Origin of the sequence: Rhizobium sp. BK008, assembly GCF_014197345.1 — a bacterium.
Classification (GTDB): Bacteria; Pseudomonadota; Alphaproteobacteria; order Rhizobiales; family Rhizobiaceae; genus Rhizobium; species Rhizobium anhuiense.
The window spans coordinates 15,001-243,203 of the sequence record NZ_JACIFK010000010.1 but is presented as its reverse complement, the minus strand read 5'-3'; the positions used below and the strand labels follow the sequence as shown (position 1 = coordinate 243,203).

211 protein-coding genes, 1 tRNA gene and 3 pseudogenes (1 of these 215 running past the window's edge) are annotated in these 228,203 nt (G+C 60.1%); 79 read left to right on the top strand and 136 right to left on the bottom strand.

The window, feature by feature from the left end; translation table 11 throughout:
- Window positions 1–2,601, top strand: the 3' portion of a protein-coding gene (locus FHT69_RS30410; RefSeq protein ID WP_183906368.1) for a DEAD/DEAH box helicase family protein. It extends 87 nt beyond the left edge of the window; 2,601 of the gene's 2,688 nt are visible here — the last part of the coding sequence; its start codon lies beyond the left edge, outside the window; the stop codon is at window positions 2,599–2,601.
- A gap of 82 nt (window positions 2,602–2,683) precedes the next feature.
- Window positions 2,684–2,905 carry a hypothetical protein gene (locus tag FHT69_RS30405; RefSeq protein ID WP_246780775.1) on the top strand — a complete coding sequence of 74 codons (222 nt, stop codon included), beginning with the start codon at window positions 2,684–2,686 and terminating at the stop codon, window positions 2,903–2,905.
- A gap of 27 nt (window positions 2,906–2,932) precedes the next feature.
- Here FHT69_RS30405 and FHT69_RS30400 read toward each other — a convergent pair whose 3' ends face one another.
- Window positions 2,933–3,112: a hypothetical protein gene (locus FHT69_RS30400; RefSeq protein ID WP_183906378.1), complete on the bottom strand. Its 180-nt coding sequence runs from the start codon at window positions 3,110–3,112 to the stop codon at window positions 2,933–2,935.
- Window positions 3,113–3,337: 225 nt separating this feature from the next.
- Here FHT69_RS30400 and FHT69_RS30395 point away from each other — a divergent pair, with 225 nt between their 5' ends.
- Window positions 3,338–3,568: a hypothetical protein gene (locus FHT69_RS30395; protein ID WP_183906367.1), complete on the top strand. Its 231-nt coding sequence runs from the start codon at window positions 3,338–3,340 to the stop codon at window positions 3,566–3,568.
- Here the strand turns inward: FHT69_RS30395 and FHT69_RS30390 are convergent.
- Complete coding sequence (locus FHT69_RS30390) at window positions 3,555–3,731, bottom strand: hypothetical protein (protein WP_183906366.1); 177 nt, start codon at window positions 3,729–3,731, stop codon at window positions 3,555–3,557. The two genes, FHT69_RS30395 and FHT69_RS30390, sit on opposite strands and share 14 nt — an antisense overlap.
- Before the next feature lie 253 nt (window positions 3,732–3,984).
- On the opposite strand from FHT69_RS30390, the gene FHT69_RS30385 reads away from it, so the two are divergent.
- The 5 genes and pseudogenes from FHT69_RS30385 to FHT69_RS30365 all read left to right on the top strand — a co-directional run bounded on the left by FHT69_RS30385 (window position 3,985) and on the right by FHT69_RS30365 (window position 8,081).
- Window positions 3,985–4,308, top strand: a complete 324-nt coding sequence (locus FHT69_RS30385) for a hypothetical protein (RefSeq protein WP_183906365.1) — start codon at window positions 3,985–3,987, stop codon at window positions 4,306–4,308.
- On the top strand, window positions 4,305–4,706 hold the full coding sequence (locus FHT69_RS30380) for a type II toxin-antitoxin system death-on-curing family toxin (RefSeq protein WP_312865641.1): 402 nt from the start codon (window positions 4,305–4,307) through the stop codon (window positions 4,704–4,706). The genes FHT69_RS30385 and FHT69_RS30380 overlap by 4 nt, the downstream gene beginning before the upstream one ends.
- Before the next feature lie 190 nt (window positions 4,707–4,896).
- Window positions 4,897–5,191: pseudogene (locus tag FHT69_RS30375) on the top strand (integrase core domain-containing protein); the annotation flags it as partial.
- Between the two features lie 863 nt (window positions 5,192–6,054).
- Window positions 6,055–7,269, top strand: coding sequence for a hypothetical protein (locus FHT69_RS30370; protein ID WP_183906363.1), 1,215 nt, complete (start codon window positions 6,055–6,057; stop codon window positions 7,267–7,269).
- Between the two features lie 248 nt (window positions 7,270–7,517).
- The gene (locus FHT69_RS30365; protein WP_131718733.1) at window positions 7,518–8,081 is read left to right on the top strand and encodes a hypothetical protein; all 564 of its coding nucleotides are present in this window, start codon (window positions 7,518–7,520) and stop codon (window positions 8,079–8,081) included.
- Between the two features lie 419 nt (window positions 8,082–8,500).
- Here FHT69_RS30365 and FHT69_RS30360 read toward each other — a convergent pair whose 3' ends face one another.
- Complete coding sequence (locus FHT69_RS30360; protein ID WP_131718732.1) at window positions 8,501–8,899, bottom strand: hypothetical protein; 399 nt, start codon at window positions 8,897–8,899, stop codon at window positions 8,501–8,503.
- A 192-nt stretch (window positions 8,900–9,091) separates the two neighbouring features.
- Between FHT69_RS30360 and FHT69_RS30355 the strand changes: the two genes are divergently transcribed.
- Both FHT69_RS30355 and FHT69_RS30350 read left to right on the top strand, forming a co-directional pair.
- Complete coding sequence (locus FHT69_RS30355) at window positions 9,092–9,463, top strand: helix-turn-helix transcriptional regulator (protein WP_183906362.1); 372 nt, start codon at window positions 9,092–9,094, stop codon at window positions 9,461–9,463.
- 41 nt (window positions 9,464–9,504) lie between these two features.
- The gene (locus FHT69_RS30350; RefSeq protein ID WP_131718730.1) at window positions 9,505–9,888 is read left to right on the top strand and encodes a hypothetical protein; all 384 of its coding nucleotides are present in this window, start codon (window positions 9,505–9,507) and stop codon (window positions 9,886–9,888) included.
- A gap of 1 nt (window position 9,889) precedes the next feature.
- Here the strand turns inward: FHT69_RS30350 and FHT69_RS30345 are convergent, their stop codons facing one another.
- On the bottom strand, window positions 9,890–11,704 hold the full coding sequence (locus tag FHT69_RS30345; protein WP_183906361.1) for a site-specific integrase: 1,815 nt from the start codon (window positions 11,702–11,704) through the stop codon (window positions 9,890–9,892).
- 333 nt (window positions 11,705–12,037) lie between these two features.
- Between FHT69_RS30345 and pseB the strand changes: the two genes are divergently transcribed.
- Both pseB and pseC read left to right on the top strand, forming a co-directional pair.
- Window positions 12,038–13,036, top strand: coding sequence for a UDP-N-acetylglucosamine 4,6-dehydratase (inverting) (gene pseB, locus FHT69_RS30340; RefSeq protein ID WP_183904208.1), 999 nt, complete (start codon window positions 12,038–12,040; stop codon window positions 13,034–13,036).
- Window positions 13,033–14,202 (top strand): UDP-4-amino-4,6-dideoxy-N-acetyl-beta-L-altrosamine transaminase, encoded by a 1,170-nt coding sequence (pseC, locus tag FHT69_RS30335; protein ID WP_183904207.1) that lies wholly within the window; start codon window positions 13,033–13,035, stop codon window positions 14,200–14,202. Before pseB ends, pseC begins: the two co-directional genes overlap by 4 nt.
- A gap of 32 nt (window positions 14,203–14,234) precedes the next feature.
- Here the strand turns inward: pseC and pseG are convergent, their stop codons facing one another.
- From pseG to FHT69_RS30295, 8 genes are read right to left on the bottom strand one after another with little or no spacing between them, the layout of a single operon-like run.
- A complete protein-coding gene (gene pseG, locus FHT69_RS30330; protein ID WP_183904206.1) occupies window positions 14,235–15,392 on the bottom strand; it encodes a UDP-2,4-diacetamido-2,4,6-trideoxy-beta-L-altropyranose hydrolase in 1,158 nt (385 codons plus the stop codon).
- Between the two features lie 8 nt (window positions 15,393–15,400).
- Complete coding sequence (locus FHT69_RS30325) at window positions 15,401–17,749, bottom strand: hypothetical protein (protein WP_183906360.1); 2,349 nt, start codon at window positions 17,747–17,749, stop codon at window positions 15,401–15,403.
- Window positions 17,749–18,138 (bottom strand): GtrA family protein, encoded by a 390-nt coding sequence (locus tag FHT69_RS30320; protein ID WP_047613713.1) that lies wholly within the window; start codon window positions 18,136–18,138, stop codon window positions 17,749–17,751. The genes FHT69_RS30325 and FHT69_RS30320 overlap by 1 nt, the downstream gene beginning before the upstream one ends.
- Window positions 18,139–18,167: 29 nt before the next feature.
- Window positions 18,168–19,448, bottom strand: coding sequence for an NAD(P)/FAD-dependent oxidoreductase (locus FHT69_RS30315; RefSeq protein WP_183904204.1), 1,281 nt, complete (start codon window positions 19,446–19,448; stop codon window positions 18,168–18,170).
- Window positions 19,449–19,458: 10 nt separating this feature from the next.
- Window positions 19,459–20,391, bottom strand: coding sequence for an NAD-dependent epimerase/dehydratase family protein (locus tag FHT69_RS30310; protein WP_183904203.1), 933 nt, complete (start codon window positions 20,389–20,391; stop codon window positions 19,459–19,461).
- Window positions 20,391–21,128 carry an SDR family NAD(P)-dependent oxidoreductase gene (locus FHT69_RS30305; protein ID WP_210304387.1) on the bottom strand — a complete coding sequence of 246 codons (738 nt, stop codon included), beginning with the start codon at window positions 21,126–21,128 and terminating at the stop codon, window positions 20,391–20,393. The genes FHT69_RS30310 and FHT69_RS30305 overlap by 1 nt, the downstream gene beginning before the upstream one ends.
- 10 nt (window positions 21,129–21,138) lie before the next feature.
- On the bottom strand, window positions 21,139–22,431 hold the full coding sequence (locus FHT69_RS30300) for an FAD-binding oxidoreductase (RefSeq protein ID WP_312865640.1): 1,293 nt from the start codon (window positions 22,429–22,431) through the stop codon (window positions 21,139–21,141).
- Window positions 22,432–22,469: 38 nt separating this feature from the next.
- Window positions 22,470–23,930, bottom strand: a complete 1,461-nt coding sequence (locus tag FHT69_RS30295; protein WP_183904200.1) for a UbiA family prenyltransferase — start codon at window positions 23,928–23,930, stop codon at window positions 22,470–22,472.
- A gap of 65 nt (window positions 23,931–23,995) precedes the next feature.
- On the opposite strand from FHT69_RS30295, the pseudogene FHT69_RS30290 reads away from it, so the two are divergent.
- Window positions 23,996–24,354 (top strand): annotated as a pseudogene (locus FHT69_RS30290) (IS5/IS1182 family transposase); the annotation flags it as partial.
- Between the two features lie 26 nt (window positions 24,355–24,380).
- Here FHT69_RS30290 and FHT69_RS30285 read toward each other — a convergent pair.
- The 3 genes from FHT69_RS30285 to FHT69_RS30275 all read right to left on the bottom strand — a co-directional run bounded on the left by FHT69_RS30285 (window position 24,381) and on the right by FHT69_RS30275 (window position 28,801).
- Window positions 24,381–25,133 (bottom strand): ABC transporter ATP-binding protein, encoded by a 753-nt coding sequence (locus tag FHT69_RS30285; protein ID WP_047613705.1) that lies wholly within the window; start codon window positions 25,131–25,133, stop codon window positions 24,381–24,383.
- A 3-nt stretch (window positions 25,134–25,136) separates the two neighbouring features.
- Window positions 25,137–25,958, bottom strand: a complete 822-nt coding sequence (locus tag FHT69_RS30280) for an ABC transporter permease (RefSeq protein WP_183904199.1) — start codon at window positions 25,956–25,958, stop codon at window positions 25,137–25,139.
- An 83-nt stretch (window positions 25,959–26,041) separates the two neighbouring features.
- A complete protein-coding gene (locus FHT69_RS30275) occupies window positions 26,042–28,801 on the bottom strand; it encodes a glycosyltransferase (RefSeq protein ID WP_183904198.1) in 2,760 nt (919 codons plus the stop codon).
- Window positions 28,802–29,016: 215 nt separating this feature from the next.
- Between FHT69_RS30275 and FHT69_RS34400 the strand changes: the two are divergent.
- Window positions 29,017–29,188: pseudogene (locus FHT69_RS34400) on the top strand (IS3 family transposase); the annotation flags it as partial.
- A 6-nt stretch (window positions 29,189–29,194) separates the two neighbouring features.
- On the opposite strand, the gene FHT69_RS30270 reads toward FHT69_RS34400, so the two are convergent.
- The 9 genes from FHT69_RS30270 to FHT69_RS30230 form a co-directional block, all read right to left on the bottom strand.
- Window positions 29,195–30,565 (bottom strand): DUF4910 domain-containing protein, encoded by a 1,371-nt coding sequence (locus tag FHT69_RS30270; protein WP_210304385.1) that lies wholly within the window; start codon window positions 30,563–30,565, stop codon window positions 29,195–29,197.
- A gap of 62 nt (window positions 30,566–30,627) precedes the next feature.
- A complete protein-coding gene (locus tag FHT69_RS30265) occupies window positions 30,628–32,193 on the bottom strand; it encodes a hypothetical protein (protein WP_183904197.1) in 1,566 nt (521 codons plus the stop codon).
- 270 nt (window positions 32,194–32,463) lie between these two features.
- Window positions 32,464–33,156 carry a bifunctional 2-polyprenyl-6-hydroxyphenol methylase/3-demethylubiquinol 3-O-methyltransferase UbiG gene (locus FHT69_RS30260; protein WP_183904196.1) on the bottom strand — a complete coding sequence of 231 codons (693 nt, stop codon included), beginning with the start codon at window positions 33,154–33,156 and terminating at the stop codon, window positions 32,464–32,466.
- 79 nt (window positions 33,157–33,235) lie between these two features.
- Entirely contained in the window at window positions 33,236–34,021 is a 786-nt protein-coding gene (locus FHT69_RS30255) for an AAC(3) family N-acetyltransferase (RefSeq protein WP_183904195.1), read from the bottom strand.
- Complete coding sequence (locus FHT69_RS30250; RefSeq protein ID WP_047613696.1) at window positions 34,018–34,275, bottom strand: acyl carrier protein; 258 nt, start codon at window positions 34,273–34,275, stop codon at window positions 34,018–34,020. The genes FHT69_RS30255 and FHT69_RS30250 overlap by 4 nt, the downstream gene beginning before the upstream one ends.
- A gap of 14 nt (window positions 34,276–34,289) precedes the next feature.
- On the bottom strand, window positions 34,290–34,928 hold the full coding sequence (locus FHT69_RS30245) for a cyclase family protein (protein WP_280952049.1): 639 nt from the start codon (window positions 34,926–34,928) through the stop codon (window positions 34,290–34,292).
- A 14-nt stretch (window positions 34,929–34,942) separates the two neighbouring features.
- On the bottom strand, window positions 34,943–35,725 hold the full coding sequence (locus tag FHT69_RS30240; RefSeq protein ID WP_183904194.1) for a hypothetical protein: 783 nt from the start codon (window positions 35,723–35,725) through the stop codon (window positions 34,943–34,945).
- A 1-nt stretch (window position 35,726) separates the two neighbouring features.
- Complete coding sequence (locus FHT69_RS30235; RefSeq protein ID WP_183904193.1) at window positions 35,727–37,154, bottom strand: class I adenylate-forming enzyme family protein; 1,428 nt, start codon at window positions 37,152–37,154, stop codon at window positions 35,727–35,729.
- A 7-nt stretch (window positions 37,155–37,161) separates the two neighbouring features.
- Window positions 37,162–38,199: a 4-hydroxy-2-oxovalerate aldolase gene (locus tag FHT69_RS30230; RefSeq protein ID WP_183904192.1), complete on the bottom strand. Its 1,038-nt coding sequence runs from the start codon at window positions 38,197–38,199 to the stop codon at window positions 37,162–37,164.
- A 544-nt stretch (window positions 38,200–38,743) separates the two neighbouring features.
- On the opposite strand from FHT69_RS30230, the gene FHT69_RS30225 reads away from it, so the two are divergent.
- On the top strand, window positions 38,744–39,178 hold the full coding sequence (locus tag FHT69_RS30225) for a GNAT family N-acetyltransferase (protein WP_245294605.1): 435 nt from the start codon (window positions 38,744–38,746) through the stop codon (window positions 39,176–39,178).
- Window positions 39,179–39,287: 109 nt separating this feature from the next.
- Here FHT69_RS30225 and FHT69_RS30220 read toward each other — a convergent pair whose 3' ends face one another.
- Window positions 39,288–40,199: a glycosyltransferase family 2 protein gene (locus FHT69_RS30220; protein ID WP_052213356.1), complete on the bottom strand. Its 912-nt coding sequence runs from the start codon at window positions 40,197–40,199 to the stop codon at window positions 39,288–39,290.
- Window positions 40,200–40,505: 306 nt separating this feature from the next.
- On the opposite strand from FHT69_RS30220, the gene FHT69_RS30215 reads away from it, so the two are divergent.
- The 4 genes from FHT69_RS30215 to FHT69_RS30200 all read left to right on the top strand — a co-directional run bounded on the left by FHT69_RS30215 (window position 40,506) and on the right by FHT69_RS30200 (window position 44,722).
- A complete protein-coding gene (locus tag FHT69_RS30215) occupies window positions 40,506–40,688 on the top strand; it encodes an SAF domain-containing protein (RefSeq protein ID WP_281414286.1) in 183 nt (60 codons plus the stop codon).
- Window positions 40,685–41,386 (top strand): pseudaminic acid cytidylyltransferase, encoded by a 702-nt coding sequence (pseF, locus tag FHT69_RS30210; RefSeq protein WP_183904498.1) that lies wholly within the window; start codon window positions 40,685–40,687, stop codon window positions 41,384–41,386. The genes FHT69_RS30215 and pseF overlap by 4 nt, the downstream gene beginning before the upstream one ends.
- 285 nt (window positions 41,387–41,671) lie before the next feature.
- Window positions 41,672–42,724, top strand: a complete 1,053-nt coding sequence (pseI, locus tag FHT69_RS30205) for a pseudaminic acid synthase (RefSeq protein ID WP_183906358.1) — start codon at window positions 41,672–41,674, stop codon at window positions 42,722–42,724.
- Between the two features lie 723 nt (window positions 42,725–43,447).
- A complete protein-coding gene (locus FHT69_RS30200; RefSeq protein WP_183904500.1) occupies window positions 43,448–44,722 on the top strand; it encodes an O-antigen ligase family protein in 1,275 nt (424 codons plus the stop codon).
- 145 nt (window positions 44,723–44,867) lie between these two features.
- Here FHT69_RS30200 and FHT69_RS30195 read toward each other — a convergent pair whose 3' ends face one another.
- Window positions 44,868–45,779: a glycosyltransferase family 2 protein gene (locus FHT69_RS30195; protein WP_183904501.1), complete on the bottom strand. Its 912-nt coding sequence runs from the start codon at window positions 45,777–45,779 to the stop codon at window positions 44,868–44,870.
- Window positions 45,780–46,156: 377 nt separating this feature from the next.
- Between FHT69_RS30195 and rfbC the strand changes: the two genes are divergently transcribed.
- Genes rfbC through rfbA form a run of 4 tightly spaced genes read left to right on the top strand, consistent with a single transcriptional unit; the run spans window position 46,157 to window position 49,547 of the window.
- Window positions 46,157–46,723 (top strand): dTDP-4-dehydrorhamnose 3,5-epimerase, encoded by a 567-nt coding sequence (gene rfbC, locus FHT69_RS30190; RefSeq protein WP_049812605.1) that lies wholly within the window; start codon window positions 46,157–46,159, stop codon window positions 46,721–46,723.
- A 13-nt stretch (window positions 46,724–46,736) separates the two neighbouring features.
- Entirely contained in the window at window positions 46,737–47,792 is a 1,056-nt protein-coding gene (gene rfbB, locus FHT69_RS30185) for a dTDP-glucose 4,6-dehydratase (protein WP_183906357.1), read from the top strand.
- A gap of 1 nt (window position 47,793) precedes the next feature.
- On the top strand, window positions 47,794–48,687 hold the full coding sequence (gene rfbD, locus FHT69_RS30180; RefSeq protein WP_183904503.1) for a dTDP-4-dehydrorhamnose reductase: 894 nt from the start codon (window positions 47,794–47,796) through the stop codon (window positions 48,685–48,687).
- Window positions 48,684–49,547, top strand: coding sequence for a glucose-1-phosphate thymidylyltransferase RfbA (gene rfbA / locus FHT69_RS30175; RefSeq protein ID WP_028758267.1), 864 nt, complete (start codon window positions 48,684–48,686; stop codon window positions 49,545–49,547). Before rfbD ends, rfbA begins: the two co-directional genes overlap by 4 nt.
- A gap of 121 nt (window positions 49,548–49,668) precedes the next feature.
- Here the strand turns inward: rfbA and FHT69_RS30170 are convergent, their stop codons facing one another.
- The 3 genes from FHT69_RS30170 to FHT69_RS30160 are packed head-to-tail and all read right to left on the bottom strand — an operon-like array spanning window position 49,669 to window position 51,658.
- Window positions 49,669–50,472 carry an anti-sigma factor gene (locus FHT69_RS30170; protein WP_183904504.1) on the bottom strand — a complete coding sequence of 268 codons (804 nt, stop codon included), beginning with the start codon at window positions 50,470–50,472 and terminating at the stop codon, window positions 49,669–49,671.
- On the bottom strand, window positions 50,469–51,074 hold the full coding sequence (locus FHT69_RS30165; protein ID WP_183904505.1) for an RNA polymerase sigma factor: 606 nt from the start codon (window positions 51,072–51,074) through the stop codon (window positions 50,469–50,471). The genes FHT69_RS30170 and FHT69_RS30165 overlap by 4 nt, the downstream gene beginning before the upstream one ends.
- 47 nt (window positions 51,075–51,121) lie before the next feature.
- Window positions 51,122–51,658 carry a tetratricopeptide repeat protein gene (locus FHT69_RS30160; protein ID WP_028758270.1) on the bottom strand — a complete coding sequence of 179 codons (537 nt, stop codon included), beginning with the start codon at window positions 51,656–51,658 and terminating at the stop codon, window positions 51,122–51,124.
- A gap of 170 nt (window positions 51,659–51,828) precedes the next feature.
- Here FHT69_RS30160 and FHT69_RS30155 point away from each other — a divergent pair, with 170 nt between their 5' ends.
- The 3 genes from FHT69_RS30155 to FHT69_RS30145 all read left to right on the top strand — a co-directional run bounded on the left by FHT69_RS30155 (window position 51,829) and on the right by FHT69_RS30145 (window position 54,704).
- On the top strand, window positions 51,829–52,881 hold the full coding sequence (locus FHT69_RS30155) for a type III polyketide synthase (RefSeq protein WP_183906356.1): 1,053 nt from the start codon (window positions 51,829–51,831) through the stop codon (window positions 52,879–52,881).
- On the top strand, window positions 52,878–53,381 hold the full coding sequence (locus FHT69_RS30150) for an isoprenylcysteine carboxyl methyltransferase family protein (RefSeq protein WP_183904506.1): 504 nt from the start codon (window positions 52,878–52,880) through the stop codon (window positions 53,379–53,381). Before FHT69_RS30155 ends, FHT69_RS30150 begins: the two co-directional genes overlap by 4 nt.
- A 75-nt stretch (window positions 53,382–53,456) precedes the next feature.
- Window positions 53,457–54,704, top strand: a complete 1,248-nt coding sequence (locus tag FHT69_RS30145) for an NAD(P)/FAD-dependent oxidoreductase (protein WP_183904507.1) — start codon at window positions 53,457–53,459, stop codon at window positions 54,702–54,704.
- Here FHT69_RS30145 and FHT69_RS30140 read toward each other — a convergent pair.
- The 8 genes from FHT69_RS30140 to FHT69_RS30105 all read right to left on the bottom strand — a co-directional run bounded on the left by FHT69_RS30140 (window position 54,694) and on the right by FHT69_RS30105 (window position 63,419).
- Complete coding sequence (locus tag FHT69_RS30140) at window positions 54,694–55,230, bottom strand: gluconokinase (protein ID WP_210304383.1); 537 nt, start codon at window positions 55,228–55,230, stop codon at window positions 54,694–54,696. The genes FHT69_RS30145 and FHT69_RS30140 overlap by 11 nt on opposite strands.
- 26 nt (window positions 55,231–55,256) lie before the next feature.
- Entirely contained in the window at window positions 55,257–56,210 is a 954-nt protein-coding gene (locus tag FHT69_RS30135; protein WP_183906355.1) for a peptide ABC transporter ATP-binding protein, read from the bottom strand.
- The gene (locus FHT69_RS30130) at window positions 56,207–57,223 is read right to left on the bottom strand and encodes an ABC transporter ATP-binding protein (protein WP_183904508.1); all 1,017 of its coding nucleotides are present in this window, start codon (window positions 57,221–57,223) and stop codon (window positions 56,207–56,209) included. Before FHT69_RS30130 ends, FHT69_RS30135 begins: the two co-directional genes overlap by 4 nt.
- On the bottom strand, window positions 57,223–58,113 hold the full coding sequence (locus FHT69_RS30125) for an ABC transporter permease subunit (RefSeq protein ID WP_183904509.1): 891 nt from the start codon (window positions 58,111–58,113) through the stop codon (window positions 57,223–57,225). The genes FHT69_RS30130 and FHT69_RS30125 overlap by 1 nt, the downstream gene beginning before the upstream one ends.
- A gap of 9 nt (window positions 58,114–58,122) precedes the next feature.
- The gene (locus tag FHT69_RS30120) at window positions 58,123–59,127 is read right to left on the bottom strand and encodes an ABC transporter permease subunit (protein WP_018244875.1); all 1,005 of its coding nucleotides are present in this window, start codon (window positions 59,125–59,127) and stop codon (window positions 58,123–58,125) included.
- An 87-nt stretch (window positions 59,128–59,214) separates the two neighbouring features.
- Window positions 59,215–60,810: an ABC transporter substrate-binding protein gene (locus FHT69_RS30115; RefSeq protein ID WP_183906354.1), complete on the bottom strand. Its 1,596-nt coding sequence runs from the start codon at window positions 60,808–60,810 to the stop codon at window positions 59,215–59,217.
- A gap of 377 nt (window positions 60,811–61,187) precedes the next feature.
- The gene (rirA, locus tag FHT69_RS30110; RefSeq protein WP_028758280.1) at window positions 61,188–61,670 is read right to left on the bottom strand and encodes an iron-responsive transcriptional regulator RirA; all 483 of its coding nucleotides are present in this window, start codon (window positions 61,668–61,670) and stop codon (window positions 61,188–61,190) included.
- A gap of 252 nt (window positions 61,671–61,922) precedes the next feature.
- Window positions 61,923–63,419 carry a CoA-acylating methylmalonate-semialdehyde dehydrogenase gene (locus tag FHT69_RS30105; RefSeq protein ID WP_028758281.1) on the bottom strand — a complete coding sequence of 499 codons (1,497 nt, stop codon included), beginning with the start codon at window positions 63,417–63,419 and terminating at the stop codon, window positions 61,923–61,925.
- A gap of 175 nt (window positions 63,420–63,594) precedes the next feature.
- Here FHT69_RS30105 and FHT69_RS30100 point away from each other — a divergent pair, with 175 nt between their 5' ends.
- Window positions 63,595–63,909: a putative quinol monooxygenase gene (locus FHT69_RS30100; RefSeq protein WP_183904510.1), complete on the top strand. Its 315-nt coding sequence runs from the start codon at window positions 63,595–63,597 to the stop codon at window positions 63,907–63,909.
- Entirely contained in the window at window positions 63,906–64,787 is an 882-nt protein-coding gene (locus FHT69_RS30095; protein ID WP_127431253.1) for a LysR family transcriptional regulator, read from the top strand. The genes FHT69_RS30100 and FHT69_RS30095 overlap by 4 nt, the downstream gene beginning before the upstream one ends.
- On the opposite strand, the gene FHT69_RS30090 is transcribed toward FHT69_RS30095, so the two are convergent.
- The 3 genes from FHT69_RS30090 to traA all read right to left on the bottom strand — a co-directional run bounded on the left by FHT69_RS30090 (window position 64,784) and on the right by traA (window position 70,498).
- Window positions 64,784–64,951, bottom strand: coding sequence for a hypothetical protein (locus FHT69_RS30090; protein ID WP_088930367.1), 168 nt, complete (start codon window positions 64,949–64,951; stop codon window positions 64,784–64,786). The two genes, FHT69_RS30095 and FHT69_RS30090, sit on opposite strands and share 4 nt — an antisense overlap.
- A gap of 44 nt (window positions 64,952–64,995) precedes the next feature.
- Window positions 64,996–65,433, bottom strand: a complete 438-nt coding sequence (locus FHT69_RS30085; RefSeq protein ID WP_183906353.1) for a DUF4174 domain-containing protein — start codon at window positions 65,431–65,433, stop codon at window positions 64,996–64,998.
- Window positions 65,434–65,875: 442 nt separating this feature from the next.
- Window positions 65,876–70,498 carry a Ti-type conjugative transfer relaxase TraA gene (gene traA, locus FHT69_RS30080; RefSeq protein ID WP_183906352.1) on the bottom strand — a complete coding sequence of 1,541 codons (4,623 nt, stop codon included), beginning with the start codon at window positions 70,496–70,498 and terminating at the stop codon, window positions 65,876–65,878.
- A 325-nt stretch (window positions 70,499–70,823) separates the two neighbouring features.
- Between traA and FHT69_RS30075 the strand changes: the two genes are divergently transcribed.
- On the top strand, window positions 70,824–71,837 hold the full coding sequence (locus FHT69_RS30075; protein WP_183906351.1) for a nucleotidyltransferase and HEPN domain-containing protein: 1,014 nt from the start codon (window positions 70,824–70,826) through the stop codon (window positions 71,835–71,837).
- A 272-nt stretch (window positions 71,838–72,109) separates the two neighbouring features.
- On the opposite strand, the gene FHT69_RS30070 is transcribed toward FHT69_RS30075, so the two are convergent.
- Window positions 72,110–72,186, bottom strand: a tRNA-His gene (locus FHT69_RS30070).
- Between the two features lie 131 nt (window positions 72,187–72,317).
- The gene (locus FHT69_RS30065) at window positions 72,318–72,767 is read right to left on the bottom strand and encodes a phasin (RefSeq protein ID WP_183904514.1); all 450 of its coding nucleotides are present in this window, start codon (window positions 72,765–72,767) and stop codon (window positions 72,318–72,320) included.
- A gap of 214 nt (window positions 72,768–72,981) precedes the next feature.
- On the opposite strand from FHT69_RS30065, the gene FHT69_RS30060 reads away from it, so the two are divergent.
- The gene (locus FHT69_RS30060) at window positions 72,982–76,866 is read left to right on the top strand and encodes an ATP-binding protein (protein ID WP_183904515.1); all 3,885 of its coding nucleotides are present in this window, start codon (window positions 72,982–72,984) and stop codon (window positions 76,864–76,866) included.
- A 242-nt stretch (window positions 76,867–77,108) separates the two neighbouring features.
- On the opposite strand, the gene FHT69_RS30055 is transcribed toward FHT69_RS30060, so the two are convergent.
- Complete coding sequence (locus FHT69_RS30055) at window positions 77,109–79,061, bottom strand: acetoacetate--CoA ligase (RefSeq protein WP_183904516.1); 1,953 nt, start codon at window positions 79,059–79,061, stop codon at window positions 77,109–77,111.
- Between the two features lie 208 nt (window positions 79,062–79,269).
- On the opposite strand from FHT69_RS30055, the gene FHT69_RS30050 reads away from it, so the two are divergent.
- Window positions 79,270–81,162 (top strand): AsmA-like C-terminal region-containing protein, encoded by a 1,893-nt coding sequence (locus FHT69_RS30050; RefSeq protein ID WP_183906350.1) that lies wholly within the window; start codon window positions 79,270–79,272, stop codon window positions 81,160–81,162.
- Between the two features lie 61 nt (window positions 81,163–81,223).
- Here the strand turns inward: FHT69_RS30050 and FHT69_RS30045 are convergent, their stop codons facing one another.
- From FHT69_RS30045 to FHT69_RS30025, 5 genes are all read right to left on the bottom strand, one after another.
- Window positions 81,224–82,042 carry an ABC transporter permease gene (locus tag FHT69_RS30045; protein WP_018244860.1) on the bottom strand — a complete coding sequence of 273 codons (819 nt, stop codon included), beginning with the start codon at window positions 82,040–82,042 and terminating at the stop codon, window positions 81,224–81,226.
- A gap of 3 nt (window positions 82,043–82,045) precedes the next feature.
- Window positions 82,046–82,957: an ABC transporter permease subunit gene (locus FHT69_RS30040; RefSeq protein ID WP_183906349.1), complete on the bottom strand. Its 912-nt coding sequence runs from the start codon at window positions 82,955–82,957 to the stop codon at window positions 82,046–82,048.
- Window positions 82,958–82,961: 4 nt separating this feature from the next.
- Window positions 82,962–84,104, bottom strand: a complete 1,143-nt coding sequence (locus FHT69_RS30035; RefSeq protein ID WP_029868002.1) for an ABC transporter ATP-binding protein — start codon at window positions 84,102–84,104, stop codon at window positions 82,962–82,964.
- Between the two features lie 113 nt (window positions 84,105–84,217).
- On the bottom strand, window positions 84,218–85,315 hold the full coding sequence (locus FHT69_RS30030) for a polyamine ABC transporter substrate-binding protein (RefSeq protein ID WP_029868003.1): 1,098 nt from the start codon (window positions 85,313–85,315) through the stop codon (window positions 84,218–84,220).
- A gap of 125 nt (window positions 85,316–85,440) precedes the next feature.
- Window positions 85,441–86,850 (bottom strand): short-chain fatty acyl-CoA regulator family protein, encoded by a 1,410-nt coding sequence (locus tag FHT69_RS30025; protein ID WP_097544572.1) that lies wholly within the window; start codon window positions 86,848–86,850, stop codon window positions 85,441–85,443.
- Between the two features lie 188 nt (window positions 86,851–87,038).
- Here FHT69_RS30025 and aceA point away from each other — a divergent pair, with 188 nt between their 5' ends.
- The 3 genes from aceA (at window position 87,039) to FHT69_RS30010 (ending at window position 89,915) form a co-directional block, all read left to right on the top strand.
- Window positions 87,039–88,328: an isocitrate lyase gene (aceA, locus tag FHT69_RS30020; protein WP_168332618.1), complete on the top strand. Its 1,290-nt coding sequence runs from the start codon at window positions 87,039–87,041 to the stop codon at window positions 88,326–88,328.
- A gap of 21 nt (window positions 88,329–88,349) precedes the next feature.
- The gene (locus FHT69_RS30015) at window positions 88,350–88,586 is read left to right on the top strand and encodes a hypothetical protein (protein ID WP_029868006.1); all 237 of its coding nucleotides are present in this window, start codon (window positions 88,350–88,352) and stop codon (window positions 88,584–88,586) included.
- Between the two features lie 222 nt (window positions 88,587–88,808).
- Window positions 88,809–89,915 (top strand): helix-turn-helix transcriptional regulator, encoded by a 1,107-nt coding sequence (locus FHT69_RS30010; RefSeq protein ID WP_183904517.1) that lies wholly within the window; start codon window positions 88,809–88,811, stop codon window positions 89,913–89,915.
- Window positions 89,916–90,025: 110 nt separating this feature from the next.
- Here the strand turns inward: FHT69_RS30010 and FHT69_RS30005 are convergent, their stop codons facing one another.
- On the bottom strand, window positions 90,026–90,895 hold the full coding sequence (locus FHT69_RS30005; RefSeq protein WP_029868008.1) for a LysR family transcriptional regulator: 870 nt from the start codon (window positions 90,893–90,895) through the stop codon (window positions 90,026–90,028).
- Between the two features lie 90 nt (window positions 90,896–90,985).
- Between FHT69_RS30005 and FHT69_RS30000 the strand changes: the two genes are divergently transcribed.
- On the top strand, window positions 90,986–91,222 hold the full coding sequence (locus FHT69_RS30000; protein WP_127431276.1) for a hypothetical protein: 237 nt from the start codon (window positions 90,986–90,988) through the stop codon (window positions 91,220–91,222).
- On the opposite strand, the gene FHT69_RS29995 is transcribed toward FHT69_RS30000, so the two are convergent.
- The 4 genes from FHT69_RS29995 to FHT69_RS29980 all read right to left on the bottom strand — a co-directional run bounded on the left by FHT69_RS29995 (window position 91,195) and on the right by FHT69_RS29980 (window position 97,686).
- Entirely contained in the window at window positions 91,195–93,042 is a 1,848-nt protein-coding gene (locus FHT69_RS29995; RefSeq protein WP_183906348.1) for a methyl-accepting chemotaxis protein, read from the bottom strand. The genes FHT69_RS30000 and FHT69_RS29995 overlap by 28 nt on opposite strands.
- Window positions 93,043–93,301: 259 nt before the next feature.
- Entirely contained in the window at window positions 93,302–95,833 is a 2,532-nt protein-coding gene (locus tag FHT69_RS29990; protein WP_168332620.1) for a methyl-accepting chemotaxis protein, read from the bottom strand.
- Between the two features lie 313 nt (window positions 95,834–96,146).
- Complete coding sequence (locus tag FHT69_RS29985; RefSeq protein ID WP_165932281.1) at window positions 96,147–96,290, bottom strand: hypothetical protein; 144 nt, start codon at window positions 96,288–96,290, stop codon at window positions 96,147–96,149.
- A 196-nt stretch (window positions 96,291–96,486) separates the two neighbouring features.
- A complete protein-coding gene (locus tag FHT69_RS29980; protein ID WP_183904519.1) occupies window positions 96,487–97,686 on the bottom strand; it encodes an NAD(P)/FAD-dependent oxidoreductase in 1,200 nt (399 codons plus the stop codon).
- Window positions 97,687–97,794: 108 nt separating this feature from the next.
- Between FHT69_RS29980 and FHT69_RS29975 the strand changes: the two genes are divergently transcribed.
- From FHT69_RS29975 to edd, 5 genes are all read left to right on the top strand, one after another.
- On the top strand, window positions 97,795–99,231 hold the full coding sequence (locus FHT69_RS29975; protein ID WP_047613636.1) for a glutamine synthetase family protein: 1,437 nt from the start codon (window positions 97,795–97,797) through the stop codon (window positions 99,229–99,231).
- Window positions 99,232–99,243: 12 nt separating this feature from the next.
- Entirely contained in the window at window positions 99,244–100,542 is a 1,299-nt protein-coding gene (locus FHT69_RS29970; protein ID WP_183906347.1) for an NAD(P)/FAD-dependent oxidoreductase, read from the top strand.
- 134 nt (window positions 100,543–100,676) lie between these two features.
- The gene (zwf, locus tag FHT69_RS29965) at window positions 100,677–102,152 is read left to right on the top strand and encodes a glucose-6-phosphate dehydrogenase (RefSeq protein ID WP_132575717.1); all 1,476 of its coding nucleotides are present in this window, start codon (window positions 100,677–100,679) and stop codon (window positions 102,150–102,152) included.
- Window positions 102,153–102,162: 10 nt separating this feature from the next.
- A complete protein-coding gene (gene pgl / locus FHT69_RS29960) occupies window positions 102,163–102,861 on the top strand; it encodes a 6-phosphogluconolactonase (RefSeq protein WP_132575718.1) in 699 nt (232 codons plus the stop codon).
- A 78-nt stretch (window positions 102,862–102,939) separates the two neighbouring features.
- Window positions 102,940–104,763: a phosphogluconate dehydratase gene (gene edd, locus FHT69_RS29955; RefSeq protein ID WP_047615236.1), complete on the top strand. Its 1,824-nt coding sequence runs from the start codon at window positions 102,940–102,942 to the stop codon at window positions 104,761–104,763.
- A gap of 82 nt (window positions 104,764–104,845) precedes the next feature.
- Here edd and FHT69_RS29950 read toward each other — a convergent pair whose 3' ends face one another.
- The 6 genes from FHT69_RS29950 to FHT69_RS29925 form a co-directional block, all read right to left on the bottom strand.
- A complete protein-coding gene (locus tag FHT69_RS29950) occupies window positions 104,846–105,199 on the bottom strand; it encodes a hypothetical protein (protein ID WP_047613630.1) in 354 nt (117 codons plus the stop codon).
- A gap of 176 nt (window positions 105,200–105,375) precedes the next feature.
- Window positions 105,376–106,464 carry an ABC transporter ATP-binding protein gene (locus FHT69_RS29945; RefSeq protein ID WP_029868020.1) on the bottom strand — a complete coding sequence of 363 codons (1,089 nt, stop codon included), beginning with the start codon at window positions 106,462–106,464 and terminating at the stop codon, window positions 105,376–105,378.
- 25 nt (window positions 106,465–106,489) lie between these two features.
- Window positions 106,490–108,142, bottom strand: coding sequence for an alpha-glucosidase (locus FHT69_RS29940; RefSeq protein WP_097631186.1), 1,653 nt, complete (start codon window positions 108,140–108,142; stop codon window positions 106,490–106,492).
- Between the two features lie 34 nt (window positions 108,143–108,176).
- A complete protein-coding gene (locus FHT69_RS29935) occupies window positions 108,177–109,340 on the bottom strand; it encodes a carbohydrate ABC transporter permease (protein ID WP_047613627.1) in 1,164 nt (387 codons plus the stop codon).
- Window position 109,341: 1 nt separating this feature from the next.
- Window positions 109,342–110,355, bottom strand: coding sequence for a carbohydrate ABC transporter permease (locus tag FHT69_RS29930; protein ID WP_029868023.1), 1,014 nt, complete (start codon window positions 110,353–110,355; stop codon window positions 109,342–109,344).
- 185 nt (window positions 110,356–110,540) lie between these two features.
- Window positions 110,541–111,902, bottom strand: a complete 1,362-nt coding sequence (locus FHT69_RS29925; RefSeq protein ID WP_029868024.1) for an ABC transporter substrate-binding protein — start codon at window positions 111,900–111,902, stop codon at window positions 110,541–110,543.
- A 297-nt stretch (window positions 111,903–112,199) separates the two neighbouring features.
- On the opposite strand from FHT69_RS29925, the gene FHT69_RS29920 reads away from it, so the two are divergent.
- A complete protein-coding gene (locus FHT69_RS29920) occupies window positions 112,200–113,225 on the top strand; it encodes a LacI family DNA-binding transcriptional regulator (RefSeq protein WP_029868025.1) in 1,026 nt (341 codons plus the stop codon).
- Window positions 113,226–113,238: 13 nt separating this feature from the next.
- Here FHT69_RS29920 and folD read toward each other — a convergent pair whose 3' ends face one another.
- From folD to FHT69_RS29790, 26 genes are all read right to left on the bottom strand, one after another.
- Window positions 113,239–114,138 carry a bifunctional methylenetetrahydrofolate dehydrogenase/methenyltetrahydrofolate cyclohydrolase FolD gene (gene folD / locus FHT69_RS29915; protein WP_029868027.1) on the bottom strand — a complete coding sequence of 300 codons (900 nt, stop codon included), beginning with the start codon at window positions 114,136–114,138 and terminating at the stop codon, window positions 113,239–113,241.
- Window positions 114,139–114,257: 119 nt separating this feature from the next.
- On the bottom strand, window positions 114,258–116,021 hold the full coding sequence (locus FHT69_RS29910) for a succinoglycan biosynthesis protein exop (RefSeq protein ID WP_183906346.1): 1,764 nt from the start codon (window positions 116,019–116,021) through the stop codon (window positions 114,258–114,260).
- 213 nt (window positions 116,022–116,234) lie between these two features.
- Complete coding sequence (locus FHT69_RS29905) at window positions 116,235–117,074, bottom strand: WecB/TagA/CpsF family glycosyltransferase (RefSeq protein ID WP_183906345.1); 840 nt, start codon at window positions 117,072–117,074, stop codon at window positions 116,235–116,237.
- 290 nt (window positions 117,075–117,364) lie between these two features.
- Entirely contained in the window at window positions 117,365–117,904 is a 540-nt protein-coding gene (locus FHT69_RS29900; RefSeq protein ID WP_047613623.1) for a membrane protein, read from the bottom strand.
- Window positions 117,904–118,269 (bottom strand): hypothetical protein, encoded by a 366-nt coding sequence (locus tag FHT69_RS29895; protein WP_047613621.1) that lies wholly within the window; start codon window positions 118,267–118,269, stop codon window positions 117,904–117,906. Before FHT69_RS29895 ends, FHT69_RS29900 begins: the two co-directional genes overlap by 1 nt.
- A 122-nt stretch (window positions 118,270–118,391) precedes the next feature.
- A complete protein-coding gene (locus FHT69_RS29890) occupies window positions 118,392–118,955 on the bottom strand; it encodes a rod-binding protein (RefSeq protein WP_047613620.1) in 564 nt (187 codons plus the stop codon).
- A 31-nt stretch (window positions 118,956–118,986) separates the two neighbouring features.
- On the bottom strand, window positions 118,987–119,400 hold the full coding sequence (locus FHT69_RS29885) for a hypothetical protein (RefSeq protein WP_047613619.1): 414 nt from the start codon (window positions 119,398–119,400) through the stop codon (window positions 118,987–118,989).
- Between the two features lie 4 nt (window positions 119,401–119,404).
- Window positions 119,405–120,157, bottom strand: coding sequence for a flagellar biosynthetic protein FliR (gene fliR / locus FHT69_RS29880; protein ID WP_047613616.1), 753 nt, complete (start codon window positions 120,155–120,157; stop codon window positions 119,405–119,407).
- Entirely contained in the window at window positions 120,154–122,241 is a 2,088-nt protein-coding gene (flhA, locus tag FHT69_RS29875) for a flagellar biosynthesis protein FlhA (RefSeq protein ID WP_047613614.1), read from the bottom strand. Before flhA ends, fliR begins: the two co-directional genes overlap by 4 nt.
- Window positions 122,242–122,330: 89 nt before the next feature.
- Window positions 122,331–122,597: a flagellar biosynthesis protein FliQ gene (gene fliQ, locus FHT69_RS29870; RefSeq protein ID WP_009992823.1), complete on the bottom strand. Its 267-nt coding sequence runs from the start codon at window positions 122,595–122,597 to the stop codon at window positions 122,331–122,333.
- A gap of 91 nt (window positions 122,598–122,688) precedes the next feature.
- Window positions 122,689–123,120, bottom strand: a complete 432-nt coding sequence (gene flgD / locus FHT69_RS29865) for a flagellar hook assembly protein FlgD (protein ID WP_047613610.1) — start codon at window positions 123,118–123,120, stop codon at window positions 122,689–122,691.
- On the bottom strand, window positions 123,111–123,560 hold the full coding sequence (gene flbT / locus FHT69_RS29860) for a flagellar biosynthesis repressor FlbT (RefSeq protein WP_029868218.1): 450 nt from the start codon (window positions 123,558–123,560) through the stop codon (window positions 123,111–123,113). The genes flgD and flbT overlap by 10 nt, the downstream gene beginning before the upstream one ends.
- On the bottom strand, window positions 123,557–123,904 hold the full coding sequence (gene flaF, locus FHT69_RS29855) for a flagellar biosynthesis regulator FlaF (RefSeq protein WP_029868219.1): 348 nt from the start codon (window positions 123,902–123,904) through the stop codon (window positions 123,557–123,559). The genes flbT and flaF overlap by 4 nt, the downstream gene beginning before the upstream one ends.
- A 31-nt stretch (window positions 123,905–123,935) precedes the next feature.
- Window positions 123,936–124,982, bottom strand: a complete 1,047-nt coding sequence (locus FHT69_RS29850; protein ID WP_029868220.1) for a flagellar hook-associated family protein — start codon at window positions 124,980–124,982, stop codon at window positions 123,936–123,938.
- A gap of 3 nt (window positions 124,983–124,985) precedes the next feature.
- Window positions 124,986–126,473 (bottom strand): flagellar hook-associated protein FlgK, encoded by a 1,488-nt coding sequence (flgK, locus tag FHT69_RS29845; RefSeq protein ID WP_183906344.1) that lies wholly within the window; start codon window positions 126,471–126,473, stop codon window positions 124,986–124,988.
- 19 nt (window positions 126,474–126,492) lie between these two features.
- Window positions 126,493–127,794: a flagellar hook protein FlgE gene (locus FHT69_RS29840; protein WP_132575723.1), complete on the bottom strand. Its 1,302-nt coding sequence runs from the start codon at window positions 127,792–127,794 to the stop codon at window positions 126,493–126,495.
- 126 nt (window positions 127,795–127,920) lie between these two features.
- Window positions 127,921–128,592 (bottom strand): transcriptional activator Rem, encoded by a 672-nt coding sequence (gene rem, locus FHT69_RS29835; RefSeq protein WP_029868223.1) that lies wholly within the window; start codon window positions 128,590–128,592, stop codon window positions 127,921–127,923.
- A gap of 280 nt (window positions 128,593–128,872) precedes the next feature.
- Window positions 128,873–129,430 (bottom strand): lytic transglycosylase domain-containing protein, encoded by a 558-nt coding sequence (locus FHT69_RS29830; RefSeq protein WP_029868224.1) that lies wholly within the window; start codon window positions 129,428–129,430, stop codon window positions 128,873–128,875.
- Complete coding sequence (locus tag FHT69_RS29825; RefSeq protein ID WP_183906343.1) at window positions 129,378–130,817, bottom strand: flagellar hook-length control protein FliK; 1,440 nt, start codon at window positions 130,815–130,817, stop codon at window positions 129,378–129,380. Before FHT69_RS29825 ends, FHT69_RS29830 begins: the two co-directional genes overlap by 53 nt.
- 2 nt (window positions 130,818–130,819) lie before the next feature.
- Window positions 130,820–132,109 (bottom strand): chemotaxis protein MotC, encoded by a 1,290-nt coding sequence (motC, locus tag FHT69_RS29820; RefSeq protein WP_029868226.1) that lies wholly within the window; start codon window positions 132,107–132,109, stop codon window positions 130,820–130,822.
- A gap of 4 nt (window positions 132,110–132,113) precedes the next feature.
- Window positions 132,114–133,451, bottom strand: a complete 1,338-nt coding sequence (locus tag FHT69_RS29815) for a MotB family protein (protein WP_183904522.1) — start codon at window positions 133,449–133,451, stop codon at window positions 132,114–132,116.
- Window positions 133,448–134,077 carry a hypothetical protein gene (locus FHT69_RS29810; RefSeq protein ID WP_183904523.1) on the bottom strand — a complete coding sequence of 210 codons (630 nt, stop codon included), beginning with the start codon at window positions 134,075–134,077 and terminating at the stop codon, window positions 133,448–133,450. The genes FHT69_RS29815 and FHT69_RS29810 overlap by 4 nt, the downstream gene beginning before the upstream one ends.
- A gap of 204 nt (window positions 134,078–134,281) precedes the next feature.
- Window positions 134,282–135,244 (bottom strand): flagellin, encoded by a 963-nt coding sequence (locus tag FHT69_RS29805; protein WP_063476331.1) that lies wholly within the window; start codon window positions 135,242–135,244, stop codon window positions 134,282–134,284.
- A gap of 298 nt (window positions 135,245–135,542) precedes the next feature.
- Window positions 135,543–136,454: a flagellin gene (locus tag FHT69_RS29800; protein ID WP_097544582.1), complete on the bottom strand. Its 912-nt coding sequence runs from the start codon at window positions 136,452–136,454 to the stop codon at window positions 135,543–135,545.
- A 245-nt stretch (window positions 136,455–136,699) separates the two neighbouring features.
- The gene (locus FHT69_RS29795; RefSeq protein ID WP_029868419.1) at window positions 136,700–137,608 is read right to left on the bottom strand and encodes a flagellin; all 909 of its coding nucleotides are present in this window, start codon (window positions 137,606–137,608) and stop codon (window positions 136,700–136,702) included.
- 282 nt (window positions 137,609–137,890) lie between these two features.
- Window positions 137,891–138,796, bottom strand: coding sequence for a flagellin (locus FHT69_RS29790; RefSeq protein WP_183906342.1), 906 nt, complete (start codon window positions 138,794–138,796; stop codon window positions 137,891–137,893).
- 445 nt (window positions 138,797–139,241) lie between these two features.
- Here FHT69_RS29790 and FHT69_RS29785 point away from each other — a divergent pair, with 445 nt between their 5' ends.
- Window positions 139,242–141,158 carry a glycosyl transferase gene (locus FHT69_RS29785; protein WP_028756334.1) on the top strand — a complete coding sequence of 639 codons (1,917 nt, stop codon included), beginning with the start codon at window positions 139,242–139,244 and terminating at the stop codon, window positions 141,156–141,158.
- A 182-nt stretch (window positions 141,159–141,340) separates the two neighbouring features.
- Here the strand turns inward: FHT69_RS29785 and fliP are convergent, their stop codons facing one another.
- The 13 genes from fliP to flgF form a co-directional block, all read right to left on the bottom strand.
- Entirely contained in the window at window positions 141,341–142,078 is a 738-nt protein-coding gene (fliP, locus tag FHT69_RS29780; RefSeq protein ID WP_003556541.1) for a flagellar type III secretion system pore protein FliP, read from the bottom strand.
- Window positions 142,075–142,581, bottom strand: coding sequence for a flagellar basal body-associated FliL family protein (locus FHT69_RS29775; RefSeq protein WP_097544552.1), 507 nt, complete (start codon window positions 142,579–142,581; stop codon window positions 142,075–142,077). The genes fliP and FHT69_RS29775 overlap by 4 nt, the downstream gene beginning before the upstream one ends.
- A 12-nt stretch (window positions 142,582–142,593) precedes the next feature.
- Window positions 142,594–143,310 (bottom strand): flagellar basal body L-ring protein FlgH, encoded by a 717-nt coding sequence (gene flgH, locus FHT69_RS29770; protein WP_028755544.1) that lies wholly within the window; start codon window positions 143,308–143,310, stop codon window positions 142,594–142,596.
- The gene (locus FHT69_RS29765; RefSeq protein ID WP_097544551.1) at window positions 143,307–143,849 is read right to left on the bottom strand and encodes a MotE family protein; all 543 of its coding nucleotides are present in this window, start codon (window positions 143,847–143,849) and stop codon (window positions 143,307–143,309) included. Before FHT69_RS29765 ends, flgH begins: the two co-directional genes overlap by 4 nt.
- The gene (locus FHT69_RS29760; protein WP_183904524.1) at window positions 143,846–144,967 is read right to left on the bottom strand and encodes a flagellar basal body P-ring protein FlgI; all 1,122 of its coding nucleotides are present in this window, start codon (window positions 144,965–144,967) and stop codon (window positions 143,846–143,848) included. Before FHT69_RS29760 ends, FHT69_RS29765 begins: the two co-directional genes overlap by 4 nt.
- Window positions 144,964–145,446 carry a flagellar basal body P-ring formation chaperone FlgA gene (flgA, locus tag FHT69_RS29755; RefSeq protein WP_183904525.1) on the bottom strand — a complete coding sequence of 161 codons (483 nt, stop codon included), beginning with the start codon at window positions 145,444–145,446 and terminating at the stop codon, window positions 144,964–144,966. The genes FHT69_RS29760 and flgA overlap by 4 nt, the downstream gene beginning before the upstream one ends.
- A 16-nt stretch (window positions 145,447–145,462) precedes the next feature.
- Window positions 145,463–146,251, bottom strand: coding sequence for a flagellar basal-body rod protein FlgG (gene flgG, locus FHT69_RS29750; protein ID WP_028755548.1), 789 nt, complete (start codon window positions 146,249–146,251; stop codon window positions 145,463–145,465).
- 19 nt (window positions 146,252–146,270) lie between these two features.
- Window positions 146,271–146,615 (bottom strand): flagellar hook-basal body complex protein FliE, encoded by a 345-nt coding sequence (locus tag FHT69_RS29745; protein WP_168332635.1) that lies wholly within the window; start codon window positions 146,613–146,615, stop codon window positions 146,271–146,273.
- A gap of 2 nt (window positions 146,616–146,617) precedes the next feature.
- Window positions 146,618–147,034 (bottom strand): flagellar basal body rod protein FlgC, encoded by a 417-nt coding sequence (flgC, locus tag FHT69_RS29740; protein ID WP_028755550.1) that lies wholly within the window; start codon window positions 147,032–147,034, stop codon window positions 146,618–146,620.
- A 4-nt stretch (window positions 147,035–147,038) separates the two neighbouring features.
- Window positions 147,039–147,431, bottom strand: a complete 393-nt coding sequence (gene flgB, locus FHT69_RS29735; protein ID WP_097544547.1) for a flagellar basal body rod protein FlgB — start codon at window positions 147,429–147,431, stop codon at window positions 147,039–147,041.
- Window positions 147,432–147,616: 185 nt separating this feature from the next.
- The gene (locus FHT69_RS29730) at window positions 147,617–148,159 is read right to left on the bottom strand and encodes a flagellar protein (protein WP_097544546.1); all 543 of its coding nucleotides are present in this window, start codon (window positions 148,157–148,159) and stop codon (window positions 147,617–147,619) included.
- A 2-nt stretch (window positions 148,160–148,161) separates the two neighbouring features.
- Complete coding sequence (gene fliI / locus FHT69_RS29725; RefSeq protein WP_183906341.1) at window positions 148,162–149,559, bottom strand: flagellar protein export ATPase FliI; 1,398 nt, start codon at window positions 149,557–149,559, stop codon at window positions 148,162–148,164.
- A 118-nt stretch (window positions 149,560–149,677) separates the two neighbouring features.
- Window positions 149,678–150,412 (bottom strand): flagellar basal-body rod protein FlgF, encoded by a 735-nt coding sequence (gene flgF, locus FHT69_RS29720; RefSeq protein ID WP_028755554.1) that lies wholly within the window; start codon window positions 150,410–150,412, stop codon window positions 149,678–149,680.
- Between the two features lie 255 nt (window positions 150,413–150,667).
- On the opposite strand from flgF, the gene motA reads away from it, so the two are divergent.
- The 6 genes from motA (at window position 150,668) to FHT69_RS29690 (ending at window position 156,056) form a co-directional block, all read left to right on the top strand.
- Window positions 150,668–151,540, top strand: a complete 873-nt coding sequence (gene motA, locus FHT69_RS29715) for a flagellar motor stator protein MotA (RefSeq protein WP_097544545.1) — start codon at window positions 150,668–150,670, stop codon at window positions 151,538–151,540.
- Window positions 151,541–152,491: a FliM/FliN family flagellar motor switch protein gene (locus FHT69_RS29710; RefSeq protein ID WP_183906340.1), complete on the top strand. Its 951-nt coding sequence runs from the start codon at window positions 151,541–151,543 to the stop codon at window positions 152,489–152,491.
- 65 nt (window positions 152,492–152,556) lie between these two features.
- Window positions 152,557–153,144: a flagellar motor switch protein FliN gene (gene fliN, locus FHT69_RS29705; protein WP_028755557.1), complete on the top strand. Its 588-nt coding sequence runs from the start codon at window positions 152,557–152,559 to the stop codon at window positions 153,142–153,144.
- Between the two features lie 28 nt (window positions 153,145–153,172).
- Complete coding sequence (gene fliG, locus FHT69_RS29700; protein WP_028755558.1) at window positions 153,173–154,213, top strand: flagellar motor switch protein FliG; 1,041 nt, start codon at window positions 153,173–153,175, stop codon at window positions 154,211–154,213.
- A 314-nt stretch (window positions 154,214–154,527) separates the two neighbouring features.
- A complete protein-coding gene (gene flhB, locus FHT69_RS29695; RefSeq protein ID WP_097544543.1) occupies window positions 154,528–155,607 on the top strand; it encodes a flagellar biosynthesis protein FlhB in 1,080 nt (359 codons plus the stop codon).
- 5 nt (window positions 155,608–155,612) lie between these two features.
- Window positions 155,613–156,056 carry a hypothetical protein gene (locus tag FHT69_RS29690; protein ID WP_028755560.1) on the top strand — a complete coding sequence of 148 codons (444 nt, stop codon included), beginning with the start codon at window positions 155,613–155,615 and terminating at the stop codon, window positions 156,054–156,056.
- Between the two features lie 56 nt (window positions 156,057–156,112).
- Here the strand turns inward: FHT69_RS29690 and visR are convergent, their stop codons facing one another.
- From visR to FHT69_RS29625, 13 genes are all read right to left on the bottom strand, one after another.
- Entirely contained in the window at window positions 156,113–156,859 is a 747-nt protein-coding gene (visR, locus tag FHT69_RS29685) for a transcriptional regulator VisR (RefSeq protein ID WP_097622997.1), read from the bottom strand.
- A gap of 8 nt (window positions 156,860–156,867) precedes the next feature.
- Window positions 156,868–157,614, bottom strand: a complete 747-nt coding sequence (visN, locus tag FHT69_RS29680; protein ID WP_028755562.1) for a transcriptional regulator VisN — start codon at window positions 157,612–157,614, stop codon at window positions 156,868–156,870.
- Window positions 157,615–158,042: 428 nt separating this feature from the next.
- Window positions 158,043–159,734 carry a flagellar basal-body MS-ring/collar protein FliF gene (gene fliF / locus FHT69_RS29675; RefSeq protein ID WP_097544540.1) on the bottom strand — a complete coding sequence of 564 codons (1,692 nt, stop codon included), beginning with the start codon at window positions 159,732–159,734 and terminating at the stop codon, window positions 158,043–158,045.
- Between the two features lie 198 nt (window positions 159,735–159,932).
- The gene (locus tag FHT69_RS29670; protein ID WP_028755564.1) at window positions 159,933–160,322 is read right to left on the bottom strand and encodes a hypothetical protein; all 390 of its coding nucleotides are present in this window, start codon (window positions 160,320–160,322) and stop codon (window positions 159,933–159,935) included.
- A 16-nt stretch (window positions 160,323–160,338) separates the two neighbouring features.
- Window positions 160,339–160,893, bottom strand: a complete 555-nt coding sequence (cheD, locus tag FHT69_RS29665) for a chemoreceptor glutamine deamidase CheD (RefSeq protein WP_028755565.1) — start codon at window positions 160,891–160,893, stop codon at window positions 160,339–160,341.
- A complete protein-coding gene (locus FHT69_RS29660; RefSeq protein ID WP_003556488.1) occupies window positions 160,890–161,279 on the bottom strand; it encodes a response regulator in 390 nt (129 codons plus the stop codon). The genes cheD and FHT69_RS29660 overlap by 4 nt, the downstream gene beginning before the upstream one ends.
- Window positions 161,280–162,323: a protein-glutamate O-methylesterase CheB gene (cheB, locus tag FHT69_RS29655; protein WP_047613585.1), complete on the bottom strand. Its 1,044-nt coding sequence runs from the start codon at window positions 162,321–162,323 to the stop codon at window positions 161,280–161,282.
- A complete protein-coding gene (cheR, locus tag FHT69_RS29650) occupies window positions 162,320–163,228 on the bottom strand; it encodes a protein-glutamate O-methyltransferase CheR (protein WP_028755567.1) in 909 nt (302 codons plus the stop codon). Before cheR ends, cheB begins: the two co-directional genes overlap by 4 nt.
- Window positions 163,225–163,692: a chemotaxis protein CheW gene (locus FHT69_RS29645; RefSeq protein WP_028755568.1), complete on the bottom strand. Its 468-nt coding sequence runs from the start codon at window positions 163,690–163,692 to the stop codon at window positions 163,225–163,227. Before FHT69_RS29645 ends, cheR begins: the two co-directional genes overlap by 4 nt.
- Before the next feature lie 4 nt (window positions 163,693–163,696).
- A complete protein-coding gene (locus FHT69_RS29640; protein ID WP_047615218.1) occupies window positions 163,697–165,991 on the bottom strand; it encodes a chemotaxis protein CheA in 2,295 nt (764 codons plus the stop codon).
- 17 nt (window positions 165,992–166,008) lie between these two features.
- Window positions 166,009–166,374 (bottom strand): chemotaxis response regulator CheY1, encoded by a 366-nt coding sequence (gene cheY1, locus FHT69_RS29635; protein WP_003570362.1) that lies wholly within the window; start codon window positions 166,372–166,374, stop codon window positions 166,009–166,011.
- On the bottom strand, window positions 166,371–166,667 hold the full coding sequence (locus FHT69_RS29630; RefSeq protein WP_183904528.1) for an STAS domain-containing protein: 297 nt from the start codon (window positions 166,665–166,667) through the stop codon (window positions 166,371–166,373). Before FHT69_RS29630 ends, cheY1 begins: the two co-directional genes overlap by 4 nt.
- A 63-nt stretch (window positions 166,668–166,730) precedes the next feature.
- Complete coding sequence (locus FHT69_RS29625) at window positions 166,731–168,359, bottom strand: globin-coupled sensor protein (RefSeq protein WP_183904529.1); 1,629 nt, start codon at window positions 168,357–168,359, stop codon at window positions 166,731–166,733.
- Window positions 168,360–169,085: 726 nt separating this feature from the next.
- Between FHT69_RS29625 and FHT69_RS29620 the strand changes: the two genes are divergently transcribed.
- The gene (locus tag FHT69_RS29620) at window positions 169,086–170,507 is read left to right on the top strand and encodes a glycosyltransferase family 39 protein (protein ID WP_183904530.1); all 1,422 of its coding nucleotides are present in this window, start codon (window positions 169,086–169,088) and stop codon (window positions 170,505–170,507) included.
- A 6-nt stretch (window positions 170,508–170,513) separates the two neighbouring features.
- Here FHT69_RS29620 and FHT69_RS29615 read toward each other — a convergent pair whose 3' ends face one another.
- Window positions 170,514–170,819, bottom strand: coding sequence for a helix-turn-helix transcriptional regulator (locus FHT69_RS29615; protein WP_028755572.1), 306 nt, complete (start codon window positions 170,817–170,819; stop codon window positions 170,514–170,516).
- Between the two features lie 34 nt (window positions 170,820–170,853).
- Between FHT69_RS29615 and ybaL the strand changes: the two genes are divergently transcribed.
- The 4 genes from ybaL to FHT69_RS29595 all read left to right on the top strand — a co-directional run bounded on the left by ybaL (window position 170,854) and on the right by FHT69_RS29595 (window position 176,624).
- Window positions 170,854–172,674 (top strand): YbaL family putative K(+) efflux transporter, encoded by a 1,821-nt coding sequence (gene ybaL, locus FHT69_RS29610; protein WP_097631198.1) that lies wholly within the window; start codon window positions 170,854–170,856, stop codon window positions 172,672–172,674.
- Between the two features lie 54 nt (window positions 172,675–172,728).
- Complete coding sequence (locus FHT69_RS29605; protein WP_183904531.1) at window positions 172,729–173,109, top strand: hypothetical protein; 381 nt, start codon at window positions 172,729–172,731, stop codon at window positions 173,107–173,109.
- Window positions 173,110–173,195: 86 nt separating this feature from the next.
- Entirely contained in the window at window positions 173,196–175,745 is a 2,550-nt protein-coding gene (gene secD, locus FHT69_RS29600; RefSeq protein WP_047613572.1) for a protein translocase subunit SecD, read from the top strand.
- A 162-nt stretch (window positions 175,746–175,907) separates the two neighbouring features.
- Window positions 175,908–176,624 carry an ATP-binding protein gene (locus tag FHT69_RS29595; protein WP_183906339.1) on the top strand — a complete coding sequence of 239 codons (717 nt, stop codon included), beginning with the start codon at window positions 175,908–175,910 and terminating at the stop codon, window positions 176,622–176,624.
- A gap of 148 nt (window positions 176,625–176,772) precedes the next feature.
- On the opposite strand, the gene FHT69_RS29590 is transcribed toward FHT69_RS29595, so the two are convergent.
- The 3 genes from FHT69_RS29590 to FHT69_RS29580 all read right to left on the bottom strand — a co-directional run bounded on the left by FHT69_RS29590 (window position 176,773) and on the right by FHT69_RS29580 (window position 178,805).
- Window positions 176,773–177,210, bottom strand: coding sequence for a response regulator (locus tag FHT69_RS29590; RefSeq protein WP_028755577.1), 438 nt, complete (start codon window positions 177,208–177,210; stop codon window positions 176,773–176,775).
- A 30-nt stretch (window positions 177,211–177,240) separates the two neighbouring features.
- Window positions 177,241–177,945 carry a helix-turn-helix transcriptional regulator gene (locus tag FHT69_RS29585; RefSeq protein WP_028755578.1) on the bottom strand — a complete coding sequence of 235 codons (705 nt, stop codon included), beginning with the start codon at window positions 177,943–177,945 and terminating at the stop codon, window positions 177,241–177,243.
- A gap of 482 nt (window positions 177,946–178,427) precedes the next feature.
- Complete coding sequence (locus tag FHT69_RS29580; protein ID WP_183906338.1) at window positions 178,428–178,805, bottom strand: response regulator; 378 nt, start codon at window positions 178,803–178,805, stop codon at window positions 178,428–178,430.
- Between the two features lie 192 nt (window positions 178,806–178,997).
- On the opposite strand from FHT69_RS29580, the gene FHT69_RS29575 reads away from it, so the two are divergent.
- The 4 genes from FHT69_RS29575 to FHT69_RS29560 are packed head-to-tail and all read left to right on the top strand — an operon-like array spanning window position 178,998 to window position 184,789.
- Window positions 178,998–181,136: a sensor histidine kinase gene (locus FHT69_RS29575; protein WP_183906337.1), complete on the top strand. Its 2,139-nt coding sequence runs from the start codon at window positions 178,998–179,000 to the stop codon at window positions 181,134–181,136.
- Window positions 181,123–181,548, top strand: a complete 426-nt coding sequence (locus FHT69_RS29570; protein WP_028755581.1) for a response regulator — start codon at window positions 181,123–181,125, stop codon at window positions 181,546–181,548. Before FHT69_RS29575 ends, FHT69_RS29570 begins: the two co-directional genes overlap by 14 nt.
- 4 nt (window positions 181,549–181,552) lie before the next feature.
- Entirely contained in the window at window positions 181,553–183,148 is a 1,596-nt protein-coding gene (locus FHT69_RS29565) for a response regulator (protein WP_028755582.1), read from the top strand.
- 21 nt (window positions 183,149–183,169) lie between these two features.
- Entirely contained in the window at window positions 183,170–184,789 is a 1,620-nt protein-coding gene (locus tag FHT69_RS29560; protein ID WP_183906336.1) for a VOC family protein, read from the top strand.
- A 3-nt stretch (window positions 184,790–184,792) separates the two neighbouring features.
- On the opposite strand, the gene FHT69_RS29555 is transcribed toward FHT69_RS29560, so the two are convergent.
- From FHT69_RS29555 to FHT69_RS29545, 3 genes are all read right to left on the bottom strand, one after another.
- Entirely contained in the window at window positions 184,793–185,686 is an 894-nt protein-coding gene (locus tag FHT69_RS29555; RefSeq protein ID WP_183906377.1) for a DMT family transporter, read from the bottom strand.
- A gap of 89 nt (window positions 185,687–185,775) precedes the next feature.
- Window positions 185,776–187,212 carry an FAD/NAD(P)-binding protein gene (locus FHT69_RS29550; protein ID WP_183904534.1) on the bottom strand — a complete coding sequence of 479 codons (1,437 nt, stop codon included), beginning with the start codon at window positions 187,210–187,212 and terminating at the stop codon, window positions 185,776–185,778.
- Between the two features lie 93 nt (window positions 187,213–187,305).
- Entirely contained in the window at window positions 187,306–187,734 is a 429-nt protein-coding gene (locus tag FHT69_RS29545) for an OsmC family protein (RefSeq protein WP_183906335.1), read from the bottom strand.
- Between the two features lie 143 nt (window positions 187,735–187,877).
- Between FHT69_RS29545 and FHT69_RS29540 the strand changes: the two genes are divergently transcribed.
- From FHT69_RS29540 to ligD, 4 genes are read left to right on the top strand one after another with little or no spacing between them, the layout of a single operon-like run.
- The gene (locus FHT69_RS29540; protein ID WP_028757520.1) at window positions 187,878–188,138 is read left to right on the top strand and encodes a hypothetical protein; all 261 of its coding nucleotides are present in this window, start codon (window positions 187,878–187,880) and stop codon (window positions 188,136–188,138) included.
- Between the two features lie 55 nt (window positions 188,139–188,193).
- Window positions 188,194–188,427, top strand: coding sequence for a DUF2188 domain-containing protein (locus FHT69_RS29535; RefSeq protein ID WP_028755588.1), 234 nt, complete (start codon window positions 188,194–188,196; stop codon window positions 188,425–188,427).
- Between the two features lie 18 nt (window positions 188,428–188,445).
- Window positions 188,446–189,300 carry a Ku protein gene (locus FHT69_RS29530; protein ID WP_183904536.1) on the top strand — a complete coding sequence of 285 codons (855 nt, stop codon included), beginning with the start codon at window positions 188,446–188,448 and terminating at the stop codon, window positions 189,298–189,300.
- A gap of 1 nt (window position 189,301) precedes the next feature.
- Window positions 189,302–191,812 (top strand): DNA ligase D, encoded by a 2,511-nt coding sequence (ligD, locus tag FHT69_RS29525; protein WP_183906334.1) that lies wholly within the window; start codon window positions 189,302–189,304, stop codon window positions 191,810–191,812.
- 22 nt (window positions 191,813–191,834) lie between these two features.
- Here ligD and FHT69_RS29520 read toward each other — a convergent pair whose 3' ends face one another.
- Window positions 191,835–192,638, bottom strand: coding sequence for a Ku protein (locus FHT69_RS29520; RefSeq protein WP_028757623.1), 804 nt, complete (start codon window positions 192,636–192,638; stop codon window positions 191,835–191,837).
- 481 nt (window positions 192,639–193,119) lie between these two features.
- On the opposite strand from FHT69_RS29520, the gene FHT69_RS29515 reads away from it, so the two are divergent.
- A complete protein-coding gene (locus FHT69_RS29515; RefSeq protein WP_047613565.1) occupies window positions 193,120–194,454 on the top strand; it encodes an O-antigen ligase family protein in 1,335 nt (444 codons plus the stop codon).
- 50 nt (window positions 194,455–194,504) lie between these two features.
- Here FHT69_RS29515 and FHT69_RS29510 read toward each other — a convergent pair whose 3' ends face one another.
- Window positions 194,505–195,650, bottom strand: coding sequence for a right-handed parallel beta-helix repeat-containing protein (locus tag FHT69_RS29510; protein ID WP_183904537.1), 1,146 nt, complete (start codon window positions 195,648–195,650; stop codon window positions 194,505–194,507).
- A 596-nt stretch (window positions 195,651–196,246) separates the two neighbouring features.
- Here FHT69_RS29510 and FHT69_RS29505 point away from each other — a divergent pair.
- On the top strand, window positions 196,247–198,091 hold the full coding sequence (locus tag FHT69_RS29505) for an acyltransferase family protein (protein ID WP_028755595.1): 1,845 nt from the start codon (window positions 196,247–196,249) through the stop codon (window positions 198,089–198,091).
- Between the two features lie 101 nt (window positions 198,092–198,192).
- Here the strand turns inward: FHT69_RS29505 and FHT69_RS29500 are convergent, their stop codons facing one another.
- On the bottom strand, window positions 198,193–198,843 hold the full coding sequence (locus tag FHT69_RS29500) for an esterase/lipase family protein (RefSeq protein WP_183904552.1): 651 nt from the start codon (window positions 198,841–198,843) through the stop codon (window positions 198,193–198,195).
- A 196-nt stretch (window positions 198,844–199,039) separates the two neighbouring features.
- The gene (locus FHT69_RS29495) at window positions 199,040–199,735 is read right to left on the bottom strand and encodes an alpha/beta hydrolase (protein WP_183904538.1); all 696 of its coding nucleotides are present in this window, start codon (window positions 199,733–199,735) and stop codon (window positions 199,040–199,042) included.
- A gap of 584 nt (window positions 199,736–200,319) precedes the next feature.
- Here FHT69_RS29495 and FHT69_RS29490 point away from each other — a divergent pair.
- The 10 genes from FHT69_RS29490 (at window position 200,320) to FHT69_RS29445 (ending at window position 209,267) form a co-directional block, all read left to right on the top strand.
- Window positions 200,320–200,802: an MSMEG_0572/Sll0783 family nitrogen starvation response protein gene (locus tag FHT69_RS29490; protein ID WP_003521909.1), complete on the top strand. Its 483-nt coding sequence runs from the start codon at window positions 200,320–200,322 to the stop codon at window positions 200,800–200,802.
- 74 nt (window positions 200,803–200,876) lie between these two features.
- Window positions 200,877–201,923 carry a Nit6803 family nitrilase gene (locus tag FHT69_RS29485; RefSeq protein ID WP_097544526.1) on the top strand — a complete coding sequence of 349 codons (1,047 nt, stop codon included), beginning with the start codon at window positions 200,877–200,879 and terminating at the stop codon, window positions 201,921–201,923.
- Window positions 201,850–202,968 carry an MSMEG_0568 family radical SAM protein gene (locus FHT69_RS29480; protein ID WP_097544525.1) on the top strand — a complete coding sequence of 373 codons (1,119 nt, stop codon included), beginning with the start codon at window positions 201,850–201,852 and terminating at the stop codon, window positions 202,966–202,968. The genes FHT69_RS29485 and FHT69_RS29480 overlap by 74 nt, the downstream gene beginning before the upstream one ends.
- Window positions 202,965–203,507, top strand: coding sequence for an MSMEG_0567/Sll0786 family nitrogen starvation N-acetyltransferase (locus FHT69_RS29475; RefSeq protein WP_097544524.1), 543 nt, complete (start codon window positions 202,965–202,967; stop codon window positions 203,505–203,507). Before FHT69_RS29480 ends, FHT69_RS29475 begins: the two co-directional genes overlap by 4 nt.
- Before the next feature lie 2 nt (window positions 203,508–203,509).
- Window positions 203,510–204,484: a sll0787 family AIR synthase-like protein gene (locus tag FHT69_RS29470; RefSeq protein WP_183906376.1), complete on the top strand. Its 975-nt coding sequence runs from the start codon at window positions 203,510–203,512 to the stop codon at window positions 204,482–204,484.
- Window positions 204,481–205,650 (top strand): MSMEG_0565 family glycosyltransferase, encoded by a 1,170-nt coding sequence (locus FHT69_RS29465; protein WP_028757315.1) that lies wholly within the window; start codon window positions 204,481–204,483, stop codon window positions 205,648–205,650. The genes FHT69_RS29470 and FHT69_RS29465 overlap by 4 nt, the downstream gene beginning before the upstream one ends.
- The gene (locus FHT69_RS29460; RefSeq protein WP_028757314.1) at window positions 205,643–205,930 is read left to right on the top strand and encodes an MSMEG_0570 family nitrogen starvation response protein; all 288 of its coding nucleotides are present in this window, start codon (window positions 205,643–205,645) and stop codon (window positions 205,928–205,930) included. Before FHT69_RS29465 ends, FHT69_RS29460 begins: the two co-directional genes overlap by 8 nt.
- A gap of 11 nt (window positions 205,931–205,941) precedes the next feature.
- A complete protein-coding gene (locus FHT69_RS29455) occupies window positions 205,942–207,216 on the top strand; it encodes an MSMEG_0569 family flavin-dependent oxidoreductase (protein ID WP_097596004.1) in 1,275 nt (424 codons plus the stop codon).
- Window positions 207,217–207,218: 2 nt separating this feature from the next.
- Complete coding sequence (locus FHT69_RS29450; protein ID WP_183906375.1) at window positions 207,219–208,079, top strand: Pnap_2097 family protein; 861 nt, start codon at window positions 207,219–207,221, stop codon at window positions 208,077–208,079.
- Between the two features lie 168 nt (window positions 208,080–208,247).
- A complete protein-coding gene (locus FHT69_RS29445; RefSeq protein WP_183904555.1) occupies window positions 208,248–209,267 on the top strand; it encodes a LacI family DNA-binding transcriptional regulator in 1,020 nt (339 codons plus the stop codon).
- 17 nt (window positions 209,268–209,284) lie between these two features.
- Here the strand turns inward: FHT69_RS29445 and FHT69_RS29440 are convergent, their stop codons facing one another.
- The 12 genes from FHT69_RS29440 to FHT69_RS29385 form a co-directional block, all read right to left on the bottom strand.
- On the bottom strand, window positions 209,285–210,295 hold the full coding sequence (locus tag FHT69_RS29440) for a zinc-dependent alcohol dehydrogenase family protein (RefSeq protein ID WP_063476326.1): 1,011 nt from the start codon (window positions 210,293–210,295) through the stop codon (window positions 209,285–209,287).
- 56 nt (window positions 210,296–210,351) lie between these two features.
- Complete coding sequence (locus tag FHT69_RS29435; protein ID WP_132575751.1) at window positions 210,352–211,140, bottom strand: L-iditol 2-dehydrogenase; 789 nt, start codon at window positions 211,138–211,140, stop codon at window positions 210,352–210,354.
- A gap of 136 nt (window positions 211,141–211,276) precedes the next feature.
- On the bottom strand, window positions 211,277–212,335 hold the full coding sequence (locus tag FHT69_RS29430) for a carbohydrate kinase family protein (RefSeq protein ID WP_183904540.1): 1,059 nt from the start codon (window positions 212,333–212,335) through the stop codon (window positions 211,277–211,279).
- Window positions 212,335–213,006: a D-lyxose/D-mannose family sugar isomerase gene (locus FHT69_RS29425; protein WP_132575755.1), complete on the bottom strand. Its 672-nt coding sequence runs from the start codon at window positions 213,004–213,006 to the stop codon at window positions 212,335–212,337. Before FHT69_RS29425 ends, FHT69_RS29430 begins: the two co-directional genes overlap by 1 nt.
- Window positions 213,006–214,160 (bottom strand): Gfo/Idh/MocA family protein, encoded by a 1,155-nt coding sequence (locus tag FHT69_RS29420; protein WP_183904541.1) that lies wholly within the window; start codon window positions 214,158–214,160, stop codon window positions 213,006–213,008. Before FHT69_RS29420 ends, FHT69_RS29425 begins: the two co-directional genes overlap by 1 nt.
- A gap of 22 nt (window positions 214,161–214,182) precedes the next feature.
- Window positions 214,183–215,007: a class I fructose-bisphosphate aldolase gene (locus tag FHT69_RS29415; RefSeq protein ID WP_063476321.1), complete on the bottom strand. Its 825-nt coding sequence runs from the start codon at window positions 215,005–215,007 to the stop codon at window positions 214,183–214,185.
- Window positions 215,008–215,161: 154 nt separating this feature from the next.
- The gene (locus FHT69_RS29410) at window positions 215,162–215,935 is read right to left on the bottom strand and encodes an SDR family NAD(P)-dependent oxidoreductase (protein WP_127431224.1); all 774 of its coding nucleotides are present in this window, start codon (window positions 215,933–215,935) and stop codon (window positions 215,162–215,164) included.
- A gap of 11 nt (window positions 215,936–215,946) precedes the next feature.
- Entirely contained in the window at window positions 215,947–216,672 is a 726-nt protein-coding gene (locus tag FHT69_RS29405; RefSeq protein WP_097631221.1) for an SDR family oxidoreductase, read from the bottom strand.
- A 12-nt stretch (window positions 216,673–216,684) separates the two neighbouring features.
- A complete protein-coding gene (locus FHT69_RS29400; protein WP_183904556.1) occupies window positions 216,685–217,980 on the bottom strand; it encodes a D-tagatose-bisphosphate aldolase, class II, non-catalytic subunit in 1,296 nt (431 codons plus the stop codon).
- Complete coding sequence (locus FHT69_RS29395) at window positions 217,980–218,957, bottom strand: sugar kinase (protein ID WP_047613539.1); 978 nt, start codon at window positions 218,955–218,957, stop codon at window positions 217,980–217,982. The genes FHT69_RS29400 and FHT69_RS29395 overlap by 1 nt, the downstream gene beginning before the upstream one ends.
- Window positions 218,958–218,987: 30 nt before the next feature.
- Entirely contained in the window at window positions 218,988–220,214 is a 1,227-nt protein-coding gene (locus tag FHT69_RS29390) for an ROK family transcriptional regulator (RefSeq protein WP_183904542.1), read from the bottom strand.
- A gap of 62 nt (window positions 220,215–220,276) precedes the next feature.
- Window positions 220,277–221,161 (bottom strand): sugar phosphate isomerase/epimerase family protein, encoded by an 885-nt coding sequence (locus FHT69_RS29385; protein WP_028756851.1) that lies wholly within the window; start codon window positions 221,159–221,161, stop codon window positions 220,277–220,279.
- A gap of 297 nt (window positions 221,162–221,458) precedes the next feature.
- Here FHT69_RS29385 and FHT69_RS29380 point away from each other — a divergent pair, with 297 nt between their 5' ends.
- From FHT69_RS29380 to FHT69_RS29355, 6 genes are all read left to right on the top strand, one after another.
- The gene (locus FHT69_RS29380) at window positions 221,459–222,892 is read left to right on the top strand and encodes an extracellular solute-binding protein (protein ID WP_047613534.1); all 1,434 of its coding nucleotides are present in this window, start codon (window positions 221,459–221,461) and stop codon (window positions 222,890–222,892) included.
- 97 nt (window positions 222,893–222,989) lie between these two features.
- Window positions 222,990–223,865: a carbohydrate ABC transporter permease gene (locus FHT69_RS29375; protein WP_047613532.1), complete on the top strand. Its 876-nt coding sequence runs from the start codon at window positions 222,990–222,992 to the stop codon at window positions 223,863–223,865.
- A 4-nt stretch (window positions 223,866–223,869) separates the two neighbouring features.
- Window positions 223,870–224,706, top strand: coding sequence for a carbohydrate ABC transporter permease (locus FHT69_RS29370; protein ID WP_028756848.1), 837 nt, complete (start codon window positions 223,870–223,872; stop codon window positions 224,704–224,706).
- A gap of 4 nt (window positions 224,707–224,710) precedes the next feature.
- Complete coding sequence (locus tag FHT69_RS29365; RefSeq protein WP_183904543.1) at window positions 224,711–224,917, top strand: DUF2160 family membrane protein; 207 nt, start codon at window positions 224,711–224,713, stop codon at window positions 224,915–224,917.
- 109 nt (window positions 224,918–225,026) lie between these two features.
- Window positions 225,027–226,088 (top strand): ABC transporter ATP-binding protein, encoded by a 1,062-nt coding sequence (locus FHT69_RS29360; RefSeq protein WP_028756846.1) that lies wholly within the window; start codon window positions 225,027–225,029, stop codon window positions 226,086–226,088.
- A 12-nt stretch (window positions 226,089–226,100) separates the two neighbouring features.
- On the top strand, window positions 226,101–226,826 hold the full coding sequence (locus FHT69_RS29355; RefSeq protein ID WP_183904544.1) for an SDR family oxidoreductase: 726 nt from the start codon (window positions 226,101–226,103) through the stop codon (window positions 226,824–226,826).
- 3 nt (window positions 226,827–226,829) lie between these two features.
- Here FHT69_RS29355 and FHT69_RS29350 read toward each other — a convergent pair whose 3' ends face one another.
- Window positions 226,830–227,087, bottom strand: a complete 258-nt coding sequence (locus tag FHT69_RS29350; protein ID WP_183904545.1) for a hypothetical protein — start codon at window positions 227,085–227,087, stop codon at window positions 226,830–226,832.
- 330 nt (window positions 227,088–227,417) lie between these two features.
- Window positions 227,418–228,203 (bottom strand): calcium-binding protein (locus FHT69_RS34395; RefSeq protein ID WP_281414285.1); only part of this gene is annotated, 786 nt, incomplete at its 5' end.

The following is a 228,203-nucleotide window of genomic DNA, read 5'->3' as shown; positions in this document are numbered from 1 at the left end:
AAATTGCTCGACACCGCTCCACTGGGTAAAAATGAGGATATCGTTGCAACATTATCGGCCATCAGTTCGGTCTGGCCCAGCGTAGGGGATTTTGAGCGCGACTTTCCATCGGTCTGTTTCGCGCTTGCCACCGGCGTCGGCAAAACCCGGCTAATGGGCGCGTTCATCAGCTATCTCTATCTCACCGGCCGCTCGAAGAATTTCTTCGTGCTGGCGCCCAACACCACGATTTACGACAAACTAGTAGCGGACTTCTCACGGCAGTCCTCGCCGAAATATGTCTTTCGCGGCATCGCCGAGTTCGCGCAGTTGCCGCCCGTCATCGTTACCGGCGACACCTGGCAAGAGGGACGCGGTGTGCGCGGCTCGGATCTGTTCGGTGGCGAGGCGATTATCAACATCTTCAACGTCGACAAGATCAACAAGGACAAAGGCCGCATCCGCACCATGCGGGAGTATATTGGTCAGTCCTATTTCGACTATCTTGCCGAGCTTCCCGACCTGGTCATGCTGATGGACGAGGCTCACCGTTACCGCGCCAGCGCCGGCCTGCGGGCCATCAGCGAGCTGAAACCAATCCTCGGATTGGAACTGACGGCGACACCGCGTTCCGTCGGTGCGAAGTCTAAGTCGTTCAGCAACGTCATATTCAGCTACGGCTTGGGCAATGCGATGGCCGATGGCTATGTGAAAGAGCCTGCCGTCGCGACGCGTGTCGATTTCCGTCCGCAGGACTATGACCAAAACACGCTCGAACGGATCATGCTCGAAGACGGCATTCACTACCACGAAGAGGTGAAGACCCAGCTCGACCTCTATGCCCGCCAGACAGGCCGCAAGCGGGTAAATCCCTTCATCCTTGTTGTCGCTCAGGACACCGCGCACGCCAAGGCGATCAAAGACAGGATCGAGGACGACCAGTTTATGAAAGGAGCATACAAGGGCCGCGTCATCGAGGTGCATTCCAATCTCAAGGGAGAAGAGAGCGATGAAGCCGTTGCGCGCCTGGTGAAACTGGAAAGCGACGACAACACCGAGATTGTCGTCCACGTCAACAAGCTCAAAGAGGGCTGGGACGTCACCAATCTCTACACGATCGTGCCGCTGCGGGCTTCGGCCTCCGACATCCTCACCGAACAGACGCTCGGCCGCGGCCTGCGCCTGCCCTATGGCGAGCGGACGGGCAATGCCTTCGTGGATACGCTGACCGTTATCGCGCATGACCGCTTCGATGAAGTGATCAAGAAGGCAAAGGAAGCCGACAGCCTCGTTCAGATCAAGACCATCACCATTGGTGAACATGGCGACGTTTCCGATCTAGGATCGCGCGTCGTTGAGGTGGCGACTGGCTTCGAGTCAATGCTCACTGGCAAGCGGAACGACGGCATGGAGGACGATGGCACGGCTTTCGTCTTTGATCATCCGGAAGACCAAAAGATCGCGGTAGCCGCGATCGACCTCGTGACGCAGAAGTATGAGCGAGCGCTGCAAGGCGGCGTCAAGGATCTCACCCGTCCAGAGGTGCAGGCTGAGATCGTCGCGGATATCAGGCGCATCCAGCAACAAGCCCAAACCCAGGGAACGCTGGAAGGGATTGTTGAAAAGCGCGACATCGAGAAAATTGTCGGCGTCGTTGCAGCGAGCATCGCCGAACATACGATCGAGATACCCGAAATTGTCGTGCTGCCCAGCCGCGAGGTGAACTTCTGGTTCGAGGACTTCGACCTCACGGGCTACGAACACATCCGCTATCAGCCGATTTCCGACAAGATCCGAATCCGCCACCTGCGTGACGATACGCAGCGGGATCTGGCGCGTTCGGTAGCAGGCCCGAAGGAAGGGCAAATCGGGAACTACCTCGTCAGGCACCTGATCGACATAGACCAGGTGGACTACGATTCCCAGGCTGACCTGCTTTTCAAGCTCGCCGGCCAAATGATCACCCATCTGCGTAACTACCTTGAAACGGAAGAGGACGTGGAGAACGTGGCGCTTGCACACGGCCCCACGTTGGCGCAGATCATCTTCGAACAAATGAAGGCACATTATAGGGAGACGCCGGCGGACTATCGCGCCAAGATGGTGCGCTCGTTCCGTATGCTGCGACCACAGGCGTTTGGCATATCCTCGATCGCGAAAAGGTTGCCGATTACCCAGCCGGCGAAACCACTCTCCGACACACCCGGCTACATTTTCTATGGCACGAAAAAGAGCCCTTACCAGCAGCACAAATTCGATTCTGATGCTGAGCGCCGCTTCGCGGCAATGGTAGACAATGCGGCCGAAGTCGACGTTCTTCGCTGGCTCAAGCCGGCCAGTGGTCAATTTCAAATCGAATACCGCGCAGGCAAGGCATATGAGCCTGACTTCGTCGTCGAGACGATCAGCGAGAAGCTTATCGTCGAAGTCAAATCCGATAGGGAAATGGGCGACGAGGTCGTGCTGGAAAAAGCTCGGGCTGCAGTGAAGTGGGTGCAATATGCCAGCGATCTTGCCAAGGAGACGGGCGGCAAGCCCTGGGGTTACGCGCTGGTCGCGGATAGCGACATCACCGAAAGCGCCAGCTTTGCGGGGCTGATGGCGCGTTCACGGATGGCGTGACTTTTTTTGTGAGTGCGTCTTTTCGCCTGACAGCACTGCGGTAAGAGCCAGCGCCTACGAGCCCTCGAGCACGTTTGGCCTGTTGAAGCGCCTTCTGCTCGCGCAGGAGATCAAAAGCAGCCTCGTCTACACCGGATCGATCGGCACCGGCTTCAAGGAGCGAGATCTCCGCGAGCTCAAACCAGCGCTGGACAGGCTGAAGGTCGCCAAACCTGTCATCCCAATCGTCACCACCCGGAAGAACCTGGTCTTCACCAAACCCACGCTCTACGCGGAGATCCAATACCGCGGACTGGACCACTGACAACAAGCTACGCCAACTTCAAGGGGGCTACGCTCGCCAGAGGAGCTCTGATGTCTGCGTATAATGCAGCCCTAGGCTGATGGTTACAATCCACGGCGCCAGGCGTGCAGCCATGAACATGATAAACAGAAGCCACGTCTCAAGCCGCCCCGACGCCTCGCCGCGCATGGCCCATTTGGTGAACTCGAATTTCAGAAATTTCTTCAATTTGGTGCTCCGACAGACAGATTCGTCGGCACCACGATGGCAACCTACTCACCTTTCAGGCGGGCGGTCAATCTCGTTTCCCGCAATGAATGCTCACCACAACATGTTGTGGATGCGCCTGTGGAGTTTGTGGAAAGTGAAAATCCGTGTGAAATCACGCCACTCTCGACAAGATTTCACACTTACGGTAGGTCTAACGCTCCCGGAACGGAAGAGGAACGGGTAATGATCCGAAAGCCCAGGCAGATCACACCCTACGTCGACCGCGATCTCGATTGTCAGGCCGCCCTGGAAGACACCTTCCAGCACATGGTCCATCTCGCCGTCATATCTGGCTGGAACAAGGTCGAAGCTATCACGGCCTTCCAGGAGCTCGCCTACGCGCATCTCTCCACAGAGGACGAGAACATGCACGCGACGCTCGCCATAATCCACATCGGCCTCACCAAGCACTGAATCCCGCACCGCTGCCGTGGTAATAGGACGCCGCACCGATCGGCACCACGATGAACGGTATTAGCCGATACATGATGATGATCACGGTCAGCAGGCATGCCTGGAAGCGTCCTTCCGCCTCGCCCTGCATCCTTCCCTTCTGAAATTTCAGGTAGTTCTTCAATGTGATGCTCCGACTGAAAACAAAAATTCGTCGGCACCACGATGACAATTGATACACCCAGAGGGCGATCGGTCAAACTCTAAATATAGTATTATCAGCTTATTATCGCCAGCCCCGCTTTCAGCGTAAAACCCTATCTAGCTAAGCAGCTAACGAGCCATATAGCTAAAGCATGACAGTGATTAGGGCGACACCCGATCGCTAGCAATGCGATGCGAACTGACCTATATTCCGGCTACCGCGGAGCAGACAAATGACTAAGAAGAGCATTAATCAAAGAGGCCCAGGCAAGATTTCCGGCTTTCGGAATGACGATGGGCGTTATGGGAAAGCCATCTCCAAGGAAGGCCGCAGCGCGGTCAAACGCGAGTCCGACCCTGCCAAGGGCGGTGGATCATACAAATTGGCTGGTAGCGCTTCTATAACCACGACGACCAGAGCCACGTCTAAACCCTCCTCTGCGCGAACGACCGAGCCTAAGCTCGCTCGGCCCGTTGCGCAAAGAGTCGATCCGCGTGAATTTGCGGCCGAGCTACTGATCACCGACAAGATCATAATTGATCACCTTGCCAAGTGAGCGTTGAGCCTCTGTGGGTTACCGTTGACGAGGCGATCATGCTCAACCAGGTCATCGTGCAAGCGACCGGGGAGACCCATCTTGTCCGAGACCATGGCGCTCTCGAAGGTGCGCTCAACCGCCCTGTCAATTACTTCCACTACCATGACGTTGATGAAGTTCCTGCCCTTGCCGCCCAACTCGTCCTCGCCGTTGGCAAGGCACACGCCTTCGAGCAAGGGAACAAAAGAACCGCCTGGGCAGCCGGCCGACTGTTCATCCGGAACAACGGCTATCACCTGAAGATTGAAAAGGTGCCTCAGACTACCGTCGCCGAAATCGTGGAGCTGATGATGGTTGATGTGGCACAGACCAGGCGGCTCATATTCTGGCTCCGCGAGAACATTGAGCCAATCTAGCTTTAGGTCTGCATTCACACATTTACATGCAACCATTCAAACGGCAACGTCAGGTCTGATCCCGGGCAGGCCATCGAAACAGGTATTCTGCCAGCCTAAAACGTAAACGTCAGGCAAGGCCAAAACCCACCGCCCCCTAGCCCAGCGGACTGCTGTCGCGCATCTGATGAGCCAACCCATGGCCTTCGCGAAGCCGACCCAGAACGCCTTCATCGAAAGCTTTAATGGGCAGCTACGAGATGAGCTATTGAATAAAACGCTCTTCTCGTCACTGGCCCACGCTCGTTCAGCGCTTTCAAATTGGCGCAGCGATTAAACGATCACCTGCATCCCGGGCTCGGCTGGCCGACGCCGGCCGAGTTTGCTCAGACTATCAACCGGTGACGTAATGTGGTGCTGCGCAGCCGAAATGGCTCCGCACCGCGACCCGCCGCTGCCGCCCCAATGAAACCAAAAATCGCCGGAGCGAACTCAAAACTGGATAAAATTGGGGCTAGGTCACCTTCGAGCTAGCGCCACCACTGAGTGCTCATGTGATCCTCGCTGCCGCAACTTTCCATGCGTGTTTTCACTGACAACCGCCTCTGAAAAGAACAGCGGCGCCGGCGCACCTTTACATTTTTGGCGTCCCTACCTTGCCTGTGTAAAGGTAAGCGGCCCACAACGTTTACAAATACCAATCTAGGGTTGCCGTCCACCTTGACGCCAATTGCGAAATCGTTGCGGAAATGACCGCCGACCTTGACGCTAAGTTTCCCATAACTTGACAGATTTGCCGAAATTCCGCTTTTTGTGTCTGGATGTAAAGGTCTGTCGACGCGCTTCGGTTGCATTGAGCTACTTGGCAGTCGCGCCTCGCAGCGTTGCCCGCACAGATCTTTCGGTTGCCGCGATTGCTGTCTTCGAACTTGCAGCTTGCTCCTAGGGAAATCCTTGTGGCCAGCGCTGAAAACATTTCCGCACGTTTCAGCTCGTCGCAGTGCTGTTCGCTCCCGGAGCAAGGATGCAAGGCTTGCATGCATCGTTGATTTAAGCTCGAACCGAGCGCGCTGCCTGCTGATCTATATTGTGCGTGCTTCCATCGGATGATGAACCGGAGCGCGCGGTCTTTGTGTTGGCATAACTCTGGTGCCGCCTAGCCTCCTGTCGTCGGGCATTGCGTAGCCCCTACGCCGATCCTATCGAAGTCCTAGGTGGCGGCAAGCTTGTGAATCGGGATGCCTTCCACACTGGCGACGCTCCGGTAATCGTAACCTCCCATGCCCTCAACTTCTGGCCTTCCCCGCCCCTCACAAACAGGGCATCCATTTGCTAAAATTCGGGTGGTGATTCTACAGAAAGTCGACCGATGAAAAGTGAGGCGTTCCAAAGTCTCGTCGTAGCGCGCGCGCTCTTCGACCAAGTCGATGTCCTGATGTATGCAGACAACAAATATTCTTCGTCCGCTGCGCTAGTGATTTTGCAAGACGCGCTCGAGCTTGTCCTGCGGGCAGCTCTCGTTGAGTTGGGGCTCGATGAAATTAAGAATCTTGAAAACGCATCATTCGATCAACTGATTGCCGACCTGAGGGCGACTGGCGTAGCTGTGCCCAAGACTGGCACGATCAAGGCGATGAACAAAGGACGGGTGACCGTGAAACACCACGGCCAGCTTGCTGAACACGAGACGGTTAAGAACTTCGTCGCTGCCGCGCAGTTCGCAACGGCGGTCATCATGGATTCAGTGTTCAATGTTGCCTTATCCGAAGTATTCGCGGGCGGACAACTCAAAGATGATGAGATTCGATCCTTCATCAGTGCTGCTGCCGATCACATTGCCAAACGAGAGGGATTCAGTGCGCTGCTTTGCATTCGAAAAGCGATTTTCGTGGCAATTGAAGCCGAGTATGACATCGGGCCCTACGCCGATCCAAATGTCGACCGAAACAATTGGTCCCTCCTCTTGAGCAGCCGAGGTAGGAGCGCACCCTGGCACACTAGGACACCTCAATTCATTGAAGAACACGTGCAAGAGCCTTTCGACTTCATACAATTCAATCACGAGAAGCTGCGCGTCGACCTTATGGAGTGGGGCATAAATACGCAGGACTTCTGGAATATTCGCCGCCTCACGCCTGCCGTTTACAGGAAGGAGAATGAGCAAGATTTCGTCTTCGAAACCATTAATTCCTTTGACCCAGATCTCGAGCTGGAGAATGCGAAATACTGCTTGGACCGGGCGGTAAACGTTCTCCAGAAGATTCAAGCCCATAAGGACAATAGCCGAAGCAACCCCTACGGCGAACCCCGCGCTCTCAAGCTTCGGCGAGAGACGACGAAATATAAAAAAGCTGCACGATCTTCGGAAACCGCGGGCACGCTGCCAGCTGAGACGATCATCCTTTGTGATAACTTTCTGATCGGATTGGACGGCGAAGCTTATGTGAAGCTTTTTCCGGACTTCTCGGCTAAAGAATGGTTTTGGTGCTACGTCGTGCTCGATGACTGTTACGGTTACGAGGAATTGGATCGAGATAGATTACGCCTCGAGGACGCCTCGCCGGCACATCTTCCGCGAACATAACATCACACACCTAGCCACGTAGCTATCTAACCATATCACGCCTGCAATGTTGGGACTCAGCTCCTTCTCCTGGCATGTCGCCACGACTCTCCACTTTTATACCAGGCAGGAATTCCTCGGTGATCCTATCCTCCTCAGCCAACTGCCCAGCTATCTAGTCAGGTGTGCATAACGCTGCTGCGCCAACAATCTCCCTTAACACTTGAAGATCTTCGTGCTTCTACTCCGGGAGTATTCTGGGGCGGGCAATGAGCGACAATTCGAAATCCTTAGCAGAACTCGCCGCTATGAAGGCGCGAGGCGAACTCACCGTTGAGCAGTTTGAGGACGCGCGAAAGTTACTGTCGCCGGCCGTTCCGCTCGAACGACCAAATGTGCGGACACCCCAAGCGCCAAAGAAGAGTGAGGCTCGTAGGATCATCGTCGTGTTGCTTGCTCTCACGGGCGGATTTTGGGGCCTGGGAAAATTCATCGAGAGCAAGAACCCGGCGGCGCAAGAGCGAGCCAAACAGGAAGCTCTCGCGGAGAGCAACAAGAAGGCCGACGATAAGCGGAAAGGCTTCCACTGTCTTTCTGCCTGGGATGGTTCAAATCGCCATCTCGTCGATGCCGTGAAGGAGTCGCTACGAGATCCAAGCAGTTTCGAACATGCCGAAACCAAGATTGGGCCGGTCAATGAGCAAGGGCTGCATTTTATCACGATGAATTTCCGCGCCAAGAATGGCTTCGGAGGCACCAACATTGAGTCTGCAACGGGTATTATCAGGCAGTCGGACTGCTTACTTATCAGCTGGAAGCTGGTCTCCTCCTGACCCGACCCGCGGCATCTCCTGCGCTATATCCTCCTCAGCCAGCTGCTCAGCTTTCTAGCTACACACTGCCCTTCCGCAGTTGGATGCTTTGAGCTACATCTCCCGACAATCAAATGGGGAATCATCGACCGATGCTCAGGACTATTACTCTTTGGATTTCCGGCGTGCTTTCGAGCTTCCTGATCGGAGGAGGAATACCAGGAGTGATAATCCAAGAGATTACTAACGCGCCTAGTGGAGGAATCTTCATCTTGTTCGGCCTCGGTTTCGCCCTCATGTTCGTCTGCGTGAGGCTTTGGGCATTAGAGGCGCGGTCCCTTCGCCAACCGGCTGCCTAACCCCCACCCCGGCCGACTTTTATTGTCCATACCCACCGGACCCAAGGTGAACCAGCGCCTGAAAGAATACTCGCCATGCTGTTAGCTGGGCACCCTTGCAAACAGTCGAAGGCGACGGCGCGATGCCGGCGTTAGCTCCGGAATGTTCTCACCGTAGAGTTCGCGCAGGAATCCAATCCATTCCTGCTCAGTAGATGAAGAAGAGCCGCCGGCGAACACTTCCTTGATCGTGTCAAGGAACTCAGTATCAAACCAACTCCTGAGAACTGACTCGAACAACTGCCGCTTATTGCACCGAAGTGCGTCGGCCAATGGCAGCACCTTATCCAGCGGAACCTTTCGATCCCCACTAAGAAATCCTTCGACCATGTCAGGACTGCGAAAACCAAGGAGGAGAGTGATTTCCTCCACGGAATAGGGGGAATTTTCCAGGTGCGCCTGAATGAACTTCGCGACTTCCGAATTGCGCTCTGATTTCATTTTATGTGTCTCGCATATTGCTTCTCTCGAACTGAAATATAGCAAATATAAAACGGAGATTCACATTTATATTCTAGGATTTCGATGTAACTTTTAAGTAAATAATTACTTACTATTAATTCTTACTGGACAGGAATTGCCGAATCATCGCACACATCGTAATAACACGTAATATATCATTGAGATGCCGTGATGCCCTCCTATAGAAATCCTCATGCAGCACTACAAATCGGCCAAATGATACAGACGCATCTGACAAAATCACAGTTGTCGCATCGCGAACTCGCCATGCGATTAGGAGTTTCGGACACAAAGATCGTGAGCTTCGTGACTGGTAGACATTACTTCCCGATAGAATTTGCGAATCCAACAGCGGAAGCTCTTGGCATCGACCACGGTGAGCTCGTCTACTTCAGTCTGCAGCAGTATTTTCCAAGGGGGACGGTGGATTACATCTGGGAAGCTATCGTCACCCACGTCTTTGCACAGCAAGAACCAAGTGAGGAGGAATTGGGCGATAAAAGACGCGATAAGCAGAAGAAGAAAAAGAAGAAGGCTCGCTAGCACAGCCAGCGAGTTGAGCAGAGTAATGAGCTCGGCATTTCATGACACACAAGACCCGTGAAGATCAAAACGCAGCTCCATCCCAGGCTGATATCGATACATGGCGTATCCTCAAAAAAGCTCTTAAAACTGCCCTATCTGATCGAGGCTTCAATATCGAAGCTGAAGAAGCATCCCTGGTGACGCGCTTCATGCTGGAGCAGATCGAGACAAGCGGCCTTCGTGTCGTCCCGGCGAAACCAACAACAGAGATGCAGCAGGCTATCAAGCAAGCTCTTGACCAGGGCAAACGGAAGTCCGTCGCCTGGGTTGAACCTCGCACGAAACAGCGGTGGCGCTATCAAGCAGCGATCGACGCGGCTCCCAACTGGCGCCGCGGCTATCTCCTGGACCAGGGGGCCGATGGCGGCCAGCCGAAAGCTTAGGCTATGCCGCCGCCTCCGACGCATCTGCCACCCTCAAGTGATCGATCATCAATCCCGGATAGGCAATCGAGTTCACGAGCGTCACGCGGTCTTCAAGCATACCCTGTGGCAAAGTGCCATAGCGTTGCGTCATCGTGCCGGACGTATGGCCCAGAATGAAGCCAAACTGCTCATCGAGGAAGCCGGCACGACGCAGCGCGTCGGCCGCACCATGCCGGAAGCTGTAGAGCGACAGACCGCGACCGTCCTTCAAGCCGATCTTTGTTAAATACCGCGGGAAGTCTCGGCTGAAATCTGCGATCATCTGACCGCGATCATTACGCTCGGCCAACGGGAAGAGGCGCTGGCCACCCTTCTCCTTTGTCCTGGCGTGGTAGCCGAGGAAACCCAGCTTCACCAATTCCGGATGCACCGGCACCACGCGCATCGAGCCGGCAGTCTTCACAGACTTGTCGCCGTCCCCTTCGGTCGTGATGTGCATGATCCAGTGGCCGCGATCTTCACGCACGTCGTCAACACCGAGCTGCGCAATCTCAGCAGGACGCGCACCGGAATACAGCATCACGAGCGGCACCCAATAGCGGTGATCGCGAATGAGGACGTTTCCTGGCTTGCTCCAGAACCGTGGCGACTCATCGTTCTGGCATCCGGTGAAGAGCGGCGACTTGAACAGGGCATTCATTTCCGCAACCGTGAACGGCTTCGTGGTCTTCTCCTTAGATTTCTTCAGAAACATGTCGGCCGCAGGGTTCGCCGTGATATAGCCATGGTTCGCCAACCAGGTGCAAAATGCGCTGAAGCCGGAGAGATAGCGATTGACGGTCGCCGTGCTGATTGTCGGCTTTCTCACAGTCTCGTTGTGCTTGACGATTTGGGTGATCGTCATCCCTTCGAACGCTTTCGTCTCGACTGCCTTGACAGGAAATTGAAGCAATAACGCCTTCCACTCGCGGACGGCCTTCTTGTCTATCCGATGCACTGGGAAGGTGCTGCCAACAGACTCGACAAACAGACCCACGTCTCGGCGAGCCTGCGCAAGTGTGTCGGGCTTGATCTGGTTCGGGTTCTCGCGGGAGTAGCTTTCGAACAGCTCCATGATGGTCTCGCCTGGCGCTGCAGCTTCGCGAGCTCTACCGTTCGCAGGCTTGACGATCGGATCTTTCGGAGCACCTGAGAAATCTCCTGTGTCACGCTCCAGGGTGCGCTGCAGCCCCTCTATCTCCGCTCGTGTCATTAAGGTGCAGAGTTCGCGGTATTCATCAGCCCCCGTATCGACAAGCAGCCGATGCTGGGCAACGAACTTCATTACTGCAGGCTCGATCAACTTCGCATCGCCGGCCGAAAGCGCGCTCTTCAGTGCGTTGAGACGGCGCGCACGGAGGTTTGCGTCATCGGTGCGTGCGCGAAGCATGAGTTCATAGTCGGTGTAGGCGTTGATCATGCCGAAAAAATTCTCGGACGTGATCTCCCCCATGTCGATCTGGCGATAGATGTGCTGCAATTCGGCGTCCATCTGCTCCGGTGTCGGCATGGACCGCTGCTTGCGATCATAGCCGTCAATCGTAGCCTCGTAATGCTGCCAGACGGCGATCGCCTTGTCGTCCGAGGTAATTTCTCGGCGCGCACGAACCTCCTCGAATTCAGCGCGCCAACCTTCTATCACAGGCCAGAGGCGCTTCTTCGCTTCGTTCTCATCCTTGGTGCGCAGAGACTTCTTGCGCGTCGTGGTTCTGTAATGCCCGACGAGATCGAGCGGAACATCCAGCCTCGCGTAGTAGGTAGCGTTTCGCCGTTCGAGATATGTAACCCTTGCCAAATCCGCCCATCCGTAGCACTATTCCGGAACACCTAACCGGAACAGTCCTAGAAAATAAGCTGTTTGTTTGCAATAGGTTGTTTTGCATCATGGGCTTACTGAAAGTTGGATTACTTTCCAGGTTCCCCAGCCAAAATTTTCCGAGGACGAATTCATAGGCCGACGATAGCTCCGCAGGTGATTTGCGGTGAGCAAACGATCAACGCCTGTTTGCCTGGACTGGCAGCTTCATCGGCACTCAAGTCGGACTGTATCGACGTCGCAAACCCTTGCTTGGCCGAGAACGCGTCGTTAGAAGATTTACGATTAATGATGTTGAAGAGAACGTGAATTATGCTGACAGGTCAATCGATCCTCATCACCGGCGGCACCGGGTCATTCGGCCATGCATTTCTTCCAATGACACTTGAACGTTATAACCCGCGCCGCATCATCGTGTATTCACGCGATGAAATGAAGCAGTGGGAAATGGCCAAGAAATACAGTGCCGACAAGCGAGTACGCTTCTTCATTGGTGATGTGAGAGACCGAGAGCGTCTGTACAGGGCGCTCGACGGGGTCGATTACGTCGTTCATGCCGCGGCAACGAAGATAGTGCCGACAGCGGAATACAATCCCTTTGAGTGCATCAAGACCAACATCAACGGCGCCATGAACGTCATCGACGCCTGCATAGACCGCGGAGTAAAACGCGTCGTTGCACTCTCGACCGATAAAGCCAGCAGCCCGATCAACCTGTACGGAGCAACCAAACTCGCTTCCGACAAGCTTTTTGTCGCGGGCAACTCATATTCGGGCGGCAATCGCACACGCTTTGCGGTGGTTCGCTATGGAAACGTCATGGGATCGCGCGGCTCGGTCATTCCGTTTTTCCTCTCCATCAAAGACAAGGGTGTGCTGCCCATCACCGACTGGCGCATGACCCGGTTCATGATCACGCTTGAACAAGGTGTGGAACTGGTCTGGCACGCTTTCGACGACATGGAAGGCGGCGAGATCTACGTCAAAAAAATCCCTTCCATGAAGATGGTGGATCTCGCCGCCGCCGTTGCACCGGAAGCTCAGATCGAAATTGTCGGTATCCGCCCAGGCGAGAAACTTCATGAGCAGATGATTGGCGAAGAAGACTCCTTCTACACCTACGAATATAACGATCATTTCAAGATACTGCCGGCCATCAATAATTGGGGCACCAGTGCCGAGCGCATAAAGGACGGGGTGAAAGTCGCGGAAGGCTTCAGCTATACCAGCGACAACAATAAGGAATGGCTGAGCGTTGCATCTCTCCAGACCTGGATCGAAGAAAATCGTCTCAAGATCGGAATGATATGAGTTCCTCCATTCCCTATGGCAGACAGGATATCAACGATGCGGATATCGACGCAGTCGTCGCCGTTCTGAGATCTGACTTTCTGACGCAAGGCCCTGTCGTGCCTCGTTTCGAGCAGGCCGTCGCATCCTATTGCGGTGCACTCCATGCTGTTGCGGTGAACAGCGCGACCTCGGCGCTCCACATTGCCTGCCTCGCTCTCGGACTTGGTCCCGGTGACTTGCTTTGGACAAGCCCGATCACCTTCGTGGCATCCGCCAATTGCGCTCTCTACTGTGGCGCTGATGTCGACTTCGTCGATATCGACAAGGACAGCTACAATCTTTCGCCGGCAGCGCTCGAGCAAAAATTGTTGGAAGCAGAGCGGGCGGGACGGCTGCCGAAGGTGGTCGTCGCAGTCCATCTGACCGGGCAGCCCTGTGACCTTGCGGCGATCCATGCTTTGGCGCTTCGTTTTGGCTTTGCTGTTATCGAGGACGCATCGCATGCGATTGGAGGTCGCTATCTCAACGAGCCTATCGGCAACTGCCGCTATAGCGACATTACGATATTCAGCTTTCATCCCGTGAAAATCATCACCTCGGCAGAGGGCGGAATGGCCGTTACCAACGACCCCGAACTCGCCCACAAGATGCGCCTGCTGCGTAGCCACGGCATCACCCGCGAACCCGACAGGATGACGCAACAGCCGGACGGGCCATGGTACTATCAGCAGATAGATCTCGGCTATAATTACCGCATGACCGAGTTGCAGGGCGCGCTGGGATTAAGCCAGATGGATCGTCTGGACAGCTACGTCTCCAAGCGCCATCAATTGGCGAGACGTTATGACGACGCGTTCAGCGACTTGCCTGTGATCACGCCCTGGCAGCATCCTGACGGATACTCCGCGCTGCATCTTTACGTCATTCGTGTCAAATCGGGAGAGATCGGGAAGAGTCACAAGGACATTTTCGATGCGATGCTGAAGCAAGGCATCAATGTCAACCTCCATTATATCCCGGTGCATCTGCAGCCGTATTATCAACGTTTGGGCTTTCAACGTAACACCTACCCGGAGGCTGAATCCTATTATTCAGAGGCCATAACCCTTCCGATGTACCCAACGATGACTGATGCGCAGCAGGAGCAGGTCATCGTGGCGTTGCGGGAAGCCGTTACCGCATAAGGCTGTCGATCATCCCGATCAGGGACGGCGGATTACCTGGCAGGCGGCACGCCTGCCATCTCGGACGCCACCTTCACTGCCCCCAAACCATCAATTCCTACCGCAAAGACGCGCTCCACCATTGCCTCGAGGCCATCGCCGATGAGAGCCGATAGGGCTTTCGGCAAGCTTTCGGCAAGGGATTCGGGACCGTTCGGATCCAGCGCGATAACAGCCTTTCGCGATGAAAGCGCGTGAGCGCTTTGCCTTTGATTATCCGCCAGTATGACAGTGAGGCTGGGCAAGCCGAGACAGCAGCGCTCCCACGCGCTGCCGCCGGCGGCGCCTATCGCGAGATCGCTATCTGCCATCAGCAGCGCCATATCGGTCACGTCAACACGGACCTTTGCCGGCCAGGGCATCGACCGCGCCAAATTGCGCACACCTCTCAGCCATTGCGATTGAGAACTCATAACGACCGTAATCTGGCACGATGGAGATAGCGGAGATCTCTTCAACGCCTCCAGAATGTCCGATGTCACGTTGTTCCTGTCCACTCCGCCCATGGTGATAAGAAGCTGCTGCAGTTGCGGCGTTCTCCGGCGGGCCAGGCTGTAGTGTCGTAACTCAGCAAATTCCGGACGCAGCAGCGCATAGCCCGGACCCAACAGAAGTCTGCAATTGGCAGGTACTTTGCCGGCATACTTCTGCTCACCGGTTCCGAGGTTTTGATCCAACAACAAGTCGCAGTCGTGGACGCGATCGCCGAGATCATCGATCACCATCAGGCGATCGCAGAACGGGCGAAGCCTTTTTTCCCACCGGAAATCGATTGCGTAATGGTCGACGACGATCCAGGACCATTGCCCGCTTCTGCTCAGCAGCAGGCATTGATCTGCATCGGTTTCCTGAGCGACGCCCAGCCAGCCGGCGTGAGACAAGACAGGTTCGCCATCGGTAACATTTTCAGAGCCGCCATCCAACCTGACCAGGATATGCCCGGCATCCTCAATCAGCCTTCCAAGGCTTTCGAGCATGAACCTCGCGGCAAAAACGCAGCGGTAGCCGTGGGCCTTCAGAGTGTTCGCCAAGGTCAGGCACCGCATCACGTGGCCTGCTCCGATGTCAGCGGACGCGTCAGCACGAAAGAGAATTTTCTGCGTCATTTCACAGATGAAATCCCGATCTTGCGCGCCCGGATCTTGCATCATCGACTACCCTATTCTTCAGCGACTGAGCTCCAGTAACTCCAATCCCAGGCACATCCGGCCTTGCACTCGGTTTCAAGCGTGATCTCGTGAACATCAGCCGGTACGGCGAAACTCTCTGTCTGCTCGCCGCGATCCGCCTCTACAGCGGCTGGATCGAGACATCTTTGTGCTAGGGCCTGTTTTCCATTTCTGGCGAAGAAACATACGCCATCCGTGTGACCGCCATCTTGCCAGCCGCCAGGCCGTATGCCGAACGAGAGCGATAGCTTTGATGAGGGCGTCACCGGTAGACGCAGTACAGCCGGCGCATGGGCCAGCAGTCCCTCGGGCACCCGAGAAACAGTCGCCCCATTCAGCGCATTCGCGCGTAAAAGCGGGAGAATTTTTTCATCGCGCAGCAGGGCGTTTTCGATGATCGGTCCGCCGGAAGCCTTTCTGAGGACATCCTTGTCGAGCTCGGTAAAAGTCACCGTAATCGCCGATTGATAGAAAAGACCATGCCGGACCCCCGACTTGATTTTGACCGACTGCGCGTGCCTGAGATCCGGGTAATCCGAGTGCCCGGAAGAAACCTTCAAGTATGCGACAGGGTCGACAACCAGCGGTGAAACAAGAAAACCATCGCCTGCCATCCCGGGTATCAGCCGGTAGACGCCGGTCGATCCATCGGAATAATTGACGGATATCTCAGACATCGGCGGTCGGTAGATCAGCTCCGCCAGGCGCCCGAGAAGGGTCGGCCGCATGTCGACTGCGATCATGATCGGGTTGTCTGTTTTCGGCAGCTGAACGTCCTGGCCGAGTTCCGTCTGAACTTCGATATCCTGCTTTTTCACGCCCGATACCGCGGTCGGACGCTTCCGCAATATGATCTGCCGATCGGTTTCGATAAAAGGCTCATATCTGGCAAAAAATAGCGGCCACAGCGCTCCCTCGGCGGAAGCCGGATGCCGCCCGTCGATCGAGCCTGGGGCCATGATCAGGTATTCCGGTGCTTCAGGGCCGTCATAAAAGGCTCGAACGCGCTCAATCAGTTCTGGCGTGTAGGAGGTATATTCCTGCACAGTCGGACGAGGACGGTAGTCGAGGCCATTCCCGATGACATCCGATTGCTCTGACTGGATGATATCAACGGAACCGTTCAACGCCGGCAGCGGCGTTTTTTGGCGAATGGCAGCCAGAGAGGCGGCATTCTCGCCTTTAAGCTTATCAAGCCAAACGGTTGGCTGAAACAGAAACTCGCGTCCTCGAACCAAGCCTTCGGATATCTGTTGCGGCAGTGTCCGAATATTTTCTGAAGGCAACATCTTATAGGCGACATAAAGGGCGGCATAGCTCGGCATAATGCAGACGCAGGCCATCGGGATCAGGAGCTTTTTCCATCGCGTCCCTACGTAGGATGCTGAAAATCCGACCGCCGTAATCACCATCGCCAACGCGCTCCAGGAGATAAGCGTATGGAGATCATGGCGAACAAGCCCAGCCTTGAAGGCAATGAAAAGAAAGCCGGCAATGACGAGAGGTCGGGCGATGAGGATGTCGTAAGGTATGCTGCCAGCCCGCGATGCGGCATCACGAAGAAGGACCACGATGAACACCGCCGCGATTGCGAGCCAGATCGCAAGATCCGCCACGAAGACGGACAGGCTCATTGCGCTGGAATAGCCCCCGGAAACCTGCAGGCTCGCGACCAGGAACGCAGGCAACTGCGCCAGAGGCTGGCCGGAGATAAACAGGCCCGTGTAGAGCCCGGCCACCATCACCAGAAAATGCAGCGGAACTCGTCGGCGACGCACCGCCACGACGTCAAGCAGCAGCATGGCCAGTATGGACACCGGGAATGTGGAAAACTTGGCGAGCGCGAGTATGCCCGATAGATACGCGCCTGCAATCGTTACCGGCAGCCCCCGTTTCGAGTCATTCTCGAACCCGTATAGCGCGCCCAGAAGCGGCACGAGCAGCAGCAGGGTGTCCTTGGAAATCATGCAGATAGACACCAGGACCCAACCTGAAATCATGCTGAGGACGTTGCCGGATGCGGAAAAAAGCAGGCCTAGCGCAAGAGCCACGAAGGCGACGATGCCAAGGGATATAATCGCCACGGCGAAGGCGGTTATGGGCTCGAACTGCTGGGTATAGAGGCTGGATAGAGGGCCACCGGTAAAGACGAGATCTGTGCCGAACAACAGGTGATGTTCGACACCGTAAGCCAGAGCCGCCTGCCACGAAGGGTCAAGGCCTGACCGCACCGGATGAAGGGCGAGCGGCTGAAACTTGAGATAAAGACTGACGAACAGAAGCAGAAAACCGACTGCAGCGATCCACCATGTTTTTCCCGGTGCAGACGTCTTCAACATCACCGATGGCTCCCGAACGTAAAGTATTTATGGAGAAAGTAACTTGTTGCTATCGGGCTCAGGACGCCGATGACGTGAGCGACTGTTTCCGCATGGAAATTAAACCCGACAAGCGGAACGACGAAGTGGACAAGTCCGACGCTCACAAGCCAGACCTGCGCGAATGCCACGAAATTGACAAGGCCGAACCGAATATATTCATGGCCGACATGCCGCCCCGACTTCTCGAAGACGAATATCTTCATCAGCACATAGGCTGTCGACATGCCGATCAGGTATGCCAGCACGATGGCCGGCGTGTAGTCCATAATCGTCGACAGCGCGATCCGTGAAAGAATGTTGGCCGCCGCCGCGATCCCGCCTGATACTGCAAATCGGACGAACGGCATCGAGAAAAGGCTGACGACCCCGTCCCTTATCAAGTCAATGCCTCCGCCATATTCCGGCCGTAGCGGACACTTTCAGCAATCCCGCGATCCTCGGGATAGTAATAACAGGTGTCGGCAATCTGCAGGCCGGCGATCGGCGTCTGGATCGGCGGCAGCTTGTCGAGGAAGTTTGGTTCGCAGACAGGCTGCGCGTGTTTCAGCCGCCCGACCTTGGCCTCTATGAGATCGTCCCGGGTGATCGCTGGATTGACCTTGCGCAGATAGCCAAAGGCCTCCTCAACGAACTGGCTATCGCTCCATTGCCACTTCGCCTGGCTGGTCGGCATATAATAGGGAACATAGACGATCGTGCTCTCGACCGGCCGTAAGTTGGAAAACTCGATCAGTCCCGGAATCTCGATGCTTTCATCGACGATATTGATCCAGAAGTTTCGGCTGACGGATTTCTTCAGTTTGAACAGCAGGCAGACGACGCCGATGTTTCGGATGGCGTCGTATTTCGCTTTCGACGCTTCCGGCAGAGACGGGACAAGCGTGGAGATATAAGGTGTCGGCACAGTCGAAATGACGGCGTCCGCGGGGAAGAATTTTCCCGCCGCCGTCACTCCCGTCGTCCTGCCTGCCTCGGTCTCGATACGCTCCACGGGCATCCCGAGATGCAGACGGCCGCCTTGCGTCGTGTAGGCGGAAACAAGGGCGTCCACGAGCGTCTGGCTGCCGCCTTCGATGTAACCCAGTTCCTCCTGAAAGAGGGAACGCCGCGAATTGCCAATGCGCCGGACCCGCGTGGCAATCCAGGATGCGGATACGTCGTTTGCGAGCTCATAGAACTTCAGTTCCATGAGGCGCTTCCAGAGCGTGTTGTACACTTCCCGCCCCGAACCGCCTTCCAGCCACTCTCGGGCGGTCTTGCTTTCGATAGAAGCGAAGCTCTTCGCCTTCGTGGTCAGGAACATCTGCAGACCGGTGCGAATCTTGGCAATGAGGCTGAGATGCGGGAATTTCAACAGACTGATCGGATCCCCCCAGGAATGGATCTGTCCCTTCATGTAGTAGCCCATCGATGTCGGCCGCCAGCGCATGCGATCGCCGATACCGAGTTCCTTCATTAAGGCAAACGTCGGTTCATCCGATTTGCATACGAAGTGGTAGAACCGCTCGATCGACACGCCGCCGAAATCGAAATGCGCCGCCATCCCACCCGCGACGCTATCCGCCTCGATGAGATCAACGTCGTGACCTAAACTCACAGCTCTGTGCGCTGCCGCCAGTCCCATGGCGCCAGCGCCTATAACCACAACCCGGCTCATGTCACGTCTCCTAAAACTCCAATACGATGCTGCTGTAAACCGGATCCAGGTAGCTTTGGCGGATCGCTTCGCGCAGCGGCGTCGGTGAAACATCGAACAATCCCGGCCAATCGATGACCGGAAACGTCTCAGGGATGACGAGAGCCTCAAGCTGACTGGTCGTAAAGGGAGGCTTGCTGCTGAACTTGCCGTAGACGAACAGCAACAGCCAGAACAGCCGGTAGGGCACCCTGATGATGCGTGCTCTCGGCTTCACGGTGTCATGAATCATTCGAATCACGTCGCCGTAGTAGATCTGCTCCAGCCCCGATATGTCGAAGCTCCCGACCGGCTTGTTGCGCAGCGACGAAATGATAATGGCTGCGAAATCGCCGACATACAGCGGTTGGCGGATGAATTTTCCGTCGCCGGGGATAGGAAAGACAGGCACGCGGTCCATGAAGCGGCGAAGCCAGCCCAGATGCTTCCGATCGAACCACCCGAACATCAATGTCGGCCGCAACACAACATGCGGGATATCGGTTACAGTGTCGATCAAACGTTCCTGCGCAGTCTTGGAGCTTGTATAGAAGTCCTCGGCCTTGGAATGCACCACGGATGACGAGATGTGCACGAAATACGGGACGCCGTGCTTGCGCATAGCTGCGACGATCTGCTCGGTGGCCACGACGTTGTTGTCGATAAATTCCTGCTCGTCGAGGCCGCCGATCTGCGCCTGGTTCAACAGAACGGCAGATGCGTCGGCAAGAGCGTCCTTCCATGGACCGTCCACCGCAAGATCGGCTTCGATCACCTCGATTTCGGGATGAAGCCGGCGAAGCAACGCGGTATTGCTCGGATGTTTGTCGATACCCACGATCTGCAGGCCGGGCTCGCTCTTCAATCGAGCAATGACGTTCTGACCGACCAGACCGGCTGCTCCGGTAATGACTATCTTCGACATCAAATTTCCATCCGGTTGAAAATGGCGCTCGGAAGGTTCCGAATGATCAACATGATGTAGCGCCAGAAGCCCGGAGCATACGCCACCGGGCCGCCTCGATACGCACGCGCATGAACGATTGCCGCGACTTGTTCCGGCTTGGCCCAGAGCGCACCCTTGCGGTTCATGCCCTCGGTCATCGGTGTCATCGTCGGACCGGGTTTGATGAGCACAGCCCGCGGCCCCTTATCGGCAAAACGATGCGCTATGCCGACAACCAGCGCCTCCAGACCAGCTTTCGACGCCCCGTAGATGAAGTTGGCTCGGCGGCCCCTGTCGCCTGCAACCGAACCGATGACGGCGAGCGTGCCGCGGCCCTGCTTCTCGATAATGTTGGCCGTCGCAAGGCACCACGCGGCAGCCGAGTTGAAATTGACCCGCAGGATCGTTTCCGCCTCAGTCAAATCGCGCTCGGCCTCGCCCTGATTGCCGAGGATGCCATAGGCCAGGAGAACGTGATCGACGCCGCCAAGCTGCCTTACGAATGCGCCCAGCCGCTTCTCGACGTCAGCCGGGTCACCGAGATCGCTGATGGCAACTTCGGCGGTCTCCGCGCCACGCATCTTCAGATCCGCTGCAGCTTGCGCCAGACGATTTTCGTCCCGCCCGACCAGCAGCAGGCTTGCGCCTTCTGCTGCATAAAGCCTCGCGGCCGCAGAGGCGATCGCCGAGGTGGCCCCTAAAATGATAACCCGCAATGGAGCCCCCTTACTCTTGCGATACACGCTTCCAGAAATGCGAACTGAACCCGCTATCTACGTATTTGGCGAAGTCCTGCCAAGCCGGATAACCGGCCTTGAACATTCGTGCCGGCATACGGCCATCCTTGGCAGGGTAGAGCCGACCGCCCGCTTCCAGCACGATATCATCGAGCCGAGCCATCAGCCTCGAGGTGGTCTCGCCATGATTTGGAAAATCCAGCGCCAATGTCGTTCCCGGTCGCGGGAAAGACAGCATTCCGGGCGAGGAAATCGCGCCGAATGTCTTGAGAACGGCTAGAAACGACCCCTGCCCGCTGGCGGAGATGGTCTTTAGCATTTCTTTCGTAGCGTCTTTCTCGACGGCCGGCGGTACCACCGACTGAAACTGATACATTCCCTTGCTGCCATACATCCGGTTCCAACGCCCGATGGAATCGAGCGGATAGAAGAACTGATATATCGGTATGTTCTGCTTCCCGGCCTTTCGCTTGCCGTTCCAGAAATACAGCGAATTGAAAGCGCTGATCGAATAACGGTTCATGCAGAGGCTGGGAAGGCTGAGCGGCATCGTGAACTTGGTGTTCCCGCGGCCCGGCAGGCGAGAGCCGGTCTTTGCGTGGTTGCCACGCGTGAAAATTCCGCGACCCAGGGATGCGCCTTTTGCGAGGCAATCGATCCAGGAGACCGTGTAGTCGAACGCGTTGTCGCTCTCGGCTGCCAGAGAGAAGAACATGTCGAGATTGTCAAAGGGAATGTTTTCGGCATCCATGACCGCGCTCTCGATCGGCAGGACTTCCAGTTCAACCCAGGTTATTGCACCGGTCAGCCCCAGGCCGCCGATCGTCGCAGAAAACAGCTGGGGATCGCTTTCGAGCGTTAGCTCAAGTTCCTCGCCGTTGGAGCGCATCAACCCGATCCTGCGGACCCAGCGTCCGATGGTGCCGTTGATATGATGGTTCTTGCCGTGAACATCGTTTGCGACGGCGCCGCCCATCGTCACGAAACGCGTGCCGGGTGTCACAGGTAGAAAGAATCCCTGGCGGACGATGACCCCGAGCAAGGCGTCGAACGACAAGCCTGCTTCCACCCGAACAAGGCGGCGCTCTCGATCAAAGTCAATGATCCGGTCGAGACCGGTCATATCAATCAATCCGCCTTCGGGATTGAGGCCACTGTCACCATAGGAGCGGCGCAGGCCCGTCGCCAAAAGCGTTCGCCCTTCCTGGCGGCCGGACAGCACGATGCGGGCAAGCTGGTCTCGCCAGGCAGGAAAAGCTGCATGGTGTTTCGCCTGCAGCACATTACCCCACGAACGGACATCGGCCGGCTCGAATCTGGTCATAGTGCGGCCAGGAACAAGATCGCCACCACGACGCCGAGACCAGCGCTGATACGGTCTCGAATGGCAAAGCTGACCGGGTCGTCGTTCATCTTCCCCCGGTGTGCCAGAAGCCAGATTCTGCCAAGCCAAATCGACAGCATGATAGGAATTCCACCCAGGAAATGCGGAGAGGAATAGGCTTTGCCAGGCAACATTTCCTGCAAGACGAAGATCATCAGGACGACGAGCGACGCCAGAGCGGTGCCGATACCGAGCGAAAGCGTCAAAGGCGCGTCCTCGATTTCGTACCCGCGACTCTTGAGACTTAGGGACCCGCTGGTCGCTGCCCGCACAATTTCCGTATGACGTTTTGCCACGGCCAGCGAAAAGAACAGGAACACGGCAAAGGTTAGCAGCCATGCCGGCTTCGAACTCTCGAGCAAGACCGTCCCCATGATGAGGCGTGTCGTGAAAAGTATGCCGATAATAAGGGTGTCGAGCAGAGGAACCCGCTTCAATCCCAGCGAATACGCTCCCGTTATCACCAGATACGCAAGGAGGGCGAGCGTGAATTGCGGGGACAGCAAGGCCGCGAAAAAGAAACCGCCTACCAGCAGCCCACCCGCAAGCATGAAACCGGCCCGGATGGACAGTTTGCCGCTGGCCAAGGCCCTGTAGCGTTTCGACCAATGCTGGCGATCCGTATTGAGGTCGGCAATGTCGTTGAGCAAATAGGTGGCAGAGGTGACCGCCAGGAGACAGGCGAATGCTGAGACGGTTTGCAGAATGAGTAAGAGGTTGGTCCATTCATGGGCCAGAATCAGTGGAACAAAGAGCAGAACGTTCTTGGTCCAATGATGAACGCGGATGGCCTTCAAGAACTCCCTGAACTTCAGTGACGGCGAATGAAATTCGGCGATCACCGGCAGGTTGCGCCGCTTGAGCTCCCGCGCCACACTTTGACTGACGCCGGCGGGCACGACGCCCTTTGACGCCTGCCAGACAGGCAGGTCCGCCGCATGGTCACCGACATAGATGAAGCCGTCAGGAAAGCGACCTTCGAGATACAGCGCCTTGGCCTTGCCTTTCAGATTTGAGCTTGAAGAACCGACGGCCGAGGCGAATATGCCGACTCTTTTTGCGACCGCGTCTACCACGGATTGATTCGCGGCCGAGCAAAGATGGAGTTCATGCCCCTCTTCTGCCTTGCTGCGCAACCATTCGACGAGATCCTCCCGAAGCGGTAACACCTCGTGGGTCAAGTCGACTTCTTTCGCGAGCGCAGCCTTCAGTGCATGGCGGCCGTTCACAAGCTGTCTCAGCGCGTGAAACAGAACCAGCGGTTTACGGAAAAGCGCAACCGCAGCGGACTCATGCAAGGTGTCCGACAGGATCAGCGTACCATCCAGATCCACAATGATAGGCAATTTCGGTTCTGGGTTCAGACAACCGTCAAACAACTGATTTGAAGTCTCCATGACCACCTAAGTCTATTTTTCTGCCGACCATTCGCTATACGGAATCCCAAGACCCAATATCAACAATGATTCTGGCCTGGGATCTGTCACGGGGGTCCAATAACACACCAATCGGGTTGTGGCGATCTGCAGCGCCCAACCGAAGCGAATTGTTCGGCGACATGGAACAGCATGTTTCGTCGCTAAAGCCAGTGGAGCCAAAAGGGTGTCTGGTGGCATTTCCATGAGGCGATATCGGACGACAGTGATTTCGAATAGCTGATCGTCGATAGCACCATCATTCGCGCCCACCAGCACGCTTCCGACGAGAAAAAGGGCTAAAGATCAGGCCCTTGGCCGTTCTCACGACGGCTTGACCACCAAAATCCAGATGGCCGCACGTGGCCTTGGATGTCCTGTTGGTCTCGTAGTGACCGCCGGCCAGATCATCGAGTAACTCGCTGGTTGCACCTATCCGAGCGACTTGGTGTAAGCTGCAAGGACATCGTCGATAGGGCCACGCATCCGCATGCGACCGTGCTCCATCCAGAGGCCCTCCTTACACCATGCCCGTAACAGATCGTTCGAGTGAGACGCCATCACCAGAATTCCGGCGTTGGAAATGAAGGTGCGCATCCGTTCCTGCGCCTGGGCAAGGAATGCCGCGTCGCCTGCGCCGATACCCTCATCGATAAGCAGTATCTCCGGCTTGATCGATGTCGAGATCGCGAAGGCAAGCCTTGTCGACATGCCGGCGCTGTAAGTGCGAAGCGGCATATCGAGAAATTCGCCCAGCCCCGTCAAAGCACCGATCTCTTCTGCGCGGGCCTCGATCTCCTTGCGGCTGTATCCGAGATACATTCCCCGCAGAATGATGTTTTCCCAGCCACTTGACTCGGCATCCATACCGAAGCCGATGTCGAACATTGATGCGACTTCGCCGTCGATCTCCGCCGTTCCGATCGACGGTTCGTAAATGCCGGCCATCACCCGCAGGATTGTCGATTTGCCTGCGCCGTTGTGGCCGAGCAGGCCAAGGCGCGTGCCATGTTCGATATCCAAAGTCAGACCTTCGATCGCCCGAATGACGACCGAGCCAGTGCCTTCACGGGGCTTTATCTGTCCGCCTGTGGCTGAAGCGAGAATACTGTTCTTCAAAGAACGATGGCTGGCGCCGTAGATCGGAATGTCGACCACGACATCCTTCAGAGAAATTTTAGCCAAGGATCAGCTCCAATAGACGACGCGTGCGCGGTAACGGGCGAAAAAGACCGTAGCGATCACGCCAAGGGCAATCGTAATGCCAACACTCGCCGTCCAGTTGAGTAGAGTGCCCGTTTTTCCGAGCAACGGATCCCGGATGATTTCGATAAAATGATAGAAGGGATTTGCGGTCAGGACCCATGCGCGGCTTGGCATCTGGTCGGCACTCCAGATGATTGGGGTCATGAAGAAAACGATTTGCATAACGCTTCCAATGATCATCGGCACGTCGCGAAACCGCGCGCATAGCGGACCGAGTATCATCGATATAAAAAATCCACTTAAGACAACAAGAAAGAGCGCCGGAAAGAACAGAAGGACATTCCAGCCCGGATTCATCAGAAATACAATAGCGATAATTATATATATTAGAAAGTTATGCACAAAAACAAGAAGCTGACTCCAGATGAACTGAAAGATAAACATGCTGACCGGCATCTTGATCTGCCGCATGGCTCCACCGGCAACGGCGAATATCCTGCATGCCCCGATGATAATTCCGTTTATCAGGCCCCAGACGATGAGACCTATCGCAAGCCTGGGCAGGTAATTCGCGACATCGATCTTCAATATCTGGGAATAAAGCACACCGAGACCAAGAACCATCATTCCCATGGAAAGTGTGAGCCACAACGGACCTATGATGGAGCGGCTGTATTGCGACTTTATCTCTCGCCAGCCCAGGTAAAGCCATAGTTCACGCTGGTCGAACCCACCACGGATATCATCCAGCGCACGCATGGTATTGCTTTTAGCTCGCGTCGCCATCGTGCTCTTCTCGATCATGCTGTTCCATCGTTGTCTCCTGGCGCAGGCGCCGTGAACGCTCGATGGCAATCGTAAACTTCAATTTTTTGTCCATCTGGATGTCAGGACGCCGAGGTGGGATCAATATCGTTTCGCGGAGGCCATGCAAGTGAAAAATCTTCGTATTCCAACGTCAGATTAGGGTTGTAAGCCGGATCCGCCATCAACACCTTCTCCCAGCGCCGGAGCATGAAAAGCACCTCGGATTGGAAGCGCTCTTTCTTTTCGGCAGTATCTTCTACCCCGCGCGTTGCCGACTCGTGATGGCGCAGTTCAGCGTAGGGCGTCCAGACATTCCGGAAGCCCGCCTCTCGGAGCTTCAGGCAGAAATCGACATCATTGAACGCGACCTTGAGATTTTCCGCGTCCAGGCCGCCGACCAGTTCGTATGTGGATTTTTTAACGACAAGACATGCCGCCGTTACCGCGCTCAGTGTTTGCGTGAGCTCGCCCCGCGAGAAATAGCCATGTTCGCCGCGTCTCAACATCTTGTGGGCATGACCGGCCACCCCGCCGATACCGAGAATGATGCCGCCATGTTGCAGCCGGTCATCCGGATACCACAGCCGCGCGCCGACCGCTCCGACCTTCGGCTGCATGGCGATCGCCACCATTTCGCTCAGCCAATCCGGAGAGACGACCTCGATATCGTTATTGATGAGGCCCACATATTCGCCGTCGACAAGACTGACGGCCTTGTTGTTGATTGCGGAATAATTGAAAGCCTGTCCATCGCGAACGACTTTCACCCGCTCGTGCAACCGAATTTCGTCGAAATAGCGAAGCGTCGCATGGTCGTCCGAATTGTTATCGACGATCAGGATCTCAAAATTGGGATAGGTGGTCTTCTCGAGAATGGAGCTGACACACTGACGCAGAAGCCGCAATCCGTTTCGCGTTGGAATGATCAGGCTTACCTTCGGAGGATTGGGCGGCAAATCGTACCGCGCCCTGTACATTCCAGTCGGCAATATTTCGATGTGACCAGCCAGCCCCGTCCGATGCAGATGTTCGTTCAGGGCGGTTTGACCGGCGATGGCGGCATAATTTTTGTTGCCGCCGCTTTGCGCCGTGCTGCCGGAATGGCTTCGCCAGTGGTACAGCACCCGCGGGATATGGCAGATCTGCCCCGGCAGCAGGCGCTCAGAGAAGCGCAGCACCAGATCGTAATCCTGCGCGCCTTCAAAGCCCTTCCGAAAGCCGCCGATAGCCCGCACATGATCCATCCGGTACGCGCCAAGATGGCAAACCATGTTGTGCGACCGCAACAGATCTGGGTTCCAGTCCGGCTTGAAGTAGGGATCATAACGCCGGCCGTTTTCGATCTTGTCCTCGTCGGAATAGATCAACGCAACGTCTGGCTCACGGCTGATGGCACGACCGACATAATACAGCGCATCTTCCGTAAGAAGATCGTCCTGATCGAGAAGAACCATCCAGCTGCCGGACGCGAGTTTCAATGCGGAATTGGAGGCCTCGGATATATGCCCGTTCGTAGCGCGATAAACAACCTTTATGCGCGGATCAGCAGCGGCGAATTTTTCAAGAAGGGGGCGTACATGCTCGGACGTCGACCGATCGTCCGCGATGCACAACTCCCAGGACGGATAGAGCTGCGCCTGCACAGACGCGATCGCTTCCTTCAGCCAATCGACCTCAGGGTTGTAGACCGGCATGACCACCGAAATCAGCGGCGGTTTTTCCCACGACGCAATTTCGGACCGAATTTTTTCGCGTCCCACCTCATCGAGGCCGGAATATCGCTTAAGCCAGCTCTCATAGTCGTTGCCGGAAAGCGGGTTGCCTCCATGACGCAATGCCTTGGCGCGCGCCCATGCTGTTTTGCCGCCTGCCAACCCATCCCGCCTCAGGATGTTCAGCGATCTCTGTGCAAGGCGCGCATAACCGCCATGTCTCTTGGCCAACATCTGCATCATGCTGGCAAGCTGCGGAATACGCGCACCCGCGCGGTTCGCCAACCGGAGCGGAGCCGTCAATTTCCAGCTCGTCGAAGACAGCATCATGTCCATCGCCTGGCGATGTTGTTCGAAGGCATTGGCGATACGGTCGCGATCGGCCGTCAGCAGCTTTGCCTGCTCCCCAATGACTCCCAACTGCTCACGAGCCACATCTATCTGGTGATCAAGAGAATTGACGAGGCCCAGCCTCGAGTAGAGCATGCGGTTGACGGCTTGTTCTTCCGGCGTAAGAGCGCAGAGAGCCTTCAACGCCTCCGGCGCGTTCTTGCCCACGACGAGAACGCCCAGACCATTGCCGTGATGAAACTCGAAGTTCGGATGCGCGGCCGAAATCTCCGCCCAAAACTTCCAGACACCGAAGTCGCCGGTCTCTACTCGCGTATCATGAAACAGGACCACCGCTCTGTCGGATAGCGCGCTTTCCCAACTTTGAAAGTCTTCCAGCACATCCTCATAGCGATGGCGCCCATCGATATGCAGAAGATCGACGGATCCATCGGCGAACTGAGGCCTCGCATCGGCAAAAGTCGATCGCACCATGGTGCCGAAGCCTGGATATTCCTTGAGCAATTCGGCTCGGAGTGAATCGTGCACTTCAGACTCGTAGAGACCGGCATGCTCGTCGCCTTGCCACGTATCTATGGCGTAGATTCTTGTGTCGATCCCACCCGCCTTGGCTGCCTGGCAGAATGAAAGAAAGGAAAAGCCGTTATGTGTCCCGAGTTCGACCACGGTGCGAGGCCGCAGCTCCTGCATCACCCAGAAGGCGAAAGGCGCATGTTCGAGCCAGGCCGATTTTCTGACGTGCTGAGAAGGTTCGAGCGAATTTTTGGATACAAGCATTTAGCTCTCTCTCGGCATTTGGAACACTGCGTTATTGAGTTTAGCTTCTATCGATAATTGCTGTGTTGGAAATAGGGTATTTGACAAAAGGGCTTCCCACAGGATTTTGCCACCGGAATTATCCAGTTCCGGCCTCGTGGCGGACCAACTTCTGGTGGATCGGGTTGACAATGATCCGCTTGCCGAATTTGTCGTGAATATGCCGCGCCAGAGCGGTCGATACGGTCTCTCGCTTCTCTCCGGCGGCAGACGCACACTTCAGCTATCGGGGCGAGGATATGGTTCAGACACTGGAGCGGGTGTGCCGGCAGATCGCTTATCCGGCAGCGATCCGCGTCGAAGATGGTAGCGAATTCATCTCTCGTGACCTTGATCTGTGCGCCTACCTAACCCTTAAGCATTTGACGGCTGGGCAGGAAGCGAGAGGTCCTCGACAAGCCCAACTTCAACCAGTTTCAGGACGATGGGATAGATATCCCAAATCGCCACGCCGATCCTATTCGACACCTCCAAAAGCGATGTTCTGCCGTCGAGCTGAGAGATAACGTTCATCATCAGTCTGACGGTTGCGCCCGAAGTCTTTGTGGAAATGGTGGGATAGAGGCCCCGCTTTCCAAGCTGTGGCTCGCCGAGAACATTGATCTTATAATGACGGTCCTGTTCCACCGCTAAAATTGCGCCCTGAACGGCTCGAATAGCCCCACCAAGGCCAGCCGGTGAAATAAGATCCAGATTGTCGAGCGACGTATGATACTCCGGATAAACGCCGTATTTGGATCGCATAATTGAGGCAACTGGCAAATCGATACCGGGGGCGCAATATTGCCGTTCGTCGCTGCCGCGGTCCCACCAAGAATAGCGCTCAAACTCGCCAGCGACATGCTCTAAGGCATGGAGCACCGCGCGATCTGCCAGCGTATTGCCGTCCCTCGACGGCAGGAAGGAATAGGCGCGGTCATCGCCCACGCAGGTGATGTTGAACCCCGCACGCATTCTTTCTTTCATAACCCCCAAATTGCGACTGAGATAGCAAATAGAGCCAATCGTTTCAGGGATGAATATGACGCGAAATGAATAGGGAAGCCTATCTCGCGAGATTAGCCATTTGACAATCTCGGTTGTAACAACTGGACCAGAAAGTTCATTGTTTGCCATGGAGGGATGACAAATATAGGTGGATAGGAAAATTTCTTCCGCACTATCACCGGCGATGAGAATTTCGCCGTAATTCAGGTTGCCGGGCGCGAGCGTAGAGTCAATCCGAACCCGATATTGTCCAGGTTTCAACGACAAGCGCTGATGATGACTGAGGCAAAATCCCCACCGGCGGGAGTAATAGGACGTAACATAGGGTATTGCATCCGGCTGGTCTGGAAGCGAATAAAGATGCGCTTGCAGATCGTCCAAGGACAATTCGCAGTTTACCGGCTCCGAATATCCCATCAGATGGAGATTGTTGGCCTTGAAATCGACGATACGATTGCCTTCCGGATCTTCGATGTAGGCTTCTCGAACGTCCCATTCATCCGGTACGACCCAGTCAAAGGCCTGGGTGCCCGAAAGAACGGAATGAGTCGTCAACCCAGGCATTTCCCGCGTCAATATCGCAAGCGTTTGCCTCACGCCGGGTCCAGTAATCGACCGGTTGATCGGAAACAGCTCGCAAGCCAGATCGTAGGCAGCTTGGCCCGATTCGTGCGCTGTACCGGAATTCATTGGTTCAGCTATCCTTTCAGGCCAACCACCACGCACGCCATCACGCATTTCTCATTCCCCCAACAAGAACCTGACGTAGTCCTCTGCAGACGTCGCCACGCCAAGAATCCTCAAATGCTTCCACGAGGAAAACTCGTCTCAGTCTCGTACCAACGAAGATGCTGCTCCGCCAACATGTGATAATAGGCCGGATCGGCGCAGGACCTGATTTGCCCGATGACAAAATCGGTATCACCGACTTGCAAATACTCAGCATCGAGGGCGGTATAGTCGACAATAGGAAACTCCCGAACAATCAAGCCGGGGATGCCGCGCCCGATCCCCTCCAAGAGCGCGGTCGAGCCCAGCGAGACGGTTGAGAATATCATGTTTGGGAGATCCAGCTCCTTTGTCGTCTGCTCGGTGAAGCGAAAACGATGGCCGATCGGGAAAAACTGTTCAAGCCAGTCGGCCTCTTCCCAGTAGGCTTTCGGCTTAACAAGAACCTGAAATTTGTCCGGCAACTCGCCGAGCGCTCCGAAAAATTTCCGCAACGCCGCCTTATGCGCACGACAATCCAGCGTCGGCATTCGGTTGAGCCGGTGCGCGCCAGCAAAAACCACTATGTGAACGGGCTCTTCCAGCGCGTAGGAGCGGGCGCTGGAGGCCTCAGAGAGCATGAAACTCGAGTCGATATTTACGATTTCAGAGGTGAGCGCTCTAGACCACATCCGCTTGGCGCTCGCCGTAATAGCAGTCACACTGGCTAATGCATCGTGTTTTTGAAAGGGAACATGGCCAGCATTGGAAGAGTGCGGCCACAAACGGATATCTCCGCCAGCGGCGGCCACGGCGTGGCTTATAAACGCACCTTCTAAAAATAAATGATCGCAGACATGGGCCTCGCGGGCCTTGGAGGCAGCTACGGCTTTATTGGCATTCTCCCACGCCGCCTTCGACAGCCCTCCCACAAATGTCAGAAAGGCATCGGTGAGTTTGGGAGGTGGATTGGAGGGAGCGAAGATTGAAAATGCCTTGCAGGCTGAGACAATATCGAACGACACATTGATGGAAGGCGGGTTATCAACTTCGCTCCATAGGTGGATATCGGCTGCCGCTGCCGATGCCGGGTCACGCACGGTCCCGACGAGAGCAGCCCGCCCAATCGTAGAACGCACCTTGTGGGGATCACGCATTCCATCCGGCTCGAAAACCTTTTCGAACGTTGTCGTGGGGATTTTGGCGTCCACGCGCGAGTGCCACCAGGCAGAGTTTGCGACAAAATTCAGTTCACCTTTTCCGCCGGAAAACCGGTTCGACAGCTCTTGAGACCTTGCAAGCAGAAAACTTCTAGCACCGCGCCGCCTTAGTTCCGCGACCAAAATGAAGGGCTCAAGTTCATTGTATGCCCAGTGGTTGAGACACGTTACCTGCCCGCTGTCGATGGGGACAATAATAAGGCTCTCGCCAAACTTCTTATGAAGAAACCGTGCCAGATGACGCATCGGCACGATAACACTGATCTCGGTCCAAACGGCAAAAAACCACGCAGCCTCCAGAGCCGCAGCCTCGGTCGGTGAATTTGGCGCCATTACTCGAGCGAGACGCCGACATATCCTGCCCGATAACGCCAGTGACAGCCGTATACATTCGGAAAGATCAAAGGCGCCAAGAGCGTAGTCGCCGTCGTCGTTCAATGCATCGATAGCTTTCCTATCCAGAACCACAGACCAGTTTAGCGATCGCTCATATAGTTGCGCATCATTTACAATTATAATATCCGAAAAAGACGTATTCTTTAGAAGACGATCAAAGTTTCTACGTCGGAAAAAGTCAGCTATCCTAGCTAAACCGGTTCTCATCTTCCTCAACGGAACAGTGGCCCGGCGTCGCAATTTTTGCAAAAGCCCACGTTGCCAATGGCACCGACTAATCGTCTCCTGGTCGACTTTTCTCATTAGGCTAGATCAAACCTTTCGCTGCGCACAAAAGACGTGCCAATGATAGGGCAATCCAAACCACTCCATGTCGAGATCAGCATGGCAGAAGTTTTCGAATTTCGGCTCAAAAGACTCGACCAGATCGGCACGGTCTTTGATACAGCGCATGATTTCGCCATCGCGCAGGCCGAAATAGTCGTTCGCAATGATTCGATAGCCGGTTGCGTCACTTGCCTTCGAATCTTGAAAAATGAAGTTGGTTTTCTTTGGAAGAGAAGCAACGATCCAGCCTCCGGGTTTTAAGACCCTGGCCATTTCCGCGACGTGAGCACCAAACCGCGGGCCGCTCAATGACATGTAGTAGCAGCTGTTCCATGTCAGGAGACGGTCGAAAAACGAATCCTCGTATGGCAGGGAACCCGCATGACCGGCGCGGATGTCTACTTTCACGTCGTAGGCTTCCATCCGTCTGCGTAGCGTACTGCAAATTGTCTCGCTGACCTCGACTGCGCAGACATTGAAGCCTAGTCCGCTTAGGAATGGCAGATGTCTGCCGTCGCCGCAGCCCATATCCAAAATGGAAAGGTTTGCGTGATCGCGCGGCATCGTCAGCGCAGGAAACTTCCCCTTGAATATCCTTATCACGCCTTCCGCGGGGTAAGCGATCGGACTATCGCCCGAATAAAGCTCACCCCAGGCCTTTTTTGAATCATAGCCCATTCCAACCCCCATTCATATGAATCTCGTGCGACCGACCCGTCGCTGCGGCCTCACGTGCCCAGCATCGACGCCATAATTTTCAAACGACCAGCTTCTCGTGCCGAGCGGTCAATACATAAGGATTCCTCTCGAGCAACTCGCCGAGAAAATCGCGTGCCTTCCGGCATGATTGCGCAACAATCTGTCCGCGTCCAAGCGGCACTATCTTTGACAGGCCGGCGGCGACCGATGCATTGTGATAATGTTCAAATTTTGGAACGGCATTTGGATCGGCAAGTGAGCGGCCAGTGTAGACGATTTTCGCAGCGCGCGGCCTACCATGGTCGATAATCGTTCCCACCATCGGGATATCCGAGCGGTAGGCGACGCCTAATTCGCGTTCCACCCAATGCAGATAGGTAGAGCCGCTATCGAGATTCAGATTGCATATAGTCGCATCGGCCTCGTACAGCCGTGCCCAGATACTGCGGGGACCAAAGCAGATCGGGTCAATATCGCGCGTTAGACTGTCAGCTGAACCACCGAGAGCCACAACAGAAAGCATCGGGTCGGCGGAACGGCGCCCCATTCCATTTGCGATTAGCCAGTTGCCCAGCCCGGAGGTCGTTGAAACGCTCTTCTGAAGATCGAAAATGCCATCCTGTTTGTCGGAGCTGAACGAATAGGTAAAAACAGGCAGAACAAGGGTCCCGTCCGGTCCAAGAACGGACTTAAACGCGGCGAGCATGATATCGATAAGCTCGGACATATTCGCGGCGCCGGCTACCGGGCCGAAAAACGCTATATTGGCATGGCTGAAAACAGTCATTCCTGCGGTCAGCCCCGCAGACCGCAGGGCCTCAATAATATCGCCCTTGGTAATCATGCTGCGCTTTTCAAGCTCTCGACGACCTCGGCCAAACCTCGAATGGTTTGAAGGCGTCGATCCTGAAACGCCTCGGGTGTAAATGTGAAGCCGAATTGCGCCTCCGCTTCGAGTAGTAAATTCATGAGCGCCATGGAATCGAGACGCCCCGAGGTAAAGAGATTTTCACCGAGCTTTGCTTCTTTACCGAGCCCCGAAAAGCTCGGATCGATTTGCTCAACGAAGGCACATGCCCATTCGGTCAGATCCGTCACTGTTGGAACCCCTGCTATTCGACAATGGCAATAGCGCGCACGGGGGCGCCATCGCCTTCTTCAATCTTGAGCGGCAATGCCGATAAGATGAAGTCCTTGGTCGGAATTTGAGACAAATTGACGAGATATTCAAGAATGGCGACTCCTGCTCCCAACAGGATCGTATGATTGGGAGAGTCGCGGTCGCTTCCGCGGCCGTTGCGCGGGTCATCGGGCATAGGTGCGTCGAAGCCCACCAGACGAATGCCGTTTTCGACTATCCACTCGCAGGCCTCCTCGCTCAGATAGGGATGGTCGCTGTAATATTTCAGGCTATCGAGACGCCGTTCCCAATCATAGCGAAACAGAATACGCGATGGGAAATCCCGTCCGATACGTTCAACAAGCATTTCCCGGGTGATTTCGGTCTTGTCAGGAAGATGAGTGAAATCCAGCACCCGAGCCGGGCCATAGTAGATATCGAGGTCGGTATTTTCGATCGTCTCACCCTTGGGCACAAAGTGACGGGGCGCATCGACATGCGTGCCGGTGTGCGTGCCCAAAACGATCTTGCGGGTTTCCCGCCCTTCGACTTCGAAACGTCCCAATTGGGTAATTTCCACAACAGGATGCCAGTGTACGGGAAAAGTCATGATACCCTCCCGCAGAGTCATAGTCAGGTCAATAATCATGTGATCGGCTCCACCAACTCAATAACCGGTCCATGCTCAGACCGGACAAGCATTATTTTCAATGATCTATTGTTCACCGTAAGCGCAAAGGATTCACTATCCCCCCGTAGCGTGGAGGAGCCCCGCGCGACAAGCGCGATGCACGGGCTGCCCGCCGCGTCCAGAGGTGAGCGTAGTATCCAGTTCGGATGATCGCTGTACTCTATGGGCAAGAGCCTGGCCTGCAGGGTTGGAATTGGACTCAACAACGACCACAGGCCGGATGCCGCGTCGGGACGAAATCGCAGCGACGAAAGAAGCTCCTTTGACGCATCAACATTGAGGCTCGGCATAAGACATGCGAAAAGGCCGGATGCTCCGCTCGCACTGAACCAGACGAATATCAGCATCAGCTCTGGATCATAAAAGACTTTAAGCGGAGCATTCAGCATCACCTCTAGTCGCTCCCAGGCCTCCTCGGTCAGCGGTAAGCAGTCAGGGCTAAGGGTTTGCCATCCGGCAAGAGGCTCAGGGGACTGAAAAACCGGAATGAGGTCTGCTGATTGCATTTCCCCTGTGTGCCCATGGTCCAGAAGTTCAATGCTCATCCCGCCCGGAGCGCCAAGTGAGCGGATATGATGCCTTCGCTGGTAACGATCGAGGAGCGCGGACTTGGTCGGGTGGTTTTCGAGATCGGGTTCGTCAAATCGCGTCGTATATCCGAGCATGGCAAGACGCGAGGTGGAACGCTCAATATCCGGGGTATTCAGTGCGATGTGGCTAAGGCCCAGGATAAGCATCTCAAATCGTTTCCCCGGCAAGCATCTCCCGGAGGTCCTTTCGTCGAATCTTTCCCGTTGGCCCTATCGGAAAGGTCGCGACATAGGCGACGCCGTCTATTTGTACCCTACCGCCTTTTTCACGCATCAGCCTCTGGGCTTTGATAAGAATATCTGCCCCTTGCGGCCGCTGTCCCTCCTCCAAGACGAGAATGACTTTCTGACCGAGTATCGCGTCGGCCAGTCCGATCAAGCAGAAAGATCGCTGACCAAAGAGAGGCGCTAGATAAGCTTCTGCCTCAAAAGGATTCACATTGACGCCGCCCCGCAATATCACATCGTCGCTGCGTCCAAGGATCGAAAGGCGGTTGTCGTCATAGCTGGCGATGTCGCTTGTCACGAACGGTTGTTGCGGAGTTCTGACGCTGCCATCTTCGAGGTAGCCCAAGAATGCGTAGGGCGTTGTGATGACAAGGGTTCCAGAATCGCCGGTCGCAATTTCAACGCCCTCCAGAGGGCAACCGACAGTCCCGAAGCACGGCGATTCTGCGTCGTCGACCGAAACATACAGAAGCTCCGAGAGCCCATAGGATTGAAGCGGAGCCAGTCCGTAAGTTGCTTCAAATGTCTCGGCGTCGGACTTGAGCATCGCGCCCGTCCCGACGAAAAGCCTCCGGAATGCTTTGGGAAGCTGCTTGTCTCCACGATCCAACTTTGTCGCCAGCGACAACATGGTCGGAGAGAGCCATAAAGCCGATACTTCGTTTTCCGCCACGACTCGCCAAAATTTAAGGGCAGTCCCTGTCGAAAATGCGGAATCGATTACAACAGCCGCGCCAGCTTGAAGCGGTGCAAGAATGCCATTGAATATTCCTGCCATGTAATACATGGGCATGACATTCAAGAAGCGATCGATATTCGTAATGCTGGTCTGCCTGTTGAAGGCGTCCGCGCAAGCGAGGAAACTCTCGGCGGCATGAACGATTCCCTTGGGTGCGCCGGTCGATCCACTGGTGAATGTGACTGTGAGAGGGGTCCCGGGTCTAACATCCGCTGGCACTTTCTCGACCGCCGGCAAATCATCCAGGCACCAGGACTCGGTGTTGCATACGGTCTTTCCCGTGGCATTCACTGTGAATTTCGCCCCAACCAGGCGGGCCGCCTTCTCGACCTCGGCAGGGCTTGCATCGGCCGGCTGCATGCACAGCGTAATGCCGTGACGCATCGCAGCCAGCAGCAGCAAGGCTGCTTGAAGAGTGTTATCCACTACGGCGACGACACGATCTCCGGGGTGGATACCCATTTGCCCCAACAGCGATGCCAACCGATCCAATATCGGAACGAGTTCTGTCCCCGCGACTTCACGTCGCCGATCGCCAGCAATATCGATGAGGATTGGATATTCCAGCTCGCGAAAGCGCTCGAAATAGCGGTCTATCAGTTTCGACATTGCCGGCTCAGAGATTTTCCTGTTCGCGCCCGTAATACTGGCTGAGAGTAAAGTGATGTTTCGTCGCGCTATGACCCTTCAATTCCAGGGCCTTTTGCTCCACCAGAGCATCGGGCGCATCCGACTGACTCTCCTGGCAGACCGCGATGATCAGGAGACGCGGATCCACGTCATATTTGAGAGCATAGCGTCTAATCACGTGCATATAACTCGAATGAAATCCGGAATAACCGCACACCAGATCGACGCTGTCATGACCCACTTGATTTAAAAGCGGCCGCACATGCTCTTCCGCCGCATCAAGCAGGCGCATGAGATTGAGATTTACCAATTTACCTTCACGATGCATCAGGGCCACGAAATGCTCTGTCATCGTGTTTCCAGTGCAGCGGCCCATTCCCTGTAGCGACGTGTCGACCAATGCGGCGCCGCAGGCTTCGGCTTCCAGCGCATTTGCCACCGCCAAGCCTAAATTGTTGTGGCCGTGGAAGCCGAATGGCAAATCCTTAATCCGCTCACAGTACTGCCGGACGGTTTTTGGAACCATACTGCCTGCGGAATCAACGATATAGACATAGTCTGCTCCCGCAGCAACGACATAGCGCGCAGCCTCTTCGAAGACAATTGGCGGCCTTGAATAGGACTTCATAAAGTTGACGCAGGCGATAATACCGGCTGCCTTGGCTTTTTCGATAAAAGGGACCGCCTTTTTATAGGCATCTATTGAGACGCCAAAACGCAAGAATCCCATTTTAAAATCAATACAGGCATCAAGGTGTTCAAGATCGCATATGCCAGGGATCGCAAACATCCCCCATTTAGCGTCTCTTACCGCTCCAGATGCAGCCGCCATATAGGCCTCATCGGTCTCCCTGGCTTCACCTTGCCCCCTATTAGAGGCATTGAGACCAACACCATGTCCAACTTCGATAAAGTCAACACCTGCTTCATCAAGTTCCAGACATATGTCCGCCGTCTGCTTGCGATCAAAACCGAAATTGATCACATACGAGCCATCACGCAGGGTTGTATCCAGTAATTTCATTGAGGCCTTCTCAGACAGCCGATGCCAGCGGCTTGGACAGCTTTGGAGCCATTACATACGTCCTTAGTATTGACGGGATCAAGCATTTAACAGTGAGGCGTCCCCTTTCTTTGGGTCGTCCGAGCCGAATTCTTGCGGTTATGAGCGCGCTCGGCCAAGCCCGCCGAAGAGCCTTTCATCAGCACAATCGGCATTTGAATAGTCCTCTAACACTCAACAAGGGATGTGTGCTTACGGCACGCCAAGCTACGTAGCTGGTGCGCAGCTCGGCTACGCTTAAGCACCCGGCGGCCCAACAATTTAGGTCGAGGTCTTACCAGCAAAGAGCGAGATGAGCGCTGCCCTGGAAGCCTCCGAGGCAAAATCACTTGCGGCGTTCCGTTCGACCCTCGACGGCCTCAAGCCTGGCGATGATGATGCTATCTTTGAAAGACTGAGGGAATCACACCCTTCTACAATGTGGCGGTCTGGCCTAGGGTCTAATGTGGAATGTTGATGACGAGTCCCGCTTGCATTGGCGGCTAAATCGAAGGGACGAGCCACTGTGTTGATACTTCGTAAGGCAACAATCTCCGACGCGAAGGCGCTTTTCGATTGGCGAAACGACCCTGCCACACGAGCGGCTAGCATCTCCACCGAAGAGATCGAGTATGATTCTCATGTTGCGTGGCTTACGGCTACGCTCAACAATACCGCTAGGAGCCTCCTTGTTGCCGAGGAAGATGGAATCCCGGTCGGAACCGTCAGGATAGACCGCGAGCCGAATGGAACCGCAGAGCTATCTTGGACGGTTGCCCCTGATGCTCGCGGGCGCGGATTGGCGAAGCGCATGGTTCAGATGGCCGCCGAAGAAACAGCCCCTACACACACAGTCCGCGCTAAAGTAAAGGCCGACAACATAGCCTCTGCGAAAGTTGCCGTTGCTGCCGGGATGGTCCTTTTCAAGAGAGACGGCGACGTCCTGTATTTCTCCCGATAATCGTCAAAGTTTCGACGCAGCGAGGAAAAAAGCGTCGATCTGCTCGGGCGTGAAGTCCATGGCAGCGAAGCCGCTTTCCATCATCGGGGACCACCTACGAAGGAGCCGATTACAATCGACCCGTTCGGCCGATCAGGCCATGGTAGATTCCGAGAAGCATCATTTTCGAATGGTGCCACCTCTTAACCCCAAACACACTAAAAAAGACGAACTGACGGAAAATGCGCAGAGCCAATATAAAGCGCCATGCCCAGCCGATCCATCGCCGCCGGATGAGCCAGACAGCATTGCGAACCGCATAATAGTGCCTCAAAGGGCTATGAACCGGGACGCTGCGGCCGTTGAAATCAATCCATTCGTCCCCCATCGAATGTTCCATGAAGGCATCGTTCACGCCAAATAAGCCGAAACCCTTTTCCTTGGCACGCAGGCCCCACTCGATATCGACATAATCAATGAATAGCCCCTCCTCCATATGACCAACACTCTTGAAGACGGCGACGGGAATAAGAGAACCTGAGGCAATCAGAAAATCGGCACTGCTTGTTTCCTCTTGCTCCGACCTGGGACGCCTCTTAAGCTTCAGCCCTTGTCGATATACAAAAGGCGCCGTTTCGCCTTGGCGATGGTCGAGATAGCTCGGCCCCACAGCCGCTACCGCAATCCCCCTTTCCTTCAAGCCTTCGAGAGCGGTTATGAGTTGCCGGACCATTCCAGCGGCAGGCACGCTATCTTGATCCAACAGCAGGATGTATTCACAACCCCGCGCCTCGGCTCGGCGGATCGCAACATTTTGCGCGTAGGCGATGCCGTAATTCTCGCCCAGACAGATGACCTCGATATTGAAGTCGTAAACGAACGAAGGAAGCTTCGTCCCGTCGCCATTATCGACCAGACAGATACCATCAACTTGGGTGCGGATGCTCTCTATAAGCGGATACAGCGCTTCGGGATCAGGCTGATATGTGACGATAACTGCGACCGTCCGAGGCTTATCCGTCAAAGCCGATTCAGCTATCATAAAGGGCATATCCTCGACTGGTTCTTCAATCTTGCAGTCACTGCGCGGGCCATTGCATTGCGGAACGCGCAAGCATGCCGCTCGCCGTGCTTCATATTATCGGCAGGACCAAAAGAGTATCGGAATTTTGCGGTGCGCAGAATCTTTCACGGCTCACGAAACTGAACGGCAATCCGCCGCATCGGCATAGGAATAGCGATTGCATAGGCGAATATGTTGACGCTAATAGGAGACGGTATGGCTATTACATCCGTTTGTCACAGTGCACGTGCCGCCAGTGCTGAGATTGATGGAGCGGCCCAGTAGTTGCAGCGTAAGCCTGTCAGAAAGGTCGAAATGTTTACCGACGTCAATCTGCGATCGATCCGCCCCGGCTTCGGCATGAAAGCGAAGCATTTCGATGCCTTGCTCGGCCGGCGTGCCGCGCGCGACATCGCTTTCGGGAAGCCCCTTGACGCCTCAATGATCGAGGGTGGGTTCGAGGCTTGAACAAGGGCTCGAACGCCGTTTGCATCATTCCGGCCCGCGGTGGCAGCAAGCGCATTCCTCGGAAGAATATTCGTCCTTTCCGCGGTCGCCCGATGCTTCTCTGGTCGGTTGAGGCTGCTTTGATGTCCGGCGCTTTCGACTCGGTCCTGGTTTCGACCGACGACGACGAGATCGCGGACGTCGCCCGCGCGGCGGGAGCTGAGGTGCCCTTCCTGCGGTCGGCTCGTACGTCCAACGACCACGCAACGACCGCCGATGTCCTGGAAGAGGTCCTCGGGCAACTCAGCAATATTGGGCACAACTACACGCTGGGCTGCTGTCTTTATCCGACCGCGCCGTTTGTACAGGGCGGAGACCTGGCCAACGGACGGGCACGCCTCGAGGACAGCGATTTCGACGTCGTGATGCCGATCGCAGCCTTTTCCTACCCGATCTGGCGATCGCTGGCGCGGGACGCGGCAGGCAGGGTGCTTTTGAATTTCCCAGAAAACCTCAATGTCCGTAGCCAGGATTTGCCGACGGCTTACCATGACGTGGGTCAGTGGTACTGGTTCCGAACTGCGGCCTTCCTGCGCACTCACATGCTTATGGGCAGCAACACCGGGTCGATCGTGGTACCGGCGGAGCGCATGCAGGATATCGACACCGAGGAAGATTGGGCGATTGCCGAATATAAACACGAGAGGCTCTTCGGATAACGGCCCCCGCCTCCATCCTTTTCTCCAATCGTCGCGGCATCCACGAGCCTTACAATTATAACCGTAAAATTATCGGCTTTGCCTCCTGCTCTATGCGATCGGGCAAAGCCGCTGACTTCGTACCTGGTAACAGAATAATTCGCGTCACCAGCCATCGTGTGCTTCCGCGATCGCGGCACAGAGCCCGCTTTGCCGAAGCTGGGGTCGCTGTCATCGTCTCGAACACCGAGTTGCGTTGACGAATATGCATGGGTAATTATGAGAGCAAAACTCCAAGGATCGCAGATGACGCAACATGAGATCTCTATTGCTGGTCGCCGCATTGCGGACGATCAACCGCCATTTATCATTGCCGAGCTTTCCGCCAACCATCTGGGAGATATCGGCCGCGCCTTGAAGTCGATCGATGTTGCGGCCGAATGTGGCGCAGATGCCGTGAAGTTCCAGACTTATACTCCCGACACACTGACCATTGACGTCGACAATGAATATTTCCGAATAAGCGGCGGCCTCTGGGATGGGCGCACTTTGTACGATCTCTATGGCGAGGCGTTCACCCCATATGAATGGCACGCCGAATTGTTTTCACATGCTAGAAGCAGAGGTATCATCCCGCTCTCGACGCCCTTCGATGAAACCGCAATCGAGCTTCTCGAAGGCCTTGACGCTCCGGCCTACAAGATTGCCTCATTCGAAGTCATCGACCTGCCACTGGTGGCTGCGGTCGCGAGACGCGGAAAACCCATGATCATTTCGACGGGCATGGCCGATCTCGCAGAAATCCAGGCAGCCGTGCAAACGGCACGCGACAACGGCGCTTCCGAAATTATTCTATTGCACTGCACAAGCGCTTATCCCGCCCCGTTCACCGATGCGAGACTGCGAACGATCCCGCACATGAAGGAAGCATTCCAGGTCATCGGCGGGTTGTCGGATCATACTCCCGGTACCGCCGCAGCTGTCGCCAGCGTTGCCCTTGGTGCCCGCGTCATTGAGAAACACTTCACCTTGTCACGAGATGACGGTGGACCGGATTCTTCTTTCTCGCTAGAGCCCGATGAACTCGCCAGACTTGTTTCTGACTGCCGCAGTGCGTGGGAGGCCCTTGGGTCAGTTAGCTATAACCTCTCCAAAAGTGAACGCGGAAGCGAGAAATTCCGCCGGTCATTATTCGTAGTGCAAGACGTCAAGGCTGGTGAAACAATCACCCACGCTCACGTTCGTTCGATCCGCCCGGGATATGGCATGCCGCCGAAGCATCTTCCGGACGTCATCGGCAGAAAGGCTGCACACGACCTTAGCCGAGGCCAGCCTCTGACGTGGAAGGATTTGGATTAGCGATTTGCTCGAGGTCGGCGTACCGTTCTCGAAACAGCGCGATCGGTACGCGCCAGCCTTCCGGTCCCATCAGGCCAGACCGCAAAACGGCGAATTCGCGCCGTTCGACGTTCCAGGGGATTGCGCCAGGCGACGACGAAGCGATCTATCAGCGTCTCCGGACTGCTCATCCATTCTACAACGGAAGCGTCTACGAGCAGATTTGATCCACTTGCTCACAAGGGTTTTTCCTGAGATGGAATGCCATGCTAGCTATCGCTTTGTGTCCCGATACGCGATCACGCCTGGAGAGGGCTACGACCTCTCCAGGCGGCGTTGCAAGGCAGACCCATTCCTTGGCGCAAAGCTCAAGGCACATCTGTGAAAAGCTGGGGCCAGAACCTTCGATGCTCTCTGTCAGCGGCCTGCCTCGACTATCCCATCGCCACTGCCGATCTGCGGCTTTTCAGAGGACAGTGGCCTATCGCTCTGGTAGGGCATCGATCATGCCGTTTGACGATCAAATTTTCAAATCAAGCGCACCTCAGGCGTGTTTTCTGGCAAAGCTGGCCCAATTGTCGCATACGCTTTCCGCCCATCATCGAATAGAAACACGTTCATCCAGACTTCCTGTTGCCGGAATACAACGTTGAATAAAGCCATAGATTGCACCGACATCCACAGCTTGACAGTGGTGACCACGATCCTTAGCGAGGCAGCGTGGGCACGGTCAGGACCGGCAAATTGAATTACTTCAGACAACTCAAAATAGCGGTTCTTGGTCCGGAGAATGGGACGGGAGATTCGCTCGACCGAAATAACCGCATTGCGGTCTTTGCCTTTGCAATCCTTCCAGGACTTTCGTCGAACTTCAACTCCTTCATCCTCCTCGCGTCCATGGTGTGGGGCATCTATTGTCTGGCGACAGGCCGACTTGCATTGAACCTGTCGAGATCCGACCGACTGGTTGCCATCGGCATGTCGATCTACCCGTTGGTGATGATCGCGAGCATATTCATCAATCCACCTTACTCCGAGGAACTGGACTGGATATTCCGGCTCCTGCCTTTCTTTTCGGTCTGGCTGATCTTGCCACGGATGCGCCACTCTCCCGATGGCCGTCTCGTGCCACTCTTTATCCTCGGCGCCGGCATCGGCATGATCCTGACCTTTCTTTTCAGTCTGCTGCAGATCATCTTTCTGATGCCGAGGGCAGAGGCGGGAACTTCGAACGCTGCACTCCTCGGAGTCATAGGCGTTCTTTTCGGCGGCATTGCGCTTCTCAACGTTCAATCTCCCAGAAGCGTAGAGCAAAGAATTGCGATATTGGGATATGCCGCGGGTCTCGGCTGCGTGCTGCTTTCGGGAACGCGCTCAGCCTGGCTGGTCATTCCCGTCCATATCGTCATCTTTCTCTGGTATTTTCGCAAACACAGCTTCCATCTGAGTTTGCGCAGCCTGGCCATTACCGGCTCCCTGCTGTTGGCGGGAATTGTCGCCTTGGGCAGCGGCCAAATCCTCGATCGCATCCAGGCGCTCCAGGGAGATCTGACAACACTCGAACGCAGCGACGGCGAGATCACATCGCTCAGCGCGCGGATCGCTTTGTACAAAGGCGCGCTATCGGCAATCCGTAAGGACCCGTTGACGGGTTATGGCCCGCAAAACCGGATGGCTTCGGTCCTGGCGGAACTCCCCGATAACATAAGGCCGCAGTTGCCCTTCTCGCATGTCCACAACGGCTTTCTGACCGCGGGAATCGACGCCGGCGTTATCGGCATTGCAGCGCTTTGCCTGATGCTCATGACGCCCGTGATAGGCGCGTGGAGAAAGGAAGCGGGGCCGGGCCGGGACATCTCCATCGCGCTCGCTCTTCTGCTCGTCAGCAGCTACGTGATCACGGGCAGCTTTGGCATCATGTTCAATCAGAAGGCTCTGGATCCGATCTTCGCCTACCTCGTCGCCCTCATTTGTGCGGATCGCGGCAGCACAGGCTTTGCGCCCGTCGTTCGCGGCTAGATCTCGATCCAGTGACTGCTATCGACGTCTCTCGCTCAGAGACAACAAGGTCGATATCGCTGTGCCTTCTAACTTGAACGCGACGTTGCGTTTACCTGCCTCAAGAGGCCTGCTTCCTTCGAAGCCGAAGATAAGGAGGCTACGCCTACAATCTGTTCAGGAGAGCGAGGATGGGAAGAAATTTGGTCTGGAGCGTGCTTTGGCGCTTTATCCCGGTTCGCTTGAGCACCGACAATCGCTCAAAGGGCCAATCACCGTTGCGAGCCCGCTGAAAAGCCTGGAAAGCGGCGCGATTTTCGGGGGTAAGACGATCCTCGAAGGTCTTGATCGCCTCTTCGTGAGCCGTGTTCCACGCACGCCATTGCCCCCGAAAAGCCATCCACAATCTGGCGACTTGCATTGAGATACCGTTGTTGGCGCCAACCAGGTTGGTGGCGTGCTGGCGGTATTTCAACACCGGTTCCGCATCGTATCGGACCACGCCGCCGCAGCCTGCCACAACAATATAGAACCACCAGTCGTGGGAAATGAGACGTGTTTTCGGCAATGTGTTGACCACAAGATCCCTTGCCGCCTGATTGAACATCATGGTGTTGCCTCCACCGATGCTCTGGACCAGGGCGTTGCGAAAACTTGGTTCGAGTTTGAACTCGGGCGACATTCCTGCATGATTGAGTTGTTCATCGACAATTTCGGTCCGAGCGAAATAAACTGCCGGTGTGCCAGGGTCGATCCGCGACAGCCAGTCGAACGCACGTTTTAGTTTTTCCGGATACCAAATGTCATCCTGGTCGCAGAACGCATAAGCGTCAGCATTTTTGAGATTCGAAAGGTTGTTGAGGAAGTTACCGCAAAAGCCGAGATTGACGGGATTTCGTGTCAAGCGGAAGCGCGCATCCTTTGCAACCAGAGCTTCGAGCATTTCGACGGTACCATCCGTTGAGCCGTCGTCGAAGAACGTCACATGCCAGTCGGTGAGCGTCTGCGCCTCAATGGATGCAATCTGCTCCCGAAGATAGCGCATTCCATTATAGGTCGCGCAAAGAATTTCTATCAACTGAATAACTCCGATCCAGCTCGTATAACGGGGCGCCCGGCGATTTGTCGATCCGCTGTTTCACCACACATATCGCAACCCCATGCGGTCGATGTGCCAGCGTGCGCCATAAAGCATGATCGTCACCTCTGCCAAGCGCCAACTGAAATTCAAAGCATGTCGGGCGTGAATTCTCGCTGGCAGCAGCGGTTATGCCACTCCAAAGGCGCCTTGCAGTCTCGGATAGAGGCGAGCCGGCACCTTTCACGCATCCGCTGGCAGAACTGGATTCTCATCTTGCTGTCCCGGCCCCGGCGCGGTATGTGCTCAGCAGCACGATTGGCTATATTGCCGGCGTTGGTTGCTGTCACAATTCAGCGATCGAGCCTAATGCAAGGATGTATGCATTGAATGTAGAACAACTGGGGATCGGGGACGTCAAAAGGATCACTCCCGCCAGATTCGGTGACTCGAGGGGCTATTTCAGCGAAGTCTTCAAAGATTCCTGGTTCCGCACCAACGTGGCCGACGTTTCTTTCGTGCAGGACAATGAGTCTCTTTCAGCGCAACCGGGGACCGTTCGGGGATTGCATTTTCAGCTGTCTCCCTTCGCCCAAGGCAAGTTGGTGCGCTGCCTGCGCGGCGCGCTGCTGGATGTGGCCGTCGATATCAGGCATGGCTCTCCGACCTACGGAAAGTGGGTTTCTGCAGAACTGTCGCCGGAGAATGGCTCACAGCTTTGGGTGCCGGCCGGATTTGCGCATGGGTTCGTAACTTTGCAGCCCGAGACGATCATCAGTTACAAGGTCACGGCTCCCTACAGCGCCGAGCATGACCGCGGCCTGCGGTGGAACGATGCCGAGATCGGGATCGAGTGGCCGCAGATGGATGCCTACGTTCTTTCTGATAAGGACAACAAACAGCCATTGCTTTCCGAACTCCCCGCATATTTTCAATTTTCGTAAAACGGAGGGCCTCATGCGTGTTCTTGTAACAGGTGGCGCTGGCTTCATCGGTTCGGCATTGGTGCGCTATCTCGTCAGTGAGGTCGGCGCCGACGTCCTCAATATCGACAAGCTGACCTATGCCGGCAATCTCGCCTCGCTGAAAGCGATCGAGAATGCTCCGAACTACAGGTTTCTCAAAGCCGACATTTGCGACCGAAGCGCGGTCAGCAGCGCTTTCGAGGAGTTTCGTCCCGATTACGTCATGCATCTGGCGGCGGAAAGCCACGTCGACCGGTCGATCACCGGGGCGGCGGATTTTATCGAAACGAATATAAATGGCACCTTCAGCGTGCTGGAGGCTGCGCGGCAATATTGGCAAGGCCTTCCGGCGGACGAAAAGGCGGCATTCAGGATGCTGCACGTGTCCACCGACGAAGTCTACGGTTCGCTGGGTGAAGACGGGCTGTTTGCCGAGACGACGCCTTACGATCCGTCCTCTCCCTACTCCGCATCCAAGGCGGCCAGCGATCACCTGGCAACGGCGTGGGAGCGGACTTACGGCCTGCCGGTGATCATTTCCAACTGTTCGAACAATTACGGTCCTTTTCATTTCCCGGAAAAGCTCATCCCCCTCATCATATTGAATGCGCTGGAACGGAAGCCATTGCCCGTCTACGGAAGCGGCTCCAACATTCGCGACTGGCTCTATGTCGACGATCACGCACGAGCGCTGTGGCTGATCGTGCAACGGGGCCGTCTCGGCGAAAAATACAATGTCGGCGGGCGCAACGAGCGGCGGAACATCGATGTCGTCGAGCGTGTCTGCGCGATCATGGATGAAGTCCGGCCAGGACATGCACCGCATAGCGATCTTATAAGCTACGTTACCGATCGGCCGGGCCACGATGCCCGCTACGCTATCGACGCGACCAAACTCGAGACTGAACTCGGCTGGAAAGCACTGGAGAATTTCGACAGCGGCATCCGCAAGACCGTCGACTGGTATCTGGAAAATGCATGGTGGTGGCAGCCGCTGCGCGAGGATGTGTATTCCGGTGAACGCCTTGGCGTGTTGAAAAAGGTGTGAGATGCGCATCGCGGTAACAGGCAAGAGCGGCCAGGTCACGTCTGCGTTGCAAGCGCTCAAGGCGCCTGACATCGAGGTCATCGCCATCGGCAGGCCCGAGTTGGATTTGCTCGCGCCTTCTATGGTGAGTGAAACCATTGCGAAGCTCAAACCCGACGTCGTCGTGTCGTCGGCCGCCTACACTGCCGTCGACAAAGCCGAAAGCGACGAGGCGGCGGCGTTCGCCATCAATCGAGACGGCGCAGGAGCCATCGCTGCCGCAGCTGCCGAGCTGTCCATTCCCGTCATCCATCTCTCGACCGATTATGTGTTCGATGGAGACAAGCCCGAACTCTATGTCGAGAGCGACCCGGTCGGACCGGTATCCGTCTACGGCAGATCGAAGCTCGAAGGCGAATATGCGGTTGCCGCAGCCAATGAGAACCATGTGATCCTGCGGACGGCTTGGGTCTATTCGACATTTGGCCATAACTTCGTGAAAACCATGCTCAGGCTTGCGGAGACGCGAGACGAGCTAAGCGTCGTGAGCGACCAACTGGGTTGCCCGACCTCCGCCAACGACATCGCCGTGGCTATCGTCAAAATAGCGGCCAGACTGTCAAAGGATTCCAGCCCGGACTTGCGCGGCGTTTTTCATTTGGCCGGGAGCGGCGAAACCAACTGGGCCGAGTTTGCTCGAAATATATTGTCCATTCTCGAGGAAAAGACCGGCAGGCGTGTCACCGTCAGGGACATTGCGACTGCCGATTACCCCACAGCCGCGAAGCGGCCCGCCAATTCCCGATTGTGCTGCGATAAGTTGAAGCGCCTTTATGGCGTCAGCATGCCGGAGTGGCAGGTATCGACGCGAGCTATTGTGACAAAGCTCTTGGAAGAGCCGAAGGAGGCCGTATGAAAGGTATTGTGCTTGCGGGGGGCAGCGGTACTCGCCTGCACCCGATGACTCATTCGGTCTCGAAGCAGTTGCTTCCGATCTATGACAAGCCGATGATCTACTACCCGCTGACCACCTTGATGCTGGCCGGCATCAGAGAGGTTCTGATCATCTCCACCCCGCACGATATGCCGCTTTTCCAGCGGTTGCTGGGTGACGGCAGCGATTGGGGCATGTCTCTGAGCTATGCCGTGCAGCCGAGCCCCGATGGACTGGCCCAAGCCTATATTATCGGCGCAGATTTCGTGGCGGGCGGGCCATCCTGTCTTATCCTCGGAGACAATATCTATTTTGGCCACGGGCTGCCCGAACTGCTTGAAGAGGGTGTATCGAAGGGTGATGGCGCGACCGTATTTGCCTATCATGTGCACGATCCCGAACGTTACGGTGTCGTCGAATTCGGCAGCGACATGACTGCAATTTCGATTGAAGAAAAGCCGGTGAAGCCGAAATCGCACTGGGCCGTCACCGGCCTTTATTTTTACGATGCCGACGTCGTTGATATCGCCGCCAATCTAAAGCCTTCGGCGCGCGGCGAATACGAGATTACCGACGTCAACAGGACATATCTGGAGCGGGGTAAGCTGCGCGTCTCGATGATGGGCCGTGGTTATGCCTGGCTTGACACCGGCACGCCCGAAAGCCTGCTCGAGGCCGGCGAGTTCGTCCGCACCCTTGAAAAACGCCAGGGCTTCAAGATCGCTTGCCCGGAGGAAATCGCGCTGGCCAAAGGCTTCATCACCAAGGAGCATTTCGCCCAGATTGCCGCCAAAGCGGGCAAAGGCGATTATGGCCAATATTTGCGTGGCCTGATGGATTAAATAGCTGCGATCCGGCGAAATAGGCATACCGTGCGAGAGTGCACGGCGGCCTTGCGATAACGGCATGCGGAAAACAAAAAGCTAAAGAGCGAATCTGAAAAATTGCGACGCTCTATAGCAGTCAGGCTGAAAGTCTCCTCCTGACGTCCTCTCCCAACTCCTTCATGCGGTCGGCCGGAACGCGACCGATCAGCATGAAGGCATGCGTCTCGTTCGACCAGTAGACGACATTCATCCCCTTGCGGCTTTCGAGATCCGGCGTCTTGGGTCCGGCATCCGACATGACGATGCACAGCGCCATCGGGCCGGTTTCGGGGTCGAGATAGGCGATCTGGGCAAGCGGTTTGCCGTCATATTGCAAGAGCAGCGCGCGCTTGAAATCGATGCCCGGAAGCGCGACGGCTTCCGGGGAGAGCGACAGGCCGAGTTTCTCGTCAAGCGGGCCGAGCTGGGCGGCCTGGGCCTCCCGGGCAGGCACCGGGCCGGCCAGGGTTTCCGGGGTATAGAGCGAGATATAGTCGGCGACCACGCTGCGCCATTCGCTGTTTTCGTCGTTTGCCGAAAGGCGTGCGCCGATGCCGATGACGGCGCGGTCGATCGCGATGCCGGCAACGAGCGAGGCGGCGAGCGCGCCGAGGAACCGGCGACGGCTGGCGAATGTCAGCGCAGAAGCGGATTTTGCGCGCTGCTGCGCCGGGATGGCGGCGAGCATCGTCTCCAGCTTCTGACGCGGGGCTTCGGCGAGCAGCGGGGCGAAGACCTGCTCGAACGGCAGGCTGGCGCGCGCCAGGAATTCCAGCCGTTCGGCGACGTGTTCATCTTCGCTGACGAGGGCTTCGATGCGCGTAGCCTCTTCGGCCGTCAGTTCGCCGTCGATGAAGGCGGTCAGGTCCTCGTCGGAGGGAATGGTGTGTTTGCTGTTCATTGCCGTCCCCCTTCCGATCCGGCGCCGGAGAGCGTGGCGCGGGCAGCCGCCAGCCGGCTCATCACGGTTCCGATCGGGATATCCAATATGCCTGCAACCTCACGATAGGAAAGTCCTTCCACATAGGCGAGGAAAACCACCGTCCGCTGCGCCTCGGGCAACGCATTCACCTGCTTGAGCACCTGATGGGCCATCACATGCGCTTCAGTGTCGTGTGCGCCGTCGAAGGTCAGTGTTTCCCCGGCATCGACGAAACCCTGGCCCTGGCGCACCCGGCGGGAGCGGATCTCGTTCAGCCAGATCGAATGCAGGATCGAAAACAGCCAGCGGTCGAGCCGGGTGCCGGGGATGAACTGATCGGCGCGCTCCAGCGCGCGAAGGCAGGTCGCCTGCACCAGGTCGTCGGCAACATCGCGCTGATGCGAGAGCACGAGACCATAACGCCAGAGCCTTGCCAGATTTTCCGTCAAGCCGCTCCTGATATCCGCTTCGCTCGCGATGGTCGCCTCCGCCGATCCAACAACTTTCGGAACCGCCGGATGAACCGGCGATTCCATTCTCGCGGGACTATAGGCAGGAAATTGGGTGCGCGCGACCGACATTGAGATATCCCTTCCGTGCTTCCATCTTCCTGTCCGTGGATTCCCGATCAGATCTTAGAGGGGTTAAGGATCGCGGCGTTCAGATCCTGATATTCCTCGCAGGTGGTGCCGCAGATCGCCTTGATCGTCTTCAACTGCTCCTTGGCGAGATCGAACTGGCCCTTGATGACATAGGCCTCGCCGAGATATTCGCGGACCTTGGCATATTGCGGGTCCATCTTCACCGATTGCAGGTAATAAGAGATGCCTTCGTCGGTGCGGCCGAGCTTACGGGTGGCGTAACCGCGATAATTCAGCACTTCGGCCGTGTTCTGATCCTTGATCGTGTCGAGCATGGCAAGCGCCTCCTCATAACGGCCGGCCTTGGCCAGTGAATAGGCGTAGTCGGCGCGGTTCTTGTCGGAGATGTTGGCGCTCTGCTGCTTGACGCATTTCTTGGTCTTCTGGTCGTAGATCTCGCCCTTCTTACAGACTGGCGTTGCACTGCTGTTATCGCCGATGGCAAAGACCGGACCGGAGAACACAGATGCGGCAAGGCAGCCGCCGAGAATGATCGAAGCAATGCGGGCAGACATGATCGTCATGGGGAAACTCCTCGAAAGTGACGTTGCGAGGAGAGAACACCGCTGCGCCTGGCTTTATTCGGCTGCGCCTGGCATTTCTTACATCACGGTTTCGTGAAGCCCGCAGATCCGAATAATTTCGGCGTTCGCGTGTTTCCATCCGTTCCGCCGGGAACGACAAGGAGAATTCCGTGACCGATACCGTGAAACTCATCAGCCTCGCCGTCGCCGCCCCCGAACATGTCATCCTCCAAAAACAAGCGCTCGAAGCCTCGGCCCGGCTGTTTGCCGACCGTTTCGAGGATTTCCGCCATCTTGCCCGCGTCTTCGACAGCGCCGGCATCGAAAAGCGTCATGCGGCGCGGCCGCTTTCCTGGTTCGACGAACCGCATGGTTGGCAGGACCGGATGGAGGCCTATGCAGAGGTGGCGGGCGGGCTTTTCGTGGAGGCGGCCAGCTGCGCACTTCGTCAGGCAGGGCTTGAGGCCGGGGATGTCGACTGTGTCGTGACCGTCTCTTCCACCGGCTTTACGACGCCGAGCCTCGATGCGCAGCTTGCCCGCAGGATGGGTTTCCGTCCCGACATCGAGCGCGTGCCGGTCTTCGGGCTCGGCTGTGCAGCCGGGGTGTCCGGCTTTGCGATCGCCTCGCGGCTGGCGCAAAGCCGACCGGGCGCCGTCGTGCTATTCATCTCGATCGAGCTTTGCACGCTGGCCTTCCGGCTGGACGAGCTGACGCGGCCGAACATCATCGCGACAGCGCTTTTCGGCGACGGCGCGGCCGCCTGCGTGCTGCGTGCGGGAGGAGGCGGGCTGGCGGAAGTGGAATCAACAGGCGAACATCTCTTTCCCGACACGCTCGATATTATGGGCTGGAAGATCGACGATGGCGGCTTCGGCATCGTGCTGGCGCAATCGCTGCCGCCCTTTGCGGAGAGAGAGCTCGGCCCGGCGGTGACGACCATTCTGGCGCGCAATGGGCTGAGGCCGGAGGATATCGGCCGCTTCATCTGCCATCCCGGGGGCATGAAGGTGCTGGCCGCGATGGAGAGCGCACTGTCGCTGGTTCCGGGCACACTCGATCACGAGCGCGCCGTGCTTGCCGAATATGGCAACATGTCGTCGCCGACCATTCTGTTCGTGCTGGAGCGGGCGATCCGCGCCGGATTGCCGGAGCGTGCCGCGATGATCGCCATGGGGCCGGGATTTTCGGCGAGCTGCGTGACGCTGCGGAGAGTGGCATGATGTGGCCGTCGATCGCGCTTCTGGCCTTCGTGACGCTGCAGCGGCTGGGCGAGCTCGTGCTCGCCCAGCGCAACACCGCAGCCCTTCTCGCCCGAGGCGCCAGGGAGGTGGCAGCAGAGCACTATCCCGTCATGGTGGCGCTGCATACGGCCTGGATCATCGGCCTCTGGCTGCTGGCACCGGGAAGACCGGTCGAGCTCTTCTGGTTTGTCGTGTTCATGGTGCTGCAGGGGTTGCGGCTCTGGGTGCTGGCGACGCTCAAGGGCCGCTGGACGACGCGCATCATCATCCTGCCCGGCGCACCGCTCGTCCGATCCGGGCCCTATCGTTTCCTCAGCCATCCGAACTATGCGATCGTCGTCGGCGAGATCGCCGTCCTTCCCCTCGCCTTCGACCTGCCGTTTTACGCGGCTGTCTTTTCCCTGCTCAACGCGCTTATCCTCCATGTCCGCGTGAAGGCTGAAAATGCCGCACTGAAAAGCGCAATGATTTTGAAATGAATGCGATTTTTCGTTTGCGCCGCATCATCGGCAAGGGCATTTTCACCCCGACAAACAAAGCGGAATGCAGGGGAAATGACGAAGAACGCAATCGTGCTCGGCGCCGGCATCGTCGGGGTTTCCACGGCCATCCATCTTCAGCGGCGCGGCCGGCAGGTGACGCTGATCGACCGCAAGGATCCGGGCAACGAAACCTCCTTCGGCAATGCCGGCCTGATCCAGCGCGAAGGTGTCGCGCCTTACGGCTTTCCCCAGCAGCTCGGGCTTTTGCTGCGTTATGCGCTGAATAACCGCATCGATGCGCATTATCACCTGCGCACGCTGCCGAGCCAGATCGCCTTTCTCGCCCGCTACTGGTGGAACTCCAATGCGCGCCGCCACGCGCTCATCACCCGGGCTTATGCGCCGCTGATCGAAAATTCGATTGCCGAACACAAGGACCTGATCGAAGCGTCACAGGCTGAAGCGCTGATCCGCAAGGATGGCTGGATCAAGCTTTTCCGCACGCAGGCCAAGCGCGACGCGGCTCTTGCGGAGGCAGCACTTTGGCAGAATGAATTCGGGGTGGAGTACGACAGCCTGGCTCCGGCCGATATCGCCCGCATGGAACCTGATCTTTCCGGCGATTTCGCCGGTGCTATCCGCTGGCGCGACCCCTGGTCGGTGCTCGACCCGCATGCGCTGACATCGGCCTATCGCCGCTATTTCGAAAGCCTCGGCGGCCGTTTCGTCACCGGGGATGCCGCCTCGCTCGGTCCGTTCGGCTCCGGCTGGAAGATCATGACGACAGAGGGTCCGCTCGAAGCCGAGGATACCGTCATAGCGCTCGGCCCCTGGGCGGCCGTTGCGACGCGCCGGCTCGGCTATTCCTTCCCACTCGGGGTCAAACGCGGCTATCACATGCATTATGCCGCTGAGGGCGATGCCGTGCTCAACAACTGGATGCTCGATGCCGAACGCGGCTATTTGCTGGCGCCGATGAACCGCGGCATCCGCCTGACGACCGGGGCGGAGTTTGCAACGCTCGACGCGCCGAAGACGCCGGTCCAGCTCGACCGCGCCGAAGCCGTCGCGCGCACCATCTTCCCGCTCGGCAGGCGGCTCGATCCCGAGCCTTGGATGGGTGCTCGCCCCTGCACGCCCGATATGATGCCGGTTATCGGCAAGGCGCCGCGCCATCAGGGCCTGTGGTTTGCCTTCGGCCATGCCCATCACGGGCTGACGCTCGGGCCGGTGACGGGCCGCGTGCTTGCCGAACTCATCACCGGCGAGACGCCGTTCATCGATATTGCGGCCTATTCGCCGCAGCGTTTCAAGCCGTGATGCCGAGAGCAGCGAGACCTTTGAGAGCGGTCGCCGCGATGCCGTCCACCGTGTCGTCGATATCGACGGTGGCGACGCCCGGCTCGCCCGTGGGCACCTCAAGCGTCGCCAGCTGGCTTTCGAGCAGCGAGACCGGCATGAAATGGCCCTTGCGCTCGCCCATCCGCTTCGTCAGCAGCGCCTTGGAGCCTTCGAGATAGACGAAGGACAGATTGCCGCCGACAGCCGCCCGCAGCCGGTCGCGATAGACGCGCTTCAGCGCCGAGCAGGAGACGATGATGCCCTCGCTCTTGTCAAGCGAGGCCTGCATGTCCTCGCCGATTAGGTCGAGCCAGGGCATCCGGTCCTCATCCGTCAGCGGAATGCCCTTCGACATCTTTTCGACATTGGCGGCCGGATGAAGCGCATCGCCTTCGACGAAGGCCAGGTGCAGGGCCTCGGCGAGCTTTTCGCCGACGGAGGATTTGCCGCAGCCGCTGACCCCCATGACGATGATCGCATGGGGTTTGTTCATCTGCTCCGACATGATTCCTCCCAATCGATGTTTCCCGCTCAATCGAGCGGGAAGTGACAGGCATATTGTTGTGCGCCCTCTGCCCTTAATTCGGGAGAAACCTGGCGGCAATGGTCCTGCGCCTTCCAGCAGCGCGGATTGAAGTGGCAGCCCGACGGCGGCTTCAACGGCGACGGCAGCTCACCCTGCAGGCGGATGCGGCTCTTCTCGCGGTCGGGATCGGCAATCGGCGTGGCCGACAGCAAGGCGGCCGTATAGGGATGGCGCGGCCTGGCGAAGACCTCGGCGGCGGGACCGGTTTCGACCGGGCGGCCGAGATACATCACCATCACCTCGTCGGCGATATGATGGACGACGGACAGGCCATGCGAGATGAAGAGATAGGCAAGACCCATCTCCTTCTGCAGGTCCATCAAGAGGTTCAGCACCTGCGCCTGGATCGACAGATCGAGCGCCGAGACCGGTTCGTCGAGCACCAGCACCTTCGGCCGCAGCATCAGGGCGCGGGCAATGGCGATGCGCTGACGCTGGCCGCCTGAGAACATGTGGGGATAACGGCCATAATGCTCCGAACGCAGGCCGACGCGCGCCATCATCTCCTCCACCTTGCGGCGGCGGGCGGCGGCGTTGAGATCGGTGTTGATCTTCAGCGGCTCTTCGAGGATCGAGCCGACCTTCTGGCGCGGGTTGAGCGAGCCGTACGGATTCTGGAAGACGATCTGCACCTGGCTGCGCAGGCTGCGGTCGCCGACATTGGCGGGCTTGCCGTCGATCAGCAACTGCCCTGACGTCGGATCCTCGATCATGGTGACCAGGCGGGCGAGCGTGGACTTGCCGCAGCCGGATTCGCCGACGACGGCGAGCGTCTTGCCGGAATGGAGGCTGAAGCTGACGCCGTTCAGCGCCTTGACGGTGGCGTCGGCTTTGAAGAAACCACGGTTTACGGTGTAGAAGCGGGCGAGGTCCCTGCCCTCGAGAACAGCATCCGTCATACGAGGTCTCCTGCAGTTTCAACGGCTATCACGCCCGGATGGCCGAGCGGCTTGCCGTCCTTCAAAGGATAGTTGCAGAGCGCCAGGCCCAACTCCGGCCCCTGACGAACGACGCCGCGATCGCATTCGACCGTGGCGAAGCCGCAGCGCGGCGCGAAAAGACAGCCTGTCGGGCGACCGTGCTGACCGGGCACGACACCGGCGATCGAGGGAAGGCGCTGGCCGACTTTGGCGCGTTCCGGGAGGGCCGCGAGCAGGGCTGCGGTATAGGGATGATGCGGATCGCGGAACAGCGCCCTCACCGGCTGCTCCTCGACCTTCTGGCCGGCATATTGCACCTGCACGCGCTCGGCGGTTTCGGCGACGACACCCATGTCGTGGGTGATCAGCACCAGCGCCATGCCCTGCTCCTTCTGCAGGCGAACGAGCAGATCGAGGATCTGGGCCTGGATCGTCACGTCGAGCGCGGTCGTCGGCTCATCGGCGATGAGCAGCTTCGGATTGCAGGCGAGCGCCATGGCGATCATGACGCGCTGGCTCATGCCGCCGGACATCTGATGCGGGAAGTTCGACAGGCGGTCTTCCGGCGCCGGAATGCCGACGAGATTCAAGAGCTCGATCGAGCGTTGGCGGCGCTCCTTGCGGTTGAGGCCCATGTGAAAGCGCAGGGTCTCACCGAGCTGGAAGCCAACCGTGAAGCACGGATTGAGGCTCGACATCGGCTCCTGGAAGATCATCGCCATATCCTTGCCGACGATCCTGCGGCGCTGCCGGGCGGAGATGCCGCGCAGATCCTTGCCGTCGAACTGCAGACGGTCGGCGGTGATCTTCGCTGTCCAGGGCAGAAGCCCCATCAGCGCCAGCATGGCAACGGATTTGCCCGAGCCGGATTCACCGACGACCGACAGGATTTCGCCCTTGTCGCAGGCAAGCGACACGCCGTCGACGGCGCGGAACAGACCGGAAGAGGTCTGGAATTCGACAGTCAGATTTTCAATCTCGAGGAGCGACATCACGACCTCTTCAGTTTGGGATCGAGCGCATCGCGCAGGCCGTCGCCCATCAGGTTGATGGCGAGAACGGTGATGAGAATGGCAAGACCCGGAAATGTCACCACCCACCAGGCGCGCGAGATGAACTCACGGGATTCGGCCAGCATCGTACCCCATTCCGGTGTCGGTGGCTGGGCGCCCATGCCGAGAAAGCCGAGGGCGGCGGCATCGAGAATCGCCGCCGAGAAGGCGAGCGTCGCCTGAACGATCAGCGGCCCCAGACAGTTCGGCAGGATCGTCTTGAACATCAGCCGGAAGGTGCCGGCACCGGCGACACGCGAGGCGATCACATATTCCTTCTCGCGCTCTGAAATGACCGAGGCGCGCGTCAGGCGCACGAAATGCGGCTGATTGACCAGCGAAATCGCGATCATCGCGTTGGTGAGGCCAGGCCCCAGGACGGCCACCAGCACGAGCGCGAGCAGCAGCGACGGGAAGGCCAGGATGATGTCCATCAGGCGCATGATCGCGGTGTCGACCTTGCCGCGGAAATATCCGGCGATGAGGCCGATCAGCACCCCGCAGATGACCGAAAGTGTGACGACGACGACGCCGATGAAGAGCGAAAAGCGCGCGCCATAGATCAGGCGCGAGAGGATATCGCGGCCGACGGCATCCGTTCCGAGCGGGAAGGAGGCGCTACCGCCCTCCATCCAGGCCGGCACGGCGAGCAGCACCTGGCGGTTCTGCTCGTTCGGCGCATGCGGCGCAAAGAGCGGCGCGAAGACTGCGACGACCAGGATGATGGTGAACACCACGAGGCCGATGACGGCGCCCTTGTTGCGAGAGAAATAATGCCAGAACTCCGCAACAGCGGATGGCTGACCGGTTTTGACGGTGACGGTGCTCATGAACCGCTCCTAATGACGAATGCGCGGATTGATGAAGCCGTAGAGAACATCAACAATCAGATTGACCAGCATGATGACGCCGGCGATCAGGAGAAGGCCACCCTGGACCACGGCATAATCGCGCTTGAACACCGAATCGACCATCCATTTGCCGATGCCCGGCCAGGAGAAGATCGTCTCGGTGAGGATGGCGCCGGCAAGAAGGACGCCGATCTGCAGGCCGATCGTGGTAATGACGGGGATCATCGCATTGCGCAGCGCATGCACGCCGACGACGCGCAGCGGCTTCAGGCCCTTCGAGCGCGCCGTGCGGACATAATCCTCGCCCAGAACCTCGAGCATCGCCGAACGCGTCTGGCGGGCGATAACGGCGAGCGGGATGGTCGCCAGCACGATGGTCGGCAGAATGAGATAGCTGACGGCCGAGGCGAAAGCGCCCTTCTGGCCTGACAGCAGGCTGTCGATCAGCATGAAGCCGGTGACCGGCTTGAAGAAATACATCAGTGAGATGCGACCGGAAACCGGCGTCCAGCCGAGATAGCCGGAGAAGAAGATGATCAGCAGCAAGCCCCACCAGAAGATCGGCATGGAATAACCGATGAGGGCAACACCCATCACGCTCTGATCGAACCAGGTGCCACGCTTGACGGCCGCAAAGACGCCGGCGGGCACGCCAAGACAGACCGCGATGATGATGGCACAGAGCGAAAGTTCCAGCGTTGCCGGGAACAACGTGAAGAACTCGCCGAGAACGGGCCGCTTGGTGACGATCGAGGTGCCGAGATCGCCGTGCAGCACTTTTACGATATAATCGAAATACTGCACATATATGGGCCGGTCGAAGCCGAGATCGTGCATGATCTGGGCGTGACGTTCCGGCGCCATGACACGTTCACCCGACAGAAGCATGACCGGATCACCGGGAATCAGGCGGATGAACGAGAAGGCAATGAGCGAAACACCGAGAAACGTCGGGATCAGCACCGCGAGGCGGCCGATGAAAAAACGCAACATAGCAGGTTTTCCAATAGTTTCCGGCGGTCAGGGCAACCTGACCGCCGGCCGCACCCGGCGTTGACCGGGTAGTTTACAGATTTTTTATTATTCGGAAATGTCCACGCCGTCGAAACGGTGGATGCCGAGCGGATCCATGAAGAAGCCCGAGACCTTCTTGCTCATCGGAACGAAGACCAACGAGTGGTCGAGCGTATTCCAGGGAGCTTCCTTCTTGAAGATCAGCTGAGCCTGCTCATAAGCCTTGGTGCGCTCGGCGACGTCGGCCGTCTGCTTGGCCTTGGTCATCAGATCGTCGAATTCCTTGTTGCACCACTGAGCGCGGTTGTTGCCGCCGACAGCGTCGCAGCCAAGCAACGTATCCATGAAGTTGTCGGGATCACCGTTGTCGCCGGTCCAGCCGAGGATGACGGCACCGTCGCGATTCTTGTCGGACGAGAGCTTCAGATATTCGGCCCATTCATGGGTGACGATTTCCGCATCGACGCCGACCTTGGCCAAGTCGGCCTGCATCAATTCGGCGGCGCGACGCGCGTTCAACATGTACGGACGCGAAACCGGCATTGCCCAGATCTTCATCTTCAGATCCTTGACGCCGGCATCTGCCAGCATCTTCTTCGACGCATCGGGATCGTACTTGTCGTCTACGACGGCATCGTTATAGGACCACATCGTCGGCGGGATCGGGTTCTTGGCAACGGCCGCGGCACCCTGGAAGACGGCATCGACGATCGCCTGCTTGTTGATCGCCATGTTCAGCGCCTTGCGGACTTCGGCTTTGTCGAATGGAGCAATCAAGGTGTTGTAGGCGAGATACGAAACGTTCAGGCCGGCCTGCTCGAGCACGGTCAGGTTCTCGTCCTTCTTGAGTTCGGCGACGTCAGCCGCATTCGGATAAGGAATGAGGTGGCATTCACCGGCTTTCAGCTTCTGCGCGCGGACGGCGGCGTCAGAAGTGATGGCGAAAACCAGATCGTCGATCTTTTCCTTGCCCTTGAAATAGGTCTCGTTGGCCTTGTAGCGGATGACGGCATCCGGCTGGTAGGCGACGAAGGTGAACGGGCCGGTGCCGAGCGGCTGCTGGTTCATCTGCGCCATTTTGCCGTCGGCGGCGAGTTTGTCGGCATATTCCTTGGAGACGATCGAGGCGAAGTCCATGGCGAGGTCGGCGAGGAACGGCGCTTCGGGATGGTTGAGGGTGAACTTGACGGTGAGGTCATCGACCTTCTCGACCGACTTGATCAGCTCCGGGAAGCCCATGCCGGCAGCATATTCGTAAGAGCCGCCCTCGACATACTTGTTCCAGGGATTGTCAGCCTTGAGCTGGCGCTCGAACGAGAAGATGACATCGTCAGCATTGAAGTCACGCGTCGGCGTGAAGAAGTCGGTGGCCTGATACTTGACGCCCGGATGCAGCTTGAAGGTGTATTCCTTGCCGTCGGCCGAAACGCTCCAGCTGTCGGCCAGGCCCGGCTCGATCTCGGTGCCGCCATGCTTGAATTCGACGAGACGGCTATAGACCGTGCGCGACGACGCGTCGAAGGTCGTGCCTGCCGTGTAGAGGCTCGGGTCGAAGCCTTCCGGCGAGCCCTCGGAGCAATAGACAAGGGTCTTGGACCAGGCCGACGTCGCCATGACGGAAATCAGGGCCGTCGCTGCCAGGAGGACAGAGATCTTTTTCATAGTATTGTTTCCCGGTTGTTCTTTTTTGATGTTTGGAGATCGTAGAATGGCATCACGATCGACGGTTGATGGAACGATATTTATCTACTGAAAGCAACGGGCTACGGAGAAAAATTTTCCAGCTGGACAATTTTAGAAATTTTCAGTCAAAAATCAGCCGCATTTGGAAATTTTCGGACAAAAAAGACCGGAATTTTGTCGCATTTGGTATAAAAGCGCCGCCATCGCGACACGCGGACGCCATTCCCCCCCCCCCGCATTTCCGAGACCGGGAGACGCCGCAAAAACAAAAAGCGCGGCTGCTGGAGCAACCGCGGTTCAGAAGCATAATCTGCGCTTAGAGCGCCGTGCGTCTTTTCGGACGCACAAGGGATAGTTCAGGCGGCGGGGACAACGATCGCGGGTTTGCGATATTGCTGCTCACCGGTGATTCCGAGAAGGAAATTGATCTGCGGACGGGCCTTGACGAGGTCGTCAATGGAATATTCCGAAAGCACGGCGAAGAAGGCGTTGAGCGCCTTGCGCAGCGCCGAATTCAGGCCGCAGCTGTCGACCAGCGGGCATTCGACCTCACCGTCATCCTCGAAGCATTCGGCCATGGCGAAACTGTCTTCCGTGACCCGAACCACGTCGAAGAGGGTGATGTCGGCCGCCGGCTTGCCCAAGCGCACGCCGCCGTTGCGACCGCGCACGGTCTCGACCAGACCCGCCTTGTTGAGCGGCTGGAGAATCTTGAAAAGAAAGAGCTCGGAAACACCATAGGCCTTGGCGATTTCCGGAATCCGGCTCAAGTGCCCGTCGTTGGCAGCACAATACATCAACATGCGAACCGCATAGTTGGTCTGCTTCGTCAACCGCATGCCATTCTCCTGACTCGTGCCTGTTCAGACCTATATAGGCGGTTTGGTAGTTTTGAACAATTCCAAAATATGAAATTCGCATTCAGCTTATGAGGCCATTTGCCGCGACGTCAATTCGGCCCCATGACGGGAATCGCATGACCGGCAGTTCATCTGAAAGCAACGCCGCCGAAAATCAACAACTTAGAATCGAAAAGTTCGAGGGCCCTAAGGCCCCCGAATTGCAGATTGCAGATTGGAATGTCGTGAAGATCACTTCATCGTCGGCATGACGAACTCGGCGCCGCTCTTGATGCCCGAGGGCCAGCGGGCGGTGACCGTCTTGGTCTTCGTCCAGAACTTGATCGAATCCGTGCCGTGCTGGTTGAGGTCGCCGAAGCTCGATGCCTTCCAGCCGCCGAAGGAGTGGTAGGCGAGCGGAACCGGGATCGGAACGTTGATGCCGATCATGCCGATATTGATGCGCGAGGCGAAATCGCGGGCGGCATCGCCGTCACGGGTGTAGATGGCGACGCCGTTGCCGTATTCGTGCTTCATCGGCAGCGACAGCGCTTCCTCATAGTTCGCGGCGCGGACGACGGAGAGGACAGGTCCGAAGATCTCGGTCTTGTAGATGTCCATCTCGGGCGTGACGTGGTCGAACAGGCAGCCGCCGACGAAATAGCCGTCTTCATAGCCCTGGAGCTTGAAATCGCGGCCGTCGACGACGAGCTTGGCGCCTTCCTCGATGCCGCGGTCGATCAGGCCGCGGACACGGTTATAGGCATCCTTGGTGACGAGCGGGCCCATGTCGGCCTTGTCATCGGTGTAGGGGCCGATGCGCAGCGATTCGATCTTCGGCGTCAGCTTCTCGACGAGGCGGTTGGCGGTTTCTTCGCCGACCGGAACGGCAACCGAGATCGCCATGCAGCGCTCGCCGGCCGAACCATAGCCTGCGCCCATCAGCGCGTTGACGGCCTGGTCCATATCGGCATCCGGCATGATGATCATGTGGTTCTTGGCGCCGCCGAAGCACTGGGCGCGCTTGCCGTTCATTGCCGCCGTGCCATAGACGTAGCGAGCGATCGGCGTCGAGCCGACGAAGGAGACGGCGCCGATATCCGGATCGGTAAGGATCGCATCGACAGCACCCTTGTCGCCGTTAACGACGTTGAGAATGCCGGCGGGCAGACCGGCCTCGATCATCAGTTCGGCGAGACGGATCGGCAGGGAGGGATCACGCTCGGAGGGCTTCAGGATGAAGGCGTTGCCGCAGGCGATCGCCGGCGCAAACATCCACATCGGGATCATGCCGGGGAAGTTGAAAGGGGTGATGCCGGCGCCGATGCCGACCGGCTGGCGGATCGAATACATGTCGATCGCCGGGCCTGCGCCCTCGGTGAATTCACCCTTGGCGAGATGCGGAATGCCGCAGACGAATTCGCAGACTTCGAGGCCGCGGATGACGTCGCCCTTGGCATCCTCGATCGTCTTGCCGTGTTCCTTGGAAATCAATTCGGCAAGTTCATCCATGTGCTTGTTCAGGAGTTCGACAAACTTGAAGAAGACGCGGGCGCGGCGCTGCGGATTGGTGGCAGCCCATTTCGGCTGCGCGGCCTTTGCGTTTTCGACTGCGGCGCGCAGTTCCTCGACGCTTGCAAGCGCGACCGTCGCCTGCACTTCGCCGGTTGCCGGATTGTAGACGTTGCTCACGCGGCCGCTGGTGCCGGCAACATGCTTGCCGCCGATGAAATGACCGATCTCATGCATGGGTGTTCCTCCTGTTTTTGGATGACCGACAATCGCACTTCAATTTGCACAAATCAATGCGCTGATATAAGGAACTGTTGTGCGTATATTGTAGTCCTGTCGTTGCATCGGGCCTGCTGCTTACAAACTTGGCACGGCACGTCGACAAGTCAAATCCCAAGGGGAGGTCAAACCGTTGAGTCGGAAACCCGTCGTCAGAATGGCGGAGCTGGAGATCGCTCCGGAGACGCTGGAAACCTATCGCGCGTTGCTCGCAGAGGAAATCGAGGCATCGGTGGCGCTGGAAGACGGCGTCCTTTCCCTCTGCGCCGTTTCCATCAGGGACCACCCAAACCGTATCCGTATTCTTGAGGTCTACACCGACCAGGCGGCATATGAGGCCCATCTGCAGGCACCGCATTTCCTGAAATACAAGAACCAGACGGCGGGCATGGTCACATCGCTGGTGCTGATCGAAGTCGATCCGATCGCCATGCGTGCCAAGCCATGAACTGGGACGATGTTCGGATTTTCCTGGCCGTCGCCCGCACCGGGCAGATCCTTGCCGCCTCGAAGCGGCTGGGGCTCAATCACGCCACGCTCTCGCGCCGGCTGACGTCGCTGGAAGAGGCGCTGAAGACACGGCTTTTCATCCGCCGCACGAATGGCTGCGAGCTGACGGCCGAAGGCGAAGTGTTCCTGGCATCCGCAGAGCGGATGGAAACCGAAATGCTCGCGGTACAGGCCAGCCTCGGCCACACCGATACGGCTATTGCCGGGACCGTGCGCGTCGGCGCGCCCGATGGGTTCGGTGTATCCTTCCTGGCGCCGCGCATAGGCAGACTGATCGAGCGCCATCCGGAACTGAAGATCCAGCTCGTACCCGTGCCGCGCTCTTTCTCGCTGTCGCAGCGCGAGGCCGATATCGCCATCACGCTGGAGCGGCCGGTCCAAGGCCGGCTCGTCTCTTCCAAACTCACCGACTACACGCTCGGCCTCTATGCCTCACGCGACTACCTCGCCGCCCAGGGCACGCCCGGCGATATCGAGGCGCTGAAGGCGCATCCGCGCATCGGCTATGTCGAAGACCTGATCTTCACCGCCTCGCTGAATTTCTCCGGCGAGGTGATGCGCAGCTGGGATGCGAGCTTCGAGATATCGACGGCGATCGGGCAGACGGAGGCGGTGCGATCAGGCGCCGGCATCGGCATTCTGCACGATTATATCGCCCGGCAGTATCCGGAACTCCAGCGCATCCTGCCTGAAATTTCGATCCGGCGGGCCTATTGGACGACCTATCACGAAACGGCGCGCGATCTCGTGCGCGTCAGGAGCGTTGCCGATTTCCTGCAGGAACTCGTCAGCGCCGAGCGCCATATTTTTCTTTAAACGTCCCGCACGTGTTTTGCCGGCTCGTCGTTCTCGTCCGGGTTCGGAACCGGCGCCTCGTCGGGCAGCCTGTCCGGCTCCGGTTCCGTGATCGGAGGCACCGGCTTCCAGCCGGGTGCTGGCATCGGCGGCTGGTCGGGAATGGGTTCGTTGGGCACGGACATGACCGCCTCCCTTTCATGATCTTGGTTTGACGCGATGTTCGGGACTATTTGTCCGGCTTCAGCGATTCGGCCGCGCGCATCGGCATGCTGTCGATGATGGCGAAGAGCTCGCCATCGGTGATCGGCTCGCTGGCCTTCAGCTTGACGGTGCCGTCCTTGCCAACAAGAAAGGCCGCGAACTCGCCCACATCGGGCGCCTGGAGATCGCGGCGGATCGCTTCGCCGTCGAGACCATCGGGGGCACCGAAGAGTGGCCGAACGCCGGCGCCTGATATCTTCAGCACCACCAGGTCACGCTCATCGAGGGCCGAGCGATCGGCCAGCAGCTGGTTCTCCTGGCGGGCGGCGCGGGCTTTGTCCCTGTCGGCGAACACAACGAAAACGCGGTTCTTCCACTGGAACGCAGCAAGGCTTTTGACCGGCGCATAGGCGCTGTTGGTCTCGTCGATCTTGGTCGCACCGTAGAGAAGGGTTTTCGACATGCATATTCTCCCGTCAACTTAGAGAACCGCTTAGGACGACGCGGGTTCCATCAAAACGGTGGGAATCTTGCTTAGGTTTCGCTTCCCGAATTCATCGGTGAGATCCTGCGATTGCCAGTCTCACCGAGCTCGCCGCGGAGCCTGATGGTCAACTACGTTTGGCACTAAGGAGACTTTCGAGCGTAGGAATCTCCTTCAACGAATGCAAGGCCGGAACTCACCAGAGGGGTTTGGCTTGTTCAGGTCGGCGACGGTCTTCTTCATTTCCAGCAGCGACATGCCGGCTCCAATCGGGACTAGTCGTTTGAAACTTTCGCCGGCACGCCCGCATCTGCTAGGCGTCTGATTAGTGCGTTTTGCTCGCCTGGCTTGCGATGACTTCTTTGTCGTCCGTTTCCCTCTGTGGCATCAGATCAACGAATAATGGCCACTGTTGTTTTGTTTAGCCATTGATATCAATGCCGCGTCCGCGGCTGACAGCCCGCTGGCGCCGTTCCGACATGATCTTCTCGCTGCTCTCCCTGCGAACGGTCTGCTGCAGGACCTTCAGCCTGTCCTGCATCGCCTCGAAGGCGCGGCGCTGCGTCGGCGGCACACGGTTGATGAGATCCCTCTCTCCTCGGACGATGGCATTGCGGCCGAAGCGCTCGTCGAGCGCCGCGCTGACTGCGGCGAACTCCCGGCGAATGCTGGGATCAAGAACAGCAGCCGATGCATTCCGCTTGCGGCCGTCGTTCTTCGCCTCGGCAGTCAGCAACGTGAGCGCTTCTTCCGCCGCCTTCGACAGGCCGGGAATGGCAACCGCCATGCGCCGCCGCTCTTCGGCGATCGCCTGGCGCTCGGCATCAAGGGCGCCGGCATAGGCCGCACCGAGCGATCGTAGCCAAGCGGCGGCTTCGGGCACGGCCTGCGCAGCGTCTCTGCGTTCCCGGCCGGCGGCCAGCATCCGATCCATGAGGCGATCGGAGCCACGCAGCGCACCATAGGCGGCCGGGTCATTGGTCACTGCAGCAGAGATGCGGTCGGCGGCAAAACCTTTGACAAGCAGCTCTTCGATCTTCTCGACAGCGCCAGCCGGATCGCGCCAGATCGTTGACGCCACGTCGGCTAGCGCTGCTCGCTGCTGGCGATAGAGAGGGCCGGCCAGAGCACGCGATCTCGCCTCTTCCTCGATCGGAGTCTTGAACTCGGTGACGGCGGCAAGCATGGGGATATTCTCCTTCTGCGGATCGGCACTGGCGCTGGCGACGATCTTCGAACGATCCCGCCGTTCGGCGAGATGCTGCTCCTCGGCAAAACGCTTCACGGCCTCGAACAGCCGGGTCAGCTTCTCGCCCCTGGTGCCTGTGAAGTCTTCCGGCATACGCTCGACGATGTTGCGTTCGGCAACCGTATCGGCCTTGGATGTGAAGGCGCTCCAACCGAAGCGGGCGCTGAGCGCCTCGCTGACGGCCTTGATCTCCTGCACAACGGCCCGGTCTTCGGCGGCGATTGCAAAGGCCGTCTTGTAGGCATCGTCCCCTCCCTGCTTGCGCACCGCCTCGATCTCGACGAGACGTGCCACCGCCTTTCTGGAGAGCGCTGGGATCGACAATGACATATGCGCGCGGCGCTGGTGCTCGCGGCTTTCGAACCGCTCGGCGTTTCTGCGGAACTCCGTCGCGTGGGCGCGGGCCAGCGGCAGCAGTTCCGTCAATGCCGCGGTCGCGATGCTGCGCTCGTCGCGTGCGGCACGGCCGTCTATCATAAGGTCGGAACCCCGCAGGCGGCCGATCCGATCCGGTGCAATAGCAAGATCGTCGGCGAGCCTGCGGGGTTCGTTGCTCGTATCCGATGCCAGGGCGTTCAGGGCGACCAGTGCCGCCTCCGGCTCACGATAGATCTTCTCCAGCAGCGGCCGCAGGATTGCTTCCCGTTCCTTCCAGGCCGGCGAGGAAAGCTGCGCCCACCGCGCATCCTCCTCCACGCTTCTGGCAAAAGCAGTGTCGGGCGGCATCAGATATCGGCCGCGGCCAACATCTGTCTCCGAGACGGTGTGTGTCTCAGTGCGCTCCTCATTGTACGAGACACGTCGTTCCCGCTCGATCGCAAATCCCAGCGCAACGCTTGCCCTTTCCCAAAGCTTCGCCACCTGCCGGCGCTTATCGGCAATCCACGCGAGCCGGCGCGAGGCGTCCTCCTCCATCCCCGCCGCGACGAGAGAGAGATGGTCGAGCCCGCGGCGGCGGGCAAAATCGTCGGCATGCGCCCGATACCCAGCCTCGCTCTCGAAATCGAGCGTCGTCGTCTTGGCGCCGGAGCGCGACAGGCGTTCAACGAGTTGTTTGAACAGTTCCGGCCGATGGCTTTCCTGCTCGATGCGCTCCCGGCGCGCTTCGGCGGTTTCGACCCGTTTGGCTGTCCAGATATTGCGATCGACTTCTCTTTCCTCGAAGTGCTTCTGCCCGGTCTGCTCGTCGATGATGGGAACCTGGACTTTGACCCGCTCCACCCCGTCCTTGCGCAGGGTCACCGTGTCGCCCTCTAAGACACCGGCATCCTCCAACGCCTTCGGCAGGCTCACGCCCCAAAGACGATGGACGGCTCCGTCATCCGTCTTCACATCGGCATAGGGGCTATCGTCGGCATCCTCGTCATTCGGCCGGAACTTGGCTTGTCCGGTTTCCACGAGTTCGCCGGTGATACCGGCAGCATGATCGGGACGCAGCTTGCGGCTCCATTCGGGCTTCGCTTCAAAATCTTCCTTCGCGGCATAGAGATCGGCACGATGGCGATGCCGGGTCATCGACACGTAGGTCAGGTGCTGGTCCATCATGCCGGTGGCAAGAACGAAGGTCCGGTCGACGGTCGCGCCTTGAGATTTGTGGATGGTCGCAGCGTAGCCGAGATCGACATTGCGATAACTGTTCTCGCTGATGACGACATCGCGGCCATTGTCGAGACGCACCGAAAGCAACGTATCCCCACGTTTGTCGCCGGTGGATACGACCGTCCCGAGCATGCCGTTCTTGACGTATTGCGGACCGAGACGCATTGCGCGCGCTTCGACGAAGCGGGCATTTGCCAGAAAGATGATGCGGTCGCCGGTGGCGAATTCCCGCGCGCCGCGTTCGGTCTGGAATGCGCGGCTCTCCCCCAGCGCCCCCTCGCCCGCCATCACAGATCGCAGTTCCTCGTTCAGACGTTTGACGTCCTGATTGGTGTGGGCGAGCACGAGAAGCTCATCACCGCGAAGACGGCCATCATTGCCGGGCATAACGGAATCCTGGATCGCCTGTCGGCGCGCTTGCGTCCAATCACTGACAATCCGCCCGATGATGTCGTCCCGCGTGTCTGCCTCCACCAAATGACCCTGCTGCGCATAGGCATCAAGACCTTTCCCAATCTCGCCACGCGCAAACAGCCGCGACGCCTCGCGCGCCCATTGCTGGCGCTGGCGGCGCACGCCGCCAAGTTCGGCAAAACCGATCCGCTCGGTAATCGCCCGGAACGCCGCCCCCGCCTGGATCGGCTGCAATTGCATCGCATCGCCGACCAGCACGAGTTTCGCTCCCGCTTCCTCGACGAGCTTCAGCACGCGGGCCATCTGCTGCGACGACACCATTCCGGCCTCGTCGACAACCACCACATGGCCGCGGTGAAGCGTCTCCTGTCCATTGGCCCAGGCCAGTTCCCAGGCGGCGAGTGTTCGTGATCTGATGCCGGAGCTGTCTTCCAGACCCTCGGCGGCTTTGCCCGCAAGGGCCGCACCAATCACCTGGCGGTCTTGGCTTTCCCAGGCGAGACGGGCCGCAGCAAGCAAGGTCGACTTACCGGCGCCGGCAAGACCGACCACGGCGGCAATGCCATTGTCCCGCGTGACATGATGGACGGCGTCCACCTGCTCCGGGTCGAGCCGGAAGGACTTTTCCGGATCTTGAGTTTCGACGTTTCTGATCGCAGCGGCGACCGCCCGGTCGGAAACGGCAAAACCGCGACATTCCAACAGAACCTGCGCCGACTGCGCCATGTCATATTCGATGCGAAGGATCTCGCGCGTGGTGAAAACGGCGGGTTCGCTCGCCTTGCCCGTTTCGGCATCGACCTGCTGTGGCTTCAGCATGATGAGATCGTCCGACGCCATCAGCCGCGCCCGGATATTGGCGAAGTCTGCGGGATCGTCGACATAGCGATGCAGCCCCTTGGCGATATCGCGCTCGTCGAAGGTGGAGCGTTCATTGCTCAACTGCTTCAGCAGGAGCTCCGGCTCGGCGAGCAGCCGGTCGGCCATCTCCTGGCGACGGGCAAGATCGGCCGGTGCAAAATACATCTCGACACCCCCGCGGGAGAGCGCTGCCTTCTCCGGGCCCAGATGTCTTTGTGCGATACCATCGAGGCCCTGCTCGGCATAAGAGCGGCCGTCAAGACGGATGTCATGGCCGGCGAGCGCCAGATGCCGGCTGGCCGTCTCCGCCCAGGCGATCTTCCACGCCTGCAAGGTCTCCTTGTCGCCGCCCCAGGACTTATACACAATCCGACCCGTTAGCCGCCCAGGCGTGACAAATCGCAATGGCTCGCCATTTTCTCCCAAGATCGGAGCATGTTTTGGCCCGAAGCCCTCCTCCGTCAGCGGTCTCACGGGCGTCAGCAGATGGATATGCGGATTGCCGTCTTTATCGTGGTAGACCCAGTCGGCGACCATTCCCGCTCTTGTGAAATTATCCCGCACGAATTCGCGCACCAGCGCGATGTTCTCGGCCCGCGTCAGTTCCTCCGGCAGCGCGATGATCAGCTCGCGCGCCAGCCGCGCGTTTGCCAGTTTCTCGAAAGCTTCAACCGCATTCCACAGCACTTCGCTGGCGCCGGCAACGGAATACCCCTCGACCGCGGACTGCAGCCAATCCGGCGTTTGATCCGGCAGCGCCAGTTCCTCGTGCACCAGCTCCGACGCGCCGCCCCGATAGCTGAACGACGTGCCGGCCTGTTCGTCCATCATCCTAGTGCGATGACGATAGGCGGCGGCCGAGACGATGTTGCGTCCCGCTCCCCTGCTGATGACCTGCGCTCTGACGAACATGATCGCCATGATTGTCCTCGCATATTCGGAGCAGTTGCACCAACGAGCGACATCGCTCTGTCACAGACAGTTATACCGAACGACAAACGCCCTCCGCGCGTGTCTCCGGTCTCTTTCGCGCGGGTCCATATCACCGCGACAAATAAGCGATTTAACTGACTTATACAAGATAGTAAAATCAGAAATTGTTTCCTGCTTTGTTCGCCCTGACGCACGGTGTTCCAACTACGCCACATTCAGACGATGCCTGTTCCTAAATGATTGAATTTTTTTCTCAATCGCCAACGCGGCTTGGCAACTTGATGGGAGATAAGGGCAAAACGGCAGTTGAGCGGTGCTAAATTTGCCAGTAGACGATATTGGATCTTTCGCCTATCGATTGCTTATGAAATCGTCGCTCGATCATATGCCGCTTCGCAAGCAACGAGAACTCGGCCGGGTCCTTGAAATCCTCCACGAGGAATTCGAGGACGCGCTGAAAGAAGGCACGGCCGATTTCAAGAAGCGCGGCCGGATCCTCAAGATTATCCTGTTCGGCTCGTACGCCAAGGGCGGCTGGGTCGATGAACCCTTCACCATGAAGGGGTATCGCTCCGATTTTGATCTGCTGATCATCGTCAACAATCGCAAACTCTGCGAATTCGCCGAGTACTGGTACAAGGCCGCCGACCGGTTGATCCACGAGGCCTCGATCGAAACGCCGGTGAGCTTCATCGTCCATTCCAGGCGCGAGGTGAATACCCACCTGAAGGAGGGGCAATACTTCTTCTCCGACATTCGCAAGGAAGGCATCGTTCTCTACGAACTGGACGATGAGGCGCTGGCTGAGCCCGAGCCACTTTCGACCGAGGATCAGCTTCGCGTCGCGAAGGAGCATTTTGAGCAAAGGTTTGCCGAAGCCAGCGCCTTTCTGAGAACAGCTGAATTTCAACTCGGCAAGTCGATAAGGACCGGGGACGCCTGGTCAAACCTGTCCGCATTCAGCTTGCATCAAGCACTCGAACAAGCCTATTCCTGTGTTCTGCTCACTCTGACCAATTACGGCCCACCGTCGCATAACATCAAGTTCCTGCGCTCACTCGCAGAAGAGCAGGATCGCCGTCTGGCAGAAGCCTTTCCGCGTGATCAACACAAGGAACGCGCGTGGTTCAATACGTTGAATGAGGCCTATGTTAAGGCGCGCTATTCGAAACATTTCGAAATCAGCGAGGAGGCGCTCGGCTGGCTCGCAGTACAAACTGCGTTACTAATCGAACTGGTCGAGACGGTTTGCAAAGGACACCTGGACATGCTTAACGGAATGCTTGGGAGCGACATAACCAAACGAGATTCGCTGTCATGCGGTTGACCAACTGCGTGATGGAATTCGGCATCTCGGGCACGGACCGGTAACATAATCCACCTACCGGAGCCGGTCGAGGCGATGATCACCTCTGAAAGAAAGCCGCATTGAGTGCCAGAAAGGTCAGTGAAGTGCTGATCAAGCGCTTGGCCAGAGAAATGCGCGTGCCGTCAAACAAAAGACTTTGGGAACGATCGACGGCCCGTTCGGCACGAGGTTGTCACCCATGTGTTAGGTACGTTTTGTTACCTATGTCTCCGGTATGGACAAAGGAAAGATGGTACGGTTGGGGGGTCTCGAACCTCCGACCTCAGGTGCCACAAACCTGCGCTCTAACCAACTGAGCTACAACCGCATAAATCACGCTTGGCGCGACGGGGGTCACATACGAGGACTTGGCGATGAATTCAAGCCCCATTCCTCGTCAATATACAAAAAGGCTGGACGCGAGGTCCAGCCTTTTGTCTGCGATCGGTAAAAGACCGATCAGGCGACCTTGAAGGAAGCCATGGCCTTTTCGGCGGCGTCCTTGGAAGGCTTTGCGAGCTTTTCGGCCACCTGCTTGGTGGTTTCCTGGATCGACTTCGCCTGCTCGATGGTGAGTTCGGCCTGCTTGCGGATGAAGGAGGTCTGCAGTTCGAAGAATTCGGCGGCGGACTTGACGCTGAGCAGCGCTTCGAAGTGCGACAGCGAGTTCTCGGAATTGACGCGCAGGATGTCGATCGCCTTCAGGCCGATCTCAACGCTGCCGGCCTGAGCCGTCTGGACGGTGGCTTCGAGCGTCTTGCCGGCTTCCTCGCCAGCGGTCTTCAGCTTGGCATAGGCATCCTTCGACTGCTGGGCGCCCTTTTCGGCGAAATCACGGAAGGATTCGGCGAACTTGGACGGGTCGAAAGAAGCAATTGAAAAAACGTCATCGGTCTTTATGGTAGCCATGGGTCGCATCCTTTGGGCTGAGGCAGTCGCTGCCTTCGATAGTTGGGATGATGCTTATATAAGACATATCATTGTGCATTGCAACAATTATTGTGCGGTGCACAAGACGTTAACCTTTCCGGCCGAAAACACCCTGCTCTTCTGGACCGGCATGCCACCCGCAGTTATTAATAAGCCGTTAATTTAAGAAGGCCGACAGCGACAAGGTTCGAACATGCCCGCAGTCCAATATCCGTTCATCGATATCGCCGTGCATGCACGGGTGCGGGAACGCTTTTCACGCGGCGAGGCGATGGTGCTGTTTTCGGCCGATCTTGCCCGCCTGCTCTGGGCAAACGGCGCAGGTGCGGAGCTTTTCGGCCATTCGGCGGTCTATGACCTGCTCGACCAGGGCGTCGACCGGGGCGACATTACCTTCCGCCAGCTGGAAACGGCCGCGCGCCAGCTTTCCGATATCGGTGACAACAGAAGCCTGATGATCCGCGTCGCCAAGGGCTTCCAGCGCGCCCAGGTGCAGGCGGCGGCCGAACTGATCCGGCTCTCCTCAGGCGAAAAGGCCATCCTGTTTTCGGTGCCGGTCTCGGCCAAGCCAATGGCGGCCGTCGCCTCGGCGGCGCAGATGCTGCAAGGGCTTGATGATCCCGATACGCATATGGCGGTGATCGGCGCCAATGGCGAAGTCATCGCCGCTTCGCCGGGCTTTGCGTCGCTCGGCATATCAGAGCAGACCGCAAAGACCTTGATCAATCTTGCCGGCGCCCATCCCGACCGGCTGGTGAAGCGTCCCGTCGCCACCACCAGAGGCAATCTTCCGGCCGCCTTCGGCAAGCTCAGCGACGAGCCGGCGCTCCATCTGCTTTTTGCCGTGGAGGCCGCGATCGGCGATCTCGACCCGATCGATGCCCCCGTGCTCGACCCGGTCGATGCGCCCGCGCAGGAGGAAAGCGCGCCGGCCGCCGAACTGCTTCAGGACGAGCCTGCCGTCGCCACCGGCTTCACCGAGATTATTGATGCGGTCTCGGGGATCGAAGAGGTCGAGGAGACGCTCGAGGACATCACCGGCGAAAACGAACAGCCGGCCGAGACGGCAGCCGCATCCGAAGACGAGGCAGTCGAGGAGGCAGGTCTCGCCGGACATGACGAGGTGGAGAGTGACGGCAGTGTGATCGACAGCAGCGCGGATGGGGCCGATAAGCCTGCCGCGACCATCGAGGACGACCTTGCCTCCCTCACCGAGACGGTGGAAACGGCCGTGGCGGAGCCGTCTGCCGAAACCCGCGAAACGCCTATCGAAGATGCGCCGGAAGCGGTTCATGAAGAGTTCGCCATCGCAATGCCTGTGGTCCCCGACGCTGCCCCTGCCCCTGAGCTTGCGGCTGAGCCCGGCTTCGTCTTCAGGCCGAACAGCCGCGCCACGCGCTTCGTCTGGAAGATCGACGCCGATGGCTGCTTCACCGAGGTCAGCCACGAATTTGCCGAGGCCGTCGGTCCACATGCATCCCACATCATCGGTTCGGCCTTCGGCGATGTCGCCGCCCTTTTCAATCTCGATCCGGACGGCAAGCTTTCCGAGGCGCTCGCCCGCCGCGACACATGGTCGGGCAAGACGATCCTCTGGCCGGTCGAAGGCACCAGCCTCGTCGTTCCGGTCGATCTGGCAGCACTGCCGACCTATACCCGCAACCGCGACTTCGACGGCTTTCGCGGCTTCGGCGTCGTCCGGCTTTCGGATGCGCAGGAAGATCCGCTGGCGCTCGGCCTGACGCTTGGCCCCGATGGTATCGGCCATGATGCAGCAAGCCTCGAGCCGGTTGCCGACGTGGCCGATGAAGCGGAAGCCGCGTCCGAGGAGGTCCCGGCCGAAACCATCGTGTCGGAAGAGATCGACGTCCAGGCGTTTGCGGCAGCCGAGCCAGAGACCCCGGAGACCGAAGAGACGGGATCGGAAAAGATCACGGCCGAAGAGGCGATCGCCGTGACGTCAGCGCCGGAGAATACAGCAGAAGAACAGGCGACGGGCGCCGACGAAGGACCTGCCGCCGGGCCGGCAGCGGATCTTTCGGACGAGCCGCCGGCGCTTCGCATTGCCGAGACGCCCAATCGCCGTTTCTCCGATAAGATCGTTCAGCTCCACAATACCAGCGCCGGGCTGACGGCCGCCGAACAGGCGAATTTCCGTGAGATTGCCAAGCGCCTGGAAGCCTTCGGCACGCGCAAGGAAGAGCCCGCCGCTCCAGCGCCGATGGAACCCGCAGCCCCGGCGTCGGCGGCACCTACCGTGACGGCGGCGGTGGAATCCGCCGTCGCGGAAATGGCGAGCTTCGAAGGGGCCTCTGGACATGACGAGTCCGAGGCCGAAACTCCCGGCGACAAGGCTGACATCGCCTCGCCCGAGGACATCGCGCCGCAAGAGGCGATCTTCGAGAATGCCGTCGAGGCCGAGCGCGAAGACGAGGTCGTCGCCGAGGAGCCGGCTGTTATCGCCGAAGACGAGGCGACGGAAGGACTTGAGGAGACGGTCAGCCAGATCGAGGTTCTCACAAGCTTCATCCCGCCGCGCGTCAAGATGACCGACGGGCTTTCGGTGGGAACGGTCGACCAACTGCCTGTCGCCGTGCTCATCCATATCGGCGATGCGCTGATCCATGCCAATCCGGAATTCATGCGACTGACGGGCTATGCTTCGCTCGACGCATTGCGCGAGGTGGGCGGCATCGAGGCCCTGCTGCAGCGCCGCGAACTCGAGGAGAAGGCGGCCGGCTCCAGCACCATGATGCTCGTCAAGGCCGATGACACGCTGGCGCCGGTGACCGCCCGGCTGCAATCGGTGCGCTGGGAAGACGCCAACGCGTTGATGCTGGCGCTGATGCCGGTCGAAGGCAAGGATGACAGCCGCAGTGAAGCAAGCCGTTCCGAGGGCCGCTCCGAGGGCCGTTTCGAAGCCCGTCCCGAGCGGATGGTCGAGAAGGTCGCCAAGCTTCAGGTCGAAGTGGAGGAATTGCGCTCGATCCTGGAAACGGCGACCGACGGCGTCGTCGTCATCGGCACGGAGGGCGACATCCGCTCGATGAACCGGTCGGCGAGCGCGCTTTTCAATTACGACGAGCAGGAGACGCGCGGCAAACCCTTCGTCATGCTGTTTGCCCATGAGAGCCAGAAGGCGGTCCTCGACTATCTGAACGGCCTCTCCGGCCATGGTGTGGCCAGCGTGCTGAACGACGGACGCGAAGTGATCGGCCGCGAGGCGGCCGGCGGCTTCGTGCCGCTGTTCATGACCATGGGCCAGCTCACCTCCTCCAATGGCTACTGCGCCGTCATCCGCGATATCACCCAGTGGAAGCGCACCGAAGACGAGTTGCGCAACGCCAAGGGTGCGGCCGAAACCGCCAACGCCCACAAGACCGATTTCCTCGCCCGCGTCAGCCACGAGATCCGCACGCCGCTCAATGCGATTATCGGCTTTTCCGACATGATGGCGGGCGAGCGCTTCGGGCCGATCGGCCATCCCCGTTATATCGAATATGCCAACGACATCGGCCGCTCCGGCCGGCACGTCCTCGATATCGTCAACGATCTGCTCGACATTTCGAAGATCGAGGCGGGCGAGATGGACCTCGATTTTGCCGCTGTCGGCCTCAACGAGGCGGTTTCCGAAGCTGTGGCACTGGTGCAGCCGCAGGCGAACGGCCAGCGCGTCATCATCCGCACGGCGCTGTCGCATGCGGTGCCCGAAGTCGTGGCGGATCTGCGCTCGATCAAGCAGATCGCACTCAACATCCTGTCGAACGCCATCCGCTTCACCCCGTCGGGCGGGCAGATCGTCGTTTCCACCTCCTACGAGGCCAATGGCAGCGTTGTCTTGAGGGTCCGCGATACCGGCATCGGCATGACGCGCAGTGAACTCGACCAGGCGATGAAGCCGTTCCGGCAGGTCTCCTCGACCCAGTCGCGTCACCGCGGCGACGGCACCGGGCTCGGTCTGCCGCTGACCAAGGCGATGGTCGATGCCAACCGGGCGGTGTTCTCGATCAATTCGGCGCCGAACGAGGGCACCCTCGTCGAGATCACCTTCCCGTCGCAGCGGGTGCTGGCCGGCTGATCAGCGCAAAAGGAAAGCGATCACCATAAAGAAAAGGCAGCCCGGAGGCTGCCTCGAAAATTGGTGCTGTTCAACAAGAGCTCAGTCGATCAACGTCATGTTGTTGTAAGCCCTGGGGCTTCAGGCCGCCTCGTTCATGTGCGACCCCTAAGTTAGCTTTACATTTGACAAACCTTTCTTAACGAAAGGTTTCCATGACAGGCGATTGATGGAGGGTGAAAGCTTGTAGCTTGCGATCGCCATCAATCCTTCAGTTCGCTCAAACCGGCGAAGAGCCGCAGCGCCTCGGGATTGGCGAGCGCTTCCTGGTTTTTGACCGGCCTGTTGTGCACGACCTCGCGCACCGCAAGTTCGACGATCTTGCCGGATTTGGTGCGGGGAATATCGGCAACCGCGATGATCTTTGCCGGCACATGCCGCGGCGAGGCGCCGGTGCGGACCCGCGTCTTGATCGCCTTGACGAGATCCTCGGTCAACGTCACACCGGAAGCAAGGCGCACGAAGAGGATGACGCGCACGTCGTCATCCCACTCCTGGCCGATGCACAGCGCCTCGGCCACCTCCTCCATCTGCTCCACCTGATTGTAGATCTCGGCCGTGCCGATGCGCACGCCGCCGGGATTGAGCGTCGCATCCGAACGGCCGTGGATGATCAGGCCGCCATGCTCCGTCCATTCGGCGAAATCGCCGTGGCACCAGACATTGTCGAACCGGTCAAAATAGGCGGCGCGATACTTGGCGCCATCGGGATCGTTCCAGAACATCACCGGCATCGAAGGGAAGGCCTTGGTGCAGACGAGTTCACCCTTCTCCCCGCGCACCGGCTTGCCGTCATCGTTCCAGACATCGACTGCAAGACCGAGGCCGGCCCCCTGGATCTCGCCGCGCCAGACCGGCTGCAGCGGATTGCCGAGCACGAAGCAGGAGACGATGTCGGTGCCGCCAGAAATCGAGGCGAGCTGGACATCCGCCTTGATGCCCTCATAGACGAAGGTGAACCCCTCAGGCGAGAGCGGCGAGCCGGTGGAGGTCATCAGCCGCAGGCTGGAGAGATCGTGGTTTGCGCGCGGCGTCAGCCCGCCCTTGCGCACCGCATCGATATATTTCGCCGAGGTGCCGAAGATCGCGAATTTTTCGGCCTCGGCATAGTCGAACAGCACGTTGCCATCGGGCGCGAAGGGCGAGCCGTCGAACAGGCAGAGCGTTGCGCCGCTGGCAAGGCCGCTGACCAGCCAGTTCCACATCATCCAGCCGCAGGTGGTGAAGTAGAACAGCTTCTCCCCCGCCTCCAGGCCGCAATGCAGCCGCTGCTCCTTGAGGTGCTGCAGCAGCGTGCCGCCGGCCGAATGCACGATGCATTTCGGCACGCCTGTCGTGCCTGAAGAAAACAGGATGTAGAGCGGATGCGCGAAGGCAAGCGGCGTAAACTCGACCTCCCTTGCCTCATAGGGCGCGACAAAGGCCTCGAGCGTCGAAGCCCCCGGCGTCTTGCCCGCCACCGCCTCCGCATCGCCGGCGTAGTGGACGATGACCGTCGGGACATCCAGGCTTTTGGCAACCGTGGCGACCTTGGCGCCGACATCCTGCAGCTTGCCGGAATACCAATAGGCATCGCAGGCGATGAAGAGCTTGGGGCCGATCTGGCCGAAGCGGTCGAGCACGCCCTGCTCGCCGAAATCGGGAGAGCAGGACGACCATATGGCGCCGATCGAGGCGGCAGCGAGCATGGCGGCGACGGTCTCGGGCATGTTCGGCATCATCGCGGCGATGCGGTCGCCCTTGCCGATGCCGCGGGCCGCGAAGGCCTGCTGCAGCTTCGAGACCAGCGCGCGCAGCCGGTCCCACGACCAGCGATCCTCAGCCTTGTCCTCGCCGCGGAAGATGATGGCCTCGCCTTCACCGCGGCACGACAACAGATTTTCGGCGAAGTTCAGCGTCGCATCGGGAAAGAAGCGGGCCTCCAGCATGCGATCGCCATTGGCAAGCACCTCTGCGCCGCGTTCTCCCTTCACGCCGCAGAAATCCCAGACGGTCGACCAGAAATTCTCCCGCTCGGCCACCGACCATGCATGCAGATCCTCAAAGCCCGAAAGAGAAAGCCCGAAATCGGTATTGCAGCGCTCCATGAAGGCATGGATCGGGCTTCTGGCAACGGCGGCGTCCGAAGGTACCCAAAGTGGTCTGTTATCCTGCATTCAATCCTCCTCCCCAATGCCGTCTTTATATCATGCTGCATTGCATTATAAAGTGCGGAACCGACGCGATCCGTCGCCTATCGCATCGTCTTTTGCGCCTCTTGAAAAGACGCGCGGCATTGCATGGGATTTGCATATGCCCGATATTTCCTATATCGGCCGAAACCAGCGCATAACGGGATGACCGGCTGCATTGCCGGCGGAGATCATGAGCACGTCAAGACATCGCAGGTGGCGCAGGAAGATCGGACCCGTTTCGCGCTGGCTTCCGGCCTTCGCCCGTGTATCGACGGTATTCCTGCTGATTGCGCTGGCGCTTTTCGTGGCGCTGCGGGTCGCCGCCCCCTATCTCATTTCCACCGGCTTCGTGCGCTCCGGCATCGAGGACGCGCTGTCGAAATGGACGGGCTACCATGCCGAGATCAAGGGCAGTCCGGTTCTCGAATTCTGGCCGACGCCGCGCATCACGCTGAACCAGGTCACCATCCGCCAGCCGCGCGAAAGCGGCGACAAGCTGCTCGGCAGCATTGAAAGCCTGTCGGCCGATTTCAGCCTCATCGACGCGCTCCGCGGGCGGACGAGTTTCCACGAATTCCACCTGCTGCGCCCCAGCCTGGCGCTGACGCGCGACGAGAAGGGGCTGATCGACTGGAGTTATGCCGGCCTGCTCGCACGCGCGATCAGCGGCGTGCGCTACGAAAACGGAGCGGAGGTGCTCGATCCCGATCTCGATGCCGAGATCGGCGCGTTGACCGTCGAGGATGGCACGCTTGTGGTCACCGACATCAAGAGCGCCAAGGCCTTTCATTTCGACAGCGTCACCGCAGATATCGCTTGGCCGAGACTGTCCGGCGCGATCTCGGCGGTCATCATCGCCCGCATCAACGGCCAGGACCTGAAGATCGATTTCGCCTCGCGCCAGCCGCTGCTCGCCTTTGCCGGCCGGAATGCCGAGGCACGGACGTCGCTCACGTCAAACCTGCTGACGGCGCATTTCCAGGGCGTTGCCAGCATCGCCAACCTTTCGGCCCTTTCCGGCAATGTCACCGCCAGCATCCCCGATGTGCCGGCCCTTCTGGCATGGTCGGGCGAATCTGTCCCGGGCATCGGGACGCTGAAGAGCGCCTCGCTGGAATCCGACATCATGTCGTCGGGCAGCGGGCTGCGCTTCAACAATCTCAGCCTCTCCCTGAACGAAGCGAGCGCCACCGGGGTGATGGATCTCTTTACCCAGCCCGGCAAACGGCCGAAGATCGGCGGCACGCTCGCTTTCGACCAGATGAACCTCAAGCCCTTCCTCGATGCCTTCGCGCTCAGGCTCGCAGCCGGAGAGGCAGAAGAAATCTCCGCCGGCATCACTGGGCCGCTGCAGATGCTCGATGTCGACGTCAGGCTTTCGGCACGGCGCGCGCAAATGGGTTTCTTCGAGCTTTCCGATGTCGGCGCCAGCATGATCGTGGCCGGCGGCGAGGCGAAATTCGATATTGGCGACAGCCAGTTCGAAGGCGGCGAGATGACCGCGCATCTGGAAGCGACGCAGCGTGACTTCGACGGTGGCGGCAAGTTGCAGCTATCGATCCGCGATGCCGACTTCGCAGCTCTTGCCGAGCGCCTGCAGCTGAAAGGTCCGCTGCCGCTGGCGACAGGATCGCTCGATCTCGACCTCCGGTCGCCGAAGGCGATATGGACGACCGGCCTTGCCGACGTCACCGGCAAGCTGCGCTTCTGGACGAAGCAAGGCACGATCCCCGGCATCGATGCCGCAGCGCTCCGCACGCAGGCAGCCGAAAAGCCGTTCTTTCCGCTGAGCGCGGCGGCAGGCGGCGCCTTCACCTTCAACCAGCTGAACCTGCAGGCCGATTTCGCCAACGGCACCGCCGAGATGCACGACGCCCATATTGCCGGCGCCACGGAGACGCTGACGCTTTCCGGCGTCATTACCTACCAGTCGAACGGGCTGGCGCTTTCCGGATCGCTGGAGGCAACCGATCCGGCCAAGGCGGCAGAGCTGCCGCTTCTGCCGTTCTTCGTCGGCGGTTCATGGCCCAACCCGGTGATCTCGCCAGTGCCGCTTTTCGGCAATACGCCGCACGCGCAATAGAGCATTTCCGTTTTCGTCGAAAAACGGAAGCGCTTCATCTTTTGTTTCATGCAATTTCAGCTCACGCGCCGGCCGCAGCGGCACGCTCATCCCTCTGGCGCTGTGTTTCGCGGCGCTTGGTGATGATCGAGGCGCAGATGACGCCGAAGGCGACGACGCCGATCAGGATCGTGCACACCGCATTGATCTCGGGCGTCACACCGAGGCGGACCTGGCTGTAAATCCTCATCGGCAGCGTGGTGGCGCCCGGCCCCGAGGTGAAGCTCGCAATCACCAGATCGTCGAGTGAGAGGGTGAAGGCAAGGATCCAGCCGGAGAGCACGGCTGGCGCGATGATCGGCAGGGTGATCTCGAAGAAAGTGCGCACCGGCGGCGCGCCGAGATCCTGCGCCGCTTCCTCGATCGAATGATCGAAACTCAGCAGGCGCGACTGGACGACGACGGCGACAAAGCACATGGTCAGCGTCGTATGCGCGAGCGTGATCGTCCAGAAGCCACGGTCGAGACCGATCGCCACAAAGAGCAGCAGCAATGACAGGCCGGTGATGACCTCCGGCATGACGAGCGGTGCATAGACCATGCCCGAAAACAGCATGCGGCCGCGAAAGCGGGTGTAACGCACCAATGTCAGCGCCGCCATCGTGCCGAGGATGGTTGCAAATGTTGCCGACAGCAGTCCGACGCGCAGCGTCACCCAGGCAGCGTCGAGCAAGGCCTGATTGCTCATCAACGAGACATACCATTTCGTCGAGAAGCCGCCCCAGACGGTTACGAGTTTGGATTCGTTGAAGGAGAAAATGACGAGAAGCACGATCGGCAGATAGAGGAAGGCGAAGCCGAGCGTGACGGAGACGATATTGAAACGGGTCCATTTCAGCATGGTTTATTTCCCCCGCTCTTCGGCTTTGGCCTGGACATTCTGGAAGAAGACGATCGGGATGACCAGGATCAGCAACAGGATGGTCGCCACCGCCGAGGAGACCGGCCAGTCGCGATTGGAATTGAACTCGTTCCACAGCGTCTTGCCGATCATCAGCGTCTGCGACCCGCCGAGCAGATCGGGGATGACGAATTCGCCGACGGCGGGGATGAAGACCAGCATGCAGCCGGCCACCACGCCGGGGATCGACAGCGGGAAGGTGACGCGCCAGAAGGCGGTGATCGGCGGGCAGCCGAGATCCTGCGCTGCCTCGATCAGCGTGCCGTCCATCTTCTCGAGCGCCGAATAAAGCGGCAGTAACATGAAGGGGAGATACGAATAGACGATGCCGATATAGACGGCGGTATTGGTGTTGAGGATGATCAGCGGCGCATCGATCAGGTGCAGCGACAGCAGCAGCTGGTTGAACAGGCCCTCCGGCTTGAGGATGGCGATCCAGGCGTAGACGCGGATCAGGAAGCTCGTCCAGAAGGGCAGGATGACAAGCATGACCAGCGTCGGCCGCAGGCCACGTGGCGCCTGCGCCATGCCGTAGGCGATCGGATAGGCGATCAGCAGCGTCAGGAGGGTGGAGATCGCGGCGATCACCACACTCGACACATAGGCGTTGAAATAGAGCGGGTCGTCGGTCAGGTAGGTGTAATTGTCGAAGGAGAATTCGCCGATCTTACTTAAGAGGCCGGCCCAGCCGTCGGCGAAGGAGAAGACAGGCTCATAGGGCGGCATGGCGATCGCCGTCGTCGACATCGAAATGCGGAAGACGATGAAGAAGGGCGCCAGGAAGAAGAGCAGCAGCCAGGCGTAAGGGATGACGATGACGAGGCGATTGTAGAGGCCGGAGGTGAGCTTGCCCATGACGTCAATCCTTCAGCAGGACGCCGGCATTCTCGTCGAAGGAGACCCAGACTTCCTGATCGTAGGTGAAGGGGTCGTCGACGGAGCGCTGCGCATTGAGGGACGAGGCCTTGACGATATTGCCGCTCTGCAATTTCACATGGAAGACGGTCATGTCGCCGAGATAGGCGATATCCCAGAGTTCGCCTTTGGCGGCGTTGACGGACGCGTTGGCGGGAGCCGTGCGCCCGACCCGCATCTTCTCCGGCCGGATGGCGAAGCCGACGGCGCTGCCTGCAGAAGGTGTTTCGGAAGCGGCGACACGCACGCTGAAGCCGCTGTCGACTGATATCTCGACGGTGCCGTTGCCCGATGAGGCGACCTTGCCGTCGAAAATGTTCACGTCGCCGATGAAATCCGCGACGAAACGGCAATTCGGCGCTTCGTAGATCTCGGCCGGCGTCGCCACCTGCACCACCTTGCCGTGGCTCATGACGGCGATACGGTCTGCCATGGTCATCGCCTCTTCCTGGTCGTGGGTGACGACGACGAAGGTAAGTCCAAGATTCTGCTGCAGGTCCATCAGCTCGAACTGGGTTTCCTCGCGCAGCTTCTTGTCGAGCGCGCCGAGCGGTTCGTCGAGCAGCAGCACCTTGGGACGCTTGGCGAGCGAGCGGGCCAGCGCCACGCGCTGGCGCTGGCCACCGGAAAGCTGGTTCGGTTTGCGGGAGGCAAACTGCTCCAGCTTGACGAGCTTCAACATCTGCAAGACGCGGTCAGTCATCTCGTCCTTCGCCATGCCATCCTGTTTCAGGCCGAAGGCGATGTTCTTCTCGACCGTCATGTGCGGGAAAAGCGCATAGGACTGGAACATCATATTGACGGGGCGCCGATAGGGCGGCGTACCGGCCATATCGGTGCCATCGAGGACGATTTCGCCCGAGGTCGGCTGCTCGAAGCCGGCGAGCATGCGCAGAAGCGTCGACTTGCCGCAGCCGGAAGCGCCGAGCAGCGCGAAGAACTCGCGGTGATAAATATCGAGCGACAGGTTATCGACGGCGGTGAAATCACCGAAACGCTTGGTGACGTTCTTGATGGATATGAAGGGCTTGGCGGACGGATCGGTCCAAGGTGCGAACGAGCGGCGAATATTGCCTAGAGACTTCATATTGTTCCCCGAAAATGCATTCTTTGCTTTTATTCTTGGCTTTTGCTCCCGGTTTCACCCGGCCGGGATCGTCAAAAAAAGGCCCGGACGTTTCCGTCCGGGCCGTTATTCTATCATTGGCCGGTGACCACGGTGGTCCATAGCCGCGTCACGATCCGCTGCGTCTTCGGATCGAGCGGCGGAACGGTGAAGAGTTTCGCCATTACCTCCGGCGTCGGGTAGATCGCCGTATCGTCGAGGACCTCCTTGTCGAGGAACTGCTGCGACGCCTTGTTGCCATTGGCGTAGAAGACGAAGTTCGAGGCCTTGGCGATCACTTCCGGCTTCATCATGTAGTTGATGAATTCATGGGCTTCGGCGACATGCGGCGCATCCTTCGGAATGCCGAAGACGTCGAAGAAGATCTGGGCGCCTTGCGACGGGACCGAATAGTCGACCTTCACGCCGGCATTGGCTTCCTTAGCACGGTCGCGGGCCTGGAACATATCGCCGGAATAACCGAGCGCAATGCAGATATCGCCGTTCGCCAGCGCGCTGATATATTCGGAAGAATGGAACTTGCGGACGAACGGGCGGACGGCCGTGAGAACCTCCTGCGCCTTCTTGAGATCGGCGGGATCGGTGCTGTTGGGATTGAGCCCGAGATAGGCGAGCGCCGAAGGCACCACATCGGTCGGGGAATCCAGCATATAGATGCCGCAATCCTTGAGTTTGGCCGCTTTCGCCGGATCGAACAACGCGTCCCAATTGGGCTTCTCGTCGGTGCCGAGGGCGGCTTTGACCTTGTCGACATTATAGCCGATGCCCGTCGTACCCCACATGTAGTCGACGCTGTATTCATTGCCGGGGTCGAAGGACGCCACGCCCTTCATGATGACGTCCCACATGTTGACCAGGTTCGGCAGCTTCGACTTGTCGAGCTTCTGGTAAACGCCGGCGGCGATCTGGCGCTGCATGAAGGATACGGTGGGGACGACGACGTCATAACCCGAACCACCAGCCAAGAGCTTGGTTTCCAGCGTCTCGTTAGAATCGAAAGTGTCGTAGACGACCTTGATGCCGGTTTCCTTGGTGAAATCCTCGAGGATGGAACTGTCGATATAATCCGACCAGTTGTAGACGTTGACCACGCGCTCCTGCGAAAAGGCCGGAGCGGCAGCAAGGAGTGCGGTAACGGCGGCGGCCGTCACGCATAGGATGGTTGACCTCATAACTTCTCCTGTTTGTTCAAAGATTCCGCACCCCCGGACATCTTTTCCCTCTGGTTTTCCACGCAGACTAAGAAGGAATTTCACAGCCCACAAGCGCAAAATCCAGCGCCCTCAACGATTTCACGTCACTGGAAGTCGAAGGCGCTGAGCCCTGCCACCATCTCGTCGAGCCCGAGCGGTCTGGTCACCGGCGGCTCAGCCCGGGAAAGGCAGCCGCGTCGCTCGCAAAGGCGACAGGCCGGACCGATTTCGACCGGATCGAGCGCCATCGCCTGCCCGTAGACCACACCTCCGCCAAGGGCAGCGTCGCAGCCGATCAGGATCGCGGTGCGCCTTAGCCTTTCGCCGAATTCGACACTCGGTCCCTCCAGGGTGCGGGCGACCGTCAAGAAGGATGCGCCATCCGGCATGACCACGGTTTCGGCGAGGATCTGGCCCGGCTGCAGGAAGGCGGCGTGGATATTGAGCTTCGGACAGCCGCCGCCGAACCGGGCCTGCGGAAAGCCCTGGGCGCCCGCCCGGCGCAGCCGGTGGCCTGCGGCATCGATCTCGATCAGGAAGAAGGGAATGGCCGCCGCCCCGGGGCGCTGCAGCATGGCAAGGCGCGCGGCGGCATGACCGAAGGAGACGCCGAAGCGCGCGCGCAGAATATCGATATCGTAACGCGTCGCCTTCGCCGCCGAAAGGAAAGCCTCGTAGGGCATTGCCAGCGCTAAGGCTGCGATGCGGGCAAGCTCGAAGCGGGCGATGCGGCGCGCCTCGGCGGAGGAGAGCGGGATATCGCCGAGCTCGGCATCGATTGCCGGCAGCAGTGCCAGAGTTGCCGCCTCGATTGATATCTCATGCGCCCGGTCAGCCGGCGACAGCCGCTCGGAGATGAAAAGCCGCATCGAATGGCGATCGAAACGGCGGCGCAGATCGGGCATGACGTGGACGGGCAGGACGCGCACCGCGATGCCGCGCTCGGAACGCAACCAATCCTTCAGCCCGGCGGCAAGATCGAGGCCACCGGGGAGCGTTGCGGCAAAGGCTTCTGCCGCCGTCTCGATCCGTCCGAAATAGCCGGACCTGCGCTCCAGCGTCTCGCGCACCTCGTCTAGCGGCAACCGGCCGGTGGCGACCGGCGCATGCCCCTCGGCGGCCATCAGCGCCGTCAGATCGGATAGCCTTGCCGCCTGCTCGCGATAGGCGCGGTAGAGCTTGATCATGCCGCTCGCGGCATTGGGTGCTGCCTCGGCCACCTCCACCAATTCCTGATCACCCGGCAGCTCGCCCGACAGCAGCGGATCGGCAAAAATCTCCTTGAGCTGGTCGAGACTGCCGCCGGTCTGCCCCCGCAATTCCTCCAGATCGACCCTGTAGACGCTTGCAAGCTTGAGAAGGAGTTGCACCGTCAACGGCCGCTGGTTGCGCTCGATCAGGTTCAGGTAGGACGGCGATATTTCCAGCGCCTCGGCCATGGCGGTCTGCGTCAGCGCCAGCGCATTGCGGATGCGCCTGACTTTCGGGCCTGCGAATATCTTCCGTTCCGCCATGTCACACCCTTTGACAAGCTCCAAGCGCTGTATTTACAAAATTTTACAAATTCACAGCGCCAATCTGTCAATCCTCGTCATCTTAACCTCTTTCCGAGCAGGAAATCAAAGGTTTTACTGGTCATGACGGCTGATATTGTCAATCTTGTCATGACCACCCTTTATCGGCTTTTAGTGAGGAGAGCAGCATGACCGATTTTTACAAACTTGTCCCAAACGCATCAGCTAATCGTTTCGACGGCATTGAGAGACCCTACTCGGCCGACGACGTGCAGCGGCTCAGGGGCTCGGTGGCGCTGCGCCATACGCTGGCCGAAATGGGGGCGGACCGGTTGTGGCGGCTCATTCACCAGGAGGATTTCGTCAATGCGCTCGGCGCACTTTCCGGCAATCAGGCCATGCAGATGGTGCGCGCCGGGCTGAAGGCGATCTATCTCTCCGGCTGGCAGGTGGCGGCCGACGCCAATACGGCATCGGCGATGTATCCCGACCAGTCCCTCTATCCGGCCAATGCCGGTCCGGAACTGGCCAAGCGCATCAACCGCACGCTGCAGCGCGCCGATCAGATCGAGACCGCGGAAGGCCAGGGGCTTTCCGTCGAGACCTGGTTCGCGCCGATCGTTGCCGATGCGGAAGCAGGCTTCGGCGGACCGCTCAACGCCTTCGAAATCATGAAGGCCTATATCGAGGCGGGTGCCGCCGGCGTTCACTTCGAGGACCAGCTCGCTTCGGAGAAGAAATGCGGCCATCTCGGCGGCAAGGTGCTGATCCCGACGGCCGCTCATATCCGCAATCTCGATGCCGCTCGGCTTGCCGCCGACGTCATGGGCGTTGCGACGCTGGTCATCGCTCGCACCGACGCGGAGGCGGCAAAGCTGCTGACCTCAGACATCGACGAGCGCGACCAGCCCTTCGTCGACTATGATGCCGGCCGCACGGTGGAAGGTTTCTATCAGGTCAGAAACGGCATCGAGCCCTGCATCGCGCGCGCCGTCGCCTATGCGCCGCATTGCGATCTCATCTGGTGCGAAACCTCGAAGCCGGACCTCGAGCAGGCGCGGCGCTTTGCCGAAGGCGTGCACAAGGTCTACCCCGGCAAGCTGCTCGCCTATAATTGCTCGCCCTCCTTCAACTGGAAGAAGAACCTCGACGAGGCGACGATCGCACGGTTCCAGCGCGAACTCGGCGCAATGGGCTACAAGTTCCAGTTCATCACGCTCGCCGGCTTCCACCAGCTGAACTTCGGCATGTACGAACTGGCGCGCGGCTACCGGCAGCGGCAGATGTCGGCCTATTCCGAACTGCAACAGGCGGAATTCGCCGCCGAGGTCAACGGCTATACCGCCACCAAACATCAGCGCGAGGTCGGCACCGGCTATTTCGACGCCGTGTCGCTCGCCATCACCGGCGGTCGGTCTTCGACAACCGCGATGCACGATTCAACTGAACATGCGCAGTTTAAGCCGGCTGCGGAATAACCCGAAGAGGAGGAGAATATCATGGCATCCATCACACGCGTCCGGGAACGGGCCGAAGAGCAGACGACCAGCATGAGCGAGGATCAGCAGACGACGATCCGCATGCTCGCCAACGACCTGCATCGGCTGAACCAATCGGTCATGAAAGCCGTCGAGGCCGGCGTCTCGGTCGAACTGGTGCGCTCGGCCCGTCATCACGGCGGCGACGGCAACTGGGGCGACCTGCTGATTCCGGTCGTCGTCACCAACCGGCATTGACGAAGACGACCAGCGGCGGGCTGCCGTGTCGGCCCGCATTTCCCAATCGGAGCGCCTGCGCATCGGAGAGACGCGCGGGCGCTCATTCCTTTCGAAAACCCGTCCCGATTTGGGGCTTGGGCGCCGGGTGGCGCGATGCGCCTGCACGCCCTTTACAATTTGATGCAATTGTCACCGCCGCCTGGTCGGGCCATAATGGCGCATCTTCGAACGGAATTGCCCATGCCCGGCGCGCCGCACCCCAAACTCGAAGCCTTGACCGATCTGATCTACGCCGCCCTGTTCGGCGAGACGACATGGCAGACGTTTCTCGACGCTTTGAACGGGACGATGCCGGATGCGAAATCCACGCTGTTCTTCCACGATGCCATCGCCCGCACCGGCGGCCTGTCGCTTGCTTCAGGCATTCAGGATACGGAAGCCGAAGCCTATAACCACTATTATGCGAGGATCAATCCGTGGATGCCCAAGGCCGCTGTCCGGCCGGTCGGCCTCGGCGTCATCGCCGAGCAGATGCTGCCGAGAAGCGATCTCATCAAGACCGAATTCTACAATGACTTCGTCCGCAGCATCGGCTGCGAAAGCAGTGTCGGCGTCACCATCATGCGGGAGAATGGTCGCTCCTTCAATTTGTCGACGCTGACCTCTTCGGCCGATCCCGACAACAACCGGGTGAATGCCGACCTGCTGAGCGATCTCGCCCCGCATCTCAGACGCGCCTTCGATTTCATACGACGCGATCGCCGCGATCCCGAGAATGATGAAAACGGGCTGGCGCTCTTCGATGCGATCGGCGCCGGCGTCGTCTATCTCGGCGAGAACCAGCAGATCCGTTCGCTCAACAGGGTGGCGGAGCGGATGCTCGCCGAGGGCAACTGCATCGGCACCGGCCCATCCGGACACCTCGTCATCCATGATCCGGCGCTGGGCGCCCGGCTCGATATGCTGAGCCGTCATCATCATTCAGCCGTAAGCCCGCCACCATCGACGACGCTCGTCAAGACGAAAGCCGGCAGCGTCAGATGTACGCTCGTCAGGCTGCAATCGGATTTCATCACCGCCTTCCTGGAAGGTCCGACGATCGCACTGATCATCGAGCGCACAGGCATGGCGCTGAGGAGCGATATCAACGAGGCGCTAGCGCGCAGCAACCAGTTGACGGCGGCCGAGATGCGGATCGCCTCCGCGATTGCCGACGGGCTTTCACTGCGTGAAGCCGCCACGACGCATGATGTCAGCTATGAGACGGCCCGCTCGCATCTCAAGAGCATCTATTCCAAGCTCGGGGTGAACAGCCAGGTGGCGCTGGTGCGCCGGTTGATGCCGTAGCTTTTCGCTCGAGCGCGTCGCGATCGTTCAGATGCGCTTGCCACGCTTTAAGTCTTTGTTTTTACACATGTCGTTATCGCAAAACCGCTGCACACTTTGGCGCGACATGTCTAACCTCGGCTCGGCCGTTTTCCGGCGAAGAGATCGGCATAACTTCTGATGAGCTTGGTCATGCGGTCGGCGACCGTGCGGATCTCCGGCCGATGGCGGTCCTCGGCATTCATGACGATCCATTGCCGATGGCGCAATTCCGGCAATTCGCCGCCCTGCCGCTGCAATTCAGGATGGAGATCGCCGACGAAACAGGGAAGCACGGTCTTGCCGGCGCCGGCGCGCACCAGATCCGGCAGCGAACGCGGCCGATTGACGGTGGCGACGATCCCTGTCGCGGCATGGGCGTGCGGCCAGCGCAGATAGGCCGATATCGCCTCCTCCTCGGCAACCGCAATCCAGCGCTCGTCGGTCTCGGCAGTGTTGCGTCTGATATAGACGGCATAGGCCACCTCCCCGAGCTGACGTGCGGCGAGATTGGCCTCCTCGGGCTCGAAGGCGCGAATACCGATATCGCTCTCGCGATAGGCAAGGCTTGCCCGCGCCTCGCCGATGGTCAGCGAAATGGCGAAGGCGTCGCCCGGCATGCGGATTGCGGTAAAATTCTCGGTCAGCAGCCAAGCGAGCCAGGTGCCGGCGGCGACCCTGACGGTCGTGCCGCCCTCGCCGGATTGCCGCCACGCCGCCACCTTGCGGGCGGCGGCCTCCATCTCCTGAAGGTGATCGAGCAGCGCCTGGCCATCGTGTGTCAGACGGTATCCGGTCTGGCTGCGCGAAAACAATGCGCGGCCGATCTCCTGTTCGAGATCGAGCATGCGACGGCCGACGGTTGCCGGACTCAGCCCGCTTGCGGTGCTTGCCCCGGTCAAGCCGCCGAGCCGGGCGACCTGCAGGAAAAGCTGATAGGAATCCCAGCTTGCGTTTTTCATTGGTGAAAAACATAGCGGGATTTTCCCCGTTTATAAAGAGAAATTCGATGCCTAGATCAGGTGATGTCTGACATAGGAAAGGACATTGCCATGATCGACATGATGACCATCGCAGGCACTATCGGATACCGACATTCCGGCAGACGATGCGACTCCAGGGCAGACGAGGACAGATTCTATGCCGAGTTCGGAGACAACAGCCTCATTCGTTTCGGCGGTTGGCTGACGTCGCTTGATCTCTATCTGAGAAAGCCCCGCAAGGCCGCAGTGCAATCCTGCGGCAGCTGCGACCGTACGGTTCAGGCGACCCTTCTTGCCCCGAGATGAGCAGGTGCGGTTTCTGCGACGATGCGGAACCGCTCGATCAGCGCCATCAGCGTATCGGCCTCGCCGGCGAGCAGGCGGCTTGCCTGCGTCGTCTCGGCCACCATCGACGCGTTCTTCTGGGTCATCTGGTCCATGGCGTTGACGGAACCGTTGACCTCCTGCAGCGCCGCCGACTGATCCCGGCTCGCAGTGGCGATGGTCTCGACATGGCCGCTGATGGCGATAATCTCCTGGCTGATCGAGGCAAGGACGCTGCCGGTCTTCTGGACCAATTCGGAACCTGCCGTGACTTCCCGGCTCGATGTCTCGATCAGCGACTTGATCTCGCGCGCCGCATCGGCCGAACGTTGGGCGAGTTCGCGGACCTCCTGGGCGACGACGGCAAAACCCTTGCCCGCCTCGCCGGCGCGCGCCGCCTCGATGCCGGCATTCAACGCCAGAAGATTGGTCTGGAAGGCGATGTCGTCGATCACCTCGATGATCTGCTCGATGCGCTGCGAGGCCTCTTCGATGCGCTCCATCGCGGCGACGGCATCGCCGACCACGGCGCCGGAATTGTCGGCCGTCCTCTTGGTCGCAGCCACGACATTGTTGGCTTCACGGGCACGCTCGGCGGAAGACCGAACCGTGACGGTGATTTCTTCCACCGCGGCCGCGGTCTCTTCGAGGTTTGCCGCCTGCGCCTCGGTGCGCTTCGAGAGCTCGCTGGCAGAGACGGAGACGGCGCTGCTGTTGCGCTGGATCGTCGAGGCGCTGTCGCGGATACCGGAGAGCGTATCCTGAAGCCGCAGGAGTGAGGCGTTGAAATCGACGCGCAGCTGCTCCAGCCGGCCGACGAAGGGCGTGCCGATCGTCTGCGAGACATCGCCCTGCGACAGGCGCCCCAGGCCGGCGGCAAGCTGGTTGACGGCAAAGTCGATCTGGCCGTCAAGGGAGCGCTTGTCGGCATCGTTCCTGGCGCGTTCGGCATCGCTCAGAGCGCGCTGTTCGGCAGCCTGGGTTTCCAGATCGCGCCGCGCCCGGGCACTGTCGCGGAAAAGCGCCAGGGCCCGTCCGATGTCGCCGAACTCGTTCTTCTTGGCGACGCAAGGGATGGTGCCCTCAAGATCGCCCGCGGAGATCGAATGGACGCTCGCGGTCAACGCCTGCAAAGGCTTCACCGACAGGCGGATCGCGTAGAAGGCGACAACGCCGACGATCAGCATGACGATGGCGCCGATGCCGAGAACCAGGATCTGCAGCTCATTCAGGCGCTGGTAATAAACCTCCATCGGAATGCCGATGAAGAGAATGCCGACATTGGCGTTCGATGCATTCTTGATGGGGAAGTAACCGGTGATGAACTGGCGGCCGAAAAGCACCGCCGGGCCGTAATAGGCCTCGCCCTTGGCGAGAACCGGCTGGGCGGGGTGCTCGGCTGCGAGCTTGGTGCCGACGGCACGATCGCCGTTTTCCTTCTTGACGTTCGTGGATATGCGGACGTAGTCGCTGCCCTGCTTTTGGAAGATGGTCGCGACACCGGCAATCGACTGCGCCGTGCGGTCGACCAGCGAATGATCGGCAAGTGCGGGAATGGCGTCTTCCGTCACGGCAGAGAGCTGATTGTCCTTGAGCTCGATCTTTGCGTCCTGATCGGCCGCGCCGTAGAGGACGGCCATCGCGCGGGCGGCCTCTTTCGCGTCGGAGATCGCCCCGTCCATGACATGATTGCTCAAATTATAATAGGTCACGCCGACGATAGCGGCCGTGCTGATCGCCAGCAGAAACAATGTGATCGCAACGATCTGGCGTACGATCGACGTCGAGAAAAGGCGCAGCATCAAAACCCCCGGGATAAACCAAGGCTAGATTAAGCCAAAAGCGTTAAGGAAAATTTTCCGTAAATCAGGGCTGCGGGAGATATTCGCCGGTCTCGTTTTTAGACGTTTTCTGACCATTGTGGCTCGACAGACTGGCGGACATTCAAGGCTATTCTCCTACCGTTCAAATCTCTTCAATCGAAGCGCGATTTCTCGGCATAAACAGCAACGGCCCCGGAAAGTCCGGGGCCGTTCGCATGAAGACGGGGTCGGCCGGCGATCAGGCGGCGCGGTAGACCGGCGTGGCGGCTGCCTCGCCGTCGATCTTGAACTGCTGGATCAGCCGGCGCAGCGAATCGGCCTCGTCGGCCAGTTCGCGGCTGGCGGCGGTCGTCTCTTCCACCATGGCGGCGTTCTGCTGCGTCATCTGATCCATCTGGTTGACGGTCGCGTTGACGCTCTGCAACGCGTTGGACTGGTCGTGGCTGGCGCGGGCGATCATCTCGACATGCTGGCTGATCGTGACGATCTGGGCGCTGATCTTGGCAAGGACCGTGCCGGTTTCCTGCACGAACTGCGAGCCGGAATTGACCTCGTTGGTCGACTTGTTGATCAGCCCCTTGATCTCCTGCGCCGCGGCTGCGGAGCGCTGGGCCAGTTCGCGGACTTCCATCGCCACCACCGCGAAGCCCTTGCCGGCTTCACCGGCGCGCGCCGCCTCGATGCCGGCGTTGAGCGCCAGGAGATTGGTCTGGAAGGCGATCTCGTCGATGACGCCGATGATCTGCTCGATCTGGCGCGAGGCATCCTCGATGCGGCCCATCGCGTCGATCGCATTGCTGACGACGACGGCGGAATCGTCGGCGCTGCGCTTGGCCTGGCGGACGATCTGGTCGGCATCCTTGGCGCGTTCGGCCGACGAACGGACCGTGACGGTGATCTCGTCGACGGCGGCCGCGGTCTCTTCGAGCGAGGCAGCCTGCTGCTCGGTGCGCTTGGACAGATCCTCGGCCGACTGGGCCATCTGGTTGCCGTTGCCCTGGATCAGTTCGACATTGTCGCGGATCTGGCTCATCGTCGCCTGCAGGCGCATCATCGAACCGTTGAAATCCTGGCGCAGCTGTTCGAGACGGCCGATGAACGGCGTTTCGATCGTCGTCGAGATATCGCCCTGCGACATACGTTCGAGGCCGGCGGCAAGTGCATTGACCGCGAATTCGATCTGACGATCCATCTCGTGCTTTTCGGCGTCGTTGCGCTGGCGCTCGTGTTCGGCGGCGGCACGCTCCTCGTCGCTCTGCTCCTCGATGCGGATCTTCGAGATGGCGTTTTCCTTGAAAATGCCGAGCGCGCGAGCCATGTCGCCGATTTCATCATGACGCTGCTCGCCCGAGATGCTGGTTTCCAGCGCCCCTTCGGCAATGCGGCGCATGGCGGCGGTGATCTGGCTGATCGGGCGCTGCAGCGTCAGCACCAGGGCGATGCCGCCGAGGATCGACAGGAGGATGCCGAGACCGGTGGTCATGACCGAGATGCTGTTTGCCTGGGTGCGCTCGGTGCCGGCCGTCTGCTTCTGCAGCTCGGCGAAATCGGTCAGCTTCGTCCAGATCTGGTCGAGCTCCTGGCGGGCGGCGGCATAGGCGGTGACGCGCTCGCTGATCGTATCGACGATCTTCGAGCCGCCGCCGGAAATGGCGTCGAGCGCCGGCTGGATCGCGCCCGATATGCCTTCGGCAAAGCCCATGCCCTTGGCGCTGGTGGTCAGCACCTGCATATCCTTGCCAAGCGTGCCGGCCTGCTGCTGCAGGCGTACGAGATTATCCTTACTGGAGTTGGAGAGGAAATCGGAAAGGACGATCTGCAGCGCATAGACGGAGTTTTCCAGCCGCCGCGTATCCTGAAGGACGGAGTTGGTCTGGGCGATGCGGCCCTCGAGCTCGGCGAAACGCTGGGTCGCCTCGCGCATCTTCTGCGTTGCCGTCAGCTGCGTATAGGTCGAGGTCTGGCGGAAGCGCGACACGAGGCGGCCGAGTTCGGCGATGTCCTCGTCGGTCGGAGCGGGCAGCTGAGCGATCGCCTTGATGCTATCGATGGTTGCGGTCAGCGCGTCGATGACGTTCTTCTGGTTGGTCGGAACCGAAATGGCGATCTGCCGCTGGGCTTTGATGATCGCAGGCATCTGTCCGTTGATGAAGGCGATCTTGTCCTGCGGCGTTTGCGGCTTGCTGTAGCCGCTGGCGACGGTGCCGAGGAAGTCGCCGCCCTTCAGCAGGCGGTCGGCGGTGCGCAGCGTGATGGTGGCGGCGCCCTCGTCGTTCTGGAGCGCGGTCTGCAATTCCTCGGCCTGGTAGGAGACCGTGAAACGGGTGCTGATCAGGCTCTTCTGTGCGGCATCGATCTGCTCATGCAAGGCCTGTTCCTGCTCATGCAGGGCCCAGAGCTTGTCGACGACGCCCGATATGTCCTTGGTGCGGTGCGATGCCTCGGCAAGGCTGTCGCGGCCGGCGGCCTCTTCACCGACCTGGTTCAGCGTCCGGTCGAGCACGCCCTGCTGGGTCTTCAGTTCCGCGGTCAGCTTGTCGCGTGCCTCCGGGCTGGTGACGCGCAGGAAATCGTCCATCGAACCGTAGAGATCCTTGAAGCCGCTCAGCGACTGCAGCACGCTGTTGGATATTTCCATGCGGCCCTGCAGAAGTCCGGAAGCGTAGAGGCCCGTCAGGCCTACCGCCGAAATGGTGACGACGAAGGGCAGAACGAAGATCAAAACCTTCGTCTTGATCCTGAAGCGGGAAAGAATCTTGTCAATCAACATGGCGTTCCGGGCCTTTCATACACCACTCCTCCCGCAGGCAGCCACATGGCGCCAGCCGGGTACACATCAAGCCGTTCTTAAATTTACATTGGGGAACCCGGAGACCAGGCGGCAGTCATTGCCAGTTCATGTCCAAACAACTTGGAGATGCCCAAATAATCGCGGGCAATTGTGTCAGATTAGATATTAATTTTCGGATAAGCGGTTATGGCGGGTTAAGCCAAGGCGGTGAAATAGTTGCAGATTGTAAGCTGCAACGCCGCAGCGCGGCGATCAGCATGCCGCAATGTTCTTTCCAGGTCTACCGACGGGATCAGATGAAGTGCGAGATCAGCAGCGCGAGGCTGGCGGCAGTGGCGCCGGCGGCAAGCATCAGATAACGCAGGGTCACCATCCGGGCGTTCGGCTTTGCCTCGGCAATTGCGATGGCGCGGGCGCGTCGTGTGTTTCTGGTCATGCGCGAAACCTCACTTCTCTCTGACACAACAATCCAACAAAACGGCTTGCTGGTAAAGCATTATCTAGGAACGATTTTGCAAACCGCCAATTGAGACAGGATGGCGCACCTCTATTAAGAAGTCTTGAATCGGCTTTGGTCTTTGTCTTATGCAAGTCGTTCTCCCAAACCACTGGGCACTTTTGAGCGACATGTATTAAGCGCATTCACCGGCGGCAAAACCGGAGGCCCAGGCCCATTGGAAATTATAGCCGCCGAGCCAGCCGGTGACGTCGACACATTCGCCGATGAAATAAAGCCCGGGCAAGGCCTTTGCCTCCATGCTGCGGGAATCCAACGCTGCCGTGTCGATGCCGCCGAGCGTCACTTCGGCGGTGCGGTAACCTTCCGAGCCGGACGGTTTGACGGCCAAGCTCTGGGCGCCGGCGGCCAGGCGCAGCAGCGCCTTGTCAGGCAGGTCGGCCATGTTGCCGGAGATCTTTTCGCGCTCGACGAGAAATTGCGCCAGCCGCTTCGGCAGGATGTCGCCGAGTGCCGTCTGCGGCGACTGGCGGCCATTGAGCTGTTTTGCCCGCTTCAGATGCGCCGCAATGTCGATATCCGGTTCGATCGCAACGACGATCTCGTCGCCTTCGCGCCAATAGGAAGAGATCTGCAGGATGGCGGGGCCGCTTAAGCCTCGATGGGTGAACAGCAGTGCTTCGCGGAAGGCGGTCCTGCCGTGGCGGATTTCGGCCGGGGCGGCAATGCCGGCGAGCGGCGCAATGCTCTCGAGCAGGCCGGGATCGAGCGTCAGCGGCACCAGGCCGGGTCGGGTTTCGAGCACGGCCAAGCCGAACTGTTCGGCTAGGCGATAGGCAAAGCCGGTGGCGCCCATCTTCGGGATCGACTTGCCGCCGGTCGCGACGATCAGCGACGATGCTTCATAGGCGCCCTCGCCGGTCGAGACGCGGAAGCCCGCGTCCGTCCTCTCGACGCCTCTTATCTCGGCGCCGAGATGCAGCGCTGCGCCGGCCATGCGCATCTCATCCAGCAGCATGCGGATGATGTCCTTGGCGCTGTCGTCGCAGAAAAGCTGGCCCAGCGTCTTTTCATGCCAGGCAATGCCGTGGCGGTCGACCATGGCGATAAAATCGGCCGGGGTGAAACGGGCGAGCGCCGACTTGCAGAAATGCGGATTGGCGGAGAGGAAATTCTTCGGGCCGGCATGGATATTGGTGAAATTGCAGCGGCCGCCGCCCGATATGCGGATCTTCTCGCCAGGCGCCCTTGCATGATCGAGAACCACGACCGAACGGCCACGTTTTCCCGCGCGGATGGCTGCCATCATGCCCGCCGCCCCGGCGCCGATGACGATGACGTCGCTTTTGCGCTGCAAACCCGTTTCCCCGATCAAGACAGCGTCTTCTTTTCCATCAAAGGGCGAAAGTCAACGTTTGGCACCCCTCGCCAATTGGCAAAGTCTGGTTATGATGGCGCCACGATCAACGCAAACCGGTGTGTCATGTCCCCAAAAAAGACGACGCTGAAGCCTGCCAGAAACGTACCCGCCTCGACGAAAGCTCCCCCGGACCCCGGATCGCTGCGCGGCGTTGCGAACTGGAAGGAAGCAGCGCGGTGGCTGCGGGACAGGGGCATCGAAGACATCGAATGCATCACGCCGGACCTTGCCGGCGTTGCGCGCGGCAAGATGATGCCGAGCTCGAAATTCACCTCGAACACCTCACTGGCGCTGCCATCGGCGATCTACCGGCACACGATTTCGGGCGAGTATCCCGACGAGACGGAGAGCTTCCGCTACGAGCCGCGCGACAGCGACCTGAAGCTGATGCCCGACCTTTCGACGCTGTCCGTCGTGCCCTGGGAAACCGACCCGACGGCGCAGGTGATCTGCGACATCGTCGATTCGGACGGCGGCGAAGTGCCCTATACGCCGCGCAACGTGCTGAAGCGCATCATGAGCCTCTATCATGACCGCGGCTGGAAGCCGATCGTGGCGCCCGAGATCGAATTCTACCTCGTCGCCAAGAATGACGATCCCGATTATCCGCTGCACCCGCCCAAAGGCCGGTCCGGCCGTTCGATCCTCGGCGGCCAGGGTTATTCGATCGCCGGCATCAACGAATTCGACGAGCTGATCGACGATGTCTACCATTTCTCGGAGAAGCAGGGGCTGGAGATCGATACGCTGATCCACGAGGAGGGACCGGCGCAGCTCGAGATCAACCTGCGCCACGGCAATCCGATCGAGCTTGCCGACCAGGTGTTCCTGTTCAAGCGCACGATCCGCGAGGCGGCGCTGAAACACGACATCTATGCGACCTTCATGGCCAAGCCGATGCAGGGCCAGCCGGGTTCGGCGATGCATATCCACCAATCGGTGGTCAATATCGAGACCGGCCAGAACATCTTCTCCAATGCGGACGGATCGGCCTCGAAGGAGTTCTTCCATTTCATCGGCGGCATGCAGAAATTCGTGCCGAGCGCGATGGCGATGCTGGCGCCCTACGTGAATTCCTACCGGCGCCTGCAGCCCGATATGTCCTGCCCTGTCAACAATGCCTGGGGCTACGACAACCGGACGACCGCCTTCCGCGTTCCGGTTTCCGATCCGCAGGCGCGACGCGTGGAAAACCGGTTGCCGAGCTCGGACGCCAATCCCTATCTGGCACTCGCCGCCTCGCTCGCCGCCGGCCTGCTCGGCATCATGAAAGAGATCGAGCCGACGGCGCCGACCGAGGATTCGGCCAATGAGGGTTCGATCGACCTGCCGCGCGGCCTGCTCGAAGCCGTGGCGCTGCTCGAGGACGAGCCCGCTTTCGAGGAGATATTCGGCAAGCAGTTCATCGGCCTTTATGCCGGCGTCAAGCGTGGCGAATTCGAGACCTTCATGCAGGTGATCAGCCCCTGGGAGCGGGAATTCCTTCTGCTCAACGTGTGAGGGAAAGCATCCATGGCATCGCAGGAGATGTGGCAGAGCCCGATCGCGCCCGGGCTATCGTGGTATCAGGCAACCGTCGGGGAGCGGCCGACCTATGCCGCTCTCGACGGTTCGATAACATCGGACGTCGCCATCATCGGCGGCGGCTATACCGGCCTGCAGGCCGCCTACCATCTTGCCAAATCGGGCGTTTCGGTGGTCCTGATCGAGGCCTGCCGCTTCGGTGACGGGGCATCCGGGCGAAATGGCGGCCAGCTCGGCACCGGCCAGCGCTGGTGGCCGGAAGAACTCGAGGAGACGATCGGCTACGAACGCTCGAAGGCGCTGTTTAATCTTGCCGAGGCGGCCAAGCGCCATCTCCTCGATTTCGCCCGCGAACATCAGATCGAGATCGACTATGTGCCCGGCCAGCTCAACGTCGCACATAAGGCGAGCTACAAACGCGCCTATTACGAAAACGCCGAGATTGCCGCACTGCGTTACGACTATCCGCATATCAGCTTCATGGACGAGAAGGAAACCCAGGAGCGGCTTGGCTCGAAGCGGTTCCATTGCGGCGTGCGCGATGTCGGCACCGGCCATATCCATCCGCTGAAGCTGCTGGTGGGGTTGGCGCGGGTCGCCGCCAATGCCGGTGCCGCGGTTTTCGAGATGACCAGGGCAACGGCGATCCGCCAGGGCGGCGGCAAGGTGACGATCGAAACCGAAAGGGGGACGATCACCGCCGAGCGCGCGCTGATCGCCTGCGACGCCTATATCGACGGCCTCGAACCGGTAACCGCAAGCCACATCATGCCGATCCGCTCCTTCATCGGCGCCACGGCCCCGCTCGACAGGCATCCCAGCGTGTTGCCGGGCGGCGAGGCGGTGGCCGATTCGCGCTTCGTCGTGCGCTACTTCCGCAAATTCGGCGACGGCCGTCTGCTCTTCGGCGGGCGCGAAGCCTACACGGCGGACAATCCGCGGGACATTTCGCAGCATATTCGCCGGCAGATCGCCGAGATCTATCCTGACCTGAAAAACATCGACATCACCCATGCCTGGGGCGGCAGCGTCGGCATCACCATGCCGCGCCAGCCCTTCGTGCGCGAGGTCATGCCCGGGGTCATCTCGATCGGCGGTTATTCCGGCCATGGCGTCATGCTGTCAAACTACTGTGGCAAGCTCTATGCGGAAACGGTGCTTGGGAAATCCGGCGATCTCGACCTGTTCACATCGCTCGATATTCCCGCCTTTCCCGGCGGAGCCCGCATGCGCGCGCCGTTGCTTTTCCTCGCCTTGTCGTGGTTTGCGCTTCGCGACAAGTTTTAGTCCGATTGCGGATTTCCTCTTCCGGAAATTCGCTCTAAAACCGGTGCCTGACAGATTCATTGCACTGCACACTGGCTTTTTTAAATCGATTAGATTAAAAGGGCCGCCAACCAGCCTGATTGAGAGACAAGCTCATGAGCAGCCAGATCATTCCCGTTGAGCCCTTTGATTACGTCGTCTTCGGCGGCAGCGGCGACCTTGCCGAACGCAAATTGTTGCCCGCCCTCTATCATCGCCAAATCGAAGGCCAATTTACCGAACCGACCCGCGTGATCGGCGCCTCGCGCAGCCCATTGACGCACGAGGAATACCGCAAATTCGCCAGGGACGCGCTGAAGGAGCACCTGAAGAAGGGAGAATATGACGAGGCGGAGGTCGAGAAATTCTGCGCCCGCCTCTACTACGTCTCGGTCGACGCCCGCACCGATGCCGGCTGGGATCAGCTGAAGAAGCTGCTCGACGAAGGCAAGGAACGCGTGCGCGCCTTCTATCTGGCGGTCGCGCCCGGCATCTTCGGCGACATTTCGCAGAAGATCCACGACCACAAGCTGATCACCAAGTCGACCCGCATCGTCGTCGAGAAGCCGATCGGTCGCGACCTCGCCTCGGCACTGCAGCTCAACGACACGATCGGCCGTGCCTTCAAGGAAGAGCAGATCTTCCGCATCGACCACTATCTCGGCAAGGAGACGGTGCAGAACCTGATGGCGTTGCGCTTCGCCAACGCGCTTTATGAGCCGCTGTGGAACGCCAACTACATCGACCACGTGCAGATCACCGTGGCTGAATCGGTCGGCCTCGAAGGCCGCGCCGGCTATTACGATACGGCCGGCGCGCTGCGCGACATGGTCCAGAACCACATTCTGCAGCTGCTCTGCCTGACGGCGATGGAAGTGCCCTCGTCGATGGATTCGGAAGCCGTTCGCGACGAGAAGCTGAAGGTGCTGCGGGCGCTGAAGCCGCTCAATGCCTCGAATGTCGAGCAGGCGACGGTGCGCGGCCAGTACCGCGCCGGCGCATCGGGCAGCGGCCCGGTCAAGGGCTACCTCGAAGAACTCGAAGGCGGCGTTTCGAACACCGAGACCTTCGTCGCCATCAAGGCCGAGATCAACAACTGGCGCTGGGCCGGCGTTCCCTTTTACATCAGAACCGGCAAGCGCCTGACCGGGCGCATGTCCGAGATCGTCATCACCTTCAAGCCGATCCCGCACGCGATCTTCGACCAGGCGGCCGGGCGCATCGTCGCCAACCAGCTGATCATCCGCCTGCAGCCGGATGAGGGCGTCAAGCAGTCGCTGATGATCAAGGATCCGGGTCCGGGCGGCATGCGCCTGCGCAACGTGTCGCTCGACATGAGCTTCGCCCAGGCCTTCAACGTCCGCAATCCCGACGCCTACGAGCGTCTGCTGATGGATGTGATCCGCTCCAACCAGACGCTGTTCATGCGCCGCGACGAAGTCGAAGCCGCATGGAGATGGGTGGATCCGATCCTCAAGGGTTGGGAAACGACCGGCCAGCAGGTGCAGGGCTACACGGCCGGCACCTGGGGTCCGAGCCAGGCCATCGCGCTGATCGAGCGCGACGGCCGCACCTGGCACGACGAGATCTAGGACGACATCGATGGCATCGACCCTGCATTCCTTCGCCAGCGCCGCAGACCTTGCCGGCAGCCTCGCCGACAAGGTCGCGAGCACGCTTTCGGCGGCGATTGCCGCCCGTGGAACGGCGTCCATCGCCGTTTCCGGCGGTTCCACCCCGAAGGCCTTCTTTCAGGCGCTGTCGACGCGCGACATCGCCTGGGAAAAGGTGACGATCACCCTCGTCGACGAACGTTTCGTGCCGGCCGACAATCCGCGCTCGAACCATCTGCTGGTCGATGCCAATCTGCTGCAGAACAAGGCAAAGGCGGCACGCTTCCTGCCGCTCTATCAGGATACTGCCTCCGTGGAGGAGGCAGCCTCGCTCGCGACCGAGAAGACCAGGGCGATCAGCTCACCCTTCGACATCGTCATCCTCGGCATGGGCGGCGACGGCCACACGGCCTCGTTCTTTCCCGGCGGCAGCAATCTTGCCACGGCGCTCGACCCATCGACGCCGCGCGGCATCATCACCATGGAAGCGGAAGGAGCCGGCGAGCCGCGCCTGACCTTCACCTTCTCCAGTCTTGAGGATGCCGCACTCCTGGTTCTCCATATTGAGGGCGAAGGCAAAAAAGACGTTCTCGCCAAGGCGGAAGGCAGCGGTGACGAAGCAGAAATGCCGATCCGCGCCGTTCTGCGCCGGGCCACTTCCCCGGTCGAGATCTACTGGGCTCCCTGATCGGCCGTCAATCCGGACCGAGATTCAGGCCAGAGCCGCCGAAACAGATAGAGACAACGAACAAGGCAGGGATATTCCATGTCCGCTCACGCACGCATTTCCGCGATCACCGATCGCATTGTCGAACGCTCGAAGCCAAGCCGCGAGCGCTACCTGGAACGCCTGCGCGCCGCCGCTTCCAAGGGTGTCGCCCGCTCCGTGCTCGGCTGCGCCAACCTTGCCCACGGCTTTGCGGTCTGTTCCCCCGCCGAGAAAGATGCGCTCGCCGGCGACCGCATCGCCAATCTCGGCATCATCACCGCCTATAACGACATGCTCTCGGCCCACCAGCCGTTCGAGACCTATCCGGCGATCATCCGCGAGGCGGCCGCCGAGGCAGGCGGCGTGGCGCAGGTGGCCGGCGGCGTGCCGGCGATGTGCGACGGCGTCACCCAGGGACAGCCGGGCATGGAGCTCTCGCTCTTCTCGCGCGACCTGATCGCCATGTCGGCGGGCGTCGGCCTGTCGCACAACATGTTCGATGCCGCCCTCTTCCTCGGCGTCTGCGACAAGATCGTGCCCGGCCTCGTCATCGCCGCCCTGTCCTTCGGGCACCTGCCGTCGATCTTCGTTCCGGCCGGTCCGATGACGACAGGCCTGCCGAACGACGAGAAGTCGCGCGTGCGCCAGCTCTTCGCCGAGGGCAAGGTCGGACGCGCCGAGCTGCTCGAGGCGGAATCGAAATCCTATCACGGCCCCGGCACCTGCACCTTCTACGGCACCGCCAATTCCAACCAGATGCTGATGGAGATCATGGGCTTCCACATGCCCGGCTCCTCCTTCATCAATCCCGGCACGCCGCTGCGCGAAGCGCTGACGCGCGAAGCCGCCAAGCGGGCGCTGGCGATCACCGCGCTCGGCAACGAATTCACCCCGGCGGGCGAGATGATCGACGAACGCTCGATCGTCAACGGCGTCGTCGGCCTGCATGCGACGGGCGGCTCGACCAACCACACGCTGCACCTCGTCGCCATGGCGCGGGCGGCCGGCATCCATCTCACCTGGCAGGACATCGCCGAGCTTTCGGAAATCGTGCCGCTGCTTGCCCGCGTCTACCCGAACGGGCTTGCCGACGTGAACCATTTCCAGGCGGCCGGCGGCATGGGCTTCCTCATCAAGGAACTCCTGAAGCACGGGCTGGTGCATGACGACGTGCGCACCGTCTTCGGCCAGGGTCTCGCAGCCTATACGGTCGATGCGCGTCTCGGCGAAAACGGCGCCGTCCTGCGCGAGCCGTCGCCTGACAAGAGCGTCGATCCCAAGGTTCTCTCCAGCATCGAAACGCCGTTCCAGGCGAATGGCGGGCTGAAGATGCTGCGCGGCAATCTCGGCAAGGCGGTGATCAAGATATCGGCCGTCAAGCCGGAGCGTCACATCATCGAAGCGCCGGCGATCATCTTCCACAGCCAGCAGGAGCTGCAGGACGCCTTCAAAGAAGGCAAGCTCAACCGCGATTTCATCGCCGTCGTGCGCTTCCAGGGCCCGAAGGCGAACGGCATGCCGGAACTGCACAAGCTGACGCCACCGCTCGGCGTGCTGCAGGACCGCGGCTTCCGCGTGGCGCTCCTGACCGACGGGCGCATGTCCGGCGCATCCGGCAAGGTGCCGGCAGCAATCCACGTCACCCCGGAAGCGGTCGACGGCGGCCCGATCGCCCGCATCCGCGAAGGCGACATCATTCGCCTGGACGCGATCAAGGGCACGCTGGAACTGCTCGTCGATGCGGCTGATTTGGCCGAGCGCGAGCCGGTGACCGTCGATCTCTCCGACAATGAATTCGGCATGGGCCGCGAGCTCTTCGCGCCGTTCCGCCGCGCCGTCGGCGCTTCGGACCAGGGTGCGAGCGTACTCTTCCACCACTGAGCGTGGCCGACCACAGACGACAAAACCCGCGGAGCGCACGAAGCACCCCGCGGGTTTTCTGTATCAGTCCCAGCGCTACCCGTCAGGCGCGAATATCGAGAACATAGTCGCGGTGCGCCGGATGGGTGCTGTAGACAAAGATCTTGTTCAGCTCCTTCTGCGTCAGCAGGCGCAGGAAGCGGACCTCGATCGTATTGTTGGCATTGACCTTCATCAGCAGGCAACCGACCTTGGTGATGCGGGCATCCGGAATATCCAGATAGAACTGCTTCGGCAGGTTGAACTGGGTCAGAATCGCGAGTGTCGCGCTGCTCATCGAGATCCGGACAATGTCGCAGCGGCGAGACGCCGCGTGCATGACGCCCTTTTCCGTATATTCGATGCGCGCGGCATTCATGGTGTCCTCCATCTTGAACCGCGCCTCGCGGTCGTACATGAAGGATTCTTCCTTGCTCAGGAAATGAGATTTTGGCTGTGACGGATTGGAAGCGGCCACGTGCTTATCCCCCTCATAAATTAACGAGGAAAAGGTAGCAGCCGATCTTTAACAGAAAGTGAGAATTTGGCCCGTCCCGTACAATTCTTGGGATGACTACCCCAAAAATGGCCGCCTCATTTCCGGTAGGTATGACCGGTTGCGTCAAAGAGATGCAACTTCTGCCTGTCGGCGGCAAACCGCATCCGCTGGCCCTTCTTCACATCGTAAATGCCGGGCAACTTGACAACGATCGGTTCGCCCGGGACCAGGCCTTCGATATAGAGCAACGTCACTTCGCCGAGCGCTTCGACGATCGACACCTCGCCTTCGAAAAGGTAGTCGGCGCCGTCGGCGATCCTCAGATCCTCCGGACGAACGCCGAAGCTTGCCTGCTTGCCTGCTTCCGACGCGTCGGTCGCCACATCGAGCGTCACGGACATGCCGCCGGTCAGCGTCACCGTCGTCTGGCTTCCGGTTCCGGCCACCGTCGCCGGGATGATGTTCATCGCCGGCGAGCCGATGAATTTCGCGACGAAGAGGTTGGCCGGGCGCTCATAGAGCTCCAGCGGCGCACCGACCTGCTCGATATTGCCGGCGGAGAGAACGACGATGCGATCGGCGAGCGTCATCGCCTCGACCTGGTCGTGGGTCACGTAGATCATCGTCGTATCGGCCATCTGTTCGTTCAGGCGGGCGATCTCGATGCGGGTGGCGACACGCAGCGCGGCATCGAGGTTGGACAGCGGCTCGTCGAACAGGAAGACCTTCGGATCGCGGCAGATGGCGCGGCCGATCGCCACGCGCTGGCGCTGGCCGCCGGAAAGCGCCTTCGGCAGGCGATCGAGATATTTGGTCAGCTGCAGGCTCTCGGCCGCCGCCCGGACGCGGCGGTCGATTTCCTGCTTGCTTTCGCCGGCGATCTTCATGCCGAAAGCCATGTTGTCGAAGACGGTCATGTGCGGATAGAGCGCGTAGGACTGGAACACCATGGCGATGCCGCGCTTGGAGGGCGGCACGTCATTGACGAGATGGCCATCGATATACATCTCACCGCCGGTGATCGCCTCAAGGCCGGCGATCATGCGCAGAAGCGTGGATTTTCCGCAGCCGGACGGACCGACGAAGACGATGAATTCGCCCTGTTTGATATCGAGGTCGATCCCGTGGAGAACGTCCACGGAACCGTAGGATTTGCGAATATCCTTCAGCGTCAGTCCAGTCATTTTTCTCTCCCCTATGTTCGGTTCCTTAGGCCAGATGGGCGAAATACGCCCCCCAGGCCGGAATATCGATCTTGTCGCCATAGTTGTTGCTGGTAAAGCCATGGCCCGTCAATGCCTGCCATTCTCCCGCGGGTAGGGTAACGCCGGCTTCGGTCGGGCTCATGTTGAAGATGCAGAGCAGCTTCTCATTGCCGTATTCGCGCGTAAAGACCAGGGCATCGCCCTGCTGCTCCTCGAATTCGATCTCGCCCTTGGCAAAAGCCGGGTGCAGCTTGCGGAAGGCGATGAAGCGGCGATAGTGCTCCAGCACCGAAGCCTCGTCGCCCTGCTGGACGCTGACGGCGCGCAGGATATGCTCGACCGGCACCGGCAGCCAAGGCTTGACGCTGGAGAAGCCGCCCTGGGCGACCTGGCTGTCCCAGACCATCGGCGTGCGGCAGCCGTCGCGGCCCTTGAATTCCGGCCAGAACTGGATGCCATAGGGGTCCTGCAGATCCTGGTAGGCAAGATCGGCCTCGGTCAGGGCCAGTTCCTCGCCCTGATAGAGGCAGACGGAACCGCGCAGCGTCATCAGCAACGAGGCATAAAGCTTGGCGAAGGCGTCGTGATCGGCGACCAGCCCGCCCCAACGGCTGACATGGCGCATGACGTCGTGATTGGAGAAGGCCCAGCAGGCCCAGCCATCTGGCGCGGCAGCTTCGAAATCCTCCATCACCTCCTCGACGCGCTCCGGCGTCAGCGGATCGGGCGCCAGGAACTCGAAGGCGTAGCACATATGCATCTTGTCGTTGCCGGAAGTGTATTCGCCGACGATCTCGAGGCCGCGCTGGCTGTCGCCGACTTCGCCGACGGCGGCAATTGCCGGGAACTCCTCGAGAACGGCGCGGAAGCGCTTCAGGAAGGCAAGGTTCTCCGGGCGGTTCTTGTCGTAGAGATGCTCCTGGAAATTATAGGGATTGACCGCCGGCGCCGTCGAAGCGTTGCGGCGCTCGGGAGCGAGCGCGGGATTGTCGCGCAGTTGCGTGTCGTGGAAATAGAAATTGATGGTGTCGAGGCGGAAGCCGTCGACGCCGCGATTGAGCCAGAAGCGCACGACATCGAGCAGACGATCCTGAACTTCGGGATTATGCAGGTTCATATCCGGCTGCGAGGTCAGGAAATTGTGCAGGTAATACTGCATGCGCGTCGGATCCCACGCCCATGCGGAGCCGCCGAAGATCGACAGCCAGTTGTTCGGCGGCGTACCGTCCGGCTTGGCGTCGGCCCAGACATACCAGTCGGCCTTGGCATTGGTCTTGCTGGAGCGGCTCTGGACGAACCAGGGATGCTGATCCGAGCTGTGGGAGATGACGAGGTCGATCATCACGCGGATGCCGAGGCGGTGGGCCTCAGCGATCATCGTGTCGAAATCCACGAGCGTCCCGAAGATCGAATCGACATTCTCGTAGTCGGAAACGTCATAACCGAAATCGCGCATCGGCGAGGTGAAGAAGGGCGAGATCCAGATCGCATCGACGCCTAGGCTTGCCACATGCGGCAAGCGGGCGGTGATGCCCTTCAGGTCGCCGATGCCGTCACCGTTCGAATCCTGGTAGGAGCGCGGGTAGATCTGGTAGATCACCGCCCCACGCCACCAGTCCTTGTCGGGGGTCGAGATCGATTGGGAAGCCACGTTCATGGAATATCCTGTTTGAAGTCACGTTCGGGAATGGTCAGCCTCCCTTGACCGAGCCAGCCAGCAGACCGCGCACCAGGTAGCGCTGCAGCCCGAAGAAGACGAGCAGCGGCACGATGATGGTGACGAAGGCCGACGCCGTCAAAATCTCCCAATTGCCGCCGCGCGAGCCGAGCAGCGCGTTCAGGCTGCCGGTGAGCACGAGGTGGTCCTTGTCGGTGCCGAGGAAGACCATGGCGACGAGCAGGTCGTTCCACACCCACAGGAACTGGAAGATGGCGAAGGAGGCGAGTGCCGGGAAGGACAGAGGCAATACGATGCGGACGAAGATCTCGAAGTCGCTGGCGCCGTCGACGCGGGCGGATTCGATGATCTCCTTCGGCAGGCCGGCGATATAGGCCCGCAGGAGATAGATGGCGAGCGGCATGCCGAAGGCGGTGTGGGCCAGCCAGATGCCGGGATAGGTCTTCGACGGCTGGCCGAGCATGCCGCCGATCTCGTTGTAAAGACGCAAGAGCGGGATCAGCGACATCTGCAGCGGCACGACGATGAGGCCGACGACGAGCGCAATCAGCAGGCCGCGGCCGGGAAACTCCATCCAGCTCAGGGCGTAGGCGGCGAAAGCGGCAATCAGGATCGGGATGATCGTCGCCGGGATCGTCACCGTCAGCGAGTTGATGAAGGACTGGCCGATGCCCTCGCCTGTCAGAACCGTGTTGTAGTTCTGCATGGTGAATTCCGGCGGCGCCGAGACGGACGCATAGATGCGCCGCGGGCGTTGGTCGGGCGAAAAGGCGGCGTTCTTCATATAGCGATAGCTGCCGTCGCTGTTGATCTGCAGGGTTTCGCCGTCGCCGAGATCGGCGGTCTCGCCGGCCTTGTAGGCGGCGGGTTGCTGCACACGGTTGCCGAAGGCCTTCACCGAGCGGCCGGTCTGGCCTTCCAGCACATTGCCGGAGATGACGTAGGCCGCACCTTCCTGCTGCTGCTGGTCCGGCGTGCCCAAGCGGACGGCGACGGTCTGCGTCGAGCCGACGAAGGCCGTCCACCAACCGGAGACGACGATCTGGTCCTTGTCGCGCAGCGCGCTGACGAAGATGCCGAGCGTCGGGATCAGCCAGATGATGACGATCAGCAGAACGGCGGCGTGAACGAAGAGACGGGCGGGGCCGATCTTGAAGTAGCTTCCGGCAGCGGTCATCTCAGTGCCCCTTCAGTTCGCGATTGGCGCGGCGCACGTTCCACACCATGATCGGCGTGACGGCGAGCATGATGATGATGGCGATAACCGCACTTCGGCCGGAATCGCCGCCGCCGCGGAACATCCAGTCGAACATCAGGTTCGCCAGCACCATCGTCTGCCACTGGCCGTTGGTCATGGTCAGCACGATGTCGAAGACCTTGAGGACGAGGATGGTGATCGTCGTCCAGACGACGGCGATCGAGCCCCAGACCTGCGGCACCATGATGCGCCAGAAGATCTGCCAGCCATTGGCGCCGTCGATGACGGCGGCCTCGATCGTCTCCTCGGGGATGCCGCGCAGAGCGGCCGACAGGATGACCATGGCGAAACCGGTCTGGATCCAGATCAGGATGACCATCAGGAAGAAGTTGTTCCAGAAGGGAATGGAGATCCACACCTCGGGCGTGCCGCCGAAAGTCTGGACGATGGCGTTCAGCAGGCCGATCTGAACGTCGTTGCCGCCGCGATATTCATAGATGAATTTCCAGATGACCGAGGCGCCGACGAAGGAGATCGCCATCGGCATGAAGACGATGCTTTTCGCGATGTTGCCCCACCAGATGCGATCGGTCATCACCGCGATGACGAGGCCGAAGAAGGTGCAGGCGGCCGGCACGACGGCGAGCCAGAGGATGTTGTTGAAGATCGACTGGCGGAATTCGCGGTCGCCGATCGCCCATTTGTAATTGGCGAGGCCGACGAACTGCAGACCGGCACGGTCGTAAAAGGAGAGGATGAAGGTCGCAACGACGGGATAGACGAGATAGACGATGAGCAGGAAGAGCGCCGGGCCGATGAACAACCACGGCCGGATCAGCGCGCGGCGGTTGAGATTGCGCGATGCGGCGCGGATGTCGCCATCCTTCACCGGCAGAGCGAGATCCAGAATCTTGTTCGAAAAATAGAAATAGGCCGAGCACGCGAAAACGGCGACGACCACGACGCCCAAAGCGGACACTATCTGCGACAGCATTTCGTCCCTCCCCTGCTTCCCCTGATCTTATCCCAACCGGTTTTTATGCTGACGGGTCAACGCCGGTCATGGTCAATCTCTTTGTATTGCCCAATCACAATATATCCTGCGATGGCCGGGCTCTTTTCGAGCCCGGCCAGTCATGCAAGCCATGCCGCCGGCAAGCCGGCGGCATAATTTGAAGATTACTTGATGCCGTCCCAGGCGCTCTGGATTTCGCCAGCGGCCTCTTCGGCGGACTTGCCGCCGACGAAATCGACCATGCCCGTCCAGAAGGCGCCGGCGCCGATCTTGCCCGGCATCAGGTCGGAACCGTCGAAGCGGAAGGTAGTGGCCGAGGTCAGGATCTCGCCTTCCTTCTTCATCTGCGGATTGGCATAGGCCTCGGTGCTGACACCCTTGTACGGCGTCAGGAAGCTCGACTGCGCCATCCAGACCTCATGCGCGATCGGGGTCTTCAGGAAGTCGATGAAGGCGCGGGCCGTCTTCGAGTCCTTGGCGATCGAGACGAGCGTGCCGGCGCCGAGAACCGGCTTGCCGAGCTCGGGATGCGACGCATAGGTCGGCATGTAGAAGAAGTCGGCATCCTGGCCGAGCTTCGTGCCCTCAGGGAAGAAGGACGGGATGAACGAGGCCTGATGGTGCATGTAGCACTTCGGCGGAACGGCGAAGAGGCCCTTCGGGCTGTCGCGGAAATCGGTCGAGGCCACCGCGGCGACGCCGCCATCGACGTATTTCTCGTTCTTGGCGAACTTGCCGAATTCGTCGATCGCAGCAACGACGGCCGGATCGGTGAACTTCAGCTCGTTGGTCGTCCACTTGTCGTAGGCTTCGGGCGGCTGCATGCGCAGCATCAGGTCTTCGACCCAGTCGGTCGCCGGCCAGCCGGTGGCGCCGCCGGAACCGAGACCGATGCACCAGGGAACGCCGCCATCCTTGACGATCTGGTCGGTCAGGGCATGCAGCTCTTCCATAGTCGTCGGGATCTTGTAGCCGGCTTCCTCGAAATTCTCCGGAACATACCAGACGAGCGATTTCACGTCGGCCTTATAAGGGAACGCGTAGAAGGCTTCCTTGCCGTCCTTGCCCTTGTAGGTGCCGTAACCGACCCAGCTGTCGCCGGCGCCGTAATTGTCCTTGATCCACTTGGAGTTGTCATCGCCGAGCGGTGTCAGGAAGCCCTTGCTGGCGAGATCGGCCAGGAGGCCCGGCTGCGGCAGAACGGCAATGTTCGGCGGCGAGCCTGCCTGCGTATCGATGACGATCTGCTGTTCGTAATTTTCGGAAGAGGAGTATTTGACATCGATGCCGGTGGCTTCGACGAAATAGGCAAGAACGCTCTGGAAGAACGCCTCGTCCTCGCCGCGCCACGGCCCGAAGATCGTCAGCGGCTGGCCCTTCAGATCGGCGTGAGCGGCCTTGAATTCGTCATAGCTCTTCCAGTTGAACTTGGAATCCTGCCCCGGCGCAAATTTCAGATCGGCTGCAGACGCAGTACCGGCAAAAAGCGCTGCCACGGCAACGCCCATCAAAAATGACTTTTTCATGTGATCAACCTCCCATCACAATCCCAACTGCGCCGAACTCCCTTAAATGGAAATTTCAAAGCGCTTTGACACCCAACTCATTTCACTTTCGGTGGAATGGAGTCAAGTCATTTCGCGAAAACCCGCCGTGAACACGCGGGATTTCGCAGTGCAGCGGCGCCTCTCGGGAAATATGGAGCGATTTTTCTTGAGTCAAGCGCGCCAAATGCTACATATTTGAAAGCGCTTTGAATGCCGCTGGGAGGCGGCAAGCCTTTTCAAGACGGCCGCAGGGCGGGCCCGGAGGAAGCATAACAGGTGAATCTCAAACAGCTATCGGAATTGCTGGGGCTGTCGCAGACGACGGTGAGCCGAGCGCTCAATGGTTATCCCGAGGTCAACGAAGCGACCCGGGAGCGCGTGCTCCAGGCTGTCAAGGAAACCGGATACCGGCCGAACAAGGCGGCGCAGCGGCTTGCGACCGGCAAGGCAGGCTCGATCGGCCTCGTCATGCCGACGGCGCCCGGCCACCAGTCAGACGTGCATTTCGGCGAATTCCTGGCCGGGCTCGGCGAAGAGGCGGTCCGCCACGATTTCCACTTCGTCATCATGCCGGCCGATCCGGATGACGAGGTGGGAGCGCTCCGGCGCCTGGCGATCAGCGGCAATGTCGATGCAATGTTCGTCGCCTATATGCGCGGCCACGACCCGCGGCTTGCCATGCTGAAATCGCTCTCCATGCCCTATGTCGTGCACGGCCGCTCCTTCGGTTCCGAGCCCGACTATCCCTATCTCGATATTGACAATGAAGCGGCCTTCTACGATGCGACGCGGCTGTTGCTGCAGCTCGGCCATACGCGCTTTGCGCTGATGAACGGACCGATGCATCTCGATTTCGCCATCCGCAGGAAGAACGGCGTCATATCAGCCCTTGTCGAACGCGGGCTCGTGCTCGACGAGGGCAACATGAGCCATACGCTGATGACGGACGAACAAGGCCTGCTGGCGATGGAACATTTCCTGCAATTGCCGGAGCGCCCGACGGCAATCCTCTGCTCCAGCACGGTGCTGGCGCTCGGCGCGATCCGCGCGGTCAACCAGGCGGGATTGCGGCTCGGGGAGGATATCTCGCTGATCGCCCATGACGACGTGCTGCCGCTGCTGAAACCGGAAAACTTCTCGGTGCCGCTGACGACGACACGCTCTTCGTTGCGGGCGGCGGGCGTCCGTATCGCCCAGCGGCTGATCGGCACGGTAAAGCAAGCCGGCCCCTTCCCCGACCAGGAGCTCTGGAAAACCGAACTGATCGTCAGGGCCTCGACCGGCCCTGTTCCCCAGGTTTAGAGCATCCCGAGCTTCAAAACTGCGGCGGCGTCTGTCCCGCGGTACGATGAGCGGCGATGACGGTGTTGGCCATCAGCATGGCGATGGTCATCGGCCCGACACCGCCAGGAACCGGGGTGATGGTGCTGGCGACCGCCGAGACTTCCTGGAAGGCGACGTCGCCGACCAGCCGGGTCTTGCCCTCACCTCTTTCGGGTGCCGGAATACGGTTGATCCCGACGTCGATGACCGTCGCACCTGGCTTTACCCAATCGGCCCTGACCATTTCCGGCCGGCCGACGGCGGCGACCAGGATATCGGCATTGCGGCAGACCTCGGAAAGGTTCTTCGTTCTGGAATGCGCGATCGTCACCGTCGCATTGGCGTTGAGCAGCAATTGCGCCATCGGCTTGCCGAACAGGTTGGAGCGGCCGATGACGACGGCGTTGAGGCCGGAGAGATCCTCGCCATGGGTGCGGCGGACGAAGACCATGGCACCGGCCGGCGTGCAGGAGACCAGGCCGGTCTTCAGGTCGCCGGTGGCGAGCTTGCCGGCATTGACGACGCTCAAGCCGTCGACATCCTTTTCGGGCAGGATCGACTGGATGATCGGTTCGCTGTCGAGCGGCTTCGGCAGCGGCAGCTGCACCAGGATGCCGTGGATCGAGGGATCGGCATTGAGGGTGGCGACGAGGGCTGCCAGCTCCTCCTGCCTGGTTTCGGCCGGCAGCGTGTGCTGGACGGACTTGAAGCCGCATTCCTTGGCCATGCGGCTCTTGGAGCTGACATAGGCGTGGCTTGCCGGATCGTCGCCGACGATGACGACCGCAAGGCCGGTGGTGACGCCGCTGCTCTTTTCCAGCGCTGCCGTCGCACTCTTGACCGTCTGAATTACCGATGCAGCTACGTTCTTGCCGTCGATTACTGTCGTCACACGTCTCTCCGCCCTGTTTCGCGTCAATCTATGGATAGTCGGCGAGCGTCAAATGCCCGCTAACGCCCTATCCTGTCGGAAAGCAGCAAGGCAATATCAAAAATGCAAGGAAATGTTCGTCAGCGGAGCGGCTGCCGCGCTTCGAGCGCATGAACACGAAGCCGGTCGCGCAGCCCGGAGATCTCGGAGCGCAACACCTCCATCTCGTCGACCGGTGCGGGAACGGGTGGAAGCATCGGCGGCGGCGAGGCCTGCGGCCGGGATAGCGGCATTTCCGCATGCGCGGCAGCAGCGATGGGCTTGCGCAGGCGCAGCAGGAAAGCCGCGGCAAGACCGACCGCCAGACCCATGGCAGCGCCGGCCAGCAAGCGGCCAATCCAGCCATCCCTCGCCGACACCGCTGTTGCCAGCGCCGGCTTCATGAGCGTGATATGACCGTCGGCCGCCGATGCGGAAGCCGCATCTTCCAGGCGCGAACGCGCGGCATTGGCCTTCTCGCCGAGTTCGGTCAGCCGGGAAAGATCGACGCCGGTGTCCCGGCTCTGGGCGATCAGCGTGTTGCGGCGGTCATTCAGGCCCTTGCGCGCATCGACGGCGGCCTTGGCGGCGACATTGGCGGTCTGGGCAAGACGGGTCAGTTCCTTGCCCATATTCTCCTTCAGACCATCGGTTTCAGCCTGCTGCTGTAGAAGGCGCGGATGGCGCGGGCCGAGTTCGGCCGAAAGCTGGGCAAGCGCGGTTCTGGCGACGGCATATTTGTCGCGCCAGTCCTGCAGCGCCGGCGAGAGCATATCGGAGGGCAATGAACCGTCGAGCACCTCGGCAAGTTTCGCCGCCTTGAGCCGGTCGGCCTGCGCCTTGGCGGAAAGGATGTTCTGGTCGGCCTGTTTCAGATCGGCATCGAGCCCGTCGATCTGGCGGCGAAGGTCGATCGCCACCTTGACGTTGCCCTCGCCGCTCTTGGTCGTGAAGGCGGCAAGCTCCGCCTTCGCCTCGTCATAGGCCTTGCGCAAAGCGGTGTCGGTTTCGCCGTTGCCGCCGGGTCGGTCTGCTGCGGAAACCGCTTCGGCAAGCCTTGCAGCGATGCGCATGGATTTGCCGCCATCGCCTGTTGTCACCCTCAAGAGGATCGTGCCGGCGGCGGCATCGGGCAGGATTTCCACCGCATGCTTCAGCGTCGCCTCGGCGCGCGAGGCCGGATCGGCAGCCGCACCGGTCGCCGAGAGGAGATCGAGCGCAACGCCAAGCGCATTGGCGCCGGGTCCGGCAAATTCAGGATCGCGATCGAGTTTCAGGGCGGCGACCGTCGAAGCAACCACGCGCGCCGTCAGCAGCCCCTTTGCCGCGGCCTGGGTAAAGGCAGCGCGGCTTGCAGCATCTGTCTTCACCGCAAGCGTCGCTTCGGCACGGTAGAGGGTTGGCGACGCCGGCGTCAGCGCCGGCAGGCCCGCTCCGACGACCGTCGGGACGGCGATCGTCATTGCAAGACCAATGCCGCTCAGACGACGGCGCGGCCTGGCCGGCCGAGGCGCTGCGGGTTCTTCACGGATAACGGCCAGCAGTTCGGGTGAGCGCACCGGCTCGCCGGCCGGAGCAGCCAGTTCCTCGTGGCGCGCCGGCTCCTCAGAAAGCAGATGGCCGACATCATTGGCGGCCCGGAGGCGGTTGCCGAGGATGGTTTCGATGCGGTCGACCAGCGGTGCTGCGTGCGCCGCCATGGCGCGCTGCTCTTCCAGCGCGCGGCCGATGGCGCGCAGCAGTTCAGCCTCGGGCGGCGCGATACCGGCCCGCTTCGATCGGGGCGATCGATACGAATCGTCATGGTCACGCGGCTCAGCGGCTGCGCAATCGTGAAAGCTGTTTCTGGCCCTGATATCGTACATTTGCGCCACATCTCATGCACATGATGGCCGGCTTCGTTCATCCGCACGGAGGCAGATGATTAAACCAATCTAAATATTCATGGCAAAGAAATGGTTAACCGCAGCGTGTAAAAAACTGGGGTCAGCTAAAGCGCTTCGCGTCTTTCAGATTCGCTTCCTGCGCTTTAGCTCTTGGTTTTTACGCAAAACCGCGGCCCTTTGGCGCGACGCGCTCTAGCTCGCTTTCTTATGCTCCGACCGCGGCTGCAGCGCGGTGCCGTGCTCTTCCGGGTAGCTGAGGATCCTTTCGCGCCGGCGAAAGCGGTAGCGCAGGACATGGAAGAGGAAGACCGGGATGCCGATGACGTAACGGCGCCAGAGGCGCGTCGGCTCCTGCAGCAGGCGATAGGCCCATTCCAGGCGCATCATCCGCACCGTCCTCGGCGCACGCGGGACGGCGCCGGAAACGAAGTCGAAGAGAGCGCCCACCGTCAGCACCAGACGCGCATGATCGGCGCGGATATTGTCGTGGACCCATTTCTCCTGCAGCGGCGTTCCCATGCCGACGATCAGGATATCGACCTTCTGGCGCTGCAGCTCCTCTGTGATGACGGAGGAATCGACCTTATCGAAATAGCCGTCGGAAATGACGACGAATTCATGCCAGGGCGTATGCCTGCGGAAATTTTCCGCCGCCGCCTCGACGACCGAGCGCGTGCCGCCGATCAGACCGATGCGACGCGGGGCCTCCATGAAGGTGAGGAAGGCCGGCACGAAATCGGTGCCGTTCAGATTGGCGGGAAATGGCGAGCCATGGGCGATCTGCGATGCGATGTTGAGACCGATGCCGTCCGGCAGCACCAGATTACGCGACATGATCCGGTAATATTCGTCGTCGCGCAGCGCCGTCAGCATGTTGTGGGCGTTGACGAAGCAAACCACGGTCTGGCCGACGGGAATGGAGGCCAGCTCGTTGATGAAAACGAGGGCGTCGTCCCAGCCGAGATCGCAGACCGGCAGATCGAAAATCGTCCGCCGCGATGCGAGCACCGCGAAGTTTGCAATCAGATTCATTCCTACCTCCTGCCGAGGGTGCTGCATGCGCCCGACATCCCGGAAAACAAGCCCATATTTCCGCACCGGAGGTCTCGAAAGAACCGGTCGCGTGACGCCGGGACGGCGTCACCCCGATCCCGGAAGGCGGCGCAAGCCAAGCTGTGAGACCTGATATAACAGGATGGTTTCAAACAACCCTTAGGAAAATTCCTTGAATTTCAATGCTCGCATAAGTGGTTTATTAACCATGGGCGCCAACGAAAAAAGGCGCCCTGCGGCGCCGTTTGTCGTCGATGATCGGATGTCGCCTAATGCGCAGGAGGCGCCGGCGTTTCGCCGGCCGGTGCGGTCTCGACGATCTTGACGGGTGTGCCCACCTTCTTCGGCTGGCCGGCGGAGCTTTCCTTGACATCTTCCTTGGAGAGATAGTCGAGCTGCTCCAGCATCACTTCGGCGACGTATTCGCCACCCAGGCGCTCGTTCATGCCCTTCTTGATCTCTTCGCGGAAGGCCTTCGGATCGAAGGATTTGATGTGGGCGATATCGACCATCTTGTTGCCGACGAGCAGGCTGAAAAGCTCATCCGTCGTCATCTCGGACAGCGGCAGCGTCACGCCCTTCAGCATCTCCTTGTTCATCATGAACGAAACGCGGCCGAGGAAGTAGCCGGTGACTGCGCCGTTGCCGATGATCGGTACCGTGATCGTTTCGCCCTTCACCAGTTCGAGTGCGCTCTGCTTGGAATCGGTTGCCGCAGGCGCCGGCGCGGTCGCCAGGTACACCGAGAAATAGACCGATGCCAAGGTGATGGCGCAAACCCAGACACCAGTGAGGACGAGCTTGATCATCAGTTTCCACGCATGGCGAATTGTTCCTGGGAATAGGTGCCGTCGGCATCGGCATCCTGAACGGCGTTCTTCAGGAGGTCGGCGACGGCACGCACCGCTTCGAGATGCGCCTCGACGCGGCGGGCATTGAGAACCAGCTTCTTCTTCAAGCCGTGCAGCTGATCGAGATGGGCAGCGGCAAGCTCGGCCGGATCGGTATCGCGGAAAAGCATCGACAGCTCGTAGAGGCAGCGGCTCTTATGCGCATTGGAGACCTTGAGATCGAATTGCGGATCGCTGCCGATCCGGGTGTTCTCATTGTCGATGATCATTTCGAGGCGTCCGAGAACGGATTTGATCCTGTATTCGTTCGAAACTATTTCCATTGTACCCTCGGTTATGCGTCGCTTAGAGCATGGCGCCGAAAAGTGTGCGCGGTTTTCGGACGACACCATGCTCTGACTTTAATTGAGAACAGGATTCAGATTTCAGGCCAACGGGCCTAAAATCATCCTGTTCGATCGGTCTTGGCTTCGGCGGTCGGTGTGCCAAAGGTCTTACGCTGGAAGTCGTCGATCATGCTGATCGCGGTGTTGCGGTCATCGTTGTCGGTCGAGGCATTGACGATCTTGCCTTCCTGCCGGCGCAGTTGTTCGCTGTACATCTGCTTGGCGATGCCGATGCCGTCACCCTTGGCCATGGTGTTGCCGAGCTGTTCGGCCATCATGCCTTTCCAGATATCGCCGGTCGCGCCCTTGCCGTAGACGTCTTCGCTTTCGCTCGGCAGCATGGACTTGACGAAATTCTGCAGAACCATGGCCTCGAACTTCCGGTAGCTTTCCGGAACTTCCTCGGCCTTGGTGCGGTTCTGGATGTCGGCGAGGCCGCTCTTCTGGCCGATATGATCGAGAACATCGACCGTATTGGAGAAGCCCTTGCCGTTTTCGGCGAGGCTCGTTGCGGCAAAGGCCGCACGATTTGCCTTCAATTTTTCCTGGGCCGCCTGAACCTCCATGGGGTCGGCAGCTTTGACAACGTCCAGGACCAGATCACTGGGGGGCGAAATAGCCACGTTAGAATCCTCTGAATTAAGATCGTAACGACTATGGTTTTTGAAGCTTGCTGGAGGCTGGCGTTGCGAATTGCTGATCGATGACATCGTAGACGGCATTGTCGTCGGCCTCGCGGCGCTCGGCCTCGAGGGCTTCCTTCATGCCCTCTTCGAAACGATCGCCCTTGGCGCGCTCGCGCGCCAGCCGCATCTCGTGGACCTCCTGCATGCCGGTCAGTTGCTTGTCCTTGATGGTGAGCCTGCCGAATCGATCGGCGTAGCTCTGCGAGAAGGCGTGGTGGACAGGATCCATCGAGCCGAGCGCGAGAATGACGTCGTCCATCGCCGCATTGACCTCGACGCGCTGGCGGCTGGTTTCGGCCAGGTCGTTCTCGGCTACCCGTTCGATATGCCGCTGCACCGAGAGCAGTCGCTTGAGTTTCTGGGAGCGCGTCTTTTCGGTCATCGCCTCATCGCCCGATATAGATCGAGCCGAAGGACTGGCCGAACTGGCTGACCATCGCCGCAATCGAGAAATAGATCAGGAAGAGGCCGCCCATCAGCAGATAAGGTGTGGAGATGAAGTAAACCGGGATCTGCGGCGCCAGCTTGTTGATGAAGCCGATCGAGACGTTGAAGATCATGCCATAGATCAAAAACGGGCTCGACAGCCGCAGCATGATGTAGGTGGTCTGCTCCAGCGTGTCGGTGAAGGAGATCAGCGTCGCGCGCATCTGCATCAGGCCGCCGAATGGCATGGTCGTGTAGGAATCGATCAGCGCGCGGAAGACGATGTGATGGAAATCCATGATGAAGAGAATCATGATGCCGGCAAAGGTGACAAAGGCCGACAGGCTGTTTTCCGACGTGTCCTCGATGATGTCGGTGGACCCCGGCTGGGTATAACCGACCATCATGGCCATGATCGAGGCGGCGAACTGCATGCCGAGCGTATAGATCCTCGCCAGCATGCCATACATCACACCGATCAGCGATTCGCTGAATATCAGGCCGATATAGGTTGCAGAACCGGTGTGAACGGCCGGATAGACAGTATCCCAAAGCAGCGGCATGACGGCGATAGACAGCGCGCCGGCAATGAAGACGCGCAGTTGTTCGGGCACGCGCGCCGAGGAGAAACCCGGAAGAGCCAGCACACAGCCACCGATCCGGCAGAAAACCAGAAACAGCGCCAGAACGGTCCCTTGCGGGTCTGTTATCATGAAATAGAGCCCAAAATCTTTATCTCGATGCCCTTGGCCAGTTCGACATGCGACAGGACAGGCAACGTGGCGAACAAACGTTCGATGATCATACGCACATAGGAGCGTGTTTCGGGCGATGTGACAAGGGCGAATGGCAGGCCGCGATCCATGAACTCACGGATAACTTTGGTGGCCTGCTCGCTGAACTCTTCCAGGCTGCGCGGATCAATATCGAATTCAATCACCTCGCCTTTGGCGTCGCGCTTCAGCGCCTGGTGGAAGGCCAGATCCCATTTGCTGCCCAGCCTGAGCACGCGCAGCACGCCATTGTCGGCAAGATCGCCGCAAAGCTGCTGGGCCATGCGGATGCGGACGTGCTCGACGATCTGCTCGGTCTTCCTGACATGCGGGGCAAGCTCGGCCACCGCTTCGAGAATGAGGTGCAGGTTGCGGATCGAGACGCGTTCGGCAAGCAGGAGCTTGAGCACCGCCTGCAGGCCCGAATAGGACATGTGCGACGAGCAGATCTCGTCGGCGAGCTTCTTGTATTCGGGGTCGAGCCGATCGATCAGCACCTTGACGTCCTTGTAGGACAGAAGCTGCGGCAGGTTGTTGCGAATGACCTCGCTCATATGGGTGAGCACGACCGAGACGTTGTCGATCGGCTGGAAGCCCTCGCGTTTCAGATCGTCGGCGAAGTTTTCGAGGATCGAGACGGCCGGCATGCCGAAAGCGGGTTCGCGGATTTCGTCGCCCGGAATGCTCGGCCGGCGGCCGGCGCCGGTGACGACGAGGACTTCGCCGACGCGCAAGAGATTGGAGGCGACCGTCGTGCCGTGGATGCGGATCTGGTAAGACTTCTCGGCGATGGCGATATCGTCCGTGACCTTGATCTCGGGCACGACGAAGCCGTATTGCGTGGCGAACTTCTTGCGCATCTTGCCGACGCGGAAGGCGAGCTCCTGGTGGGCGCCGAGCAGGCGCGTCGAGACCATCTTGCCGAGTGCGAGCTCGATCTCGGAGGTGCGCAGCACCGACTTGACCGAATCCTTTTCCAGCTCCTTGCTCTGGACGACCTTCTTTTCCTCCTGCTCGCGGCGAAGCTTGTTTTCCGCCTCGACCTGCCGCGGGATGAACCAGGCGCCGAAGGCAAGAAGACTGCCGAGGATCACGAAGGGGACAAACGGCAGGCCGGGCATCAAGGCCAGGACGAACATCAGCACGGCCGAGACCGAGAGCGCGCGGGGATAGCCGCTCAACTGGTTGACAACAGCCTGGTCGGTGGAGCCGGTGGTGCCGCCGCGCGAGACGAGAAGGCCGGCGGCGAGCGAGACGATGAGCGCCGGCATCTGCGAGACGAGGCCGTCGCCGACGGAGAGCTTGACGAAGACGTCGGCCGCTTCGCCGATCGGCATGCCGTGGCGGAAATAGCCGATGATGATGCCGCCGAAGACGTTGATGGCGGTGATGATGAGGCCGGCGACGGCATCGCCGCGCACGAACTTCGAGGCACCGTCCATCGCACCGAAGAAGGAGCTTTCCTCCTCGAGTTCCCGGCGCCGCCGCTGGGCTTCCTTTTCGTCGATGATGCCGGCCGAAAGATCGGCGTCGATCGACATCTGCTTGCCGGGGATGGCGTCCAGGGTGAAACGCGCGCCGACTTCGGCGATACGCGTGGCACCCTTGGTGATGACGATGAAGTTGATGGTGATGAGGATGAGGAAGACGATCAGACCGATGACGAAGTCGCCCGACATGACCAGGCTTGCAAAACCGGCGATGACGCCGCCGGCCGCGTCGTGGCCTTCATTGCCGTGGGACAGGATGACGCGCGTCGTGGCGATGTTCAGCGCCAGCCGGGTCATCGTCGCGATCAGCAGAATGGTCGGGAAGGACGAGAAATCGAGCGGCTTCTGAATCCACAGCGCGACCATCAGGATCAGAACCGAGAAGGCGATCGAGAAGGCCAGGCCCATATCGATCAGAAATGGCGGGATCGGCAGGAAGAGAATGCAGATGATGCCGACGATGCCGAGGGCAAAACCGACATCGCGCAGGCTCGGGGCGACTTTTGGAATGGGGAGTGCAGGTGGTTGCGCCATGACGATTCCGTCTCTTCATGAGAGGAGGCGGATATGAGTCCGCCCAATTCGAATCGAGACTTAAATGGCGAAGCTTGCGCGAAGGTGGCTCAGAAACCAGACTGGATGCGCGAGAAGACCAGATTGGTGAAAATCGAGATCTGCGAGCCGACGAAAGGCGCGGTTACGCCGACCGTGATCAGCACCGCGACGATCTTCGGCACGAAGGTCAGCGTCGCTTCCTGCACCTGGGTAAGCGCCTGGATCAGGGCGATCACGAGACCCACCACCATCGCGGCGATGACCGCGGGACCGGCGGCAATCAGCACGGTCCAGATCGCGGCCTGGAACAGATCCAATGCATCAGCTTCATTCATCCGAAGGCAACCTCATATCGCCTTGAAGCGGCCCCGCCTTGGCCGGACCGCGCTAGGTTGGCGTCAAACAGGCGCGTTGGCGCCGTTCGCATCAGGAGCTGCTGCTCGGCGCCTCGTCGGCAACAGTGATTCCCGTCTGCACGAGTATCTTATCGCCATCTTCGGTCGTCGCAATGATACCATCGGAATAAACCTTGACGGAATCGATGATGCCTTTGACGGTGCCGTCGGCACTTTCCATGTATTTGCCGACGTAGCTGCTGGCCTGGGTGAGGCTCGAGCTTGCCAGAAGCGTGTCCAACTTGGTGTTGGTCTGGATCGTCTGCTCGACCTGCGAGAAGGTTGCCAGCTGCGCCACCTGCTCGCTGGCATCCATCGGATCGGTCGGATCCTGGTTCTTCATCTGCGCGATGAGCAGCTGCAGGAAGTTGTCGTAGTTCAGTGTCGCCGACTTCGAGCTCGAACTCGTCGAGGAGGTCGTCGAGGTCGTTGAGGTCGCGCTTGTTGTTGCATCTACCGCCATGGTGCAATCTCCCTGCGAATCTGCTCGACCATCGTTGGCGGCATTTCGTGGTTGTTGAGGATGCTGTCTTCGATCGCGTAGAGGCCGCGGATCGCCTTCAATGCATCGAAGGCACGGCCGGTCGACACCAGCGCGTCGATGCGCTTCAGTTCGGCGAGGATTTCCTCGTTCTTGAAGCAGGTGAGCAGCATGGTGATCGACTTGCGGAACATCGCCGTCGAGTGGTCCTTGCCCTCGGGATTGATGAGGATCATCTGCGCGATGAAATAGAGCTGACGCAGGGGCGTGGTGGCGCCTTCCGGCTGCAGGACGTGGTTTTCGAGAAGGAACGTCACATCATTCAGGAATTCCAGCGCGACCTTGCGGTCGACGCGCAGGACAGCGCCGTTGATGAAGATTCTTTCTCCGGCTTTCAGAGAAATGCGAAGTGTACTTTTCATTTAAGTCCATCCCTGATGATGGTGGTAACGTCGATGATGCCCTGGTAGTTATTAGACTGACGTTTTCTGATCCTGTCGCATTCCTTCAATATCCAGATCGCAATCGAGATGAGGTTGGCCCTGAGCTCGATCTCCAGCTGGTTGTCGGGATGTTTCAGATCTTCGATGAAGCTGATCCACACCCGGCGCGTATAAAACAGGGCTTCAATGGCTTCCCGGCCGTATTTTTCCTTTTCGCGCGCCTGCGAAAGCAGATCTATGGACCGGTCAAGAACCTGCCATTCCCGCTCTTTCGCGTCGGCCACCGAGTCCTGCATGACTTCGGCATATGAGAACTGATACATTCATGCATCCTTCTTTGCGCGCCTTTGATCATCAAAGGTAGTTTACGAGACTCAACTGCTGGATCTTCGAGACGATCGTGTAAGCGGTTTCAAGCTGCGTTTCCAAAGTCTTGACGAGCGTCGAGGCCTCGTAGGGATCGACGCCCTGCAGATCGACGAGCTTGTTCTTGATGATGTTCGACTGGGCGTCGAGGGCGTCGTTGGATTTCTTGACGCGCTCCTGGGAAAGGCCGAGCTGGCTTGCCTGGGTCACGAGGCCACTGGTCGCCTTCGTCGTATAGCTGATCGCCTGCTTGGACACCGTGCTCATTGCGTCGCTGCTGAGGCCCTGGTCGAGGAGCGCCGAGGTCATCACCGAGGCGAGCGCGAAGTAGCGCATGCCTTCGGAATTGGCGTTGGTCGAGGATTCGATCACTTCCGAGTTGCTGATACGGCTCGTCATGTTCTGGCTCGACGCTTGCGACCAGCCGGTCGTCGCATCGGTCCAGTTCGCTTCGCTGAACATCGGCTCGACCGTCGACGTTATGAAGGTCTCCATTTCAGCGCCGGTCAAATCGCTGACCGCCTTGCCGAGACCGGTCGCATAAGTGTTCAGTTCCGTGACGATGGCGGCGCTCGTCGTTGCGGTCATATCGGTCAGCGGCTGCACATCGGTATTGATGCCGGAGAACAGATATTCGCCGTTCACCATGGTGTTGGCGGTGTCCATCATCGTGGAGAGCGCACTGGTCGCCGACTGGATGGCGACGGTGATGCTGCCGGGATCGTGGCTGCCCTGGAGTGCCGTCAGCTTCGAAACCAGGCCGTCGCCGACGTCCTTCATCTTGGAAAGGCCGAGCTGCGAGGACTCCATGCGCGCGGCGACAAGCGAATTGCTTGATTTGATCGAGGCTATCCTGTCGGTCTCGCGGGTGAAGTCCACGCTCCTGGCGGCGTTGCCGCCGAGAGAGACACCGATATCCGCATAGACACCCGTCGTCGCTTCCATCGTTGCCTTGGTCATCTGGTTCTGCCCCTGACGGATCGTCAGGCGCATCGCGTTCTGAATGGCTGAACTTGAAATAAATGAGCTCTTCATGGCTTAACTCGCAATATCCAGCAATGACTTCAACATTTCGTCAACGGCGTTCAGGATCTTCGTCGCCGCCTTGTAGGACTGCTCTATGTCGAGGAGCAGCGTCAGTTCCTCGTCGAGGTTGACGCCCGTCTCGTTGGAATAGGCTTCGTCGGAGCGTGAAAGCGCCGCCGAGGTATTTTCCGCCGCTGTCGTGGCGTTGCTGCGATACTGCTCGAGCCAGCCGAGGGAATTCGTGGCGTATTCCATGATGCTGACGTTCGAATCGATGCCCGTCGTGGCGTCGAAGCCGACGGTCGTTCCCGTTGCCGGGTCGAAATCCATATCGGAGCCCAACGCCGTATAGAGGCGATCGAGTTCATCCGTATAGCCGCTTTCGCCTGACGTGTTCACAACGACGCCGGTGGCATTGATGCCGCCATCGCGCAGGCGCATCGGGTCGCCGCCCTGTGAGGTGATCACACGGGTGCTGACGGCGATGGTCGAGGCCATGCCGTCAACGGCGGTGGAGCCGTCCTCGACCGTGCCGCCGCTCCAGGTGAAGAGGCCGGTCACGTAGGCCGGGGTGCCTGACGAGTTGTCCTCCTTGAAGATCGAGACCAGGCCGCGGGCGATTTCGTCGAGCTGCTTCTGGAAGTTGGGGGCGATCTCGTCGCGGACCTGCAGGAGCGACTGAAGGCTTCCCATCCCCGTCGTGGTCGATCCGCTGCCGAGCGGCAACGCGACACCGTCGATATAGACGGAATTGCCGACGGTGGTGGCGGTATAGATGTCCTGAGACTTGACGGTCACGGTGCGCGGAACCGTCTCGAAGAGGATCGTCCCGTCGGGCGTGCTCAGCACCATGTCGTTGTTGTCGCGCGTCGTCGCGCTGACGCCGACGATCTTCGAAATCTGCTTGAGAGCCTTCTCGCGTTCATCGAGAGCGCCGGAAGCATCGGCACCCGAGGCCGTGGCGGTCTTCACCGCATTATTCGCCTCCTCGAACTGGCTCAGCAGCGTATTCAGCGTTTCAACGTCGGTGGCAATCTGCTTGTCGGCGGTGGCGCGGACATCCTGAACGGATTGCGAGGCATTGTTCAGCGAGTTGGCGACATCCTGGGCGGCGGTGATGGCGCCCTGGGCGGCGACGGTGCTGCCCGGCGTCGTGCGGAAAGCCTGAAGCTTCTGCTGGAAAACACCGAGATAGGTGGATGGCGACGTTTCGTAGTCGTTGCCACCCATGATCGACTTGAGGTCCTCGAGACCGCCGAGCAATGCCTGCTGGGCGCTGTCCTGAGAGGATGACTTCAGGTACTGGCGCAGCAGGGCATCTTCCTGCGCCCGATCAATCTTGACGACCTGGGCGCCGTTCAAGGACGTGGTGAGCATTGCCTGCCGGCGCACGTAATCTTTGTTGCCCGCATTCGAGATATTGTTCGATACGACACTGCTCTGCGTGCCGGTATTGTTGAATATGCTCTGCGCGGTATTCAGTGCTGACGTGAGCGACATGGCTTAGCCGTTACCCTGATTATCTCTTGAGGTTGACGAGGACGTCCATGATGTCGGACCCCGTCTGGAACACCTTGGAATTGGCGGTATAGCTGCGTTGCGACTCGATCATTTCGGTCAGCTCGCCGGCGAGGTCGACGTTCGAACCTTCGAGAGCGCCTGATTTGATCGTGCCGAGGCCGTTGGTCTGCGGGAAGCCGGTGACGGTGACGCCCGACTGGCCGTTGGCGCTGTAGACGTTGCCGCTCATCAGCGTCAGCTTGTCGGGGCTCGCCACATTGGCCAGCGGAATGCGGTAGAGCGGCTTGGTGCTGCCATCCTCGTATTTGGCGTAGACGATGCCGTCGCCGTCGATCGTGACGTCCTTGACCGGGCTGGCGGCCTGGCCGTTCGGTGTGCCGGTGCCGGCAAACTCGGAGGCGAGCTGGGTGAAGCCCGTGAGATCCATGTCGATGTCCAGACCAGTCACCGGATCAGTGATTGTGAAGGTGCCGGTCGAGTTGGTGATCGCGCCAGTGGAGTCGAAGTCGAGCGTGGTCGAACCCACAGTGCCGCCGGCGGTGCTGTAGGGGAAGGAGGTCGTGCTGCCCGTCGTCGCATCGGCGTTGCGGAAGACCGCAACCTCCCAGGTGCTGGCGGTACCGGTAGACGGCGGCGGCGTCGTGGCCGAGGTCTTGGTGAAGTAGAAGTCGTACATCACCTTGTTGCCGAGAGTGTCATAGGCAACCATCGAGAACTTCTTGGTGTCAGTCGTTGTGGTGGTACCGTTGGCGCTCGGAAGATTCGCCGCGGTCGACTCGACGGTGGCGTTGGAATTGAGGTTGCCCGTGAAGACGCCTGAGGTCGAGGCGATGGCAGTCAGCCCTTCCTGGTTGACGTTGACCGGAACGAGGCCGTCGAAACCGTTGACGACGACGGCGGGAGAGCCGGAGTCGTAGGAATAGCCCATCAGCTGGAAGCCGGCGGAATTGACGAGGTTGCCTTCGTCGTCCTTGGTGAAATCGCCAGCGCGGGTCAGGACCGGCGTGCCGTCCGCACCCTGGACGATGAAGAAGCCGTCGCCCGAAATCGCGAGGTCGGTGCCCGAGGTGGTGTAGGAAATATCGCCCTGGTCGGAAACGGCCTGGCGCACGGAGGTCTGAACGCCGCCGGAATTGTAATTGCCGCCCGAGGAAGGCAGAACCAGCGACGAGAAGCTCGTCGACACGGCCTTGTAACCGCTGGTGTTAACGTTGGCGATGTTGTCGGCGACGGTGCTGAGGCGGTTCGCCTGCGCGTTCATCCCCGATACTGCCGTCTTCATGCTGCCGAAAATGCTCATCTGAAAACCTCGTTTTACCTGTTAAACTCGAGAGTATTTGTCGGGCCTTGCGTGAAGCTGTCTGTCATGCTCGCAGCGAGGCCGAATATCGAGGTTCAGCCGGGCGCCGCCACCCGACCGGCAAAATCAGGCCCAATCGATGCAGTAGCCAAGGAAACGCTTGGAATCGACCGGATCGACGCCGAGCTTCTTGCGCAGCTTCTTGCGCAGCTTCGAGATGTGACTTTCGACGACGTTCTCCTCGACCTCTTCATCGAAGATGCCGTAGATGGCGTTGAAGATCTGGGTCTTGGTGACCCGGCGACCGCGATTGGCGATCAAATATTCGAGGATACGGCGCTCGCGCCGGGGAAGCGCAAAGACCTCGCCGTTGATCTCGGGGTCGCGGCCATCCGAGAAGACGCGGATCCCGCCGATCTCGGTGTAGTTGGCGATCGCCTTCAGCCGGCGCCGGATCGCAGCCGCTCTTGCGAGGATTTCGCGGGGATGCACCGGTTTGCGCACCACGTCGTCGACGCCGCAATCGAAAAGCGCAAGGGTGTTTTCGAGCGAGGGCTGGTCGCTGACCGCAATCACCGGCGCCATCGACCGATCCCGGATCGCCCGGGGCAGTTCATGGTTGCGCTGGCCCTGCCCGATCAGGAAAGCCTCGACTGCCGCTATATCGGAATCGGCAGCGGTCTGTACCCACTCGCCGAACTCCGTTGGATCAAAGCCGGTGGAGGGAATGCCCTCACGGCCGAACAGAGATGTGTATCCATCTTTCACGAGCTCACGCTCATCAACCACTACGATCATTCGTCCGCCTCCGAATCAGTGTGGCACTTCGATGATCTATGGGTACGAATCGCACGAATCGGCGACAACTCGTTAAAGTTAATGGCAGAAATTAATAATTGATTAAGATCTTGGGTCCGATTTGATCTATATCTAGTGGGTATGATTGAATATGCACACCAAAATTTCGTGGAAAAGTTAACGCCCGGTTAATTATGGCTTGCACACGGGATTCGTGCCGGATTCCCGCCATATTGTGACACAGTTTCGTCACAATATGCCTCTTCCATTTTTGGTTGCATTAATTTCGGCAAAAGTTACTCGCATTGGGAGTCCACTTGCCGTAGCCCGTGGCAACCAGATTGGCGATGACGCGACAGACATATTGCTTCTGCGCCGGATCGTTGTTGGGTCCGGCATGGTATCTGGCTACCGCCATCGTCCACGTCTCGTGCCGATCATGAAGGTTGCGGAGGAATTTTGCCGCGTACTCTACGTTGCGGTGTGGGTCGAACATATCCTCGGCGGAGCCGAAATTTTCACCGTGATAATAGTGGTTGATCTGCATGCAGCCGATGTCGATGAGCTTCGCGCCGCTGCTGCGGGCGACGTCGAATTGCCGCATCGCATCCTGCTCCGAGGGCGGAAAGATCGCCTTGCCTTCGACGTTCATGGCATAGGGATAGAGCGAGCCCTTGCGGCCGGTCTCCGTCAGACCGACTGAATAGAGGATGCCTTCCGGGATACCATATTTGGCAGCGGCCGACTGGATCTCGCGTTCGCAGGCGCCGGTGGAGGCTGATGCCTCAGAGGTAAACGCCGCCAGTGCCGCTGCTGCCGCCAGTACGAGCGTCTTCAATACCAGTCTCGCCTGCGCCATTGAAGGCTCCATCCGTCCGTGCCGTCTGATTGTGACGCTCGCGCGCCTCGCCGCCCTGCCCCTGCTGGGGGAGCGACTGCTGCTGGGAGGCCTGGCTGCCCGCCTGGTTGCCGGTATCGGCACGCTCGACCGGCGCCATGCTGATGGTGACGTTGTCGACGGCGTAGCCCTGGCTGCGCAGAGCTTCGAGAATCTTGCCGTGGTCTTCCTTCATCTGACGATAGGCCGCCCCCGTTTCGACCTTGAGGTCGACATTCAGGGCGTCGCCGGACAGGCGCATGGTCGCCGTCACCAGGCCGAGATCGAGCGGGTTCATCTGGATCTTCAGCGTATTGACCACCTTGCCGGTGCTCGTCCATTCCGCCGCGTTGGAGAGCGCCGAGCTCGGTTCCATGGCGCGCGCCCATTCGGAATCGCCGGAGAGAGCAGCGGTCACGGCGGCGGAATTCGAATTCTGCATCAGGCCGATATAGCGGCGCGATTCGAGCACCGAAACATTTTCGACATCGGCCTTCTTCGCGCCATCCTTCGCCCCGGCCTGATCAGTGCCGATGTGGACATCCATCGATACGCCGCGGCCATCGGCACGACTGATCCTGAATGTCCTGCCATCTGTTGCTTCGGCACTCTCCGCTCCGGGAAGCTTGACGTCATCCGCCTTGCCGCTCTCAACGTTGCTGCTGACGGCCGCCAGAGCATCGGATGCATGGCCGCCCGCCTTGGCGTCGACCCCATCGAGTTTCTTGTCGGCCGGTCCGGCCTCACCGGCCTTGGCGGACAGATGGTGGGCGGCTGTTGCCGCCGGCAAGGCGACGGCGCCGTCGGCAGGTTCCTGCTTCAGCAGGCCGAGGACGTCGGAAATGCCGCCGTCATCCTCGTCGCTGTCCTGGTCCGTATCGGTTTCCAATGCGTCGGCCTTGGCGTGCTTGCCACTCTTGGCCGTCTGCACCACCTCATCTGCGGGACTGTCTTTCGGATCGAGCGTGCCGAAGGCGAGATCGGCCGGCATTTTGACCCCGGCCTTTGCGGGCTTTGCCGCAACCTTTTCAACATTGGCGATCGTTTCCGGCGGCACCCCCGCCTGCGCCTTCAGCGCGGCATCACTGAGATCGACCAACGGCTTTGCGCTGCTGCGGCCGCGGATCGTCCGCGCCACTTTCTCCGCGGCGCCATCGGCAGCCGTCCCTTGATCCGGTTGCGCATCGTCGGTGTCGTCATTGACGGCATTGCTGCCTGCCTTGGCAAGCACGTCGAAGAAGCCGTTCTTCTGGCCGGCGGCATCATCTTTTCCGGCCGGCCGCGCGGATTTCGCAACCGCAGCCGACTCCGCACCGGAGGCTCCGCCCGAGACGCTGATATCCATCATAATTAATTGCCTTCCTGCGCCAGAAGACCGTCGATCTCGTCGAGCTTGGATCGATTGGTCGTCACAAATGCGTTGAATGAGGGGTCGGTATCCTGGCTCTGGCCAGTCGATGCCACACCTCCCGGAACAGGCTCGGGAAGCGCGCCTGGCGCTTCCGGTTGCGTCGCTATCGCCGCAGCCTTTTCAGAAGTGATTTCTTGATGATCAGTGTTAGGAGTGGATGCTTGCCTCAAGCTTGCCGGATCGGGAGCGCGCAGGATCTGGTCGGCGACCGATCGCGCCGCCTCCTGCAGCGCCTGATCCCGCGGTGAGAGCGTATTGCCGTCAATGCCGCGGACATTCTTTGCCGCCCGGTCGACATCCTCCGTGGGAAGGCCGGCCATGCCGCCATAGAAATTCGCAAGCGGCCCGAAGGCATTGTCGGTGTCGGCGCCAAGCGACTGCACCCGTTCGACCGCCATATGCGTCAGCTCCGGCTTACCTGATATCGCCGCAGCACGGGCGATGCGCAGATAGACCTCGCGCTGGCGCGGCGCATCCATGAAAGACAGGATGTCGACGACATCCTGCGGCTTCACGTCGTGATCGTGACTGACGACGAGCGTGACGAAAAGATCGGCGAACTGGCTGGCATAGGGCGAATGCAGAAAACGTCTGACATAACGCTGCGAATAGGCCATTCCCTTATCGAGCATCCCCTTGTCGACGCAGATGGCGACCGAGCGGCGCAACGCCGCCTCCTCGACGATCGTCCCGGGTGCTGCAAGACGCGCCTGGTCGTAGAGATCCAGCGCGTCTGCCGGTTTCGTCGCGATCAGCACGTTGCCGCCGATCAGCGCAAGATAGGGGCCGATCTTCTTGTCGCGATATTCCCGGGCCGTCTCCTCCAGCGTCTTGGCGACGAGCAACCCTTTGCCGCTCAGATATTTGCGCAGCACATCGGTGACGCGATTGTCGAAATAGCCGTTGACGTCGTGGGCGATCAGATATTCGAGCGTCTGGGGATTGCCGCCGCTCATCGCATAGATCAGCGCTGCATCGACATTGCGGTCGTCATCGAAGACCGAAGTATCGACGGTGCGCAGCCGCTCGTCGATCGTCCCCAGCATGAAGCGCTGCATCTCGCCGGCCGAATGATCGCCGGTGACGACGGAGTCCTGCACGAACTGCAACGACCGCAGCATCTTGTACGGCGCAAGATCGTCCGGATCCTGCGCCTTGCCTGCGGCCGGCGAAAGCATCGCCAGGCCGAGGGCCACACATCCGATATAGCGATGCTGCCGACGCGCCATCCGACTATCCCTTATCCGCCTGCACCAGGATCTCGATCCGGCGGTTGGTCGCGTTGAACGGGTCGGTCGGCAACTTCAGCCGACGGTCGGCGAAGCCGGAGACCTGGGAGATACGTTTCTCGTCGAGCCCACCGCGCACGAGCATGTAGTAGGCGCTCTGGGCGCGGTCCATCGAAAGCCGCCAGTTCTCGTTCTGGGTGCCCTTATACTGGCGCCCGTCCGTGTGGCCGCGGATGGCGACCGCGCCACCCCTCTCCTTCAGGATCGCGCCGATCTTTTCCATGGCGAGCACCATCTCCTGGCGCGGAACAGCAGAACCGATATTGAACATCGAATCGTCGCTCTGGTCGGAGATGCTGACCAGCAATCCGCCTTCGGACGCCGTCACGGTCAGGCCTTCGGCGAGCTTGCCGGCAACGCCGCCGATCTGCTGGGCGATCTGCTCCTGCAGCTGCTCTGCTTCCTTCTGCTGCTGCACGGCCTCATCAGCGCTCTTATCCGCATCCTTCTGATGTTCGGCGTCTTTCTGAGCTTCCGCCTTCTTGTCGTTGGCAGACTTGCCGGCCGGCGCCTTGCCGTCCTTGGCTTCGACCGCGCCCTTCGTTTCCTTGGCTTCCTTCGTTTCCTTGGTTTCCGGGGCAGCCTTCTGATCGGTGGTCAGCGGTATCGGCTTGGTGTCTTCGAGCTTGGCGATCTCGGTCGTCCCGCTCTCGACCGCCTGCTGGTCGCTCTTGCCGGGAGGCGCCGACTTGCCGGCCGTGGTGACCTCGACCTGCTTCGTCCAGAAATCCGGATCGAAAGGATCACGATAGGCCTCGCCGCCATCGGCGCCGGTGGCCGGACCGGAATCGGCGGCGCCGCCGTCGCCCTTGGCGCTGACATTGGCCTGCTGGCCGACTTCCTGGGCGATCTCGGCGAGAACCGAATAGGGATTTTCGAAGAAATCGGCCTCGGAATAATTGGTTTGGTCGCCTGATGTCGATGTCTGGTCGTCACCATCCGCCGCGGCCTTGCCGTCGTTCGGATCTTCTTCCTTCTGCTTCGACTTCTCCTGCTTCTCCTCGCCTTCGGCGTTATCGACAGGCTTCTTCAGACCCTTCTCGGTCGGCTTTTCGTCGGAGAGCTTGATCGGATTGAAATAGGTCGCGACCGAGGCCTTGGTCTCCTCGTTGGCGGCATTGACCAGCCACATGACCAGGAAGAACGCCATCATCGCCGTCATGAAGTCGGCATAGGCAATTTTCCACGCACCGCCATGGGCGCCATCGTGATCGCCGCCGCCATGTCTCTTGACGATGATGATCTCGTTTTTGCCGTGGTGGTGGTTTTCGCCTTCGCTCATTCGAGAACTTTCTTCAAGCTGGCCGCCCAGGCGGACATACGGGTGACGATGACGGAATCACCGATTTCGACGGCAAGATCGATATCGTCGGTCTCAAAATGGCGAACCGCCTCGGCATGTTCGCCGAGCTCGGCCTTCAATATGTCGAAAAGCCGGGTCGGTCCCTTGACGACGATCGGTCCAGCGGCGCCTTCAAGGATCGCGTCGCGCAGCAGTGTGGCGAGGTTTTCGGCAGCTTCGGCGGCAAGCGCTTCCGTCATCACTGGCGCGATGGCGGCGGCGGCGCCGGCGCTGACCAGCTGAGCGAGCTCTTCGGCAATATCGCGGATGCGGGATGCAATGACTGCTGCCGCCTCGACTTCGTAGCGAAGCTTCAGCTCCTCGAGTTGACGCGCATGGACCTCAGCCAGCGTCCGCGCCTCCAGCGCGTGTTTCTCGGTCAGTTCCGCGGTGGCCGCGGCATGACCTTCCGCATAGGCTTCGCGGCGCTCCGCCTCGACGTCGATCGCCGGTTCGCTCAGTGTTTCGGGGAACATGTCGCCACCGAAATCATCCATATCGAGGACCGGCGGTGACGGTTCCGGTTCGCCGAAATCCTTCAAATACCGGGAAAGCGAAATGCTCATAAAAACCATCCAGCATTCGGGAGGCATGCAACATGCCCGCTCCCGCTCAAAATGTCCTTGCGCGCCGACATCTCCCTTCGAAACGGGCAAGGGCCTGACCTTGCGCCGGCACGGATTCGGACGATGCCTTCATGCCGGAAACTAGGAAGTCAAACTTGCGCGAGGATGAATGGCGCCGTTGCCACCCGTGATCGCGCCCATTCCTTATTCCAGCAGAATCAGAATCTTGCTTGCGGCCGTATTGAGGATCGAGATCGCTTCGACGGCCATCTGCTTCTGGGTTTCGATTGCCTTCTGCCGGATCGAAGCCTCGTCCATGTCGGTATCGACGAGCGCACCGACGCTCTTGTCGATCGAATCGGACAGATCGGCGGTATAGTCTATCTGATCGTCGATGCGTGTCTTCATCACGCCGATGGATGCCGCCGTGGTCGTCAGCGAGGAGAGCAGCGACTCGGTCACGTCGAGCATGTCGGTGAGCTGCGCATCGGTCGTGTTGCCGTCGATCGCAATTTCCGTACCCGTCGCCGGCGTCGTCGAGCCGGCATCCAGCAGATAATAATTCCGCGACGTCGTGCCGGAGTTATTGATCGCGTTGGCATCGACCGCCTTGGTCAGCAGGCCGCCGCTCGCACTGTTCTTGTCGATGAGGATGGTCTGCGACGATGGGAAATCGATGGTCTGGGCCTGATATTCGCCGGTCGAAGCGCGCACGAAACCCGAGATGACCGACCATGTCGGCGGTGCAGCAGTGTCGCCGTTCAGCAGCCAGTTTTCCCCCGCAAACGACGTCGATTCGACGACCGTCTGCAACTGCTCTTTGTATTCGCTGATCTCGGCGTTGATCTTGTCCTTATCGACACCAGGTTCTCTTGCCGAAACCAGCTTGGCGCGGATCTGGCTCATGAGATCGATCGCCGAGTTCATCGCCGTATAGGTCGCATCCACCTTGGCAGCGCCAAGACCGAGCGCATCTCCGACCGTTCCGAGATTGGTGCTGTCCGAACGCATGACGGTTGCGACCGACCAATAGGACGCATCGTCGGCGGCCGTCTCGATACGATATCCCGAGGACACTTGCTGCTGGGTCTGGCTGGCTTCTTTGTTGATGCTGCGCAGCACCGAAAGCGCATTCACCGCGGCCGCGCTGGTAATCTTAACGGTCATCGACAGGTCTCGGATTAAGGTGAAAGGGCAGGCCGGATTGCCGGCGGCGACTGAAGTGGCATCATGCCTCCGGCAGGGTTTCTACCGGCGTGTCGCAAAAGCAAATCAACTCAAGGCGTAGTTAACTTGATATCAACCCGTTGGGCAAGAGCGCGGCGCCGAGCCTGGCGCGTCGATCGAAGCCTTGATCAAGCCATTGATGTAAAAGAAAAAACCGCGCCATTTCGGGCGCGGTCCGGGAGGCTTTATGTGTGCGGCCAGACGATGGCGCAAGATTCGGTCCAGCTTCAGGCCTGACTTAGCTGCGGAACAGCGTAAGGATGTTCTGAGCGCTGGAGTTGGCGATCGACAGCGACTGGATCGCCAGCTGCTGCTGGGTTTGCAGGGCGCTGAGCTTGGAGGATTCTTCTTCCATATTGGCGTCGACGAGGCGGCCGACACCGGAGTCGATCGAATCGCTGAGCGCGCTGACGAAGCCTTCCTGCAGCTCGATGCGAGTGGAAATCGAGCCGAGCTGCGATGCAGCCTTGGTCATCGCCTCAAGGCCTGCCTCGATCGACGTCAGGGCCATGGAAATCTCAGGCGAATCGAAGTTGGTGATGTCCATCGAGTAGATCGAGCCGATCGTACCGGATGATGTGCCGATAATGCCGGAGCTGGTCTCGATCGTGCCGGTCGAGTCCATGCCGAAGAGAACGTTGCCCGCGGAGCTCGTGTCCAGAATATAGTCCGTCGTCTTGACCGAGACATTGCCGTTGCCATCGCGGACGAAAGTGGAAACGACGCTCTTGGTGCCGTCAGCGCCGGCAACCCAGTTTTCACCGGAGAAGGAAGCCGACTGCGCGATGCTCAGGAGCTGTTGCTGCAGCTGGCTGATTTCTTCCTGAACTTTAGCCTTGTCGACACCCTTTTCGGTTGCAGCGACGATCTTCGCCTTGATTTCGGTGATGACGTCGATGGCACTGTCCATGGCGGAGTAAGCGGTGTCGACCTTGGCGGCGCCGAGGCCGAGAGCGTCGGAAACAGCCGAGAGGGCCTTGTTATCCGAACGCATGGTCGTTGCGATCGACCAGTAGGCGGCGTTGTCAGCAGCCTTTTCGACGCGGTAACCCGATGATACGCGGTTCTGCGTGTCCTCAAGGTTGTCGTTGATGCCGCGGAGTGTCTGGAGAGCGGCCATCGCCGCGACGTTCGTCAAAATGCTGGTCATGAAATGATTGCCCCTCGTCGGCAAAAAGAAAAAAGGGACATTCCGGAAGGCCACCGGGAACGGGGATCAGCTTCATGCCTGTTAACCGGTTCTTAAATTTGGTTAACTCACCGTCTCGTTGGACGCAGAAAACAGCATTATGGTTAATGGATCGTTAACAGACATTAAAAAAGCCGCGCTCCATCGAAGCGCGGCTCGATACCAGTGCCCGCCGGAGTCCGGCGGGCTGATGTTTCCGAGGGTTATTAGCCGCGGAACAGCGTGAGGATGGTCTGCGAAGAGGAGTTCGCAATCGACAGCGACTGGACGGCCAGCTGCTGCTGGGTCTGCAGTGCGCTGAGCTTGGAGGATTCTTCTTCCATGTTGGCATCGACGAGACGGCCGACACCGGAGTCGATCGAGTCGCTGAGAGCGGACACGAAGTTTTCCTGCAGTTCGATGCGCTTGGAGATCGAGCCGAGCTGAGCGCCGGCGCTGGTCATGGCCTTCAGAGCCGATTCAACGTTGGTCAGAGCCGACTGGATTTCGCCGAGGGTGAAGTTGGTGATGTCCATTGCGTAGACAGAACCGGTCGCACCATTCGAAGTGCCGAGGATACCCGTGGAGGTTTCGACCGAACCGCCGCTCATGCCGAACAGAACGTTGCCCATGGAGCCGCTGTCGAGTACATAGTCGGTCATCACGACCGAAACGGCGTTGGAGCCGTCACGGACGAAGGAGGCAACGACGTTCTTGGTGCCGTCAGCGCCGGCAACCCAGTTTTCACCGGAGAAGGAAGCCGACTGCGCGACGCTCAGGAGCTGCTGCTGCAGCTGGCTGATTTCTTCCTGGACCTTGGCCTTGTCGACGCCGTTTTCAGTGGCGGCAACGAGCTTCGCCTTGATGTCGCCGACGACATCGATGGCGCTGTCCATGGCGGAGTAAGCGGTGTCGACCTTTGCAGCGCCGAGGCCGAGAGCGTCGGAAACAGCCGAGAGAGCCTTGTTATCAGAACGCATGGTCGTTGCGATCGACCAGTAAGCAGCGTTGTCGGAAGCCTTGCCGACGCGATAGCCGGACGAAACGTGAGCCTGGGTTTCCTGGAGACCCTGGTTGATGCCACGGAGAGTCTGGAGGGCTGCCATTGCAGCGTTATTGGTGTTGATGCTCGTCATAGTTTGCTTGCCCCTTGTTGGCAGATTTTAAGAAGGGACATTCCGGATTTTGGGCCGGCCCACAGCGATCAGCATCATGCCTGTTAACCATTCTTGTTAAGGTTAACTCGCCGTTTCGATGGGCCTAGAAAACAGCAAGATGGTTAAGGAAAGCTGAATTCGAATTGGAAATATCTTAAAAATATCTGAGACTTAGAAGGATTTTCATTAACCTTATATTAAAACATTTCGCGGCCGGGGATGACCCGGCCGCGAAACTTGGAAATCTTGTGCCGACCGGTCTTAGCGGAAGAGCGACAGGATGTTCTGCGAAGAGGAGTTCGCGATCGACAGCGACTGGATTGCCAGCTGCTGCTGGGTCTGGAGCGCGCTGAGCCTGGAGGATTCTTCTTCCATGTTGGCGTCGACGAGACGGCCGACACCGGAGTCGATCGAGTCGCTCAGAGCGGACACGAAGTTGTCCTGGGCGTCGATGCGGCTGGAGAGCGAGCCGAGAGCAGCGCCAGCGCTGGTCATGGCCTTCAGAGCCGATTCAACGTTGGTCAGAGCCGACTGGATCTGGCCGGCGGTGAAGTTGGTGATGTCCATTGCGTAGATCGAACCAGTCGCACCGGTCGAAGTGCCGAGGATACCCGTGGAGGTTTCGACCGAGCCGCCGCTCATGCCGAACAGAACGTTGCCCGCAGAGCCGCTGTCGAGTACGTAGTCGGTCGTCGTGATCGAAACGGCGTTGGAGCCGTCGCGGACGAACGAAGAAACAACGCTCTTGGTGCCGGAGGCGCCGGCAACCCAGTTTTCGCCGTTGAAGGAAGCCGACTGCGCGACGCTCAGGAGCTGCTGCTGCAGCTGGCTGATTTCTTCCTGCACCTTGGCCTTGTCGACGCCATTTTCAGTCGCGGCAACGAGCTTCGCCTTGATCTCGCCGACGACGTCGATGGCACTGTCCATGGCGGTGTAAGCGGTGTCGACCTTTGCAGCGCCTACGCCGAGAGCGTCGGAGACAGCCGAGAGGGCCTTGTTGTCAGAACGCATGGTCGTTGCGATCGACCAGTAAGCAGCGTTATCCGAAGCCTTTTCAACGCGGTAACCAGACGAAACGTGGTTCTGCGTGCTGTTGAGGCTCTGGTTAACGTTACGCAGCGTCTGGAGAGCGGCCTGCGCGGAAGTATTCGTGTTAATGCTTGTCATAAGTCTGTCCCCTGGAAAACTAGATACAAAAAGGAGGACATACCGGACTATAGTACCGGCGATGACGGACCAGCTTCATGCTACTCGGCGCCTTTTTTGTTTGGCCCAAACCCGTCATGTCCAGGGCAATCTCGCAGCCAATGCTTGCCAACTCCTTAAAAATACAGGCTCCAGGCCGGCTCCTCGCGGGCCATAGTTAATGCTTGCTGAATATATTCCTTTGCATTCTAATTCTCTTGAAAACCAAGCGTTTTCCCTGGGCAAAAGTCGGCATTTCCCCGCGAAAACAGAGGTTCACCAAGCGCACCGGTTTCAAGCAAGCTTCGAATGCCAATGTGGCAGGCGCCGAGATAGCACCATCGGACCGATCCGCTCGTTTTGCGGAGGACGGCCTGTCCGTGCCGCGGCGATCGACGCCAGAACATTTCCTTCACGGAGTTGGGTTTTGAACAGCAAAGTTTCGTTCTCTGCGGCATCCAAGGATTACCAGATGGGCCGCTACACACAGTCCTTGGCAACGCTCAACCAGCTGATGGATATCCAGCAGGACGCCAAGACCTATGCGCTGCTGGCCAAGAACCTCGTGCAGCTCGGCTTCAAGGCCGATGCCGCGAAAGCCTATGGCCTGGCCGGCAACTGCGAAGGACCGAATTCCTACGAATACCAGAAACAGGCTGCCAAGCTGCACTACGAGACCGGCAACGAGGACGATGCCCTGCTGATCGCCATGCGAAACCTCGCCAAGGCGCAGGAAGACCCGGAGCTCGCGTTCATCATCACCGCTATCTATCTGAAGCGCCAGCAGCGGGATATCATCCGCCCGTTCAAGACGGTGCTGTCGCAAAGCTCCAATCCAGAGCATATGCGCCTGGCGGCGCTGCTGCTGAGCGACGATCTGAACGACGCAACCAACCAGAACCTGGCGCGCAATATCTTCAAGCGTTTTCCCGGGAATCTGGCATTCCGCTTCCTTCACCTTGTTTTCGCCCGCGAATTCAACGAGTTCGAAGAGGCGAGCAAGCATCAGGCAGTAATCGACGCGGCCCTTGCAAAGGGCGATATCGAGATCCTGCGCAAGGACAACCCGTTCTATCATCTGCACTGGTGCGGCAATGAGGACTTCAACCGGTATGCGACGATCGGCACCACCCCCCTCAATCCGGAACGGGTGGCCTTCCGTCGCAGCCAGCCGCACAGCTGGTCGGACAAGATCCGGATCGGCTACATGTCATCGGACTTCTGGGATCGCCATGCGACGATGAAGCTCTTGCAGCGCATCCTCGAATTGCACGACAAGGACCGGTTCGAGGTGACGCTCTTCTGCCACACAGGCCCGGAGTACCTCAAGCACAACACGACCGACCGCAGCCGCTGGGGCCGGGTCGTCACCATTCACGGCTTCTCCGATCAGGCGGTGCTGGAAGTGGTGCGCGAGCACAATATCGACATCATGGTCGACCTGAAGGGCCACACTTCGGGCAGCCGCGCGCCGGCCTTCAACCTGCCGCTCGCACCGGTTCATGTCGGCTGGCTCGGCTTCCCCGGGAGCACGGTCAATATCGACCTCGACTACGTCATCGGCGACCATTCGGTGCTGCCCGAGGTGGCCAAGCCCTTCTACCATGAGAAATTCTGCCGGCTGCCGGAAAGCTATCAGCCGAACGACCCGATGCATCGCCCGAAGCCGCGCCCTGTCACCCGCGAGCAGCTTGGCCTGCCGGAAGACGCCTTCATCTTTGCGTCCTTCAACGGTAACCGCAAGATTACGCCGGAGACGATCAACAGCTGGTGCCGCATTCTCAAGCGTGCGCCGAACAGCGTGCTCTGGCTGATGGCGAACACGCCGCGCAACCAGGCGAATCTCTTGAAGCAATTCCAGGCGGCGGGGATCTCCGCCAAGCGGATCATCTTCTGCCCGCGCGCACCCTACGAAGAACACATCGACCGTCAGCAGGCGGCCGACATCGGCATCGATACCTTCCCCGTCAACGGCCACACGACCACCTCGGAGCAGCTCTGGGGCGGCCTGCCGGTTCTGACCGTCAAGGGCACCAACTTCGCCTCACGCGTCAGCGAGAGCCTGCTCAGGGCCATCGACCTGCCCGACCTCGTCGCAGACGACCTGCAGGCCTATGAGGATATGGCTGTCGAGCTGGCTCAGAATCCCGGACGGATCGCCGCATACAAGGCGCATCTCAAGGAAAAGCGTTACATTGCGCCGCTCTTCGATGCCGAACGGTTCTGCAACCATCTTGAGCAGGCCTATGAAATCATGGCCGAGCGTGCCAAGCAGGGTCTTGCACCCGATCACATGGACATTCCGGCGCTGCCGCCGCGCACGGGGCCATTCGCGGCCGAGTGAGGCTTTTCAACCGCCACGAAAAACCCGCCGGGGCGATCGCTCCGGCGGGTTTTTCATTGGTGAATGCTAAAGCCGCGTCGCAATCTTTCAGATTCGCTCCCGCACTCCGGTCCTGGCTTTTACGCATGTTGTGATCGCAGCACCGCTGCGTGCTTTGCGCAGCACGTTTTAGCGGCAGCCGCTCAGCTGAACGAGCGCACCAAGCTGCCGACGAGCAGGTTCCAGCCGTCGATCAGCACGAAGAAGAGAATCTTGAACGGCAGCGAGATCGAGGTCGGCGGCAGCATCATCATGCCCATCGCCATGGTGATGGTGGCGACGATCAGATCGATGACGAGGAACGGCAGCACAACGAGGAAGCCGATCTCGAAGCCGCGGCGAATCTCGGAAATCATGAAGGCCGGGATCAGCACGCGGTAGTCGATCGGATCGGTCGTCTGGATATTCTGTCCGCGTTCGCGCGCCAGATCGACGAAGAGCGCCAGATCCTTGTCGCGGGTATTGGCCGCCATGAAGGTGCGGAAGGGTTCGGCGATACGCTGGACCGCCTCGGTCTCGTTGATCTGATTGGCAAGCAGCGGCTGCACGCCGTTCTGCCAGGCCTGATCGAAGGTCGGCGACATGACGTAGAAGGTCATGAACAGCGACAGCGACAGGAGGATCATGTTGGAGGGCGTCGAGGAGAGACCCATGCCTGAACGCAGGATCGAGAAGGCGATGATGAAGCGCGGAAAGCTCGTCACCATGATCAGGATGCCCGGCGCGACCGAAAGAATGGTCAGCAGGCCGAAAGTGCGGATGATCCAGGCGGCAACGGAGCCATCGACCGGCACGTTCAATAAGTCAGTCGGCAGCTGCTGTGCCACCGCCAGTTCCGGTACCGCCATCATGGCGGCAAGGAAAACTATGAGACGAATCATTCGATGACAAATGTCCTGAACATGACCTTCGATACCCGCCCTTGCGAGCGAAGGTCAACACGTTCCTGTATGTCATCCTTGAGATATTGAAAGCCCCGCGGCCCCTCGATCTGCTGGAGGGAAACGGTTCTGATATAGGCGAGGATATCCTGATGAATATCCTCGGAAACCTTGACATCCGGCGGCCCGTTAAACAGCAGCGCGACTTCGAGTCGCACCCAGTTTTCCGAGGGGTAGGCAAGGTTCGACGTGATCGGCTCGAGCTGGACGATGTTGTTGGCCTCGGTCGAAATCCGCGCCAGACCTTCCTCGGCCTTCTTCTTGGCCTCGGCTTCCTTGGCCTGCTCGGCCTCCTTGGCGCCCTTGACGTTGGGCGCGACGATCGTGCCGACCGCCCAGCCGCCGCCGGCGCCGAGCAAGGTCAGGACGGCGATGCCGATGATCGTCATCAGCGCCGCGGATTTCTTCTTCGGTTGACCTGCGCTTGCGTCTGGCTCTGCCATCGTCGTTCAACCTCAAAGCGGCGAGAAAAGATCGACGGCCTGCTGGCCGCGTGGCGGCTGCTGCACTTCCATCAGGCGCCCGCGGCCGCCGTAGGAGATGCGGGCTTCGGCGATCTTGTCGTAGGAGATCTGGTTGTCGGAATTGACGTCCTGCGGACGAACGATGCCGGCGACGTTCAGGATGCGTAGTTCCTGGTTCAGGCGGACTTCCTGCGAGCCCGATATGACGAGGTTGCCATTTTCGAGAATGCCGGTGACGACGGCGGCGACAAGCAGGGTGATCTTGTCGGTGCGCTCGATCTTGCCCTTGCCGTCGGTACTGGTGTCTGAACCATAGGTCAGGTCGGTCTTGGACTCGGGCGTCCAACCGAAGATCTGGGCGTTGACGTCCCAGTTCATGCCGCTCGAATTCGTGCGGCTGCGGTTGGTCTCGTTGTCGAAGGAAGCCTTGTCGTTGATCTGGATGTCGACGGTCAGGATGTCGCCGACGTTGAGCGCGCGCGCATCCTTGAACAGGGCGGCCTGCGAATCGCTCCACAGCGAATAGCCCTGCGCCACGGCGCGCGGCTGCTTCGGATAAAGCGCCATCTGCGGCGTCTGGCCGTAGGCAAGGCCGCTGCCGATCGGGCTCATGGCGGGCGCGCGGCCGATCTCGCTGACTGCCGTCGGAGACTGGCAGCCTGCAAGGAGCGCGAGGGCGGCGATCGCGGCCGGAAAACGCATATTCATGAAGGATCCTTCGACGTATTGGGATCGGACGCACTGGCGATGACGCTGGCGATGGACGCGGCCTTTTTCGGGTCCATCTCGTTGAGGATGAGGCTCGACTGCCGCGGACCGAGCCGCATGATCACGGCGGAGGCCACCTCGATCTTCATGTCCTGCAACTGGAGTGCGGCCGCATCCGGCTTCATCTTCTTGTAGATTTCGGTGAGTCCGGCTTCCGCCTGCTTCAGGAAATCGTCGCGCCGCTTCAGCCAGTCCTGGTATTCGGCCTTGCGCTTGTCCATCTCCGCCATGCGGGCATCGATGTCGGCGCGAAGCTTTTCCAGTTCCTGCTTCTGCAGGAGGTACCGCTGGTCGCGGGCGGGATCGGCGATGTTGGTGCAGAACTGCTTGATCTCGTCCTGGGAGGTGATGTCGCCAGCGGGCGCATGTTCCTGCGCGAAGGCGCCGGGGATTGACAGAAGAACGAGGCCTGCGGCCGGCAGCGCCAGCCGGCGCAGCAGTTGCAGGACCGTCATGTCAGGATTGATGATCTTTATCATTGCAGCACAAGCTCCGCCTGCAGGGCGCCTGCCGACTTGATGCCCTGGAGAATGGCGATGATGCCATCCGGTTTTACGCCGATATTGTTGAGGCCGGCGACGAGGGTCCTGAGGTCGGGCCCATCGATGATGGCGACGCGCCCGCCAGTCTGCTCGGCCGCGATATCGGTCTGCGGCTGGACGGCGGTCTGGCCGCGCGAGAAGGGTTCGGGCTGGATGATCTGCGGCGTCTCGGTGACCTGAACCGTCAGGGTGCCGTAGCTGACGGCGACCGGCGAGACGCGGACGTCAGAGCCGATGACGATCGTGCCCGTGCGCTCGTTGATAACGACCTTGGCCGGCGTGTCGGTTTCGACGATGAGATTTTCGATATCGGCCATCAGCCGGGTAAGATCGGCCGTGCGCGGCTTCTGGATCACCACTTCCTGCGAATCCTTGGCTTCGGCGACCGGACCGCCGAAACGCGCCGAAGCATAACCGTTGACGATGTCGGCAATGCGGATCGCCGTCGAGAAGTCGGGGTTGCGCAACTGCAGGACGAGATTGACCGAATCCTTGAAGCGGGACGGCAGTTCGCGTTCGATGATCGCGCCGCCGGGCACGCGGCCGGCGGTGGTGACGCCTTCGGTCACGGTCGCCGCCTGGCCCTGCGCCTGAAAACCGGAAACGATGGCGGCGCCCTGCGCGACCGCGTAGATCTGGCCGTCGGCGCCGGACAGCGAGGTCATGACGAGCGTGCCGCCGCGCAGCGACGTGGCGTCTCCGAGCGAGCTGACCGTGACGTCGATACGGCTGCCCGGACTTGCAAAGGGCGGCAGGTTGGCGGTGACCATCACCGCCGCGGTGTTCTTGGCGCTGGACTGGCTGCCCTGGGTCGAGATGCCGAGGTTCTGCAACATCGCCCGCATCGACTGCTCGGTGAAGGGTGAGGAACGGAAGCCGTCGCCGGTTCCCTGCAGGCCGACGATCAGGCCGTAACCGATCAACTGGTTGTCGCGGCCGGCCTGAAGCGAGGCGATGTCCTTGATGCGGGAGGTCAGCGCCCAAGCGGGCGCGACATCGGCCAAACTCATGGCGAGAACCGCGACAAGGGTTAAGAAACGGAAGAACAATTTCATTTTGCCCTCACATGGACCGTGCCGTCCGCAAGCACCGTGCCGCTGACGATGACGCCGGAATCCATATTGCGCGCGCGGATGAGCTGCCCCGTCGCGCCGTCTTCAAGCGGCGTGCCGGCGGCGGAGATGGTCATTGGGCCAAGCGAAAAGACCAGGCGGATCGTAGAGCCGCGCGTCACTGTATAGGGGTCGCGCAGCGCCGAGACAGAAATCGTACGACCCGGCAAGAGCGTGCGTTTGGAAACCAGGCCTTCGACCTGTGAAAGGGATTTGGCATAGTCGCCGGCGAGGTTGGGGTTGGTGACCTCGACCTCCTGAAGCTGGCTGGCCGACAATGTATCGCCGGGGTAGATGATCGTTGTCGGGACAACGGCATAACCCATGCCGGCATCCACCTCCGCGGGCAAGAAAATGCCCGCGACTGCGATCGTGGCGGCCGCCACCCATCCTGAGATGTGTCCTACCCGGCAAAACATCATGTTTCGGCCCTTCCCTTTACTTCAGGTTCTTGCTGACGATGGAGGCCATTTCATCAGCGGTGGTGATCACCTTGGAATTCATTTCGTAAGCGCGCTGGGCCGAGATCAGCTCGGTGATTTCCTTCACCGGATCGACGTTCGACGATTCCAGATAACCCTGCTTCATGTAAGCGAAACCTTCCTCATCGGGATTGCCGATGACGGCTTCGCCGGAGGCGGCCGTTTCCTGGAAGAGATTGTCGCCGAGCGGCTGGAGGCCCGCCTCGTTGACGAAGTCGGCAAGCGTCAGCTGACCGAGCACGGTCGCATCCGTCGCACCCGGCAGCTTCGCCGAGACTTCGCCGGAGCGGCTGATGGTCAGCTCGGTCGAGCCCGTCGGAATGGTGATGCCGGGAAGAACCTCGTAGCCGTCGATGGTGACGAGCTGGCCCTGGTCGTTCTTGTTGAAGGCGCCGGCGCGGGTATAAAGCGTCGTGCCGTCGGTCGACTGGATCTGGAAGAAGCCCTTGCCGATCAGCGCCACGTCGAGGTCGTTGCCGGTCTGCGTCAGTTCGCCCTGGAGATGCAGGTTGCGGACCGCCGAGGTCTGGACGCCGAGGCCGATATTGGCGCCTTCCGGCACTACGGCCTGGTTGGCGCGGTTGGCGACACCCTTGGCGCGTTCTGTCTGGTAGAGAAGATCGGAGAATTCAGCGCGGGCGCGCTTGAAACCCGTCGTGTTGATGTTCGCGATGTTGTTCGCGATGACTTCCAGATTGGTCTGCTGGGCATCCATGCCCGTTGCTGCAATGGCGAGCGCTCTCATGTGTTCGTCCTCAAATCAGTTACATCTGCATCTTGGTGACTTCGAGAAAGGCCGAGACGACCTTGTCGCGGATGGCAATTGCGGTCTGCAGCGTCTGCTCGGCCTGGAGCATGGAATCAACGACTTCACGCGTCGTCGCTGTACCCTTGATCCCGGCAAAAGACATGCTTTCCGCACCCTTCAGGCTGCTGACCGCATCGCTCGCCATGTTGCCCATGACAGATGCGAAGCTCATGCCGTTGGCCGCACCGGCGGTGCCCGGCATGGTGGCGGCGGCAGACGATGAGGCGGAATTTTCGGTGTCGACGGCGCCAAGCGCGCGGGTCATCGAAAGATTGCTGACATTCTGGACGCTGCTGATCATTATTATTGGCTCTTCAGGAGATCGATCGTGGAGGAGATGAGATCGCGGGTCTGCTTGATCGTCTGCAGATTGGCGTCATAGGAGCGGTTGGCTTCGCGCATGTCGGCCATCTCGACGAGGATGTTGACGTTCGGCAGCTTGACGACGCCCTTCTGGTCCGCAGCCGGATTGCTGGGGTCGAATTCCGTGCTGAAATCGCCTTCGTCGACACCGACCTTCTTGACGTTGACCGTCTCGACGCCGCTGGTGCGATCCATCTGCTGGCCGAAGGTGATTGTCTTGCGGCGATAGGGGTCAGCACCGGGCGTATCACCGGTCGAGCGGGCGTTGGCGATGTTCTCCGAGACGATGCGCAGGCGCGTCGACTGCGCCTCGAGTCCCGAACCGGCGATTTTCATTGCTGCTGAAAGCGGATCCATGATTTTACTTCCTGACGGTCATCAACATCATACGGTTGAAGGAACTGACCAACGAGGTGTTCAGATCGTACTGGCGCTTGATATCGCCCGACTTGGAGAGCTCTTCGGCCAAACCGACCGTATTGCCGGATTCCTGGATGCCGATTTCCTGGTCGAGTGCCGCTTCCTTGACGTCGATATCGCCGCTGTCGCTGAAATCATTGCCGCTCAGATGCGCCGGATTGGTGCGCGCCATGGTGATATCGGACTTGTCGAGCACGGCGTCAAAAGGCGTGACATCCTTGGCATGGAACTTCGGGGTATTGGCATTCGCGATGTTGCTGGCAACAACCTGCTGACGGACCGTCAGCCATTCCGCCTGTCGCGAAGCCAAGTCGAAAAGTTGGATCGGTTGCATGAGAACTCTCCGTTTTTACTGCCCCGAACCTAGTGCGGTAATCTTGCGTGGGACTTACGGGAATTCAGGCTTCGAGCCGCTTTTCGGAGAAGGCCACGGCTAAAGGAAAGCGGAGCTCCAAAAGGAAACCGGGCTCCGGCCGGTTCGCGGCGGAGCCCTTTCGTGTTCGGCACCTGCGGGCAGGTTCAATTGTTCTGGTAGGTCTCGCCCTTGGAGGTGACGATCACCCATTTTCCGTCGCGCTGCTCGAGGGCCGCAAGGCGGCTTTCGTCGGGCAGGATCGAGCCGATGCGCACCACATACATGCCCGAGGTATCCTCGATCAGCGCCCGGCCGTTGGAGACGTGCAGCAGGCGGAAGGAAGATTTGCCGGGAAAGGGCTGATCTTCCAGTATCGGGCCACCATCGCGCTCCTTGCCGAGATCGGAGACCGTCGCCGTCGTCAGCGGATCGATCGGCGGAGCTTTCTTCTCTCCCTCGTTCTTGTTGACCATGGCAAGCGGCGAGACGCTGAAGACGTTGCGGGCCGGCCAATCCGGCAGGTCGCGGGAATTGCCGCTGGCGGCGACGTTGATGCCGAACTTGTCCTCGTTGAAGAACACATACCAGGGGAAGAAAGCGGCGGCGCCGGCCAGCGCCAGGCCGGTGAAGGTCAGAAGCCGATCCAGCATGGCGGTCTTCCTGCGCTGCTTCAAGGAAGCGATGCGTTCGTCGTCGAATTCAGCCACGTCTATCTCCTCTGAATCTGTCCGCCCTGATTGCCCATACCGGCTGCGGCCTTGAGCGCGCCGGCGAGATCGGCAAAGGCATCGGGCGAGTCACGGTCGCCCGGCGACTGCTTCAGGACGTCGTAAATGATGGGCACCTGCTTGACCGCCATGTCGAGATCGGGATCGGCGCCCTGGCGATAACCGCCGATCAGGCGCAGGTCGCGCGTCTCCTCGAAGCGGTGGATCAGCACTTTCAGCCGCGACACCAGCTTTTCCTGGTCCGGCGTCCAGGCCTTGCGGGCGAGACGCGAGATCGAGGCCAGCGGATCGATCGGCGGATAACGCCCTTCTTCGGCGAGACTGCGCTGCAGGACGATGTGACCGTCGAGAATGCCGCGCGTCGAGTCGGCGATCGGGTCGTTGTGGTTGTCGCCGTCGACGAGGATCGAGATGATCGCCGTGATGGTGCCGGCGCCCTCGGGGCCGGGACCGGCGCGTTCCAGCAGGCGCGGCAGCTCGGTGAAGACGGACGCGGGATAACCGCGCGCGATCGGCGGCTCGCCGGAGGCGGTCGCCACTTCGCGGATCGCATGGGCGAAACGCGTGACGCTGTCGACGATGAAGAGGACGTTCTCCCCCTTGTCGCGGAAATGCTCGGCGATGGTGACCGCCGTCAGCGGTGCCATCTTGCGCAGCATCGGGCTCTCGTCGCTGGTGGCGACGACGGCGATCGCCTTCTTCATATTGCTGCCGAGCGTATCCTCGATGAATTCGCGCACCTCGCGGCCGCGTTCGCCGACGAGAGCAATGACAACCTTGTCGAAGGCATCGGCGCGGGCGAGCATCGACAGAAGCGTCGACTTGCCGACGCCGGAACCGGCGAAGATGCCGAGGCGCTGTCCGAGGCAGAGCGGCGAGAAGATGTCGATGGCGCGCACCCCGGTCTTGAAGCCGGTCTGAACACGCTTGCGGGTCATCGAAGGCGGCGCGGTGTTGGAGATCGAGCGGCGATCGAGGCCCTCGGTGATCGGACCCAGCCCGTCGATCGGCTCGCAAAGCGAGTTGACGGTGCGCCCGCACCAGCTGTCCGACGGCGAAATGCGGAAGGCGCCCTTGCGGATGACCGTATCGTGGATGCCGATCGGCTCGCCGGGTTCGATCGGGCAGACATAGATCAGGTCCGGCTCGACGCGCGCGACTTCGCCGAGATGGATGCCGGTGGCCGATTTATGGGCGACGAACTCCCCGAGACGAACATGGCGGGAGAGACCGCGCACCGTGTAATGGCCGGCGGCGATGGTCTGCACGCGACCGCCATGGGCAACGGCGAACTCCGGCGATGCATAGCGCTCGACGAGGCCTGCCAGATGCGCCAGCTTCGGGGAAAGGCCGTCCTCGGACAGTAGCCTGGTGCTCATGCTTCAAGTCCCGCCCTAAAACACGTCGCGTGCAGCATGCAGCATGCGCCGCATTTTCGGCCTTTGCTCTTATGCATGCCGTCCTCCCAAAACCGCCGGACATTTCTGGCGACGTGCATCAGCGGCTGCCCCCAAGCGTCTGGACGGCTTCCTTGAAGGAATCCTCGCTGTCACGCATCAGCGACGAAACGCTTTCGAAGGCGCGGTTGACTTCGATCAGCTGGGTGATCTCGCGCATGGCGTTGACATTGGAGTTTTCGAGATATCCCTGCTCGACACCGATATTGAAGCGGTCGACAACGGCGCGCGGCTGGTCGGTGGTCATGATGCCGCTGTTTTCGTAGCGCAGGTAACCCTTGCTGATATCGGCTTCGAACAGACCGAGCGAAGCGACCTGGCGGTCGGCCTGATAGATGATGCCGTCGGTGCCGACGGCCGGCTCGCCGCCCTTGGTGTTGAGCTGGATCGGCGCGCCGCCGGCGTCGAGAACGGGATATCCCCTGATCGACACGAGTTCGCCGGTATCCTTGATCGTGAAGCGCCCGTCCCTCGTCAGCACGCGGCCGGCCGGCGTATCGAGCGCAAACCAGGCATCGCCCTTGATGGCGAAATCGAGCATGTTGCCGGTATGCTGCAGTTCGCCATTTCCTTCGTTCAGGTAGTCGTTGCCCTGGGAAACGAAGGCGACCTTGGTATTCAGCTTGTTCTTGGTATTCGCCACCATCTCGTCGAACTTCACCTCAGTGGCGCGAAAACCGGTGGTGTTCACGTTCGCCATGTTGTCCGCGATGGTGTTCAGGCGCTTTTCGAGGGCCATCTGCGACGACAGAGAAACATAAAGACCGGATTGCATGTCGGTAAGCTCCAAGCATTGGCGATGAACGGAACGAAAAGCCGGGCGTCGTCTTGAGTGGTTCGGCCGGGATTTCGCTGAGGCGGCATCTCAGAAAACGGGTGCGGACACCCATTCGTCTCCTTTAGACTGACGGCAGATGCTTGCGCGAAGCTGGCACGTGGAAATGCCTTGCGAGCGGCCTTTTCATCAGCCTCACGCAAGGCAGAAATCCTATCCGTCTTAGAGAAAAGTAACGTTCAGATTGGGCTGACGATGAATATCATTATCGGATTTATAGTGACTTGCGGCTGTGTCATCGGCAGCTTCATGGCGATGGGCGGCCACGTGGACGCCCTGTTCCAGCCCTTCGAATTCGTCATCATCGGTGGCGCCGGTCTCGGCAGCTTCATCATGGCGAACCCGATGAAGGTGGTGAAGGATTCCGGCAAGGCGCTCGGCGAAGCCTTCAAGCACGCCGTGCCGAAGGAACGCAATTATCTCGACACGCTCGGCGTGCTCTATTCGCTGATGCGCGACCTGCGCACCAAGTCGCGCAACGAAATCGAAGCCCATATCGACAATCCGGCCGAATCGACGATCTTCCAGCAGGCTCCGACTGTTCTAAAGAACAAGGAACTGACAGCGTTCATCTGCGACTACGTGCGCCTGATCATCATCGGCAACGCGCGCAGCCACGAGATCGAAGCGCTGATGGATGAAGAGCTCAACACCATCATGCACGACAAGATGAAGCCCTACCACTCGATCCAGATCATGGGCGATTCCTTCCCGGCGATCGGCATCGTCGCGGCCGTTCTCGGCGTCATCAAGGCGATGGCCCACATCAATGATTCGCCTGAAGTGCTCGGCCATTTGATCGGCTCGGCGCTTGTCGGCACCTTCCTCGGCATTCTCTTGTCTTACTGCGTCTGCTCGCCGCTGGTCTCGCAGATCAAGGTGGTACGCAACAAGCAGCACCGCCTCTACGTCATCGTCAAGCAGACACTACTTGCCTATATGAACGGGTCGGTGCCGCAGGTCGCTCTCGAATACGGCCGCAAGACGATTTCGGCCTACGAGCGTCCGTCCATCGATGCGGTCGAACAGGAAATGATGAATCCAGGCGGCGAAAACAAGGCGGCTTAAATGACCATGAGCAATCCTTCGCACGACAAACCGGCTATGGATCCTGCCCTTCTCGCCAAACTGACAGGCGGGCTTGGCGACAAAGGCAGGGTCGCCAAGATCTGCAGCTCCTTTGGGGAAATCTACAGCGAATTCTTTCCCGACGTCATCAAAAGCGAGACCGGGCTCGACGTGACGGTCAACTATCTCGGCTGCGAGATCGGCTACAAGAACCATCTGGTCGACGACCTGAGTGCGAACGTCACGCTCGTCGACGCGACGCTGCGCAACTGGTCGCAGAACATTACGCTGGCCTGCGGCAACGGGTTCGTCATCACGCTGATGGAGCACCTGCTCGGCGCCACCGCCGATACGATCGAAGAACCGGCCGATCGGGTGCTTTCGATCATCGAACTCGATCTGGCGGTCATGGTCTTCGACAAGATCGCCAAGGTGCTGCGCTCGGCCGTCAACGCGCCGGGCGGCTTCGAACCGAGCCTTTCGGCTCCGCACTCCCATGACACACGCGCCCGCCCGGCCGAGGATCGCCCGGACGAGTTCGCCGCCGCCATCAACATGTCAATCACCCTTGCCGGCATCGTTTCGGAATTCGCATTGATCGTTCCGCAGACGGCGCTGCTCAAGACCACGGTGACGCCGCCGAAGCCGAAGCGCCAGGCTGGCAGCAGCTCGGCGGAATGGACCGAACAGCTCGGCGACCAGGTCCGCCGCTCGCATGTCACGCTCGAGGCCAAGATCAGGCTGCAGGACCTGACGCTGCGCACGATATCGAAGCTGATGGTCGGCGACGTCATTCCGTTCCACGACAGCGGCGACGTGCGCGTCGAGGTCAGCGCCAACAGCAAGGAATTGTATGTGTGCGAGTTCGGGCGTTCAGGCGAAAACTACATGGTCCGCGTCAAGGATACGATGAACTCGGATGACGAGCTCATCCGTCATTTAATGAATTAATCGGTTCTCTGGCTTTTGGGCTGCAAAGGCAGTTTGAGGCAAGTTTCAACTGGAATAGTGATTTCATGGCTACGAAGAAAACACAGCAGAACAGCGACCTCTCCCTGGATATTCCGGGCAGCGAAGCGGATCTCGACCAGGCGATCGACGATCTGCGCGGCGTGCTGAAGCAGGATGCCGATGGCGACCTACCGCAGTTTGGCGACGACCTGCAGAGCGACCCTTTCGCGACAGGAACGGACCTGGCGGCCTTCGGCGGCGAGGCTTCGGAAAGCCCCTTCGGCAGCGACGACTTCGGCGGCGATTTCGGCGCTGGCAATGCCAGCCAGGCTGCCGGCATGGATTTCGGCAGCAGCGCCTCTTTCGAGGGCTCGCCGGCTCCGCTCGGCAGCGCTTTGAATTCCAATTTCGATCTGATCATGGACATTCCGATCGATGTCCAGATCATGCTCGGCACCAGCCGCATGCAGGTCTCCGGCCTGATGAACCTCAATGAAGGGGCGACCATCGCCCTCGACAAGAAGATCGGCGAACCCGTCGAGATCATGGTGAACGGCCGCAGGATTGCACGCGGCGAAATTACGGTGCTTGATCACGACGACACGCGATTCGGTGTGAAACTGATAGAAGTTTTGAGTACGAAAAAAGCCTGATCCCTGTGTGGGACGGAGAGGTTAGACCATGATGGACTTTGACGATTTCGGCGGCGCGCTAGCCGGGAAACCGTTGACCCAGGCTGAAAAGGCGGCGGCTGTTCTTCTCGCTATGGGAAAGGGCGTCGCCGGCCGGCTGCTGAAGTATTTCACCCAAGCCGAACTTCAGACCATTATCTCATCCGCCCAGTCGCTTCGTGCCATTCCGCCGGATGAACTGCTGCTGCTCGTCGCCGAGTTCGAGGACCTCTTCACCGAGGGCGCCGGACTGATGGACAACGCCAAGGCGATCGAGGCCATTCTCGAAGAAGGCCTGACGCCCGACGAGGTCGACAGCCTGCTTGGCCGTCGCACCGCATTCCAAGCCTACGAAACCTCGATCTGGGATCGCCTCAGCGAAGCGGAGCCGACATTCGTCGCACAGTTCCTGCTGCGCGAACATCCGCAGACCGTCGCCTATATTCTTTCGATGATGCCTTCCAACTTCGGCGCCAAGGTGCTGCTGCAACTCCCCGACAATCGTCGCGCCGACATCATGAACAGAACGGTCAACATGAAGACGGTCAGCCCGAAGGCCGCGCAGATCATCGAGAACCAGGTCATGACGCTGCTTGCCGAGGTCGAGGCAGAGCGCAATGCGGCCGGCTCGACGAAGGTCGCCGATCTCATGAACGAACTCGACAAGCCGCAGGTCGACACGCTGCTCACCTCGCTCGAATCGATCAGCCGCGAATCGGTCAACAAGGTCCGCCCGAAGATCTTCCTCTTCGAAGACCTCATGTACATGCCGCAGCGCAGCCGCGTCTTGCTGCTCAACGACATTTCGACGGATGTGCTCACCGTCGCGCTGCGCGGGTCGCCCCCCGAGATCCGCGAATCGGTTCTCTCGGCCATCAGCCCACGCCAGCGCCGCATGATCGAATCGGATCTGCAGAGCGGCATGGGCGGCGTCAATCCGCGCGAGATCGCGATTGCCCGCCGCGCCGTGGCGCAGGAAGCGATTCGCCTGGCCAATTCCGGCCAGATCGAACTCAAGGAGAAAGAAGGCGACGCTTCGGCAGCCGCCTAAAACGCGTCGCAGTGCGCTGATTCATGCGACTCGTTTTCGCTCCGTCTATTGTGCACGTCGTTTTCCCGTTGCATGCATCGGCACTTCGAGACTGTTGACAAATCCGGCATGCCGTACGGCAGCTGTTGATCGCCGTGCCACAGGCGACTACCCTTCCAGCAATAGGCTGCGCTCCAAAGCGCGTCGCAGAGAACCCGGTTCCTGCGACGCGCTTTGGGTCTTTGTTTTGATGCATGTCGTCATCCCAAAACCGCTGCACATTTTTGGGCGGCATGCATTAGCTGCAGCCTATTTCTTTGACGGAGGGCCGCGACTTGGCAGACGATGACAAGGACAGCAAAACAGAAGCCCCGACCGCGAAAAAGCAAACCGATGCCGCGGAAAAAGGCAACGTGCCGTTTTCGCGCGAGCTGTCCATCTTCGCGACCATTCTCGCCACCTACATCTATCTGGTGTTCTTCCTCCCCGACAGCGTCGGGCGCATGACGGAAACGCTGCGCGACATCTTCGAGCAGCCCGACCAATGGAAAATCGAGACGGGGCCGGATATCCTATCGCTGTTCGTCCGTATCGGCTGGGCAAGTGCGGCGCTGGTGGCGCCCGCCTTCATCCTGTTCATGGTGTTCGGCATCGCCTCCGCCGTCTTCCAGAACCTGCCGACACCGGTGCTCGAACGTATCCGGCCGCAGTTCTCGCGCATCTCCCCGGTCAAAGGCTGGACGCGGCTGTTCAGCCTGCCCGGCCTCATCGAATTCGGAAAGTCGCTGTTCAAGGTCGTCATCGTCGGGATCATCCTGTTCTTCGTGATGAGAAGCGAATATTTCAGCTCGATCGACGCGATGTTCTCCGATCCTCAGACCATCCTCGTGCGGACGACGACGGCGATGCGCAAGATCATCATCGTCATGCTGATCGCCACCGCGATCGTGGCGATCGCCGATCTTTTCTGGACGCGCCATCACTGGTTCACCGAACTGAAGATGACACGCCACGAGGTGAAGGAAGAAAACAAGCAGGCGCAGGGCGACCCCTTCGTCAAGGGCCGGCAGCGCTCGCTGATGCGCGACCGCGCGCGCCGGCGTATGATCAACAATGTGCACCGGGCGACGCTCGTCATCGCCAACCCGACGCACTATGCCGTGGCGCTGCGTTACGCGCGTGAAGAAAACGACGCACCGGTGGTGCTGGCCAAGGGCCAGGACCTCGTCGCGCTCAAAATCAGGGAGATCGCCGAGCAGAACGGCATACCGGTGTTCGAGGATCCTCCGCTTGCGCGCTCCATGTTTGCGCAAGTCTCGATCGATAGTGTCATACCGTCAGTCTTCTACAAGGCCGTTGCGGAGCTGATCCACCGGGTCTACGCCGCAGACGCCAAGAACAAACGGGTAAGATAAGCCGAATGAAAAAATGCCCCCACTCTACCCAGCGTGAAAAGATCCTCGCCGTTGCGATCAGCCCGGTCGCCACGGAACTGCGCCTTCTGGATGCCTCTGACCTTATTTCACTGCTGCGCTTCGAGTATTACGGCAACCTTTCCGATCTCGTCGCGTCGGCGGCGGAGCTTTTCTTTCATCCGGGCACGGTGAATTTCGGCCTGGGCGGCAACTATACGCTGGAGTGGGGCGGTAAGCCCGAGGTCGTTCTCGATCTGGAAATCAAGCCACGCGGCGTCACCGTCTATGCCCAGCTCACCCTTGCCGAAGATCACGCCGGCATCGAGATCAATCATATCGCTTTCCAGGATCCATCGGCCGATCCTGACGAGAATACCGTCTTTCTCGAAAAGAGCCTCCGGGAAGCCCGTTACAACGTCAACCAACCGCCTCGGGCGCTGGCCGGCTGACGTCCTCTCAAGACAATCGAGCATTCATCCATATTGGATAGAAGAACGGCGCTGGTTCAGCTGATGTAGCCGAGCCGGATCGCCTTGGCGATCGCCTGTATGCGATTGACGGAATCGAGCTTGATGGTCGCCGAGCCGAGATAGGCGTTGACTGTGTGCACCGACAGGCCGAGCTTGTCGGCGATCTCTTCGCTGATGCGGCCGTCGCCGGCAAGCTGCAGACAGGCGATCTCGCGTTCGCTCAAGGCCTCGGCGGCAGCCGTGCGGCGTTCATCGAGCGAGAGCAGATCCATCATGATATGGCAGCAGCGACCGTGCAGTTCGACGATGGTATCGCTCGACGGATCGATCTCATCGCCGGTGAAGAGGATGAAACCATTGCCGACGGCGCCGAGCCGCACCGGAAAGGCAAGGCCGGAGAAAGGCAGAATACCGTTCTGCAGCCGTGTCATGAACGGCGAGAAGTCGGCCGGGCCGGGCGCCGGGCGATCGTGACCGCCGGCCCATGAGAGCGGCAGCAGCGACTTGTCGATATGGTCGAGAAGGATATCGCTGTAGGCATCGATGAAGGCCTTGCCGAAACCGGCATTGGAAGAGCCCCAGTTCTCGAGTTCGCAGACCAGGCGCTGCTTTGCCGGTAGGCCCGAGCCGCTGACGCGGAAGATCGCAAAGCCTTGCGCATCGGCGAGCTTCTGCATGGCGATCAGCCGCGGAAAAAGATCGGACCGGCTGGAAATCCTGTTCACACGCACCATGCGCAGCTGCTCGGCGCTGCTCATCGTCCTGCCTGGTGAATGTGCCATGGATCCCCCTATACGAGATTATTGCGGACGGCGAAGGCAATGGCCTCGGAGCGGGTCTTGGTCGCCGTCTTGCGCATCACGCTGGTGATGTAGTTGTTGATGGTATTGCGGGAGATTCCAAGGATCATCGCGATCTCGTCGCTGGTCTTGCCCTCGGCGATCCAGAACAGGCATTCGAGCTCGCGGTCCGTCAATTCGAAATCGCGATCGACCTTCGTGCCACCGCAGCGAAGGAAGCTCGCGACATAACCTGCAAGCAGGCCCACATCGCGCAGGCGCTCCGGCGAAAGGATGAACCCTTCGCCGAACAGGAACATCAAGGCCAACCGCGACCGGCCGACATTGAAGGTCAATGAACAATATTGGCGGCTGGCGCCGTCCGGCACATCGGCACTATCCGGCAGAAGCGCAAAATTCGGCTGGAAGACCTGCATGCATTTTTCCAGCTCGGTCGAACGGGCATAGCCGCTGACCAGATCATTGGCGATGTCCTTGACCAGATCGAAAGGCCAGTCGGACGAAACGATGAAATCGAGGCCGCTCTCCTGAATGAGATCGCAGCGCGCCAGAAGATAGTGCGAAGCACCCACATACTCCGTCAGCGCGCGCAGACCGGACTGCAACCTTCCAGTGTCGGCGACACCGTGCAGGCGCTGGATCACTTCATCGCGGGGTAATAGACCCGGCGCCACCGCGCTCGCGAAATTCGCCATCTGCCTCTCGCCCTTGCTCGCCTGAAGTATGTTCATATCCATTGGCAACGTCCTGCGGCTGAGAAACGATCAAACTCGGTGCAACAGCAATTTTTCTGTAAAGGATTCAATTCAAGTCCCGCTGGAATCCCATTTCGAATCACCTAAGGGTAAGCCAGCCGATGTAAATCACCATCTCCGACTTCTAGGGATTTACATCAGCTGCCGTCCATGCACTGATTCGAGCACCATTCGCACCCTTCAAGATATAGGGGAGGCTAAGGTGATTCTGGCTGTACCGCAACTTGATTCGCGTTTTACGCGAGTATACGTCAACAAGTTTCTCTAAAGCGGCATTCACTGCAGTCAAGCCTATCCTATTCGAATTGCTGGCGCCGGTCGTCATTTGCTTTGCGGGAACCGATACATCCCGCGGCAGGGCATAGTGCTTGCTACCGACATGAAAAAAGGCCGGTTGCCCGGCCTTTCCCTTACGCTGCGTCGTCGATCGCCCACTTCCGGAGGATTTTCGCGGCGCGCTCCTCGTTGATCTCGACCATGCGAGAGAGTTTGCGTTCCGGGCCTTCCTTGACGCGCCGGTTGAAGTTTCCGTCGTCGTCGCCGAGGCTGAGCAGGTCCTCGGTGCTGTCGAAGCCGAAGTCGGACCCGAAGCCGTCCATGAGAGCACCTCCGGACCCTCCTGCCGCAGGCGCGAAGTCGGGAAGCTCGAGGCCGGCCGCTTCCGGCGTGGCGTCGCCGAGAACCGAGGCGCCGCCGTTGCCGCTGACGCTGCGCACCAGAGGCCGCAGGCCCATCCAGACCACCACGAAGGCGACCGCGACGAAGGCGAGCGAGTTGATGATGCCGGCAAGGTTGCGGCTCAGCATGTCCATGACGCGGACACCACCGGTGGCGTCTTCGAGCAGCTGGTTCTCGAGGAAGTCCATGGCCGTGACGGTGACCACGTCGCCGCGCTTGGCGTCGATACCGGCCGCCGACGTGACGATCTTCTGCATCTCGGCAAGATAGGCGTCGATCTTGGCCTGATCGGCAGGCTCGCCGACCATCTTGGCGATGCGGCCCTTGTTGACCACTACGGCGATCGACAGCTTCTCGACCTTGTAGCTGTTGCGGGTCGTCGCCGTCGTCCTGCTGTTGATTTCGTAGTTCGTCTGCTCTTCGCGCTTGTCGGACTTGTCCTGCGATTCCGGCCCGGCGGAACCGCCGGCCTCGGGAGCCGCTTGCGGGATGTTCTGCTCGACCGTCGTCGCGCTATCGGATGTCTTCTGCTGCGACTGCTGGGCTTCCTTCGTCGAGCGGACCGAGCGTTCGACCTTGGATTCGGGATCGTAGGTCGTTTCCTGGATCTGCTGGGCGTCGGTGTTGAGGTCGGCGGTAACGCTGGAGCGGAAGTTGTCCATGCCGAGGAACGGCGCCAACGCCTTGTCGATGTTGGATTCGACTTCCTGCTGGACGTTCTGGACGATGTTGAGCGAGCGGTTCAGCGAGCTGTTGCTCGCCTCGTCGCCGGATGCAAGCAGCTGACCGGCGGAATCGAGGATCGTCACGTCATCGATGTCAAGCCCCGGCACGGCCGAGGCGACGAGGTGGCGGATCGAGGTCGCCGCGCTGCGCCCCGCGGTGGCGCTGGCGCGAATCATGACGGAGGCGGTCGGCTTCTGCTCGGCCTTCCGGAAGTTTCCGACCTCCGGCATGACGATATGGACTCGCGCGGCTGTTATACCCGAGATCGATTGGATGGTACGGGCGATTTCGCCTTCCAGCGCTCGAACCCGCGTCACCTCCTGCATGAAGGAGGTCAGGCCGAGGGAGCCGACATTGTCGAAAAGTTCGTAACCGGCATTGGCGCTGTTCGGCAGGCCGCGCTCGGCAAGCATCAGGCGGGCCTTGCCCGTCAATCCCGCGGGGACGCTGATGCTGGAACCGTCCGTGCCGACCTGGAAATCGATGTTGGCTTCGGCAAGCGCCATGCTGATCTGATTGAGATCCGGCGAATCCAGACCGACATAGAGCGTTTCCTGTGCCGGCTTGTTGACGAAAAGGGCGGCCGCAAGGACGATTGCGATGGAAACGGCACCGACGCCTCCAAGAATCATCAGGCGCGTTCGGCCCAGGGAGCCGAAGTTCTTAAAGATCTGAACTAATTGATTTAACAGATTCATTCTGTTCTCGCACGATCCGTCAAAGACAAAGCAGGCTTATTGCCTCATCAGACGAATAGTCGGCGAAACTTGTGCGAGCGTTTCGTGAAGCGCTGCGGGAGCGAAAAGGCCTAATGCCGTCGCCCGGAAGAAAATAGTGATTTTGGGATAACGACCTGCACAAGCACGTCGCATGAATCCGGTTTGGCGCGAGGTGCTTTAGAAGAAATCGAAGTCGCCGGCTGCCTTGCTCAATGGCTGGGAATGGCCGTGGCGGGTGGCGCCGCCCAATGCCTTCTGCATCTCGGCCAGCTTGACGAGGCTGAGCGCGGTTGCGACGTCGACCGACCAGCCGTGCGGGATTTCGCCGGTGATGGTGTCGATGAATTCGGCAAGGCCGCGCGATTTCTGCACGGCGAGATCAATGCCCTGCATGACCTTCATGGCATCCGGCGAATTCAGGATTTCCGCGCCGCCGAGTTCGAGAAGCTGCGGCTCGATGCGCTCGATCAGATAGGCGACGTCGTGCAGTTCCGAAACGATGCGCATCAGGATGTCGCTCAGCGCTTCAACGGGCGCAGGCGGCTCCATCACCGGGTTAAATGTCATATGAAAATCCTCGCCATCAAAAAAATTCGATACTGGTTTCGACGGGCTTCTGCGGAGCGGCGGGACGCTGCTCGAGCGCGACGGTTCTCTGCGTTTCGGCGCCGGTCAGGGGGTATTGCCGCGCACGACCGGAGACCGGCCAATATTCAAGCTTGCGTCCATGTTCTCCGCCGGTGGAGGAACCGACCACCGGAATGCCTTCATCCCTCAGGAACTGCACGGCGAAGGCCGCGTTCTGCTCACCGACATTGGAGAATGTCGAGATCGTCTTCGCGCCGCCGAAGATCTTTGCCTCCAGCCGGTCGCGCCGGGCGCCCTGCTTCAGGAGACCGTTGATCAGCAGTTCCATCAGATGCACGCCGTAGCGCGTGGCATCGCCGCCTGATGTCGGCGAGGTCGCCGAACCGGGCAGCAGGAAGTGGTTCATGCCGCCGACACCGGCGATGGGGTCTCTGAGACACGCAGCCACGCACGAACCGAGAATGGTCGAGAGGACCGCATTCGGATCGCTCAGAACCTTGTACTCGCCCTGAATGATGTGCACGCGGCGGGCTGCCCCCTCAGTGATCATTTCAGGGCTCCAAACACGGCTTCGATGGCCGCTTTCATCTTCTCGATCGTGAACGGCTTGGCGAGCACGTTGTTGGCGCCGAGCTGGGCCGCCTTCTGTACCAATGCGCGGTCACCCTGAGCGGTGAGGATGATGAAGGCCGCCTTCTTGGTGTTCGGGTTGGTGCGCACGGCCTGCAGGAAGCCGATGCCATCCATCTTCGGCATGTTGAAGTCCGAGATCACCAGATGGTGCGGCTGCTCGGCCATGATCTTCATGCCCTGCTCGCCGTCACCGGCCGACGTGATCTGTTTGAAACCGAGCTGGGTCAGCGCGTCGCTGAGCAGCAATCGGCTCGTTACCTGATCATCGACGATCAGAACTTTGATTTTCTCCGCGATCGACATTTATTCGGTCCCTTCCTTTCGGGCGGCTGTCATTTTCAATATTTCTTCACCGATGGCAGACAGCGGCAGCTGCTGCTCAACGGCGCCAAGTTCGTGGGCAACCCTTGGCATTCCGTAAACGACACAGGTTTTTTCGTTCTGGCCGAGCGTTCTGGCGCCGGCGTGGCGCATTTTCAACAATCCGGCGGCGCCATCGCGGCCCATTCCGGTCAAAATCACGCCGACGGCGTTGCGGCCCGCCAGTTCCGCGACCGAATCGAACAGCACGTCCACGGATGGGCGGTGGCCATTGACCGGCGCACGGTCGACGAGGCGGCAGGAAGGCGCCGAGGCGCCGCTGACCTGAAGGTGACGCTCGCCGCCGGGGGCCAGATAGATCTTGCCGATCTCGAGGCGGGCCCCATCGGTCGCTTCCTGCACCACCGGGGCACAGAGGCGGTTCAGCCGTTCGGCGAAGCTCTTGGTGAAGGTCGGCGGCATATGCTGGGTGATGACCGTCGGCGGGCAATTGGCCGGAAATTTCTGCAGCACGGCGATCAGCGCTTCGACGCCGCCGGTTGACGAGCCGATGGCGACGATCTTACGGCCGACGCGGAAATCGGCGACGGAGGGCGGTGGCGTTGGCGCGGCGGTGGGCTGCGAGAACTGGCGCTGCGTACGCGCGGCGGCCTTGACCTTCTCGGCGAGGTCGCCGAAGGGCCTGAGTTCGCCCGGGCCCGGCTTGCCGACACAGTCGAACGCACCGATCTCCAGCGCCGCAAGCGTCGCCTCGGCGCCGCGATGGGTCATGGTGGAGACCATGATCACCGGCATCGGGCGCAGCGTCATGATCTTCTCGAGGAAATCGAGACCGTTCATGTTCGGCATCTCGATGTCGAGCGTCACGACGTCCGGGTTCAGCCGCTTGATCGCCTCGCGCGCTTCCAGCGCGTCGCCGGCCTGGCCGATGACGTTGACCTCGGGATCGGAACTCAGGACGGCAGTGATCAACCCGCGCATCGTCGGCGAGTCGTCAACAACGAGAACCCTTGCCGGAGCGCTCATGCCTTCCTCCCGAGACCTTTGGTCGTATAGCGATAGGTCGTGATGCCGATATTGTCGAAGACGTGTTTTGCCTCGCCTGAAACACGCTCGGAATGGCCGATATAGAGATGACCGCCTTCCGGCAGCAGGCCGGCGAAACGCTGCCAGATCTTCATCTGCGTCGGCTCATCGAAATAGATGACGACGTTGCGGCAGAAGATGACGTCGAACTTGCCCTTGAACGGCCATTGCGCCATCAGGTTCAGCTCGTTGTAGGTGATCAGCCGCTTGACGCGGTCGTCGACCTGGAACTTCCTGCGGCCCTGCACCTCGACTTCGCTGAACCATTGCTTGCGCATGGCCGGCGAAACGGTTTCGAGCGCGTTCTCGTCATAGGCGCCGGCCCGGGCGATCGCCAGGATCTTCGGGTCGATGTCGGTTGCCAGAATCTTGAAGTCGTAATCGGCGACATTCGGCATCAGCGACAGCACGGTCAGCGCGATGGAATAGGGTTCCTGGCCGTCGGAGGAAGCCGCCGACCAGATGCGCACCCTGCCGCCCGATCTCGCCCGCTGCAGCAGCTCCGGCAGGACATGGTCGCGCAGATGGTCGAAATGGTGGTTTTCGCGGAAGAAGCGGGTGAAATTGGTGGTCAGATGCGACAGCATCTCGCGGCGCGCCGGGGCGCCGGCCGGCGAAGCGACGAGGTCGCAATATTCCCGGAAGCCGGACAGGCCGAGATTGCGGATATGTTTCGACAGGCGCGAATAGACGAGCGACGCCTTCGTCTCGTTGAGGAAGATGCCGGCATCCGAATAGATCATCGCGGCGATCTCCGTGAGGTCGCGGCGCGTCAGCGGATATTCTCCGCTCGCCAGGACCTCGTCGGATCCCTGCCTTTGATCTTTTGCGCCCATTACACTCATGCGGCTTCGCTTTCGGTCTCTGAAAAGAGGGATTCGAGTTCGATCAGGCAGATCATGCGCTTCTCGATGGCGAGAATACCGCGGGCAAATTGACGCTCGAGTTCGGAGGAGATCTCGGGCGTCGGCTGGATGGTTTCGTCGGTCACCGTCAGGATATCGGAGACGGCGTCGACCAGGAGGCCGACGACCTTGCGCCGGACCTGGGCGACGATGATGACATGACGGGCAGTCGGATCGGCCGGCTTCATCCCCAGCCGGGCGGCCAGATCGATGATCGGCAGCACCGCGCCGCGCAGGTTGATGACACCAAGCATATAGGCAGGCGAGTGCGGCATCGCGGTCGCCGGGGTCCAGCCCCGGATTTCGCGAACCGACATGATGTTCACGCAAAATTCCTGATCCCCGATGCGGAACGCGATCAGCTCGCGATCCCCCTCGTTCAGATTTTTTACAGTGTACGACATTCCCTTACCCTACCGCTGCTAACGACATTTCCGCTTTGAGCGACTGGCCGCGCGAGGCGCCGACAACCGCGTCGACATCGAGGATGAGCGCCACGCGCCCGTCACCGAGAATGGTGGCGGCGGCAATGCCCGGCACGTGGGTGTAGTTGGCCTCCAGGCTCTTGATGACCACCTGGCGCTGACCCTGGATGGCATCGACCATCAGGGCGCGCTGGCCGCCGCCTTCGGATTCCACCAGAAGCGCCACGCCCTCGACAGGATTGGCCTGGGTCGCACGGAAGTTCAGGATGCGGCCGACATCGACCAGCGGGCAGAACGAGTTGCGGATCGAGATCAGCCGGTGGTTGGCACCGAAGGAGTGGATCGCGGCCGCTTCCGGCTGCAGGGTTTCGACGATCGCCGTCAGCGGCACGACCAGCGTCTGGCCGGCAACGGTGACCACCATGCCGTCGAGAACGGCGAGCGTCAGCGGCAGGCTCATGGTGAAGACCGAGCCGTGCCCCGGCTTCGAGGTGATGTTGATGCGGCCGCCGAGCGCCTGGATCGAACGTTTGACGACGTCCATGCCGACGCCGCGGCCGGAGATGTCGGAGATCTTGTCGGCCGTCGAGAAGCCCGGCAGGAAGATCAGGTTGTCGATTTCCTCGTCCGAAAGGTTGGCATCGGCCGGGATGAGATCGTTGTCTATCGCCTTCTGGCGGACCTTCTCGCGGTTGATGCCGGCGCCGTCGTCGGCAAGCTCGATCAGGATGCGTCCCGAACGATGCTTGGCGGTCAGGCGAACCGTGCCTTCGGTGTTCTTGCCGGCGGCTGCGCGCTTTTCGGGCGTTTCGATGCCGTGGTCGACGGCATTGCGGATCATGTGGGTCAGCGGCTCGGCGAGCTTGTCGATGACCGTCTTGTCGACTTCGGTGTTTTCACCTTCGGTGATCAGGCGGATCGACTTGCCGGTCATGTCGGCGATTTCGCGGACGATACGCGACATGCGCTGGAAGACCGGCTTCACCGGCTGCGCGCGGATCGCCATGACCGAGTCCTGGATCTCGCGGGTGAGCTGCTGCAGTTCCTCGAGGCCCATATTGATCGAGGAGGTGCCGGTCGTGTCATTCTCGATGACGCTCTGCGACAGCATCGCCTGGTTGATGACCAATTCGCCGACGAGGTTGATGAGGCGGTCGACACGGTCGAGATCGACGCGGATCGTCTGGCCGGCGCCGGCGGCATTGTTCTGGGCGGCAGCGCTTGCGGCGGCGGCTGCGGCGGCTGCCGATTCCTTCTTCTCGACACGGGCTGCGGCTGCGGCCATCTGCGTGACGTTGGACGCGGTCTCGGCGGCGGCAACGGCGGCGGCCGTCTCTTCGGCGCGCGCGTCGGCGGCAACCTCTTCGGTTGCGCCCGTTTCATCCAGGATCGACAGATCGAAGGGAACCGGCACCATCGGCAGTTCGTCGTTGCTGGTCGCGTCGGCCCTTGCTTCCTCGAGCGGCTTCACCGTCAGTTCGCAATCCCATTCGGCGAATTCGAAGACGGTGCGAATGGCGTCCTCGCCCTTGTCCGTCTTGATCGTGACGTTCCAGAAGAAATAAGCGCCTTCCGGATCGAGTTCCTCGAGGCCCGGCAGTTCGTCCGTGTTGCAATAGATGGTCATTTCGCCGAGGCGCGAGAGATCGCGCAGCAGCAGGGTCGCGTCGTTGCCCTTGGAATAGAGTTCGTAGCGCGGCTTGAAGATGACTTCATAGGTCGGCAGGTCGGAGCCCGCATCGCCTTCGCCGCCAAAATCGTCGAAGGAAAAGGGGATCGGCTGGAAGCCGCTATCATCCGTCGGCTTGACGGCCGGCGCTGGAGCGGCCTTGGCCGCGGGCTTTGCGGCAGCCTTCGGCGCGGGCGCCTCGGCCGATGCCGAAGGAGACGGCAACTCGCCGTTGGCCAGCGCCTCGAGCTCCTTGACGAGGCCGCGGCTGCGGCTTTCATCGACACTGCCGCCGTCGCGCGCAGCATTCGTCAGGTCGGCCAGCACGTCGGCCGACTTCAGCATCACCTTCAGGACGTCCTGGGTCGGCTCAAGCTTGTTGGATCGAACGCAATCGAGAGTGGTCTCGAAAACATGGGCGAAGGCTACCAGATCATCAAGGCCGAAGGCGCCGGCGCCACCCTTGATCGAATGCACGGCACGGAACACCGCATTGACGGTTTCCGGATCGCGATCGCCATCATTCATTTTCAGAAGACCGGATTCCAGCTCGGCGAGCTGTTCCTCGCACTCCTGGAAAAAGATCTCTTTGATTTCGTTCATATCCATAGGAGCAAATCCTGGGTTTAAGCGGTTACACGCTCAATGGCATCGATCAGCTTGGCCGGGTCAAAAGGCTTGACGATCCAGCCCGTGGCACCGGCCTGGCGGGCGCGGTTCTTCTTTTCCGCGTCGCTTTCGGTGGTCAGGACCAGGATCGGGATCGCCCGATATTTCTCGTTGCGGCGAACACCTTCGATGAAGCCGAAACCGTCGAGACGCGGCATGTTGATGTCGGTCACGATGACGTCAGGATTGGACTCTTCGAGAACCTCGAGGCCTTCGACGCCGTCTTCCGCCTGGATCGTCTCGAAGCCGGCATTGTTCAGCGTCACGAGCAGCATGTTTCGGATGGTGCGGGAATCATCCACGGTAAGAACTTTTTTCTTCATTGCCGAATCTCCTTGGCAAGCAGGTGGTCAATATTGACGCCAACCAGCTGCATGGTTTTCTGAAATGCGTCGGACACCTTGGAGAAGGTGAACGGCTGCTTGTCCTGTTCCCAGGTCTTCTCGGCGGACATCAGAACCTGGGCGCAAAGAGCACCGATCCGTTCGACGCCCGATGCGTCGATCGAAAGGCCGCTGCCCCTGAGGGAGAGGAGTTTGTCGCGCAAGGCGGAAGCCTCGTTGAGGTCGAGCACCGCTGTCAAATCCAGCGTCTTGCTACTCTTCTTTGCTGCCATCAGCTTTTCCTTGTCCCCTTGTCCCCGGCTCGAGAAGACGAGCTGAGGCAATCATCCGATAGGTTAGTAAACATTCCGCCCACCTCCGACGCTTGCGAAGGGCTTCGGAACGCCAAAATCATCATTTTCATAGGCGTCTTCGACCGGTGCCGGACGGGCAGAGGCTTCGATGGCGCGCGGCGGTGCGGCGCGAACCGGCGCCGGGCGCCCGGCATTGGCGTTTTCCCGAGCGATGCGGAACTCGCGAACCGTCTGGCCGAGCTCGAGAATGACGGTGTGGAGGTGGTCGGCGCCCTCAGCCGAGCGCTCCGCCAGGCCGGCACTCTCCGCCACCTCGCCGCCCAGACCCTTGACGTCTGATGTGACGCTGTCGAGGCTTGCGGCATGTTCGCCGGTTCTCGTTGCGATGCCGGCGATGGCGGCGTTGATGTCGGTGACCTGACGCACGATGCTGCCGATCGAATCCTGTGTGCGGCCGACCATCTGCACGCCGGCGTCGACCTGCGCCTTGGTCGTCGTCACCAGCGTCTTGATCTCGCGGGCGGCTTCGGCCGAACGCTGGGCAAGGGCGCGGACTTCCTGGGCGACGACGGCAAAGCCCCGGCCGGAATCGCCGGCGCGCGCGGCTTCGATGCCCGCGTTCAGCGCCAGAAGATTGGTCTGGAAGGCGATCTCGTCGATCGCGCCGATGATCTGGCCGATCTTTTCCGCCGACTGTTCGATATCGGCCATGGCGCTGATCGCGCGACCGACGACCTCACCGCTTTCCTCGACCGCGGCGCGCGTCGAGGCGGCTGCCTGTTCGGCGGCGCGGCTGTCGGCCGCACCGTCGCGAACACTGCCGGCAATGCCGGCAAGGGCGGCGGCGGAAAGCTGCAGCCGGTCGGCCTGGCCGGAAGCCGTGCCGGCGAATTGCCTGGACAGGCCGGCAAGCGAGCCTGTCGCCGCTTCGGCTTTGAGCGTGCGCTCTGTGATCGCGGCAAATTCCGCCTGAAGTCCGTCCAACGCGCCATTCAGCGCGGCGGCGATCCCGGCATGGTCGCCGTCGACGGGCGCGCGGCGTGTCAGGTCGCGGGCAGAAAGACCTTCGATGACATCGCCGAAGATCCGGGCGATCTCAGCCTCGTTGTCGGCGCGCTGATCGGCGAGCGCGCGGCTCTGGGCGGCGCGCAGCGCGTTGAAGCGCAGCGAGACGGCAATTTCCACATCGACCATGACGATTCGGATGATCGCCGTCATCAGATCGGAGATTTCACGGCCGCGGCGCTTGGCCGACGGCAACAGCGGACGGCCGGCAATCTCCTGGGCAAGACCGGAAACGACATGCTCCAGCATGACGCCATGGCCGGCGACGTGCCAGCGCGGGTCGAGGCCCATCTTGTTTTCGGTATCGGAGAGCACCTTGACGCGCTCGGCATAGAGACTGTCGAACCGCGCATCCGTCAGCACGTCCCAATGCGAGGACTGCAGATCATGTAGGCGCTCGACCTGACGCTCGCTCTCGAAATTGCGCGAGGCGTCGGGGAACGACTGGAATCGATGGAAGAGATCCCTGAGCCCCGCCTTCAAATGGGCTTCGAGGGCCGGCCGGTTGCGGCGCACCAGCTCGCACTGGTCGGCATCGAGACCAGCAAAGCGCAGGCGGTCGCGCAAGCTGCCTGCCTGCGCTCCACGAGCCTGATCTGATGGCATGTCCTGCCTCAATGCCTGTCCCCAACCACATTCCGGGCGACGGCCCGGCGAAAAACCTGCGCAGCATCCGTTGAACGCGAAGCGTGGAGACGGTTCTCACCACCGGTTACAACCGGCGGATCGAAGCCCCCTGATCAGCTATGTTTCGGAGCTGTCTGAAGAGATGGATACCGGATCAACCCGGTACGGCGGGACGGCGTCATGCCTGGTGGGAACGAGTGCATCTTCCCATTCCGACGTGTAAACCAATGTTTATGGTTAATTCCTTGCCTGAAGGTTAATAAGCCTTTCGCAGGACAGGCTTTTGAAGCAATTCAAGGCAGTTGGCTGCAAATACTGTTGCGGAGTTGCATGGCTGCTACAAGGCACACGCAAGCTCCGTGGTATATGCCGGTAGATAACCAAGACATGACGTCGACAAGGACAGGGCAATGATTGTTCTCGGATTGGGTTCCTGCTTGATAGCAATGACGCTGCTTGCAGCCGTCGCCCTCCTCGATTTTCTCGCTGCACACCGCGATACCCGCACGCTTCGGGTGTTCTAAGCGCGTCGCGCTTTCAGATACGCTCCTCGCGCTCCGGCTCCTTATTTCCAACGCATGTCGTTATCGCAAAACCGCTACACAGTTTTGTGCGACAGGCTGTAGACCGCCCCTTCCCCGTTGGCAGTCCGGCACCTTTGGTGTATCGCACTCGCGCCTTTCATGTCAGCGGAACTATTCGTTCATGTCCCCCAGATCTGGTCTCCTCATCGTTCTCAGCTTCACGCTCTGGCGCGTCGTCCTGCTCAATTTTGATGCGACGGACCTTTTCGTCGATGAGGCGCAGTACTGGTTCTGGTCGCAGAATCTCGATCTCGGCTATTATTCCAAGCCGCCGATGATCGCCTGGGTGATCCGGGCGATGACCGAGTTTTCCGGCTCCAACGCCATCTATTGGATCAGGCTGCTCGGACCGCTGATCCACATGGCGGCAGCATTGGTGCTGATGAAGATAGCAAAGCGCTTCGTCGGGCCGGAGATCGAAGGCTGGACGGGCGCCACCTACATCACCCTTCCCGGTGTGGCGCTTTCTTCGGTGTTCTTCTCGACCGACGTTATCCTGCTGTTCTTCATCGCGATCGCCCTGCTTGCCTATTTCGGCCTGACGCAGCGACGCTCGGTCGGGCTGGCGCTCCTCATGGGCCTTGGGGTCGGCCTCGCCTTCCTGTCGAAATATGCCGTGCTGTTCGTCGTTCCGGGCGGCGCGATTGCCCTCCTGCTCATTCCGGCGGCGCGCATCGCCATTCGGGATTTCATCATCGCGGTCGCGGTCGCGGCGATCGTCGCCTTGCCGAATCTCTGGTGGAACCTGCAGCACGACAACACGACGGTGCGGCATACGCAGGACATCGCCCACTGGAGCGAACTCGGCATCAATCTCCGTCGCGGGCTTGAATTCTTCTCCGCCCAGTTCGGCGTCGTCGGGCCGATCATCTTCTTTGCGATGCTCTGGGCGGTCTATCGCATGATCAAGGGCAGGAGCGACGACCGGGAAAAGATGCTGGTCTGGCTGTCGATGCCGGTGGTGGTGCTGATCACGCTGCAGGCGACGGTCGCCAAGGCCTATGCCAACTGGGCGGTGACCGCCTATGTCGCCGGGACCATCCTTGCCGTCTGGCTGCTTTACCGGATGTGGCCGAAGGGGCTGAAACTGTCGCTCACCATCAACGGCATCGCCAGCCTGCTCTTTCCGCTGGCGACGATCTTTCCGCAGCAGTTGCTGCTGCCGAACGGCGACGAATTGATGAAGCGCTATCTCGGCCGCGCCGAGGTCAGCCGCGAGGCTGCCGCACTCGCCGGTCAGGCCGGCACCGACATCATCGTCACCGACAATCGCGACATGGTCGCCGATCTTTTCTATACGCTCCGCGATGCATCCTACCGGATCTATGCGCGGGCGCCGGCGGGCCTTCCGGAGAGCTATTACGAGCAGGAATTCGCGCTCCCGGCCGAGATTACCGGCAAAGTGCTTTTCCTGACGGACGGGGGCCTCAACTGCGCCACCGAGGCGCCCGAGGTGCTGAAGAGCTGGCAGCCGACGCAAGGCAACTACAAGGGCAAGACGCTCTCCGCCTACAAGGTCTCTGCCGCCTGCCTGGCGCCCTGAACCGATTCAGCCGGCTGGATTGGGCAGGCAGAGACCGGTGCCCGCTCCCTCGATCTCGACGAATTTGACGCCGCCCTCCTCGAAGGCGAGGCGCAGCTGCGCCTCCGTCGCGCGGTGGATGTCGTGGTGCCTTCCCTCGTAGTCGCGAATGGTGCTGCGCGAGACCGCGGCCCTTTCGGCAAGATCGGTCTGGGTCCAGTCGAGCAGGCCGCGTGCCGCGCGGCAGAGAGCGGGAGTGAGAATTGTTTCCCGTGCGCCTTGACCCATGATTTTAAGTTGCCCATATTGGTCGATATAGACCATATATGTCATATTACGAACGGGATTTCCAGATCGGGAGACGACGATGCCACACGATACGCCCTTGATTTCGACAATCGTCGGCGGCCTCGTGCTGGCTTTCATCTTCGGCGCCTTCGCCCATCGGCTGCGGATGCCGCCGCTCGTCGGTTATCTCATCGCCGGCGTGCTTGTGGGGCCACATACGCCGGGTTATGTGGCGGATCAGAACCTTGCGCCGGAGTTGGCCGAAATCGGCGTCATCCTGCTGATGTTCGGCGTCGGGCTGCATTTCTCCCTGAAAGACCTGCTGTCGGTGCGCGGCATCGCCGTGCCCGGCGCGATCGTGCAGATCGCCTTTGCGACACTGCTCGGTTGGGGACTCGGCGCCTTCATGGGCTGGCCGACCGGCGGCAGCCTGGTCTTCGGCCTGGCGCTTTCGGTCGCCTCCACCGTCGTGCTGTTGAAGGCGCTGCAGGAGCGGCGGCTGGTCGAGACGGAGCGCGGCAGGATCGCCGTCGGCTGGCTGATCGTCGAGGATCTCGCCATGGTGCTGGCGCTGGTGCTGATCCCGGCCGCCGCCAGCATCGGCGGCGAGGGCCACGCTCCTGTCGAGCCGCTCTCGGCCGCACTCAGCCGCCTGTTCGACCTCGATCTCGGCATCGGCGGCATGATCGCCATGACGCTGGTGAAGGTGGCGTTGTTCGTGGCGCTGATGCTGGTCTTCGGCCGCAAGCTCATTCCCTGGACGATGCACCGCATCGCCCATACCGGTTCGCGCGAGCTCTTCCGGCTCGGCGTGCTGGCGATCGCGCTCGGCGTCGCCTTTGGCGCGGCGAAGCTCTTCGGCGTGTCGCTGGCGCTCGGCGCCTTCTTTGCCGGCATGGTGCTGGCCGAAAGCGAACTCAGCCATCGCGCCGCGCAGGAAAGCCTGCCGCTGCGCGATGCCTTCGCCGTGTTGTTCTTCGTCTCGGTCGGCATGCTGTTCGATCCGAATATCCTGATCGACAAGCCGCTGCCGATTCTGGCCACCATCTTCATCATCGTCATCGGCAAGTCCGTCGCCGCCCTGCTGATCGTGCTCGCCTTCAAGAAGCCGCTCGGCACGGCGCTGACGATCTCGGCCAGCCTCGGCCAGATCGGCGAGTTCTCCTTCATCCTCGCCGCTCTCGGCGTCGAACTCGGGCTGCTGCCGGAGGAAGGCCGCGACCTGATCCTGGCCGGCGCCATCATTTCGATCATCCTCAATCCGCTGCTGTTCTTCCTCTGCGACCGCATGCGGCCGCTGCTGGATGGTGCAAAGCGCGAAGACGTCGTGGCCGACCCTGCTCCCGCTGCAGATGCGATAGCAGCCCAGGAGGAGATGCCGTCTGAAGACGACGAGGTGCACCCGACTGCTCTCAGCGGCCACGCCATTCTCGTTGGCTACGGACGGGTTGGCAGCATCGTCGGACAGAATCTCAAGTCGTCAGCCACACCTTTTCTCGTCATTGAGGACTCCGATAAGCGCATCGGCGAGCTGAAGGTGCAGGGTATCGAAACCCTGGCGGGCAATGCGGTGATGCGGGAGACGCTCGACCTTGCCAATCTCTCCGGCGCCCGCAGCATTGCCATCGCCATCCCGAATGCTTTCGAGGCCTGCCGCATCGCCGAGCAGGCGCGCAGCGTCAATCCATCGATCCTCATCGTCGCCCGCGCCCATTCCGATGCAGAGGTCGATGAATTGAAGCAATATGGCGCCGACACCGTCATCATGGGCGAGCGCGAAATCGCGCTTGGCATGGTTGACCGGCTCGCCCAAGTGCATCATGAGAGTGTGCCCTATGAAGACGGACTTGGGCCTGATACAATTATGCCTGCGGATGAGCCTCCGCCGGAAAAAGAATGAGAGATTGGCGCGCTTTTGAGCCGATACGGGAGTGACATCGCCGGGACGGAGAAGATGGAGCTGGAGCAGCGCCGTCTGACGGGCCGTATCGCCGCCTCCCTCTTCGTCGCCATTCTTGCCTATCTCGGCCTGCTTCTCGGCGGCAACCTGATCATCTCGCCTGTTGTCACCGTCAACACACTCTCCTCTTCCGAGCGGGATCCGCAGCCGCCGCAGCTGACCGCGCGCGATGCCGTGCGCGGATTGCTTGCCACCGAGCGCAGGCTTGCGCCGAAGCAGGCGGCGCATGACGCCGGATCGCCTGCCCTTGCCGTCGCCCCGGCTCTCGATTTCGCCGGCTGGACCATGCCAGCCGCTTTTCCGGCATTCGAAGCCTCGCTTCGCGCCGCAGTCTCCAGGACCCATCAGCCGCGCGCACCGCCCGCCGCTGCCTGAGGTTTGCGCCGATCGGCGCTCCGACCGACCATTGACGACATGCCGCCAGCGCCCGAGCGCCGGCCCTCGATATCAAGGAATACAACATGCGTACTTCACCATGGCTGGTGTTCACCTATACGGTGATCATCCTTCTCGGCCTATTGATCGCCCTGCCGAACGTCCTGCCGCAATCCACCCTCCAGCGTATTCCGGCATGGCTGCCGCATGAGCAGGTGTCGCTTGGCCTCGACCTTCGCGGCGGCTCGCACCTCGTTCTCGAAGTCGACGAAGCCGACCTGACCAAGGAGCGGCTGCAATCACTGCTTCAGGACGCGCGCCGCGTGCTGCGCGAAAAGGGCATCCAGCCGAAAGCCGTGGTCCGCAGCCAGAACCAGATCGTCGTAACACTCGCCGACGCCGCGCAGAGCGATGCCGCCGTCACCGAACTCAAGACGCTCGCCAACCCGATCAGCACCGGTCTCAGCGCCGGCCAGGCCGATCTTGATGTCGCCGCAAGCGGCGCCACGATCACCGTCGGCTTCTCGCCGGCCGGCATTTCCGCCAATGTCGACAACGCCGTTCAGCAGAGCCTCGAAGTCATCCGACAGCGCGTCGACCAGGTCGGCGTCTCCGAGCCGACGATCCAGCGCATCGGCGCCAACCGCGTGCTCGTCCAGCTTCCGGGTGCACAGGATCCGTCGCGCCTGCGCGAACTTCTCGGCTCCACGGCCAAGATGTCGTTCCACATGCTGGCGCCGAACAACCAGCCGGGACCTGGCGTGACCATGCTGAAGGACGATGAAGGCCGGTCCTATCCGGTCCTCGATCGCGTCGAAATCTCCGGCGACCGCCTTTCGGATGCTCGCGTCAGCTTCGACCCCAACACGCATGAGCCGATCGTCAGCTTCCGCTTCGACAGCGCCGGCGCCACCCGCTTTGCCGACATCACCCGCCAGAACGTCGGCAATCCCTTCGCCATCGTCCTCGACGACAAGGTGCTGAGCGCCCCCGTCATCCGCGAGCCGATCACCGGCGGTTCCGGCCAGATCTCCGGCAACTTCTCGGCCGACAGCGCCACGACGCTTGCCGCCATGCTGCGCGCCGGCGCCCTGCCCGCCAAGCTGACCGTCATCGAGGAACGCACCGTCGGCGCCGACCTCGGCGCCGATGCGATCAAGATGGGTATTTATTCCGGCATCGTCGGTTTTGCTCTCGTCGCACTCTTCATCTTCATTCTCTATGGCACCTGGGGCGTGCTGGCGAATGTCGCCCTGTTGATCCACACGATCCTGACCTTCTCCGCCCTGACGCTGGTCGGTGCGACGCTGACGCTGCCGGGCATCGCCGGTGTCGTTCTCGGCATTGGCCTTGCTGTTGACGCCAACGTTCTGATCAACGAGCGCATCCGCGAAGAAACGCGCAAGGGCAAGAGCGCCTTCGCCGCCATCGACACCGGCTTCCGCCGCGCCTATTCGACCATCATCGACGGCAACATGACGGCCCTGATCGCTGCGGCCATCCTGTTCTACTTCGGCTCCGGACCGGTTCGCGGCTTTGCCGTGACCATGGCGCTCGGCCTGATCATCTCGATGTTCACCTCGGTCGCCTTCGTGCGCGTCGCGATGATCGAGATCACCCGCCGCCAGAGGCTGAAGGTGCTGAACATCAGGCCGCTGATCCCGTTCAGCCCCTATGACAAGCATATCCAGTTCATGAAGGCGCGCTTCTTCGGCGTCACCGTTTCGGCGCTCCTGTCGATTGCCTCGGTCGTGCTGTTCATTCACCCCGGCCTCAACTACGGCGTCGATTTCCGCGGCGGCATCCAGATGTCGGTCAGGACCAGTGCCCCGGCCGATCTCGGAACCTTCCGCGAGGGGCTGAACAGCCTCGGCCTCGGCGAAATCTCGCTGCAGTCCTTCGGCGACAACAACAGCATTCTCGTGCGCGCCCAACGGCAGGAAGGCGGCGAAGAGGCACAGACGGCCGCTGTGACCAAGCTGAAGGCCGAAGTCATCAAGCTCGACCCGAAGGCCACCGTCGAAGGCACCGATGTCATCGGTCCGAAGGTCAGCGGCGAGCTTGCCTGGGCCGGCATCCTGTCGGTCGTCATCGCAAGCTTCGCGATGCTGATCTACATCTGGGTGCGGTTCGAATGGCCGTTTGCCGTCGGCGCCATCGTCACGCTGGTGCTCGATGTCACCAAGGCGATCGGCTTCTTCGCAATCACCGGCCTCGACTTCAATTTGACGGCCATCGCCGCCATCCTGACGCTCGTCGGCTACTCGGTGAACGACAAGGTCGTCGTCTATGACCGCATGCGCGAAAACATGCGGCTCTATAAGTCGATGCCGCTGCGCGAGATCATCGACAAGTCGATCAACGAGACCCTGGCACGAAGCCTCTATACCAATGCGACGGCCTTCCTCGCCCTGGTGCCGATGGCGATCTGGGGCGGCAGCGCGGTCTCGAGCTTCGCGATCCCGATGGTCTTCGGCATTCTCGTGGCCGGCGCCTCTTCGATCTTCATCGCGGCGCCGATCCTGCTCTTCCTCGGCGACTGGCGCCGCCGCCATGCCAAGGCGGCACCGGCAACCGATGCGGCAGTCGAAATCATCCCGCCAGAACAGGGCCGCCCGCGCAAATCGGCGACCTGAGAATCTCGTTGTTAACGTATCCTTGAAGAGGGCGCCGGTTGCAGAGCCGGCGCCCTCTTTCTATTGTCGGCGACTGCATTATGTGCCAATTCAAAGTGTTACCGCGTCCTTTGCGCACCTGAAGAGACGCGGCGCTGTCATTGAGATCGGGGAAGCCGCCAGATGTCATCCAACCCGACAAGACCGCCGGAAACCGCTGTCGCCGGCGACAGCGAGGAGCGCATCAAGCGTTTTCTCGCGACCGCCTCGCATGACCTGCAATCGCCGCTGCGCCACATCGCCATGTATGCCGAGCTGCTGCTCGACGATCTCGAGGAGACGCTCGACGGCGAACAGTTGCAGAGCCTCAGGATGATCCTGGAGAAAGCGCAAGCCGCGCAGCGCCTCACCAAGGCATTGATGAGCCTTGGCGGCGGAACGCCCCAGGTGACGCCTGAAGAGGTGGATCTGCAGGCGCTGGCCGACAATATCTGGGGCGAGTTGACCGACGAGACAGAGGTTCGCGGCGCGACGCTTGAAAGCGTAGGCCTGCCCTCCATCCGGACCGATCCTGCCCTGCTCGGGCTGGTGCTGCGGCATCTGCTGACCAACGCCCTCACCTATCGCAGCGAAGCGCCACCGCATGTGACGATTGCGGCAGTGCGAGAGGGCACCGACTGGTTTATCCGCATCTCCGACAATGGCACGGGCATCGATTCGGCCTATCGGGAGCGGATATTCGAGCCCTTCTGGAAATTGCCGAAAGCGGGAGCGGTTCAGGGCGCCGGTCTCGGATTGACGACGGCGCGGGAGTTTCTGACGGCGCTGGGTGGCGATATCAGCCTCGAGCATTCGGATGAAAGCGGCAGCCGCTTCATCGTCCGCCTTCCTATTGCTTGAAATCAGCAACTTCCAGCAGAAGCGTGCAGTGGTTTTGCTGGAAATTGCTTTAAAGCAGTTCAGCTTTTAAGGGAGCGCCGAACCGCTCTATCCTTTTGTTTTTACGCAATTCCCGGCAAAACCGCTTCGCACTTTTCCTGGAATTGCTCTAGATGCTGTAGTCGTCCTTCCAGAAATCCGGGACGTCATAGGTCACATATTCGCGGATGATGTGCTGCAGCGTCTGCGCATCGATTTCGTCCTTGCCGATACGGAAATCGACGCCGTAATCGGGGAATTCCTGGAAATAGCCACCCGATATATCGGTCGAGACGACGCCGATCGGTCCGGTGTAGCCGATGCCGCGCAGTTCCGGCACCGTTTCGCGGAAATCGGCGTTCGGCAGAAGGCGGTTGTCGAGCAGGATGAGATCGAATCGCTCCAAGCGGATCTTTTCCAGCGCGTCACCGATCGAAGGCGAATATTCGACCTCGACGGCCGGCTCGGAGAGATCGGCGATCTTCTTCTTGAGCGCGCGGAATTCGATGAATTCGTCGTCGACAAACAGAACCTTGACGGCGTTCCTTCGGCCCGTTTCGGTGATCATCGTCTCATTTCCCCAATCCCGAAACCAACTTCACGACACCAAACCATTCCTCAAGGCGATCGCCACCATATGAACGCGGTTGACGGCGTCGAGTTTGCGCGCGGCCGCGGTGATGTGCGAATTGACCGTATGTTCGGAGAGACCGAGAATGATGGCGATCTCCGCCGACGTCTTGCCTTCGCTCGTCCATTTGACGATTTCCGATTCGCGCTGCGTCAGCCGTCCGGACATTTCCGGCGTCAGGATTTCCTCGTAGAGCTTGTCGAAAATGCGCATGGCATCGAGAAGCATGTCGGCGATCTCACTCTGATCGGGCTCCTGACGCTCGCCGCTGAGCACGAGGCAATAGCGCCGCCCTTCCGGCGTGAACAGCGGGATGAACAGAAAGACGCCGCTCAGGAACTCGTTGAAAACCAGCTCGGAGGGATGATCTTCCGGCTGCGCGCTCCGGCCATGGACCGGCGTTGCCAGGAACTGGGCGGACTTTGCCCGGACGGTCCCGAGCGCTTCCTTCAATGTGGTGATGAAAAGGCCGACACGCCGCTCGGCAACATTGGTGATGACAATATCGCGTTCACCGAAAGGAGCTGAAGCCTCGGAAATGCGGGCAAGCGCGAAATTGTCGAAGTTGTAATGCTGCGCCGCCGACTTCAGCAGACGGAAAAAATCGGTGCGGTTGATCGCCCGGCTCAGTTCCGGTCCGGCGTGAAAGGGAATTGCCGGGGCATTGTTCATTCCCACTCTTCCTCTCCTCCCGCCGATGCCTCCGATCCCGAAATCTTGGGATATACGTCTTAGACGCGAAGAGCTACAAAAATTGCGAGACAACTTGATGAGAGATATCGAAAACGGGGACTTTCGATATTTAAGGCGGAAATCATCAATTATCTCAACTACAGGTGATGCACGGGCAGATTTTACTGAGGGGCAGTAGTTCTTACCTGGGTATCGTAAATCTTCTCGTGTTCAACATCCATGAATGCGAGAAGGCAGTGCCAGACGTAAGCGCGAGAGAACCGATAGACCCATTCAGCTAAGGGGTTGGCTGATGTTCGTGGCGGCGAACGCGGGTTCATCGGTTCTCTCAGCGCTTATTTTGCGTTCCATTTCCTTCGCTTCGGTTGCATCTTGTGTTGCGCCCCCGACCTTGTCAATTGCGGTTTGTCGGATGCTCCAGGCAAGCGGCAGAAAACAGGCCGCCGGACTGACGTCGTTTCCTACACTTCAAGATTGAGAATGAGTGCGGCAAGGTCAAGGGGTTTTTCGAGATAGAAATCGGCGCCGGCCTCAAGCGCACGCGCGCGATCCTCATCGGCATCCGATCCGCTGCAGATCGCAAGCCGCATCGACTTGAACCGAACATCCCGGCGCAGGCTCAGCACCAGGCCAGTGCCGCTATCGAGCGGCATGTAGAGATCGGTGATCAACAGATCGGGCACGGCCTTGCCTTCCGCCGCGCGCGCCTCCAACGCCTCCAGCGCCATATCGGCTGTCGAAAAGCAGAATAGATCGATGTCTATCTGCTGCTTCCGGCTGATATAGTCGAGATAAAAGAGGTCATCCCTGCTGTCATCGACGTAAAATAGGGTCGGCATCCATCACCGTGATTGGATATTGTTCGAACGAACGTCGCTGTCCTTAGAAATCACGATACCGCGGTTTCACGAAAATTCGATATATATTACCGCAAGGCATTTCGCAAAAAGCGCGGCATCGCCTTCCCTTTGCCTATTGAGTATTCGTTGATTTCGGAAAAAATGACCGCGCAAACCAAGGAGAATAGGCGGGTGCAGGATAGCAGCGACGTGGACCTGCAGGACCAGCGAAGGCGGCACTACCGTGCCTTTGCGATTGCGGTCGGCTGCCTGATGGTCCTTCTCGGCGTGACCGCCCTTGCCGGCTGGCTGCTGCAGGTCGAGATCATCATTTCGCTGGTTCCCGGCTTTCCGTCGATGGCCTTCAACACTGCGCTCTGCTTCGTGCTTTCCGGGACGGGGCTTGCCGCCTCGACACTGACCGGCCGCCGTTTTCGAATAACGGCTACGATGACGGCGGGGCTTGCAGCGGCGTTTGCCGCAGCCCGGCTCGTGGAAATCGTCACGATCGGCCGGACTTTCCACAATGTCGACGTGTTGATCTCGCGCTTCCTGGTTCCCCCCGCTTTCATTGTGCAGATCGGCGGCGGCATGGGGCCGAATACGGCGTTGATCTTCCTGATCGCCAATCTTTCGCTGCTGCTTTCGCTTCCGGTGGAGAGGAAAAGCCAGGTGGTGCAGGAGCTGACGAGCTACGTCGTCATGACGCTCGGCATGATCGCGCTGGCCAGCTACGTCACCGATGCCGAACAGGGCTACCGTTGGGGGCCCTATGCAGCGATGGCGCTGCATACGGCGGTCGGCATGGTGATCTTCGGCGCGGGGCTTCTCGCCCGCTCCTGGTGGATGCAGCCGGCAAACCGGGCGCAGATCCCGCTCTGGATCCCGGCTGCCGTGTGCTTCACCGGGCTTCTCGTCGATCTCTATACGCCGCTGGGTGTCGCCAACGGCATTCTCTACGTGCCGCTGGTGCTGACGGCGCTCTGGTTCGGCAACAGGAACGCGCCGCTTTTCTTCGCCTTTGCCTGCACCGTGCTGCTGATGCTCGGCTTCTTCGCCGTCAGGCACGATGAGGCGACATTCTGGCAGGAGATAGCCAACCGCACGATTACGGCCGCCACGCTCTGGCTGATCGCGATCCTCGTCTTCTATTTCATGCGCAACAACTATAACCTCGAAACCGAGCGCGTCCGCTTCGGCGCGTTGTTGCGCGGCACGCCTGATGCCGTCGTCGTCATCGACGATCGTGGAACGATCAGGAGCTTCAATCCGGCGGCGGAAAGCATGTTCGGCTACTCCCCGCAGGACACGATCGGCCGGAACATCAAGATGCTGATGCCCGAACCCTACCATTCCGAGCACGACGGCTATCTCGCCCATTACCGGCAGACCGGCGAGGAACGGATCATCGGCACGACGCGCATGGTCTCCGGACGCCGCAAGAACGGCATCGTCTTTCCGATCGATGTTTCCATCAGCACCGTCGTCACCGGCGATACGAAGATCTTCGTCGGCATCGTGCGTGATATCAGCGAGCGCGTCCGGCAGGAAGAACGGATGAAGGCGACGCTTGCCCAGCTCGAGGCCTATACAGCCGAACTCGAGCGCAGCAACCACGACCTCGATGAATTCGCCTATATCGCCTCGCATGATCTGAAGGAACCGCTGCGCGGCCTGCACAACCACTCCCGCTTCCTCCTGGAGGACTACGAAGACAAGCTCGACGTCGACGGCGTACGCCGGCTGAACCGGCTCGTACGTCTCAGCCAGCGCATGGAGAAACTCGTCAACGACCTTCTGTATTTCTCCCGGCTCGGGCGGCAGCAACTGGCAGTCAAACGCACCGACATCAGCCTGATCGTCAAGGATGTCGTCGCGACGATGGAGCTGCTGCTCGAGGAACGGCATGCCAAGGTCATCATCGACGGCCGGCTGCCGGACGTGGTCTGCGACGCGCCGCGATTGACCGAAGTGTTCCGCAATCTCATCACCAATGCGATCAAATACAACGACAAGCCGGCGCCGCTCGTCTCGATCGGTTACCTCGACCGGTTCGTCGGCCAGGACGGCACGGTTGCCCGCAACGTGTTTTTCGTTAGAGATAACGGCAAGGGCATACCCAAGGAATTCCATGAGGACATTTTCCGCATTTTCAAAAGGCTGGAAAAGTCGCAGGATTCCGAAGATGGTACCGGAGCAGGCCTCACCTTCGTTCGCAAGATCATCGCGCGACACAATGGCGATATCTGGCTGGAATCCGAGGTCGGCGCCGGCACGACGTTCTATTTCACCCTGGGAAGAAAGCGCGAGGGGCAGAATGCAGCAGCGTGACACGCAACCAATCCTGATCGTCGAGGACAGCGAAGACGATTTCGAAGCAACGATGCGCGCCTTCAAACGCACCAACCTGCGCAACTCGATCCGCTGGGCGGCCTCGGGGCAGGAAGCGCTCGACATGCTCGGCGTGATGGCACCGAAACCGGGGCTGATCCTGCTCGATCTCAACATGCCGGGCCTTGACGGCCGCAAGACGCTGGAGGCGATCAAATCGAACGCCGGCTGGCGCAAGATCCCGGTGGTGATCCTCACGACCTCCGACGACGAGCGCGATATCGAAGGCTGCTATGCGCTCGGCGCCAATACCTATGTGCAGAAGCCGGTCGATCTGGACGGGCTCTTCGCTGCGATCCAGCGGCTGAAGGAATACTGGTTCGAAATCGCGATCCTGCCGCTCGAGGACTGACAGATTGGCGGAAGTCTGCAGCATTCTCATCATCGACGACAATATCGACGATCGCGAGGTCTATCGCCGCATATTGGGCCGCGTCTCCAGCACCGCCTATACGGTCGTGGAGGCGGAGACAGGTGAAGAGGGCCTGGCGCTGAACGGCCGGAAACGGCCGAACTGCATCCTGCTCGACTATTCGCTTCCGGGGCGCGACGGTCTCGGCGTTCTTGCCGATATCCTGGAGGCCGATCCCGCCGCCAACGTCATCATGCTGACCGGCCAGGGCAGCGAAACCGTGGCCGTCGAGGTGATGAAGAGCGGGGCGCGCGACTATCTGACAAAGGATTCCCTGTCGCCGGAAACACTGCATCGCTGCATCCAGAACGCCATCATGCACGGCATGCTGGAAGCAAAGCTGGAGCAGAAGCGGCAATCGCTCGAGATCTTCACGCGCGCCATGGCCCATGATCTGAAGGAGCCGCTGCGGACGATCAAATCCTTCAGCCGCATCCTGCACGGGTCGTCGGCGCTTCCGGCCGAAGACCGCGAACTGCTCGATTACGTGCTCAGCGCCGCCGACCATATGGAAGATCTGATCGTCAAGGTCTCGGGCTTCACCAGGCTCGAGGCCTCCGGCGGACCGGAGCTCAGGCCGGTCTCGCTCTCCGCTGTGCTCGACCAGGTGGAGGACAATCTGCGCCAGCAGACCGAGAGCCGAGGAGCCGTCATCATCCGCGGCGCACTGCCTGAGGTGATGGGCGATGCGACGCTGCTGACCCAGCTTTTGCAGAACCTCGTGTCGAATGCCATCCGCTATTGCGACCAGAAGGTTCCGGAGGTCAGCATCACCGGGCAAGCGCAGCGCGATATCTGCCGTCTCACAGTGCGCGACAACGGACCCGGCATTGATCCCGAGCACCGCGAACTGATCTTCCAGCCGTTCAAGCGCCTCGTCGGCCGTGGCATCGAAGGCACCGGGCTCGGCCTTGCCATCTGCCGCCGCATCGCGCAGTTGCATGGCGGCTCGATCTGGTGCGAGCCGGAAAATGGGCCGGGCGCCACCTTCGTTGTCGAAGTGCCGCTCGCCGAGGCAAGGCCCGCGCCGCCGGCCGCATCGGCCATCCCGCACAGCGCCAGGCCGGCGGAGCAGCCAGGCGAAGGTTCGGGCAGGCTCGCCGAAGTGCTGCTGGTGGAAGACAGCCCGGCCGACATCCAGATTCTGAAGATCAAGCTGATGCGCCGGGAGAAGGTGAATTTCAACCTGCATGTCGCCACCAATGGACGCGAGGCGATGCGGCTGCTCGAAGAGCGTGCCGGCATCGCGGATGTGCCGCAGATCGACCTGATGCTGCTCGACATCAACATGCCGATCATGGACGGCTTCGAGGTGCTGCATGCGCTTTCCGCCGATGTTCGCCTCAAGCGAATTCCCGTCTGCATCCTCAGCACCTCAAGTGATGAGACCGACATGCGGCGGGCCAGAAATCTCGGCGCGCGCGCCTATATGGTCAAGCCGCCGACCCTGCAGCAACTGGAAGAGGCACTCGAAGATGTCGAACATTTGGAATTGCTGCAGCGCGGCGATTCGCTTGCACTTTGTGCGGAACAAAACTAAGCGACGGTCATTGGCAACGGTATGACCTTCGCAGCTCTCATACTCGCGCTCCTGACGACGCCGCTTCAATCAGGACTGCTCTCGATGGTATCAGGCATTCATCACGTCACGGCCGTAACCCGAAAGGTGCAGGCGAACGTGGACTTTTACGCCGGGTTTCTCGGCATGCGGCTCGTCAAGCAGACAGCCGGTTACGAGGACGCGACGCAGCTTCATCTCTTCTATGGCGATGCGGCGGGGACGCCGGGTTCCCTCCTCACCTTTCTCGCCTGGGAAGATGGCGCCCCCGGCCGGGTGGGCTTCGGCCAGATCAGCGAAATATCGCTGTCGATCGATCCCGCCAGCATCGGCTACTGGCTGACGCGCGCCATGAGCTTCGGCCTGCGCTCGGAGGGGCCGGCTGACGAATTCGGCGAGCCTGTGCTGCGGCTGAAGGACCCCGACAACATCATCCTCAAGCTCGCAGGCACGAAGACCCTGGCATCGCCGGCCGCCTGGGACGGCGCCTCGATCCCGGTCGAGCATGCCGTCCAGCGCGTGCGCGGCGCCACCATGCTGACGGAGAAGCCTGCCGAAAGCCGCAGCTTCCTCGAGACCCATTTCGGTTATCGCTTCCAGGCCAATCGTGGCACGATCGACAGGCTGGTGTCGCAATCCGGCGACGTCATCGACGTGCGCGATGCGCGCGGCTTCTGGTCCGGCGCGCCGGGCACCGGCACGGTCGATCACGTCGCCTTCCGCGCCGCGAACGAGGACACGCTGCTTTCGGTGCGCAAGGCATTGGAAGCGACCCATGCGTCGCCGACCAACATGCACGACCGCAAATATTTCCGATCGCTTTATGCCCGCGAACCCGGCGGCACGCTGGTGGAGCTTGCCACCGACAAGCCCGGCATGACCGTGGACGAAGAACAGGCCGCTCTGGGGACGAAGCTGTTCTCCCCGCCCGAAGCCATCACCAATCTCCATGACCTGAAGGTGGTGCTGCCGCAGTTTTCGATGCCCGGCCAGCCGCGCGTCAACTATCGCGAGCTGCCATTCGTCCATCGCTTCTATACGCCCCCCGATCCCGATGGCAGCGTCTTCGTGCTGCTGCACGGTTCCGGCGGCAATGAGACGACGCTGATGCCGCTCCTGAACAAGGCGGCGCCGCGGGCGACGCTGCTCGGCGTGCGCGGCCGGGCAACGGAAGAAGGTTTTCCGCGCTGGTACAAGCGCATCACCCCCTTCTCCTTCGACCAGAACGACATCAAGACCGAGGCCGAAGCCTTCGCGGCCTTCATTGAGGGCGCCGTCAAATCCTACGGGCTCGATCCTCAGAAGGTCGTCTATGTCGGATATTCCAATGGCGCCAACCTGTTGAACTCGCTGCTCTACCTGCACCCGAACCTGGTTCACAAGGCGGTGCTGCTGCGCTCCATGCCGGTGCTCAGCGACTATCCGCATGCCGATCTCAAAGGCACGGACCTGCTCGTCATCAGCGGCAAGACCGATGCCTACGGCAAATATGCGAGCGAGCTGGAAGAGAGGCTGAAGAGTTCGGGCGCCACCGTCGATTCCGACGTCATCCCCGGCGGCCACGATCTCGGCGATGCCGACATTCCGATCATCCAGAAATGGCTGCTGCAGGAAAATCGCTGACGATCAGCCGCGGCGGGCAACCATGATGCCGGCAAGCACGATGGCGCCGCCGAGCGCCTGCATCGCCCCGATCGCCTCGCTCAGCAACGCCCAGGCGAGGATGGCCGCGACGACCGGCTGCAGCAGCAGCGTCAGCGAGGAAAACGCCGGCGGCAGATAGGCGAGCGCATAGGTGATCGCCACCTGCCCGCCGGCATGGCTGATAAAAGCCAGGCCGAAAACGATCGACCAGCCATAGACGGTCGCGGGCAGCATATGGTCCTCATAGATGAGGCCGATCGGAAAGATGCAGACGGCGGCGCAGGCCGTGCTCCACAACATGATGCGGATCGTATCGAACCCGCTGCGCAGCCTGCCGATCGCCAGGATGTAGCAGGCATAGAAGAAGGCGGCGATCATCGCCATGCCGTCGCCGCTGAGATCGCCATTGCCGACGGCTGCCGGCCCGCCCTTCAGAATGACGACGCCGCAGAGCGCCACGGCAAGTCCGAGGATGAAGATGCGGCTGATCTGCGCGCTGAAAAAGAGGAAGGCGATCAGCGTGACGAAAACCGGCGCAAGATTGGCAAGCAGCGTCGCATTGGCGACCGACGTCATGGTGAGCGACAGGTGCCAGGCGCCGAGATCGAGCGCCAGCATGACGCCCGGGAGAACCAGCATGCCGTAGTCGGAAAGATTTTGCGGCTTCGGACCCCTCTCCTTCTTCATCAACGAGACGATGAAGATCGGGATCAGTGCCAGCGCCACGCGCCAGAAGGCGGTCGCCATCGGCCCGACCTCGGACAGCCTGACGAAGATCGGCGAGCCGCCGATCGCCGCTCCGCCGAGAAGGAGGGCCGCAAGGGCAAAACGATTGGAAGGCGGAGCTTCGGATAGGGTGGAGGCAGGCTGCGACATGATCTCGATATTCTTGGTCACCCGGATGCCGGGTGCGTATCAGAAGTCGATCACCGGCGACAGCCGAAGAGCGACATATTGATCGAAAATCAGGCAGGATGCCTATTCGTCGCGCGCGTCCTCAGCTTTTCGGCGATCTCGCCGGCGACGAAGAAGGCATGCTCGGTCACCTGCGGCAGTCCCATCAGCTCGCCGAACGTGCCGCGCGCCAGCGGGCCGGAGATCAGCAGCGAGGGGTCGGCCCGTCCGGATGGGCCGATCGCCTCCGAACGCTCGGTACAGGCAAGGCCGAGGCCGGTCGGGTCGAGCGCCAGGTGACCGTCTGCCGCAAGTGCTGCAAGCCAGGGCTGGGTTTCGAGAATACCGCCATGCGCCGGGCCGGTGGTGACGACGACAGCGTCATAAGGTCTCTCCAGCGGCTGGCGCTGATGACGCGGCTGCAGGGTGCAAAGGATCAACTCGCCCTCGATGCGCGCATCGGCGACCGAGCCGGCGAGGATATCGAGGCGGCCCGCAGCAACCGCCGCGTCGAGCACGGCCTCGACCTGCGGGGCGATCCGGAAACGGTGCACGTCCCAATAGGGACGCAGATGACGGACGAGACGGCGCCGTTCGGCAACCGGCAGCGCCTGCCAGAGTTCGTATCCCTGCGCCCGCACCTGATCGATCACGCCATGCCAGCTGATGCCGTCAGCCTTCGCCGCATCGATGGCGGTGCGGATCTCCGCCAGCAGCGACACGGCGGAATGGGTCGCATCGGAGACGAAATCGCCGAAGAGCGGCTGCGGCACCGGCGCATGGCCGCGAGACCGCAGACCGCGCCGCGAGATCGCGGTCACCGGACCGTCATGTCCGCGCTGCGCCAGCGAGGCAATCACATCGGCGGCCGTCAGACCGTTGCCGATGACCAGCACCCGGTCATGCGGGCGGATAGCGTCGAGCGCTCCGGGCTTGGTGGTATCGGCGACGAAACGGGGATGGGCAGCAAGCCGGATTGCAAGCCGGCCGGGAGCCGCCGGCGGCGGATGGCTGGTGGCGATCGCGACGATATCGGCCTCCGTCACGCCGCCCTTGTCGTCGAGGATCGACCAGCGGCCGGCACGGCGTTCGACACCCGTCACCGCGGCGCGGCAATGACGCACGCTCCCGTCTTCCAGCAGCGGTTTCAGCAGGGAGGCGACATACTCGCCGAAGAGCCGACGCCGGGGGAAGAATGAGCCATCGGGCTGCCTGGCCTCGGGATCGTCGGCGACGGCATCGCGGGCTTCGATCCAGGCCTGGAATTCACTCAAGTCGCCCGGCTGCAGGCTCATCTTGGCGGCCGGCACATTGATGCGATGAGCCGGATCATCCGTGTCATAGGCAAGGCCGCGGCCGAGTTCGGCGCGCGGCTCGAAGACCACGATGGCAGGACGCTCGCCGCAGTCGGCCTTAGCGAGATGATAGGCGACGCCGGCGCCGGAGATACCGCCGCCAATGATGGCAACGACGGGTTGTGCGGACGTCGGGAGAGGCTTGGGCTGCATGGTGGCCGGGATCGTTGCTTCGATATCCGAGCATAGAAGCGGGGCAGCGGTCGCGCAATCCTTCCGCCGCTATTGTCTATAATTTTTATAGGCTTATCCCGATATTGTCGTCGAGAATTCGGGATTGCCGCGGATGGTGTTGCTCACCGTGCAGATCTCGTTCTCGGCGGCGTGGGCGATCTTCTGCCGGGTCTCCTCGTCGATATCACCCTTGATCGAGAAGGCGATGTTGAACTTGGCAACGCGCGAAAGGCCTTCCGTCGCCTTCTCGCCGGTGACGTCGGCAGTGATCTCGCTGATCTTGTCGAGAACGCCCATCTGGCTGGCGACGATGCGGGCGCTGAGCACCAGGCAGGCCGAGAGCGAGGAATAGAGCAGGTCGAGCGGATTGAAGCCCGGCTGCGACGGCGCGGTGACGATATCGATCTCGCCCTTGGTGGCGGAGGTGACATGTGGGAAACCGGTGCGGCCGACCACGGCGGTGGCGCCGGTCGGGCGGGAGCGAATCTTGAGATCGGCCATATTGAAATCCTCTCGCGAATATCCTGCGGATGGCGATTCCGCCTGATGCGGCGATGGCAAAGCCCGCCCACCGGTTTCGGAACCTTTCCATCCCTCATCAGTTGAATACACCTGAACGAAATCAGTGACAAAGGTGGATTGCGATGGTGCACGTCCGCAGCGTGGATAACCAAGGCCGGCGGATGGATGCTCGTGATCGGCTGATCGTTGCGCTCTATGCGCAGCTGAAAGCCGAGCGGGAGACGCGCGAAACGCTGGAATGGGCGATCCGCAACGGCGCCGTTTCGAAGGAGGTGCTGGAGGCGATCGCGGCCGATCCGGTTCCCGTCGTCACCAGCGAGGATATCGCATCGCTGGAGAAAATCATCGCCCTCGATGAACGGCGCAAAACAAATCGGAACTAGAGCAGGATGCCAACGCCATCATGCTCCCTATTTGATTGAGAAGAGGAGATCCGAAATGGCCGATATCACCTATCAGGTCGTCCCGCATGACAATGGCTGGGCCTATAAGCTCGGCGACACGCTTTCGGAAACCTATGCGACGGCTGATGAAGCGATCTTCCATGCCAAGGACGCCGCGTCGCGCCAGAAGATCGGCGATGGCGATGCGCTGCTCGCCTATCCCGCGCCTGACGGCCGCGGCTGGGCATTTCAGGAACTCGAAACCGACAAGAGCGGCAGCCGGCTCTGATTTGCGACGGAGGATGGAATGGCCGCTCGGGCAAGCTGGAAGGGTCATCTGAAGGTGGGCGACCTTGCCTGCGCCGTCGGGCTCTACACCGCCGCTTCCTCCTCCGACCGCGTCTCCTTCAACATCATCAACCGCAGGACCGGCCATCGGGTGGAACGGCAATTCGTCGACAGCGAGACCGGCAAACCGGTCGAGCGGGACGACCAGGTCAAGGGCTACCAGATTGAGAGCGGCGACTACATCGTCATCGAGGGCGACGAGATTGCCGAGATCATGCCGGAGAGCGACAAGGTGTTGAATATCAAGGCTTTCATCGCCCTCGACGGGATCGACAAGCTTTATTTCGACCGCCCTTACTATCTCGCCCCCGTGGACGAGCATGACGAGGAGGCGTTGTCGCTGATCGCCAGGGGCATGCGCGACGGCAAGGTCGCAGCACTCGCCGAAGCCGTGCTTTTCCGGCGCAACCGGACGCTGCTGATCCGCCCTCATGACGACTACATCGTCGCGACGATGCTGAACTTCGATTACGAGGTGCGCTCGGCCGATACGGTCTTCAAAGACATTCCCGACATCAAATTCGACAAGGAGATGATCGAGCTTGCCGGCCATATCATCGGCACCAAGCAGGGCAGCTTCGAACCAAGCGAATATGAGGATCGTTACGAGGCTGCCCTCGTCGAACTGGTGAAGGCGAAGATCGAGGGCCGGGCACCGCCGAAGAAAAAGAAGCAGCCGGAGCGCAAGGTCGTCGACCTGATGGAGGCGCTGCGCCAGAGCGCGAAGATGAGCGGCAAGGCCCCAGCAACGAAGGATCCGGCAAAGAAGAAGGCGCCGGCCCGCAGCGACAGCCACAGCAAGAAGGCAAGCTGAGATGGCTCTCGAAACCTATCAGGCGAAACGCAATTTCAAGCTCACCCCCGAGCCACGCGGACAAAAGGGCCGCAGCAGCGGCAACAGCTTCGTCATTCAGAAGCACGATGCGACCCGGCTGCACTATGATTTCCGGCTGGAGATGGATGGGGTGCTGAAGAGCTGGGCGGTGACGAAAGGACCAAGCCTCAACCCGGAGGATAAGCGGCTCGCCGTGCATGTCGAAGATCACCCGCTCTCCTATGGCGATTTCGAGGGCATTATCCCGAAGGGGCAATATGGCGGCGGCACCGTCATCGTCTGGGATCGCGGCACCTGGACGCCGCATGGCGATGCGCACAAGGCCTACCGCAAAGGCCATATGGAATTCGAACTCGACGGCGAGAAGCTGAAAGGCCGCTGGCATCTCGTGCGCATGCACGGCCGGCCCGGTGAAAAGCGTGAGAACTGGCTCTTGATCAAGGGCGACGACGCCGAGGCGCGCCATGACGGCGACATCCTCGACGAACGGCCGGAATCGGCCAAAACGGGCCGGCAGCTCGAAGAGGTGGCGGATAATCCCGAAGCGACCTGGAATTCCAAAGCGAAGAACGGCAAAGGGATTGCCGTCAAAAGACCGGCTCCGAAGGCAAAAGCAGCCGCACCCCGGGAACGCGACTGGCCGAAGGGCGCGCGCCAGGCCGCGATGCCGGATTTCATCGAGCCGGCGCTCGCCAAGCTGAAGCCGAAGCCGCCGGCGGACGATCGCTGGATCCATGAGATCAAGTTCGACGGCTATCGCCTGCAGGTCAGGATCCGGGACGGCGAGGTCAGGATGCTGACCCGCAGCGGGCTCGACTGGACACCAAAATTCGGCAAGGACGTGCTCGATGCGTTCGCCGCCCTGCCGGTGCGATCGGCGGTGATCGACGGCGAGATCGTCGTCGAGCGCGATACTGGCGCCTCGGATTTCTCGGCGCTGCAGCAGGATCTGAGCCAAGGCCGCGATGACCGCTTCGTCTACTATGCCTTCGATCTTCTGTATCTCGACGGCCACAGCCTGCTCAACGCGACGCTCCTCGATCGCAAACATCTGCTCGAAACCCTGATACTCGGCGACGACGACAAGCTGCGCTACAGCGCGCATTTCAACGAAAGCGGCGGACTGGTACTCGACCATGCCTGCCGGCTCAGCCTCGAAGGCGTGATCTCCAAGCTGCGCGACAGCAAATATACGTCGGGACGGAAGGGCGAGTGGATCAAGTCGAAATGCTCGCATCGCCAGGAATTCGTCATCGGCGGCTACGTTCCGTCGACATCGATGAAGAATGCGATCGGCTCGCTGGCGATGGGGTATTACCAAAACGGCGAACTCAGACATGTCGGCCGTGTCGGCACCGGCTATACGGTGGCAACGGCGCAGATGCTCCATGAGAAGCTGTCGCGGCTGACGCAGAGCGAGAATTCCTTCGACGACAAACTGACATCGGAGGAACGGCGCGGGCTGATCTATGTGAAACCGCAACTGGTCGGCGAAGTGGAATTCCGCGCCTGGTCGGCCGACGGCAATCTGCGCCATGCCGCCTTCCGCGGCCTGCGCGAGGACAAGCCGGCAAAGGACGTGACGCGCGAAACGGAAAAGACCACAGCCCGCGCTTTGCCGAAATCGGCGGTGGCGCTCACCCATCCCGACCGCATCTACTGGCCGGACGAGGGCGTTACCAAGGAGGGCCTGGCGAATTACTACGCCCAGGTGTGGCGCTTCATGGCGCCCTATGTCGTCAACCGGCCCCTGGCGCTGCTGCGTCTGCCCGACGGGATCGAGGGCCGGCAGCGGTTCTTCCAGAAACATGCCTGGAAGGGCATGAACCCGCATATCGGCGAGATAACCGATCCGAAGGACAAGCAGGGCGAGAAGCTGCTGCGCATTACCGATTTCGATGGCGTCGTGGCGCTGGTGCAATCGGCCGTGCTGGAAATCCACCCCTGGGGTGCGACGACCGACAATTGGGAAAAGCCTGACATGATCACCATGGACCTCGACCCCGGCGAGGAGGTGGCGTGGGAGAATGTGATCGCCGCGGCTTACGAATTGAAGGAACGGCTGGAGGCCGAGGGTCTCGCCGCTTTCGTCAAGACCACAGGCGGCAAGGGGCTGCATGTGGTGACGCCGCTTGCACCGAAAGCCGGCTGGCTGGAGGTGAAGGGCTTTGCCAAATGGCTTGCCGACAGCATGTCGGCCGACGATCCCCAGCGCTATCTCGCGACGGCGACCAAAGCCAAGCGCCAGGGAAGGATCTTCATCGACTATCTCCGCAACGGCCGCGGCAATACGGCGGTCGCACCCTATTCGACGCGGGCAAGGCCGGGGGCTGCGGTGTCGATGCCACTGGAATGGGATGAGCTCACCGCCGACATCGGGCCGGCCTATTTCACGGTGGACAACACGCCGACGCGGCTGGACGCCTTGCCGAGAGATCCTTGGGACGGGTTTTTCGCAGCAGCGAAACCGCTGGAAAAGAAAAAGCGATAGCGGATCGGCAATACCCTTTCGCCTAATGCGGTTTGCGCCCGCTCTCAGCAGCCAGGCTCTTTTTCAATGCATCCATGATGTTGATGACGTTACCGGTCGACTTCACCGGGGCGGGCTTTTTCGCGGGCGCGGTCTTCTTCAGGCTCTTCTGCTTGCCGCGGATCATCGCCTTCAGGCGTTTCTGAATCGGATCCTGCACCATGGTGGGGCTCCAATCCTTGGTCTCTTCCTTCACCAGTTGCTTCATCAGCGTCAGCAGCTTGCTGTCGATCTCGGTGTTGCTATCGAGTTCGGCTATGGGATCACGCACCTCGTCGCCATAACGCAGGGTCCAGAGAACGATGCCTTTGCCTTGCGGCTCCAAGAGCACGGCACGCTCCCGACGATAGAGAACCAGACGGGCGATGCCGACGACATCATTCGCCTTCATCGCCTCGCGGATGACGCAGAAGGCTTCCACCCCGACCTTGTCCTCGGGCGCCAGAAAATGCGGCTTGTCGTACCAGATCCAGTCGATCGAGCCGCGCGGCACGAAACTGTCGATGTCGATGGTGCGGGTGCTTTCGAGCCCGACCTCCTCGATTTCCTCGTCTTCGAGCAGAACATAATCGTCCTCGCCGCGCGGATAACCCTTCACCTGGTCCCGCTCGGCCACAGGTTTGTGGGTGACGCTGTCGACATAACGGCTTTCGACGCGGTTCTTCGTCTGGCGATTGAGGACATGGAAACGAACCTTGTTGCTTTCGGTCGTGGCCGGCGTCAGCGAGACGGCGGCGGTGACCAGCGAGAGCTTGAGATAGCCTTTCCAGAATGTCTGACGTGCCATGTCTGTCCTGCCTCCCGGACATGGTTGGGCATCGTTATAAACGGCCTGTTCGGTCTTTGGTTCCGGGAGCTGATGAGGTTTCGATTGACGACGACGGCCAGCGTCGCGGCGCGCGGCAGCGGGTGGCTCGAACCAGTTGGGCGCGACATATTGGAAGGTTTAGCAAACTGGATTCGAGGAATGATATGGCTTAAAGTGGCGCCACATGGCGGGTTAAAGCAGGAACTGTAGCAATAACTCGTTGGTCTGGCTCATGAATTTCGCGCCAACCATATACTGCAGGAAGAGCGACGTGTCGGCTGTTTTGGATTGTGGGAGTGGTCAACCGATCGAAATCTATCGATTTGTGATGGGTCGTAGACAGAAACCAGTGTCGATGATTTCAATGTCGCATACAGAGTCCAGCAGAGGTAAATTGTAATTTTGGCTCAGTCCTATTTCGAATAGGAACATCCCGGAACATGAGATAGAAGAGCTCTTAATGGCGATACAAGACGCGTCTATAGCACGAGACTATTATCAAGGCAGCCACCGTCGGCGGACTGCTTCCAGATGGCGCGTCAGACGGGACGTGCTGGCGAAGCTGGTGCTTACTGTCGCATTTTACGCCGCACTTTGGCGGGCGACCGGCATGTGGTACGGACTGCCGGCAAATTTCGATGACGGCGCGTCGGTAGATCCGCTTCCGATGAAGCTGATGCTTTACAGCCTTATCCCGTTGTCCGGTTTGTATTTTCTGTTGGAACAACGGCAATTCATACGGACCTTTTCAAGAATTTCGCCTCTCATCGGGGTCGTTGCCATTTCCTGTCTGACATCAATCGTGTTCTCGATTGACAGAGGGGCGTCTTTAAAGGGATTGGCCGCCGTCATTGTTCTTGCGCTCCCGCCGCTGCTTTATCGCGCGCGGTATGGCAACGTGGAAGCGTTTCGCATCCTGGGGCGTTTTGCGATCGCGGCCGCATTTATCAATGTTCTCTATACTGCCGCTTTCCCGCAATTTGCCATCATGCGTGGCAGCTACGCCGGCATGGTAAAGGGGGCGTTTTACCACAAGAATACGTTGGGACAATTTTGCTCGGTCAGCTTCGTGTGCCTGTTGTCGACGCAGAAGCTAGGCCGACTTCGTTACAGCACGCTTGTACGGTGGGCTGCGATGCTTTGCCTCCTCGCTTTGATTGTAGCGACAAAGTCGTCGACCGCGGTTGTATTGACGATGTTCGGCAGTGTCATGCTGTATGCGATCCGGATTATCCACGTCTATCCAAATCGCCTTTTTCGCTCATTTGTCGTCGCTCTGCTGTTTCTTCTGGTGGGTTTTGCCGCCAGTTTCATTTATTTGGGTGTGGCCTCTGCCGTTGCTGAAGCTTTCGGCAAAGACCTTACTTTCTCGGGGCGCACCAACATCTGGGAACAGCTGTTTCCGCTGATATGGGATAGGCCTTTAACCGGCTATGGCTTTGCGATGTTCCGCCAGCCCGATGTCATGGAGGAATACGTCAAGGTGACGTTCGACGCGCGGTCGACGCACAACACCTATCTCGAACTTGCCCTCAATATCGGCATTCCCGGTATAGGCGCATGGGTCTTGTTTTTGGTGACTCGTCTGTTCCGAAAGATGACAATCGTCGAAGCCGATCAAGAGCGATCGGGCGCCAGACGGAAGGAGATCGTGATTATCATCCTGATTATGCTTGGCTCCATGACAGAGGCAGGGATGATGCTCGCACCTTTTATTCTCTGGCCACACACTGTGATTGCACTCTCCGAGCTGCGTCCGAGGCTGTTGGCAAACCGGAGACCGCGTGAGGCTTGAGACACGGAGGCTTCACGGGGGCTCCGCTCCGCCTGGTCTCAGTGTGGCGATTAAGTCGAGAGATAGCGCTTCTGCCAAGGCAGCATGTTTTCTTGCCATGCGCGCGGCGTGAAATCGTCATAGGCCGTCTCGGCAATCGCCAACATCCAATTCTGCCTCTTGCGGGCCAGCAAGACGCATGACAATTCCATGCCAGGCTCGATCGCAATGGAGGGCCGGTTGGCGCCTGATATATCGATCCCCTTGTCCCGCCACTGGATGCGGATTTCGTCGGGCTCGGATGTCCATTCGCCGGAGGAAACGGAAGCCTTTCCGTCCGGCTTGATGCGAAGCGGCGGCGGCGTGACGTTCAGAAAGCTGCCGTCGTTGAGATAGTTGCCTTCGACTTCCCCTGCGGTCGCTTTGCCGTTTCCTTTCAGAAAGATGTCCTGCTTGCACCGCAAGAATATGTTGCGTCGAAAACTTCCAGACCACGGCCGATTGGCGAAAAACCCGATCTCACAGTCGCTGATCACGTTATCGTGGATATTCATGTCCTTGCGAAATGCCAGGCTCTGGTCCGAGTAACCGCTCAAACTCACGCCACGATTGCTGTTCTCGATCCGGTTGTCATAAACATGGTGGCCAGCATGGTCGACTTGATCGCCAACCCCATACCCGAAGGAATAATCATTCATCTTGCCGTCACGCATGACGTTACTGCGCACGACGGCATCGTCGCCGATCGATGAAAAGGAGAAATTCTTCCCCCCGATGAAATTGTATTCAACATGGTATTGTCGCGTTCTGCCGCAAACCAGCGCCCCCTTGTTGGATGTGCTGGTCGGCGACTGAAGAAAAAGGTTGCCCCGAACCACCACATTGGAGCTCACATTGCGGTCGTCGTTTTCGTAGGCGAATTGGCAGCAATCCGCTCCCTCGCCGGGCGCCGGGCCGACGCGGTTGTTCTCCAGCAACACGTCCGACGTCATTGTAAGGTAAATGCCGTCGCCCTTCACATTCTCGGTCTCACAGCGCCGTATGACGAGATTCCTGCCATTGTGAAATTTGAAGCCGCGGGGAGAATTCTTGACGATAACGTCTTCGACCACCGTATCGGAAAACACCTGATAGGCGACGCCGATGTCCGGAGCGCCGTCGATGACCTGTCCCCGTGTGGATGCACCGTGAATTTTCTTTCGCAAGATGGCGGGCATCGGATCTCCATTCGATACGGTTACAGCTCGTAATAATGAGGGGTCGTGTGGCGGATGTTTGAATATCTGGAAATTATCTTGACCTGAACGACCGCTGAGAAATCCATGTAAATTGACCCCTGACGTCCCGGCCACATGGGCTGAAACTGTGTCTGGCCAGTTGCGTGCTCTGCGCTGGGATCGCCGTCCGGCACTCTGTTGGTCACACGTTCGCCCAATTTGGCCTGCAAGCCATCCTGGCAATGCCGCGCTGCGTTCCAGCAGTCAATGTTAAATCGCCCGTCAGTCTTATGGCCTGAGTTGTGGAACCGTTGAAAGGCAGCTGTAAAATGTGCCCTTTAGTTGAATCACCGTCGAAATGAGAAGCGGATGGACATCGCTCTCGTTCTCGCCGGCTTCATCGGACGAATGGTAAAATAAGCAATAACCCTAAAACACCCGATGAACCTTGCGGCCCCTCCGCTGCTCTTCAGGTCGTCTCTCGCTGTGGACAGAAGCCCGTCTAAGGCGAGTAGTTTTCATTTCACCCTGATGCTGGTTGCATATTGACCGGTCTCACGGTACGAAATCCTGGGAGGCCAAATATCGAGGCCCAAATGATTACGCATCGTCAAGATATCGACGGCCTGCGTGCCGTAGCCGTAATTTTTGTGATTCTTTATCACTGTGGATTTGACCGCATTCTCCCCGGTGGATTTATCGGGGTGGACATTTTTTTCGTGATCTCGGGCTACCTGATTACCAAAATCATTCTTGCTGACGTTGGGGATGGCCGATTCTCGATTGGCAACTTTTATAGTCGCCGCGCAAAACGAATTCTTCCCGCTGTCGTGGTCATGTATGCCGTTGTGATGGCGGCTTCTTATTTTACGATGCTGCCCGACGAAAGCTTGCGGGTCTTTAAGTCTGTCACTTCCTCAGCGCTTTTTGCCTCAAATGCTTATTTCTATTTTACAACTGGATATTTCGATGATTCCTCGGAATTCAATCCAGTCCTGCACACATGGTCGTTGTCGGTCGAAGAGCAGTTCTACGTCTTTTTTCCCCTGATCGTCATGCTGGCAAGCCGATATGGGCGCAGGGCAACCGGGATGGCCATAGCCGGGCTTTTTGCGGTCAGTATCATTGCTTCCATTATCACTGTTCCAATCAACCGCTCCGCAGCCTTTTATCTTGTACAGTATCGCGCCTGGGAACTGCTCGTCGGCGCTCTCATCGCAGGACCGGCACTGCCGAAATTCGCTGATGCGCGGATCAACGATGTGCTTTCGGCAATCGGTGCTTTGCTCATCTGTCTCAGCGCATTGCTGCTGTCGAAGACGTCCGAGTTTCCCGGATTGACGGCGTTGCCCGCGACCGCAGGCACGGCGCTGATCATCTGGACCGGCCCAGGCACACTTGTCAGCAAGCTACTCTCATTGAGGGTCGCCACTGCCATAGGCTTGATCTCATACTCCCTCTATCTGTGGCATTGGCCGATTTGGGTGTTTTCGAACCAGTACGGGGCATGGGAGCATGGCTGGCAATTGGTGCCGATCGCTTTGAGTCTCGTCGTCGCATATGTTTCGTGGCGATTTGTCGAAACGCCGTTCCGAACAATGAGATACCGACCTGCCGTGTCGGTAGCCGCCGGGGCTGCTTCAATCGCATCGGTAGCAATGCTGGCATTTGTCGGGCAACTCGCGGCCGATCAAATGAAAGAGGACAACACGGCCGTTGAACGGGTGGCGGAATTTGCTGACTACGACCCTTCGAAGGCCTTTCGCAGTGGACAATGCTTCCTCACGTCAAACGACGGCATCGAAAAATATGATCGTGATGCCTGCCTGGCGCTATCAGACAATCAGCAAAACATAGCGCTTGTCGGTGATAGTCACGCCGCTCATCTATATCCCGGACTAAGGGCGCTTTCGGGGGCCAATGTCATTCAAGCGAACGCATCAGGATGTCGTCCCACTCTCGACGCCGAAGGCGAAGAACGCTGCATCGAACTCATGAACTACATGTTCAAGGATTTCTTGCCGAGCCATAAAGTCGATGTTCTCGTATTGGCTGGACGCTGGACAAAAGATGACGCGAAACTCATCAGGAAGACGGTGGATTACCTATCACCGTTTGCCAAAAAGATCGTCGTCTTCGGACCAGTGGCAGAGTATAAATCATCCCTGCCGCGGTTGCTCGCACACAGTCTCTACGACAAGCAACCATTTAAAGCCGCCGATCATCTGGTGCCTCGACAACACATCGGTCTGGACATTCAAGACGCGTTGGCCGGAAGCGGGGCAACATACATCTCTACCTATAAGACGATGTGCAACCCAGATTGTGTGGTGTGGACAAAAAGCGGAGACCCAGTCCAATTCGACTATGGGCACTTCACCGCCGACGGCTCCCGCATTCTGATTTCAAGAGTTAAGCAGGCCCTCGTCGTTCAGCGATAAGCGCATGCCCATCATCGCGCTTTTTGTTGAACTTATCCTTCGATAGCGGTGCAGCAGGGATTAAGGCGAGGGCATGTGCGGATGTTTGAATATTCGGACATTCAGATTGTAAAACGCCCATCTTTCAGAAACGACAGGGTTTGGCGCCACATCGTCCTGTTGACGGGTAGGAAAGTGTGGTTGGCGGGAATGACGATATGCGCCGCCGCGCCGTCGAGACGTGTGCTCTCCACCGAAACCTTTCCATCATTCGGAACCCCGAGGCCGATGACAAGGGAAGAGACCGGGTCAATGGTCCGATTGCCGGCGATGATGCCAAGTTCGTAATCGACCGTGCCGAACAGCTTCGCCATTGCGGTCTGATCGGTAATCAGCTGCTGGCCTGCCGGTCCATAGACCTTCCTGTATAAGGACCAGCCCTTGAGGAAATCGGCGATCTGGCTGCCGTTGTTCGGCGTTCCGACCATGACCACTCTACCGAGGTTGGCTGGGCGATAACGCGTGAGAAACGCCCGGATGATCAGCCCGCCCATCGAATAACCGACGAAATGGAGACGGCCGTCTCCTGCCGCCGTCGCAGCGCCGTCGATCTCCGGTCGAACGATGTCGATGAGGTCACTGATCGAAAACCTGGTGGAGGGGTAACCGACATTCACAACCCGATAACCGTGGCCGGACAGGAAGCCGGCGAGCTTCTCCATGCTCTTCTTCGTCCGAGCAATGCCGTGAAAAAGAATGACTGTGTCGTTCATCATCTGTCCGCTCAACGCGCCGCTATCGATCAAGCCCCTATCCTGTAGCGTGCAAGCGTGAAGCTTGTCGATTGATGCCGGAGGGTTTCGTCGTGCCGTGCGCCTTCTCCAACGCCGGAGCATGGAGGGCGGAAGCGATCAAGCAGATGATCGAGCGGGGGCGCTTATTCTCACGCCCCCACAAGCATCTTTGTTCTTACTTCGAGATGGCTACCACTGCCTCATCGATAAAGGCTGCGACCTCCAGAGGCTTTGAATGCGGCAAGGCATGACTTGCCTCCAAGGTCACGACTTTCCGAGCATTGAGACGAGTCGACATTGCTGCCTGGTTTCCAGGAGCAATCATTCTGTCTTCGCTTGCTATTTGATACCAGGACGGCTTCTTCCTCCAGGCTGGAGCGGTGATGACGTCGCCAAAGGTGCCTGCAAGCGGCGCTTTTTGGGTGGCCGCCAAAACGAAAGCATCTTCGAGGGATATATCCTGGCAGAAGCTTTCGTGAAATTTGTCGGCCTTGAGCCATAGGTAGCTGTCGCTGTCCGGCTCGATATTGGCCATTGCCGCAGGCGGATGCCGTTGCGTGATAGCGCCTGGACTTTCACCTTCGTCGGGAGCGAATGCGGCGATATAGACAAGCCCCGCGACATTCGGTTGATCTCCCGCTTCGGTGATGACCGCGCCACCGTAGGAATGACCGACGAGCAGAACCGGTCCTTTCTGCTGGGCCACCATCTTGCGTGTCCGTTCAGCGTCCTCAGCAAGCGACGTCAACGGCAGTTCGACGGCGCGAACGGATTGATAACCCCTCCGCGCCAGTTCGAGTATGACCTTGCCCCAATGTGCGGCTCCACCCCAAAAGCCATGCACCAGAATGATCGTAGGTTTATTACTCATAGTTTTCTCCTATTTCGTGGAAAGAGCGACGCGGCCTGATCGGCGACAACGGAATCCGAGCATCTTTTTCGCCTCCTTCCTCCACCGTCGACGGAGTTGGCGACTTATTCCGCTGACCAACGAGCGGCCCTATATATACATCCAAGTGCTCTAATTGATTGCATTCAATATAGCTAAGCCGTTCCGATTGATGCGATAAGGCATCTTGACGCAGACCTCCCTCGGAAGCGAGCCGCTTCCGTTGCCAGGCGCTGCCAGCACCAGAAGGCGGGTGCGAGTCTGAGCACCCATCCCAAAAGCCCGGCGTAAACGGGTTGCCGGGGCTCACGCCACAAGTATTATGCTCCCTCATGCTGATTGACGCGCAATTGAATGCATCTGTTTTGAGCTTTCGTGCATTCGATTTTTGCACTCGATCGCCTATAAAATCGGCTTTAAAACTCTCTCCTTCAAAATTGATAGCATAATTGAATGTATTATTTGTCAATTTGATTGCTATTTATGCATAATCAATCTGGCATGTGGCTTGCAATTGGATGGATGCTCCCCGGATGGGGATCGGATTTCAAACCAAGGAGCCATCCATGCCCGCAGTGACCAAGCCCGCCAATCAAAAAGGCGACTTTCTTGTCAATTACGAGGAAAAGGTTTTTGAGGACGTACAGGCCGGCGAAGGGGAAAAAGCCCTCGTCACCTTCCATACCGTGGCGTTCGAAGGATCGATCGGATTCGTCAACCTGCTGCAGGCGACGCGCCTGAAGCGGAAGGGGTTCGAGACCTCGGTCCTTCTCTACGGCCCGGGCGTCACGCTCGGCGTCCAGCGCGGTTTTCCGACGCTCGGCGCGGAGGCCTTTCCCGGCCATCTGAATTTCAACAACCAGATCGTCAAGTTCATGGAAGAAGGTGGCAAGGTCTATGCGTGCCGTTTTGCCCTTCAGGCGCTTTACGGCCATGGCGAAGGCGCATTGATCCCCGGCATCACGCCGATCAGTCCGCTCGACGTTCTCGACTTGATCCTGATCCATCGCCGCGACGGCGCCTTCATCCTCGACACCTGGACGCTCTGAGCAGCAACCGCCCCAAAGAATAGGGGCGGAGTCCTGGCGCTCCGCCTACCCGCCCGTCAATCGAGGATTTCGTCATGGAGAAAAAAATGAGCGTCCGGGTTGCCGCCGCGCAGATCGCGCCGGATCTGACCTCGCGCGAGAAAACCTTGGCCCGCGTGCTGGATGCAATTCGTGAAGCCGCGACCAAAGCCGCCGAGCTGATCGTCTTTCCCGAAACCTTCGTCCCCTGGTACCCCTATTTTTCTTTCGTGCTGCCTCCCGTTCTCTCCGGCAAGGAGCATGTGCGACTTTACGAGGAAGCCGTCACGGTGCCGAGTGCCGCCACCGATGCCGTCTCGGCAGCCGCCCGCGAGCATGGCATCGTCGTAGCGCTTGGCGTCAACGAGCGCGACCACGGATCGCTCTATAATGCCCAGCTGCTGTTTGATGCCGATGGCACACTCCTCCTCAAGCGTCGCAAGATCACCCCGACTTTTCACGAGCGGATGATCTGGGGCCAGGGCGACGCCTCCGGCCTGAAGGTGGTCGACAGCGCCGTCGGACGCCTTGGCGCGCTGGCCTGCTGGGAGCACTACAACCCTCTGGCCCGCTACGCCCTGATGGCGCAGCACGAGGACATCCATATCGCCCAGTTTCCGGGCTCGATGGTCGGGCCGATTTTTGCCGACCAGATGGAAGTCACCATCCGCCACCACGCGCTGGAAAGCGGCTGCTTCGTGGTCAATGCCACGGGCTGGCTGACCGACGAGCAGATCGCTTCCATTGCTCCCGACGCGGGCCTGCAGAAGGCCCTGCGCGGCGGCTGCATGACTGCAATCATCTCGCCCGAAGGCAAACACGTCGTGCCGCCGCTGACGGAAGGCGAAGGCATCCTGATCGCCGATCTCGACATGAGCCTGATCGTGAAGCGCAAGCGGATGATGGATTCGGTCGGCCATTATGCCCGGCCCGAGCTGCTGCATCTTGTCATGGACGGCCGCGCCACCGCGCCGATGGTCACCACCACCCAGCCATCCCTCCCAACAGCCGAAGCAAGGACCCTTTCCGATGGAGAATACGACACATCTGCCGACCGAGATTCTGATCAACGAATTGCAGTCCTACGGAGCCCGGCTCGTTGACCCCAAGGCCGGACATGAAAGCCGCCGCGGTGGTGCCGGACCTTCCGACCACAAGGCGCTGACCATTGACGGCATGACGGTGATGGTGCCGGTTCACACCGCACCTGCATTCGAGAGTCCCTATCTGGTGGAAAAGCCGGATGATATGGGCCGCAGCCGTATCAGCCGGGATGGCAGGGTGCTGGGTGAGGTTTCCTTTCCCTTGCGCCCACGCTTCTACGAGCGCTCGACCGCCGACGGCATTCCCTATTCGCAGATCGCGGTTCTGCACGGCAAGGACGTGCTCGCCACGACCGTGCTACAGACCTGCATCCGCTATCAGAGCCGCAGCAAGACCTGTCAGTTCTGCGCCATCGGCCAATCGCTGGCAGCCGGCCGCACCATCGCCCACAAGACGCCGGAGCAGCTCGCGGAAGTCGCCAAGGCCGCCGTCGAACTGGACGGCGTCAAACATATGGTGATGACCACCGGCACGCCGAAGGGCGACGACCGCGGCGCTGCGATCCTCGCCGACAGCGCCCGCGCCATCAAGGCGGCCGTCGATATTCCCATCCAGGCGCAATGCGAGCCGCCGGAGGACGATATCTGGTTCACCCGCATGAAGGAGGCCGGCGTCGATGCCCTCGGGATGCATCTGGAGGCCGTGACGCCGGAGGTCCGTGCCCGCATCATGCCGGGCAAGGCGCAGGTCTCGATCGCCAAATACATGGCCTCGTTCAGGGCCGCGGTGGAGGTCTTCGGGCGCGGCCAGGTCTCGACCTATATCCTGGCGGGGCTCGGCGACAGCCGTGAGGCCATTCTGGATATCTGCGAAAAGCTGGTTGCGCTTGGCGTCTATCCCTTCGTCGTGCCCTTCGTGCCGATTTCCGGCACGCCGCTCGAAAGCCACCCGGCGCCCAGGCCTGACTTCATGCACTCGATCCTCGGCCCCTTGTCCAGGATGCTGGTCGACAGCGGCTTGAAGGCCGTCGACATCAAGGCCGGCTGCGGCAAATGCGGCGCCTGCTCTGCCCTTTCCACCTATGAAAGGATGCTCACCAAATGATGCTCGAAGCCTTTGCTCCCTATCGCTCGAGCGAATTCCAGGTGAAATTCGCGACCTCTGCCTGGGAGCGCAGCCAGGCGCATGCGCTGCGCCGTGCCGTCTTCTGCGAGGAACAGCGGATCTTCGAAAGCGATGACCGCGACGCGATCGACGATCACGCCATCCCGATCGTGGCTCTCTCCATGCTGGGCATTGCCGCCGACCAACTTGTGGGAACGGTGCGCATCCATCAGGCCGAACCCGGCATCTGGTGGGGATCAAGACTGGCGGTCCATCCGGATTTTCGCAAGATCGGCGCCTTGGGGGCGACGCTGATCAAGCTCGCCGTGTCCTCCGCCAATGCGATCGGATGCCACACGTTCCTCGCCAATGTGCAGGTTCAGAACGGCCTGCTGTTTCGCAGGCTGCACTGGGATGTCATCGAGGAGTTCGAGGTCTATGGCAAGCCGCATCTGAGGATGAAGGCCGACCTTGCCTATTATCCGCCTTGCGTCACACCCGAGGCAGGCTTCACCGCCCTTTCCAGAAAGGCGGCGTGAAGATGGTCGCGATCGACATCAAGGCCCTGGCGGCCAAACTCTCGACGAGCGGCGGCATCGCCGCCAAGCAGGATATCGGCACGATCGCCGCAAGGCTCGGCCTGCAGGGGCAGCAGATTGCCGTCGGCGACGATTGCGCCGCGCTGCCCGATGGCGACGGTCATCTGCTTTTTGCCATCGAAGGGTTCATGAACGAGTTCGTCGCCGCCGACCCCTGGTTTGCCGGCTGGTGCGGCGTCATGGTCAATATCTCCGACGTCGTTGCCATGGGCGGCCGGCCGATCGCCGTGGTTGATGCCGTCTGGGCCGATGGCGAGGCTGGCGCGACACTCGTTCTGGATGGCATGAGGGCGGCATCCAGCGCCTTTGGCGTGCCGATCGTCGGCGGCCACACCAATATCCGCACCGAACGCGGCCAATTGTCGGTCGCCATTCTCGGTCGCGCCAAGACACTGCTGACGAGCTTCGATGCAAGGCCGGGCGATGTGCTGGTTGCGGCGATCGACCATCGCGGCCGTTACCGCGAACCTTTCAACAACTGGGAGGCCGCCACCGATGCCGCGCCGGCGCGCCTGCGCGGCGACCTCGAGCTGCTGCCCGAGATCGCCGAGGCCGGGCTCGCGCTGTCTGCGAAGGATATCAGCCAGGGCGGCATCATCGGCACCGCCATCATGCTGGCCGAATGTTCGCATGTCGGCATCGATATCGACGTCGCCGCCATTCCCCTGCCGGCCGGTGTCGCTCTCGATCGCTGGCTCGTCACCTTTCCGAGCTTCGGCTATCTGCTCTCGCTCGCGCCGGAACATGCGGCCGATGTCGTCACCCGCTTCACCGCGCGCGGCATCAGCGCCTCGGTCATCGGCGCGGTCGTGGCTGGTGCCGAGGTCGCCCTGGTCGATGGCGAGACCCGCGCAGTGGTGCGCAATCATGCCGAGACACCGCTGCTGCAGCTCGGTCGACAGGATGCCGCCGCATGAACCTTCCGTCGCACCGAACCTTGCGCATTGCGATGCTGACCCATTCCACCAACCCGCGTGGCGGCGTGGTTCATGCCATGCAGCTTTCGGAAGCGCTGACCTCGCTTGGTCATGAGGTGGTCCTGCATGCGCCCGATGCCAAGGGGGCGGGCTTTTTTCGTCAGCCCTCCTGCGGCACCGCCTGCATTGCCGCGGCGCCGGCATCCCCGAACATGACGGAAATGGTCGAGCAGCGGATCGCCGATTATGTCGGCTATTTCCGGAAAACCGGAGCCAATGGCTTCGACCTGTTCCACGCCCATGACGGCATTTCCGGCAATGCGCTGGCGACCCTCAAGCTGGAGGGCCTGATCCCGAGTTTTGCCCGCACCGTCCACCACATCGACCAGTTCGCCGATCCGCGCCTGATGGCTCTGCAGGATCGCGCGATCGATGTGGCCGATATCTTCTTCGCCGTCAGCCGCCTCTGGCGAGACAAGCTCAGAGAGGATCGCGGCATCGAGGCGACAATAGTCGGCAATGGCGTCGATACCAACCGCTTCTCGCCTGCCTGGAACGGCGAGCAGGTCGCTCTGCGCGACAGGCTGCAGCTCGGAAGCGGACCGATCTTCCTCAGTGTCGGCGGCATCGAGGCGCGAAAGAACACCCTCGGCATTCTCGAAGCCTTTCGTCAGGTCCGCGCCATCCGGCCGGATGCCCAGCTTGTCATTGCCGGCGGCGCCTCTCTCCTGGACCATGGCGACTATCAGGAGGAGTTCCGTTCTCACCTCGCCTGCCTCGGTCGGGACGCAGCAGCTGTGCATATCACCGGTGCGATCGCGGATGCCGACATGCCGAGCCTCTACCGGTTGGCGGATGCGCTGGTGTTCCCCTCGCTCAAAGAGGGCTTCGGCCTCGTCGTTCTGGAAGCCATGGCCAGCGGTATTCCGGTCGTGACATCCTCGATTGCGCCCTTCACCGAATATCTGGGTCCCGGCGATGCGATCTGGTGCGATCCGCATCATCCGGTCTCCATTGCCGAAGGCATGGCGCTGGCGCTGGTCGCACCGATCCGCGAGCAGATCATCCCCCGTGGTCTCGAGGTTGCCGCCCGCCATGGCTGGCACCAAACAGCAACAGCCCATCTTGCCCGCTATCACACGCTGCTGGAGGCCGACCATGCCTGAAATGCGGTTCGTCATTGCCTGGCCGGATGGCCGCAAGGAGACCTGTTACTCGCCCTCCCTGGTGATCAAGGACTATTTCGCCGAGGGCCAAAACTATCCGCTGGCCGACTTTCTCGATCGCAGCCGCACGGCACTGACCATCGCCAGCGACAGGGTCAAGGCGAAATACGGCTATCCCTGCGCATTGGCGCTCGGCCAGCTGTCGCGCATCGAACAGGCCGCCACTCCCTATCTCACCGACGCAGAGGCCGAAGTCCGCTGCGAAAGCTTCATCCTTTGAAAGGACCCACCATGACCACACCATCCCTCAAGAGCCATTACAGCGCGGTTGTCATCGGCGGCGGCCAGGCCGGGCTCTCGGCCTCTCACTATCTGAAGAGGCACGGCATTGATCACGTCGTTTTCGAGAAGAAGACCGTTGCGCATAAATGGAAGAACGAACGCTGGGACGCCTTCTGCCTGGTGACGCCGAACTGGCAATGCCAGCTTCCGGACCATCCCTATGACGGCACGGATCCGCACGGTTTTATGGTCAAGGACGAGATACTCGCCTATGTCGATCGCTTCGTGAAGAAGGTCGACGCGCCGGTCTTCGAGCAAACCAGCGTGACGTCGCTCGAAAAGCATGGCGGGCTCTTCCGGCTCGAGACCTCAGCTGGCGCGGTGACAGCCGATGCCGTGGTGATCGCCACCAGCCTCTATGCCGATCCGGCCATTCCGCGTGCGGCCGAGCGTCTGCCCGAGGACATCATGCAGATCCACACCGCCGCCTACCGCAATGCCGACCAACTGCCGGAGGGCGGCGTCATCGTGGTCGGCTCCGGCCAGTCCGGCTGCCAGATCGCCGAGGATCTGTATCTTGCCGGCCGCAAGGTGCATCTCGTCACCGGCAACGCGCCGCGTTGCGCCCGTTTCTATCGCGGTCGCGATGTGGTCGACTGGCTTTCCGATATCGGCCAGTACGACATCACCGTCGAACATGATGGCATGACGAAGAAGAAGCACGACACCAACCATTACCTGACAGGACGCGACGGCGGACGCGATATCGATCTGCGCAAGTTCGCCCTGGAGGGCATGGCGCTTTATGGCCGCATGTCCGGCGTCGCCGCCGGCCGGATGCTGTTCGAGCCGAACCTGAAGGCCAATCTCGACGGCGCCGACCGTGTCTATAACGGCATCAATGCCCTGATTGACCGGCATATCGCCGAAAAAGGCATCGAGGCTCCGGCTGGATCCCCCTATGTCCCTGTCTGGGAGCCTGAGGCGGAGATTGTCGAACTCGATCTGAAGGCGGAGGGGATCACCTCGGTCATCTGGGCCACGGGTTTCAGTCCGGATTGGTCCTTCGTCGGCCTGCCGATCTTCGACGGCAACGCCTACCCCGTTCACCGCCGCGGCGTTACCGTCGTCGATGGCGTCTACGTGCTCGGACTTCCCTGGCTCTGGACCTGGGGTTCCGGGCGGTTCCTCGGCGTCGGCAGGGATGCCGAACATGTGGTCGGGCATCTCGCAGCTCGGCTTTCGGCACAGGCATCCTCTCTCAAGCAAGCGGTCAGCGCCTGATGATGAGCGCAGCCGTTCTCGATTTTCCGCCCGCAGGACCTTCGGCACGCGACTTGATGGAACGTGCCCTTGATCCGCATGTGCTTCTCGGCATGCCGCATTTGAATGGAAACGGGCTGTCGGAGACCTGGCTGATGAAGGAACTCGGCCATCGTCACTGGCTGATGCTCGCCCGTCACCTCGGGCTCGACAATGCGGATTTCAGAACGGCCGATGGAGAGGAAGCCTATGCCGCGATCTGTGCAACGTCCCTGACGGATGCCCATTTCGCCATCGTGCAGGCAAATGACATTTTGACGATCCACTCGAAGCTGTCCGCAGTCTCGCGAACCCGAACGTCGACCCGACACGAGTTGTCTCTGCACGGACGAAGCGTCGGCGCGGTGGAACTGATCTCGACCTTCGTTCACAGAACGATCAAAGACAACAATCACTCGATCGCGCGTGTGACGTTGCCTGAGCGGCAGGGACGGCGCTTCCAGCCCAGTCCTCTGGCCCAGAACGCTGTGGACATCCGGAATGGACGGTTGGGCGCGCATTTCGGGTTTTCCGTCCTCGCTCACAGGGCGCTCCGAACCTTTAAGTTTGATCCCAGCGCTTCGCAGGAGTTCAACGGCGCAGGATTGTTTTATTTTGCCGAGTATCAGGCACTCGCCGACCGCGCCCTGGAAAACTGGTTTCCCCGCAAGGGACCGGTCGTCCGTAAGGACGTTTTCTTCCTTGGAAATATCGAACGAAATGAAAGTGTTTTCTTCGACCTTATCGATTTTTCCGACGAGCAAAAAACTGTCCATGGGCAGCTACGACGCGAGAATGGGAAAGTGATCGCCAAAATATTCAGCGCGTTGACATATCTTCGCTGAGTCATCGTCCCGCAATGCCTGCTTTGTGTCGTTTGAAACGGAGAAGGACAATGGGATGGCGAGCGGCGCGCGCTTGATGCGGCGTGCCGCTAGTGATCTAGTGGATGACAAATGGAGGTGAACTTCAGCAGTTCGGTTCATTCGACCGCCGGAAAGAAATACGAGCACGTGACGACCAGCATCAGACATATCGCCAAACTTGCAGGAACGTCGGTCTCTTCGGTCTCGCGCGTGATCAACAACAGCGGTTACGCCTCGCCTGAGCTCCGAGATCGCGTCGAGGCGGCGATCCGGACGCTGAACTACACGCCCAGCAAGGGTGCGCGCATGCTGCGCGGTGCGCCAAGCCGGATGATCGGGCTGATGCTGCCGTCGATCGACGTGCCCTTCTTCGGCATACTGGCCCATGCCATCGAACAGGAATTGTTTCAGCACGGCTATCAGACGCTGATCTGCAGCACGGCGGAAAATATGGAGCACGAGGCGCGTTATATCTCGATGCTGCTTGCTCAGCGCGTCGACGGCGTCATCGTCGCCAGCGCCTTCGGCAGCATAGAGCATTTCGGGGTGCTGCGGGACGCTCGCATTCCGATCATCGCCATTGACCGCGAGTTGAACGGCATCGCCGACGACGCTGTCATGGCCGATCACGAGGAAGGCGGGCGGCTGATGGCGCGCCATCTGATCGGCCTCGGCCACCGGGCGATCGCCATCGTCGGCGCGCCGGCGCACAGCCAGCCCATCCAGCTTCGCCTTCAAGGCATCACCGCGGAAATGGCGAAAAACGGCATCGCGCCTGCCGTCGTGGCAATGGCGGAAGAGCACAGCTTTGCCGAGACCTACCGGCTGGCGCGAGAATTGCTGGCGTCTCGGCCTGATATCACCGCCATCATCGGCACGACCGACGTTTCAGCGATTGCCGCCATCCATGCTATCCAGGATCGCGGATTTTCGGTTCCGAACGACTATTCGGTCGTCGGCTTCGACGACCTGCCGGAAGCAGCCTACGTCTTTCCGCGGCTGACAACGGTTGCACAGCCGATCCGCGATGTCGGGCAGCAGGCAGCACGCCTGTTGGAAGCGCTGATCGACGAGCACCAGACCGGGGACGAATCCCGACAGGCTGCGATCGTAAAGGTGCCGGTCACGCTGATCGAGCGCGATTCCACCGGCCCCGTCCGCAGTTGAGCAGGTGGGTCTCGAGGCTAAGGCCGGACGATGACCTTGATCTCGCCGGGCAATGGCGCGTTGCCCACCACCTCGGCGACCTGCTCGAGGCCGATGGTTCTGGTGACCAATGCATCCAGCTCCAACACTCCGCTGGCGACCATTGCCGCAGCGCGCGAATGGGTGAAGGGATTGAGGTAGGCCGGCCTGATATCGACTTCGTTTATCAGCAGATCGAAGGGCAGAACCGGCACCTCGACACCCGCCGGCGTCACCCCGAAAAGCACGAAGGCGCCACCGCGCCGCGCCATTTTCAGACCGCTTTGAAGCGTGTCGCTGACGCCGGCGCATTCGATGACCACGTCGGCGCCGCCTTTGGTGACCTCTCGAACGGACGCGATCGTGTCAGAAGAGGCCGGGTCGAAGGCGTGCGTCGCCCCCAGGCGCAGAGCCGTTTGGCGTCTTGATTGCTGCCGCGTGATCAAAATGATCTCGCTCGCCCCCGCCAGGCGGGCCAGCTGCACCATGAGCAGGCCAATCACGCCGCCGCCAAGGATGGCGACGCTGTCGCCAGGACGGATCCCTGCCTTGTCGATGGCGTGGAGACAACAGGCCAGCGGTTCGCTGAAGGCGCCGTGAACGGGATCGAGGTCGGTCGGCAGCACGAAGGCCTGCGCGTGCGGCACTGCCACATATTCGGCGAAGCCGCCATCCCGTGTCACACCGATGGCGGTCAGGCGCTCGCACAGGTTCGGCCGCGCCCGCGTGCAAGCCGGACAGGTGCCGCAGGCGATATTCGGGTCGACCGTCACCAACTCGCCGCCGGTAAACCGTGTCACACCATCGCCGATCTCTTCGACGATGCCGCAGAATTCGTGGCCCAGCGTGACGGGGATCGCCGTCGGATATTCGCCCTTGTACATGTGGCGATCGGAACCGCAGATGCCCGCGGCTGCGACCCGGACAAGCAGCTCGCCCGGCCCGGCGACCGGTTTTTCGACACTGCGCATGGTCAAAGACCCGATCGACTCCAAGCGTACAGCCTTCATTCCACTCCTCCAGAACCCCAAGTTCGATTGCCTATTGCTGCAGATGAAGCGAAGCGTCAGCTCATGACATTGCCGCCATCGACATTGTAGCACTGCGCCACGATGTATGCTGCATCGGGGCCGGCCAGGAAGGCTGCCATGGCCGCTTGTTCCTGGGGGGCGCCAAATCGTCCGGCGGGAACGGCGGCAGCCACGCGGCGCTTGACGTCGCCGGGTTTCAAACCTTCGCGGCTGCCGAGTTTTGCATCGACGACATCCCACATCGGCGTATCGACGACGCCGGGAGCGATGGCATTGACATTGATCCCGTAGCGGATCAGTTCCAGAGCGCAGCTTTGCGTGATGCTGATGACCGCCGCCTTGGAAGCGCAGTAGGCCACGGCAGGTCCTTCGCCACGACGTCCAGCCTGGGACGAGAAGTTGATGATGCGTCCACCTCCCCCTCTCTCCACCATGTGCCGGGCAACGGCCTGCGTCATGAAGATCACGCCTTCGATATTGACCTGAAATACCTTCGCGGTCCGTTCCCGGGATATGTCCAGAATGGACTCGACGTCGTAAATTCCGGCGGCGTTGACCAGGATGTCGATCTGACCGGCGGTTGATATAGTGAAGCGAACGGCTTCTTCGATGCTGTCCTGGCTGGTCACGTCAAGCGCCACACCCCAGGCATGAGGACCGATCGCCTGCGCCACCCGTGCGCATCGTTCACCGTCGAGATCCGCCACGACAACCCTGGCGCCTTCGGCGGCGAAACGTTCGCAGACCGCTTTGCCGATGCCGCTCGCGCCTCCCGTGACCAGTGCCACCTTGCCGGAGAGCCGTCCCGTTTCCGTATAGCTCATCGCCCTGCCTCCCTGGTCGCGGCCAAATCGGCAAAGGTGCCGTGCACGGCTGCCATATCGAATAGCTTCATCTCTGCTCCTCCATTCTGACTGGATGGTGATCGGCGCCGCGCTCTCGTGAGCCGACGCCGATGGGCTAAGCGGATTGCGGGTGCGTCTCCTTCGCCTCGCGAAGGAGGACAGACATGTCGGGGATGCCGTCGGTGGCCGTCGCACCCGCGAGGCAACGCGCAGCCGCAGCATGGGCGACGGCGCAGATATGCTCGACAGGCCAGTTCTCATGCAGGCCGTAGAGCACGGCGGCACAGAAGGCGTCTCCCGCGCCGACCGTGCTGACGATATCATGGGGATCGACGGGCCGTGACCGCGTCATGACCGGGGAAGCGCCAGGCGCAAACCAGAAGCAGATTTCCGGCGCATGGATGAGCGCACCCTTCGCGACGCCGGCGGCAAGCAGGCGCTCGCCCGCTGTCAAAAGCCCCGCCTCGACCAAGTCTCCCTTCGCATCGCGAACGACAACGCCGGTTGCCCGGCCCGCCTCCATCTCGTTGATGATCAGGTAATCGCAGAAGGGCAGAGCGACGCCGACCTTGGCTGCAAATTCCGGGTCCTCGCTCGATACGAAATCCACGCAGGTCGTCAGCCCGGCGCGGCGCGCGGCCTCCAGCAGGCGCGATGCTCCCGAACGGCCATCGGGGCCGATGCGGTCGAGACCCGGCAACAGCATGAGATAGCCGAGATAGAACAGCCGATAGCCGGCCTCAGCGAAGGTCGCGGGTGAGACATGTTTGTCGGTGACCGCATCGTTGGCGCCACCATGATAGAAGAAGGTGCGGTTTTGACCGGGCACATTCATGACATGCGTATGCGCCGTGACGCGGTCGGCCAGCGCCGTCAACCCACCGACATCGACGCCGGCGGTCGTAAGGCGGGCCTTGACGATCTCCCCGTCCTGATCAGCGCCGATGCATCCGGCCGCTGCCAGCTGTCCGGGAAATCCGAGCGAGGCCAGATCGGTGACGACATTAGCCGCCCCGCCCCCCACACCCAGATCCTGGTGCAGGATATGCGCAAGATTGCCCTGTTCGGGCCAATAGGACAGGGTGTGGACGCGATCGACGATGAAGTTTCCCGCGCAGACGATGCCGCCCTGCTTCCGACTGTCGCGATGTTGAACCTCCTCCCGGCTTCGCATCAGCTGGCTCCCTCGTTCCACAAGGGTCTGAGCGGCGGCTCGTCCTCCTCAATCGCGGCAAAGCGCCCGATCGGCTCCAGGAAGACATTATCGCTGTTGTCGTCGTTGACCTGGCTGACCTCGCCGACAAGGACGGGTCCGCCGCCTTTCCTGCCGTAGAAGCGGTGGTAAAGCCCGGTGCGGATCGTCACGCTCTGGCCGGGCTGGAGAACCAGCGGCTCCCATGCGGCGAGCCGGTGCGGCAGCCCGTCGACCGGAACCGTCACATCCTCCTTCAGCACATTGCCATCGGTATCGGTTGCGGCGAATTCGATGACGAGATCGCCGCCGGCGCGATTGATGATGTCTTCCATCTTCGCCGCATGCCGGTGCGTCGGCGTGACCTGGTCTTCCCCAACGAAGAGCAGCTTTTCGGCATAGGTCCGCTCCCCCTCGACATCAACAATGCCATTGCGCAGGCAGAACAGCACGAGGCCGCATTCGGCAAACCGGTTCGAGCCGAAATCGGTGACGTCCCAACCCAGCTGATGGGCGCGCAAATAGGCCGATGCCGCCGGGTGAGCGGCAAAATCCGCCGCCGTCCAATAGCCCCATGCCGGCAGGGACCAGTGCCAGCGCTCGAGGGTTTCGGTTGCCCGCCGCAACGCGGCGTTGATCTCGGAGCGCTGCATCAGGCTGACGCCCCGTCATATTCGACCGGCACCACGACGTCTTCGCGGCCGGCTTTGAGGGCAGCCGTCAGGACGGCATGATGCGCCTGCGCCTCCGCCGGCGTCGCGCAGCCGAAACCGTTGGCATTGCCGCCGGCGAGCTCGTCGACAAAGGCCGCCCACATCTGCTGTATGGCGTCGGCAAAACCGAATTCGAAGATCTTGCCTGTAATGGCTGGAAACAGCGAGCCATAGCCGAGATCCTCGGTGCTCCAGGCCTGCGCACCGCCATTATAATCCATCCATTGCCACTGGCGCGGCGACTTCGTGCTGAAGAATGCGCTCTTCTTCATGCCGAGAACGCGGATGTACCAGCTGTTGGATTCGCCGGGCGCGATGCGCCAGGTTTTCAGCACCATCGGAAAATCCTGATCTGCAGTGCGCACGCGGCTGCTGATCGTGGCATTGTCCCAGGTGGTGCAGGGCAGCATGCCGCCCTTGCCGTCGGGACGTTCGGTGACCTTTTTGACCAATTGCGCATGCAGTGTGGTCGGGCGCCAGCCGAGACGCAGCGGCACGTGCAGCACATGCATGCCGAGATCACCCATGCAGCCATAATCGCCGTTGATCTCGGCCATCCGCTTCCAGTTGATCGGCTTCTGCCGGTCGATATCCGAAGAATGCAGGAACCCCGCCTCGACTTCGAGGATATCTCCCATCTCGCCGCTTTTTGCGAGCGCGATGACCTTCTGTGCACCGGGGAAGAACGGCATTTCCGACGAGCAGCGGACCAGGAGGTCGGGATGCTCGGCTAGAACCGCCATGATCTCCCGGTTCTGAGCGGCATCCATGCCGAAGGGCTTTTCACCGAGAAGATGTTTTCCGGCCTTCAGAACGTCGATATAGAATTGCTGGTGCAGCACATGCGGGACGGCGCAATAGACCGCATCGACCTCGGGATTGGCCAGAAGCTCCTTATAGTCGGCGGTGAACTGGCGAACAGTCGGCACATGATCCCTGAACCAGTCGAGCAGCGTCGTGTTGGTGTCGCAGACGGCGACGATTTCCGGTCGCGCCTTCACATCAGCCAGGTGCAGCCAGCGCGCCGCGGCACTGGCGAATTCGCGTCCCATCAGACCGCAGCCGATGACGCCGAAGCGGAATGTTTTCGTCATGACATCTCCTCCCAGCCGCGCGTCAGCCGATATGCAGCGAGGCTTGCTCGACCGAAGCCTTGTCATGGACGATCGCCATCAAAGCCCGCGTCATGCCGCCGGGATTGTTGTGTTGAATGACGTTGCGGCCATAGACGATGCCACGGGCGCCCTGCTCCATCAACTGCTTGGTACGGACCAGGATTTCCTGATCCGAAACCCGGCCGCCGCCGCGCACCAGCACCGGCAGGCCTTGAGCGATCTCGACCACGCGGTGATATTCATCGACATTGTCGCAGGGGTCGGCCTTGATGATATCGGCGCCGAGTTCGGCCGCCTGGCGCACAAGCGGCAGGATCTTGTCGATCGCGCCGTCGACCATATAGGCGCCCTTGGAATTGTCCTGCATGACCAGCGGCTCGACCATCAGCGGCATGCCGTAGATCTCGCATTCGCGCTTCAGGCTGTTCACATTGCGCACACAGGCGCGGTAGACCTCCGGCTGGTCCGGCAGCATCAAAAGATTGACGACGACGCAGGCCGCGTCCAAGGCAACGCCCTGCTCCACCGCCCTGTCGATCATTTCGGAAAACAGCTGGGACGGCAGCGGATTGCCGTAGATGTTGGCGATATCGGTGCGCAGCACCAGTGCCGGACGATGTTTGCCGGGGATCGCCTGCAGAATGGGTGCCGTTCCCGGCGGAAGCTGGATGGCGTCGGGCGCGGCTTGCGCGATCACCTCGATGGCCGTCTTCATGTTCTCGATGCCGGCGAGGAACGTCCGTTCATTGAACATGCCGTGATCGATGGCAACGTCAAAACAATTTCCAGACACGCCGAAAAGTCGGTTCAACCGTGCGGACTTCATGAAGCTCCTCCCAGATATGGCAACGTTTCCACATTCGAATAAATGGAGCGGAATTGCGAGTCAAGAAAATGTGGTAACGTTTCCACATGGTTGATTTGTCGGCTGCCGACCTTCCAGTGCGGACGAGGCGCCCCTCGCGCCTGTCCCGCAAGGATTACCAGCAGGTGAAACCTGCATCGACATTGACGATCGCCCCGGTCATCAGGCTGGCGGCGCCCGATGCGAGGAAGAGGACAGCACTTGCAACCTCCTCCGGCGTTCCCATCCTCCCCATCGGCGTGTCGGCGAGCCAGAGCGGAATCCGCTCGCGATTGGCTTCGACGGCGACCACCATCGGTGTCTCGATATAGGTGGGTGCGACGGCATTGACCCTGATGCCGTGATGCGCCCACTCAGCCGCCAACGAGCGCGTGAGGTGATGGACCGCCGCCTTGGAGACGTTATAGGCCGTCTGAGGCTGAGGCCGGTTGCAGATGTGCCCCGACATCGAGCCGAGGTTCACGATGGCGCCGCGTTTCAGCGAAATCATGGGACGACCGAAGGCGCGCGAGCACCAGAAGACGCCGTTGAGATTGACGTCCATCATGCGCAACCAGTCGGCGTCGGTGAGATCCTCCGCCGGGATGCCGCTCTGGCCGATGCCGGCATTGTTGACGAGGATCGTCGCCGGCCGGCCTGCATCGGCAAGCTCGGTCGCGATCGCTTCCATGCGGGCCGCGTCGGTGACGTCGCCGACCCGGACTTCGATGTCGTAGCCTTTGTCGCGCAACGCAAGCGCTTGCTCAGCGTCGGCCTCGCTGCGTTCGATGACGACGACGGCAGCACCCGCCTCCGCCAGCGCCTCGGTGCAGCAAAGGCCGATCGCGCGCCCTCCGCCGGTGACCACCGCGCGTTCGCCGACAAGGCGAAATTTCTCCTGGTAGCTCATGTTCGGCTCCTTCAGATGTCGAATGCGCTTGGAAGCACCACGATATCGCGGATGGTGACGTTGCGCGGCCGGGTCAGCATGAAGATGATCGCGTCGGCGACTTCCTTGGGCTCGATCAAAGCGCCGGCCTCCTTGGCCTTGCGAAGGTTTTCTTCCGGCCAATCCGCCAGCAGAGCGCTGATCACCGGCCCTGGAGAAACCGACCCCACGCGAATGCCATTTTTCAGGAGCTGGCGTCGCATCGTCTGGACGAAGCACGTCATCGCCCACTTCGATGACGAATAGACCGGTTCCCACGGAATCGCCGAATGTCCGGCGACCGAGCTGGTGACGACAATGTCGCCAGTGCCGCGTTCGATCATGTGAGGAATGACATTTCGAACGTTCTTGATGACGACGTTCACGTTGAGATTGAGCATCCGATCGATGGTATCGAGGTCGGTTTCCATCAGGTCGCCGCCGATATAGGTGCCCGCATTGGCATGCAGAATGTCGAGTTTGCCCGTCTTCGACAGGACGCCCTCGAGCAGTCCCGCGCACTGGTCCGGATCCAGCAAGTTGATCACCAGCGGAATGGCGCGCTCGCCAAGCCGTTCGCAAACCGTCTCAAGCGCCTTCTGATCGCGGTCCACCAGCACGACCGTCGCGCCTGCGGCGAGCATCGCCTCCGTCGAAGCAAGGCCAATACCGGATGCTGCACCCGTGACCGCTGCGATCTTCCCATTCAGTTCCGTCATCGATTTCTCCTCCTATCTTGATGCTGATTGCTCATTCTTTCCGACGCCGCAGGCGGCGTGATAGTCCGAAAGACTCCTTGTCACTCTCCAGACCAAAACCTGTTCCGGATCGAGCGGCGCATCCGCGAAGTGCCGCGCGGCCGGCATATGCTGCCAAAGCAATGGCAGCGGTACGGATTGACCTCGAAGGGCCCCGCACAGGCGCCGGACGGCATCTTGCGCTTCAGCCGACGCCCAGTAGTAGCGGATACGGTCGGAGAGCGAATAGTGCCGCAGCCACCGCTTCTCGCCGTCGGTTCCGTGGTAGTGGCGGCTCCAATTGCCGGGCTGATCGAGCATCAGCGTTTCCATCGCCGCATAGAGCGGGCGCTCCCCGTAGTCGGGCAACAGATCGGACGCGATCGCATCCAGCGCATAGAGCGCCTCGCGCAGGACGAAGGTCAGCTCCGGACCGACTTTCAGAATGGGAAACCCGTCCGCCACCAGCGCGGCCAACGGCCGGGTGCCCTGATAATCGGTCGAGTGAGCCTCGAACACGAATTGCGGCTCCTCGGCGAGCACTGATTGCAGCGCCTCGATCTTGCTGCGGTTATAAAGGATGACATTGTGATTGCCGAACTCGACACCCGGCTGAACGACCAGCCCGATAGCGCGTCCGAACGCCTCCGTTAGGCCCTCCTCGGCAAAGACCCGGCGGTGGACATCGATCGTCTTCAGCGCCGCCGCTGCAGCCGTCGGCTCGATCGTCGTGAGGGCATGGTCGGCTCCACCCGGCGGCGGCACTTCGGTGCCGATGACGTAAACCGGCATCGCGCCGCCGGCCTTTTTCGCCGAGGCCTCGGCGACAACAGCCAGCCGGGCGGCGCGATGGGCGGTGGTTTCGTCGTCGAGCGCCACCGGCTCGCCCTTGCAGCCCATCGAGGCGTCGAGGTGGATCTTGCGGAAACCGGCCTCGACATAGGCGGCAACCATCTTCTCCGCTTCGGCCATGGCCTCTTCCGCCGGGCGGTCGCGCCAGGGATTGGGGCCGAGGTGATCGCCGCCGAGAACGATCAGTTCTTCGGGGCACGCCTCCTCGGCCGCGATCTTCATGACGAGAGACGCGAAGTCGCCTGGCGTCATTCCGGTGTAGCCGCCGAGGTGATTGACCTGGTTACAGGTCGCCTCGATCAGGACGGTGCTTTCCTGTTGCCGCCCGTGCCGGAGTGCTGCCCGAAGTACGATCGGATGAGCGGAGCATACGGAGGTCACGCCTTTCGGGCGGCCTTCGATCCTCAGTCTGGCCAGTTCGTCGAGGTGCACCTGCATCACGGCCGCCTTTCCGTTGAAGCAATAAATGCATCGAGTTCCTGCCGAGTGCCGGCGCCTTCCATCGGACCTAGCACCGTCACATTGCGGGCGCCGGCGGCGGAAGCATAGGTCAGCGCTTGCTTCTGAGACATTCCGAGCCGCCGGCAGGTGAGATAGGCTCCGCCGAAGCAGTCGCCGGCGCCGGTCGGATCGACCTCACGAACGACGAATGCCGGAGCCTCGATGCGGTCTCCTTGCCTGCCGAAATAGGTCGCGCCGTCGGCGCCGCGCTTCAGCACGATTTCCTTGACGCCCATCTCGAATAAGCGGCGGATTGCTTCCGCCTCGCCTTCGACACCTGCGGCGCGTTCAAGCTCCTCTCCGGACGGCAGAAGCAGATCAGCCATGGCAACAAGCTTGGAAAACCGGCGCTCGGTGTCCTCGTCCAGCTTCAACTCCTTGCGAATGTTCGGATCCACCGAGAGCGTTCCCCCGCGCGCCTTGACGATATCGACCGCCTTGTCGATCACCTCGCGCGCACTGGGGACCGACAGAGCCGAGCCCATCACGTGAAGATGCCCGCTCCGATCGATGAGATCGCCGACCGTTTGAGACCAGCCGAAGCGCGCGGCTGCCGATGTGGCGATGTTGTAGACGAAATCTCTGGAGCCATCCTTGCGGTAGCGGACAAACGCGCTTCCCGTCGGATAGTCCGGATCGATCGAGATCGCCGAAACGTCGACGCCGTCGCGTTTGAGGCGATCGGTATTCACCCGGCCGAAATCGTCATCGCCGACAGCGCCGACCATGGCCGACTTGCCGCCGAGCCGGCCGCATTGCGAGATGAAGATCGCCGGCGCGCCGCTCGCAAACGGACCGACCAGCGGCTGGGCTTCGAGAAATCCGTCTCCGACCGTCGTGGCGACGATCTCCACAAGGATCTCGCCTACGCAAATCGTGGGACCAAGCGCGTCCGGAGCCAGTACTGAAGCCATTTGCAATCCTGCTTTCGATAGTTCTTGTCGTCAACTCGTCGCCGATTGGACCGGCGCACCGTCCTCGCTGCCGAACTCCTCGCTCTCCAGTGACAGAAAGCGCTGGTGCAACATGCATGCCGCCCCGAAGGCGGAACCGAACTCCGCATCACTGTCCACGACGATCTCAGGCGTGGGGAAAGGGATGTTCTGGCTCTCCGACATGTGGACCGCCACGCGGGCAGCGACCATCGGGTAGAGGGATGCCACGGAGCCGCCCAGCACGATCCTGTCCGGGTCGAGCAGGCGACAGGCTTGCAGCAATGCGTAGGCGAGATGGCGCGACCAGGTTTCGGCGATGTTGACGGCAGCCGGGACACGGTCACGAACGTCGCCGAGGAAATCCTGCAGATCGGCGTTCTCGCGGCCGACAGCCTCGCGATACTGCCTGATGAGCACCTCGCGACCGATCAGCTGTTCAAACTTCTGACCACCGCTTCCCGGCACCAGGGTGTGGCCGATTTCTCCCGCCAGACCGTGGCCGCCACGAAACAGTTTGCCATCGATCATGATGCCGCCGCCGACGCCGGTTTCCATGAGCAGGAACAGGGTCACTCCCGCGGCGCCGTGGCGATAGCTGTCACCGATCGCGAAGGCGTTGGCGTCGTTTTCGACCGTGATCGGGACGGCGGCCGGGACAACGGCCAGGAAAGCGGATCGGCCAATCTCCTTCAACGGCACGTCCCGCCAGCCGATGATCGGTGCCAGGGTGACAAAACCATCCGGCCGGATATGGGCCGGCGTCGATATGCCGAGACCCTTGCACCTGCCGATCATCCTCTTCGCCATCACGCCGACAATGAGCTCGACACCCTGCGCCACCGCCTCCTCCACCGTCGAAGACGGTGTATCGAACGCCATTTTTCGACAGGCCCGGACTTCTGCGGAGAGATCGATGACGGCTGCCGATATATGCTCGACGCCGATCTCGATTCCGACGAAGAACGCGGCATCGGGAACCAGTTCGAGCATGATGCCCGGCCGCCCGGCGCGGGAGGGCTCCGAGCGCTGCTTGCCGCTCTCGTCCGATTCCTGAACGAACCCGCCTTCCGTCAGTTCGGCGACGATCTCTCCCGAGGATGAACGGTTCATCCCGAGCTTGCGGGCGAGATCCGCCCTGCTGAGGCTTCGGTGAGCGTAGATCGTCTGCAAGGCGGCGACGATATTGTTCTGTCGGATCCTGCGCGGCGAACTTCCGATGGAGACGGTGTCGTTCATATTTCAATTCCCTTCAAGTCGCCCAACCCTTACACGACTGGAACAGGCTGTCAGAAGGATAATTAGGGCCGCGCGTTTGTGGCGCGGCGGCGCTTGGCCTCGTCATATTTCAGCTCGATGTAGCGCTTCGCGTGTGCTGCAAGCGGATCATTATCCTCCCAGGTGTCGCGCCAGATCGCGCAGGCGAGCGACAGGCCCTCGTCGACGACCGTCGTCGAGAAACTTTCGAATACGATGTCGCGCCTATAGTCGATGTCGAGCAGCGCGTCGAAGATCAGATCGAAGTTGATGACGCCGTCGCCGAGGTAGCCGCGATTGCTCTCGCCGATGTGGAAATAACCGATCTTGTCGCCGGCGAGACGGATCGCCGCGGCCGGATTGGCTTCCTCGATGTTCATATGGAACGTGTCGAGATGGAGACGGACATGCTCCGATCCCGTCTCGGCGATGAACTTCAGCCCCTGCGCCGTGGTATTCAGCAGGTTCGTCTCGAACCGGTTGACGACCTCCAGCACGAGGTCGACGTTTGCCTGCCTGGCGACCTCGCCGGTCGCGGCGATCGCGGCGACGCTGTTGTCCCAGCCCTTCCTCGTCGGCTGGCGATTGTATTTGGTGTGGGCGGAATAGAGAATCCCGCCGAGCTTGTTGCCGCCGATATCGCGGACCGCCCGAACGGCGTCGGCCAGCGTCTGCTTGCCGGCGGAGACAGCAGACATGTCCTCGCTCGATACGTCCTTGTCGAGCGGCAGACCCATCGTCACGCCAATCTCGACGTCAAGGGATTGGGCAAGCTTCGCCAGTCGATCGAGGTTGAATTTCTCGGGGCGCAGATAGGCAAATTCGATGGTGCGATATCCGTGTTCGGCCGTCTTGTTCAGGGCCATCTCCAGCCCCTCCTGCGTTTGGCCACCTGTCCATACAAATGAATGGATACCCAATCGACGCATAGCCTTTTCCTCCGCGAGATGCTCTTGATCGCGGACAGTGCTATGCCATTTAGTTTGGTGAGGCAACAAATAATTTCAGCGGCTAACTTTTTGCTGCTTCGCAAAATTTCTTTGCAATGCAATATATTATGCCGTTTTTGCGCTTACCCTGCCTCTCACCAGAAATTAGTTTCTGCAGAAATCAATGGGATAGGCTCATGATTTGCATGTTTAGACAACAAATGTTGCGCCGCCGGTTTTTTTAGCCTACACAAAGCACCGGCGAAATGATCTCGCTGCACTCTGGGAGGATTGGAAATGAACTATGCTTTGAAGGCTAGCGCGCTTGCGCTGACGCTCGGCCTCGCCGCCACCGCTTCACCGGCCTGGGCCGACTTCTGGTCCGACGCGGGGGCTAAATACAAGGGCGTGACCCTGCACGGCGTCACCGAAAGCACCCCGCCGTCGAACTACATCAAGAACGTGCTTGCTCCGGAATTCGAAAAGAAGACCGGCATCAAGGTCGACATCGAGACCACGTCCTGGGATCAGATGTACGACAAGGCCATCAAGGACATGGAAGCCAAGACCGGCATCTATGACATGGTCTACATCGAGCAGGACATCATCTACTCCTATCTCGCCAGGAATTTCCTCGTCGACATCACTAAGACGCTGAAAGACCAGCCGGATCTGAAAGCGCCGACCTACGACGATGCGAACTTCACCAGCTTTGCCGACTACTTCAAGGACACGAGCGGCGATCTCTTCGGCGTTCCGATGGAAGCCTTCCTGAAGACCTATCTCTATCGCAAGGACCTCTTCGACGATGCGAAGATCAAGGAAGCCTTCAAGAAGGAAACCGGCAAGGACCTGAAGCCGGCGACGACCCACGAGGAGTACACCCAGATTGCCGAATTCTTCACGAAATACGGCAAGGACAACGGTCTGGAGCTCTGGGGCACGACCGCTCAGGCCCATACCGGCCATCCGGCCTCCTGGTATGAATTCTTCGAGTCCATCGTGCCGACCTTCGGGGTCTACAATTGGGGCATCGACGCCAAGAACAATTATGCGGCGACGGTCGAACACGGCGGTTCGATGAACGGTGACAAGGCGAAGGCCGCGCTGAAATATTGGCTGCACCTGCGCGACATCGCTCCTCCGGAATCGACCCAGTCAACCTGGACGGAAACCGCAACGACGTTTGCCGCGGGCCGTGTCGCCCAGGGGCTGATCTATGGTGAGAATGCCGCGTGGATCGCCAGCGATCCGGCGCAGTCGAAGGTGGTCGGCCAGGTCGGCTTCGCTCTGCCGCCGCTCGAGCCGGGCGTATTGGATGATGCGAAAGCCGGAAAGGGCTATATCGGCTACTATGATGGCGGCGCCTTCGGCGTGCCGGTCACGTCCAAGAACAAGGAAGCGTCGCTGCTCTTCCTCGAATTCATCGGTCAGAACGAAGTTCAGCCCGATTGGGCCATCGCCGCACCGCGCATCACCAACACGGCGACGTTCGACGATCCGAAGGTGAAGGAGATGGACGCCAAGCTCGGCGGCTTCTACACAATGCTGAAGGACGAGGGCAAGCTCTTCGCCGGCGCTCCTCCCTACCCCTTCCATGCGCAGGTGCGTGAAGCGACCGCTCCGATCTTCTACGACATCCTGACCGGCAAGATCGGCCCCGATGAAGGCCTCGACCAGATGGCGGCCAAGGCCGAAGAGGAGCTCACCTCGCTCGGCTATCGCAAATAAAACATCCTCCCCAACTGACGGGTCGTTTCCTGCGACCCGTCATCTTTGCGCTCCAGGTGGAGCGGACGTCCACATAACGTTCAATGGGGGATAGGCGATGCATTCGCAGAAGCTCGGGTGGCTGTTGCTGTCACCGACCATAGTGATCCTCGGACTGTTCGGGATCTTTCCTTTCGTCTACGTCCTCTGGGTCTCTTTCCATTCATGGAACCCGTTCGCGGCCAATCCGGGCATGATCTTCAACTGGGCTGAGAACTATCGGCGGCTGGTCTTCGACCAGCAGTTCCTGGCATCGCTCGGCATAACCCTGGCATTCGTCTTCTTCGCGGTCGTGTCGGAGCTGGTCCTCGGCTACATCCTCGCCCAGGCGCTGCTCAAGGACTTTCCCGGAAAAGCGGTGTTTCGCACGATCCATACCCTGCCGCTGATCATGGCGCCGATCATCGTCGGCTCTGTCTGGAAGCTGATGACCACGCCGTCGATCGGCATCATTCCCTATCTCCTCCGAAGCTGGTTCGGCTACGATCTGAATATCGGCCAGAGTGCCGTCGCGGCCTTCACCGTGACGGTCATCATGGATATCTGGCACTGGACGCCGCTCGTCACCCTCTCGCTGATCGCCGCCCTCGTCTCGCTTCCGTCAGACCCCTTCGAGCAGGCGCAGATCGACGGCGCCGGCAAGAGCCAGATCTTCTGGCACATAACACTCCCTTTGATCCGCCCGGCCCTGCTCGCCACGGTGTTCATCCGGCTGATGGATGCGCTGCGCACCGTCGACGAAGTGCTGATGCTGACCGGCGGCGGTCCGGGTTCATCGACGCGCTACATCGGCGTCCATATTTTCCGGGAAGTCTTTCCCAAGACGAATTACGGCTACGGTTCGGCGATCTCCGTCATCGTCCTTTACCTCACCATCGTCGTCTGCTGGCTGCTCTATGTCGGCTTGATTGCGCCCCGCGTGAAGAGAGGTTGACGCGATGAAGAACCAGACCCCCTGGCTTCCGGTCGTCCTGTGGACGCTGATAAGCCTCGCGACGCTTTTCCCGATTTACTGGCTGTTCGTCATATCGGTGAAACAGCCCTTCGACCTGTTCTCGACGCCCGACGTCATTCTCCGGAGCTTCTTCTGGAAGAACTATCAGGACGTGCTGACCAATCCGACCTTGCGCGGCTACATGCTCAATTCGCTGATCATCTCGTCAGGCAACGCGCTGCTCGTGACGACGCTCGGCTTTTTTGCCTGCTACGCCCTGACGCGCTTCGAGCTTGCCGGCAAGGAAAGTATCTTCTTCTGGACGATCACCAACCGCATGGCGCCGCCGGCAGTCTTCCTGCTGCCGCTCTTCCTGCTGCTGACGCAGGTCTACAGGATCGGCGACTTCTCGCTCGCCGATTCCCGGCTCGGCATGATCCTGGTCTACTGCTCCTTCAACCTTCCCTTCGCAATCTGGACGCTGCGACCGACCGTGGAAGCCATTCCGAAGGAGTTGGACGAGGCGGCCTATATGGATGGCGCCAGCCCATGGGTCGTCCTCTACGACATCGTCTTCCCCCTGGCACGGCCCGGACTTGCGGTGACGCTGATCCTGACCTGGGTGTTTGCATGGAACGAATATCTGCTGGCGGCGACGCTCACCAATTTCAATGCGCGGACGCTGACCACCGGCCTGTCGGAATATGTGACGACCACGGGAACGGCCTGGGGCATCATGGCCGCGATCTCAATGCTGACATTGGTTCCGGCGCTCATCGTGTTTTCGGTGGTCCAGCGTCACATCGTTGCCGGCCTGACCTTCGGCGCCGTGAAAGGATGAAGCCATGACATATCCGTCAGGAAATGGTGAACGCAAGCCGGGCTTTCTGCCGATCGAAACGAACTGGTTCGACCGGCTGTTCATCTCGATTGTGATCTGGGTCGCGCTCTCGCTGTTCTGGATGCGGTTCATCGAGCCGTTCGGGCTTTCGGTATGGTTTGCGGCAGCAATCTCGGCAGTCCTCGGCGCCTATCTCGTCTGGAAGGGATGAGCCGATGAATTTCCGTCAACACCATCAAGACACGACAGCGCCGCGCGTCTCATCAGACGCGCAAAGGATGCTGCCGCACTTTAAATTGCTGCTTTAGGGAGGAACGACTTTGGCAAATGTACAGGTGAGCGACGTCACCAAAAGGTATGGCGCACTCCAGGTCATGCACGGCGTCAGTGTCGACATCGAGGACGGCGAATTCGTCGTGCTGGTCGGCCCATCCGGATGCGGCAAGTCCACCCTGCTGCGGATGATCGCCGGTCTTGAGACCGTCAGCGGCGGCGACATCCGGATCGGCGGCCGTGTCGTTACCAACGCTCCGCCGAAGGAGCGCGACATCGCGATGGTCTTCCAGAGCTATGCGCTCTATCCGCACAAGACGGTCGCCGAGAACATGGGCTTTCCGCTGAAGATGGCCAAGCGCCCCAAGGCGGAGATCGACGAGAAGGTCGGCAGAGCTGCCGAGATCCTCGACCTGACGCGTTATCTCGACCGCTATCCGAAGCAATTGTCTGGCGGACAGCGTCAACGTGTGGCGATGGGCCGCGCGATCGTGCGCGATCCGAAGGTCTTCCTGTTCGACGAGCCGTTGTCGAACCTCGACGCCAAGCTTCGCGTCACCATGCGCGTCGAAATCAAGGAGCTTCACCAGCGGCTGAAGACCACCACCGTCTACGTCACGCATGACCAGATCGAGGCCATGACAATGGCCAATAAGATCGTGGTGATGCGTGACGGCAGGGTCGAGCAGATCGGCAAGCCTCTCGATCTCTACGACTTCCCGGTCAACCTCTTCGTCGCAGGCTTCATCGGCAGCCCATCGATGAACTTCCTGCAGGGCCGCATCGCGACCCGCGACGGCAGGAAGGTCGTCGTCACCGACCAGGGTATCGCCCTTCCCATGGGAAGTACAAATGCGGACGAAGGAAGAGCCGTTACCTACGGCATCCGGCCGGAGCATATCACCATCGGCGATGAAGGCGTTCCGGTCGAGGTCTCGGTGTTCGAGCCCACGGGTTCGGAGACATTGATCTTCGGCCGCACGGGAGGCGTGCCGATCGACGCCCTGATCCGCGAGCGCATCGAAGTCGATCCCGGACGGACGATGTACTTCCATATCGATCCCCGGCGTGCGCATATCTTCGATCGGGAAACAGGCCAGAGACTGTAAGGGAGGCGATCCATGGAGTTCACAGGAAAGACGGTCATCGTGACCGGTGCCGGAAAAGGCATCGGACGCGAAATTGTAAGGATGCTCATCGAACGGGGTGCGCAGGTCGTCGCGCTGACCCGGAGTGCTGCCGATGTCGAAGCGCTGCAACAGAAATCCGGCTGCCGGGCCATACAAGTCGATCTCGCCGATGCCGATGCGACCAGAGAGGCTGTCATCGCTGCCCTTCCCGCCGATTTCCTCGTCAACTGCGCCGGCACGACCGAACTCCAGCCGTTCCTGGATACGACAGTCGAAGCATTCGACCGACTTGTTGCGGTCAACACCCGTGCTCCGATGATCGTGGCCCAGGAATATGCCCGTTCGCTGATCAAGGCGGGCCGCAAGGGCGCCATCGTCAACGTCTCGTCGGTCGCGTCCTTCGTCGGCATCCCCGATCACGCTGCCTATTGTGCGTCGAAGGGCGGGTTGGATGGCTTGACGCGGGTCATGGCAAAGGAGCTTGCACCGCACGGCATCCGCGCCAACGGCGTCCACCCAACGGTGACGCTGACCCCCATGGCGGTGAAAGCATGGAGCGATCCCGAGAAGGCCGCGGGAATGATGAAGCGAATCCCCGTCGGTCGCTTCGCCGAACCGGCAGACATCGCCGAGGTCGTTCTTTTCCTGCTCTCCGATCAGGCTGCCATGGTGAACGGGATATCGATGCCGGTGGACGGCGGCTACATGATTGCCTGAAGTTCAGGACGAACGCGTCGTACGAGCCTGCGATTGCAATGGGGGAAGCGGCGACTTTGACCGCCGCACCAAGCGGCGCAGCTCATCCTGATCAATAAAATGATCCGTTACGCCGGCCTCTTTATCTGGATGACTGAAAACAAGACCCTCGGAATCCTCAAGCTTCAGAGCTTGCTCCGTATTCATGATCCCCAGTGCCTGGCGCTCGTACCCGGACTCGAGCGCCGCCTCGACGATGGCTTTTCTCTTGGGCATGTCCATGTCCTCCGTTCCTCAAAGGGTAACGGACGGTCGGAGTCGCGGTTCCGATCAGGGCATCACGATATGAGACCCGTTGAAACGAAAGCCTCGCCGATACACGGCCCGCCATCGCGCGGGCCGCGCTGTTTTTGGCTCTCGCTACCACGTTTGGCGCTGCCACCAACGTTGAGACAGCTCCCCAATATTGGCGCCGCCCAACTCGGCGAGGCGTCTTAAGCACCTGACTTATGACGGCCTTCAACCAAGGACCCAGGTTGCGGCACGCCGCCGCAATAATCTCGGCCCACTCCTCCTCGGCAGAAGGTTCCGCCGGGGAAGTCCGAGCGAAGGTCACGCAAACTGGAAATCCGTCGACTCCAGGCTCGATACGGCGACATTCTTCAACGTTATGGTGTTGTTGATATCCGCGGTAACGATTGTATCGCTGCCAGACTGACTGGATGCGGCAAGAAGCGACGCCCAATCGGCAAAAACGCTGTGATCGATCCTGATGGTGTCATGCGCTGTGCCGGTCGCCACGAAATTCGTGATCGTATCGTGGCCCCAGTTCGGCAAATAGATGAAAAAGTCCGCTGCCGCCCCACCGATGAGAATATCGTCGCCGGCACCACCGGTAAGCGTGTTGCCCCCGTTACCGCCGGTGATCGTGTTGGCGGATGCATTGCCGGTGCCGGTGAAGGCCGCCGTTCCGTTATAGGTGAGGTTCTCGATATTGGCGCCAAGCGTATAGCTTGCCAGGTTCGTGCGAACCGTGTCGGTCCCCTCGCTGGCGTTCTCGGTGACGCTGTCGCCGACATTGTCGACGGCATAGATGTCGTCCCCCGCTCCGCCGATCAGCGTGTCGGCACCGGCGCTGCCATTCAGCGTGTCATTGCCGTCGCCGCCGGAAAGCGTATCGCTGGCAGCGCCCCCGATGATAAGGTTGTCCAGCGAGTTGCCCGTTCCGGCAAAGGCTGCCGTTCCGTTATAGGTGAGGTTCTCGACATTGGCGCCAAGCGTATAGCTTGCCAGGTTCGTGCGGACCGTGTCGGTCCCCTCGCTGGCGTTCTCGGTGACGCTGTCGCCGGCATTGTCGACGGCATAGATGTCGTCCCCCGCCCCGCCGATCAGCGTGTC

What these genes read in the sequence shown, in the direction of transcription:
- FHT69_RS29615 (WP_028755572.1), bottom strand. Translation starts at nt 170,819, where the DNA reads ATGACATATATGGTCTATATCGACCAATATGGGCAACTTAAAATCATG.
- fliQ (WP_009992823.1), bottom strand. Translation starts at nt 122,597, where the DNA reads ATGAATGAAGCTGATGCATTGGATCTGTTCCAGGCCGCGATCTGGACC.
- pseC (WP_183904207.1), top strand. Translation starts at nt 13,033, where the DNA reads ATGAGTTCCTCCATTCCCTATGGCAGACAGGATATCAACGATGCGGAT.
- FHT69_RS29805 (WP_063476331.1), bottom strand. Translation starts at nt 135,244, where the DNA reads ATGACCGTTAAGATTACCAGCGCGGCCGCGGTGAATGCGCTTTCGGTG.
- FHT69_RS30045 (WP_018244860.1), bottom strand. Translation starts at nt 82,042, where the DNA reads ATGCTGAAATGGACCCGTTTCAATATCGTCTCCGTCACGCTCGGCTTC.
- FHT69_RS29930 (WP_029868023.1), bottom strand. Translation starts at nt 110,355, where the DNA reads ATGCTGTCGCAGATAGTGTCCGCTTTGGGCGTCGTGGTCGTCGCCGTT.
- flgG (WP_028755548.1), bottom strand. Translation starts at nt 146,251, where the DNA reads ATGAGAGCGCTCGCCATTGCAGCAACGGGCATGGATGCCCAGCAGACC.
- FHT69_RS30240 (WP_183904194.1), bottom strand. Translation starts at nt 35,725, where the DNA reads ATGCTTATCCTGGGCCTTAGCCACATCGCACTGAATACCCCGGATATT.
- FHT69_RS30395 (WP_183906367.1), top strand. Translation starts at nt 3,338, where the DNA reads ATGATCCGAAAGCCCAGGCAGATCACACCCTACGTCGACCGCGATCTC.
- FHT69_RS30220 (WP_052213356.1), bottom strand. Translation starts at nt 40,199, where the DNA reads ATGATAGCTGAATCGGCTTTGACGGATAAGCCTCGGACGGTCGCAGTT.
- FHT69_RS30115 (WP_183906354.1), bottom strand. Translation starts at nt 60,810, where the DNA reads ATGAAAAAGATCTCTGTCCTCCTGGCAGCGACGGCCCTGATTTCCGTC.
- FHT69_RS29400 (WP_183904556.1), bottom strand. Translation starts at nt 217,980, where the DNA reads ATGCAGGTGCACCTCGACGAACTGGCCAGACTGAGGATCGAAGGCCGC.
- FHT69_RS30280 (WP_183904199.1), bottom strand. Translation starts at nt 25,958, where the DNA reads ATGATCGAGAAGAGCACGATGGCGACGCGAGCTAAAAGCAATACCATG.
- zwf (WP_132575717.1), top strand. Translation starts at nt 100,677, where the DNA reads ATGAGCAGCCAGATCATTCCCGTTGAGCCCTTTGATTACGTCGTCTTC.
- FHT69_RS29585 (WP_028755578.1), bottom strand. Translation starts at nt 177,945, where the DNA reads ATGAACAATGCCCCGGCAATTCCCTTTCACGCCGGACCGGAACTGAGC.
- FHT69_RS30370 (WP_183906363.1), top strand. Translation starts at nt 6,055, where the DNA reads ATGAAAAGTGAGGCGTTCCAAAGTCTCGTCGTAGCGCGCGCGCTCTTC.
- FHT69_RS29840 (WP_132575723.1), bottom strand. Translation starts at nt 127,794, where the DNA reads ATGAGCATTTTCGGCAGCATGAAGACGGCAGTATCGGGGATGAACGCG.
- FHT69_RS29560 (WP_183906336.1), top strand. Translation starts at nt 183,170, where the DNA reads ATGACCTTCGCAGCTCTCATACTCGCGCTCCTGACGACGCCGCTTCAA.
- FHT69_RS29595 (WP_183906339.1), top strand. Translation starts at nt 175,908, where the DNA reads ATGTCATCCAACCCGACAAGACCGCCGGAAACCGCTGTCGCCGGCGAC.
- FHT69_RS29380 (WP_047613534.1), top strand. Translation starts at nt 221,459, where the DNA reads ATGAACTATGCTTTGAAGGCTAGCGCGCTTGCGCTGACGCTCGGCCTC.
- flgA (WP_183904525.1), bottom strand. Translation starts at nt 145,446, where the DNA reads ATGATGTTTTGCCGGGTAGGACACATCTCAGGATGGGTGGCGGCCGCC.
- pseI (WP_183906358.1), top strand. Translation starts at nt 41,672, where the DNA reads ATGACGCAACATGAGATCTCTATTGCTGGTCGCCGCATTGCGGACGAT.
- FHT69_RS29950 (WP_047613630.1), bottom strand. Translation starts at nt 105,199, where the DNA reads ATGTACGACCGCGAGGCGCGGTTCAAGATGGAGGACACCATGAATGCC.
- FHT69_RS30055 (WP_183904516.1), bottom strand. Translation starts at nt 79,061, where the DNA reads ATGCAGGATAACAGACCACTTTGGGTACCTTCGGACGCCGCCGTTGCC.
- FHT69_RS29410 (WP_127431224.1), bottom strand. Translation starts at nt 215,935, where the DNA reads ATGAGCTACCAGGAGAAATTTCGCCTTGTCGGCGAACGCGCGGTGGTC.
- flhA (WP_047613614.1), bottom strand. Translation starts at nt 122,241, where the DNA reads ATGGCGCAACCACCTGCACTCCCCATTCCAAAAGTCGCCCCGAGCCTG.
- FHT69_RS30315 (WP_183904204.1), bottom strand. Translation starts at nt 19,448, where the DNA reads ATGAGCCGGGTTGTGGTTATAGGCGCTGGCGCCATGGGACTGGCGGCA.
- FHT69_RS29515 (WP_047613565.1), top strand. Translation starts at nt 193,120, where the DNA reads ATGGCGATACAAGACGCGTCTATAGCACGAGACTATTATCAAGGCAGC.
- pseB (WP_183904208.1), top strand. Translation starts at nt 12,038, where the DNA reads ATGCTGACAGGTCAATCGATCCTCATCACCGGCGGCACCGGGTCATTC.
- visN (WP_028755562.1), bottom strand. Translation starts at nt 157,614, where the DNA reads ATGGATATGAACATACTTCAGGCGAGCAAGGGCGAGAGGCAGATGGCG.
- FHT69_RS29795 (WP_029868419.1), bottom strand. Translation starts at nt 137,608, where the DNA reads ATGACGAGCATCAACACCAATAACGCTGCAATGGCAGCCCTCCAGACT.
- FHT69_RS29620 (WP_183904530.1), top strand. Translation starts at nt 169,086, where the DNA reads ATGTCCCCCAGATCTGGTCTCCTCATCGTTCTCAGCTTCACGCTCTGG.
- FHT69_RS29940 (WP_097631186.1), bottom strand. Translation starts at nt 108,142, where the DNA reads ATGAACGTGGCTTCCCAATCGATCTCGACCCCCGACAAGGACTGGTGG.
- FHT69_RS30275 (WP_183904198.1), bottom strand. Translation starts at nt 28,801, where the DNA reads ATGCTTGTATCCAAAAATTCGCTCGAACCTTCTCAGCACGTCAGAAAA.
- FHT69_RS30085 (WP_183906353.1), bottom strand. Translation starts at nt 65,433, where the DNA reads ATGTCGAAAACCCTTCTCTACGGTGCGACCAAGATCGACGAGACCAAC.
- FHT69_RS29415 (WP_063476321.1), bottom strand. Translation starts at nt 215,007, where the DNA reads ATGAAGTCCGCACGGTTGAACCGACTTTTCGGCGTGTCTGGAAATTGT.
- FHT69_RS29425 (WP_132575755.1), bottom strand. Translation starts at nt 213,006, where the DNA reads ATGCAGCGCTCCGAGATCAACGCCGCGTTGCGGCGGGCAACCGAAACC.
- FHT69_RS29375 (WP_047613532.1), top strand. Translation starts at nt 222,990, where the DNA reads ATGCATTCGCAGAAGCTCGGGTGGCTGTTGCTGTCACCGACCATAGTG.
- FHT69_RS30350 (WP_131718730.1), top strand. Translation starts at nt 9,505, where the DNA reads ATGACACACAAGACCCGTGAAGATCAAAACGCAGCTCCATCCCAGGCT.
- edd (WP_047615236.1), top strand. Translation starts at nt 102,940, where the DNA reads ATGTCCGCTCACGCACGCATTTCCGCGATCACCGATCGCATTGTCGAA.
- FHT69_RS29455 (WP_097596004.1), top strand. Translation starts at nt 205,942, where the DNA reads ATGACCACACCATCCCTCAAGAGCCATTACAGCGCGGTTGTCATCGGC.
- FHT69_RS30140 (WP_210304383.1), bottom strand. Translation starts at nt 55,230, where the DNA reads ATGTCGGAGCAGATGAACAAACCCCATGCGATCATCGTCATGGGGGTC.
- FHT69_RS30095 (WP_127431253.1), top strand. Translation starts at nt 63,906, where the DNA reads ATGAACTGGGACGATGTTCGGATTTTCCTGGCCGTCGCCCGCACCGGG.
- FHT69_RS29350 (WP_183904545.1), bottom strand. Translation starts at nt 227,087, where the DNA reads ATGGACATGCCCAAGAGAAAAGCCATCGTCGAGGCGGCGCTCGAGTCC.
- FHT69_RS30270 (WP_210304385.1), bottom strand. Translation starts at nt 30,565, where the DNA reads ATGCGTGATGGCGTGCGTGGTGGTTGGCCTGAAAGGATAGCTGAACCA.
- FHT69_RS30310 (WP_183904203.1), bottom strand. Translation starts at nt 20,391, where the DNA reads ATGTCGAAGATAGTCATTACCGGAGCAGCCGGTCTGGTCGGTCAGAAC.
- fliG (WP_028755558.1), top strand. Translation starts at nt 153,173, where the DNA reads ATGATGGACTTTGACGATTTCGGCGGCGCGCTAGCCGGGAAACCGTTG.
- FHT69_RS30010 (WP_183904517.1), top strand. Translation starts at nt 88,809, where the DNA reads ATGCCCGGCGCGCCGCACCCCAAACTCGAAGCCTTGACCGATCTGATC.
- FHT69_RS30255 (WP_183904195.1), bottom strand. Translation starts at nt 34,021, where the DNA reads ATGATTACCAAGGGCGATATTATTGAGGCCCTGCGGTCTGCGGGGCTG.
- pseG (WP_183904206.1), bottom strand. Translation starts at nt 15,392, where the DNA reads ATGATGCAAGATCCGGGCGCGCAAGATCGGGATTTCATCTGTGAAATG.
- FHT69_RS29970 (WP_183906347.1), top strand. Translation starts at nt 99,244, where the DNA reads ATGGCATCGCAGGAGATGTGGCAGAGCCCGATCGCGCCCGGGCTATCG.
- FHT69_RS29490 (WP_003521909.1), top strand. Translation starts at nt 200,320, where the DNA reads ATGCCCGCAGTGACCAAGCCCGCCAATCAAAAAGGCGACTTTCTTGTC.
- FHT69_RS30065 (WP_183904514.1), bottom strand. Translation starts at nt 72,767, where the DNA reads ATGGCTACCATAAAGACCGATGACGTTTTTTCAATTGCTTCTTTCGAC.
- FHT69_RS30120 (WP_018244875.1), bottom strand. Translation starts at nt 59,127, where the DNA reads ATGTTGCGTTTTTTCATCGGCCGCCTCGCGGTGCTGATCCCGACGTTT.
- FHT69_RS30170 (WP_183904504.1), bottom strand. Translation starts at nt 50,472, where the DNA reads ATGAACAGCAAACACACCATTCCCTCCGACGAGGACCTGACCGCCTTC.
- FHT69_RS29995 (WP_183906348.1), bottom strand. Translation starts at nt 93,042, where the DNA reads ATGCTGCGCCTTTTCTCGACGTCGATCGTACGCCAGATCGTTGCGATC.
- FHT69_RS30385 (WP_183906365.1), top strand. Translation starts at nt 3,985, where the DNA reads ATGACTAAGAAGAGCATTAATCAAAGAGGCCCAGGCAAGATTTCCGGC.
- FHT69_RS29435 (WP_132575751.1), bottom strand. Translation starts at nt 211,140, where the DNA reads ATGAGCTATACGGAAACGGGACGGCTCTCCGGCAAGGTGGCACTGGTC.
- rfbC (WP_049812605.1), top strand. Translation starts at nt 46,157, where the DNA reads ATGTATGCATTGAATGTAGAACAACTGGGGATCGGGGACGTCAAAAGG.
- FHT69_RS30130 (WP_183904508.1), bottom strand. Translation starts at nt 57,223, where the DNA reads ATGTCGCTCCTCGAGATTGAAAATCTGACTGTCGAATTCCAGACCTCT.
- FHT69_RS30025 (WP_097544572.1), bottom strand. Translation starts at nt 86,850, where the DNA reads ATGGCGGAACGGAAGATATTCGCAGGCCCGAAAGTCAGGCGCATCCGC.
- visR (WP_097622997.1), bottom strand. Translation starts at nt 156,859, where the DNA reads ATGGCACATTCACCAGGCAGGACGATGAGCAGCGCCGAGCAGCTGCGC.
- FHT69_RS29535 (WP_028755588.1), top strand. Translation starts at nt 188,194, where the DNA reads ATGGCCGATATCACCTATCAGGTCGTCCCGCATGACAATGGCTGGGCC.
- FHT69_RS29985 (WP_165932281.1), bottom strand. Translation starts at nt 96,290, where the DNA reads ATGACCAGAAACACACGACGCGCCCGCGCCATCGCAATTGCCGAGGCA.
- FHT69_RS30090 (WP_088930367.1), bottom strand. Translation starts at nt 64,951, where the DNA reads ATGTCCGTGCCCAACGAACCCATTCCCGACCAGCCGCCGATGCCAGCA.
- FHT69_RS29355 (WP_183904544.1), top strand. Translation starts at nt 226,101, where the DNA reads ATGGAGTTCACAGGAAAGACGGTCATCGTGACCGGTGCCGGAAAAGGC.
- FHT69_RS29790 (WP_183906342.1), bottom strand. Translation starts at nt 138,796, where the DNA reads ATGACAAGCATTAACACGAATACTTCCGCGCAGGCCGCTCTCCAGACG.
- FHT69_RS29540 (WP_028757520.1), top strand. Translation starts at nt 187,878, where the DNA reads ATGGTGCACGTCCGCAGCGTGGATAACCAAGGCCGGCGGATGGATGCT.
- FHT69_RS29505 (WP_028755595.1), top strand. Translation starts at nt 196,247, where the DNA reads ATGATTACGCATCGTCAAGATATCGACGGCCTGCGTGCCGTAGCCGTA.
- flgF (WP_028755554.1), bottom strand. Translation starts at nt 150,412, where the DNA reads ATGCAATCCGGTCTTTATGTTTCTCTGTCGTCGCAGATGGCCCTCGAA.
- FHT69_RS29905 (WP_183906345.1), bottom strand. Translation starts at nt 117,074, where the DNA reads ATGAATCTGATTGCAAACTTCGCGGTGCTCGCATCGCGGCGGACGATT.
- fliR (WP_047613616.1), bottom strand. Translation starts at nt 120,157, where the DNA reads ATGATAACAGACCCGCAAGGGACCGTTCTGGCGCTGTTTCTGGTTTTC.
- FHT69_RS29460 (WP_028757314.1), top strand. Translation starts at nt 205,643, where the DNA reads ATGCCTGAAATGCGGTTCGTCATTGCCTGGCCGGATGGCCGCAAGGAG.
- FHT69_RS29690 (WP_028755560.1), top strand. Translation starts at nt 155,613, where the DNA reads ATGAAAAAATGCCCCCACTCTACCCAGCGTGAAAAGATCCTCGCCGTT.
- FHT69_RS29990 (WP_168332620.1), bottom strand. Translation starts at nt 95,833, where the DNA reads ATGTTGATTGACAAGATTCTTTCCCGCTTCAGGATCAAGACGAAGGTT.
- motA (WP_097544545.1), top strand. Translation starts at nt 150,668, where the DNA reads ATGAATATCATTATCGGATTTATAGTGACTTGCGGCTGTGTCATCGGC.
- FHT69_RS29910 (WP_183906346.1), bottom strand. Translation starts at nt 116,021, where the DNA reads ATGTACGATATCAGGGCCAGAAACAGCTTTCACGATTGCGCAGCCGCT.
- FHT69_RS30000 (WP_127431276.1), top strand. Translation starts at nt 90,986, where the DNA reads ATGATCGACATGATGACCATCGCAGGCACTATCGGATACCGACATTCC.
- FHT69_RS30105 (WP_028758281.1), bottom strand. Translation starts at nt 63,419, where the DNA reads ATGCATGAGATCGGTCATTTCATCGGCGGCAAGCATGTTGCCGGCACC.
- ligD (WP_183906334.1), top strand. Translation starts at nt 189,302, where the DNA reads ATGGCTCTCGAAACCTATCAGGCGAAACGCAATTTCAAGCTCACCCCC.
- FHT69_RS29815 (WP_183904522.1), bottom strand. Translation starts at nt 133,451, where the DNA reads ATGAGCGAAGGCGAAAACCACCACCACGGCAAAAACGAGATCATCATC.
- fliI (WP_183906341.1), bottom strand. Translation starts at nt 149,559, where the DNA reads ATGAGCACCAGGCTACTGTCCGAGGACGGCCTTTCCCCGAAGCTGGCG.
- FHT69_RS29550 (WP_183904534.1), bottom strand. Translation starts at nt 187,212, where the DNA reads ATGCAGCCCAAGCCTCTCCCGACGTCCGCACAACCCGTCGTTGCCATC.
- FHT69_RS30125 (WP_183904509.1), bottom strand. Translation starts at nt 58,113, where the DNA reads ATGAGCACCGTCACCGTCAAAACCGGTCAGCCATCCGCTGTTGCGGAG.
- FHT69_RS30320 (WP_047613713.1), bottom strand. Translation starts at nt 18,138, where the DNA reads ATGCCGTTCGTCCGATTTGCAGTATCAGGCGGGATCGCGGCGGCGGCC.
- FHT69_RS30245 (WP_280952049.1), bottom strand. Translation starts at nt 34,928, where the DNA reads ATGACTCTGCGGGAGGGTATCATGACTTTTCCCGTACACTGGCATCCT.
- FHT69_RS29925 (WP_029868024.1), bottom strand. Translation starts at nt 111,902, where the DNA reads ATGAAAAAGTCATTTTTGATGGGCGTTGCCGTGGCAGCGCTTTTTGCC.
- FHT69_RS29485 (WP_097544526.1), top strand. Translation starts at nt 200,877, where the DNA reads ATGGAGAAAAAAATGAGCGTCCGGGTTGCCGCCGCGCAGATCGCGCCG.
- FHT69_RS29640 (WP_047615218.1), bottom strand. Translation starts at nt 165,991, where the DNA reads ATGGATATGAACGAAATCAAAGAGATCTTTTTCCAGGAGTGCGAGGAA.
- FHT69_RS30050 (WP_183906350.1), top strand. Translation starts at nt 79,270, where the DNA reads ATGAGCACGTCAAGACATCGCAGGTGGCGCAGGAAGATCGGACCCGTT.
- secD (WP_047613572.1), top strand. Translation starts at nt 173,196, where the DNA reads ATGCGTACTTCACCATGGCTGGTGTTCACCTATACGGTGATCATCCTT.
- fliN (WP_028755557.1), top strand. Translation starts at nt 152,557, where the DNA reads ATGGCTACGAAGAAAACACAGCAGAACAGCGACCTCTCCCTGGATATT.
- FHT69_RS30035 (WP_029868002.1), bottom strand. Translation starts at nt 84,104, where the DNA reads ATGAAGTCTCTAGGCAATATTCGCCGCTCGTTCGCACCTTGGACCGAT.
- FHT69_RS29470 (WP_183906376.1), top strand. Translation starts at nt 203,510, where the DNA reads ATGGTCGCGATCGACATCAAGGCCCTGGCGGCCAAACTCTCGACGAGC.
- FHT69_RS29885 (WP_047613619.1), bottom strand. Translation starts at nt 119,400, where the DNA reads ATGACCGAAAAGACGCGCTCCCAGAAACTCAAGCGACTGCTCTCGGTG.
- FHT69_RS30325 (WP_183906360.1), bottom strand. Translation starts at nt 17,749, where the DNA reads ATGTTGAAGACGTCTGCACCGGGAAAAACATGGTGGATCGCTGCAGTC.
- FHT69_RS30295 (WP_183904200.1), bottom strand. Translation starts at nt 23,930, where the DNA reads ATGGAGACTTCAAATCAGTTGTTTGACGGTTGTCTGAACCCAGAACCG.
- FHT69_RS29895 (WP_047613621.1), bottom strand. Translation starts at nt 118,269, where the DNA reads ATGGAAATAGTTTCGAACGAATACAGGATCAAATCCGTTCTCGGACGC.
- FHT69_RS29405 (WP_097631221.1), bottom strand. Translation starts at nt 216,672, where the DNA reads ATGACGGAACTGAATGGGAAGATCGCAGCGGTCACGGGTGCAGCATCC.
- FHT69_RS29900 (WP_047613623.1), bottom strand. Translation starts at nt 117,904, where the DNA reads ATGATCAAGCTCGTCCTCACTGGTGTCTGGGTTTGCGCCATCACCTTG.
- rfbA (WP_028758267.1), top strand. Translation starts at nt 48,684, where the DNA reads ATGAAAGGTATTGTGCTTGCGGGGGGCAGCGGTACTCGCCTGCACCCG.
- FHT69_RS29365 (WP_183904543.1), top strand. Translation starts at nt 224,711, where the DNA reads ATGACATATCCGTCAGGAAATGGTGAACGCAAGCCGGGCTTTCTGCCG.
- FHT69_RS29420 (WP_183904541.1), bottom strand. Translation starts at nt 214,160, where the DNA reads ATGACGAAAACATTCCGCTTCGGCGTCATCGGCTGCGGTCTGATGGGA.
- FHT69_RS30260 (WP_183904196.1), bottom strand. Translation starts at nt 33,156, where the DNA reads ATGGGCTATGATTCAAAAAAGGCCTGGGGTGAGCTTTATTCGGGCGAT.
- FHT69_RS29590 (WP_028755577.1), bottom strand. Translation starts at nt 177,210, where the DNA reads ATGATCACCGAAACGGGCCGAAGGAACGCCGTCAAGGTTCTGTTTGTC.
- FHT69_RS29500 (WP_183904552.1), bottom strand. Translation starts at nt 198,843, where the DNA reads ATGAACGACACAGTCATTCTTTTTCACGGCATTGCTCGGACGAAGAAG.
- FHT69_RS29660 (WP_003556488.1), bottom strand. Translation starts at nt 161,279, where the DNA reads ATGTCGATCGCGGAGAAAATCAAAGTTCTGATCGTCGATGATCAGGTA.
- FHT69_RS30355 (WP_183906362.1), top strand. Translation starts at nt 9,092, where the DNA reads ATGCCCTCCTATAGAAATCCTCATGCAGCACTACAAATCGGCCAAATG.
- FHT69_RS29745 (WP_168332635.1), bottom strand. Translation starts at nt 146,615, where the DNA reads ATGATCAGCAGCGTCCAGAATGTCAGCAATCTTTCGATGACCCGCGCG.
- FHT69_RS29935 (WP_047613627.1), bottom strand. Translation starts at nt 109,340, where the DNA reads ATGACCGCTGCCGGAAGCTACTTCAAGATCGGCCCCGCCCGTCTCTTC.
- FHT69_RS30015 (WP_029868006.1), top strand. Translation starts at nt 88,350, where the DNA reads ATGGCATCCATCACACGCGTCCGGGAACGGGCCGAAGAGCAGACGACC.
- FHT69_RS29810 (WP_183904523.1), bottom strand. Translation starts at nt 134,077, where the DNA reads ATGAGCATTTCGCTTTCCCGGTATTTGAAGGATTTCGGCGAACCGGAA.
- FHT69_RS30150 (WP_183904506.1), top strand. Translation starts at nt 52,878, where the DNA reads ATGATGTGGCCGTCGATCGCGCTTCTGGCCTTCGTGACGCTGCAGCGG.
- FHT69_RS29440 (WP_063476326.1), bottom strand. Translation starts at nt 210,295, where the DNA reads ATGAAGGCTGTACGCTTGGAGTCGATCGGGTCTTTGACCATGCGCAGT.
- FHT69_RS30030 (WP_029868003.1), bottom strand. Translation starts at nt 85,315, where the DNA reads ATGAGGTCAACCATCCTATGCGTGACGGCCGCCGCCGTTACCGCACTC.
- rirA (WP_028758280.1), bottom strand. Translation starts at nt 61,670, where the DNA reads ATGCGGTTGACGAAGCAGACCAACTATGCGGTTCGCATGTTGATGTAT.
- FHT69_RS29760 (WP_183904524.1), bottom strand. Translation starts at nt 144,967, where the DNA reads ATGAAATTGTTCTTCCGTTTCTTAACCCTTGTCGCGGTTCTCGCCATG.
- FHT69_RS29825 (WP_183906343.1), bottom strand. Translation starts at nt 130,817, where the DNA reads ATGATGGATATCAGCGTCTCGGGCGGAGCCTCCGGTGCGGAGTCGGCT.
- FHT69_RS30360 (WP_131718732.1), bottom strand. Translation starts at nt 8,899, where the DNA reads ATGAAATCAGAGCGCAATTCGGAAGTCGCGAAGTTCATTCAGGCGCAC.
- flgB (WP_097544547.1), bottom strand. Translation starts at nt 147,431, where the DNA reads ATGCAACCGATCCAACTTTTCGACTTGGCTTCGCGACAGGCGGAATGG.
- FHT69_RS29850 (WP_029868220.1), bottom strand. Translation starts at nt 124,982, where the DNA reads ATGAAGAGCTCATTTATTTCAAGTTCAGCCATTCAGAACGCGATGCGC.
- FHT69_RS29510 (WP_183904537.1), bottom strand. Translation starts at nt 195,650, where the DNA reads ATGCCCGCCATCTTGCGAAAGAAAATTCACGGTGCATCCACACGGGGA.
- FHT69_RS30135 (WP_183906355.1), bottom strand. Translation starts at nt 56,210, where the DNA reads ATGACGGATGCTGTTCTCGAGGGCAGGGACCTCGCCCGCTTCTACACC.
- cheD (WP_028755565.1), bottom strand. Translation starts at nt 160,893, where the DNA reads ATGATCACTGAGGGGGCAGCCCGCCGCGTGCACATCATTCAGGGCGAG.
- FHT69_RS29545 (WP_183906335.1), bottom strand. Translation starts at nt 187,734, where the DNA reads ATGGCCGATCTCAAGATTCGCTCCCGCCCGACCGGCGCCACCGCCGTG.
- flgK (WP_183906344.1), bottom strand. Translation starts at nt 126,473, where the DNA reads ATGTCGCTCACGTCAGCACTGAATACCGCGCAGAGCATATTCAACAAT.
- fliP (WP_003556541.1), bottom strand. Translation starts at nt 142,078, where the DNA reads ATGATTCGTCTCATAGTTTTCCTTGCCGCCATGATGGCGGTACCGGAA.
- fliF (WP_097544540.1), bottom strand. Translation starts at nt 159,734, where the DNA reads ATGAATCTGTTAAATCAATTAGTTCAGATCTTTAAGAACTTCGGCTCC.
- flbT (WP_029868218.1), bottom strand. Translation starts at nt 123,560, where the DNA reads ATGAAAAGTACACTTCGCATTTCTCTGAAAGCCGGAGAAAGAATCTTC.
- FHT69_RS30060 (WP_183904515.1), top strand. Translation starts at nt 72,982, where the DNA reads ATGCCCGCAGTCCAATATCCGTTCATCGATATCGCCGTGCATGCACGG.
- FHT69_RS29495 (WP_183904538.1), bottom strand. Translation starts at nt 199,735, where the DNA reads ATGAGTAATAAACCTACGATCATTCTGGTGCATGGCTTTTGGGGTGGA.
- pgl (WP_132575718.1), top strand. Translation starts at nt 102,163, where the DNA reads ATGGCATCGACCCTGCATTCCTTCGCCAGCGCCGCAGACCTTGCCGGC.
- flgH (WP_028755544.1), bottom strand. Translation starts at nt 143,310, where the DNA reads ATGAATATGCGTTTTCCGGCCGCGATCGCCGCCCTCGCGCTCCTTGCA.
- FHT69_RS29945 (WP_029868020.1), bottom strand. Translation starts at nt 106,464, where the DNA reads ATGACTGGACTGACGCTGAAGGATATTCGCAAATCCTACGGTTCCGTG.
- FHT69_RS29430 (WP_183904540.1), bottom strand. Translation starts at nt 212,335, where the DNA reads ATGCGAAGCCGGGAGGAGGTTCAACATCGCGACAGTCGGAAGCAGGGC.
- FHT69_RS30235 (WP_183904193.1), bottom strand. Translation starts at nt 37,154, where the DNA reads ATGTCGAAACTGATAGACCGCTATTTCGAGCGCTTTCGCGAGCTGGAA.
- FHT69_RS30365 (WP_131718733.1), top strand. Translation starts at nt 7,518, where the DNA reads ATGAGCGACAATTCGAAATCCTTAGCAGAACTCGCCGCTATGAAGGCG.
- flgC (WP_028755550.1), bottom strand. Translation starts at nt 147,034, where the DNA reads ATGGATCCGCTTTCAGCAGCAATGAAAATCGCCGGTTCGGGACTCGAG.
- FHT69_RS29625 (WP_183904529.1), bottom strand. Translation starts at nt 168,359, where the DNA reads ATGCCATCAGATCAGGCTCGTGGAGCGCAGGCAGGCAGCTTGCGCGAC.
- FHT69_RS29775 (WP_097544552.1), bottom strand. Translation starts at nt 142,581, where the DNA reads ATGGCAGAGCCAGACGCAAGCGCAGGTCAACCGAAGAAGAAATCCGCG.
- ybaL (WP_097631198.1), top strand. Translation starts at nt 170,854, where the DNA reads ATGCCACACGATACGCCCTTGATTTCGACAATCGTCGGCGGCCTCGTG.
- FHT69_RS30160 (WP_028758270.1), bottom strand. Translation starts at nt 51,658, where the DNA reads ATGACGATCATGTCTGCCCGCATTGCTTCGATCATTCTCGGCGGCTGC.
- flgD (WP_047613610.1), bottom strand. Translation starts at nt 123,120, where the DNA reads ATGGCGGTAGATGCAACAACAAGCGCGACCTCAACGACCTCGACGACC.
- motC (WP_029868226.1), bottom strand. Translation starts at nt 132,109, where the DNA reads ATGGCGCGTCGGCAGCATCGCTATATCGGATGTGTGGCCCTCGGCCTG.
- FHT69_RS29465 (WP_028757315.1), top strand. Translation starts at nt 204,481, where the DNA reads ATGAACCTTCCGTCGCACCGAACCTTGCGCATTGCGATGCTGACCCAT.
- cheR (WP_028755567.1), bottom strand. Translation starts at nt 163,228, where the DNA reads ATGAGTGTAATGGGCGCAAAAGATCAAAGGCAGGGATCCGACGAGGTC.
- FHT69_RS29670 (WP_028755564.1), bottom strand. Translation starts at nt 160,322, where the DNA reads ATGACATTTAACCCGGTGATGGAGCCGCCTGCGCCCGTTGAAGCGCTG.
- FHT69_RS29645 (WP_028755568.1), bottom strand. Translation starts at nt 163,692, where the DNA reads ATGTCGTACACTGTAAAAAATCTGAACGAGGGGGATCGCGAGCTGATC.
- FHT69_RS29765 (WP_097544551.1), bottom strand. Translation starts at nt 143,849, where the DNA reads ATGATAAAGATCATCAATCCTGACATGACGGTCCTGCAACTGCTGCGC.
- FHT69_RS29605 (WP_183904531.1), top strand. Translation starts at nt 172,729, where the DNA reads ATGGAGCTGGAGCAGCGCCGTCTGACGGGCCGTATCGCCGCCTCCCTC.
- FHT69_RS29480 (WP_097544525.1), top strand. Translation starts at nt 201,850, where the DNA reads ATGGAGAATACGACACATCTGCCGACCGAGATTCTGATCAACGAATTG.
- traA (WP_183906352.1), bottom strand. Translation starts at nt 70,498, where the DNA reads ATGGCGATCATGTTCGTCAGAGCGCAGGTCATCAGCAGGGGAGCGGGA.
- FHT69_RS30145 (WP_183904507.1), top strand. Translation starts at nt 53,457, where the DNA reads ATGACGAAGAACGCAATCGTGCTCGGCGCCGGCATCGTCGGGGTTTCC.
- cheY1 (WP_003570362.1), bottom strand. Translation starts at nt 166,374, where the DNA reads ATGAAGAAAAAAGTTCTTACCGTGGATGATTCCCGCACCATCCGAAAC.
- flaF (WP_029868219.1), bottom strand. Translation starts at nt 123,904, where the DNA reads ATGTATCAGTTCTCATATGCCGAAGTCATGCAGGACTCGGTGGCCGAC.
- rfbD (WP_183904503.1), top strand. Translation starts at nt 47,794, where the DNA reads ATGCGCATCGCGGTAACAGGCAAGAGCGGCCAGGTCACGTCTGCGTTG.
- FHT69_RS29530 (WP_183904536.1), top strand. Translation starts at nt 188,446, where the DNA reads ATGGCCGCTCGGGCAAGCTGGAAGGGTCATCTGAAGGTGGGCGACCTT.
- rfbB (WP_183906357.1), top strand. Translation starts at nt 46,737, where the DNA reads ATGCGTGTTCTTGTAACAGGTGGCGCTGGCTTCATCGGTTCGGCATTG.
- aceA (WP_168332618.1), top strand. Translation starts at nt 87,039, where the DNA reads ATGACCGATTTTTACAAACTTGTCCCAAACGCATCAGCTAATCGTTTC.
- FHT69_RS29630 (WP_183904528.1), bottom strand. Translation starts at nt 166,667, where the DNA reads ATGGCAGCAAAGAAGAGTAGCAAGACGCTGGATTTGACAGCGGTGCTC.
- FHT69_RS30005 (WP_029868008.1), bottom strand. Translation starts at nt 90,895, where the DNA reads ATGAAAAACGCAAGCTGGGATTCCTATCAGCTTTTCCTGCAGGTCGCC.
- cheB (WP_047613585.1), bottom strand. Translation starts at nt 162,323, where the DNA reads ATGAGCGCTCCGGCAAGGGTTCTCGTTGTTGACGACTCGCCGACGATG.
- FHT69_RS29370 (WP_028756848.1), top strand. Translation starts at nt 223,870, where the DNA reads ATGAAGAACCAGACCCCCTGGCTTCCGGTCGTCCTGTGGACGCTGATA.
- FHT69_RS29475 (WP_097544524.1), top strand. Translation starts at nt 202,965, where the DNA reads ATGATGCTCGAAGCCTTTGCTCCCTATCGCTCGAGCGAATTCCAGGTG.
- rem (WP_029868223.1), bottom strand. Translation starts at nt 128,592, where the DNA reads ATGATCGTAGTGGTTGATGAGCGTGAGCTCGTGAAAGATGGATACACA.
- FHT69_RS29580 (WP_183906338.1), bottom strand. Translation starts at nt 178,805, where the DNA reads ATGCCGACCCTATTTTACGTCGATGACAGCAGGGATGACCTCTTTTAT.
- FHT69_RS29450 (WP_183906375.1), top strand. Translation starts at nt 207,219, where the DNA reads ATGAGCGCAGCCGTTCTCGATTTTCCGCCCGCAGGACCTTCGGCACGC.
- FHT69_RS29390 (WP_183904542.1), bottom strand. Translation starts at nt 220,214, where the DNA reads ATGAACGACACCGTCTCCATCGGAAGTTCGCCGCGCAGGATCCGACAG.
- FHT69_RS30040 (WP_183906349.1), bottom strand. Translation starts at nt 82,957, where the DNA reads ATGGGCAAGCTCACCTCCGGCCTCTACAATCGCCTCGTCATCGTCATC.
- FHT69_RS30230 (WP_183904192.1), bottom strand. Translation starts at nt 38,199, where the DNA reads ATGAAATTACTGGATACAACCCTGCGTGATGGCTCGTATGTGATCAAT.
- FHT69_RS29395 (WP_047613539.1), bottom strand. Translation starts at nt 218,957, where the DNA reads ATGGCTTCAGTACTGGCTCCGGACGCGCTTGGTCCCACGATTTGCGTA.
- FHT69_RS29520 (WP_028757623.1), bottom strand. Translation starts at nt 192,638, where the DNA reads ATGGCACGTCAGACATTCTGGAAAGGCTATCTCAAGCTCTCGCTGGTC.
- FHT69_RS30165 (WP_183904505.1), bottom strand. Translation starts at nt 51,074, where the DNA reads ATGTCGGTCGCGCGCACCCAATTTCCTGCCTATAGTCCCGCGAGAATG.
- FHT69_RS29710 (WP_183906340.1), top strand. Translation starts at nt 151,541, where the DNA reads ATGACCATGAGCAATCCTTCGCACGACAAACCGGCTATGGATCCTGCC.
- FHT69_RS29800 (WP_097544582.1), bottom strand. Translation starts at nt 136,454, where the DNA reads ATGACCAGCATTTTGACGAACGTCGCGGCGATGGCCGCTCTCCAGACA.
- FHT69_RS29975 (WP_047613636.1), top strand. Translation starts at nt 97,795, where the DNA reads ATGTCCCCAAAAAAGACGACGCTGAAGCCTGCCAGAAACGTACCCGCC.
- FHT69_RS29555 (WP_183906377.1), bottom strand. Translation starts at nt 185,686, where the DNA reads ATGTCGCAGCCTGCCTCCACCCTATCCGAAGCTCCGCCTTCCAATCGT.
- FHT69_RS29570 (WP_028755581.1), top strand. Translation starts at nt 181,123, where the DNA reads ATGCAGCAGCGTGACACGCAACCAATCCTGATCGTCGAGGACAGCGAA.
- FHT69_RS29385 (WP_028756851.1), bottom strand. Translation starts at nt 221,161, where the DNA reads ATGCGTCGATTGGGTATCCATTCATTTGTATGGACAGGTGGCCAAACG.